We start from the raw sequence: 188512 nt of genomic DNA, 5'->3' as shown, positions 1-188512 counted from the left end.
AGCCACCTGATACGGTAATATCTGATGAAGTGAAAGTCGTACTGGCTTCGCTCAATACAATAGAAATCGTCGCCGTTTCACCCGCTTTAAGGTTGGTGTCTGAGGCACTAAAAGTGGTTACTGTCGGCTTGGTTTTATCAAGACTTGCTGTATCAGTTACAGCAGTCGCTGCGTTACCTGCCGCATCAGAGACAGTCACTGACAGCGTGAGTGTGCCATCATTTAACCCACTGATATCAGCAATGTTCACCGTTTGTGAGGCGCTGGTGATATTACCGTTGCCTGTCACTTCTGTACCACCATTGCTGCTATTTAATGTATAGGTATAACTCGCCCCTACTTCTGCACTGCTAAAGCTAAAGCTCGCGCTGCCCGTTTCTGTGCTGTTATAGCTGGTGTCACTGAGTGCCACACTGTGACCACTCGGTGCGCTAGTATCCAGTGTACTCGTCGCCGTCACCGCAGTGGCCGCGTTACCTGCGGTATCCGTCAGCGTCACAGACAGCGTGAGGGTGCCGTCGTTCAGTGCACTTAAATCAATGTTAGAAATGGTTTGGCTTGCAGAGGTAACCGTGCCATTGCCCGTTGCTGATGTGCCGCCATTGCTGCTGGAAATAGTATAGCTGTAGGTTGCGCCTACTTCGGCACTGCTAAAGCTGAACGAAGCCGCGGTTTTTTCGGTATTGGAATATAAAGTATCACCAAAGGCAACGCTTTGCCCACTGGGGGCTTGCGTGTCTAAGGTGAGCGATAAATTACTCGCTGAGTTCGCCGTATTACCTGCATTATCAACAGACTGCGCTGAAATAGTATGACTGCCCGCTTGTAACGTAGACGATGTGATGCTCCAAGCACCACCCGAGACAGTTGTACTACCGATATTACCATCTAAATTGGATGACAAGTTAATAGTGTCACCTGTAGTACCTGTGCCCGTGATCGTTGGCGTTGTATCGTTTGTAATATTATCTGTGTTGGACGTACCTGAATCACTACTGGCTGACAGGTCCGGCGTGCTCGGCGCGTTTGGTGCTGATGTATCTATAGTCACATTCAAAGCACTTGAAGCGCTACTTTCATTATTGCTAGCATCCGTAGCCTTAGCTGTAATGGCATGAGTCGCTGCTGATAATGCACTTGTGGTGATCTGCCAATTACCGCCTGTTGCGGTACCACTGCCAATCACTGTGTTTCCAGACTGGTCGCTGTACAATCTTACCGTACTGCCAGACTCAGCTGTACCACTGAATGTTGGCGTAGTATCTGATGTAACATTATCGGTATTTGAACCACCGGTGTCTGAACCTGCATCCAGATCTGGCGTGGAAGGGGCGTTTGGCGCGACATTATCTACAACAGTGATAGTAAATGACTCTTGGAATGTTGTCGTGCCATCATTTGTCTGAACACAGACAATATAATCCCCAGCACTTAGTGCCGACTGAGTTTGTAAATTCGAACCGCTAATTTGGAAACTGCTGTTTCCGGCATTACTTGTACAAGTACCGCTGGCACTGCTGCCACTATTAACTAAGCTATATGCATGCACATTGGCGCTATCGAGATCCGTGGTCGACAGCGTGCCCACATTCACACTTGTCCCCGTTGCCGATTGATTGATACTCGTTGCAGATAATGCAATATCTGTTGGTGCATCATTCTGCGCTGTAATATTCACAACCGCTTGATTTGTGCCTGTACTGTTCGCCGTACCATCGTTAAATGTGTAATCAAGCGTTACGCTTGAAGGCGGATCGTCAGATGTATTGCTATAGGAAATAGATTGGATCACGCCATCCACAATGGCCGATGTTGCGCTGGTATTAAATGTCAGAACAAGCGTACCGGCGGAGTTTGTCGTCACAGTACCAACACTGGTACCGTTATAAGTAAAGGTATTGCCCTGCGTTAACGTACCAAGCAAATTTAAGTTTGCAAACACATCTTGTGCATTAGCGCCACCGTTTCGGGTGATGGTCAAAGATGCATCATTGTAGTTGCCCGTGCCCCCATTTAAGGCATCCAATTCCGTATCTGCTACAGTCGCATCACTATCAATGGCAACCGCCGAACCATTTTCTGTAAACGTAGACAATCCGTTTAGTGAGCTAAACACAGGCACATCATTGGCTGCAATAAAGGTGATCACTGTGTTCGCGCCGCTATCGGCGACTGTAAAATCTAAACTTGCGCCAGGTGAATTCGAGAGCGTCAGGGCAATCTCAACTGCTGCAAAGTCTGTCGCATCGGTGTCTACTTGTAAGGTACTATTACCGTTAAATCTGACGTTGCTCGTAGTTAATCCAGTGACACCCGTCACCGTGATCATATCCCCCACAGCAAGGTCCGCGATTGTATCTCCATTTAAATCGCTGGCACTACCGACAAAGTTATCATTACCACCATTACCCGTTATTGAATCTGTACCCGCGCTAGGTCTTATCGTATCGGCGCTGTCACCACCTGTTAAAGTATCATTACCCGTTAAATCGGTTGCTGAAATCACCAAGCTATCACCTGCTAATGTTGATGCATTAATGGTGACACCAGCATTAATAGCTGAGCCTGATGAGTTACTGACGGTGACTGTCCCGCCATTTGAAGAAAAGTTATCGGTAATGGTCACCGAAGTGACGCTATTGGAGCCTAATGAGATGGTCTCAATACTTGAGACACTGGTCGAACTAAAGTCAAACGTACCACCACTGACCAAATTTAACGTTTCAGTACCCGCAGCGCCATTTATTGCTGTTGAAAAGTCACTGACATTTTGAGCGTCAATCGTTACCGTTGCACCACTTGCCAATGACAATGTACCCACATTACTAAAACTTGCACCTGTTGTATTGGCACCATCACTGGCAGACACGATGTCGGCAGCTGTCGCTTGACCTGTTAACGAACCTGAAAAGCTTTGCCCTGCAATATTAAAAGTAATTACATCCGTCACGGATGTTGCCGTAACACTTGTTGTTGCGCCTACATTTATCGTACGTGTATTACTAGAGTCATCCCCTACTGTGTAATTTTCTATGCCTGAGAGCGTTGTTAAATCGCCATCACCTGAGATAACGATGGTTTCTGTACCACCTGCAGTGATTGAGCCACTAAAGCTCTCATTTTGCGCTGCGGTCATGGTCACCGACGCGCCAGTTGCCAAGGCAAGATTAGTAATATTTGAAATGGTCGCGCCGCTAATATCTGCGCCATTGGATAAGCTCAACGTATCAGCGGACGTATTTTCTCCTGTAAGCGTACCTGTAAATGTTAATGTCCCAACATCAAAAGTTACTGCATCAGTGGCACTGGTCGCAGTCACTGAGTGACCAGCAGCAGCGACCGTTACCGTTCGGGTGTTTGTACTGTCATCGCCAATGGTATAGTTTTCGATGCCAGCAACCGTTGACAGATTCCCATCGCCTGTCACAGAGACAGTCTCTGTACCAGCAGCCGTGACTGTGCCTGAAAACTGAGAAAGTTGTGCAGCACTAAATGTCGCGGATGCGCCACTTGATAAAGTGAGGTTATCAAAACCCGAAACAGTTGCACCAGCAATACTGCCGCCATTTCCGACACTAAGTGTATCTGTACCACTGCCGCCTGCTAATGTACCTGTCGCGGTCAGAGTCCCCACATTGACAGTATCGTTGTTACCACTCCCTGTTAGGTTTTGCCCAGCGCTGCCCAGTGTAAATGTATTCCCAACGGATAGAACGTATGATTCTATTGCAGCATTGCCTGTTAACCCATCTGTGGCTGCTGAGATAGTAATTGTGTCAGTACCAGTTGCCGTCATGGAGCTAAAGCTATCATGCTGAGCTTCGGTCATGGTTACCGAAGCACCCGAGTTCAATTCCAGTATTTCTGTATTTGAGACAGTTGCACCCGCGATATTCGCGCCACTTGAAAGACGAAGTGTATCTCCTGTCCCGCCACTAGCATCAAGCGTGCCTGTTGGTGTAAGCGCTGCGACATTAATGACATCATTTGAGCTACTACCCGAGACATTTTGCGACGCACCGCCCAAAGTGAAGGTCATGGCAGCACCTAATACATAGGTTTCAATGTCCGCATCCCCCGTCACAGCCGCATCACCATTACCACTTGAGATAGTAAACTGATTCGTACCCACACCATTTATGGTGGTAAATGACTCATGCTGAGTCTCACTTAAGGTCAAGCTACCGTTATTTGCCGCCTCTAATGTCTCAAAGTTTGTCAGTGACGTCAGTCCACTGATATCCACACTATCAGAGACATTCAAGGTATCCGTGCCACCGCCACCATCCGCGGTTGACCCTGCCGCATGGGCCGTTTGTGCTATGGTTAAAGATTCATTTTCACTGGTGAATAAAATCGCGGGATTGAGGTTAGCACCAGTTGTAGTATTAAATGATGCACCCGACGAGGTGGTCGAAGTAACATTTGCAACACTCACCGTTGAGGTGCGTGACACACTGTCATCAGTACCATCATTGACGACAACCGTTACCGTTCTCGCCGTTGTATTAGGCGTAGACGACGTATTGTTATAGGTTATGGCATCTAAAAACGTCTGCACTTGGGCGAGTGTTGCCGTCGCCCCTGTAATCGAAATGGTATCTTGCAGGGTGATATCTGACTTGCCCGATACCCCATTTAAAGCATTTTGTGCCGCGCCTGTGACATTCAGTCCTTCCGAGGCCCCGTCTTGGTCATTCGTTAGAGACACCGTAATCGTTTTAATGGTATCTGACTCAGCATCTGTGACGCTGGCACTGTTAGTAATGCCAACCCCCCCGCTGCCCTCACTAAAAGAGGACGACCTGTTATTACCACCGGCAGCTGTATCTAAATCCACCACTGGTGCGGTGTTGGCCGCAGTGACTGTTGCACCAACATTAAAAGTATAGGTGCCTTCATTGGGATCATTACTGGTTATGGTCACCGTAGCAGTTGGTGAACCAACCGTAGTCGGGTCTAGCTGAACAACAAATGTCGTGCTGGTTACCCCATTTAAAGAACTAGCGCCAGGTTGGCTAGATATTGAAAAGTCACTGGAGGCAGAAATGCTCACCAATGGAGAGCCACTCAACGTTAGCGTAGAAGCTGCAATCACATTTTCTATGGTAAACGTACGAGTAAAATTGCTGCCGCCCGTTTGGTGAGAACCAAAATCAGTATGGTTGCTTGCACTTAATGCCGTCGTTCCAGATGTAATTGATTGACCATTACCTTTTAAGTTGATGTCCGGATCGGGCGCTGCTGCGGTACAATCATCAGTATCAGGGTACCAAACACCGGGTCCAGGGCCCGCTTCACAACTGGCTTGGCTACCATAGGCGGTAGTACAACCAAAGGAGACTTGGCATGACGCTGCAAGCTCTTTGGCAATACTCACTTCACCATTAACTTGTGTCGTTCCCACACCTTTACTGTCAAGTAAGCCTTGCGCTGCCAAAAAAGACAGCGTGACTGAGGTTGCATCATCTTGGTTATTTGGTTGCTCCTTCTTGTGCTCAGCAATACCAAATACCTCATCCCGTTTATTGCTTTGCTTATTACTAAAATGAAAACTGTCTGCAACTGGTATGGAGCTGAGCGACGGCACTTCGTGATTTGGCAAAAAATAACTATCCGCAATATTTGAAGAAGAATTTGCAGCAACCAGTGATGGGATCATCACCCCTAATATAGAGGTCGTCATATCAAGTTTTTTCATTTCAATTCCTCCTTCGTAAACTCATATAAATGCGCAGAAATAGCGTCATCACCGCTGATCATTTCAGGAAACGTAGAGTTGGGAATAATGCACAAATCGTAAAGTTGGCTGACATCGCCTTTAAACTGTAATTTTGATAGGATCTCACCGTTGTGTTTATTGATAATCCATATGCCACAGACGGTATCTCTTTGAGTATGTGCTCTGGTTAAAGGTATATCATTAACCACGGTAGACGAACGCACATGACTAGTCGCAACCAACATCAAATCACCATAAAATGTCAGTCCTCGTGTAAAGCCAGGCAATGTGCACAAAACTGATTTTTCGCAAGTTTTTGGGTCGTAACACAGTATTTCACCTTCGCCTGAGTTACATAAATAGACTTTCCCATCATGGCATCTTGGTGAATGTGGCATTGATAGCCCACTGATGAGTATTTCATTTTTTTCTACATCCATTAACGTCCCATTTAGCTCTGTTCGCCATGAATCTTGATAATCTTGAGTGTTAAACGTTGTGACATATTTAGGTTGCCCATCTAACATGGCCATACCATTTAAATGACAACGGTCTTGCGGTTTTAACTCGCTGATAAAGTGCGGCCTCCAACGGGGTGTAAAGCCGGATTCTGAAGAAAGGGTCGCTAGGCATGAAAAGCTAGAGTTAACAACCCATAATCCATCATCGCCCCAAGCAATATCGTGAGTATTGAGCGTCCCCGTTGTTAACGAAGAGCGCTCAGTAAATAAGACATCACATTGTTTTATTGCACTGATCTGCTCAGTTCTAAGCGCTTTAAATGCATCGGTATCGCGTTGCTCGTCTCTTAATTTACTTGCCAAAGAGTCAATATTGTCCACTTCCCCGCTGAGTACACTTTTTCGAGACATGCTGCTTGCTTTAAAGTTCACAATTCGATTCACGGTGCTGACTAAAAGTCTATCTTCGCTGACACAGACGCCCATTGGCCTGACAAACTTTTTTACACTGCAATTCAGTGCCGTTCCTCGGCTTCTAAGTAACATCACAGCATGTGATTGATAGCTAGACACAGCCAGTGAAATCCCTAAAGCTTGTAAGATCTTAGGAAAGTTCACACTATATTCACTCGCAAAGTCAATGTTGACGAGATCAGCCTCATCACCTGTACTTCCATAACCCTGTTCACGATACCCTTGCATGCCTTTACTCCTTAGTTAACAGCGCGCAGTCTCTGTTTAAAAAATCAAACGAGCTTAATAATTGTTATTGAGTTTAATTTCATTGTTTGTCAGGCCACACCCCAACAGATGTGACACTTCTCCGGTGATCCAAGCGGCAGCCGAAGACGTCCCATGTATAGTGAAATTTGAACCTTGTTCTTTTTTGGAAAATACGCCTGGCGCATACACATCTACACACCTGCCATAATTTGAAAACGGTGCAACTGTTCCATCAAAAGACAATGCACCAACTGTTGTTACGCCTTTTATCAACGACAGTTTATTGCTCACACAAGCATCCTGTGCATGGTTGCCTGCCGATACGATAATGTAAGAAATGCCCCCTTCAGTTAGCCCATCGCGGATCACATTAGCCAGCAACTCGGAAACAAAAGGCAATGTCCAACTGCTATTAATCACGTCTACCTGCATTTTTTGGGAAACACTGAATGCCAAAATCATGGCTGAATTCAAGGTGCTAGCTTGTTGAATAGTCACTAGCTCTGCTGCGGGGACACCCTGCTCAATTGTTTGAGACTTTAAGTTGCTCGCTATGACATTAGCAACCATGCTGCCATGACCATTTGTGACCTGTGTTTTTGATAAAAGTTGTTGGCGGTCTGCATCATATTCAAGCAGTACATTAAACGTTGAAAGCGCAGGCTCTGATAAACTCATACCCTCATCAATAATTGCAATTCTCCTAGGACTATACGACGAAACACATTTGTGCCTGTGAAGTTGCCTGACCTGTTGCGCTTTCAATATATTTTTTGGTGTTTTCTCGATCTGTGCTTGCCTGCGGACAATTGCAAAATCGGGCTGAACATTCACCACTCCACCTAATTGCTTTAGCTGTTCATAAGCAGACAAAAAATGGGTCTTTGTAGGTGACACTAGAACAGTTGAGCTATGTACATTTTCTGCCAGTATTTGGTTTGCAGCAATCGGCAAGACGTTATGTGCTTTACGTTTATCAATTTGAGCAATTAATTTGTAATTTAGATAAAAATCTAGCCCAATGTTACTGCTATAAATATCCGATTGAGTTGATGGGTATAACTTAATTTCTTCTAGGTTATTTTTAAAAGTAATAAAGGGTTTATTGGGGGTGTCTGCGACAACCCCAAATGCTAATAGAATTAAAAAACAGCCTAAAACTTTCACTGCTAACTGCTCACTTAACTCCTAGGAGGAAAGATCCCATCCATACAAATACAAAATTGTATTGCTAGATATGGTTGCCTGTTTTCATGAGCTTGATTCTGCCCGTTACTTAATACTGCTTGTGGGTTAAGGTAAATGTTTGACCCACCCAAATCATCAGATGAATAAACACGAGCAACACCACCCGTTGTAGCCCTAGCTGCGGAGAGTAAACCGGTGCCATTAGATCTATCAACCAAACCATCTTTAATCGTTTTACCTGCGTATAACTCGTGAGTATGCGAAGGTAACTGGCTCTCCATCAGAACAACATCAGGTAAACCAACACGGTCACCTAAATCTCCCGGAGACAAACCTGGTCCAGTACCAAACATGGTTGGACTTCTACCTTGCAGATCCGGCATTTGCATGTTGGTTTGACCATTGCCTCCATAGGTAGTACCTATAACTGCAAACAATGCCTGATTTTGTGAGATATCAACAAATTGCCCATCACAGAACGTATAACTCACTGGCGCGAAGGTGTAAGGCAACATATCAACCTGACCAATAAATGGATCCATTTTATTACTCCTTTAGTTACGAGACGGGTATATACCGTTCATGCAAATAATAAAACCGAGATACAACATCGGCATTCTATTTTCGTGCGGTTCATCACCACCCGTTGTGCCTATAGCTCGATTGCTGAATGGGTTGGTCTCTAACCCTGCGGTAGAATCAGGTAAGAAGTGCAATTCACTGCCAACATAAGACTGCCCTTCTACTGGTGCCTGTAACTCAGACGTCGCAGTGGTAACTTGGACCGTATGGCTGTGTACTGGCAATTGATCCGTTGACAATACAACTTGTTCGGCACCAAATCGCTGCCCTAAAACTCGATTTGTCAGGCCAGGCCCTTGACCGTCGCCGACTGGGATTCGCCCGCGCATGTCAGGCAACCCATAGGTACTTCGGCCATCTCCACCGTAATTAGTACCCAATAGACTAAACAAAGATTGATTATCAGTTATCGCTTGTAGCTGGCCTGCACAGTATGACCAGTGGTATGGTGAATACACGCCTGCAAACATGCGAATTTCACCCAAATATGCATCACTCATATTATGCTCCTTTGCTTAGTTTCTAGGCGGGTATGCACCATTAAGTGCAATAATAAAACCAATTACCGTTGTCGGCTGCATATTCGTGTGCGGCGCATTGGACCCTACAGTGCCCATGCTTTGAGACGATAAGGTATCTAATCCACCAGAATTATTTGCATAAAACTGCTTAACCCCAGTTGGAAACTGTGTATTGGCTGTCGATATCGTATATCGAGCAGTTGGATTTGAATTACTAAAAGGTAAAAAGCTATCACCTTCTAGCGAATCGACTTGAAAATCGTGATTGTGACCTGTTTGTGCATTAGTCAGAGTAACGTCTTCAAAGCCACTTTTCTGTCCTTGTTGGACAATGCCATACTTGCCTTGATATACAGGTGCGCGCCCGCGCATGTCTGGCAGTCCAAAATTGGTACGAGCATCGCCGCCGAATGTATCGCCGAGCAATGAGAACAGCGCTGGGTTGTCGTTTACAGCAATCAATGCGCCATTACACGCAGCCCAGTGTACTGGTGGAAAGTTAAAGGCAATCATCTGCATCATGCCTAAATACGGATTAACCATAAAAACCACTCCTTACTTTTGACTTGGGTTTCCCCACTTCTTAATTACGTCTGCGAGAAATAACAATCTGATATTTATCAATATCGTGAATACTCATAAACATTGGATATTCACCAAACGCATTGTGTTTAAATAAGTAATTATCTTGAGGTAGTTGGTTTTTAGGATCGCCTAGCAATGAAATACTAAAAGAAGAAAATTCTTCAGTGTCGATTCGACCTTGCTCAACTTTACTGATTGCTAACGTACCTACTTGTTGTTCATTTTGTAACGAAAATACATCGATCTCTTGACCAACCAACGAGTTCATCAGCTCTTGCGTGACTTTTTCCATTTATTGCTACTCTTTTATGCATTGATTAACAGAGGCATTGCCTTCAGGGCAAAACCAAATTAAACGCCAACGATGCTCTTCATTGCTGGGGGGTACCAAATCATTAGTTCATAGGGAGACTGAACCTCAGATATTTGAAACCCGAGCTCTAAATACAAACGTTTAACGCTCAAATTGTGACTCAAAACAGATAAGGTAAGTGGCACAGCTGATTGTGCAGCGCAGTGTTGAAAAGACTGAATAATTGCCCGTCCAAAACCATGACCTCGTGCAGAGATTAAAAAACCGATATCAATCAAGCGAATTTCGTTGTGACCAAAATCAAGCGTGGCCTTGCCAATTGGTTCGCCGTGTTTTTCAATAATGAAGTACATTGCATTGGGGTACTGAGCACCATAGCCTTGAGTTTGCGCTTTTAACTGCATCTCAACGATGGACTCAATAAAGTCTTGCTCACCATCAATACACTGCAAATCCTGTCTTACTTCTCTGTGCAGCTTTTCGATAAATGGCTTATCACTAGCTGTTGAGGGACGAATATGAAGCCCCTCCGGTATGGTAAATTGCACCATAATCCTTATCCTCTTATGTGCATTTATTGAGTATATGCAGCTTTAAAATTTTTGCTCGGAACATTCAATGATATTTTTAAGCCAAGCATTTACTTTGCAATCAATTACCAGATTAACCCTAGCCTTGAAGCCTCGATTCAAAACACTGTGTTCTAAATCCGCATTGACGTACCAAGCTTCCCCATTGCGCATAGGCACTTTTTGTCCGCCAACAACAAATTCAATTTCTTCAGAGCCAGTAATAGGAATATGGATCCGTGCTTCGCCGTACTCCAAAGACAAGCGATGGTCTTGATGCGGATAGATCTGACTACCTGCCCCTAAACGCATCAGTCTCACTGACTTAAAGGGACATTTGAATTGACTTAGAAAGCGTTCAATTTCATGCAGGCTACCCATGATAGGCAAAGGTGAAAACTGCCCGTTACACTCCTCGATAGAGAAACATTGTAAAATTGGATGAGCATCCAAATGAGCTTGATCAGCATAGAGCGCTAGTACATCCCACTCACCTGTAAAACAAGATGTGTTTACATGCCTACACCAGTGAGAGTTGCTGACAGAAATAACATCATCGAGCAGAGCATTAACACAGCAAGATAAATCGAGCTTTGCGCCCGCCAATACCTTCGTTGGTTGTGCACAACTGAGAGTCATAAAACTACCCTAAAGGCTGACCAGAAATATCAAATTTATAGACGGTATCTGCAAACTTGCCACCGAGAGCAGTGATAGAATGATAGCCATCTATGGTAGATAGGCGAGTTTTTGCATATAAGCTCCTTGGCCCATAGCTTTTTAAATATACGCCTTGACTGTCGTATAATTTGATATTATTTGAATTAGAATCTAAAACATGGACATATCCTAGCTCATCACAAGTAATCGATTTAATCCCACTTAACTGATGCTCTAGTTCAGTACCGAACTCTCCAAAAGAACCTAGAACCTCGCCTTTAAAGTTTAAAACATAGATAGAATAGCTCGTTTCCCCTATGACAAATAAACGCTGGCGCTTTTCATCGATAGCAAAATCTTTAACATGCATATTCAATGGAACAAAACCGACTTTTTGCCCCTTATCATCATATATTTTTATTTGGTTCGTGGACTCAAACAAAATATATACTTTGCTACCATAACGTCTTGCTACTCTCGCTTTGAGGTTTATTTCAACGATAGTTTGTTGTGGGTTTTCAATTAAAAGCGCAGGAGGGTTAATTTTCGTAGACAAAAGTTCAGAGTCATTTAATCTGCGTGCATATAAAGTTGTAAGCTTGCTTTGATTCGCCAAAACAGGCAATGAGAACCCTGCACCGCCCAATGCACTCATTATGAATGTTGATTTAATGAACCCACGACGCCTCATAAACTATTCCTTCTGTAAGCAATTGAATTCATTATTACAGGAAAGGAAACAATAAAATATTACACCTTATTACATCAACAAGTAAAAAAACACTAAAAGAAATATAGTAAGTAACCCTTAATGATTGGACTTAATTTTAAGTATCTTTGAATGTGAAATATTTTTCTCACTAAGAGACTTAAATTAAAGAATAACTATTCTTATCTGACTGTGTATAAAAAATCAGAATACCAATCTAAAAAGCAGGAAAACACAATAATCATATGGCGCAATTGTTGATAAACCTATATTAGAGACAAAATATGAAAAAATTAATCCTTAAATTTAAAACAATAAAAATAAAACAACCGTTTCTTACTAGGTAAAAAATCGTATGTATTATATATGTGAAATTAATTATAACTTGTAATCGTCAACCACTAAAAAACGATGTACTATCTACATTCAATTGCATCAAATGTTTCTTGGCAACAATAATTAACTCGTAGAATAAACATAATGTCATTAACTCATTTTTCTGACCCATATATAGAGAATAACTTCGATTCTTCCCAATATGAGCTTCTTCATAAGATTGGCGAAGGCGGTTTTGGTAAAGTCTATAAAGCACGCAATAAAAATACAGAACAAACTGTTGCTATAAAATTCCTAGCCCTCGAGCCACACTTAGAAGAATCAAAAAAGAAGCGATATGTTGAACGCTTTAAACGTGAAACCGCACTAAGTGGACAATTAGAGCACCCACATATTGTTCGATTATTAGATAAAGGGCAGGTCAATGAGCACCTGTTATATGGTGTTTTTGAGTATATTGAAGGCCAGTCACTACGTGAATACCTTATGCAAGAAGGGGCGCTGGATGCAGTTGAAGCCACCGATATTATGTTACAAGTGCTCGATGCACTGATACACGCCCATAAAAAAGGTATCATTCACCGAGATATCAAACCCGCCAACATAATGCTTACACAAGCGGGAGCGAAAACGCATGCAAAAATCCTTGATTTTGGTATCGGTACTCTCACGCAAGAAAGCCGTCATCAAGACTTCGCAACCATAACGTTAACGCAAGAAACAATCGGCACGCCTTCATATAGTGCCCCTGAGCAATTAAGAGGGGAGCCAGCCTCTGAGAAAACTGACTTATACGTATGGGGTCTAGTATTACTTGAATGCTTAACGGGTATGCCTGCGGTTACGGGGTCAAGTGTGGCTTCAATATATCATAAGCAGCTTAGTGACGTGCATATCCCGATCCCCAGCGCCCTGCTCGGGCACCCGCTTTCAGGACTGCTGCGTCGAGTCTTACAGAAAAACGCCGCTGAGCGAGTGATCTCCGGTAAAGAAGTATTTTCCGAGTTAAATACCATGAACGTGTCTAACTTGGTCGGTATTTTAGCTGATGTACAGGCACAACATGGTTTTGACGACAATACGGTTGTTCTGCGCAATGACGACCCAAATAGTCCTGTTGTACACGATTACACAACCCTTACTGAGCGCAAACAAATCACAGTATTAGCACTTCGATTAAGTGCTAAAAGGCTCACAGACAATGCCAAAGATTTTGATATCATAGATACGCTTTTTAAATCTCAACGCAATCACTGCATCGATATCGCGACCCGATTTGGCGCTTATCATGTCGGAAACCTAGCCGATACCATGTTGTTTTACTTTGGCTATCCCGTTGCCAGTGACAATGACACGCGTTTGAGCGCTCGCACGGCTTTAGATGTCATCAGTGAACTCTCTAAGCGCAATGCTTTAATGCAAGAAGCCCATAATATTCAACTCAATGCCCACATTGGGATCCATTCTGGTATTTTTGTCACGTATGCCAACTCAGTTCCAGAAGGTAACATCGCTAATACAGCAATGGAGCTTGCGAGACTTGCTGGTGAACGTCAAATTCTTTGCTCTGCCGAATCTCGCGCTATTTTAGAGCCATATAGTGACTTTGATTACTTTGACAATATTCAAATCGGGTTGTCATTTGAACAATTATCCATCTTTAACCTTAAAGGCGAAAAACGTGTAGAAGCATTTGGCTTCATGCGCGGTACTAAAAGTCACCATAAACTTATCGGTAGACAGACTGAGTTAGACAAAACCCTCTCCGTAATAAACGGTGAAAACAACACTCGTATTGCACATATTTATGGTGAAGCTGGGATCGGAAAATCTAGACTCTTACAAGAAGTCAGAGACAACGCTAGTCAATACCAACACTTAGTAGCCCAATGTCTGCCAGAGCATCAAAACAGCGCTTTATATCCAGTTTTGAATCTAGTTAAGTACCTCTTTAATACTGACAATCAATCAGTACAGAATATTACAAAAATTTTAGTAGATGCTTTAACTGAATATGGCCTAGCTCAATCAGACATTGATGCAACCGTACCCGTACTAATGGTTTGGCTGGCGATAGATTTGCCCGAGGACATGCAGCCGTCTTCACATTCCCCCGATGAACAAAAGGCAATACTTTTTGCAGGCTTAAGCGCATTATTATTGACACGCAAATCAAGTATCAGTGAATTTAAACTTTATATCGTTGAAGATATTCATTGGGCAGATGCAATCACTATCGATTTTTTACGTTACTTCGCAGCTCAGCTGCAAGATGGTAGCGTAATGATAAGTACGTCCAGACAACCTTGCCCTAGAAACTTACATGACCTGACTTTACTGGAGGTGGAACTTAATAAGCTCACTGCCAAAGCCACTACAGACTTTATCCAGCAGCTATTTGATAGTCAAAGCGTGTCTGATAATGTGTGTTCGGTGCTAGTTAAACGTACTGATGGCATTCCACTATTCATCGAAGAACTCGTGAGTATGCTCAAAGAAAAGCAACTGATACACGAAAGAGATGGCGCAATCACATTTATTAGTCCAGAGCGTTTAGAACAGGTACCTAGCAGCTTAAGGGAATCATTGCAGCAAAAACTGGATAACTTAGTCCATGCCAAAGAAACAGCTCAACTTGCAGCTACCATTGGGCGAGAATTTGAGTATGAGTTGCTCGTTCAAGCGTCATCTTTGAGTGAAGATCAAATACAAAATGACTTAAATGAACTACTTGAAAGAGAACTGATCGTTCAACAAAGACGTGTAAATAGTGACAGCTATGTATTTAAACACGCTTTAGTCAGAGATGCTGCGTATGACAGTGCTTCAGCTTCAACGAGAAAAGGCATGCACTTAAAGATTGCGAGCGGCATGCATAAGAATACTAAACATGCACTCGAGGATGTTGCATTTCACTACGAAAAGGCAGAAGAGTATCAGCAAGCTTACACACTTAATACGCAAGCCGGTAAAGCTAAAAACCAAGTTGGACTGAACTTATTATCCATCCCCTTATTTGAACGTGCCATCGAGCAGGTCCAACTCGTAACGCCTTGCGAGCAAACATCCCTAGATGAAATAGATTTACAATTTACACTCTCTATGTCGTTGGCTGCTACGGTTGGCTATGCCCATAACTCTGTCAGACCACATATTGAACGAGCACTTTCGCTATGTAACAACCTTAACGACCCACAGCCTACCCTTGATGTTTTATGGGGCATTGGTATCACACAAGTTGTTTGCGCAGATCATAGAGAAGGTATAAAAACTGCAGATACCCTTTATCAAGGTGCACTGAAAAGCAATAACGTTAAATACATGGTGTCTTCTTTATTTATAAAAGGCACTATACTCTGGGCAATGGGCCGCTTCAATCAATCTCTCGAAGTTTATGCAAAGTCCTTATCTTTGTATAACTATGAAAAGCATCATCAGCTTTTTACTGATTACCCATTTGAAGTCGGTATTTCTTCGCATATTTTACAAGCTTCAAACTGCTTATTGCTTGATGACTATGAAACAAGTGAGCAGCTGGTAGAACAAGCAAATGCCTTGGCGTTACGCCATAACGTGCCCGCTTGCACAGTACATGTCCTAGCGCGATCTGCCTATCACTATGTTGTAATTAAAGACTTAGAAAAGGTGCAATACTACGCTCAAAGATGTCTAGATATATCCAAGGAGTGCAAATTCACACTGTGGCATGCTTATGCAGAGATATTACTGAACTGGGTGCGCATGAAATCTGAGCAACCATTCTCCATCTCGGATATGCATGCTCACCTTCAAACATATATCAATACAGGCTCAATTGGTCACCTATCTTGGCTCAAGTCGCTATATGCAGAAGCCTTGTTAAACAGTGCCGAGCAAGAGGAAGCACTGACCAATATAAATGACGCGATCACGTTAGCCTTTAAACAAAAAGATTACTTTTATTTACCTGACAGCTTTGTGATCAAAGACAAGATACTCACTTCGCTTGGCAAACCGTCGAACTATGCCAAAAAAGCAACTAAGTTGAGACAGCAACAACAAATTTTTGGCAAAAAATAGTCAGTAAAAAATCAAGGGGCACCAACAAATGAAAATAATACCGTTTGTTACGGTTTCGCTGCTGGGGATGTGTAGTACACATCTCGTCGCGTTTAATACATCGAATAGCACAACAGAAGCATCATCAGATATGCTGCCAACAACGGCATGTGAAGAGAGGTCGCTCAGTGAGTACGCACTGAAACCTTGTTACCCAGCAACTATAGAAAATACGCCAACTGACACTTCTGCATCACGTTTTGCATATCAGCAGTTTTATGCTGTCAACTGGCCATCTCAGCAAGGTAAAATAGGTGTACCGGATCTAGATGCTGATTACACAACCAGCTCAGACCATTTACCTGTTTGGCAAACTTGGCCACGCTTGCAGGATCTACATATAAGCCAGTTAAAAAACATACCCTTAAATTGGAGCAGTTTAAATTACTTCGTACCACAACAATGCCAAAGCCTTGTTGAAAAAGATAAAAATGGTGACTCTGCACTGTCAAAGTTTATCAACAGCAATCCTAATATCCCTGTAAACTCAAAAGTAGAAGTGCTGTTCGATATAACCGACGCCCATGGTGATGTGTTATTTGATAAAAATAATAATCCGGTCTTCTATCAAATATATCTAAATGAGCAATCTTGGCAGTTTTTGTCACAACCTGAGCCTGCAAAGCCCTACGATTTTATAATGGGCAATTATGATAATACTCAAAGAGGCGCAATGTTCCTTAAAGCATCTTGGATGCTATTGGACAAATCTCAAATCAACGACTTCCACAGCAGTGTTGCGTTAGTGGTAAACCCAAATTCAAAAGCCTGCTCTTTAGAGGTTGTTGGTTTGGCGGGTCTGCATATAGTGAACAAATCAATCCCTAGCCAATACAAAGAATTAAATGGACAACGTATCAATAACTGGTCTTGGTCAACCTACGAGCACACCAAAAATGCGCCAACAAAGGCACAATTAGTACAGTCAGATACTCAAAACGAATGGAATTTATTCAATATTGATTTAACTGATAAAGGCACCTTTAGTGCGCTTGAAAAGTCTTGTAAAAGCAACAATGAATGGGATTTCTCGAAAGCAAGCTGTGAGATCAATAGTCCTTCAGCTGATAATACTACTTCTCAAATAGTCAATACCTTGGTGCTACCAAGAGAGATTGCCAGCCAGCAGCAAGTTTACAACAACCAAGCTCAAAAGCGCTTAAAGAAATATAATTCAAACTTTATCAACTACGAGCTGGTAGCTAGTCAGTGGCTCAAAGACAAAGTCATGTCACCGACCAATTTATCGAACACCACTATGGAATCATTTTTCCAAGAGGAGAACTGCTCAGCTTGCCACAGCGATGCAGCTGATCAAGATTTTATGTTTTTGAATGACAGTAAACTGAAATCACTGCCTGACTGGATCCAACTGTCAGGTGACGCCAAACTATTTAATTAGGATACAAAAATGACTCAAGAAGCTCTAACTGAAGAAAAAATGTCTGCGCTACTGGCTGTTAAAGACCGTTTTAGTTGTCTAGAAATGCAAAAAAATATGATCGTCAGAACTGACCTTCGTATCGCAACATCAAACTTATATCCACAACTAAGCGCAAAACCGGCGTTAAAATTATTGCTGGCAAATATTTATTATATTCCTAGCAGTAATGTGGCTTTAACTGACGATAACACAGTCACCAATTTCTTTGAATCTAATGGCGTACCTATCGACAGTGAAACCAGCGTTGTCATGAGTAAAGAGTTTGCGAATTACATTGTTGAGGGCAGCGCACAGCAAGATTCAAACGATGTGATCTCTCTTGTGCTTGCAAATGTAGGCTACCGCTGTGCATTCTCAGATCTATCTGATTTAGAGGCCAATGAAAACTTTGACGCGCTTGATGCTAATGCTCCAGTACTTGCAGACGTAGAAGAACAGGCGCGCATCGGTATTTTAGTTTGGCAGATTGCTATGAACAATGCACTGCGCACAGAAGTCATAAACTTAATTGCTGAAGGTAACGAAGCGGCGCTGACAGATAAACTAGTCTCTATCAAACTTGATAACGACTATGGCTTTGTTGCACAAAGTACAGCAGAGACAATTGCCAACGGGTTAGTTGTCAAAAAAGACATCAAATACGTTGCAAGCTACATTGGTAAAAACATGTACAAAGCGACTTGGTAGTCTGTATTTAACGATTGACGGTTAAATACATTAAAAGGTTAGCAATATTTGACTTTAAAATAGACGGTATTGCTACCTTTTCATCTCTTTTTTAGCATATGCTTTTGAGAAGGTGAATCATCTCCCCTGAATAATTGATAAAATACAAAACTAACATTAAAAATCTAAACTTTTAACTCTTGTATCTTTTATATAACAGCCCAAAATACTCATAAAAAACGAGCTATGACCGATAGATAATTTCTTACTGCTTGTCTTCCTTTTTTACAAATAACTATGCCAAAATAGCGCTAACTTCGCATAAAAGGATTATGTATGAAAACACTACTTGGCATCATTACGACTCTAGGCTTATTCAGTGCTAGCCACTATACTCACGCAGCTGACACTGGTTTTGCGATATCTGCATTTAGCGGTTACTCAACGAATCATGATTTACAAACAACCAAAGAATTTAAAGTTGATCTTGAGGACAGCAGCCATTTTGGCGTTTCCGCCGATAGAGTAGTCAATAATACGCGCTATGGCTTATTTTATAGCTTTAACGAAACAGAATTCGCAGACAATGAAATTGCAAAGGTCGATATGGAGTACTTGCTATTTCAAAGTGCAATCGAGATCCCAATCTACGATAATTTATCTAGCTATGTGGGTGCCCATATTGGCGTAAATCGTGTTACACCAAACTTTGCTGAGGCCGATGACTTTTTTGCATCAGGTCTATTTACCGGCCTAGATTATAATATTGGCGCAGGGTTTCATGCCTTTACTGAACTAAGATGGATGGCCACGATTGTGAAAAATACATCTCATGTTGTTTGCGATGATGATCCACAAACACAAGACAATTGTATTTGGCACTTCGATGGTGATGTCTTAAACCAATTTCAGTTAAGTGCGGGGCTAAATTACCGTTTTTAATTGAGTAAGACTCAATTTAAGCTCTTCGATAAATAGCTTAGTTTTGTATGGGGTAAAGCGTGTATTCGGGTAATAAGCCCAAAGCTGCTTTACCTCAGATTTCAAGTTAGGTAATACAGGGATTAAAACACCTTCTGTTAACTCCCGTGCCACATACTGCGGTGAGATAAAAATGAGCCCCATACCTTGAATAGCAGCTTTCATCAATGCATCCAAATGGTCAGAGACAAAATTATAATGGCTGAAGTCAAATAAACTGCCATCTTCTAAAATGATCCCGCCTTTCTTTTGATAATAATTACTTAGCAGCATTTTATGTGAGGCAAGATCTTCAATGGAGTTAATTTTCGCACATTGACAGAGGTAACTCGGTGCGCCAAATAACGTCATTTGATAATCGGCAAGACGAATGCCTTTGTGTGCCATAGAGTCAAACTCTTCGTAGTAGCTCGTGATAACGAGGTCATGCTCAAGATCAGGCGGTGAGCCAGGCGTCAGTATATTTAAGTGAATAGTTAAATCTTTATACTTTTGCAAAAATGTCTCAATAATTGGCATCAATAAACTACTGCCAATCGCCTGAGTTGCGGCTATTTTTAAAGTGCCTTGAGGCTCCAACTCACTACCTTGTGCTTGCTCAAGCATATCATCAAATTGACCAACCCAATTTCTCGCGTACGATAAAAATCGCAACCCATTTTCATTTAAGCTTACTTTGCGGGTTGTGCGTACAAACAAAGTCTGGCCTAACTGTTTTTCTAACCAATCAATACGCTTACTCATTGCAGAAGCCGACACCCCTATCACGTCCGCGGCTTTTGTAAAACTGCCCATATCTGACAACACCACAAAACTACGAACAGCGCTTAACCAATCCATATTAATTCCTAGCAAGAAAAAGTCTTTTAATTATTACCTTATTTTTAGGACATTAAAAGCACGATATAGTACGCATCATTGTAAAACCCTGAAGAGTGCATATCTTGAATCCGTATATTGCATTGGCTGCTTTTTTATTGTCTTGCTCTCAACTGGCTAGTCAAATATTTATGCCTGTCTTACCTGACATTACGCAAAATTTAGCGCTTACAGAAGGTGCAAGCCAAGCAATCATCATTAGCTTTTTTCTCTCTTTAGGCGCGTCTCAACTCATAGCCGGACCACTATGTGACAAATATGGTAGTCGACCAATTTTTATCGGTGGGCAGGTTATTTTGATTGTGGGCACTTTGTTGTGTGCTGTCGCTGACAGTCCCAATACATTTTTGATCGGGCGTATATTGCAAGGCATTGGTAGTGCAGCCCCTGTGCTTGTTAGCCGCGCAATTTTATATGCCACATTTAACGGCAGTAAACTTAATAGCGCTATGGGCAACTTAGCAATCTCAGCCAGTATTGTGGCAATTATCACCCCATTGTGTGCAGGTACCCTTGCTGAACACTTTTCTTGGCAGGGGATGTCATATGCGCTGATCGCTTATTATGGGTTCGTCATGATCTTTGGTTTAGCGGTATTTCCCACAGAGCAATCTAGCGCTATGTCACTTCGCCCTTCGGCACTTGTAAAGCAATATCAAGACATCTTTCTCAGCCGTTATTTTACTTCAATGGCTGTGCTTAAATGGGCGCCTACATTTTTATATTTGACCATCCAGCTTTATTTTCCGTTTTTATTGCGTAATCAATTTAGCTTTACCACTGAGCAAATTGGTCAAGCCATGACAGTCTGTATGGGCGGCTTACTTGTCGGTTCATCCCTTGCGAAAATAATGCAAAAGCAGATTGGTCATTTAAAAGTCGTCGTCTATTTATGGCCAGCCCTACCATTAAGCGCACTGACATTTTGGTTTTTTCATGACTCAGTTTACGCGATCACCCTTGCATATGGCGCGATTCTCTTCATTTTTGGCGGATTTTTTCCAATCTACATGTACTATGTTGGCCACTTTCATAAGTCCCGTTCTAGTACAGCCAATGCGCTGGTTGGGGCGACTGAGTTGTTAATTTTTTCTATTATTGCATGGTTAGCAAATCAGTATGTGATCACAGGCCCTAATTCTATCTCAATCATCATTGCTGCAACTTCTGTGATAGTTATTTTTGCAGCAAAAAACTTGGCCAAAGCCAAAAACCCGAACCACAGCATTCAAGGAACGTCCAATGCAATTCGAAACACAAAGACTCAGAATTAGAACATTAAATAGCTCAGACTTGCATGCGGTTTATCAATCCCGCAGAGACCTAGAGACATCAAAGTACATAGGAAAGCCTGCCACAATTGAAGATGTACAAAAACGCATCGAAGAAGCGAGCCAACCGTGGAAAAACATCGATGGTCAAAAGCTATTATTGGTCATTGAACATAAAGTTTCTGGAGACTTTATTGGCGAGATGCTATTTAAATTTACCCATGTAGCTCATCAAATCGGTGAAATAGGTTACCGTTTAAGCCCAACTCAACAAAGAAAAGGCTATGCTTATGAAGCTGCTAGTGCTTTAATTTCACAATTATTTGAACATTTTGCGCTCAATAAAATTACCGCAGTTTGTGCCACAGAAAATACCGCCTCTTGGCAACTTATGGAAAAGCTCGGGATGCAAAAAGAAGGACATCTTCGCGAGCATATGCCACTTGATTCAGGGTTTGCTGATAGCTACCTTTATGCAATTTTAAAAAAAGAGCATCTCGTTCAATAATTACAAAGGGGAAGTGAGTTTTAATATCTCATTTAAGGCAACAAAACTCTTCTAAAGTTTATATCTAACCTCACCTAACCAAGACGTCATTCTGCAACTATACTGTTTAAAAGCATTGATGTAGGAGTGAGTTATGAGAATGCGCCAAAAACTGATCAGTAGTTTTGTAATGACAGTAATAATACCAATATTAGCAATATCAATTATGAGTATTACGCGCACCAAAGAAGAATCTCTGACTCGATTTACCGCATCCTCTGACAGTGAAATACGTCAGGTCGAAAACACCTTTGTGCTGTTTTTTGACCAAATGAAAAACAACGCTCGATTTTTGGCACAAAGTCAGGCTGTCACCCTAGTAGGAGATGATACGACAACCTACTTCGGTGCTGAAAAAATGATGACACCTGAGACCTCCGGCAGTAATGAAGCTGAGATTTTTGAGCTATTTAAAAGCTTTGGCGTGACGCATCCAGAATTGCTATTTGTTTATTTAGGCACAACTCAAGGCGGTTTCATACAATACCCAGCAGAGCCACTTGGCGGCTACGACCCACGTAAACGCCCTTGGTATCAAGAAGTCACAAAATCAGCTAATGACGTGGTCATTACGGACCCTTATCAAGGCGTAACAGGTCAAGCCATGGTCTCCATTGCAACAGCCATTAAGCGAGATAACACCCTGGTTGGCGTTCAGTCTCTTGATGTCACGCTGGCCACTTTGACCGATATTGTCAGTAATATTCAACTCGGAGAAACCGGCTATTTAATGCTACTGGATGGGAGTGGCACTATCTTGGCTGATCCTAAGCAACCAGATAGTAACTTTAAAAATATCGCTGAATTAACCGCCCCCAAATATCAAGCTATCAAAAACGGCCCCAAAGATGCCTTGATTGAAATTGATAATGGTACTAACAAGTTGATGGCCAAACTCTACCATTCAAACACACTTAATTGGACTTTTATCGCGTTAATGGATGAAGATGAAATCTTATCCTCTGCCTATACCATGTCTTACAACATTAGCGTTATAGCCATCATTATGCTGGTATTATTTGTTGTCATCGCTATCGTACTTGCCAATAAAATTGTCTATCCCATAGAAATGGTCTCAGAAGGATTAAAAGAAATTGCGCAAGGGGAAGGCAATTTATCAAAAAGACTGCAAGTTATTGGCAATGATGAAATAAGTGAGCTAGCAGCTTGGTTTAATCAGTTTTTAAACTCAATCAATGCACTCGTCATAGACATAAAAAGTAATGCCAGCAATTTAAACAACCAAGCCCAACAGTCTCACGGTAGTATCGATGAAATAAGGGGTCAATGTCATCATCAAGCAAGCACATCTGAGCAAACCGCTGAACACACCCATTCAATGGAAAATATGGCGATGACCGTCAATGATAACTGCACGCAAGCGCTAAGCGAAATCTCTAATACAGATGCCCATGCCCAACATGGTAATACATTAATACAAAGCACAGTGCAACAAGTGGCCACTTTGAATGACTCACTTGGCAGCTCAGCAAAAGCAATGAGCGAACTAGAAGATCAAAGCAACAATATCACGAACATATTAGAAGTTATTAGAACCATTGCCGAGCAAACCAACTTACTGGCACTCAATGCCGCTATCGAAGCTGCTAGAGCTGGTGAGCAAGGACGTGGATTTGCGGTGGTTGCAGATGAAGTGCGTACTCTTGCTCAACGCTCCCATGACGCCACCAAGGATATTGAAAAGGTATTGACCAAGCTCACTGAGCAAACTCGCTCAGTATCACGCCATATGACCCTCAGCGTTGAGGAGTCTAAATCTGCTATTGAGCAATCGGAGCAAGCTCATCAAGCTTTTGAAGATATTGCAAACTCAATTTCACGTGTGAAACCAATCATTGCGAATATATCTGAGCAAGCTGAGCAGCAAGGTGCCTATGCCAGTGATAGTCGAACGCAAATAGAAGGGGTTAACCAATCAATTAAACAGGTAAGCCAGTCAGCTGACACCTTATATGATGGCGCTAAACAACTAGTGATATTTGCCAACAATCTCAATGAGCTTGTTGGCCGATTCAACACTGATTAAAGTCAGTAATGCGCTATTGAAGATTTTTCTGACTCGCCATGCCTTCTAAAAACTCTAAGCTTGCGCGCTCTTTGGTTGTTGGGCTGTAGGGATCTCTTGATAGCTCAGATAAATCGACGTCTATCAAGGGAATTTCGGTCACTTCACTTTCACCAAACCGAGTCCGCTCACCAGGCACTGAGGACATACGCTCTACCACAAACGTCATGAGCCTTAGGTCTGAACTTTTATCAGGTAGTACCGATTGGTGCGCTTTTAATTGCAGCTCTTGTCGACCAGACGACAGCTTAGACTTGGCAACAAGATGCGCTAAAGGCTCTGCGCCATCATATAAATTTGCTCGAACACGATAAATGCCCGCGTCTTCAACATCCATCGATAATGTCATTATCAAGTCGCTGCCATTTACTTCTGTATGCTTCAAGCCAATCAACTTTGCACTTGGCTGCTCATACTTTGCCTGCGCAACAATTGTAATGGGATCTCCAGCGACATCAGCCATTACCTTCAATTGCAAGTCGCCAGAAAAACCTTCCTTACCTGCGAGCTCAATCATTGCACCGGCTTCTGAAACAGCTAGCGACTTCTCAAGCAAGATCTTTTGCTCATCTACAATGCTCACAATAACTTTGGCGCGCGTTACCGCTTCACCTTTTAAAACCAGTTTTATGGGTTCAGGGTAAATAAAGCGATATTTGTTTAACGAGAGTGAAATCGTGCTGGACATATCTGAGGTTGGAACCGTCAAAGGGATAAAACGATTTGGTTCTAAACGATCAACATCATTCACCGTTAATGGCTGAGAATAAGGCGCATACCGTAAAGTTTCACGATAGTTGTTCGCTATCACTTTTGCAGCTTTTTGAGTGCTTGTTAGCTGAAAAGGCGACATATCTACGGCACTCGCAGCCACTTCAGTTTCAGGCTCTATCGTCTCATCAGGCGCTTTTTCAACAACCGCCTGCTTATTGGCTTTTTGTGTTTGCACTAAGGCTGGTTGCACAGTGTCATCAGGCATAAATACATACCAAATAATAAGTGCCGCAAGGGCACTTATTACAATTACGACCTTTTTATTCATCGCAATTACTCAGGCATAGCAGCAAATAGCAATGCTGACATGCTGTTATTATCTGACTGTCTTACATATCTATATTTCTTCTTCCAGATCCAAAAGCCCTTCTCTTCTTCATACGTTGAGAAAGCAACTTGCTTATTTGGTGCAAGCTGAATCGATGAATTGGCTGTTGTTACTTTGCCTTTTGACTGATTTACGATAACCGAAAAGTGATCATAGTTATCACTCATTAACATTGGATAGTGATATGGCCAGAAGTTTCTTACGCCATCTTGGCTTTCCAGCTTACCGTCCATCCCAACGCTAACGCTACAGCTGTCAAAAGCACCAGCTTGGTTTGCACCACAAGCAGAGTGAGCTGCAACAACGCTGTCGTCGATCCCTGGCAAAAATAGTTTCGTGGCATTAAAATAAAGATCGCCATCGGCTACAAATCTAAGTCTTGGTGTTCGATCACTTGGGAAAGTAGCCAGTTGACGTGCATTATTTACTTTTAAGTCATGTAATACACCTAGAGTTTGACCCACTGAACGACCTAACCAAGCCCTCACCGCAGCCTCTATAACCGGATTTGCCAGTCCATTTGCCGCACTTACTGCCAGATCTGCAAGTTCGCTACCGCCACCCGCCCCGGCAACATCAAAAGTCGCAACGATGTTAAGTGGTTCAAGACCTGCGTTTTCTAACCAGTTTGCTTGGTTATCAATGATATAACGTGTAACTAAGTCACCTGTTGAGTGCGTTAAAAAGACACATCCTGGCTGACATACACCTTGCTCAGACATGGTGCGTAGTTTAGGCCACAAATAGTCGCTTGCAATTTTACCTTCAATTCGCTCGTATGATGGCCAATCAATGCGCTCATCGGCAAGTGCTCCCCAATAGTCAGCCCAGTAAGCCTGACCATCACTTTCTACCTTTGTTGGATCAATGGCAGATAACTGCTGCGATTGAAACCCATGTACCAATACCGTTTTATAAGCTTTAGCACTTACATTGATGCTTGTTCCCATCAACGCGAGTACAAAACTACTCACTAACATTTGCTTGATTGACTTCACTGACGTACGCTCCATTTTTATTATATTAATAAAGTAAACACACCAACGACTTCGTGTTTAGCTACAAAATAATTGCAAGTAAAAACTCAAAAATCAAATTAATGACGCAATTTAGTTTCAAAAATTTAACTTTAAAGATCAAAAAAGGGACACTTCATCGACCTTTAAGCCATAAATATTAGTGTTTAAAATTGAAACAAACGTGATGTTTAAGTTAAAAATGGATTAAATTATCAAATTGTAAATATATGTAGACAGCAGCCCTTATCGAACAAGAACTACTGAATTGGAAGGTATGTGAACTAGCTAACCTGCTACTTCAACTCTGTTTCGTCCATGAGACTTTGCGAGGTACAATGCCTTATCAGCACATTCAACTAAGCTATGCCAAGTCATTTCTTTACCGTAAAGCGCAATGCCAAAGCTGGCACTGATATGTTTGAGCACTTCACCAGTTTCTTTATCTTTTATAGACAGCTTTGCAATATCTTCGCGAATACGATTAGAGAAACCAACAGCCTCACTGATGCTGGAGAAAGAAATTAAAATGCAAAACTCTTCCCCCCCATAACGATATGCTGCACCTTGCCCTTCACTGTGTGACTGAAGTTTTTGTGCAACTTTTCGCAGCACATCATCACCACGTTGATGACCGAATTCATCATTAAATTGCTTAAAGTGGTCAATATCAATAAAAATAAGGACTTTTTGAAACTGGCTAGGATCATCACAAAACTTAATAATGTCGTCATCAAATTTACCTCGATTTAGTAGTCCTGTAAGCTTATCGGTACTCGCTTTGGTTTGAGCAACGATCAGAGTTTCTTGAAGTTGTTTAATTTCACTATAGGCACCTTCCAGCTTTTTTTGAAAGCATAGAGCATTGTGCTGCATCACGATAGACTCTTGGGTGAGCTTAGATACGTAGCTAAGTACTCCATCATATATCTCAGGACCAGTCCCTACATTTTGCTTTTTTAGCTGATGTAACCCGACATGACACTCAGATAACACCGCAGAAAATTCTTCTGAGCAGTTAAGCGTATTACTGATTTCTTGTTCAACGGTATTGAGAGTGCCTTTTACCAGATCTGACATTTCGTGGAAAAGAGCAAGATCCTGCTCGCTTAAAAATTCATCAAAGAGCGCTTTTGCATTTTCAGGCGGACACGTTCCATGTTCCATTAAAATTTCATCGAGTTTTTGATTCAGTTCTGGCTCTTTACCCAACACATAGCAGTACCATATCGCGTAATTCATCGGCGATAACGGGATCTGATACTTAACCATAAAAGGGACAGCTTGCTTGAGACAAGTTGCTGATTGAGCGAAAGAGCTATTTTGTTCCATGTAAGACCCATCAATCCACGGTTCACGTGGTATTTTTATTAATTTTTGTTCTGCTTTGAGAGCCAAGAAATACAATACTAAATAATTAGAAAAAATTAATCAATCATGAATTTAACACTCTAATAACAACGACTAACTATGTAGCAAATGCATACGAATTAAGTCTAATTCAAGGATTAAGAATAATTTATCTAGGTTCCCTCCCCTAAAGTACCCTTACAAGGTAATTATTAATTGCATTTTTATCAACTTAATTACGACCATCAGTTTCATTTTTGGGTCCAATGGATTCCCTCAACATGTTTTTAAATTGTCCTAGCTGCCAAGGTCGCATCGCGAGTAAAAGGCCAACCCCTCTACGTTTACTCAACGGCAGTTTAATATCTTGTTCATTAAGCTGCGCAATTTCTTTGGTGAGCTGCTGCAATCGACGTTTTATGGTCGCGATTGTTGCATCGCTATAGCTACCCCTTAAGTAAAAACGGTAACTGTCTTCTTGGTTAAATTCACCCTGTAAAAATTTACCTAACACTTGTTGTTCAATGTACGACTCTAATGGCCCTCCAGGGATCCAGTTAAAGTCCTGTGCTATCAGCAATTTGTATCTGTTATTTGGTAACAACTGAATCATTTTTAAGCGATCCAAGTGTGCAAGCAACCTTACACACTCTAAAGCTTCAATTTGATACCTTGAAACAATATCTTCAAATTCCCAACCATCTCTAACGCAAACCGCCACTAAGAAAAGTTTAGGGTTATCCATAAGCTCTTGCTCTTGCTGGACGCTCAATTGGCTGATCTGTGATTGCTGGGACTGCGATAGAGAAAACAAATCACACAAGGTAAGTTCTAGCAACTCACAAATGTTCTCAAGTTTTTGTAACGAGAATAAGTCATTAGAGAACATTCGCTTTATTGTTGCCTCACTTTGACCTAGATGTTTAGCAACATCCTTATAAGTGAGTTTATGCTGCTTCAATAGCATTTTGATCGTATTTGAAACAAGTGGGATCTGGCTCATGGTATTAAAATATGATACTAAAAGTATCTAATATTAATACATGGTATTAATCAATGTACAACTCCGTCCAGTTTGCTAGTTTAAGAAGCAACACAACGAAATATGGAGTTTTCACATGATTATTCAACACCTCAAACTTGCTGCTGTACTTAGTGCAGCCCTATTTATCACACTGCCCAGTTTTGCATCTGACAACGCGTCAAATGCCAGCACACACAGCAGCCATGCAATCAAATATAGTGCTCTAGCAGCAACAGATAGCTTGGCAACAGGTGCCGCAATCTCTACTGCGGTTGTGGCTGTACCTGTCGTTATATCAGGTGCAGTATTGCTTAGCGGCGGCGTTGCTAGCATGGCGATTGTAGACAAAACACTTGAGTCACAAAAGGCACAACCGCTACCTATCAGTGATGATGTCATTATTGCAGGCCCACCTCCCTCTAACACACTATAAGGAGAAAGACATGGGAATATTAAGACGCGGTGCCTATCTGGTATTTGCCATGCAAAGCATGCATGTTACCGCAGGCAGTGAACAATCAATGGATCATCACTATTCGCCAAAAGAAATAGCGCAGTTTGCTAAAAAGGTTGAGCGTTATAGCGCAGCGCGTCATGCCCATGTGTTTATCATTGCAAGAGTCGGGCAACCAAGTAATACGCTACCTAAAGGCGTAGAGTTTACGCATGTAGCCTTAGCCGTATATTCACAAATAACCATGCAAAATGGCGAAACAAAACAAGGCTATGCAATACACAACCTATATCAAAAAACAGATGATCCAGCGACAAGCGAGCTGATTGTTGACTATCCAACTGACTTTTTTTGGTCGGTAAAAGACTTAAAAGCTGGGATAGCCATCCCCACATTGGACGTTCAAAAACAATTACTTGAAGCAATTAATAACGGCGTTGCCAAGCAAGTTCATAATCCAAAATACTCGCTGATTGCTAACCCATACAACAACAGAAAACAAAACTGTACAGAGCATACCCTCAATGTCATTAACGCTGCGATTTATAAAACCACGGATATGGCGCAGCTAAAAGCAAACACACAAGCGTATTTTCAGGCACAACCTCTATCAGTTAGTCGCTTTAAATTGTTCTTTGGCTCTGTATTTAAAGATGACATTTATAGAAAAGACCACAGCGGGGATGTACAAGTTGCAACTTTTACCAGCATTCGTAACTACCTCGAGCAATACGAGTTGCTGGCCCACTCGGCGATATTGACACCTGATACACCAGTGCAGAAACGAGGAGAGATTTAATAATGGACAACATAACCCCAACACAAGCACCGAGCAAAGCATTTAATCTTGCATCTATAACCGTATTGGCTACGGGTGTAATAACATATTGTATAGGCTTATTTAACGCCTCTATGCAACTGAATGAAAAAGGTTATTACTTGGTTATTCTCTTATATGGACTGTTTTCAGCGGTTTCATTACAAAAGAGCATTCGAGATAAACAAGAGCATTTAAAGACTTCGAATATTTACCATGCGCTAAGCTTAATATCGACAGGCAGTGCCATTCTCTTATTGCTGATTGGCTTGTATAACGCAGATTTGTTACTCAGTGAAAAAGGATTTTACGGACTCGCATATTTAATGAGCCTGTATTCAGCCGTCGCTGTCCAAAAGAATATCAGGGATCTAGCTGCTCACTCACACTCACAGCTTACTGAAGAACCGCTAGCGTGTGCGCAGCAAGAAACAGATTAAAAACCAAGTATGATCATGGTATTAATTTGCAGGTCATCATAGATTTCCCATCGCGAGTGTCAAAAACGGCAAAGCCATACTTTTGATATAAGGCTATGAGATGAGGCTCGCATTTCAAATTTAATGATGACAAACCACGTTCTGTAGCTTGTTGCTTGGCAAAATTAACCAATTCTTCTGCTAACCCTTTGCCACGAAAGCGACCATCCACGTAGACGCCATCTAGCCAACAACGTCCATTCATGAATTTAATCTCGGCAGCGCCTGCCAACTGCTCATTAAAATGCACAGTAAATCCAAATCGCTGATCTGTGTTTGAGAGTTTTGTAATGACGTCTGACACACTGCTATTCGCTCGCTTACTATCCCAATGTTCATAGTACCAAGTTGCTACCTGATGTAGCTCCTTAGAATCTGCGAACAATAACGTTATCCTTGTACACATTTTATTCTTCTTATTTTTTGTATAGTTGCTAAGCTCAATGTTTATACAGGACTTGCTATCAACAAAGCAACAATAACCTGACAGTGTATGATTTTGATAATGACTATATTTAGAAAAGACTAACGCGCACCGAGGTGCGCGTTATCATGACATGGTGAAGGGGCGACTCCAAGGATGTGTTACACATCAGAAACCCTTCACATGTATAAACGCAGCAGCTATTTATTTGGATCAAAAAAATTTAATAATATTTCTAAGCGCTCAAATAGCAAACAAACCAAAGCCAAATCATGTACTTTTTGAGCTTACCCATGTTTTGTAAGACTTTGGTGTACGACCAAACTTTAACTTAAAGTTTTTCGCAAAATGCCCTGCGTGCTTGTAACCAACCTCTTGAGCAACCTGCATAACGGATAATTCTGTGCGCGCCAATAAACTAGCGGCACGATTAAGGCGAAGCTCTGTCAAATACGCAAATGGCGCACAGCTAAACACCGTTTTAAATTGCTGCTTCAGCTTATAATCATTCACACCCACGATTTTAGCCAACTCAATAATGCTCGGAGGAGACTGCATATTAGTCTCCAAATATTTTGCAGCTTGATAAAGCGCTTTTAAGTCAGTTTCTTTAATGGTGGCCAGACTATTGTGATAGGTTTGGTTGTACTCCAGCAATTCAGTCATCAGCTCCATCATTTTGGCTTGCACTAATAGTTTCATACTTTTAGCGGGTAATTTGCAATCATATACTTGATTTAGCATATTTTTTATTGCCGAGTTAATCGGTAAGCAAATGAAGTGTTTTTCGATTAAAGATGGTACAGAGTTCGCTGATTGATATTGTGCTATCAACGATGACATCAGCCCGTGACTTATCGTGAAATTGACAATTTTATGTTCACCTGCACTGTAATCAAACGTACAAGCTGATTCCTCGATAAAAAATAAACACAGGTGATCTTTTGGGATAATTACGTTGCCTGTGACAGGAGTTGTAATGCTCACTCGCCCTTTTAAAACAAAAAATGCGCCACAAAGTTTAGTGCTATCAGCTGTGAATTTAGTCTTTTGGTTAAAGTTCAGTTCATTAACTTGCAATGCGCCATCGTCATTATAATTAAACCCAAAACTCGCCCCATTACCAAGCTTCTCAGGCAAAGAGATACAATAATCTGAATCGTATGCCCACCTACTCCCACTTTCTAATACTTGCTCTGATTGTAATGTCAATTCGCCAACATTAAACGCGACATCCTCCACGTGTTCAGTGTGCACTATTCAATACTCCATTGAGTGACAAAATAACTCCTTATCGCGCTCTGCTTGCTCTTCGATATAGGCAAAAATATGCGTTCAATACACCGCATATTCTCAGTCACAAGCCATAAATTATGAACAATTTTACTTCAGTTAATAATAACGACGATAAAAAGACACCAGAAATTAAAGGTACAGTTTTAAACCAATTTAAGCCCCTCAAGGATGCTTTTGTAGATAACTTTACACGACACCACGAAACTGGTGCGGCGATCTGTGTTTATCACAAAGGGCAATTAGTGGTTAACTTATATGGCAACAACGCACTCACTTCACCTTGGCAAGCAAATCACAGAGTCAGTGTAATGTCTTGCTCAAAAGCAATGCTGGCTATCTGTATCCACAAATTAGCTGCTAATCGGCAAATCGAGTTAGATGCCCCAATTTGTCGTTACTGGCCCGAGTTTGCAAAACACGACAAAGCACATATCACCATTGCTGCTGTGCTCAACCACAGCGCAGGACTACCTTGCCACTCAACGGGAAAACCCCATGATATCTTTGATTGGCAAGCATCGATTAGCAACCTTGAACCAGCCAAGCCTATTTTTCCCGCAGGACAAAAGCTCGTATATCATGCCCTTACTTACGGTCATATTTTAGGTGAAGTATTACGCCGTGTGGACGGTCGTATGCCAAGCACTTACTTTGAGCAGGAAATAGCACAGCCATTTGATATTGATTGCGCACTAACAAGACAGGCAAACCATCCGCATCGAGATATAAAACCAAGCCCAGCCTTTTCTCGTTTTGGACTAACATTGATGTCTCGCTGGCTGCCTTATATTCCTTATTGGAAATACCAGTATTTTAGACCGTGTAGTGAACACTATCACCCTAATTCATCGGCTTGGCACAACAGTGAAATTCCGGCGGTGACTGGTCACGCATCAGCCTTGGGGCTCGCAAAAATGTATGCGTTCTTAGCAAGTGGCGGGACTTTAATAGGTCAAACACTCCTGCCAAAGTCACAAGTTAAAGCAATGACACAACTGAGTTTTTCAGGGCAAGAGCTGACAACCCAAAAGCAATGGCGCATGGGCGCCGGTATGATGCTTAACTCCCCAGAATTTTGCCCAATGGGCCCCAACCTAGAGACGTTAGGTCATATGGGTATGGGCGGCTCTATTGGGTTTGCCGATCCCAGATCACAACTTGCCTTTGCATATGTGACTGAATCTTTTCATACCCCAAATAAATATGACAAAAGCCTCTGCGGTAAACGACAACAGAGCTTAGTCAAAGGATTATATAAATCATTGTTATAAGGACTTTTTGGTTAAGAGAGACAGCTAAAAAAGTAGATAAATATCATTACCTTTGCTTTTGAACCATGCTAATTTGATATCAAAATAATAATAATGGAACCACTATGAAAGCCATTTATTTCACACTTATCTCCCTTTTCGCCATGTCCGTGTATGCCAATTCACCACTGCCCGACAATAGACATGTAAGTATACAAGGCAGTGCAACAGTTGAGGCAAAGCCCGACCTTGCTGATATTTCTTTTGAAATTGAGGTCATGAAAAGTACTGCTTTGGCGGCAAAGCAAGAGCTAGATAAACGGGTCAATGCCTTATTAGAGGGATTGAGTACATTTGATATTAAAGATGATCATGTCTCGGCGTCTAGTTTATTAACTGAACCTAATATTATTTATGATGATGAGGACAACCCAGTAGAGTCGGGTTATATCGCCACTCGCTCAATCACGGTCACGCTAACCAACATAAATAAACTGAATGATTTTCTAAATTTCGCCCTGAGTGTAAAAATCGACACAATAGACGACATTAAATTCAGCTCTTCAAAATCATCTCAATACAGACAAGAAGCAACCATGAAAGCTGTTCGCAACGCAAAGGATAAAGCAAATATGTATGCCGAGGCTTTTGGTGCTAAACTTGGCCAAATCTACAGTATCGACCCCAACGCTCATGGCTCTAGATATCAATACGGTATTGAGCGCATAGAAGTGACTGGCTCGCAGATTGATAACACTTACTTATCCGCTGGACGCTATTTACATGCAACCATTACATTTTCTGCGTCAGTGAATGCCGTTTTTGATTTAAAAGTAAATTGAACCTTAAATAAAGCATCGCTTAACATAGGCCTCGTGCCCAACCTATTTCTGATAAGCACTTTGTTTTATCTTTTCGAGTGCATCAGCTAAAAATGATAAGAAAATTCGTACTTTGGCAGGTAAATTGAAGAAGACGAAAAAACTATTTTTTGGAGTAGTTACACGACAGGGGAAAAAAGAATGTGATAAAAGCCTATATGACTGGTACATCGCCACATAAGCTCAATTAAATTTTCAAATGACTAGCATTAGTGATTTTCTGGATTTGGATGCACTTGAACTAACTCATGGCAACCGCTTACGCAGTTCGAACAAACTCCACCAGCTACATTCGGCGTTAGTGCATTAGGTAGTTTACGTTTATCATTTGACAATGTTGCCAAATTTTTCTTCTTTATTTTTAATATTTTTTTCATAGTCGAACTCTATTATTTATCCTTATTTACAAATTACGTATTAGCAAAGCTAACGAATAGTCATATCGCAACTTATAATGCCAACCCCTTTTGTGTTCTCACTAGACAAAACCACCTTGCAGAAAATTATCCTATGAATATTTGTTAATGCATACTCAAGAACAAAAAACAAACATTAGCAACAAAGTTAAGCCTAAAATAATAATACATATAAATAATAATAAAACTCAACAAAAATATAAAAACATTAACACCCACATCTTCGAACAGGTTACTCAACACCCAAAAAACAAAGTCAAAAAATCCTTTTATAAAAATATTAATTAAAAAATCAAGATTAAACCAAATAAAAAACAGGAAAACTTTAATATAAGCACATTTTAAAATGAAAAATTAAATATATTTCTTAATAGAACTAACTCATTCTAATTATAAGTTATTTAACCAACTTAATCACATATCTCTTCGCAATGCAAAGGATAGGACGAGTATGTATACCAAGATTTTTGAGGCGATACAGTGAAAAAATCTATAGTATTGAGCGCATAAAGAGACTGGGTCACAGATGCTCTGCGCCAGTGAATACCATGATTGATTTAGACATAAAATAATCGGACAGAGATGCTCGTCATCGCACATAAGCGACTCGTTCAGCCCATGTCTGATAAGCACTTTCATTTTGCTTTTCGAGTGCATCCGCCAAATATGAGAGAAAGACCCGCACTTTAGCAGGTAAATAAGTACGTTTGGGATATATTGCAAATACTCCGTTCTCAATTTGAGGGGGCCTAAAATGTGGATAGACAGATACCAGCCTACCTGCTTCTAAGCCCGCTTTTGCCAAAAAGTGCGGTAACTGTGCAAACCCTAATCCATCCTCACACATTGCCACCATCATTTCCCCATCGTCCGTAATATGACTAGGCTCAAGGCCATAAAGAGCATAATCACCTTGCTCGTCTGGTAAATAAACAGGTTGTAGTTGCTGTGTTTCTTTAATGCGAAATCCTATCCACTGATGTGCTTTAAAATCCTCTCGTAGTGCAGGCGTACCATTTTTAGCTAAATAGTCTGGTGATGCACAGACAAAAAAATCCATTGGGCTGAGCCTTTTCGCAACTAACCGACTGTCTTTCACATAACCAGTTCGAATTGCAATATCTACACCACTCTCAATGACATCCGTATGCAAGTCATTAATTTGCAAGTCGAGTTTAATCTCGGGGTAACGCGCACAAAACGCAGCCAATACGGGACGTAAGTACAAATGCCCATAACATACCGCAGAGTTAACCTTCAACACGCCGCAGGGCGAGTCGTTGAGGTGTTTAATCTCCCCTTCGCACGCAGAGAGTTCCTGCAACAGCTTTCGAGCAGTAGATAAATATTGCTTACCTGCATCAGTGACACTCAACTGTCTGGTTGAACGCTGGATCAGCGTTACTTGAAGCTGTGCTTCCAAACGGCTAATTGCTTTACTCACCGCAGATGGATCTGTATTACAATATGCAGAGGCCGCGGCAAAGCTACCTTCTTCACAAGTCGCAATAAATAGCTCCAATGCTCTTAACTTATCCATTTGATAGCTTCCTTCTTATTTTTCACTCCAATATACCAGTTTGATCCGTGAATTATATTCATGGTTGAACTGTATTTTTTACTATTTTTCCATGAGTGGTGCCTTCATACACTGAGCTAACCATTTTAAAGTACTATTTTGGAGGCTAAGTTTTGCGACAATTCAACGAGGATACACCAGACAAACAACCGTTACGGCTATATTTTGCGGTTGCTTTCATTGCTATGTCAGGGCTCTCTTATATCAATTTTTTACCAGGTTTAATGAATGCCCTAGCAATTGGCTTAGGGTATGCAGAAAGCCAAGCCGGTCAAATTGTTGCACTCAATGGATACGGTGCTTTATTTGGCACTGCGCTGGCTATTTTAAGTGTGAAATATATACATTGGAAACCGACGATTATCAGTGCCATGTCTGTATTACTGCTCTTGGAATTAACCTCTCCCGCCATTATTAGCTTTGACACCCTGTTGGTATTGAGATTTGCCACAGGTTTTGCCGGTGGGCTGGCCGTTGGCGTGTCATTTTCTGTGCTTGCAAAAATGTACAATACAAATCGGGCTTTTGGCTTTTTATTATTTATTCAATTTATCATTGGTGCACTAGTGATGTACACACTGCCACAGCTTGAGCTTCACCTAGGTGCACATGCTGTATTTTATGTTATGGCGACAATTGCGGCCTTCAGTATATTAATGGCAATAAGTATTCCTGCTGGGCGCTTTGCAACTTACATTAAGTCACAAGAAAGTTATACAAGAGTAGGCTCTCTTGGCCTTTCAATAACAATTATGCTAGTCATTTTTATTTATTTAACCGCAGCCAGCGCGCTTTATGCTTATGTCGGTTTAATTGGCATCAAAGCAAATTTAAATGAAGCGCAAGTGAGTACTTATATTTCTTTTACAGGATTGTTGGGCCTGCTCGGTGCTGTCATTCCCATGATACAAGCGCCATTTATTAAAAGACGGCCACTGACCGTAATCAGCATTTCATTATGTCTCGTTGCGGTACTCGTATTACTTCAACCAACCATCTCCAGAACCGCCTATATTGTCGCACTAGCCCTGTTCTTCTTTGCGTGGCCTGCTGTGCAATCCTTTTTATTTGCCACGATAGCTGATATCAGCCCCAGTGGACGACTGTCTACTATAAGCTCACTCGTATCCTCTATCGCGATGGCGTCAGGGCCCATGCTAGCCGCATTTTTAATAAAACCAACTGACTATAGCCTGATGCTCACCATCTGTGCGTCGCTATTTGTGCTTTGTGCAGTCATTTTATATATGCCGCTCAAAATAGCGCCTCCTGCAAAGGGGCAATCTACTCCCACTCTTACCACTCAAGCTAAACAATAAAAGGAAGTATCATGATCAGATTTTTGCTTAATAAACAGATACAAGATATGAAATCGAGATACGATTATGATGTGCAATATATGGAAGATATTTTGCAGTCTAATTTAGCCGCTTTTTTCAAATATTGGGGTTTTACTAGCATGTCATCCCATAACGCGCAGGTGCCCATTGGTCCATTATTTGCCGCGCGCATACGCACACTCATCAATGAAGATTGCGGGCCCTGCATACAACTTGCAATCAATATGGCATTAGAAGCTGAATTAGACCCGGCGCTTATTGAAAATATTATAAAAAACCAGCAAGACATGGTGCCTAAAGAGGTGGCACTTACCATGCGTTTTACCGAACTGGTACTGGCCCATGACCCTGATGTAGATGAGCTCAAAGCACAAATTGTTTCTCTTTGGGGCCAATCAGGGCTAATTACGTTAAGCTTTAGTATCAGCACCTACCGCGTATTTCCAACGCTCAAATATGCGCTTGGCTATGGCAAAACCTGCCATAAAATTGAGATAAATAAAGCGGTGTATAAACCGAGTTAACTCTAAAAAAGACGTTTAACATTGCCCACTTTAGCCAATAAAAGTGGGCTCAAAAACTTCGTTTGAACCAGAATTAAAAAACCCCATTCGCATTGTTAATTTTACCGCCCATAAACAAGTTATAAAGTCGCATAGACATATCCAATGGCTGTATCGCATCCCAATGTTCGACTAACCTCCCCTCTCTCACAGTCCACGTATCGATAATGTTCATGCCTTTTGTATCATCGCCTCGATGCTTTGCTTTTAACGTCGCATGAGAGTGAATGATCACTTGTTCACCATCAACAAACATGCGTTTGACGTCATAGCTAAACTCAGGTGCTAATTTCACAAAGTCTTTAAGCGTTTTTATCACACCACCGATACCATCAGCCATGGTACGGTTGTGCTGCTTGTATTGATCTTCTCCAAAGCGCGCGATTACTGCGTCAAAGTTGTGATCGTTCATCAGTAACTGCACAAATCCGACTACAGCTTGGGCATTACCAAGTTCTTCTGCTTGCCAGTGAGATTGAGTTAGTGCTTGTAAATTGATCTGTGGTGTACTCATTGTTTGCCCTTAAAACTTGATTCAACCAAGGCTTTAATAGCCTCGCATTTAACTTTTAAAATGCAAGTTAAATTATTTGATTGCAAAATGCAAGTGAATTATCATATAAGGACATCGAACAAAGAGACCTATTATGACCAAACGTTCTGATTGCCCTATCTCTAATGTGCTTGATATTGTTGGGGATAAATGGAGTTTACTGATCATCAGAGATCTGATGTTTTTTGCTAAACATTCTTACTCTGAACTACAAAACTCAGAAGAAAAGATGGCTACCAACATTCTATCCAGTCGCTTAGAGAAGTTAGAAAAGCAAGGACTCATCAAGAAATTACCTGATAAGAAAGATAAGCGAAAAAAGGTATATCAACTCACAAAGTCAGGTATGGATTTAATGCCGACTCTGTTAGAAATGATACTTTGGAGCGCAAAGCACGCCCCAGATTTAAATATACCAACGCAATTAGTCGAACGTGCACAAAACGACCGTGCGGCATTATTAGAAGAGCTGATGGCAAATATTCAACAATAGTTACAATCCAAATTCTGTTTTTTTATTGTAACGACATGCGCTCAAATGTGGCGGAGGTACCCGTTGCCCCCGCTTGCGTTGCTCCACCAAGCAAATAGATGTGATTGTTTACAGTTAATGCACCAAGCCCATGGCGCGTCGAGGTCATTGTAGTCGGTTCAGTATGCCAAAGGTTGGAGTCTGGATCGTAGCGCCAAATACCATCAAAGGTACGCGTTTTCATTTCTCGCTCTCCCTGATTGTTCGTGATGTATGTATACTCTTCACCACCAAACACATAGATTTGGCCATTTAAAACAGCGCTAGCTAGTCCAGCACTGGCCTGCGGCATGTTTGCAAGGTTCTCCCAGCTATCCTGCTGGGCATCATATCGCCATAAATTATCGAGATTTTTAAAATCTAGTGCATTAACACGACCACCCATCACATACCATTGATCTTTGATCACCACTGACGTAGCTGAATTACTGGCTATAGGCAAAGGCGCAGCTTGCTGCCACCGACCTGCCTTCAATACCCAATGCGCATTTGTATCGCGCAATTTACCGTTTATCAAAGTGCGACCACCAGCAACATGCACATGGCCATTAACCACACCGTATACTGATTCTCCCATAGGTATTGGCAAGTCTGGGCCAGCTCCCCATGTATTGTGCCCTTTTTGTAATGTGTAAACAGTTCGTTTTACTTGCCATGCATCATGTGAAGTTGCATTAAACCCACCTATTGCATAAAGCATATTGTCATTGGCTATCAGTCCTAAATGGTGTCGAGATTCTGGCAATACAGGGCCACTCATCCACTTTTTATTTTGTGTATCATAAACATAAGTATGTTTAGATGCCGCCAAATGAGCGAGCACAGCATGCTCAGGAGACATTTTTTCAAAAGCCCCTGCGACATATACTTTTCTATCAAAGGCGGCTGGGTACACTTCTTGAAGTGGTGCAGGTAACCTTGTCTGTGATTGCCAGTGGATATTTTTTGGCTCAGGCACTGTGCCTAGCGTTGAATCAACAGAACAAGCTTGCAGTGCAATAGCGCAAAAAGAGGCGATTAAAATTGCGTAAAACTTTTTATTCATAGGTTGAAGTGGTTACATTCGTGGTCTGAGAAGTAAAGCATACTCAGCCCCTAATGCCTGTGACTTTTTCCTCAACTTAAAACTTATGTAACTAAATTAGCATATTAGACTTAAAGCGCTGCTTGTAGATAGGCAATGATTTGTCGTTTTTGCCGAGCGTTGAAAACATAGTAGCCAAAGCGAATTGTGTTTTGTGACTTATCTGTGATGCTAAGCTGCTTCCCCAGTAAGCCATATGCCACCTTAAATTCAATAATTTCAGAGCGAGATAGCAAGCTACTTTCTCCGAGTCGTATCAATTCAAAACTATCTTCGCTCAGTTTAACACCGTGTTCTACCATGCGACTTTTTCCTGTATTAAATATAGCTAACCAGATAGGTGGAACCGTGACAATGAAAGCAATGAATACGAGTGCAACATGTATTTGATCCTGATTTACACGCACATCAAACGCTAAAATACACAAGCTCGCAATCGCAAATTGTAGCAAAGAAAAACATGCAACTTTATAAGCTCTATCTATCACATTTTGTAATCGAGACTGGATAATTAACTTGACCATCACCTTCCTTGATAGCTGTCTATTAACGGCGGCACACACCGTTTTCGCAACGCGACTTGCCTGTCAGTAAATACGAGATACGATACCGATTTTTTGCAAACAACAAATAAACCTGATCCGCGATTGGTTTAATTAAAGGCCAGCGCAGTGGTGCGTACAGCCACCCCATGCCTACCAACTGCCAAGCTCGATGTGTGACGTCTAATCCGAGCAACAAGCCGCCTTGTTCATCAAGCGCATGCAGAATTAAATTGGCTTGATTTGGGTCTATGTTTGGGTAGTTAACAAACTCATCACTGTGTATATCCACTGTTTTAATATGTGCAGCCTTGTCACGTTTAATCAATGCCGTCATTTCCTTCACGCAAAGAGGGCACGTACCATCGTAAAATATCGTTAGTTTAGTCATATTTCTCACTCTTGTTTATAACCAGATACGTACATGCAAAAAAATACGATCAGCACTGCGTTTATAAATACACATTAACGCAGAACGCGCGGAGATTAAACTAGATTACGAGAAATTAGCTTATGAGAAGCATCACAAACGCATGAGGGTTTTAAAGTAAAAAGAGCCACAATTGGGTAGCTCTATTTCTCATTAGTATATTCAATCTTAGCTAACTACTTTGCTATGATTATCGACCACCAAAAACGCGCGGAGTGCCACCTTCATTGATACAACGAAAATACGCGCTATTGATAGAGCCATCACTATATGCCTCCTCATACCACAAGAATGAGCCGTTTTTATAACATACGACGTAAGTAGCTTCTTCAGCTGAAGAAACACTAGGCAGTGAAATAGTAATGATGGTTGCTAATGCAGCAAGTGTTGTTTTAATCATTATTTGTCTTTCCTTATTATAATAATTGATGTGATTTTATAACCACAAGAAAATGCTAACAAAACAACACAAAAAAGAAAACAAAATATAACAAGTATAATTTTCAGAAATTAAGATATATTTTCGTCTTTTTGCACACTCCCCCGTCTTATAGGTGTTAATTCTTTTGGAGGCATTTATGCAATATCTCGACACTCACACATTCAACTTACAAACCCCAGTAAAAACTGCATCTGAACACAAGCCAAAAGTGCTTATTTTATATGGCTCACTAAGAGTCAATTCCATAAGTAAAAAAGTAGCCATTGAAGCGGGCAATATACTGACTTACATGGGCGCAGAAGTCAGATATTTTAACCCACAAGGTCTACCCATATTTGACCATGGAGAGAGTGCCGAACACCCCAAAGTCTTAGAGCTTCGAGATTTAGTCACTTGGTCTGAAGCACAAGTATGGAGCTCACCAGAACTACATGGCAATATGTCTGCAGCGCTTAAAAACCAAATCGACTGGATCCCCTTATCCATTGGTGCAGTGAGACCCACACAAGGTAAAGTGCTTGCCGTCATGCAAGTCAGCGGTGGTTCACAAAGCTTCAATGCGGTGAATAATATGCGTATTTTAGGACGCTGGATGCGCATGCTAACAATACCTAATCAATCTTCGGTAGCGAAGGCCTATAATGAATTTAATGATGATGGCTCCATGAAGGCAAGCAACTATCGAGATAGAGTTGTTGATGTGATGGAAGAACTGATGCGTTTTACTTATTTAACCCGAGACAATAAAGATTTTTTAGTAGATAGATACAGTGAGCGAAAAGCCCAAGTTACTCCACAAAAAGAAATACCTCCAGCGATGGCAGATATTTTAGAGCAAAAAACACCATCAGTTGAAACTAAACAGATGTCGTGCTGCTAATATAAATGGGCAATAGTAAATATGCTATTGCTCTTTTGAGAGTTGATATGACCATAGAAGAAATCTGGCAAGAATATAGAAGCAGTTTAAATGCGTTTTTACACAGCAAAGTGTCCAACCCTGACGACGTTGAAGACTTATTGCAAGATGTGTTACTAAAAACGCATCTCGCCATGCACAGTTTAAATAAAAAAAGCAGCGTCAAAGCATGGCTTTTTCAAATAGCACACCATACTGTGATAGATCATTACCGCAAAAATGGACAGGAGAAACACATTCAATCACAGCAACTATGGTATGAATCGCAGCAAAGAAATATAAAAATGGAACTGGCACAATGCATCAAGCCTTTTATCCAGTCACTGCCCCAGAGAAGTGCCTATTTACTGGAAGAAGTTGAGCTCGAGGGTAAAACTCAAAAACAACTCGCACAAGAACTATCTATCAGCTACTCGACGGTAAAATCCCGAGTACAAAAAGCTCGAACAGAGCTGAATGACGTTTTTCATGCTTGCTGTGACTATGAATTGGATACACGTGGCAACCTCACTGAGTATCACCCAAAAGCGGATTTTGATGCACGCACATTGAAATCAACTCGTAAGCAGAGTAAATGCAAATAAATATAAAGATTTAATTCGCTAGGCGATTGCTGACTAAAGGAATAAGCACTCAACGCAGAATAACACTTACAAGTAAAATACTAACATGAATAAACTAAATTACTGCCCGATCACTGCGGGATCATCAACTTCTGTCCGACATGAATAGTGTTAGACTTCAACCCATTTTTTTGTTTCAGTGCTGACAAAGAAACGTTATAGCGCTGTGCAATAAGCGATAAAGATTCACCATTTACGACGCTATGCACAGGCGCATTTTTACTTGCCAATAAAGTGCCTTTGGGAGGGTAACGAGTAAAATAATTTTTAATTGCGCCAGTGATCGCAACCGCTAATTTTTTCTGGTGAGCAGGATTATTTAAGTTTTTTTCATCTTTTGGGTTTGATATAAAACCCGTTTCAATAAGGACCGATGGTATATCTTGCGCCGTCAATACCGCCAAACTTAACCCGACAGGTTTTGTCTTGTGTAACTTAGTCACCTTTTTTAACTCTTTTAAAGCTTCTGTAGCGAACACATAGCTGCTTTGAGTCGTAAACTCTTTGGTCATGTCAGCAAGGATCACCGCCAAATTATCGTCTTGCGTAGTTTTAATGATTTCTCCTGCGCCACCAAGTAATTGAGACTCTTTTTCTCGATTCGCTATTACTTTAGTAAATTCCGAGTTCGCTCTTCGAGCCGACTGTACCAAAACAGAAGCGCCATTAGGTTGAGAAGAAGTAAAAGCATCAGCGTGAATTGAGATCAATAAATCGGCTTTATTTTCTCGCGCCATACGAGGTTTTCTTTCATGCCGGACAAAATAATCTCCTGTACGAATCAAAACTGCTTTCAAACCATGCTGACGATTTAGTTGAGCAGCTAACTTTTTAGCTATTGCCAAAGTGACATGCTTTTCATAACTGCCGTTATATCCTATAGAACCCGGATCATCACCGCCATGTCCAGCCACAATCGCAATGACAACGTCTCTATTTTCATCAACCTTTTTATTTTTAACCACGGATTTAGGCTTAGCGGTATCATGCATCTCCACAACAAGCCTATGTCCATATTGCCCCGTGGGTGCTAAAGGAAAAACGACTAGTTTATATGTACCATCCAGCTCTAACACAACACGCTTTGATTTTTTATTCTTAGGTTTGCTGGTACGAATTTTTTTAACTCTATGATCGCTTCGAGCCAACTTTTTAAAGTCAATTTGAGCTCGGCTATTACTAAAGTCTATGACCAAGCGATTCGGTGAGCGTAAACTAAAAAACGAATAATCAGGCTTGTCTTTTAAATCGAAAACGACTCGCGTGCTCGACGGTGCTGACCAAAGGCGAACGGATTCGATGTTATTATTTGCATGTACTTTTATACTATTAATACACACAAAGAGTATAACGAGCACTAAAAATGAGCTTGTTAAAAGTTTTGAAGTTACTAAATTGGTTTTCAAAGCTAACCCTTTTAAGGCCTAAGGCAAAAAATACTGCGTTATTAAAGATTATACTAGCAAACAAGATAAAGTAAGTGAAATTGACATTGTCAGAATAACACACCTCAATGAGCAAGGTTTTATCATTAAGTCATTGTGAGACGATTTAAACTTCGATTTGTGTATTAGCCTAATAAAAGGTATTAGTGTAAGCTGTGACGGGCTCTCACTGAGAGCTTTAAGCTGTAATAATAGAGCAAAGCATAATAAACTTTGCTCACAGCCATATTCAGTTTATACCAAAATTACGCAGAAGTGCATTCAGGGACTGTTTGAATCGGTGTCATAGAAAAGTCTAACTGCAACGTAGTTCGGACAGGATGACTAAATTGATTGTCATCAGCTGGTTTCCATTTAAACTTTCTTAATGCCTTTTTAGCTGACAAATCAAAAACCTCACTTGGTACAGATTTGATGATTTGAAGTTCTGATACCCTACCTTTACTTGATATAACCAACTCAAATTCCACACAACCTCCTACACCGTTTTCAGCAGCCCTAATCGGGTAGATAGGATGAACAAACTCTGTATTTTTCCAATATTGCTCTGTTGGCGTATTTGATTTTGTTAAATCTATAATATTATTCTTTTCACCTTGCTCTAGATTACTTGATGAAGAACAGCCAAATAAAAATAGAACCACGATCCCTAATGAAAGGCTTTTCATATATATCCTTTATATATTTAAAATGTAAACCAAAAGAAATAAAACAGTAGCACCAAAAGTGCGAAATGTAAATTATACTTCAATATGTACTCCAACATCACACTATATAAATATCCATTCATTCAACTATCGCCTAAGCCTCTGATTTTATTAATTCATCACAGAAGAGAGTTCTTTAAAAAGTGCATAGATGTTCAGAGCTCGAATCCACTGGCATTCTCCAAACAAAAACCAAAAAAGGGGAGCTTTCAAACCGTATTAACAATAATACAAAAACGAGAAATACCACTGTAAATAGTAAAATTAAGATAGCTTTTTGGTAAATCAACTTCTTTTATTGACCGATTTATAAACTTGAAACAACTAGATGCAAAAGGGTCAGCACAACAAGATTGCTCTTGCTCTATAAGTTCAGCACCTTAACCTGACTTCGAATATGTGAACAACTAATGGTTGTCGTAATGATGGAAGTCAAGTCATTACAACTTATAGCTTGGTACATTCAATCTACAAGGTAAACATGGAGGTTTATATGTTCCATTCAATCCATCGAACACTTTTTAAACAACCCCTTTGGCAACAAGTTATACTAGCCTTAATCTTTGGCTTATTCGCGGGCTTAATACTCTCACCCAACGGGCTTGGCTGGCTAAGCGAGCAAGATGCACAACAGGTTGCTCTTTGGGTTGCTTTACCTGGTAAGTTGTTTTTAGCCTTAATCCAAATGGTCGTTATTCCTCTTGTCATGTCATCCATTATTTCAGGTATCGCTGGCAATCAAGATACTGAGTTTTTAAAAAGAATTGGCCTGCGGATCTTTCCTTACTTTGTGATAACAACCATCATCTCTGTCAGTATCGGTGTAGTCATTGCTTCAATTATCACACCAGGTAATTTTGTCGATGGTAGGCTGTTGCTGGACCTTGATATACAGACAGCAGCAATATCAACGACCGAGGTAATCTCTTCAAGTATACCTGAAAGAGTCGCAGCAATGATCCCAGCCAATTTCACTCAATCAGCACTCGACAAAGATATGTTTGCTGTCGTCTTATATTCCGGTTTTATTGGCATAGCCATGACTTCTCTCATTGCAAAGCAAAAAAATTTACTACTTGATATCACAGAGTCAGTACAAACGCTCTCTCTCAAAATCGTTAATTGGGCAATGAAGCTCGCGCCATTGGCGGTCTTTGGCTTACTTTGTGATATCACAATCAGAATTGGCGTTGACGCACTCATTGGTGTTTCAGCTTATGTCATAACGGTTATATTAGGTTTATTGATGCTATTGTGTGTGTATTTGATGATGATTTTTGTGATAGGGAAAGTGCCACCATGGCAATTCTTAACCACTATTAAAGACGCTCAACTTCTTGCATTTTCTACATCGAGTTCGGCCGCCGTGATGCCATTATCTATGAAAATCGCGGAACAAAACTTACAAGTAAAAAAACCGGTTGCGCAATTTATCATCCCCCTTGGCGCTACCATCAACATGGATGGAACAGCACTATACCAAGTCATTGCAGCCCTATTTTTAGCTCAAGTATTTGGTGTTGAATTATCACACAGCCAAATCATACTATTAATGCTAACTACTGTAGGAGCATCAATTGGCTCCCCAAGCACACCTGGGGTGGGTATTGTCATACTCGCGTCTGTTCTGACCAGTTTTGGCATTCCACCCTCTGGCATTGCCCTTATTTTAGGTGTAGATAGAATTTTAGATATGTGCAGAACTACTCTAAATGTAACAGGAGATCTCACTGCATGTGTGTTAATGAATCGATGGCTAAATAAAACAGTGTAGAGCGCGTCTATACTTATCGGATCTATTTACGTCTATGGGTGCACTGATGCGCCACCAAATTGCTCTGCAAGCGTATTAATGATCTCAATCGGGTCAGTAATGGTGCTCTTATCCGGTTGTATTAAAACTGGTAACCATTGTTTGCCTTCACCTAACAATTCCACCAGTATTTTACGTGGCTTTGGAAAGTCAATTCGATGAACTTCAATACTATCCTCCCAGTGGGTATTAATAGATAGAGCTCCTTCAATTAGCGCACAGTGTGAACAAATCCACATTTTTCCAGGTCCATCTTCAAATGGCATTTTTAACACTATCAATTGTGGTTTCATGCTACTCCAAAATATTAAACAACTGTAATCATCTAATATAATAGCAAGTTAGTACTTATATTTAACGTGAGCATAGTTCAATGTAATTTAACGTATTTTTATTGACTGAAATAGGTGGCTTTCCTTGCCACGTATCACTTAACTACAATATATTGAATTCACATCTTCTTTTTAAAAATCAATGGTATAATCGACATTCTGGACGCTCTAATACATACAAAATAAGCCCAAAATATTAAAATAGGTTGTAACGGTCCCCTGATAATTAAGTAGATTGGCCCCTATTGATAACCACCCAAACCTATGACATTTATCGCAGCATAAGCATGTGAAGGGAAGAAAACGATAAACATAGCAATCGCAACTTTTGAGCGAATAATTATATACGTAATGCGAAGAGGCGTGATCTACAAAAGTATTTTCTTTAGCCCTAAAAGTGTGTTTAGTATCAGCATAACCAAGCTTCCGCTCTTAGTGCTCTTTTGGAACCCAGCTGGTTCACTCACAAATTTGATTTAAGTGAGTGTCCATAAGTTGATAACCACTGTGTATCTTACTCAGCTCATATTTATACTGTTTCTTGCACACTGCCTAACTAATAGACTGCAAGTTAGCCACAGTTTTACCCTTTCATCAAAGTCATGTTCTATTTTGGGGAGAAGAACAGTTGTTATTCAAGTTCATTATGGGCCACACCAACGTTATCTTTGCCCCTTTGGTTTGATGATTTGCAACTTCCATATAACCATTATGGTTACAAACGATTTCATTACACAGCGATAAACCAATACCGGAACCTTCTTTTTTAGTCGTATAAAAAGGAGTAAGAACATTGTTTAAATTGCTAAAACCAGGACCATTATCACTAATAATTATGGTTTGTTTTTGTTGGTGGCAAAAAGCTTTTATAGAGACTTCACTGATTGTTTCTTCACAGGCTTCTTTTGCATTTTTAACTAGGTTTATGAGAACTTGGATCAACTGGCCTAAATCACCAAAACATTGCTCATTACCTTGAAAAGTAATTACCACTTTTGATTCATCTATAATTGTTCTTACTTCATCTATCAATGTATTTATATCGAACCAGTCACATTTAACTGGGGGTAATTGTGCTAGGCGACTGTACTCATCAACAAATGACAGCAAACGGTTACTTCTTTGGTTAATCCTAGTCAATACTAAGCGTGTTGCTGATTCGTCTAGCTGCTTACTTGCAAGTAATGTATCCGTCATGGATGACATAGGTGTTAGCGAGTTACGTAATTCATGCCCCAACACCCGGACTAAGTTTTGCTGAGTGATGCTTTTCTTTTGGCGTAAGACTTGCGAAATATCCACCGCTGAAAATAGCCAATGCTTATGGCCCTGATGTATGAACCTAATGGTTTGGCTTTGCCATTTATCATCAAATTTTGGGTGATAAAACTTCGCATTCCTTTTTATAAAGCCTAGCTCTTTTGCCATTTGCCCCACTAGCATCGGTTGGTGAATGAGTGCGTTCATTGTCGCATTGCGATAAGTTAGTTTTAAATCCTGATCAAATAAACACACTGGCACTGGCCATGAATCCAATATTTGGCTTATTACACAGTTGAGCGTTTGCCCTTGTTTTAACCTTGCTAGACTTGCCTCTGCAAGTAGATAAATTTCCTTTTGTAAATCATACAATAGACCATCACCAACACGTTGTCTCAAATGTATGTTTTGCTCCCCATCTTTGACTGATTGGGCATATAAAGCTAATTGTATGATAGATTGTCGCCAAAACAGATAGATCTGCCTAGCTCCCCACACGAGTGGGTAACTTAACGCAAATGCTAATGTGCCTATTGCCATTAAGCTCCATTCCAAGCTCCGTACTAACCCGATCACTAAAGATAATATCACTAGTATCGTGATAGCCAGTCCTATGATAAGGCGTTTTTCATGATTCATATTGAATACAAAACTTCTCTAAACGGCGATATAAAGCATTACGTGATATTTCGAGCAATTTGGCTGCTTCCAACACTTGTCCGGAGCTGACTTCCATCGCTTTTACAATCAGCTGCTTTTCTGCCATTTCCAAGGGTTGTAATATAACGTTGTTTGTGGGGGTTTCTGTTGACTCAAGCAGCAACTGGTCAGCATCAATTTTAGGCTCAGTCGTAAGTAATATCGCGCGCTCGATCACATGGCTAAGTTCTCGAATATTACCTGGCCATGTATGTTGGCGCAGTTTTTTAATAGCACCTTTCGTTAAAGATACACAGTGTTTGTTATATTTAAGGGAAAAACGCTGTATAAGACTAATCGCTAACGCTTCAATATCATCAAGCCTTTCCCTTAGCGGCGGCAAATTGATAACAAGTGTATTTAAACGGTACAGTAAATCCTGACGGAATTCGCCACTACTTACCAATTTAGATAAATCCGCATTGGTGGCACTTATTATCCTAACATCAGCCGTTTGTGTTTGACTTGCACCAAGCACCTCATAACTTCCAGTTTCTAACACCCTCAATAGCTTAGGTTGAAGAGGAAGTGGCAAGGTGCCAACTTCATCGAGAAACAGAGTGCCCTTTTCTGCAAGCTGAAAACGGCCTACCCGATTTTGCCTTGCATCTGTAAACGCTCCTTTTTGATGGCCAAATAGCTCACTTTCAAATAAGCTTTCCGGGATAGCTGCCATATTAACGGCAATAAAGGGCGATCGCTGACGGTGTGAAAGTTGGTGGATACGCTCAGCTAATAGCGATTTCCCCGTACCGTTCTCACCTAATATGAGTACGTTGGCATCTGTAGGTGCAATCTGCTTTATTAGTTGCTCAATCGCTAACATTGACGAAGATTGGCATACCCAATTATCACTCACATCATTCGTAAATAATTGATGATAACATTGATTTTCCTGTTTAATTTTAGAAAAGCATAACTGCTGCTTAATACTATTTAGTAATTTAAAATTGTTCCAAGGCTTTTCTATAAAGTCACAAGCTCCCTCTTGCAAAGCTTTCACAGCCAAATCAATTGTTCCCCACGCAGTCATCAAAATTACAGGTATCGCACTTTGCTTAAGCTGCTGGAGAGTATCTAAGCCTTCTTGCCCACAGGTTGTGTCCCTGCTGAAATTCATATCCAGTAAAATAATATCAGGCTTTTGCTGGCTTGCTTTAATAATGACATCTTTAGGTGTAGAGGCCTCAATGACCTTATAACTTTCACTACTGAGTAATAACGACAACGCCAGGCGAATATCATCATCGTCATCAGCGACCAAGACCGTTGCTTTAAAGTCTGTAACGTTAGGTGAAGATTGGTGAGGCGAAATCAGGGCTTTCTCCTTTTATACTAATGCGTTAAAAGTCGTGAAGCCGATTTTATACCCACAATTATTCAATTGATCAATTCTGAATAATTGCAGGTATACATATTCTTTGAAGTGTGTTACTACTCTTGCCTTAATGCTCCCATAGGATCAGAGCTAATAACCTTCCAAGCAGGTAACGCAACTGAGGTGATCACCACAGTGATAAGCCCGACATTAAGTAGCGCCATCGCCACTAAATTAAAATCAGGTAACAGCAATAGTTGGTTTTGCATGGCCTGATAGCCAATTGCAGAGACTACAAATCCCAGCCCGAGCCCAATCACCAACATTAATAACGCGTCTTTGAGAATAAACTGCACTAACTTAATCTGCATAGCACCAGTTGCCATACGAACTGCCAGCTCATATTTTCTGTGATTTGTGGTCATTTGGGTTAAACCTGCAATGCCGATTGCAGCAAGGACGAGTGTTAAGCCCGTTAACGACAATACAACCCAAAGGCTAATACGCTGATTAAGAGTTTGCTCATCCCATACCTGCTCTAGTGAATTAACTTCGAGGTTAGTCAGTCTTGGGAATTGCTTCGCGATTTCGTCACTAAGCATAGCAGCAGTGATCACTTCTCCGGCTGGCATTGAAACCGTAAACCTCAGGGTTCTATCAGGATCTATTCGATGTGAATAGACCGCGGGCATTATTAATGCGTTAGTTTGCCCTGCTTCTGAAGTTGTTGTAGGCACAATGCCATTGATTATCATTGGGGGCTTACTGTTATCACGACTTAGCTGAATTGTTTTCCCAATGACTTCCTGATTTGATAATTCTGGATAGACTGTTTTTGCCATTAGCTCATCAATAACGATCCTGTTTTCATCATTATCTATTTGAACTTGAGTTAGGTTGCTACCCGCGAGCATCGGAATTTTAAATGCATTAAAAAAACCACTGCTTAAGTGCTTAACTTGATAAACCACACGTTTACCGCCATTTTCGTGAGATCTAAACGCCCTTCCTATAAACGCGCTAGAAAGAGGAGCAAAAGATGGCAATACAACCTCACTATTAACTACCTTATTTTCAATTAGCTGAGCTAACTGCTCTCTAAGCTGCTTAAGTTCACTATGTTGGTAATCTTCATTCTTACCTAATTGCTCTGCCCACTGCTCATCTGCAACGTACATTGAAATGTTATAATGATTGCCAAGATCAAACCCCAAATCACGATACACGGTTTGATAACTTTGAATAGCGAGCATAACAGAAGCCGTTAACAAAAATGAGGCTACCGAAAGTTGAACAATCATTAGCAGCTTACTGATCCATTGATTGCTTTGTGCTTGTATTCCTTTACCACTACTACTTAAGTTATTAATCAGTGACGCTTTATCCACATCAACCAATGCCAAGGTACTAAATAGACCATTTAGCAACACCACAATGAGGCAAGAGGTCGCAACTGTGATGCCATCAATTTGCACAACATCAATCATAGGCAGGCTACCACCAGCAATTAGCGGTAAGCTCTTTAATGCCCAAGCAGTTGCCAAAAGTCCAGTGACAAGCGCCAGCAAGAATGTAGGTAAGTTTTCAAGAAACACGAGTAATCTAACTCGCAATAAGCTGGCACCCACACTTAGTTGAATTGCAAACTCTTTAGTGCGCCCCTGATAATGGGCAATAAACAAGTTAAGTAAATTAAGTGATGCCATTAGCAACAAGCCTATAACGGCAAAAAATAAAGCGGTAATCAGGCTTTTTGCGTCTCCCAATAAGTTACTACGATAATCAGATGCAATTACTTCTTTTTTAACGCCACTAATAAGGTCTAGGTACCCTTGCGCCTGCTTTTCATCGACACTACTCTTCACGTATTGAACGAGCCATTGATCCAGCTGACTCTGAGAAGGCAAACGAGTTTGAGGATTAGCACTTTGAAGTAAAACGCTTCCCATGCTATTTGAAACATTGCCCACTTCCTGAGATTGAATTAACGTCGTTGCTAAATTTTGAATGAACCAAATTTGCTGGGGTAATATAGGATCATCACTTTTAACCGCTAGAACATCTTCAATTATGCCTGCGACAATATACCTTTGATCGTTTACAGTTATATGCTTACCAAGTGCGGACTTAGCGCTAGAAAAAGCCTGATTCCACAAGGTTTCTGAGAGCCACACATATTTTTCAGGAGAGGCCATCGTAATGTCATCACCCAAAATAAGGCGGGCTCCCAATACCTCTAGAATTGTATGTGAGGCATCATATCGCGTGGTTGGATAAGACGTTCCTTCGATTATAATATCTTGATCACTGGGGCTAATCCCAGCCCAAGTTCCCAAATCTGTAAAGTATTCACTCAAATCAGCAAGCCGGCGCATATCCCAATATGAAACACTCATGTCCTTGGACATTTCAAAGCGGTAGCTTAATGTTTGAATGGACTTTTCATTGGGAGCCCCCTGTAAAGGTTTATATAGTAAGGTTGAGGATATAGCGACAACCGATAACACAGCTCCCAGCGTTAGCCCCAGTGTCAATATCAGTGGAATACTTAACCTTGGCAATTTAAATATTCTTGATAGCCCTTGGAGAATGGACTTTTGAAAAATACTCATGCAACCCCCTGAAGATCAACGTCGCTTTGTTGTTCAGATACAATCTTCCCATCAAGTAACTGAACCTCACGAGTTGCGCAGCGAGAGTAGCGACTGTCATGAGTTACCATAACGATTGTTGCACCATCTTTATTTAGCTGAGCGAGCAATGCCATAACTTGATCGCCATTTTTACTGTCAAGGTTACCGGTCGGTTCATCCACCAAAATAAGGTCAGGATTACCAACTAATGCGCGTGCAATAGCTATGCGCTGTTGCTGTCCACCTGACAGTTGGTTGGGTCGGTAGTCTTTGCGATGAAGCATATCAACTTGGCTAAGAACATCTTCAACACGTTGTTTTATTTCATTTTTTGATGTCCCACGATGCTCTAATGGTAAAGCAACATTTTCAAATACAGTTAAGCTATCAATTAGATTGAAAGACTGAAAAACAAAGCCAATATGTTGGTTTCTAATTTGAGTGCGTTGATCTACTTTTAGACCTTGTGTGTCTACACTCGCAATCTGATAACTTCCTTCGCTTGCGGTGTCCATTAACCCCATGATTGATAAAAGAGTTGACTTTCCGCAGCCTGAGGGCCCAGTAATAGATACAAACTCACCTTCTTTGATGTGCAATGAAATACCTTGCAAAGCATGGGTTTCAACTTGCTGACCATCATAGCGCTTATGAATATTTGTCATTTCTACTACAGTTTTCATGAAAATTTCCTTGTTGTAATAATTATAATAATCGGATTATGTGGCCACTCTCCCCGCATTTCAGGGAGATAATAAATGTGCGAAATAGCGCTGAATAACCACGAAAATATAGATTAATTTTTTAAGTTTAATTGTTGGTATTGTTCGTATTCAGTAGCGTCGAAGATAGCTAACTCATCCCCCACACTAAGCCCTTCTCGAATGATAAGTTTGTCGTCAGACAATTCGCCGAACAGCACCTCGCGCTGAACAAGTAAATCATCGTAACGCACAAATGCGGCTTGCTTACTACGAGGGCGAAGCCCTGAGGCTTGAGTAATATAAACCGCGTTTTCTTCATGTTTGATGAATACTTGTGATGACACCTGAAGTGCAGGTCTGGCATTGGACGTTAACTCACTGTCTAAGATCGCTTCTGCCTGAACCGTACCGTTGGTGACAATGCTTTCGACACGGGTTATGCGGGCATTAATTAAGCCTTTTTGTGTGTTTATGATAACTGGGGCATTTATATCAATTTGATCCGCTTGATGCTGTGGTAAACGAAGGCGTGCTATCAGTTCCTCATCGCTGCCCACCTTTGCAAGTGATTGACCTAACTGTACACTTTGGCCTAGCTCAATATCCAAACTTTGCAGTGAACCCGAAATGCCAGCTGTGACTTGCATATCGTCTAACTGCTTTTGTAATAACGCGACTTGAGAAGCCTGCTGATCCACAATGATGTCTCTTTGGGTTAACTGATAGCGCTGCATTCCCCTAAACTGTTGGTATTTTTGCTTTTCAAACTCTAACTTCTTACTCTCTTGCTTAAGGAATAGTTTTGCGCGCTTTAATTCTATCTCTGAGGCAACACCTCGTCTGGACAATTCTTCGTTCAGCGATAATTCGAGTTTTGCCTTCTCTACACTGGCCTCTATATTTGCGATATTTCCCTGATACCTGAGTAGCTCACTTTGCTGCTCATATTTAAATGCTTCACGTTGTGCTTTCAGTTCCGCCAGCTTGCCGGAAGCCTCATTTACCTCTTGCGCCAATTTCGGATTAGATAGCCGTAAAATAACGCTATCTGGACTCACTTTTGTTCCAGGACGAACTAGGATGTCCGCAACTTTACCTAGCGCCGGTGCGGTTAGAATACGCTCTTTAGCCGATGCTAGTTCACCATATGCCTTGGTGTACACGTCAAGCGGGCCACTTTGTACTACTTGAAAATTTAATGTTGTAGTATCTACCGTTTTGACTGACTTGCTGCTGACAGCATATGCCGCATATACGATTAGTATTAAAAATATTGAAATACTAACCCACCTTTTCCACGGTTTTTTTTCTTTTAATTCGATCTTCATCTTATGTATTCCTTAATGCTGCTTAATGTCTGTATAGAAAGATATGTGCCAAAACATGAAACAGTTTATAAACAACAACTTAGGCCCGCATTAAACTGATGGATAACTTATATTTGTTCGGATTTGTACAGATGTTCACTAAAACCGAACATCTGTACCTTTTGTCACACCACTTCGTGCTTTCTACTCGGCCTAAACATGCTCCATTTCTTCTATCAAAGAATGCCTTATTTCATTAGCAAAAAGTGCCTGATTTGTTGGGCTTGATAAGCACTCTACACTTGGCTTTAAATCAGGTGAGTTTAAAATCGCTCGTAATGCAGCATCGTAATAACTCAAGATTTGCTCACGTGCAGCTTGGTCAAATACACTATCCTCAAAGCTCAGCCTAAGACCTAGCTCCCCTAATTCCCGGCGGTGCATATAAACACATTCCCAGATATAGCTGGAGGTATTGTTTCCATTGGCAGCACCATCAGCGTCTTTGGTGTGGTTTACTTGAAAGTCTACATAATTAAACAAGCACCCTGATAAATCTAGCGATAGCGCCTGCTGTAGCTGTGCCACCGGATATTGCCTATGACTCCAACTGTCCTTTTGTAGTAGATCGACTATGTTTACGAACTCACGCCAGCTTTTTTGCTTTGTATTTACAGCCAAAGGAAGAGGATTCAGAAACAGGCCAATCGCTGTATCACCGCCATCAACCTCTAGTCGGCCATGGCGAACAATAGAGCTGGTAATCTTGTCAGTTCCGTTCACCTTTGCCAGTACCCACATATGAGCAGCCAGAACAATACTTCGCGGCGACACATTCATTGAGGCTGCAGCCTGTTCAAGTTGGTCATGCAAAGTAGACAGATCATTGCTGATCCTGTAAATGTCTTTTGCAGTGTTTCCTGTCCAAATAGGTAACTCAGCATTAGCAAGGTGACCTTGCCAAAATTTATAGGATTCATTGCTTTGTAAAGCTTGCATTTCAGCGGCGATGTACGTATTAAACTTCAATGTTTCAGGCTGAACCTGAACCTTATTTCCTTCCACATAGTCCTGATAGCGCTGAATAAACTCTGGCAGCAACATGGACGCACTCCACCCATCTAAGATGGCATGGTGATTGGCAAAGGTGAATGCAAATTCGTTATTACCATAGATATGTACAGTCATTCGCCATAATGGAATGCTAGTATCAAATTGACGGTGTGACTCAACTTTAAACCAAGCTGCAAACTCATCTTCTATCGACGCAAGTGTTCGACCTTGCCAGTTAACGACTTGGATCAACCCTTGATAGTCACGTAACACACACTGCACAGGCTCTTCACTTGAGAAGTCAACTACCGTTCGAAGTATTGCATATTGCTCAACCATATCCTGCCATGCAGCCCGGAATAATTGCTCATCCCATGGCGCATTAATTTTTTCTGACATAATATCGTGATAGCTGCCATGTAATTGGCTGTGCTCTATAAATCCCTTTTGTAGGTAGGAAAGCGGATAAGCATCTTCATAGACTTGTGTGTCTATTGCTTCTTTTATTTTGTCATTGAGCAATGCAAATGGAGCAACTTTCGTGGCGACGTTCTGACAATCAACACTATTACTGCTTATCGCCATCGCAAGATCCGCAATGGTCTGATTTGTAAGTAAGTCCTTAACGCTGAAAAGTACTCCCTTTTCCTTAGCAAGTGCAACAAGGCGAACCGCCAAAATTGAGTCACCGCCAACACTAAAGAAATTATCTGTAATACCAATAGTCGGCTCTTTCAATGCGATCTGCCACATCTGGCACAGTTGTTCCTCTAACTCATTAGTAGGTGGCACATAGTCTTGTTCAATACTGTATTGCGGCTCAGGTAAAGCTTGTCTGTCAACTTTACCCGTTACCGTTATTGGGAAGTGGCTTAATACAACAAATGCCGATGGCAGCATATACTGCGGTAACCTAGTTTTTAAATCGTTCCTTACTGCTTTGATAAACGCCGTATCAGCAAGTTGCGGATGGTTTGTTTTTTGTAAATAAGCCACCAGCCTTTTATCACCAAGCGCTACCTCCTTAACTAATATTAAAGCTTGCTTAACACTAGGGTGCTTATTTAATTCAGCTTCAATCTCGGGTAACTCTATTCGGAAACCGCGTATCTTCACTTGATGATCTACGCGGCCTAAAAACTCAAGGGTACCGTCACTTAACCATCGAGCCTGATCCCCTGTTTTGTAGAGCTTCCCAGTCCCAGTAAATGGATTGGCAATAAACTTTTCATCTGTCAGCTTTGGCTGATTCAAGTAACCACGGGCAAGGCCTTCCCCCCCTATGTGAAGTTCACCTGCAACTCCTGCCGGCTGCAGTTGGCTTTCACTATTAAGGATGTATAAGGATGTGTGGTCCAGCGCACTGCCTATAGGAATAACAGAGTCTTCGGCAATATCCTTTTCTGTTACATCAGCATAACTCACATCAATAATTGATTCTGTTTGGCCATAAATATTTATGCAGCGGGCATTGCTTGAAACCACCTTTTTTAAATCTCTAAGATCTTTTCCATACCAACTTTCAGAGCCAACCAGTATGTAACGTAAAGCACTCAAGGTTTCCTGATTACTCAGTAAATACTCTGTCATCATTCTAAGCACAGCTGGCACAAAGTCGCCGAAACTGACTTGCTCTTCTTGCATTAAAGCTACCAGCTTCTCCGGTGTCAGCAATGTTTCTTTGCTCGTGACAACCAATTTGCCACCTGTTAATAATGACTTCACCATATCACCAAGGCAGATATCTACAGTGATCCCAGCCATTTGTATAACGCAAGGAGGCTGTTGATACAGTGAGAAAGCTTGATCCCACCCGTTTAAACGCACCATCATTGAGCGGTGTTCAACCATAACCCCTTTGGGTTTACCTGTAGAACCAGATGTAAATACGATATAGGCAAGATTTTTAGGCGTTAGACCAATGTCCTTACACGCGATATTACTATAATCCCTTGTGTCCGCCTCAGCTGCTAACGCTGCAATATCTATTAGGTGGAGATCATGCCTAACTGAATTAATGGTATCGAAGAATACTTTTTCAGTAACCAGGTTTTCTATTTTAGTTTCATCTAATAAAGCATCAACGCGCTCGAGTGGGAAGCTGATATCAAGTGGTACATACGCCGCTCCTGACTTTAAGATGCCTAAAATGCCCACGACCATTAATTGAGAGCGATCTAGGTAAATACCCACCTGGGACTCCGGTCCAACCCCCTGTTCACGTAGATGGTGAGCAAGTGTATTGGCCTGTTGATTCAATTCACTGTATGTAAGCGAGTGCTTATCAAAAACTACTGCAATCTTGTTTGGGTGTTTAGCTGCTTGTAGCTCAAAAGCTTCATGAATACATAGTTCATCAGTAAATGGCGCTTTAAGTTGCTCATTTGATAGCCCCAGAACTTGCTTAATCGATTGATCGAGTTGTTCAAATGCAAGCAGTGGTAAGCGGTTTACTGGATATGACGGCGTCGTTATCGCGTTTCTAAGCAAGGTTTCAAAGCCATTCATCATTTTAGTGATGGTATCAGGCTGGAATAGGTCAGTTGAAAATTCCCACTCCATCACAAATCCATCTTCAACAGGAAGTGCTGTAAGGGTTAACTCAAACTGAGAAAAATCAGACTGGTGTTCCAAATGGCCTAACGTGACACCTGGGAAGTTAATCTCCATATCATCACGATTGCCTCTTCCCCAGTCCTGAAACGACAGCATTACTTGGCATAATGGTGCGTAACTCACACTACGCTCTATTTGTAACTCATCGATTACCTTATCAAATGGCAGTAGTTGGTGAGCATACGCATCTAAAATGGTTTGCTTGCTATCTTCTATTAAATCAGTAAAGCTCTGCTCTGCTGAAAATGTTGAGCGCAGCGGTAGCGTGTTAACAAAAAAGCCGACTAGCGGCGCTAACTGTGCTTTTTCCCTATTTGCGATTGGTGTACCAATTACAATGTCATTTTCACCACTGTAACGTGATAAAAAGTAACTAAATGCCGCATGTACAACCATAAATAAGGTGGCATTGTGGGAATTTGCTAATGCCTCTAACCCGTGCTTTATATCAGCATCTAAGTGCTGCCTAAGCGTAGCTCCTCGGCTTGATATTTGCTGTGGACGGGTATGGTCTAAAGGCAATGCATGAAGTTTAGGAGCAGCCTGAAGCTTGTTTTTCCAATAACCTAGGTGGTTTTCAAGCACCTCACCTTTTAAGTAATTGCGTTGCCATCGAGCATAGTCTGCATACTGCAGCCCTAGTGCTGGAAGTGGATCATCCTGTTTGTCCAGATAAGCGCAGTAATAAGTCTCTAACTCTTGCACAATCACATTCATCGACCAGCCGTCAGTATTAATGTGGTGCATACTGCCCAGCAAAACAAACCTTTCAGCGTCTTCCTTAACTATAAAAAGACGCAGCATAAGATCTTGACTTAAATTAAACGGTTTTTGCGCTTCCTCGGAAACTAACCTGTCCAGCTCGCCTTTTTTGTTGACGGCATCTTGAATATCAATCACGGGCAACTGAAACGGTTGCGGTTTGCGAACAACCTGATAAACCTGATCTGCATCTTTTATAAATACAGTTCGCAAACTTTCATGGCGTTGCACTATTTTATCAAAGGCATATTGCATTGCGGCCACATTAAGCGACCCATTAAAAACCATGGTCATCGGAATATGGTATTGCAAGCTTTCCCCTGCCATTTGGTCAAGCACCCATAACCGCTGCTGCGCAAATGAAGGGGGAGAAATATCCTTGTTATTGCTAATGTTCAGATTTTCGTAGAGAGCCTTGATATCAGCTTTGTTTTTCTGTAGCTGTTGCTTGATTTCATCGGTTAACGCACCTTTAGCCGCATTAACTGATAACTTGTCATCTTGTAGCGAGATAATAATATCTTGCTCTTGGGCTTCGATCAGAAATGAAAGTAAGCTCATAGTTCAAACTCCTCACGTTCACTTGCAGACACTTCTTGGGCATTCACGATAAGCTCAGGGTTGCTACCACCTTCCTTGCTGAGTGTGATTGCTTGGTCAACTTCAACAGCAAACTGGCGCAAGTTTTCGGTATTGAATAGCGTCGATACTGGCAGCTCAACATTAAGCTCCTGACTGATTTGAGCCAGTAATTTAGTTGCCAATAAAGAATGCCCACCCAGATGGAAAAAGTTACCAATTACACTTACTGGCGCATCTAACTGCAACACGCTTTGCCATAGCTGTGCTAACTTCTCTTCTATTGGCGTTTCCGGTGCGACGTACTCTACTGATTCACTTGTATAAGTCGGAACAGGTAAAGTGGAACGGTCAATTTTACCATTGTTGTTAAGGGTGAACTTTTCCACGATGACAAAGGCTGACGGCAGCATAAAATCAGGTAGTTTGCCCTTAACATGTGCTTTTAACCGTACCGCTAGTTGAGTATCTGCTTGTTGGTTCATTGCGCTGTTGGTCGTGACATAAGCGGCCAATCGCCTATCACCAGGCACATCTTCTCTGATCATGACAAGTGCTTCAGCAACTTCAGGGTATGCAGACAAGCATGCTTCTATTTCACCAAGCTCAATACGAAAACCTCTGAGCTTTACCTGATTGTCGGCTCGAGAAATAAATACAAAATTACCATCAGGTAACTTTCGAACTAGATCACCAGAACGATATAGGCGCACATTTGGCTCATCATCAAATGGATGTTGGATAAACTTTTGTCGGTCAATGTCAACAGCGTTGAGGTACCCCTTAGCAAGCCCAGCACCACCAATACATAGCTCACCAATTGCCCCATCTGGCATAATTTGTAACTCAGGGGATAAAACCCATAACTCACCACCATTTATAGGCTTTCCAATGGGTAACATATCAATTGGGTCGAATTCACTACTCACCGTGTGGCAAGTCGTAAATGTAGTATTTTCTGTTGGGCCATAACAATGAGTAACCTGTACGCCTGGCAAAGCGTTAACCACCTTCTGAATTGCATACGGAGAAGTCACTTCACCGCCCAAAAGTACCTGTAAATTCGCCCAGTCCTGTTGTGCAGAATCAGATGATATATCTAATGTACTCGCCCATTGCTCAAATAGTGCTGTAGTAATGAACAGCGTATTGACCTTACGCTGCAAGATAAGCTTATTAAGTATTTGGACATCGATATAATCTGACGGGTACAGGTTTATTTGCCCACCGTTTAAAAGCGCTCCCCATATCTCAAATGTTGTTGCATCAAAGCTGATGGAAGAAATTTGTAGCATCTTGGTATGTTTATTGAGTGCAACGTAACCAGCGTCAAGCACTAAACGCAATACCCCCAACTGGTTAACCATGACGCCCTTAGGTTGCCCAGTAGAACCAGAGGTATAGTTAATATAAGCCAAGCTCGGCTGGTAAATCTCGTTGATGTTTAGATCTGTCACAGGGTTAGCAAGTAACCCCATCAATACTTGAATATCATCAACAAAGATACATTGCTGTAAGCTGCTATCCAAGGGGAGCTTGTTTGCAAGTACTTGTTGCGATAGTACAACCTTTACACCGGAGTCCTTTAACATATAGCTTAAGCGTTCTTCAGGGTAGTTGGGATCAAAGGGTACATATGCACCACCTGCCTTTAAAATCGCCAATATCGAGACTATAAGGTCAGGACAACGGGTAAAACTAACGCCAACCAGCTCCCCTGGCTGAACTCCTTGTTGAACTAGATAGTGTGCCAACTGGTTGGCTTTAGCGTTTAAGTCGGCATAGCTTAAAGTGATCTGTTCAGAGATAACTGCAGGTGCGTCTGGAGACTGACGAGCAAATGATTCAAATGTTTCACTTATACTTGCGCTATGGTCAATTGCCGTTTGACGGTCTGCACGTGCTTTTAGCTGCATATTTTGCCGCTGTGCAACTGAAACAATTGGTAGTGACAAGACAGGGCTTTCTGGCGACACGGTAATATTGCTTAACAGCACCTCAAAAGCACTTGCCAAAGCATCTATAGTTGAGCTTGAGAACAACTGAGGGTTGTATTCCCAGTCACAGTTTAGCCGCCCACCTTTATCCTCAATATTCAAAGTGATATCAAATTTGGCTATGCGCATGTTTTCAGTCAACGGTGAAAATGTTAAACCATCAAAGTCAAAGTCGGGGATTTGGTTGTTTTGCAAAGAAAACATGACCTGAAATAGAGGAGTAAAACTCTCGCTTCGCGCAGGGTTCAGCATTTCAACAAGGGTATCAAAAGGCACGTCCTGATTGGCATAAGCATCTAGTGTATTATTCTTAACTTGCTGAATATATTCTATAAAGCTGGGGTTGCCAGTTAGCCTTGTACGTAATGCAAGGGTGTTGACAAAAAAACCAATGAGTGGAAAAAGCTCAGTTTGGGTGCGGTTGGCGATTGGCGTCCCCATCACAATGTCTTTTTCGTTACTCCAACGGTTTAGTAATAGTGCAAAGGTACCTTGCAATAACATAAACAAGGTACATTGCTGCGACTGACATAAGTCTTTGATCGCCGTTGTTAGCTTGCCATCCAGAGAAGACTGGTACAAAGCGCCATCTTGGGATGGCCGAGCAGGGCGAGGGTAGTCTAGCGGTAAGCTATGCACTTCAGGCGCATCGGCCAGGGTATTCTTCCAATATGCTTGCTGCTTATCCAATGCTTCATCTTGAATTGAGTTACGTTGCCAGTTGGCGAAGTCAACATATTGAAATGCAAGATCAGGCAGTGGATTTTCTTGATTATTGTTATATGCCCGGTAAAGCGCATTGAGCTCTTGCAACATGACACTGACAGACCATCCATCTGTAGCAATATGATGAATTGTGAACAATAATAAATGTTCATTTTCCGATTGTTTTATCAACAAGACGCGTAACATTAGGTCTTCAGTAAGATTAAATGGCTTAGTTGCCTCATCCCTAAGGGCCTCGTTAATCTCATCCTTAGATAATGACATCTCTTTAATGTTCAGCGCAAAGTCAAATGACCCTTTTACAACTTGTAAAGGCTCTCCGTCTCGCTCAATAAAAACGGTTCTTAGACTTTCATGGCGCTCAATAACTGTTTTAAAAGCCTGAGTTAATGCTTCAATATTTAGAGAGCCAACCAGCTTAAAGCCCCCCTGCACGTGATAACTCGAATTAGAGCCTTTTAATTTGTCAATGAACCACAATCTCTGTTGCGCAAATGACAGTGGAATACCGTTTGCTTTTTCTTCTTTGGTAACACGTATCATCTTACTTTGCATCGTGCTCGATTTAACGTGTTCTAATAATTGGGCTTTATGCTCTGTGATGGCACTTGCCACATCTCGGGTAATGACCCCCTTTTCTGCATGTACCTTTAACTGCTCGTCGGCTACTTCAAGTGCAACCTTTTTTTCATTTAAAAAATTAACTAATGCTTGAAAATTCATACTAAAAAATATCCGTTTCAAAAACTGTGATTAAATAAAGGTGATTAAGTGTGGTTATATTTCCAAACCTTCAGCGATCAATTGATAGTGTTTTAGTAAATCTTCAGCAGATTCGGTAACAGTTAGTAGCGTTAGCTCATCTAGGTCAAGCTCCTCAATCAGCTTGGTTAGCTTTTCACTCACTTGCGACTGATTGCCAACGATCAAGGTGTCATTCATTTGCGACTCAACTTCAGGATCATTTGATATCTCAATTAAACTTTCACTTTCTGCCATGGATGGGAATGGGATATTGTGGCCGCCTCTCTCGGCAAGCATACTCCATGCAACAGAGCTTAAGCTCATACGCTTCGCCTTCTCCTCTGTGTCGGCGCAATATGCAGCAACCGCCAAGTTAACTGCTGGTGCCTTTAAAAATGCAGAAGGCTTAAAGTTTTCTCGATAGGCCTGAATCGATTGCTTCGCCAGTTTAGGGTTTGCAAAAGACGCGTAAGCATAGCTAATCCCCCTTTCAGCCGCATATAGTGCTGAACCTGGCCCTGCACCAAGTACCCAACATTCAAGTTGGGGCGCCCCTTCAGGGGAAGCGTAAACAGTTTTCTCATCGTTAAGGTAGGCATAAACTTCATCCTGCTTTGCATTGATAATGGCAGGACCAAACTCATGATCACCCAGAGCAAGCAGTGCGCCATGTACCGCGCCAGGAGAGCGGCCAATTCCTAAGTCAAAACGGCCGTCACAAAGGGTTGATAGCATTCTAGCCGTTTCTGCAACCTTTAAAGGAGCGTAATGACCAACAAGGATGCCTGCTGTACCAACGCGTATAGTAGAAGTCTCAGCACCTATTTTAGCGGCCATCAGTTCAGGGCTGGCACTGGCAAATGCTTTCTGGTTATGGTGCTCTGCTACCCAATATCGGTGAAAGCCCATTTCCTCTACTTGTTTCGCCAAGGCAATTGAACGGTTGATCGATGTAACCGCAGTTTGACCAGTAAAAATAGGTGATTGGTCGAGTGCGTTTAGTTTTATTTTTTTCATTACGCTTCCCTTTGATTAAGTGGTTCAATTGTCTGTGAAGTGACAGGTGAGTTAGACAATGTTTCTTGTATATGGCCTTGATCAAATTTAATGATGCGATCCGCGGCATCGAAAAATAAGTCATCATGGCTAATGGCAATAATGGTCTTACCTCGTTGCTTTAATTCAGGTAGCAACTCTCGATAGAAGAACTCCCTAAAATAGCTATCCTGATCAGCCGCCCATTCATCAAATAGGAAAATATCAGGGTCTAGTATCAAGGCTTGGATTAACGCAAGGCGCTTTCGTTGCCCAGATGAGAGTTCAGTCGTTGAAATGCGCCCTTCTTTGTATGTCACTTTTGTATCCAGTGACAGGCGCTTTAGGTAGTTGTCAACAACATCTTTTTCGGCTGGTTTACCATGCTGGTCAACAAACCAGTCAAACAAAAAGAAGTCAGAAAAAATCGCGGCAATACGTAACTGTTGGTGAGCAGTTTCACTCCCATTGCCAGTTATAAGCTCTAATTTTCCGTGCTGCGGTTGATAGAGTTGGGTAACAAGCTTGGCAAAGGTCGACTTACCACTACCATTACCACCAATAACAAATAATACTTTTCCTCGTTCAACACTTAAATTTAAGGGGCCAACAACAAATTGGGAGTCGTCCAGCTTATCGGTTTCATAGTGAAAGGCACATTCTTTAACAGCTAGCTTAGACCAGTTTTGTTGTGTTTCTTTGCATGTTTCAGAAACCAATTTTGGGGCGTTATCTGACGATAAATCAATACCAAGAGACAAAATTTTCTTATAGGCCACCGCACCTCTAACACACTCTTCAACAGAGCTGATCATCATGCCTAATGGCCCGATAAGGTAGATGGTTACAAATACATAAGCTACCATGATGTCCAGCGGTAATTTATTAAAAACAGCTGATGAAAATACAACGGCTCCTAGCGCAATAAAGATAATTACGTTTGTCCAGTTATTGCTTATATTAAAGAGTGTCTGTCCTTTAATTTCGAGGGCGCGAATATCATTAATTGTTGGGTTAATTTCGTTATCAAGAAAATATTGCTTTCCTGAAGGGTTTAAATTGAGCTCTTTTGCCCCCTCGGTCAAACCGCGATAGCTTCTATACAAGCCATCTTCTTGATCTCGTATTTGATTGAAAAAAGCTGTCGCACGGGACATGATTAAGTTTGTGACTATTAACCCCAAGGCTATCACGCTGACAAGAATCAAAAATGACTGCCAAGATAAATAGGCCAGATACCCAAAGCATAAAATAACCAAGATGCTATTGAAGCATAATGCAGGAAAGATCAGCATAGCAGAGGACAGTCGATTGACGTCCGTAGACAATGTTGCCTGAAGCTTGTGGGGACCTAGTTTTTCCAACTCGCTGTATTGCATTGCGAGCAAGTGTGAAGAAAGTGTTTTTCGTAAACTTCTCACTGTAGTTGTGCTAAAGATGGTGACACTTTGTTGGGCAATGAACCCTCCTACCATGACTGCGATAGCACCTAAGGCATAGAAAGAAAGGCGTTGAAGATAATCAGCACCTTCACCTGCAAGCTTTACCTCATTCTGAATTGCTGAAATAAGCCACAATGAACACACGGCACTAGTTACGCTGCCAATTATAAATAATGGCAATAGTTTCCAATATCGCTTTAACCCTTTAATTATCATTTTACTATCCTTCAAATACTGGGGCTTCACCGCATTGAAATACCCAATATGCGGTGAGTGCGCCAATATATTTAATTTAAAATACGAGAGATTCCATTACTTCAGTAGTGTCACCGAAATTAACGTCTATATACTGAGCCAACTCTTTTATCGTTTGGTATTCAAAGACTTGGTTCAGAGCGAGGCTGATATTGAGCTCTTGGTTAATGACACTTACAAGCCGCGTGGCGCTAAGTGAGTCTCCTCCTAAGTCAAAAAAGTTACACTCCACGCCTATTGACGGGTTCTTAAGTTCATTAGCCCAAATAGGCAGTAACTTTTCTTCTGTTTCAGTAGAAGGTGTCACTAACACGGTTGCTGGTATCGCGCTCAAGGCTGAAGCAATTGAATATTCTTTCAGTGCATTACGGTCAACTTTGCCATTTACAGTAAGGGGAATATCTTCAATTCCTATAACCAAAGAAGGGACTAAGTAATGAGGTATGCGTGCTTTTAGAAACTTCTTCATAAGGCTGTTGGTTTCACCTATTTCTGCAGGCAAACCACCAGAAACAAAGGCAATTAACTTTTTGCCCTGCTCGTCGCAATGTAAGATGGCAGCAGCGTGGTTAACATCCGGATGACTTTCAAGTGCACGTTCTAACTCGCCTAGTTCAATCCTAAATCCTCGCAGCTTAATTTGATTATCAATCCGACCAAGCATGTTGAGTGTACCGAACTGACTCCAAAACACCTGATCACCAGTTTTATATAGCTTACGTTTTCCTTCCCCAGCCTGAAGTTCAAGCTCAATAAACTGCTCGTCTGTTTGAGCTTGGTTTTCATAATAGCCATTTGCCAGCCCATCACCCGCCAAATACAACTCACCAGGCGCACCAATAGGTAATAAGCGCTGTTCCGTATCTAATACGTAGGCATAAGTATTATCCAGCGGTGTTCCAAGTGAAATGGCGTATTGGCTATCAATAGTTTGAGGAACATGGAAAAAGGTGCTGAAGACCGTATTTTCAGTTGGCCCATAACCATTAAATAGCTTTACAGTAGGATCTTTTTGGTAAAGTCGACTTGCTGAAACCGGATTTAATACGTCCCCGCCAACCGTTAGGTAGCTTAGCCCTGTTTTACCGTAAGGCAATTGCTCAACCCACCTTTCAAACAATGCCGCAGTTAAAAATGCAGTGTTTATGTTATTTGCTTTTATTACCTGATTAAGCTTATTTAAGTCTATGTGCTGCTCAGGGTAGATGACGAGCTCTCCCCCACTTAACAGTGGAAGCCAAATCTCTTCAGTTGCGGCATCAAAGGCGAGTGCAGATAAATGCAGCATGACCATGTCATTCTTTAGTAGCTGACGGACAGACTGGTTCTTAAGTAGTCTAAGCAGCCCCTTCTGTGTAACCTCAACGCCTTTAGGCACACCTGTAGAGCCCGACGTAAAGATGATGTTCAATAAACTCGAAGTACTATCTTTACTTGTATATTCACCAGAAAGAAGGCCCGCTTTCACAATCGCATTATTTAACTCGCTACTGTTTGCGCTATCAGTTGGTAAGTCTTCAGCAAAGTCGGCCGTATAAAGTATATAGTTAGCGTCACAGGTTTGTAACATTTGCTTGATTCGAGGCACAGGGTACTTCACATCAATAGGGACATAACAGGCACCTGTTTTAAGAATGCCTAATATTGCGATAATCATGTCAACAGAGCGTGAAGTAACTAAAGCAACCCTATTACCAGGCAGCACGCCTTGCTGGGTTAAATAATTTGCAAGTTGATTACTTTGCTCTTCAAGCTGACTGTAGGTCAGCTGAGCTTCAGCGAAGCGAACTGCCACCTTGTCAGGTGCTTCTGCTACCTGCTGCTTAAACACCTCACAAACTGAATGACCTCCTAAGTCAAGTGATGGCTTACTGTTGAATGCCAAGAGCTTGGTTTCATCTTCTGCACTGAGAGCGTACAAAGTGCTTTCAGGCGCCAAAATCATTGCTCGTAGCGTGGTTTCATAATACTGCAACAACTGCTCTATTTGCCCACCCGAAAATGCATTTTGATCCCATGTCATGCCAATTTGTAGGCACTTATCTTCTGCTCGGTTGAAGTTGACAGACAGCTTAAATTCGTTTGCCGTATGTGCTTTAACATCTTGAATCTTGTTCAAGTGTTGGCTTGAATCACGGGCAACCGTTGTAAAGTCCAAAAAGTTAAAAGAATAATTAAATAACGCTGTTTGATTTGTCGCTTCCAAGATGCGGCTCAATGGGAAGTGCCTTTGCTGCCAAATTCTTTGCTCTCCTTGGCTCACCGCCATGATAAGCTGCTGCCAACTTTCCTGCGCCACCTTTAATCTAAAGGGCAAAACGCTAACAAATAAGCCTAAGCTTTGGCTGCTATTTTCAAGTTCCGGCCGACCATGAAGGCTCAGGCCAGTAATCAAATCATCTTCCCCTGTGAAGGTTTTGAGCACATGCATGTGCGCAGCAAGCGCCACTGACTTTAAAGACACTTTTAGTTGTTTTGCCAATCGCTCTAACGCGCTGGTCAATGCGCTATCAAATGAATGGGTAATGCTAGTACGTTTATTTTTGCTCGCCTGTTCTGGTGCTGGTAAAGATGCAAACTCAGCATCTTGTAAATAGTCGCGCCAAAACTGAGTATTAGTGGCGTCAGCAATTGCCTCTTGCTCCGCTGCTATAAAGTCAACGTACTGAGGCGTATTAACTAACTGAGCTTCACGCTGTTCCAGTTCGGCCTGATAAAGCTCAGATAGCTCCTTAAATAAGATCTCAACGCTCCAGCCATCCAGCAGTGCATGATGTTCAACCCATGTCATTTCAGCCTTGTGGCTAGACAAATTATGCACATGCACGCTAAACAAGGGGGCTAATTCAACATTAAGCCGTTTGGTAAGCGCTTCGGTATAAGCATGGTCTAAAAGCTCCTGTTGCTCTTTTGTATCAAACATACTCAAGTCGGTGTAGCTCAGCGGGAACTCAATTTGCTGGTGCACAAGTTGTAATGGAATACTAAAACCCTGCATATGAAAGCTAGTGCGCAAAATGTCATGTCGTGAGACTAAACGAGCCAGTGCAGTTTTAAATGCGGCAATATCAATTGAAGTGTCTAGGCTGATCCGCGAGACGTTATGGTACAAGCCCTTCGCTCCAGCGCTACCTGAACTATCTTGGCTGTCATAATGGAAAATCATCCCTTCCTGAAGTTTGGAAATCGGATAGGCATTAATCACGCCCTTAGGTAGCTTTGCTCTATCGCTGTCAGGGCAAAGTGAAAAAAGTGCCATTTTTTCAGAAGCAGCTTGCGGCGCTTGCTGTTGAATATGAGCGGCTAAAGTTTCCAGTACAGGATAAGCAAATAAATCTGCTACATTGATCCCAAATCCAGATTCACGCACCTTACTCACTACGGCTAACGACTTAATCGAATCACCACCTAAGTCAAAAAAGTGGTCGTGAATACCAATCTGATCAATATCAAGTGCGTTTTGCCAAGCATGTGCTATCACTTTTTCAGCTTGAGAAGATGGTGCCTCGTATGCCTTTTGAGCAACTTGAACCTGTTCAGGGTTTGGTAAAGCACTTCGTTCAATTTTACCATTTTGGTTTAAAGGTAGTGCTTCCAAATATTGAAATGTGACCGGGATCATGTACTGAGGCAATACTTTATTCAGGTGCTGCACAATCTCGTCAATGTTATGCTGCTTATCACTCACCTTGTCAGATGACACTAAATATGCTGCAAGATTTTTATCCCCATCAGCGTTTTCAAATGGATTCACCACTGCAGCTGAAATGCCATGTAATTGAGTAAGCGCAGACTCAATTTCCCCTAACTCAATTCGAAACCCTCTAATTTTAACCTGTTGATCTGCTCTTCCTACGTAATGGTACTCACTACCTGGCATGCGTTTTACCAAGTCACCTGTACGATATAGCCTTAAGTCCGGCTGAGTGGGATGCTGAATAAACCGCTCTGCTGTTAACTCATTTCTATGTAGGTAGCCTCGTGTCACCCCTGCGCCTGCAATATATAACTCACCAACAACTTGGTCAGGCACAGATTGTAAAGACTCATTAAACACAAAGCCTTTTAAGTCATTTAACAGTTTGCCTATCGGGCTTGAACGCTTACTACAGTCATCAGATGTAATACGATAATAACTGGCATGAACCGTTGTTTCTGTTATGCCATACATATTAATTATTTCAGGTGAATTCAGTGCTGGGTTATCCGCAAAGCAATCAAACATTGGCGTTAATTTGCTCGGCTCTAACGCTTCACCACCAAAAATAATATAACGTAGGCTGCTAACCGCTATGCTCTCGATAAAGTAAGGCATCAGGTTATAAAAGGCAGTGGGGGTTTGATTCAATACCGTCACCTTATTTTCTATCAGTAAGGATTGTATTTGCTCTGGTGAGCGACATGCCTCCTGAGTAGCAATGACGAGCGTTCCCCCATGTAATAGTGCACCAAAAATTTCCCACACAGAGAAATCAAAAGCGTATGAATGAAATAAAACCCATACATCTTGCTCGTTAAACTGGTAATGGGCATTACAGGCATCAAATAAACGCAATACATTTTTGTGCTCAACCATTACCCCTTTTGGCTGGCCGGTAGAACCCGATGTGTAAATAATGTAGGCAAGCGAAGCCCCAGTATTGCTATCAGCGCGGCGGGAGTCTGTTATGTTTTGCACTGGTTGCGAAGCTAACTGCTCTATGACTTGAGGCTGGTTCAAGACCACAAGCTCATACTCTTCATTATCAGCGTCCAAAATACCAGATACGCTGTCTTGCGTTAAAATCAGTTTAAGCTGGCTATCTCGAGCAATGTATGACAGGCGACCTTTGGGGTTATTAGGGTCGAGCGGAACATAGGCTGCGCCAGCTTTGAGGATTGCCAAAATGGCAACTATCAGCTCAATGGAACGGTCACACATCAAGCCAATTAAGCTCTCTGACGGCAAGTTTTTTTGTTTTATAAAATGTGCCAGCTGGTTAGCTCGTCTATTTAGCTCGTCATAACTAATTTGTTCATCACCTAAAACTAGCGCAGTTTTTTGTGGGTACGTCTGAGCAATTTGCTCAACTACTTCGGTAATCGATGATGCCTGTGAGAATAGTGCTTGCGCATCTAACTCATCTTGTTGATTTTCCTTGTGACGTTTAACCTTGCTCAATAACGCCTTGCGCTGCGCAGGCGACAATTGATTTAGCTTGTCTAGCATGTCTTTTTTGATATTTTCCATATTCATACTTCTTATAATTGTTCTTCTGCCATTAACAGCTCAGCAAGTTCCGCTTCGCTTAAGTCCTTTAGTTCATCTATCAGCGTACTCATTGACGATTTGTCATCAATTTCGTCTTGCTGCATGTCGAGTGAGCCAACTAGAGCAGCGGGGTCCGTTTGGCTTACAATACTGTTGATAATTGCTATAAAATGTTGAGATATCTGATTGATGAGTGTTGAGGAATATTCGCCACTCTTGTAGCTAAAGCGCACCCAAAACTCCTCATCAGGCACTACTGCAACCGATAAGCCAAAATCGATATGCTCCTTGGCGCTTGCCTGCTCAACTTTAGTATTGGTTAATGTCTGAGAAGCATTTAGTGCTTCACCAGTAGGGTAGTTCTCAGTTACAAGTAAGGTATCAAACAGACGCTCACCAGATTTTATGCCTGCATTTTTCGCTTGCATGCAAACGTCATTCAGAGGCAAATAATTATATTGGTTACATTCAAGCTGCTGTTTTTGTAGTGTTTGCAAATAACTTTCAATAGTTTCTGTTACGTCGAGATGAGCAACCAATGGCAAGGTGTTGATAAAAAGGCCTACCATTGATTGTATGCCGTCAACATCACAGTCTCGACCAGAAACAATCGTGCCAAACACCACATCATTGGATTGCGTGTATTGACTTAACAAGTATGACCAAGCCATTTGCATAACTGTATTGAGTGTCGTGCTGCGCGCTCTACAGTAGTGATTTAAGTTTTGGCTAAGGACTGCATCAAACGTAATGATTTGCTCACAATATTCCCTTAGACCATGCTCCTCTTCAGATGGCATCAATAAGCAAGCTTGAGTCACATTTTCCAACTTGCCTTGCCAAAACTGTAGCCCTTGTTGTTGGCTTTGCTTGAAATACCAGTCAATGTACTGTTTATAATCTGCAACAGGAGGAAGTTGGTAGCTGGTAAAGTCAGATTTTTTCTCTGCAACGCTAAACACTTCACCTAAGATAATGGGCAGACTCCAGCCATCAGACAGGCAGTGGTGCTGAGTGAATAGCAGCCGCCAACGAGTCGCTGAAAGTTGTACCAAATAGATGCGGGTAAGCGGCTCAGTGGTAAAGTCGCAACCCCTGTCATAGTTTTGCTCAATCACCTCTTCCCACTTTGTATCTTGTATTTCAGAAGTTAACCCAGACCAGTCAAACTGATGCCACTCAAATTGCCCGGTTGGTAAAACAACCTGATGTATATTAGCGCTTTCTATACCCACAAATCGCGTACGCATTATAGAGTGGCGTGCCATCACTTCTGACCACGCTTCCTGCATTGCGCTAAAGCTGGTATTTGCACTAAACACAATATCCTGATGCTGCATGTAGGCTTTTGGTTCTTTATACGTTTCAAAAATCATCCCTTGCTGCATTGGGGTAGCCGAATATAAGTCTTGCATCTGTGGAAATTGATGCTGCCATTCTGCCAACTCTGCTTGTTTAACATTGGCTAATGGAAAATCAGATGGTGTGAAGCAAGGTTGTGCTTGCTGACAGTGGGCAATAACGTCTCGTAGCCCCTGTTCCAGCTCCTTTACTAGGCTTTGCATATTACGCTTACTATATTCAAGGGTGCTGTAATCAAGCGTGAAGCTCAACTGCCCTTGCTTAACCCAGCCATTTAACCCCAATTTATGCCAACGAGGATGAAGCCCACTCTGGTGTTCACCTCGCTCTTCTTTAGCTTCGCTAAAGTTATTACTGCCAAGCGATGCCAATTGCTTATCCGCATCAAACACACCTAAGTAGTTAAATGCCACAGACTGATAATCATGGCTAAGTTGTGCATCGGCTTCATTATGATTGAGCTGCAGTAAGCCGTACCCTAAACCATTGTTTGGAATTGCCCGCACCGTTTCTTTGATCTTCAGAATGACCTTCTTAAGGTACGCTTGTATATCCTGCTCCTCGTTTTCCTGTTCAAAGTAAACGGGATAGAAGCTTGTGAACCAGCCCAGCGTTTGACTAATATCTAGGTCGCTAAATGGCACGTCCCGGCCATGACTTTCAAATATAAATTTAACGCTATCTAAGCCCCCCCAACGGCATAAGCCAAGGTACATTCCTGACAGCAGTAGCTCATTAATGTGTGTGCGATACGTGGAGTTAGACAGCTGTAGTAACAGTTCTGTTTCGGCTCTATCCAGCGTAAAGCTTTCATTTTCTGTGGTAGCAATCGTTGGTTTATCAGAAACGCTATATTCAGTAGGTAAATTAAATGTTTGATTTTGTGCACGCCAATATTCAAGCTCAGATACACTGTCTTCCTGACTTGAATAATCAACAAGCGCACTTGCAAAAGTCTGATAAGAAGCCGTTTTTCTTGGTAATACAACACTGGCATGCTCATCTTTACTTAGCTGCTCATACGCCAGATGTAAGTCATCCAAAACAATACGCCAAGAAACCCCATCTATTACTAAATGGTGGAACAATAAAAACAACCGTTTGTCGCTTTGAGGCTCCTCTCCTTCCTGTAACAAGATGGCTTTGAATAACGGCCCATTTTTAAGGTCGAAGCTTTGCTGCCACTGTCCACACTGCGCTTCAATCCAGGCTTCCCACGCATGACTTTCAGGCTTTATCTGGTAGGAAAGGCTATCATCTAAAAACTTTTTGGTAAGCGGAGTGTGCAGTGCTTGCCAGTGACCGCCTTCACCTTGATTGAATACTAGACGCAATGCATCATGACGTTGGTATATTGCATCAACAATTTTCGTCAAATATGCTTCTGAAAAATCAGCTGGCACATGAAGCAATAGCGAGTGATTGAAGTGCTCAGGTTGCTCAGTATTTTTATCAAAATAAAAGTGCTGAATAGGTAATAACGGCATATTACCAGTCACCATTTCTTGTTGCCCGGTATTGACCGACTCAAAGCGTACGACTTTTACAAGCTCGGCAATCGTTGGATTATGAAAAAGCGACTTCACACTTAACGAAATCCCTCTATTATTTGCCCTTGATACAAGTTGTATAGATAATATTGAGTCACCGCCAAGACTAAAGAAATTATCGGTTAAGCCTACTTTTTCAACTCCGAGAACTTGTTCCCATAGCTCACATAGTGCAATTTCAAGTGCACTGGTTGGCAATTGCTGATCAGCTCCTGATTGGTTAAGCTCCGGCTCTGGCAGTGCCTTTTCATCCAACTTACCGTTATTTGTTAGTGGCATTTTGTCCAAAAAGACGTAATGAGATGGCAGCATATGACTGGGTAAATGATTATCCAAATAGCCTGTGATACTGACCACCATATTTTCTCTTGATTGCTCTGTATTTAAAGCTTCGTCTTTGAGTGTTATATAAGCGACAAGCTGCTTGGCTTTTGCTTTACCTCTTGCTTTAACATGGGCTTCAGATATTTCTTTAATTGCTGATAAGTGATGTTCAATTTCTTGCACCTCGATGCGAAACCCTCGTATTTTCACTTGATGGTCTTTACGACCTGAAAATACTAGCTCTCCACTTTCAAGCCATCGCGCCTTATCACCTGAGCGATACAAGCGGCTACATGGAGCGCCTGGCAAAGAGCTATCTATAAACTTTTCTTTGGTAAGCTCGGGCTTATTGTGATAACCCCTAGCCAGTCCAACACCTGATATATACAGCTCCCCAGTAACCCCGATTGGGACTGGCTTTAACTGTTGATCAAGAACATACACCTGAGTATTCGCAATAGGGCTACCAATCACTGGGGTTTCATTTTGCTTTAGCTCTTTCATGGTAGTCATGATTGAGCATTCAGTTGGACCATAGAGGTTATATAACCGACACTGCTGGGTCCAAGTGTTAACCAAATCTAGTGTGCAGCTGTCCCCGCCCACCATAATGACTTTTAAAGATGGAATTTGGCGTACCACCTGTGCACCTAATAACGAAGGGGTCATCGCACAATAATTAATATCATTCGATAACATAAACTGGGTTAAATCAGTTTTAGCATCCGTAAAGTGAATCTGGGCACCTGCACATAGGCCGTGGAATAAGCTTTGTCCACCAGCATCAAACTGCATAGGCAGAACATGCATAATGCGTTCGCCATGGCTGATATCAAATGTTTTGATATCATGCTTGATCAGGTTAACTATCCCTCTATGCTCTAACAGTGCTCCCTTAGGCTGGCCAGTTGTCCCTGAAGTATAAATTACATAAGCCAGTTGGCTTGGCTCCCCACATCTGGGTAAGTTGCCTTGGCTATATGAGCCAAGCGAATTTGGTTCATCAACCGCCAATAGTTCCGGTTGGGATGAATTCCCTCCAGTGATCTCACTTAGCTGCTCAGTAAATTTTGATTGGCATAGTAAGATTGGCGCTAACGTATCTTGTAGTATATATTGCACCCGCTTTTGCGGGTCATTCGGTGAGATAGGCAAGTATGCCCCACCTGCTTTTAATACTGCAAGGATACTTACAATCAGCTCAACATTTCGCTCTAGATATAATGCAATAAATGTATCTGGCTTTAAGCCCTCACCATAACTCACTTCATACTGGTCACGAATTCTACGTGCTAATTGATTCGCTCTAGTATTTAATTCCTGATAAGTAAGTTCAGTGTCACCAAACACAAGGGCAATACCGTCAGGTGTTTTTTCAACTTGCTGTTCAAACAACTCATGGATCAATGTCTCTTGCGAATATGGGCAAGCTGTATTATTGAAAGCACTAATTAGTTGGTGCTGTTCAGTGTCCGGAATTACTGACAAAGTGTTAGCAGCTTGTTCAGGCGCTTGCAATAGTGCAGTCATAAGCCTAGAAGCGGCTGTTGTAACATAGCTCAATACACGCTTTGCATTGACGCTACTGTCTACATTTAATGTCAGGTGATACGCGTTATCTATATCATCTACAGATAGGCCAAGTGGATAATTTGTACGTTCGTGTGCTTCTAAAAAAGAAAACTCATTGCTAGCATCTCTTACTGGCTGGTTCTCAAAGCTAAAACGGCAATTAATGATTGAGCTAAATAGTGGGGCGTCACCCTCAATATCGCAGCAACTTTGGGCTTGCGTTAGCGGAGTGTACTCATAGGCAATTAAATCCTGAATAGATTTACTGATAGAGTTAACAAGCGACAACACGCTTTGGTTGTTCAATTGCGCTTTTATTGGCAGCGTGTTGATCAATAGGCCAACCATTTGCTCGGCCCATTGTGAGCCTTGCAGCCTGCCAGACATCACTGTTCCAAAAACCACCTGCTCTTTACTGCAACAAGCAGATATAACGAGCGCCCAAACCGCATGGAAAAATGCACTTGGACTACAATGATTTTCACTTGTCCATTGGCGAATTTGCGCTGATAAATCGCGTGGTAAATCAGCACTGAGCTCCGTTGCTTGTATTTTTTGGTTAACATTGAGCAGCTCAAAAGGCGCTGTAGGCTCTGAAACATCACTTAGCATTGACTCAAAAAAACTGATGGCATCAGTATGCTTCTGATGGTGCTGTATGTGCCCAACAGCTTCCCTGTATGAGATAGGAGAAGGTAACGATTCCGTATCTCCCGTAAACCAGGCTGACAACTCATCTACAATAATATTCAGGCTGGTATTGTCATCAACTAAATGATGCCAAGTTAACTTAATATAGTGCTCACCTTGTGCGGTATCTACAACGGCAAGGTGAAACAATGGTGCTTTAGCTAGATCCATACTGGTGATGATGTTTTCCTTCAACACATCTAATGCATCTTGACCATCCACAGCCTGTAGCCATTGTACTGGTATTGAGGCGCTACGTAATACAACCTGAGCCGGGGTATCTAACTCATCCCAGAAAAAAGCGGTCCTTAGTACGTCATGTCGTTGTATAACAAAGTTCAACCCTTCCACCAGTTTCTCAAATGAAGCTCGACTATCCACGCGCAGATAAGTCGTTATTACATAGGGATCTTCTTCCGGGTCTAGCATATGATGATACAGCATGCCTTCTTGAAGTGGCGTTAGCGGATAGATGTCTTTGATACATTTCATGCCATCAGGCACTTGGCTCGCAATATGATCAATTTCCCGCTGCGATAAATTGATAAGCGGCAACATTTCAGGAGTGATTATTTCACAACTTTCTGGGATTGCATTCGCTGGGGTTTGATAAACGTCTGATTGGTTTGCAAGTTTAAGTTCTTCAGCAAGCTCAGCTAAGTTTGCGGCACCAAATACAGACTGAACAGTCAGCTCCCATCCTAGCTTTTGAACAGCCGAAACCAGCTTTACGACCAGTAGTGAATGCCCGCCAAGCTCAAAAAAGTTTGCAAGTGTACTTATTTTATCTGAATCTAGATTAAGTACTTCAGACCAAGCATTAACTAAAATCTGCTCTTTATCTGTTTGCGGCGCTTTAAATTCATGCATCTTGGCTGTTTGCAGTATAGATTGCGCTGGCTCGGGAAGCGCTTTTTTATCCACCTTACCATTCGCCGTGAGTGGCCACTCATTCACAACCATAATTACTGATGGCAGCATATAGTTAGGCAGTACCAATGCAATCGCACTTTTTATTCGCTGGACAATAGCACTAGCCTCTTCTTCCCCATAACATGGAGCATTTAGCTTAGCGTAGCCAACAAGTGACTTTTCTCCAGCGTGGTTTTCCTTTACCAACACTAAACTAGAGTCTACTCCATCGAATTCTGCCAGTTGGTGTTCAATTTCCCCGAGCTCAATACGAAATCCCCGAATTTTTATCTGATCATCTGCACGGCCAATAAACTCAAGCTCACCATTATCAAGGTATCTGGCCAAATCACCTGACTTATAAAGCCTCGCACCGTCCTTTGCTGTAAATGGATCAGCTATAAACCTTTCTTCGGTGATCTCCGGTTTATTTAGATACCCTCTAGCGAGTCCTGCACCGCCTACATATATTTCACCAACGGTACCCCTGGGCACTAACTTTCCATAGTTATCTAATAAGTATATGGTCTGATCGCCCAGTTTATTTCCGACAGATGCTGGGTTTACGTCAGTCTTGCTTAATGGCTTGTAAGTAACATGAACTGTTGTTTCAGTAATACCATACATATTAATTAACGTAGGTTGCTGATCACCAAACCGTTCCCACCATGGCGTTAGACTTTCTACTTGTAACGCTTCACCACCAAACACAACGCACCTTAAATGGGGCAACTCAAGATTCTCTCTCAGTATCACTTCAGAAAGTGAGCTAAAAGCACTTGGTGTTTGGTTTAAGATTGTTACATTTTGGGCTTGGCACAAGTTAGCAAACTGTTTGGGGTCTCTAGTGCATGCGTAATTAGGGATGACAAGCTTTCCGCCATAGAGTAACCCCCCCCATAGTTCCCATACACTAAAATCAAACGCAATAGAGTGAAATAATGTCCAAGTGTCTGAAGCACTGAAATTAAAGTCATCTTCAGTTGTCAAAAATAACCGACATACGTTTTCATGGGTTTGCAGTACCCCTTTCGGCTTTCCTGTGGAGCCTGATGTATAAATAACGTAGGCCAGATGATGTGTTTGTAAATTTGTATCTGTTACTGAAAGATTATCTGTTGGACAACGCGATAGCTCATCTTGCAAGCGCGAGTCATCCAAACAAATTGCCTGTGACTTTTTTACTGGTGTTTTGTCAATCAAGCTGCTGAGTGTAATAACAGTATCTAGCTCAGCATCGTCTAACATATACTTCAGACGAGCTTCTGGGTAGTCTGGATCTAATGGTACATAAGCACCACCCGCCTTAAGAATAGCTAAAATGGCAATGACCATTTCAACAGAGCGTTCAAAGCACAATCCAATTAATGTATCAGGTGAAATATGCTTATGCTTATTCAAGTAGTGAGCAAGTTGATTGGCACGACTATTTAATACTTCATAAGTTAGCTGTTTTTCTTCGAAAACTAAGGCTACCGCTTGAGGATGCTTTTCAACCTGTAGCTCAAATACCTCATGTATACACTTGTCATTTATGTAGTCTGATTTAGTGTGATTAACATGCTGCGTAAGGTATTCATACTCATTTGGAGTAATAACGTCATAGCCGCCTAATGGCTTATCTGCACCTCGCGTAAGCTGGTTCAAATAGTGAAAAAACTGTTCTGACCATTGTGCTATTTGCTTATGTGAAAATAAATTCGTATTAAATTCCCATAAGAAATCAGCACTTGAATCTGTTTGTGTAACTTCTAAGCTCAACTCAAACTTAGCAGTTTCGGTGTTAAGCTGTTTTACTGACGTTTCTAACCCATTTAATGTCAATGTTTTAGGGTATGCTTCTTGAAAGCTAAATAACAATTGCGCTAGTGGAGAAAAGCTTAGGCTCCGCGTGAGGCCTAAGTGTTCAACAATCACGTCAAAAGGCACTTCATCATGCTGAAAGTCCTTCATCACAGCTTGTTTTACGTCTCTTAATACCTCTTTAAAAGACAACTCAAAGTCTGCACTCAAGCGAACAGGTAGCGTATTGACAAACATCCCTACCACTGAATCTAACTCTTGCCTATTACGTCCTGCAACGGGTGTTACAATGACGATGTCTTGCTGATTGCTTAATTTCTGTAAGAAACTTCCCCAGGCTGTTAGCAAGAAAATATAGGGGGTGACTTGAGATGATTTAGCCAAAGTGATCACTTTATGCCATAAATCAGCATCAATCGTGTAAACCTGCTTGTCACCTCTGGTACCAAGTTTTCTAGGCCTGTTATTCACCGTTGGCAGGGCATGCATAACAGGGCTATTTGCCAACCGTTGTGTCCAATAATCTAATGAGCTGTCAAATCCACCAGCCTGAAAGTAACCTTGCTGCCAAGCAGCATAGTCACCGTAATGCAGATCAAGTGACGGTTGCTCTTTGGCAACTGGCACTTTTCCGTTTACACGGGCCTTATAAAAAGCAGCAAGTTGATCAAATAGCAGTTCTACTGACCAACCATCAACAGCGATGTGATGAAAAGTGAACTGTAAGGTTGAAACCCCCGCAGCTTGAAGGTAAATCAGCGCCCTTAGCATAGGTGAACAGGTTAGATTAAAAGGTCGTTGTGCCTCTTCGGCTAACTTTTTGTTTATAAGTTCCTCGTCTAAGTTAGACGCTTGTATCGTTTGTAGTTTTACAGCTATGTCTTGACGAAAAACTTGTCTGGCTTGTCCATTCACTTCATGAAATTGAGCAGTAAGGGCCGGATTTGCTGTAAGTAAATCATTTAGGGCACCTTCTAGTGCCTGAACCTGAATCATCCCCTTAAGCTGATAGGCAATTGACATATTGTATGTGGAAGTTTGTCCTTCCAACTTATCTAAAAACCACAAGCGCTGCTGGCTAAAAGACAGTTCATATTCGTCTTTTTGGATACGAGGAATCGCCTGCTCAGAGGCCAAAAATTCAACCAGCTCATTTTTGTTCTCACGGATTTGAGTGGCAATATCCTTGGTGATCGCGCCAGGCGCCGCTTGGCTTTTTAACTTCCCATCGCTTAAAAGAAGCGTTATTCCCTTATCTTTTAAATGCTTTATTAATGCTGCAACCTTCACAATTACCACTCCAACTCTTCAATATTTTCTTGCTCTTCAGTAGCACTATCCATTAGCTTTTGCTCTATAAATGCGGACAGTGATGCGATTGTGTAGTGCAGCATTAAGTCTTTTAGCTGCAGTTCAAGGTGAGGATAAATAGTGTTGATTTGCATAACTATTTTAATCGCATTGAGTGACGCTCCCCCCACTTCATAAATGCTTTGCTGAACTCCAATACGCTCAATACCTATTTCTTGACACCAAATTTGGGCAAGCAAAACTTCAATCTCTGTACTTGGTTGCTGGAAGTTATCTTGGTCACTCTCTTTAGTTGGTAGAGCTTTCCTATCTACTTTTCCATTAGGCGTTAAGGGAATGCTGTCTAATAGGAAATAATTAACTGGAAGCATGTAGCTAGGCACCTTTTGTAATAGGTAACTGCGACATATAGGCTCAAGAATAGAGAGTTCGGCGTTACAACTTGCCGCAACAAGATACGCATTTAAAACTTTGGCACCATGCTGGTTTGTCATCACCTGACAAATTGCTTCTTTGACTTCTGGTAGGCTATTAAGGTGGCTTTCTATTTCACCTAATTCGATTCTGAAACCATTGATTTTCACTTGGTGATCAACGCGTCCAATAAACTCAATATTGCCATCAGTCATTAAACGTCCTAAGTCGCCAGTGCGGTATAGTCGTTGATTTAATTGAGGGTGAACAATATAGCTGTAGTTGGTTTTTTCGATATCGTTAAAATAGCACTGTGCAACTCCGACGCCCCCAATATACAATTCGCCTTCAGCACCAATTGGCTGAAGCTTTTGCTCATGGTTTAGCACATAAAACGACTGGTTGAGCAGAGGTTTACCATAAGGAATGCTTTTCCATTCAGAACAGTCTTCATATATTGGGTAAGTGATCGACCAAATAGACGCTTCCGTCGCTCCCCCAAAGCTATGGACTTGGGCCGGCTTCCCTGAACCTTGAAAGCATAACTGCAATCTATTTGGCAGTTTAGGAGGTAACCAATCCCCGCTTAGCATCATATGCCTAATTGGTGCATGCGCGTCTTTGTTATTTAATTCAAAAAAACTTACAAGGAGCTCTGCTGAAGCTGGAACCGTGTTCCATATTGATACGTTGTGTTGCTCTATTAACTGCGCCCAATGTGAAGGCTCACGTTCTTTCCCTGCTGTAGGGAAAATGATCGTTCCACCTGCCGCTAGCATGCCAAAAAAATCATACACATTCAGGTCGAAGCTTAAGTCAGAAACAGCAAGCACTTTATCTTTTTCAGTGACATTTAAGCGCTCATTTATGTCCCTTAGCGTATTCACAGCACCTTCATGAGCTATTGCAACTCCTTTTGGTTCACCGGTAGAGCCTGATGTAAATATGACATAAGCAAGTGCCTCAGCTGAATTGATTGCCTTAACTTGTTTTATCCAATCAGGCTCTGGCTTTTGTACTGGTGCATGCTTAGCAATTAGGCAACTTATGGTATCTGGTAAATTACTCGCTAAATCAACTGAGCTAATGACTGTTTCTATATTGGCTTTTTCTATGACCTTTCGCACTCGCTCTTTTGGCCAATGGGTTTCAAGCGGTATATAAAAATGCCCCGAACACATAATGGCCAATGCGGAAACTAACTGCATTCGACCTTTAGGTAGATAGATTGCTATTGGTTTTCGAGTGTCTGGCGTAGCCAAAGAAAGCTGAGAGCTCATGCCAGCAACATGATGCAATAATGCTTCGTAAGTTAACGCACCTTGTGAGTCAATCAAAGCGACCAGTTTTGGTGCTGCTATTGCTTTCGTTAAAAACAGATCATGAATGGTAGGGTTATCTGAATAAACCTTCAGCGTATTGTTGTAATCTTCAATATGCTTCCAATCTGCTTGACTTAAGATATTGATATCTTTTATCGATGTGTGCTGTTGTTCTGGCAACGACATAATCAAGTTTGACAAGCGTTCTATCAAAAGTTCGGCTTCATCATCGCTGTAATATGCCAGATTGTGCTCAACGGTTAATGTGAGATCCTGATGATCACCTAATTCAAATATAGAGATATTAAGTGGAAAAGGGTCATAACCTAAAATTACGGAGTTTGTCTTTGTTTGCGTACCTTCAGGGTGATGGTCACAGCTTATTTTGACGTAATTAAATACTACATCAGAATGCAGTGTTCTTCCTTGATTATAAATATCAATATCTTGGGCTAGCTGCTCCAAAGGTATAGCGTAATGCAAATTATCAACTTGATTTACTTCTTTAATCTTTTGCAATAACTCACATAATGTCAGCGCTGTACCAAAATTATATCTAGCAGGTAGTATTTTAGCGTACATACCCACCGTTTTTTTTGACCTCAGTTTCTTTCGGTTATGAAATACTTGCCCAATAATTAACTCATCTATATTGCAGCTGTTGAGCATGTATATATAAATGGCCGCTTGCATCAATTGGTTGATGCCTACTTTTAGTGATTTGCCTAACATTTCTATCTTTTGAAATGCAGCACGATTAATGGTCATTTTCTTCATGCGGCTCGGCACAAAGTCATTGTCAGCGTATTGATAGCTATAACGAGGAACAACGGCTTGGGCTGGTAGTTTTTTTAAACGCTCTACCCAATACTGCCTGTCTTCTGCAAACCTATCCGACACCAAGTAGTCAGCTTCATCATCTATTTCGTCTTTGAAACTAGGTAGGCTATTTTTGATTTTTTCTAGTTTCTCTGAAGCTGAATTTGATAAAAGGGCATCATAAATGCGGTAAAGGTTTTTAGTAAAAACAGAAACCCCCCATCCATCACAGATAACATGACTAAAAACAAGAAAAAGCTCATATTCCTGGGCCGACTTTTTAATTAATGCACCTTTATAAAGTTTGCTATCTTCCTTCGTTATAGGTTCTTCTATAAAAGCTTTAGACCACTCACTTACTTGTTGTTCAGTGATTAATTCCGACCTGCTTTGAGCAAACAGATCAATAAACTCTAGCTCATCAATTGGATGTTTTTCGAAGCAGAAGTTGTTTTCAGCGCTACTACCACCGTGTAATCGAATTGAAAATGTATCGTGATATTCGATTGCCAGCTCGTACGCTTTTTTGAAAATAGGCTCGTTTATAAAACCGCTAATATCAATGCGTACGACAAGGTTGGTGATTGGAAGTTCTGCATATTTTTTTTGATTAATGTATACGTCTCTCTGAACACTGGTCAGAGTGCAAGCAGCATTTGTACTCATGGATAAGCCCCAAGAATAAATTTATGGATTAGTTTTTTATAAGTATTAAATTGACTTAAAAGTTACTTAATGATGTGTGCACTTTCAGAGATATATTCTCGTGCTTTCCAAGTGCTCTCTAACAATAAACACCTCAGTAGCCAGCGGTCACTGCCGTCGTACTTTGGTTGATAATTACTTCTTGCATGAGCAACTCTTCGGTTATCAAAAATCAACAGGTCGCCCTTTTCCAGCACGACGGTCTTCTTATTGCGATTAATTGATTTTTGTAACTCTGTAAAAGCTTTTTGGGCGGACTCAGTTAGGCATGTTGTAAACGGTGGATCAAATACAATTTCTTTGTCCAAGTCTCCGTTTAGTACAGAGCACACTTGGCTTTCTTCAACATCTTCAGATGTAGGGGAAAACGTTGTATCTTTTTTTATTAAAAACTGTTTTTTCTGCAACTCTTCTTCTAAGGGCTTTTCTAAATCAATGTCCTTGACTTCAAATATATAAGTTTCTGCTTGAGGATCTTCCCTTAGACAAAATAATGCAACAAAGTCAGCCTTGGCTTCATGAAAACCATCTTCCACATGCCACTCTAAGAAACATTTATTTGAACCTAACTGTTGGTTTCTATCTTTAAAAAGAGGAAAAACATCATCAATATAATCAAAGTGCTTTTTACCTTCAAAATTATAGATATAGCCTAAGCTAGAAACTAATATACTTAATAGTTTTCGGGCAAATAGCGTACTTTCACCATGCTCCGTCCCCTTACAACTAGGAGTGGCGTGAATGTCACTAGGTAGTGGAAGGCCCTTTATTAAAATATGATGAGCTCTATTCCCCTTTTTTAGCTCAAAAAGTTTAACTAACAAGGTTTGCGGTAGGTTTGGAAATTGTTTCCAACAAGAAAAATAAAATTCATCAAAGCCTGCAATCGAATAGTCTAATATACATTGCTCGACAGTGGCTAAAATCTGTTTTCTTTCATCCTCATTAATCCGTAATACATTAATACTTTTACTTTCTAATGAGCATGCTTCTGATCCATGTGTGCTTATATTATCCTTATCAGGATAAGGAAGCTCTGAGGCGCTTATCATAGTTAAATTCATTTACATCTACTTATTGTTGTTATTTCATTAAGAGTAGGTGAATTTTGGATGCGTATTAGACATACAAAATGTATCAATAAAAACTTAAACACTTTACTGCCTCACAAATTATTAATTAATAGCAATAGAATCAAGCTGACAGTTATTACAGGTGCCCACCATAAAACCATAAACCACTGTTTTTATTGAATATATTTAAAGCACACCCAAGCTTAAATTAACATCATATTGACACATTATTGTAATATACTGTTTTAAGTAAATGCTCTAACCGAACTTTGATTTACAAATAGGCTCCAGAAAAAAAAAGATTCTTTCCCTCAAGACAACCTGTAATTTCAATTAAATTTATAGTCGATTTTTATGTATTAATAGAAGTGATTTAACCCCCCAAGGTAGAAACAAAGGATTTTATTTATCACTCTTCGTTAAGAAAGACTTATTTTTCTTAACTCGCACATAAAAAAACCTAAAAAAAATAGGCGCAAAAAAAATCAAATTAATTATCAACAAAATTTTCAATACGTTACATAATATTTATATTTTTCTATTTCCCAAAACCTAAGCTCGGCATGGCTTTTATAATATTTATAATAAAAATACCACTTAACGTTTCAGCACTCAGATTTAGCTTTTTTCAGAAACCACGTTCTAGTATATTAACACCGAAATAAATAAACTTATGAACCAAAGTCACAACCAACAAATTAGACATTATTTAACTAGTTTTAGGTAAAGGCAGGGGGGGGGAGCATAAGTAAAGAGAATAAAAACCTAATGATATGACTTATCATCATATTTTTTAAATATAACATGCATAATGAAATTCTATTTTTTTCAACAAAACTCACAAAAAACACCCACAAAGAGTGGTAACCGATAGGTATGTATAGTTCATATTTATAAAACATACATCACTTAAAAAAGTCTAAAATAAAAATCCATTACATGATTACCTTTCAACACATATTTATATATAACTTAGATTACAAAGCGCATAATTAAAATATTTAGACGATACATAATGAAGAGGATTATTCCCTAGACAACAATGTGTTCCTTAACTACAAGAGGAAAAAATATAAAGCTTTTTAAGTTCAATGCATAAAATGCTTTATAGAAAATTGCGTACATTATTCAACTTATTAGATTTAATTTCACTCAGCTTTATGGCCAATCAATGATGCCTTTGCATCATTTATCTTTATACAAGTACTTGTATAAAATCATACTCATGCTAATGTACAAGTACTTGTATAATTTTTAAGATGTATCATGAGTACATATTTAGAGAGCTTAGACCAAGCATTTCTTGCCCACTTTTGTCGACGTTTATCAGACTTGATTAGCGATCAAGGCGCCGCCGCAATACAAAGTTATGGCATTACCACACCCAGTACTGCTATATCCAGCATGTACTACTTAGAGAAAAACAACGGCGCCACTGTCGCTGAATTATCCGAAGCACTTTGTGTCACGCATCAGATGGCGACACAAAGAACTCATACCCTAGTCAAGCTTGGGCTGATTTGCCGAAAACCTAACCCGAAGGACAAGCGCGCAAAAACACTGCATTTAACCGAGCTTGGTAAACAAGAAGTGATGCAGCTAAAACCTCTAACATCGAAGATGACAGAAATCTTCACGGAACTCACTCAACAAATTGAATGTGATTTGCTGCAAAAAGTTCGAGAAGCTGAAAAAGCACTCATCGATAGACCACTTATGCAACGCCTCGAAGCGTTGGATAAACCCCAGCATTAAAACAAAAATAAAACTACATAAGGATGGCGATATGAGAGCTTATATTTCTTTATTTCTTATACTTTTAAGTGGTTGTTCAATTCATACAGAACAAACCTTAAAAACGCATTCAATGAACGAAGTATCATCACCAAACACCGTGCTCACAAAACTAAAATGGCACCATGGAGCTCAAAATTGCGAGACATCCCAATTGGCTGCCAATGATATCTATCAGCATGATGCAAGCACTTATATTATTAGACAAAGCAAATGCTTAACATATGAGGCCCCGTTTATATATATCTTGGTCGGCCAACAAACCATATTAATGTTAGACACTGGCGCAGTGGGTGAGGGTACTGCGTATAATTTGTATCAAACACTTGAGACTTTGTTAGGTAAAAAACAGCTTTCAGAAAAAGCATTACTCGTCATTCACTCGCACGGGCACAGCGATCACTACCAAGGTGATTGGGCTTTCAAAAACCGAGCGAATTCAACACTTATCCAACCATCAAAGGCCGCGCTACAAGCCTACTTTAAATTTGAAAGGTGGCCTGATGGGCAAGCCATAGTCGACCTTGGTGGAAGAGCCTTAACAATTATGCTTACACCAGGCCACCAAGAAGAAAGCCTAAGTATTTATGATCCGCAGAATCAGTGGCTATTGACTGGCGATACACTTTACCCCGGATATATCTATGTTAAGGACTGGAATGCATACAAATACAGCATCAATAAACTGAGTCAATTCGCAAAAAACAACCCTGTAAGCGCAATATTAGGCGCCCATCTAGAAATGACAAATGTACCAAAACAATATTACCCTATTGGCTCAACATACCAGCCCAATGAGGCACCGCTGGATTTAAGTGTAGAGAAACTTCACGCCCTCAATAACATATTAAAAGCAAATAAATCACCCACCGAGCTGATATTCGACAGCTTCATCATTAAGCCAATGAACTTTTTCCAAAGAACGCTCAGTAATATAGCTAGGTGGTTTCAGGCCTAGTAATATGACTAAGATAAAAAATAAAGCCATGGCTATTTATAGCGATGGTTTATATCTACCAATCAAACTGGCCAGTAAAAATAAGGGAGCAATACCACTATAAGATGAAAAAAGTCTTAAGTGTAACAGGCCACTCCTTCCCCCAAGCCTGATGGAAAATCCAACTACCCTACCACTTTTTCAGATTAAAATATCATAATCAAGAGATATAAAAATCCAGGCAGCAAGAGCCGATACTAAAAATAGCATTATAATAAAAATTAAAAGAAAATAATGAGTGGTACTAGGACTGGCCGTATTTACATGCTTGGTAGAGTCATTGCCACTCTCTTCATCTTGCACATCACCATGCTTTTCTACTGTTTCCTGCCTCTCTATAAATGCCTCAAGCTTAGAGTCTTCTTCAATTTCATTTATCACAGACCTTTTTAGCTGCTGCTCAGCTAATAAAGCTTTGTTGTATTCAAGAGCCTTATCGTAATCACTGAGTAATGTCAGCATCAACTCGCCCGAGTTGACAGTCTCATTGGGCAATTTAAATAGATTGCAAACAACACCATCATGTGGAGCCTTGATCTCAAAAAACGCAATATCAGTCTCTATATCCATCAATACTTGGTCTTTAAAAACAGATGTTCCCTCTTTTATAAACACAGAGACGACATTATCATTAGCTACAGGTATTTCTGGTGCAAATAGACATATATTTCCTTTGTCTTTTAATTCGTGATCAACTACATAAACCTCTTCTTTTTCATCAGATTGGTGCAAGTCATTTTCTGTGCTTTCAAAATCGACTTCTTCAAAATCTTCGGTCATAATTTCGATTAAAACAGCACTTTGCTCATGAAACTCGCCTTCTTTCACATATACATTTTCAATAACTCCATTGCATGGTGACCTAAGGTCAAAAATGACCTTATCTGTTTCTACACAACATACTTTTTGATCTCGTGTAACCTCTTGGCCTACTGTGACATAAACCTCTCCTATGTGGGCAGTTTCTATCCCTACAGGTAAACGAGGTACTTTCACTGTCAATATCATCATATCCCTATTTCCCTAATAAATTTAAAAACACCCTTCAATGTAGCTACTAACCAAAAACGAGCATGTGAAAGCTTTATCAGTACTATTTCCATGTATCGACTTTATCGCCGACTTTAAAACCATCTTCGTCAGTTACAATTGTCTATAACGGCACTTTTAGCCGTTAAAAACGAATATAAATCAGTGACAGAATAGATAAAAATATTATTCAAGCTGGTCAATACAAATAGGTGAATAATGCAAATAACCCCGTAGCAAAGAGCATCCCGCACAAAAAGGGCTTTACGCTCGATGAAGCCTGAGGAGTGTTCGTGGTAACTTCTGTATCAGTGCATGATTGCGTTGTACTCACCTCACTCAAAATATCAGGCAGTTCTGATCTTTCCTGTGATATTAAGTCTTTGGCAGTTTCTTCAAAGCTCGCCTGTTCAGGGTTATTTGATTGGGCATCAAGCTCAACCTGTAAATTAGCGTCTGCGCAAATTTCTTCAATCGACCGTGATTTAGGCTCTTGTGGAGAGTCAGTTATCCCCTGTGGCTTTTGCACTTGTTCCTTCGTTGTATCAACAGTTTTTTTGGGCTCTTGATACATGGTCACTAATAATTCACCTGAACAGATCGTATCGTTCGGCATTTTATTAAACTTGCAAATAACCCCACTATGATTGGCATAAATATCGAACACCTCATCGTCAGTTTCAATATCACAAAGCAAGTCGCCTTGCTCAACTGTACTCCCTTCTTTGACGTAAATATTCAGAAAATTACGACCTAACTCAGATAAATCTGGGGCTACAATATCGATATTGCCTTGTTCTTTTAATGCATGTGTAACAACACATTCCAGAGCAGAAGTAAATGGTATTGCCACATCACTACTTTGCAGCTCTTCTTTTTCGTCTGTCGATAGCTCAGTTAACGGAGTGATAGACATAAGCGCTGCATATTCTTTTTTATAGTCCCCTTCTTTGGTAAAGATTTTTTCAACAACTCCGTCAACATATGCTGCCAATTCAAAAATAACTTTATCAGTTTCAACACTGCACAACGAGTCGCCACATTTAACTTGTTGGCCAGCTTCTACGAAGACTTTACCAATGTGAGCTTTTTCATTATCTGATGATAAAATCGGCACTCTTACTTTAAGCGTCATGATATCCCTATCTCCTTCTAATAAAAACCAATACATTGTTCTATTTTTTACCCATTTCAAGGGTGAAAAACAGAGAAAAAAACAATACAAAAGAATTAATTTATAGACTATTATCCAATAGTTGTATGGATACTAAATATGCTTTAGACGCAATGAAAAAATAATTAGGTAAGATAAGCGATCACATAAAAAGCATCAAAGAACACTTTAGGGAAACAACCATTAATTACAAAGCGGAGACAATAAGAGGTAAAAAAGCCGATGACATACATAATCGGCTTTTCATTATGCATATGCTAGAGCATATAAGGATTTTCACTGCTTTGTGCAGCCCCTTGGGTCTGCGCTGGCAGCCTCTCAATACGTGCTAGGCGCTCTAAAATCACATCCACTTTGCGTCCAAGTTCAGGATCTAGGGTGTTTGACTGCTCAGCCTGTTGCATCAGTGATGGTAACGTAGTGTTGACCAGCTCACTCAACGCAAGTGCCACTTCATCACTGGGTGTCGCTTGCTGTGCACTCTCCACCTGCTCTCGCAGCTGGGCAACTAGTTGTTCTAACACTGAACTATGAACTAGCGTTTGTGTACTTAGGTCATCATGATTTTGTTGCATGCTCCCTGACACACTTAAAAGTTGCTCTGCCGTTTGCTGCTGACTCAACTCAAGCGCCTCTTTTAACGCCGCCCCTAATGTATTTTGGCTTTGTAAAAAGTCGCGGCTGAGCCCAGATAAAGCGTCTGCGATATCAGTCTTTTCAGCAATCACTTTTAACGCGTCGCTTTGCTGCAACAAAAGTTCAGTCTGACGTTGATGATCTGAGACAAGGCTTTGCGCTTCCAATACATTAGCCATATGTTCTAGTTTGCTAGAAACACACTCTACTAAAGCCTGCTGAAGCTCTTTAGATTGCTCTACCTGCGATTCTTTCAGCACGTTTTGAGCGCTGAATGCACTTCGTACTTTTGCAAGTTCACCGGCTAACTTTGCAAGTTCTGCGCTTTGGTTTGCCATTACTTCACTGTGTTTTGAAGCACTTTGCTCTGCACTGCTAATCTGACTATCTCGTTGACGCTCAATTGCACTGGTGACTTGTTGTAACTGTTCAGACAAGGCTTCTGTTAAAGCATGTTGTGAAGCGAGTTTATTGTCAGCTCTTTGCGCATCAAGCTGTGCTTGCTCTGAAGAGCGTTGTGACTGGGTATTTAATGCCCCAGTGAGTTGTACCAATGCATCATTAACCTTACTCACCAGTGTGCCAGTCGTATTCGCGCCTTGATGCGCTAACTGTTCACTGTGCACTTGATTTTGCTGATGTTGTTCAGTCAAAAGTTCAAGTAGCTGTTCAAACGATGCAGAAAGTGGCGACTGCTGTGCACTTTGCTCTATCACTTTTGCTACCGACTGTATACTGCCATTAGTATCTTGTGCACTGATCGCTTGATTAAGCGATTCAAACAAAGCGGAGTAATTATGGCTTAATTGCTCTTTATCCAACTTTGTTGCAATGCTGGTGAGTGACTCATTGAGCTCGCCTAGTTGCTCAACAGCAAGTAATACAGGGCTGCCTGCATCATTGGCTCTATTCAGCAGCGCGTAATCATCTAAGATCTGTTGCCAACGCGAACTAGCCAGCTCATCCAACGTACCGCGCAGCTCAGCAAGTTTAAGGAGGTTTTCCTCGCTGCCTTTACTGAGTGTTTGTGCCTCACCACGGTAATGGTCTTGAATGAGGTTTTCTAACTCCTCATCATTCATTGCCGCCACAACCTTTTCGGCCATCTTGTTCATGTTTCGATAACTGCCTTGGAGCTTAAACGGCGGCTCAATTCGATAATCATCGTCTTGCGCAGCGGAGGCAATATACTGCGCATTCACCTTTAAAACCGTATTTCTTATCTGGATCAGCTTTTCTAACACAGACACAATTTCATTTGCTTGTGCCTGAGAATAGTTATGCTCCAGTTCATTCAAAGAAATGTCTTCGCCTTGCGCAATACGCACCAATTTATACAAGTCCTGCATATTACGGTTGGCAAGTGGCGCAAGCACTGCATTTGAGGTGAGTGCATTTTCGATGAAGCTCATTGCAAATTCTTGCTCACAGCCTGATAAGGTATCACCCAAGTTATAAATATCGGCACGGTTAGCCAACATATCAGGAATTTTAAAGCTCTCGCCAGATTCTGTGTAAGGGTTACCCGCCATCACAACAGCAAACTTTTTACCACGTAAATCATAAGTTTTACTGCGGCCATTCCATACTCCATCAATACGCCTAGAACCATCACAGAGTGAAATGAATTTCTGTAAGAATTCAGGGTTGGTATGCTGGATATCATCCAAATAGAGCATGACATTATTGCCCATCTCAAAGCTCTGATTGATTTTTTCTATCTCTTTTGCAGCCGTTGCATTGATCGCTTGGCCAGGGTCGAGTGAAACCTGATCATGGCCAATTGAAGGACAATTCACTTTTACAAATGTTAAACCAAGTCGATTCGCAACATATTCAATCAGCGTCGTTTTACCATAACCCGGTGGCGAAATAAGTAACAACATCCCCATTAAATCGGTACGTTTATTATTGCCTGATGCACCAATTTGCTTCGCGAGATTATCACCAATGATTGGGAAGTAAACTTTATCAATCAGCTGGTTACGAACAAACGAACTCAACGGTCTGGGCTTAAATTCATCGAGCTGCAAGCGCTCCTTTTGCTCAACCAAAATATCAGATTTAAGTTCATGATAATGACTAAAGCCACGAGCATGTTCAGCCAAATATAGCTCTGTGCGCGCAAAAAACTCTGAGTAATCAAGCGTTAATGCTTGCTCCTCGATACGAATATGTTGCCCAAGAAGTCCATTCACTTGATTAGAGACAGCCACATCTTGCGCGGTGAACTTTACCATTTTTAGATGCTGTAATAGCACCATATTAGCCGCTTCAATCAGGTTATCGCTACTTACTTCTGTATCATGCTGTTGTCCATATGCATTGAGCCAGCTAGTTACCATAATGGCTTTGTCTTGCAAATGTTCTAGCGTCTGCAGCGTATCTTGTAGTGAACCTGCAAACCCTTTACTTCTGGCGACACTATTAAATTGCTCTGCTAACTTTTTGACCGTATGAGAGGTCGAAAACACAAGCTCTTTTTTACTTTGCGCCAGTTCTTTAATTAAATATTCAGCACTTAACTGCCCAGACAAAGTCGATGTGTAGCCCAGATAACGGTTTAACTCATTTTGTGCAAATTGAGTGATCACCTCGCCAAGTTCGGTGGCTAGCTGTACTTTAAATCGCGCATCCCCTAACAAGGTCTCCATCAACTCAGCTTGTATAGACTGCTCTCGCCACTTGATTAACTGCTTATCATCACATTGGCTTGCATACAACTGCGCAACAACTCGCGCGGATGTAGGGTATATCAATAAGCCTAACGCCTGCTTTTGGGCCAGCAAGTTTTGTAATATTAGAGTTGCATCATGGTCATGAATGCCCTTTTCATAACCTTCTTGGTATCTAGGCTCAGCAAATTTTTGCACTAATGTGAGCAGTGTGTCCTCACCTATCGCTGCATTTAACTCATCAAGCGTTAGTACGTGAGTCGGGTCCGTAGCCGCAGTCAGCACTTGGGCGGCTAAAAACTCTCCACGATATATGTCGTTATTTTCAGAGACCAAATTCTGCTGCCAATAAGGGCGATAAGCGAGCAAGGTCTCTCGAATGCTTTTATCCCCAATCGGCTCAAAATACTCAGTGCCAGTCAGGTGAAACATCAAGTCTTCATCACGAGGCAATAAAGTCAGATCAAGTTGCTGCTTGTTTACGCCAAAGTGGTGCTTGCCGATTTTGACGGAATTGCCACCATCACTATATATATCCTGCTTATCACGTAGAGAGCGGATCCCCTGATCTTTAGCTGCTTTTAGCTTGGCTTGAATATCATCTGCTTTGATCTCATCACCCAGCTCTTTAAGCTCCTGCGTTAAACTGCGTAACTTGCTGATCATAGGATCAGAAGCAAAGTAGCTGTTGATTTCATCAATATCTGTAAAGTTTTGTGAGCGCCTAGTTACTCCCTGTAAAATACGCTCAGCGGCATTGGCTAAATTCAGTGCTCTGCGCTGCCTTTCGTCTATCAGCTGCTGCTTATGTGCTTCAAAGCTTTCATAAACATCATCGCGTTTGGCCATGATCTCAGCAAGATATTCGTCATATTCACTGAATTGAGATTCCAGCTCTTCTAACTGAATTAACAAGCGAGAGAGCTGCTCATCACATTGCTCTGGGGTACGCGCATTGTTCAAACTGCTGGTAATACTTTGGCTAAACAGTTTAAAACGCGCTGCAAATTCCGCTTTTGCTTCTACGCTGCCAAGGCTTTTTCGACGAATCTCAATGCTGGCTTTTGCACGATTAACTAGACCATAAACACCACTGACATCTTCAAGGATCTGAGTTCTAACACGGCTGTCATCGATTTCTAAATCGAGCATGGTGTGATTGAGTAAATCAAGTTCATCACCCAATGCATCTAACTCATCTAAAAACCCATTAAGCTCGGTAACACTCTCACTTTTCTCACTCAAGCTGGTCAGTTCAGCCAACTTGTCATGATAAGGGGCTAAGGCCGCCTCTTTTTGTAAAAATTGCGCCGTCGATTTACTTAGCTCTAAAGTCAGCTCATCTAGGCGTGTTTGCAGTGCTTGCAAAGCGGTAACATCTATATATTTTACCTCTTCCAAGCTAATAATTTTGCCTTTAAGCAGTTTTAGGGCTTCAAGACCTGTGACAAACTCAGTGGCCAGCTTAAAGCTATCAGGGCGAATATCCTTAGTCGTCGCCTTATATTCTTGCTCAATATCTGCCAATGCTTTTTTAGCGGTTTCTTGTATTTGGCTGACCTTCTCAAACTCATCCAAAACCTGCTCAGAGGTTTCAAATATCTCATGCAATTGGGTATTGAGAGGCGCAAAATCAGGCTCTGTCAGCCAATGATATCTATCTAAGATACTGCGTGTTAACGAGATCAAACTTTCATAGTGAGAGACATTGGGGTTTTGCTCACTGATGGCCTTGCAGACACTGTATAGATCTGAAATACCGCGCACCAAGTCTGGATTACCAATTTTACCCAGCATGCTGCTTGGTGTAGGCGCATTGGCCGCAAATTCAACAGAGCAAAATGGACTGTCCCAAACCTGAATTGGATGAACGCGCTCAGCTTCTTCTTTTTCGGCTTTAAAGGTGATGGTTAAACCATCTTCATACACACCATAGCCATGACAATAGATTGGGTTTTGTAGATTTTTCTCGATCAGATTATAAGCAAATAGTGCGTAGCGCCCTTCGCTTGGCTCATAAAAGACATATAATACATCTTCGCCGTTGGGCGATTTTATCTGTTTATGAAATTCTAAGTTTTCAATGTGATCTTCAAACGAGCGAGTTTGTCCTGATTGTAAATAGTAACCACCAGGAAAAATAATACCGTGATCATCAGGAAGCTGTACGCACGCATCAGAAATCGCATCTTGGCGGATAACTTTTTCAGTTACACAGTTAAAAATATAATAGCGCCAGACTTTTTCTCGATAAGGCAATACCTTAAGTAAGATGATTTCGCCAAGTTTGGCATATTCAACCTCACAATCTGCCAGAGATTGATTTTTATCATCAACTGGCTCTGCATAAATTCCTTCGCCACTTTCAGTGTTGTTCTCAATTTTAATGGTGAGATCGCCACCGACTGTTTCAACAAAGACGGTATCCAGAATATTAATGTGCGGATGGCGGCCCTCTTCATGATCACTGCGGTCAGTTTTGACCCACTCAAAATCATAATCCTGATCTGTATTTAAATCTCGTTCGCCACGGTTATCTATGTAATCTAGTGTATTATCAGCTGCGATTTCCCAGCGAAATACGCGTACATCAGTGAGTTTGTCACCGATTTTAAATAGCGCAAAAAGCTTTCCGTTTTGCTGAAACAAATGCTGTAGGCAGGTTTCTTTGTAGTAAGTATATAATTCGTCAAAATCTCTTAAGAAGCGTTTATCTGTGAGAAATTTCGTCTCATTTGGATAAGCTTCTACCTCATAATGGTCATCTTGCTGAACCAATTTTTGAACGCTAAAGACATCGCCTACTTGAGTATTCTTTTTCATTCCCAAGAATACGTTATAGGCAAAAATAAGTTTGTCACCGATGAGTACGATATCGCGTGGTATGCAATTGTGCTCTGTTCTTACTCTAGCTCGCCCTTTTACTTTAATCTCGGTGCTACCAAATGTATCAATACGATTTTTATTGAGTGAGTCAATATCTGTGCGTAGCTGAGCACCAGAGTTGCTCAAACGGCGCTTGATCAAATCATAAGAGCCTTGCTCCAGCGCGGCATTATTTGCAGAGTCAGTCATAGTCTACTGTCCTGTTGTACACGGAAGGTAAATAGAAAGGTAAGAGCATGCGTATCTGCATGCTCTTTTTAAGTCATGTCACTCAGCGCTTAGCTTTGTTCGTTCGACTCAACTTGCTTCGCACTGCCATTCAACGTGCTACCAAGTAGCGCCAAAAGCTGCTGCTTTTCTGCATCGCTACTATTACCTAACTGACTAAAAAACTTGCTCATAGCCACGTTTTTCATTGTCTCTGACGAGGCATTTGCACCGCTTAATACGCCTTTTAGATCATCCATGATGTTTCTCTCACCATTTAAATGATCTTTAAACAGCGTTTGAACCGTGTCACTTTCACCGACTAAGCCATCAATCGACTTACCCAACGTGATTGCCTTCATGAACTGATCAAAGAACTGACCATCGCCACCCATGATGTTAATATCTGCACTGCCTAGCGTTTTTGAAAGTACTTCTGAGTGATGTGCGGCAATGTCTTTTTCTGCATCCAACTTAGCAAGTGTCAGCTCTTTTTGCTGATTTAGCTGTAAAGTAAAGCCTTCATAATCTCTTGCCGACTGATCCATCGCATTGAGCGCTTGCAACTTCTCTTCAAGACCTTTCGCTTCGGCTGACATACGACGCTCAAGTGTCAGTGCCTCTGCTTCACCTTGTTTCTCAATTGCTTCAGCCATGGCTGATTGAACTTCCGCATCGGCAAAACCAATATCGCGTTTACCTTGTGCTTCCGCCGTTAATTTTTGCTGCAATACTTGTGCTTCCGCTTCGCCTTGCTGTGCATTGGCTTGCGCTTTCGCTTTGATCACTTCAGCTTCGGCTAAGCCTGCCGCCGCTTTTTCTACTCGCTCAGCTTCAGCCAGTACTTTTTTCGACTCAGCAGTCTGGTTTGCAATACGTAGCTCAGCTTCAGCCATCTTTTCAAGCTCTCTCGCTTTAAATTCTGATGCCTGCTCTTGCGCTTTAGCCGCTTCAATGTCTTTAACAAGCGCTTCTTCTGCCTCTGCTTTGGCTTTGATCACAATGGCTTCTTTTTCACGCTCCGCAGCAGCCAATGTCTGAACATCTTTGATGCGTTCTTGCTCTTCTGCTACCGTTTTATCAACTGCGACTCTGTCACGAACCACTTCCGCGATTTCTTTGCGTTCAACTTCAAGTGCTTTTTCTTTGTTAATACGCATGATTTCCGTTTCTTTCTCACGCTCAATCACTTCAATCTCACGAGAGCGCGCCACTTTTTCTTCTTCAATAGCCAGTACACGCAGACGGTTTTGCTCTGCAATATCTATTTCACGCTGCTTATTTTGCTCTGCAATTTCAATCGCTTCATCAGCTTTTAAGCGTGCATCTTCAGACTTCATGCGCTCTTCTTGCATCACGCGCTCAGCTTCAGCTTGCTCTCTGGCGCGTACCGTTGCAATTTCACGTTGCTGCTTGGCTTTAGCATCTTCTTTTTGTCGCTCAATTTCCAATGACTTTTCAAGCGCTGCTTGGTTTTGGATGTCTATTTGTGCTCGCTCGTCACACTTTAGTTGGTTAGTTTGAACATTTTGCTCAGCGGTTTTTTCAGTGATGCGACGGATCCCCTCTGCATCCAAGATATTGTTTTCATCTAATTTATGAATAGACGTTTGTTCGAGGTAATCAATCGCAACATCTTCCAGCGTGTAACCAGATAAGTCCTGGCCAATCACCTCTTTGATTGCATCTCTAAACTGATTGCGATGGGTAAACAACTCTTCAAAGTTCATTTGCTTACCCACTGTTTTCAGTGCTTCTGAGAACTTAGCTTCAAATAGCTCTTGCAGGGTTTCAGGCTGCGAAGCGCGGGCACAGCCAACTTGCTTGGCAACACGCAAAATGTCCTGCTTGTTTTCATTTACACGAATATAAAAGGTGATGGCAATATCTGCACGAATGTTATCTTTACAGATCAAGCCGCTGTTTTCTCGACGCTCTAACACCATGCGTTTAGTTGAGATATCCATCACTTCCATTTTATGGATAACTGGGTAAACAATTCCCCCTGTTGTTGTGACATCCGGCTCATTCTTCATTTTGTTAATAATAAGCGCATGTCCTTGATCCACTTTTCGATAAAACTTCCCGACGATTAAAATAATCGCAAAAATAACGGCGATCACCACGCCTACGATCGTTAAAATTGGCCCTAGATTATCTAAAAATTCCATGTGTATTCCTAAATGTTTTAATTATTCCAATCCATGACTATGTTTGTTTTCACATAAAGCTGTCATGGTATATTTTCCCCAATCACTGCAATTGAAATTTGAGAAGTCGATTAAATATTAACGATGGCTTTTATGAAAGTTATTACCAAGGCTTTTCAACAACTAAGTAGCTGTTTTTATTTGGGTAATGCTCAATTAATAGAGCAACATCTCCCAGTGCGAATAACCCCTCTTCATCGGCTCTAACTTCTATCAGTTGCTCGGTGCCCTGAAATTGGACTTTTGCTTGACCAAATTGGCTATTGACTTTACTCGTTGCAATCACACATTCAAGACCAATAAAATCGTTTTTAGAAGCTGTTTCTTTACTATCAAAAAATCGTCTTAAAGGTTTAATTAACAATGCGGTTAAAGGAATCGAGGCCACAAAGCAACCAAGCATCATTGCACTACCGAGTAGGTAAAACATCACCCCATCACCTAAAGCATAAGCAAATAACTTATGCGCATAAAAGCTTGTAACCCAGCTAATGAGCACCACTAAGCTAATTGAGATGGTCAGTGGAACACCGCCAAATCCCATCTGAAAAAAGGAGCCTCCTCCATCAGCTTCTAGCTCTACATCTCCTTCTAACATATCAATATCAGCAAAGCCGAGTAGTGCAATTAGCCAAAAAACAATGACGATAAGCAATAAAGTGGTAAACACCACTGTGGGAAAAGTAAAAATAGTATTGAGAAAGTCCATAATCTAATGTGTTCCTATAAGTTAAGGGCGATTCAAACCACATGCACTCTTTTATTTGCCCTACTTACTGCCTTTTACATGTTGGATCAGTAAGTCTGCGACTTTTTGCTTTACCATGCGCTTATCTCCATCGGAGATCCCAAAACGTTGCGCCAACAGAGCAATTTCATCATCACTTAAATTAAAACTGAGTCTTTGACGCGTCTTTTTGGATTTTATTTCTAACCCCAAAATACGCCGTATCATGTCAGAGGGGGTAAGTTCCTCATCTATCGCGTTTTTCTTAATAAACTTTTGCACTTCAGAGCTTAGATCAAAAGCAAGTTGTGTTGCTCTGACAGCTTTTTCTTGCTTTTGCCAAGTTTTCTTATTTTCACTCATCCGTGTTACTTATTTTGTTTTGCTCTGATCCGCGCGAGTACATCAGCGCCTTTTGTAGCTTCTTCACCAATGCCAGCTGCGCGCATTTTATCATTAAGTGAGTTGTCATTACTTTCATCAGCTAATTGCTGTGCTGCATCTAGTTGATCTTGCCTGTCCAATTGTCGCTGCTTAATGCGCTCAAGTGACTGTTTTGCAGATGTCATCGCAGAGTTACCCGATGTCATAGTATCGTTCACTGCCATGGTTGCTTTTTGTACACTTTCAGTGGTTTTCACCATACTCAACTGGCGCTGGTTTTCAACTATGGTTTTTTCTGCTTGTTTGATTTGCTCCTTAAGCTTGCTCACACTGCTACTAAATGTATTAAGCACTTGTTGCTGCTCAAGTTTTTCTTGTTCAAATTGCGCTATCTTTTCTGCAATCTCAAGAGCTAACGCCTCTTCGTCTTTATCTAAGGCTTGCGCAGCGTAGCTTTCATGTTTGGTGATATCTTCATCCAAAGCTTTAATAGCTCGCGTCGTTTGGATCTCTTTTGCCATCACTTCAGTGAGACTGCCCTTGGCATCGCTCAATGCACCTTGTGCATCTCTGATCTCTTGTTCAAATATACGGATCGCGTTGGCGTCAACTATCCCTTCACCAACTTCATTGACCCCACCTTTAACCGCAGTAAATAATTTTTTTAAAATACTCATGATTAATACTCCTTATTATTCGGTTAGGTAGTCACTAATTGCTTCCAAAGCATCAATAGCATTCGCCGATAGAGTGACTATTTCGTGACCCAATTGTTCAAGTGTTGAGTTTGTAGAAAGCGCACCAAAAATCGCATATTTGTCATCAATTTTAGCGAATGCACTCAACGGCATTGGTACATTTAATCGTAGTAACGAAGCATTTAAGTCTGCTTGTTTTTCCACACTGATTTCATGCTCTGTGAACAAGTAACAAATACAGAGAATTTGCTCTTCTGTGCGGGTAACAAAAATGGGAAGTTCATCATTACCATCAACAATCACTTGCAGAACTTCTTGCCCTACATTATTGATAAAAAATGACTCAAAACTGGCACCCTCAGTTTCATACTGAGACAATTTAATTGAAAGCTCATTTAATTCCATGTAACAGATTCCTTATATCAAATTGGCGTTTATTATTGATAATAAAGCCGGACTGTTTATATGAGTTACAACATTAGACTTGCATGATGTGACATATTATGTCAACTGTATATTTGAAAAAATGCAAAAATATTGAATTGCTTTTAAATTTAAAAACGTAAAATACAATACTTTCTCACTAAAACAACTTGGCTATTTATAACAGTAATTCCGAGCGAGGTAAAATTAAAAAATTAATAAACATAACAATAACTTGAACATTTAAGGTGGGTAAGTTAAGTGTAATATAATTAAGTGCACAAAGATCCTTTATGCACGCTGAGCATCACCTGTCGGCGAGGGTAAGATAACTCTATTGCTGATATCAAACAACTTAGTATTTCTCTAGTTTTGCTCTTAGATTATTTTTCACAGCGGGCCATTCATGAGACAGTATAGAGTAAATAGCTGTATCTCTTAGCGAGCCATCAGGCATAATTTGGTGGCTACGTAAAATACCATCTAATTTAGCGCCAAGACGTTCAATCGCAGTGCGAGAAGCTTGATTAAAAACATGCGTTTTAAACTCAAGTGACAATGCACCTGCAGTTTCGAATAGATAGGAAATAAGTAAATACTTACATTCAGTATTAACTCCCGTTCTTTTTACCGAATCTGAATACCATGTATAGCCTATTGACGCCCGTCGATGCTGCTCTTTCACATCATAAAAGCGCGTTGTACCAACTACCTTACCATCGCGCTTGGTTTTAACTACAAATGCCACCTCTCCATTCTCTAGCCCTTTTATGGCATTTTCAATATAACCTTGCATATCTTGAGGGGCTGGCACTGATGCATACCAAAGCCGCCAACCTGCACCATCACTGACAGCATCTCTTAATTCTTCACAATGGGACAATGACAAAGGCTCAAGCACAACTAAATCCCCTTCAAGTGAATTACTTGATAGCCACATACAGCATCTCCTTACTAAAATAATTTGAAGGAATTGTAAGTTATGCCAGCATTAAAAATTTTATTTTTACAAAGATATTTATAGCCTCAATCAATGCGAATGATCTTTCTCTCAATGCGCTTATGCTTGAGTGGGAGCCAAGATTGATAGACAAATTCATAATAGGTAAGTTGATCGGCTTTATCCAATTCATGACTCACATACTGTAAACCTGAGCTATGATATGCTCTGTCACTGTGGGGAGCATCCCAAGCGGCTGCTACCATAACATCGAACTCATTATTCGTGTCATCTTCAACTCCAAGTATCCTTTTCATATCAAGCGTCGAATATTTACTTCCTGTAGAAACTTGTTCATGTTTAAATAGCTTTACTCTGTTGGTATTGTGCTCTAACACTTTTGATTTATCAGCATCTAAGTGCGTACTATCCAATTCCCCCAAGCGAATAGTCTCAAAGTCTCGTATAATTTGAGCCTGAAGTAACTGAAATATATCTGTTATGGCGGCCTCATTACCTCTCGTAACGTCTCTCAAAACGCTTAGTAACCTCTCATCAGGTAAGCTATTTTGAGATATATGAATACCATAATCAGGGTCGTTAAAAACAATAAACTCGAAGCTGTCACAACTTTTAATGGCTGAAAAATTAATATCAAAAGTAGGGTAGATACTCGCGGCTAAAAACTCTTCAAAGCCTTTCATAAATGTAAGTTGGAAATCGCCAGACTCTAATGTATTAACAGCGACTATGTAATTAGACTGCACAAAAAAGTTTTTTTCACTCAAATTATTAGCTGACTGACTCTTGTAGTAAATACTGTATTGACCGTTATACATTATAGCAACTTACCTTCTGTGCTCAGCTTTTGTAACCACCCATAAACACGAATTTACCAATGCAATACTGCGATATAAGAGAGGTATCTTACCTGTATTTATACTAAGGATTGAATACTAAAAGCAGATAGATGAATATTTGTAATTTTTGTTTAGTTATTAATCTAAATCCTAATACCTATAATGTAAACATAAAATTTACAAGATAGGCACAGTACTTAGATCAGAAGAGAAAATAGGTAAGAAGTACTTTAGACTCAGAGTGTGAGTTTAAAGGTATGCTTTTTAATTTAACATTGCAAAACGCATGTTATACACACCATCCGTAACCTCTTCTATTTCAATAGAAGCTGAATGGCGATATAAATTAAGCTGGGTTAATAACCTTGTGCGGTCTTCTTCGGAAGCAACATTCTCATCAAGAAGTAAAGTCGCATTAATGAAGTGCTTTTTCGATCCATCTGAATCGCGAGTCACTGTCTCTCGATCATCGTGTTTTATTTGGTCTATCAGTTTATATTCCATAGCACATCTTTGTTGTAAGTTATCAAACGATGATAACTATATAAAAGTCCCTCTATTCCAACTATTACAAAGTATTACACGAGAGTTCAGATTAGTCTACCGTTCAAAGACTCTGCGTAGACTAATCTTATAAACCTCAAAAACAACCTTGTTCTAGTTAGGATTCTGATTGTTAAGGTAAAGCGCTTGCAGCGGACCCGTTTTAAACCATGCTTCCATAACTTGAGATTGGCTTATAGAAAACATTTTCTGATCTTTATCATCCGTTTCAGCATTCATAAAGTTCATAATCAAATCACTATTTTTACACTGTGTCGTCGGTTGACCATCACAGGTCAAATGACGATGGGTGTTTTCATCTGTAGGTACTCCATGTGTATGACCAATCAAACCAAACAAATGACCTAGTTCATGTGTTAACGTTTTCCCTTCGTCAAACCTAGGTTCACGAGGTGGAATGACACCGAACACCGAATCCGCTACGACAACACCTATTAGTCGATCTTCTACAAACCCTGGAATATTCGCCCTGCCAAGTAAGCCTAACGTTCCTTGAAAATCTCTCGCATATCCAACCCATACATTAATATATTGCTCATTAGGCCAAGCATCAATGCCTCCTTTTTCCGCTTTCGCATACGCGTTATCAAGCGTAATGATGCTTAGCGCTGCTGTTTTTCGATTAATCCCTGAGTGAGGGTTGCCGTCTGGGTCATGGTTGGCTAAATAGAGTTGTATACCAGTATCGGCAATATACGGCACAAATTGATCTTCAATTGACTCAAGATCCTCGGTATTTAAGGCTCTAAAGTGTCGGTTTGTCGCCTCAATTTGAGAATGTATTTGCTCATCACTAATCTGTACATACTCATTTTCTATCACATGAACAACAACGGGTAAGCGTATAAGCTCAATACCTTCTGCAGGCGCAGGAAAATGGCTACTGAACTTTACATCTATATTACAATCAGCATTTATAGAATCTGTCGTGTATTGTTGTTCGCTTAGAGTACCACCACAACCAGTCACCGACTCTATGAAATGGTCGCTATCGGGGTTAATATTAATCTCTGCACTTTCACCATATGACAATTGATAACTGGGGCTATCTACCCAACCACCAAGTGATGTCGTTACATTGACTGTATATTGATAGGCCTTAAACTTAACTTCAATCGTACAATTTTTTTCAGGGTTGCTAACTGTAAATTTATCACCCTCCATATTACCATCACAGCCAGAAACGCTCTCCAATTCATGACCTTGATCTACACCAATTAAAAAAGTTTTTTCTGAATTTTCAGCCAACTCGAACGAATCAGGTGTTATTGTGCCTCCTTCGCTCAAAGAAGTCGAAATCATAAAACTTTTTTGCTCTGGCAGAGTTGTGTTTGGGGCTTCAGGGGATTCTGAGTCACTAGACCCTCCACACCCCCATAATAAAACAGTCGTTATTCCTATCAGATAAGTTCTTATATGAGGCATCAAGATTTTCCTTAAATTAAAATGCTACTGACTACATTAACTAAAGTTAATGATGTGCTCCAGCTTAAACTTGTTATTTATTGTTACAAAAAAACACAATAATGTTAACATTAAAAACACTTTACATATCACTTTTTAAGGGGCTATTTCTATTTGATGATTGTCAGTTTCTTAAAAACTGCACCCATTCACTCTATTAACAATTTAGAGTTATCATTCAAAAAGACACTCTCTTTTTTCATGAAAAATAAGCATAAGCTCAAACTCTCCTATATTGGTCTAGCTATTATAGAGCCATCTCCCAAAATCATACGGGAATAAAAAAACTTGAAAACATATTAAATGAGAATAAAATACCCAACCAATAGAGCTTAAACTCTATTAATAAAATAAGTAATTAAGGATGAATGATGAAAAAATTAATTTCCACCCTAGTAGCGCTATGTGCTCTCAATGTGTCAGCAAATACTGATGAATTAAACGTTAAGTTAATGTCTAATAAAATAAAAATTGTCGCGTTTGGTAAAAGCGGATGGGATGCTCGATGGAGAGAACCAACATGTAGCATCACTAAATCAGATAAAGACGAATATGGACGAGCATACCTAACCAGTCATTATGATATGTGCACATGTCAAAACAGCATACAAGCTAGGTACTTAGTGGAAGATACACAGGCAAACCCAAAGGATGAACTGGTAATTTGCTATATCAATAACTAGTAATTATCGCTTAGACCAAGACCCAACCTTGGTCTATTTAAAATCCCCACCTGTTACTTCTGAGAAACCTAGCCTAAATTATCAACACCTAGTGAACGCTAGCTATGTTACAAAAAGGGAAAGTATAGAAATACTTAATTCGGCATTTATAATTTTGTATTCCAGTTAACCAATAAAAATGACATAAAAATTACAAGAATAAATGCATCAATGTTATAGTGTCACAAAATATCCCCCTAAAATCATATTTTTTATTCATAGGTAGTTCAATGTCACTATTTCAGCTAGAAACATACATCAAACACAGTAAATTTGTCGCCTTAGCCGCTATTTTAATCAGTATTATCGCCTGGTCAGTCGAGCTGACTGGCATTGTGTATGTTTGTCCATATTGTCGAGCACAACGCACAGTTATTGGTATTTTAGGCTTACTTTTAATACTTCCTACAGCTTCGCATTGGATTTCTAAATACATTGCACTTGTTATTGGTTTTTTTGGTGCTGTTGTCGCTGCAAATCAGCACTTCATGGGGTGGAAATCAATCTCAGCAGGAAAATTTAACTTTCATGAACACATAGCAATGGACCCATTTTTATTATCTGGTTTCGCAATGACCGGCATTATCGGTCTAATATTTTTGAACTTAAAGCAGACCAAAACGCAGCAGAAACCTGCTTAACCAGTACCTAAGTATCCAGTGCGTGGTAGCAAATCTATTCCTTATGCTACCACGTTGCAACTTACAAGCCATATACACTGGGGCTTCTACCATCTTCACGGATTCTGGCTTCAAGCTCTTGTTTATAAGCAAGATCATCAGCATTATTGCGCCAATAACTCGCTCCAAATTTTTCGACTGCAAACTTCATCATTAAAGCAGTAAAAGTACGGACACCTGACTCGCACAACATTGAATAAAACAAATTATCGGCATCCGCTCTGTCAACTTCATGAGTATGATAAAGCCAATCATGTACTAATGCAGCCTGCATATATCTAGGGTTAAAAGGCGTACCTACCAAATAATAAGCAGCCTTAGGAATGCTTGCCCCATCGTATTGAAAAAACCGAGGTACCCAACGAATACTTCCATTTATCTCGTAAGAGAAATCCTCAACCAACTCATAGGCATTTTTTAATTTGTTTGAATGTGAATTTAAGACAGGTTTGATATTTAGTGTACCCATATAGACTGTTCCTATTTTCTATCATAGGAATACTATAGAAGTACGAGATGTCAGCATTGTGGCTAGAAAGAAAAATTGCACTGAATTAGGTTTGATTGAAAAGAAAAACTATGGCAACCCCTAAAAGGAGTTGCCATAGTGGCTAAGTGACGCTATCCCTTGTTATTTTTATTAGATGGGACACAAGCTACTTTGTTACAAGAAAGCTCGCTCAATAGGGGTTATATTTTTTATTGTTGTTCCCCTAAAGTCGTTTTAACTTAAGCCTCAACGGGGACCTATATTAGGTATTAAGGGTGTGTCATGTCAATGTTAAATCCGCTTTAAATTCAGTTAAACAGGATATTATTAATTTATTTATTGCCTCCTAAATTTTTCGTAAATAATTTCTACTATCGTACCAACTTGTTTAGCTTTGGAAGACACAGAGGCCAAAATAAAAGGTTGTAAATGAGTAAGATTGATGGCTAAAAAACAAACTTCAACAAACCACATATACCAGTGTGTATATCTGAATATAGATACAACAGTACAGAGCCATTTTGGTGCACAGCCTCTTCATTTTCACAGTATCAACACTTTTTGATTCAGGTGATAGAATCAGACAACTCGAATTAGACCCTTGTAGCTATTCAAATGCTCGTTTACACAATTTGCAAATAGCGCCTTCAGGTAACTTCGCAGATGGGAGCGATACACCACTTCCATATTCATTGAGGCTAGAATGAGTGATGCAAAACTCTGTCAGGGGGTTTGTAGATATTATCCTTCCACATACTTCATCTGTCATGCCATTAAAATTGGCCAGTGGCACAGATTCAACTCAACCAAGAGTTTTCGTTGATGTTAATGTGACCAACAAACAAAAAGCTTTAATCAACTATACAATTGAAGCCGGCCACTCGCTGAAAGACCTCTCGACAGGACTCTTTCATAACACCGATGGACCGAATACGTTTGAACTAGATACAATGAATCATCCATGAGAAGTACCTTGCCTCAAAGTAAAAGAGCTTAGTGTGCTTGAAACGGTCGGTTTAAAACTAAATAAATTTTACCAAATCGTTATTTTTACAAAAAATAAACATTTTATATGTGTGAAGTGTGATTTTTAGCCAGTTGGTAAATCACGTAAATCATCAAAAAGGATCCACATGTATAAGATAAAATTAGCACTATTCGGTTTAGCTGCTCTGAGTAACTCGCACTATTCACTTGCAGAGACTAATAAATCAGAGTTCAACCGCTACGTTAACTTTAATTGGGGCGACTGCCCCTCAACGTTTAAAACACCAGACAATCGTAACCTCTGTTCTTTCGCAAAAGTGCCTGTTAACTGGGACAAGCCAGACAGTGAGCAGATAGATATCATGGTCTCAAAGTACCCAGCCAAAAGTACAGATCCAAAAGGCCAAATTTGGTTTTTACAAGGAGGACCAGGTTATTCTGCCAGCTTTTACGCCACGCACTACAACACAACGCTTGCACAGTACACACAAGATTATGATTTATATATTTTAGAACATCGCGGCGTTGGCTGGTCAACACATTTATCTTGCCCTAACCAATTTCAAGGAGATTATTTACAGTATCAAAGAGCATGTTATAACGAACTCTATAACCAGTGGGGAGACAATTTATTTAATTTTAACACCACTGGAGCCGCTCACGATTTAGCTTACGCCATAGATAAAAGCAGAGCGACAAACTGGCTACCAACATATGTTTATGGCGCGTCATACGGCACACTTTGGGCGCAACGTTTTACCCAAGTAGCCCCTCAGGGAGCACAGGCAATAGTGTTGGACTCAATTGTCCCTTCAAAAGGATTTAGCTTAGATTTATGGGATGAAAATGCGAACTATATCTTCAGTGGACTTGCTCAATATTGTGATAATGATCCACTTTGTCGCAGTAAGCTCGGCACCGACTCCGAAAATGCGATAAAACAATTATTAAACAAGGTGTATTCACACTCTCATTGTAGTGCAGCAAAGTTTAACCGAGACTCATTGCAAGCGCTCTCAACGTTACTCATGATGCGCTCGGTGGAAGGCGCATTAATGCCAACATATTATAGATTGGCACGCTGTAATCAAGATGATGTCATCGCACTAAATAACTTACATCAATACATTTTTGAAGGAGTTGGGCGCAAGCTAATGGCCATTGAGCCTGACCATCCGCTTAATTTTTCTCAAGTACTTTCCAGCCTCATAGTGCACAATGAAATTAGCGATGAGCCAAGAACCCTTTCAGAGAGACTTGAATATTGCCAAGACGCGGTTGCATGTATACCCAAGAACCTGCTCTTTAGCCGCTATATCCAAAAAGATGTATGGGGCAATAAATACAGCAATCAATTTGTGTATGCTGATGTTCAACATTATATACCCACATTAGTCTTAAATGGCGATTTGGACTTGCAGACACCTCATAGCTATGCACATGAGTTTAAACGCACTTTTACTAACATAAACCAACGATATATTGAATTTCCCGAGACGCCACACGCAGTGATCTTTGAGTCTCCAGCAAATACGGCTAGTGGTAATAACTGTGGCGTCGACGTGATGCAAAGCTTTTTAAATAATATTTGGCAGCAGCCAAATACAGATTGTATTGCTAAACTCGAGGGGCTGAACTTCAATCTCTCAACGATCGAGAGCCAAGTTTTATTTGGCACTGATAATGCTTACGACGGCAGCGCAACGCCTATGTCCTTAGAATCTCTAGAAAGCTTAAAAGCTCAAAACCCAGTGCAATTTGACAAGCATAGAGATACTTTTATGCGCCTCGCTTATTTTTAAGTAAACAACAAAAAAGACGCCAAAATGGCGTCTTCATATATGTTAGCAGCGTCGTGAGCCGCAAGCCCGACATGTCTCTGTCGCGACACACCCTTTATTTGTTCTATCACAATCGATGTCTGTATAGTAATAGCGACCACCCACAATTTTTGGTGTATTTTGCTGCATCAATGTATTTAACTGGCTCAGCTGTTTAAAGTTTCTTTTTAGTAATTTGAGTTTCATTATTAACTTTCCTTTTAGTTTGTTTTTTAGCCAAAACAACCGTATCAAAATATTCATAATGTAACAACATAGGCGTAGCTCTGTTATTTAACGTTACAAAATCGTCACTCACTCATCGAATAAAGCGTTCTATATTTTTGCTAACCATTTATACTCATTAGCTGTAAGTAAAATACGTGCGTATAACAATGAAAACGATAAACTATTTAGCAAGTATCCTTGTCGTAGCGAACACGACAACTGCAGCTGTATCAGCAAATGAAAAAGTCGAAGATGTCTATAAGAGCAATTGCGCATCGTGCCATGGAGCGCAATTGCAAGGGGCCATGGCAAGCTCATTATTGGATGCCAATTGGATAACCGATGGCTCTGATGATGCATTGACTAACGCCATAAAAAGCGGCCTAGTAGATCGCGGTATGCCCGCATTTGGACACGCTCTATCAGAAGAAACCATTCGTACACTCGTCGTTTATATCAGAGAAACGAGTTACAATGCTGATACGGCAAAAATCCAAACTCCTACGTTAAGCAAACAATTCAAAACTGCGCTTCATGATGTCAATACCCGAGAAGTTCTGTCTGCTAGCGGCATTATTTGGGCAATGGATTTTCTACCAGATGGCAGTTTATTGTATACCCTAAGAGAGGGTGAACTATGGCATCTAAACCCCAAAGGCAAGCGTACGAAGATCAAGGAAACGCCTGAAGTATGGCACCGAGGACAAGGTGGTTTATTAGATGTTTTACCAGATCCAGATTACCTAAAAAATGGTTGGATTTATTTGTCATATAGCAAAAAGACAGGGAAAAATGAGGCAAATAGGGACATTGGCATCACAGCCATTGTGCGTGGAAAAATTAAGAATGGCCAATGGACAGAGCAACAAACCTTGTTTGAAGCACCCAAGCAAACACATAAAAACCGTGGCTGGCACTTTGGCTCGCGTTTTGCCATTGATGGAAACTATTTATACTTTACCAATGGTGATGAGGGACACCAGGATGATGCACAAAACCTAAAAACACAAAATGGTAAAATCCACCGAATATATAAAGATGGACGCATCCCCAAAGATAACCCTTTTTATAATCAAAAAGACAGCTTAAAAACCATTTGGACGTACGGTAATCGTAACCCTCAAGGCCTAGTCATTCATCCTACGACAAACCAGGTTTGGTCTACAGAACACGGACCAAGGGGGGGGGATGAGCTGAATCTTATCAATAAGGGCGTCAACTACGGATGGCCAAAAGTCACTTTTGGCATGAATTACGATGGTTCACCAATCACGCCTCACACCGATTTACCTGGTATGCAACTACCAGTGCACCAATGGACACCTTCCATCGCTGTCGCCGGTATGAATTTTTATACTGGTAAGCAATTCAAAAACTGGGAAGGCGATCTCTTTGTAGGCAGCCTTGCCAAAAAACAACTTCACCGTCTGAGAATAAAAAACAACCGTGTTGTGGATGATGAAATCATATTAAAAGGACTTGGTCGCATAAGAGACGTGGTAACAGCCCCCACAGGAGAGCTGTACATCACGATCAACGACCGAAAAAGTAACCAAAGTAAAATCGTCGCTCTCAGTGCCGTAAAATAACATTATTGGGTAGTGAATAAACAACTTCACTACCCAATAATTTGATTTAGAAGTCACAAACTCAACTTACAATGCTTCACTTTAACCCGCGTAAAGGCATTGGTTGGTGAGATAATTTAAAAAATGAAGCTGATGTTCGTAGTCTTTCTGATAAAGCGACAATGCCCTTAACTGAACTGGACAAATCATTACTCGCTTGCGTTGAACGTTTAGATGCCGTATCAACCGCCTCGACAGTTTGATTAATTTGACTTAACCCTACTTCTTGCTGCTTTGATATTTCCATTATATTTTGCACCAAGTGCGATGTTTTATTTGCCGCAGGAATAATGGTTTCAAGTTGCGCCCCGGCATTTTCAGCTAAACTCACGCTCTCACCCGCTCTTTTACCAATTCTTTCCGATGCACTTTGGCAGCGCTCTGAGAGCTTGCGCACCTCACTAGCTACCACAGCAAACCCTTTACCATGAATACCTGCTCGAGACGCTTCAATGGTTGCATTTAACGCCAACAAATTTGTTTGATAGGCAATCTCGTCAATAATTTTTACCTGCTCAGCAATGCTTTTCATGGCTTCAATGGTTGTCTTGACCTTTTTTCCACCTTCATTTGCCTCTTGCGCAGTGTTAATTGCGACTTGCTCAGTTGCCAATGCATAGTCACTATTTGATTTAATCGAGTCGCTTATCGAACCAACTGCAAGCTTGGTGTCTGTCACACTGCGCTCCTGTGAAGCTGCAGTTTTCTCCATCTCTTTTGCCGTGTTAATAACTAAAGATGAAAATCGCTCTAATGCACTTGCACTTTGCTTAACCTCATAAATAACAAGAGTAAATTGCTGTGCCATGCCCTTTAAAGCGCGCATAAGATTGGCAATTTCACTTTGCCCCGTGACTTTTCTTTTAAAAAATAAATTGCCCTTGGCCAATCTATTGGCAATTTCTACCGCCTCATTTATGGGCTTTGTGATAGAACGAGAGATAATGAATGCCAATAAAATAGCAATAAGCAAACTGAAAACACTGACCGAGATCACAAACTGCTGTGACACTCTATTGTCTTTTTGCAGCACAGGTCCCATCGCATCTTGTTGATCCTTAATACTCAACTTTAGCGATTCAATCTTGTATGCAGCTTGCTGGCCAATCACATCTAATTTTTCACGTTTGAGCTGGTTACGTGTAAATATCACGTCGACTAACTCACTAAATTGATTCATATATCTAGGGGCAAGACGCCTAACATTTGCAAAGTGTCGACGTCGTGTTTCATTTTGGAGCTGCTCATCTAACTTTTCCAAGTTAACAATAAATGCCTTGTACTCCTTGTTGACTTCATCAACATCTTCACTGTCATTAGTATCTAAAAACTTGATGACATGAAGCCTCACTAAAAGTAGATTTCTCAATGCTAAAGATGCATAAAACGCCGCTTCCATATCACTGTCTTCGCGAGCACTGATTAAAATTTTTGATAAGTCCTGTTCCATCAAAGGCCCCATTTTATTAAGGCTTTCATGAACAATCTCATTGCGTTGTGCAATTTTATCTTCCACTTTCTGAAAGGTATTGGCGTATTGGTTCGCCAAATTTTCAACATCAATAAAGGTTTGGATTTGCTCTTTACTGATGGCATCTTTGTGTGCACTCACTAGCAATTCATTGAGTGTAGACATTCTGGAGCGCTCTTCTTGGAGCGCAATATGACTGCCGGTATTGATATAATGCAGTGCGGCAATTCGTAATGTCAGTAAGTTGGCTTGCACTCTTCCCGCATTATTGGTGTTTCTTGCTAAGGAGCGATACTCTCTAAACCCGTCAGCTGCAGTATTCAGAGCCTGAACAGACACTAAAACTGCACAGCTAAACAAAAGCAACAACACACTAAACCCAAACCCTAAACGACTTGATATTTTTAGCTGCGCAAACATAGCTACCTTCCGGTATATCCATACCTTTGATATACGATTCTAAAAATATAATACAACAGCCACACATTGCTGGATTTTATTGCTTAAAGCGCATTAATATACTTACTTTTCTTTTAAGACATGCGATCTAAATTGAATTAGCACGCAGTGTTCAGTGCAGCCTGTCTGGTAGATTTAACTTCAGTACAAATCTCCTCCCTAGGAGCACGGACCGTTGCAATGCCAAACACAACTTCTTCCTTTTTTTGGTTGCTGCACTGGCAATCGATGATCAATGACCCATATTGCAAATCTTTGTCAATCACTGTCACTTTTGTAGTAATTACATCTCCAACCACAACAGGTAGAGCAAACTTTAACTCTTGTGAGAGATAAACAGCATCAGGGCCAATAAGCTGAGAGCTAATTACTGCAGTGATCTGCGCAGTTGTCCAAGTTCCCTGTAAAATAGCCCCTCGCAAAGCCATATTATTAGTGTACTCTTTTGCCAAATTATCTAGACTTTCTCTTTCAGAGAAAGTACTTAAACTTTGAATATCACTCAAATTCACCTGACGAATACCTGTTGCACTTCGACCTATTTCAATGTCTTCAAAAACAACGTTCTCTAGTTTCATTTTTCACCTTATCACCTTGACGTAATTATCAATATAAGCCTCTGATGCAGCGACCCTTCCAGCCTTAATAATTTCAGAGCTTTAAAGATTCCCCCTTAGCGTTGAAGCGCAGAATATAATCATGCTCACAAGATTATTTTCCGATACTGACTAATTTGTTGCTCACCCAGTGAACATATCACTATGACGCCACTATTCAGTACATTTGGGAGTTCTAGTACCAGCCAACCGCTTCCACACCAAAATTGATCGTCTAACTCCTATTTAGCTAATAGCTCCGTGCTTTATTTGGTTGTTCATGAGTATAAAAGCGAGACTTTTCACAAATAAGTCAATTTTAAAATGCTAAGTAACTGGCAAATAAATGTGCAGTTTTGTGAATGTAAAATTAACGGTAGGCCATTGAATAATAAAAATAATAATAAACCTTCCAGCTTTACCGTTATCACTTTACATAGAAGCGAGAAACAGTATGATGCGTTCCGATTAAAACAATATTATAAGGATGGAAATGAAATTACTTGCCTTAGTAGTATCAAGTGCTCTAATTTCAACAGCAACATTTGCTAGCGATACGTTTAATTTTGATTACGTTGGTGCAGGCTATGCCAAATTCAAGCTTGAAGATGCCGATAGCAGTTTAAATGGATTTACAGTAGAAGCGAGCAAGCAGCTTAACGAAAATTGGGCTGTTTCTACTCAATATATGGATACATCCCATAATGAGAGACGCTCGAGTGTAGATGAGTATTATGATGCCACTGTAAGATCAGATTCAGAAGAGAAATTTGACATTGCTCAATGGCAACTGAGCGCGGCTTATCTCATTCCTCTAGAACAAAATACACTGTTAGAATTTGTGGGCACTATTGGCCGAATGACTTTTGACTATGACCATTTTTATGAACAAACAATTGTTCAAAATAAAACGTCTAACAGTCAGTCTTCTCTATATGGAGAGCCTTGGCATTACGAAGACAGAGACCACACTAGCACACTAGGCTTCGAAGCATATTACCACGTTGCGCTTTTAGATAATTTTAAAGCCAGCGCAGGTCTTGGTTATCAACACATTAAAGATGCCGACGAAAAAAATGAGCTTGTCTACCAATTTGAATTGGCTTATGACATTACTAATGACTTTACTATCAGCGCAACTTACCGAAACGTAGATGTATACGAGAATCACTTTGTGACTGTTAGATACAACTTTTAAACACAAAGCTTAGTGGGAGCAGCGCGTTCCCACTACATCAAATGTTCACTCTAGACACTTTTATCAATAATATGGACATCTCTTTGTGGGAAAGGAATAGATACGTTCGCACCATCCAACGCCGGTTTGATAGCTCGATTCGTAGCAAAATAAACATCCCAATAAACATCTGTTTTACACCACACCCAAACAGCTAAATCGATAGAGTTATCACCGTAACCAACGACACCAACAAACGGTGCCGGGTCTTGCAATATACGGTCATCATTTTGAGCCATTTCTAATAAAGCGCGTTCAGCTTCGTCAACGCTGTTGTTGTAGCTAATCCCCACTGAGAGATCTACACGGCGAATAGGCTCATGAGTAACATTATTAATTTGCTCACCGGCCAAAGGGCCATTTGGTAATATAATTCGGCGGTTGTCTAACGTTGTTAAGAAAGTACAGAACACATCAATTGCTTCAACCACGCCTTCTTCACCTTGCGCGACAATGTAATCGCCGACTTTAAACGGTTTGAAAATCAAGATCAGCACGCCGCCGGCAAAGTTTGACAGACTACCTTGCAATGCAAGACCCACAGCAAGTCCAGCAGCACCTAATATGGCAATGAAAGAGGTTGTTTTCACGCCTAACATTGAAATGACGGATATGAATAAGCAAGCTTTGAGTAAAACAGTCGCTACACTACTGAGCCACTTTCTCAGTGAAATGTTAAAATCCCGCTTCTCAAGCAAATAATCAATGGCGCTGCCAACGAGAGAGATTAACCATAAGCCTACAATTAGCGTAACAATGGCCAGTGCGAGTTTGGGCGCAAAGCTCACGACATGCTCAATCACCAAATCCATGACCTTTTGCAGATCAATCGAAGATGTGTCCATAAAAACCTCATTAATTAAACCTAAAGAACTAAGCTTAGTTAAAAAAATGAAATTAATTATGAATTTTTATTGCTAAAATACCTTTACCAGACCTGCTTACAAACAAATGTATAATATAATCAATGTACTGCTGTATTTATTTCAATAAATTACGTGAATAACAACATAACCTATAAGTAAAAAACTCTTTTTTCGTACCACACAAGTTTGTAGAGTACACATTGGCATGAATCAATAAGACTTATAGTGCTTTGATTTAACGCTACAAATAAAATACCAAACCTTCCTCTTTAAAATCACAACAGTCTCATTTTTACGTCTCGCTTGTAATCACCTGTAATTTCCCATGTTACAGAGCTGTGCAAAAATATTAACAATACTTAACTACCGTCAGAGAAAAATATGTCCAATCAATACCCAATTGTACTTGGCTGGCTGCTAAGGAGATGGCCTTGGGTCCTATCTACGCTCATTATCCTTGCCATTGCTGTAATCGCTTTTCGCACCCTGTCTGCGTTAAATGAACTAAAATATGCCCTTACTCCCCCTAAATTACCACAATACAAGCACCTCGATACTCAATTTATCAATCAAACGGGTTGGCCAAGCACCGATACCTATAACCATCAGTGGCCATATCATGCATCACAAGGGACAGCGACACTACCAATTCCCTATGAGTGGCTAGTCGCGCTAGAAGCGCCGAAAAACACACCTTGGTTTATTTTATTTAGCGAAGAGAAAGCTTTTCTTACTGAATACATATACCGGTTGGGTTTTATAAACTTAAACGATACAACACAAACAGACCCTACTAAATTACAACTTCCTTTAGGCTTGGCTAAAACCTCAAGCATTCCTATGCCTGGTCTAAACCGTAAGGCAACAGCTGTCGGCTTTACATGCACAGCTTGCCACACCGGACAGTTTACTTATAAAAACACTCGATATGTGGTTGATGGCGGCCCTGCTATGACGGATTTGGGGTTACTTACTAAATCTTTAGGTGCAGCCATAGGTCAAACTGTGTTATCAAGCAAGCTTGCGCCCTTTGATGGTCGTTTCGAGCGCTTCGCTGAAAAAGTACTGGGAAGTAATTACAATGTTGTCAGTAAAGCCAAACTCAAAGAAGCGCTCACAGAGACCGTTGCCAAGCTTGCTAAAGGGCAAGATACCATTAACGTCACAGAGGGCTTTACTCGCCTAGATGCGCTCAACCGCATAGGCAACAAGGTCTTTGCTGACAACATGGACCGACCTGAAAACTATAATCCAATAGAAGCACCGGTAAATTATCCGCACATATGGACCACATCTTGGTTTGACTGGGTTCAGTATGATGGCTCAATTATGCAACCACTGATTCGAAATGCAGGCGAAGCACTTGGGGTTGCGGCCTATGTAGACATGCAAATTCCTACTAACCAATTACAGCAGCCAGCCACGTTTGCAAGCTCTATCCCAATCGAGTCTCTTTATAATATTGAGCAGTGGTTGGCAGGTGAATATCCATTAAAGGATTACACACCCGGAGAGCTTGGTAAAATCAGTGGGCTAAAAGCCCCTAAATGGCCGGACAGCCTGCCTAGAATTGACAAAACATTAGCAGCCAAAGGTAAGCAACTATACACACAAAACTGCCAAAGTTGTCACTTGCCTCCGATGGATAGCCCTGATTTTTGGCAAGATCATTGGAAGGAAATCAGATATGAACAAGATGGTGAAGTGAAGCAAACTGAACTGAAATACCTAGAGCTAAAGCTCGTCAATTTGGCATACATTGGCACAGATCCAGCGCAAGCTGAAGTACTCCCTAATCGCACAGTCAATACCAAGCAACTTGGCCTTGATACTGGTCTATGTGTATACGTAGATGATCAGCAAAAAACCACAAACATGACTGAAGACTTGCAGTTTGTCACGGTACAAGACAGTGTAACAAATAACTTTGCCCTTGCACTTGGCGCGGTGGTTGAAGAAACCAATCAACAGTGGTTTAGACAAAATTACACAAGTGACGAATGGCTGCAGAAACTTAAGGGTGGCCGACCAAATTGCCTCAGACATAGCTTTGCTTACAAAGCACGACCGCTTAATGGAATATGGGCAACAGCGCCCTACCTTCACAATGGCTCCATTCCCAATCTTTATAGCTTGTTATCTGAACCGCGTGAAAGACCCACTTTTGTTGAGCTCGGCAGGCTCGAATTTGACCCAATCAATGTGGGCATTTCTCAGGGGAAAATTGTGAATGCGCTCAACCAGCAATCAGATCTACAGCCTGCAAATCAAACTGATGACTATCAAAATGGATATTTCATATTGGATACGCGCCAAGCGGGTAATCACAATAGCGGTCACGCCTTTACTGACGATAAAACGGTGGTAGGGAAAATAGGTAAAAAACTCAACCATGAAGAAAAAATGGCACTGATTGAATACTTAAAAACACTGTAATTAAAAAATGTGCATATCTATTGATATGCACAACTTCAAAGGCTAGCGCCGTACAATGCGTTTTCGCCATGCAAATTGCTTGCGAAACGCATTTGGCGTCATGCCTTCATGCTTTTTGTAACACTGGTTAAAGTAAGCACTACTGTTAAATCCACATCGATACGCAATCACACCGATAGGTAAAGCGGTTGTCGCTAGTAAATGCTTTGCGCGTTTCAACTTAAGTGTCAGACAATACTGTGAGTAACTAGTGCCCAAACTGCTTTTAAACAGTCTCTTGAGCGTAGCAACACTCAAGTTAACCTCCCCAGCTAACTCAGGTAGGCTAGGTAAACACGCAATACGGCTCTTCAACAAATCGAGTATCGGTGTCATTCTGGCGACATTTCTAGCAGATGCATTTACAGCTGCGCTCTTCATTACGTTTGCCTGCATCAATATGAACAACACTTCGCTTAGTAATGTCAGTCTCTTAAGCGCATTCGCCGTGTTCATATCAAGCATGTACTCTTTGACTTTGAGCGCGGTGTCCTTTGAGAACACACAACCTTGATCTAGTCCGCTAAGCCAAGCTTGTATGGCTTCAAATTCGCTGATATCAACCGAAAATAATGACTTTGGCCACAATACAACCACCACATCACCAACGGGTGCTTGCTGCTCTGCGTTATCCCAAGTATGCGGCTCTGTTGGTAAAATTAATGCCAAGTCAATAGACTCAAATGCATGCACATCATCCGCTAAAAATCGCTTTCCATTTGCCCCTAAAGTTAAAATTAGCTCATAGCAATCATGTTGATGCCATTCAAACAACAACGGGGTATTCTGAATATGCTTAACACTCACAGACTCGTTGACGGCAAAACGAACAGGTGCTGGTTTAATTTGATTAATAAGCTAAAACCTTAAATAAATGAGCTAATAACTAAATTAGTAGTGTGCGTTTTTGGCAAAGTAAACGCAACTTAAATAATAGGATGTAAAGTAATGAATGTCGTATTCGACCTGGATGGTACGTTAATTTTTCATGGTCAACCAATGCAAAGTGCAGTATCTGACGCACTGCAAAAAATTGAACAGCAAGGCGCGACTATATTTTTCGCAACTGCACGTCCCTTGAGGGATACGCTGCCAGTCATTGCAAAGCCATTTTGGGATCATCAGATAATAGGCTGTAATGGCGCCATGATAAGCAAAAATAGACAGGTCGTAGATGCTTTACACTTTGATAAAGATGAAATTGTTGAGGTCTTGGACTGGTTAGATAGAGAAAACATTGCATACCTTTACGATGGCCTTGAAGAGTATGCGATTTCCACCACGCCACATCACTTTCATCAGGACGTTAAAAAACTAGGTAGAGATCCTGTGTGTAATCAATCTGCTAGACAGCAGCCAATTGTGAAACTTTTAGTGCTTGAAGAACACCGACATGAAGAAGTCAAAGCGTTTCTCAGGACCGTTTTGAGTGATTATGACGTATATCACCACAATGGCTACCATAGCTTTGATGTGGTACCTAAAAACAGTAACAAGCTTAATGCGCTTTTACGAATTGGCCTAGATATGAATCACACGATTTGCATGGGTAATGACCAAAATGACATTGCCATGTTAGAGGCAGCCAAAAAAGCATATGTGGTTGGAGATTTAATCAGACTAGATCGTGACTTTGCACAGTTGAATAAAGATACACTGATCACACACCTCGATGAGATTGCTAAACTCGTTAGCTTATCTGCGTGATCCACAATGAATTGAGCGTGTGCCCACGCTCTCCTATCTGAGTGTAAATTTTGATGTTACTAACCATGCTAAACATCTAAGTGCAATGTAAGAAACGCTTTATTAAAATTCTACAAACATTCCAACTAGCTGCTCAAAACCAAACCCTTTACTGTGCATCGAAGGTGACTTTTTGAACAAAAGTAAACCTATCTAGTGGTACATACGTATTATCAAGAAATCTAGATAGGAGGTTGTATGAGCCACTATGTTATTAAAGGTCATGACTATGAAGCCTTTCGTGATACCCAAGACGAACTAGAATCACTACATGTTGATAACGAAGATGTCAGTGCAATTTGCGACGATAAACCCCACCCTTTACATGATTGTTTAACGAATCACGTAGTTCACCTTATGAAGTCAGAGCTGATGGTTCTGCTCACTATCATCACCGCAGCATATTGTGCTGTCGCATGGGTGCTGGTACCAACGACAGCCGCAATAATTGGAACGGTGATCCTTGGGATGTTTAGTCTTTGGGTGAGCGGTATGATTGGAACAGATTTAATCAGATATTACATGATGTGTAAGGACCTAACACGAGGCGAACACCACCCATTAGTATTGCATGTTGAAATTGATGATAGTCAACAAGAAGCGTTAAACAAAGTCATGCAAAATCACCCGCAAATGAACCTACAAAAACTTCTGTAACTATACTTATTTAATTATGTTGGCCTGCAAAGGCAGGCCAACATGTGCCGCTTGCTAAATCGCTCGTAACTCTTTTTCACTAAAAAGTATATCTTTGCATAGGCTTGGTAAATCGGATGGTCTTAACCCACCTGGAAGGTGTTTTAACTTATCAAGGCTTTTACCCAATTTAATTGAGTTCTCAGGATCGGTCATTACTCCATTTATCCATGGCATAAAATAAGAAACACGAGAATAGACCTCCAAACTGTTATACTTTTCTGAAGGCCCACCGCCATAGCGCGAGCTTAAGCCCATAACGTAATAATCATTTCCCTGCCTGAAATATGCAGGCCCACCACTGTCACCACCGCCAGAGATCCCCTCAAAAGGCAATGCTGTTTCTCCGTTATCAAATTTAAATGTTAAGATTGGCCCCTTTGCTTGCTCCACTCGGTTTTGTGCTTTTCTAAGCACACCTTTATTGTCATAATTATCTACCGTTATCCCTGCTATTCCATTACCTGTTCCACCGATCCCAATAAACCAAATATCTCGCCCAGCCTCATTTGTTTCTTGGTATAACTTCGCTGGCCTCACCTCATTAATTGACTCAGAAAGCTCAACTAAGGCAATATCATGACTCACACCTGGAGTGTGTTTAGGGTGTACATGTAGACGTTTAACTATCGCGCTGCCGTTTGTCGTTTTTATCTTGGTACCAGGTTCCAAACAAAATGTCGTATGCGCTGCGGTAACAACCCAATTTGGTTTAATTAGAGAGCCATGTGCACCGTCAATATAAAAAGTTATAAGTGCAGGGAAATCAGATGGTTTAGCTAAATATTCCTTGTCTTCGATATCATGACGAATAAGAATAGCGCTTGCATTATAACTAACAAAAGATAATAACAAAAATATATACTTCACAATCATCCTCATCAGACATATTAATTAAAGATTAGCGAAAAATCAGAAAGCCCCCAAGAATAAATAGCTCAAAAGCAATCCGAATAAAACATAATAACTCAGAAAAAAACTAAAGGTTTATAAATTTAACTTTCACAATAAGCTGTTCCTAAAAAAGAGCAGCTTATAATAAAATAACTTAAACAATCAATTACTTACTGTAAATAAAACTGCCCTTGAAAAGCCTGTTCTTGATCCGTTACAAAATAACCTTGCCAATCGGCAGCCTTTATTTCGTATACATCATCTTCAGCGCTCTTTATGGACAATACATCATTAGAGTGGACTCCACTTAAATATTTAACACCATAAAAAGACCAATCAGAAAATCCTTTACTCAATAATTTTGAATGAATAAACTTAGTACTACTAAAGTTTGCACGTTCCGATAATAATAAAGATTTAAAACCTTCATCATTCCATAAATATAAAACTTGACTACACCCAGTTAATAACGCAATCTCCCCCGCCTGGTTGTAAAATCTAGGTAACGAATTTCGGTATTTATCCACAAAATCTTGTGCCGCACTTTGTTCATCGTAACACGCTAGAGAAAACGCAAATTCCTGTTTATTAGGCACCCTACCTAACGCTAACCCAGATAACCTTAATTCCACTTCGTCTTCTGATATACGGAATGTGTCATAGTCAAGTAAGCTATACTTTTGTTCCAAAGAGGTGAGATATGAGCCAGACATAGCATGATTTTTCATGTTTATTTCATTACCATTTACTTCTAACATAGGTTTAGTTGCAGCTAATTCTATAAGGTTGCTCCATACAGTCGGTAGTAATTGCCTATGATATTGGCCTCCCACCAATCTATCTTGTTCAAAAAATAAAGCGGTATTCCGGCCTACTGTAACTAATCGCCATTTATCGTTAACTCGCCAATCGAAGCTAAATCTGCCCACCTGTTTTAACGCATCTTGATAAGAGACTCCCAATTTAAGGCCATAAATACTATTGCCGCTTATTTTTAAAGATGGTATTTTTTGCACTTGTATCGAAGTATCTAACTGAACTTCTTCTACTTTTATTTTTGAATAGTTAAAGTAGAAGCTAAGCTTATTACTTTCATTTTTTGCAATTGCCTGCCCTTCCTCACAACCAGTTACAGCAGATAAATGAAGGAAACCCGTAATTTCAGCACTGCGAGTTACCTTGCCTGCATTTATTTTTTCTTCATCTTGTTTAAATATAACTGATTCAACAATATAGCTGCTTCCTTCTGAAGCTTTTCTATATGCCTTATCCAGCAAAACTTTTTTTATTTCAGCAACAGCTTCTTCTTTTGAGTACTTTTTATCAAAATGAGCACTCTCTCTAAAGTGAACGTCTCTAATTCCAGGATCTTTTATACATTCACTGCCTCGAAAGTACACTTGATTGGCATTGGAAGTACAACTAATTGTCAGTAAAAAAAATAATATAGTGAATCGCATCCTTACCTCTTTATTTTTATAATTAAACCCACTATATGGAATAACACAAAAAATAAAGATATAAAAGAAAACAAAAAAAACAAAGTGTGAATATTAATAATTTAATTTAAAAAACAACAACAAAAAAAGAAAATAATATAATATAATATAATTTATATATCAAACAATACATCGCCAAATAAACCAAGGTTAACAACTAAAAAATAGATTGAGAGTTATTCACAATCAGTATCACAATACCTATTTAAAAAATTAGATAATCAATTAATTTTTATCCAGATTTTTTCATTTTTTCTGCTCATCTTCTGTGTCATCTGATTTACTATAGACAGTTACTTATACCTGACTTCAGATAATAGGAGATAAGCCAAATAAACAAGCTGTGCCACTTCTAGTGATATCAAGACTCTTGAATCAAACTCTCTGAGTCTTTTAATTCAATACCTTGTGGCTGACTTTACAACGTTAAATAGACGTAAGCTCAAATTCGGGCCACCTCTCAAAAGGCACTTAAAGGAACATTTCAATGTCACTGATGGTGTTGCGTACCTTACCCTCTAAAGCTGGCTTTATTTCGATCAAAGCAGTAAGGCTTTGAACTACGGTTTTTTTGTCTAGCTGCCCTGAAATACGAGCAAGGTGACCTAACCCTGTTATTGCGGCAGTTGCAACCCAGTGGTCATCATCATATATATACTTCAAATAGATGTTTTGAACCCATTTCCAATCTTCTAGCTCACATAAACCAAGAAGTAAAAGACATAGCTCTTCTCCTTTTGCCAAATTTAATTGAGTTTCAGTATATTCTTTAGAAGTAATTGTCACTCTTTGATGTTTACTCATTTTATCTTGCTTTTTTGTTTCTAAATCTGACTTTACGCGGTGTAGCTTGCATACTCTTGATCATGTTGACTGCCTGACGAGCATATTTCTACTTCGCCACAGCGTTGAGTTGAAACTCTCATTATAATTTAAGCAACGTAGCATCACGCTTTGCACTCCAGTCCCTCATAAACATGCATTTCTATGGTACTTTGCTTATGCTGCATGATGGCTTCATCCGGTGCGTTAATACTATGAATTCCATGCACCAATTTACCTTTACCGTTAACGTCTTTACCGGTCAGTGCCTGTATCTAGGGGTGCAAATCATAATATGACAGCCAAGAGAAATGATATTCTAGAGAAAACTGATAGCTAAATATTAAAAAAGCGGGGTCAAATTAGGGCTACGGGACATAGCACACTTCATATAGGGATAAAAATTTCATCACGATACAACGCCTCAAGGTATTTTTTAGTGTCTTATCAACATCAAAAAAACATACACGGAATATGTACTTGAAACGCTTGAAAAAAACAAAAGAGGCCCCGCTATTTGCCAAGGGCCCCACTAGTGCTAGACATTAATGTGATATTAACTCTCACATTTAGCATAAAAGGCCACGTCGTCCGGTGGAACAATTATGCGTCTTGCATTTTATCGCCATTTACAAAAATAAGGATGGCTTTGACAGTTGTCTGTATCAGGTTCCATCCAACCACCTACAACTTGGGCAGTGCGTTTTGCATCAAGTGCTTTATTGTCTTTAGATAGATTTTTTAGTTTATTTTTTTGTATCTGTAATTTCATGGTTAGTCCTTTGTTTTTTATAAATAATTGATACCAAGTTCCCCTAACTGGGAAATATTAACCTACAGCAAGTAAACCATGTTGTCAACTTGTGTCATTAAGTTGCAAAAAGTAAAGTGGTTGCGTTCAAGTTTTCACATTTACAGCTCATTCTTAATGAGTGAATTTGGTGTCTTCTGTGATGTTTTGCCGTACCTTATTTATGATTCCTGAATGCTATTTTGGTTTATTTTACCGCCTTGCTGAACCGTACAGATTCTTGAGTTGACTTGAACAGGTACCAACTTAGAGTCCGATATTGGGTTTTGTGGCTCGAAGCCAGACTCAACAACCTATGGGATTCGTTGTTAAAGGTGATCTCATATACCTTTTATATTAATGGTTTATGGTCAAAGGAAAAGCATCGGGGGCTTGTTTTCACCTTTAAAAAAACAGGTTATATTTCAGCATCACGTAACGTATCAATGCATCTTATGATATTCCAGCTTTTCCAACCTTCAATAGTCTAGGTGAGTATCAAATGCTTCTTATACTTTTATTAAAAATCCGCAAATGTCTTTTCTCGCGCAAACCAAACGGCCTTGACTATCAAACCCAAAGGCATATTCCAAAGCTACAATATCATCCGCATTAAAAAGAGGGTTTCCAAACTCTACAAATGAAAACTCAATACCACTTTCACACTTAGGTATCTCTTTATAGCTATATGTATTTTCTGAAAATAAGTCCCTTTCCCCAATTAATAAAGGTCCACCTGCATTTACACGCACGATAAGCCCTATATTACACCTATTCCATACTTCATACTGGACAGAGAGAGAATGGCCAAACTTATCTTTCAAGTGACCAACAACAAGTGTGTTAAAGGCGCGCTCAGTTAGTTCTTCCCATTCATCACTATCTTTATACAAACCAATATCAAATAAACTATTGGATATAGAGATTAAAAGTTTTTGAAAATTTAAAATTACATTTGAAACATCAATCATAGCTTTTCTAAAACCTCATCACTAAGCTTAATACCTGCTTCTATCAAATCACCGTTTGACCTGTCTTTTAACTCATAAGCATAGGTATTTCCAACTCTTTTCAGGCTGGTTTTTTCTAAGCCTCTTTGTTCTGACAATTCAAAATCTAGCACTTCAAATGTTACGTGCCCAATAGTTAATTCATAGGGGCAAACTCCTGCAAAACAGGTTAGCTCGAAGCCATTAACTTCAAGCGTTATTTCTTCTTCAATATCTGGATTTAATCCAAGATCTTTTGCGTTATATGTGATCATTATTCAACGGGTATTGTAACTTTGTCTTTCACATTACAATTTTGAGTTTTCCAGAAGTCTTTACCTCTTTTAGTATGTAGTATTGTTATTTTTCCTTGTCCATTCTTACCTACGAAAGCAATTTTAGCCCGATCTTTTCTATTGGTAACCATTAATTAAACAAACCTCGTGCTAGTTTCGCCTTTTATAGGCGTACTGCACTTTAGCTCCATCTTGCATAACGTTTCTAGCAATAGATAAATACTCGTCCATATTCCTAGTACCAAATTCAGATATTATAGTGGTAGTGAATTTACAAACGATGCTGATAGGACCTGCTTATTTATCTACTTTAGGGCCCGTAGCTACCATTGCCCATAACAAAATCAGCAATGACAAAGATGGCCCCTCAGAAATCAAACGTATTGGGATCAATTTGGTAAGTTTGAATCAGCTAGCTTTTCGGCTTTATGTTCTTCTTCAGTGCAATCTAATTTCCAGTAGCTACTGACATACATCCGCTCCTTTTCGAGCCCTTTTTCCTTTTTAAACCAACGGCGAAGCACCTTCATGGTGTCAAACTCACATGCACACCATACAAATACATCACCTTGCTGCCAGTCAATCTCTTTAACAGCGTCGAGTAAAGGGCTATTTTTACCCGGTGTGGAATTCACTCGCCAGATAACCTCAATACCGCTGGGCTTATTTAAATCTTGAATGTCTTCTGGGCTGGTCACTTCAATTACTGCACGCCCATGAGCACACGTAGGCAAGCTTTCTAAATAACAACTGATGGCTGGCAGCGCAGTCATATCTCCTACTAATAAAAACCAATCAGCACGGTGATCAACACCAATTGTTTTACCCGGCCCGCCTACAATGATTTCATCACCAAGCTGAGCAGTTTTAGCCCAGTCAGAAGCGGGGGCCATTGCGCCTTCTTTTTCATGCAGTGCAAAGTCAATCGTCAATTGCTGAGCCTGCTTATCAAATGCGCGTACTGTATAGGTTCGCATCATAATATTGTTGTTTGCCAACTGCGCGAAAGCGTCATCTTCGCGTAATACTCTGCCTTGTTTAGTAAAAAGTAATTTCACATATCCAGCTTCAAACCCTTCTGGAAAACTGGCTAAATCCTTACCAGTTAAAACAATACGTTTCATATTTGGTGTTAAAAATTCGCTTTTTAATACCTGTGCTTTTCGATAATTACCTACAGCCATAACTAAACTCTTTTATTCTTTGTTATTAATACGATTGGCGGTTTGAAATATTTAATTAAAGCACGCATAAAGTCACCCAAAGCAACAGACATCACCGGCAATAACCTTGGGATTATATTGTAAAGAGAAAAGGAGGATAAAAAACCGTTGAGACTAAAAAGCATACTTAACCAAGTTACTAGCTCAAAAGTATGCTTTGTAAAAGCCTTATTTGACTAGGCTATTTAATAATCGCTGAGAAAAGCGATTTTACACAGCGCTTAAAGCATCAATTAACGCTTTATTTCTGTATCAATTGTCGTAGTACACATCAGTCGCATTGGCGGCTTAGCACCACCAGCAACCATATCGGCTTGCTTAGGGTTTAAGTGAAGATCTTCACTTAGCTGTTTAAGGTTTTTTTTCTTCAAGTTCATTTTGCATATCTCCTTTATTTCATAAAAACCACCCTCAAACTAAACGTTCTCGAAAAGATCATCAAGTGCGCAGCTTAAAATTATGATTTTTTATTCTCAGTAAAACAGTTAGATAAAAATCTTTATAAAAACCTAGATTGACAAAGAAGATTACAAGCATAGAATAACCACATTCGAACGTCATTCGAATAAAAATCAAAACTGCTAATTTAGAGGTATTTGTATGGCTCCTGCGCCAAAATATGACCAACAAACTCAGCAAAAGATGATCTTGTCCGCCGCCGAGCAATGTATCAATGAATCATCAATTACTGACTTCACCATGGCAAAAATCGCGCGTATTGCCGGACTTTCTATGGGGTCTGTCTATAAATTCGTACAAAGTAAAGAAGACATCGTATTGGCCCTTGCCAATGAGTCTTTTATTCACCTCTCAAATATATTTAACCAAGTACTGGCACTCAAACTCACTGCCCCTGAAAAAATCATCGCCATTAGCTTAATATCACCTCAAAAGCTTCAGTTATTCGAGTTTGATTACGCACTTCAAACGTACGCCACCAATGAAGCTGTCATCAAAAAAGGTTCTAATTACTGGACCGGTAAAATTATTGAAGCCCAGTCTCGCTGTGAGTCTTCTTTTAAAGTGGCACTCGCCGAAGGTATTAATGCAGGAGAGCTTGAAGCTGTGCCAAACTTGTCTGAAGTCATAGAAGAAATCATCATCAGTGGCTGGGCGCTGACCGTCGGCTACGAGCAAGTACAGCGTGTACAACAAACAAAACAAATTATAGAAGGAACTGATTCTTTGCTTGCCTCATTACCACTTAATCACCCAATAATCAGAAGCTCTGTGCGTCTACTTAATAGCTACCCGTGGAAGCAGCCACTTACTGACGCTTCGCTTAATCACATTGAACAACAGTTGATAACGCTTAATCTGCGTTAATCACAAATAGGAGTAATTATGAACATTAAACGTTGGCTCACCGCTATTTTTATTGTCCTTGTTGTGATTGCCAGTCTTGGCTTCATTAAATTTAGCCAAATACAAGCGATGATTGCGTTCGGTGAGTCCTTCCCTGAACCGTCGGCCTCTGTGAAAAGCACCTATGCGCAAGCGGTTGAGCATACCACTCATATTAAAGTCGTTGGTCAACTTCAAGCGCGTCAAAACATGACCATCAGCAATGAGTACCCAGGACAGATCACCTTTGTTGGATTTAACCCTGGTGACACTGTTAATGCAGGGGATGTCTTAATCAAACTTGACACCAGCATCGATGAAGCCAATCTAAAAGCGGCAAAAGCACGCGTTAAACTGGCTAAATCAACCTATGCTCGTGTGGTCAAATTACTTGAGCAAAAACGAATTAGCCCTGATGAGGTTGATCAAGCAGAAGCGAATGTCAGCATTGGCGAAGCCGAAGTACAAAACCTAGAAGCTTTAATCGCTAAAAAAACCATCACTGCACCTTTTGCAGGTCACACTGGGTTTGATCAATACCAAGTGGGCCAGTTTCTCGACGTAAATAGTCAAATTACCACTATGGTAGGTAAAGATGACGCTATTTGGGTCGATTTCCATGTGCCACAAACCTTGTCTCAGCCAAGCATTGGCAGTGAAGTCAGCATCTCATTTTCAAATAACAACCAAAATGTTCAAAGCGACTATCAAGCACAGATCATCGCAAAGAAACCAAGTATCGATTTAAACTCACGTCAGCAAAGCTATCGTGCTTTACTCTCCAATGCAGACAAGTTGTTTAATCACAATCAAATGGCCATGGTGAAAATCCCCTCAACAACCGTGAACGCGGTGATGGTCCCCACCAATGCTATTACACGTAGCCACTTTGGTGAATTTGTATATAAGTTAGAAAAAGACGATGAGCAAAACTGGCGTGCAACCCCCATTAAAGTAACGTTAGGTGACAAAGTTCAAGACAATCAAATTGTATTGTCAGGGCTCACTGGCGGTGAATTTATTGCCAGTGAAGGGGCATTTAAACTCAGAGAAAACTTGTTGGTTTTTACTGAGCAAACGGCGTCAACGCAAAGTGAAAACGGAGTGCAGTAATGAGCTCATTACACGAAAACAAACCGTCAATAATGGATATTTTTGTCAACCGTCCGGTGTTGGCAATTGTATTGTCCTTATTGATTATTTTAGCGGGCGTTAATGCCGCGCGGCAGATCTCCGTTCAGCAATATCCAAAAATTGAAAGTGCCTCGCTCGTCATCAATACCGTTTACACAGGTGCAGCAGCAGATGTTGTTAAAGGCTATGTCACCGAGCCCATAGAGCGTGTGGCTTCGACTGTGCCCGGCGTAGACTACGTTGACTCTGTCACCACATCAGGGCTCAGCAAAGTAACTGCTTGGCTTGATTTGAATCACAGCACAACCGATGCCCTTGCAGAGCTAACAACACGCCTTAACCAAATTAAGTTTGAGCTACCAACTGGCGCGGAAGACCCAGCCATTCAAATTGTGCGAGCGGATAGCCCCTACGCGGTATTTTATTTAGATGTAGAATCGCAAGGCTTGCCGAGAAATGAAGTCAGTGATTACCTGGTCAGAAATGTCGTGCCGTCTATGTCTGATATTCCAGGGGTACAAAAAGTCACCCTCGAGGGCGGTAGAAACCCAGCGATGCGCGTTTGGTTAGACACAGATAAACTGGCCATTTATAACCTCAGCGCCAGTGATGTATTTGCAGCACTGCAAGCCAACAATACCATTGCGACTATTGGTTACACCGAAAACAACCGTCAACGCATCGACTTAATGGCCAACACAAGTTTAAAAAACGTTGCTGATTTTGAGCAGCTGGTTGTAAAAGAAACAGACACTGCACAGTTAAAACTGGGCGATATTGCCGATATAGAAATTGGCGAAGCCCCCGGTATGGTGACGGCACGTTTAGATTATCACGATACGGTATTCTTAGCGGTTTGGGCGCTACCTGGTGCCAATGAGATAAATATCGGTGATGCGCTCTATGCAAAGCTGGCCGAAATAAACCAGATTTTACCTGATGGCATGAAAATCTCGATTGGCTACGACGGCACACTCTACATGCGTGATTCAATCAAGGAGATCTTTACCACCCTTGCTGAGACTGTACTTCTGGTCGGTATCGTTGTCGTTGCCATGATGGGCTCATTCAGAACCGCCATGGTGCCGCTTATCACCATTCCAATCTCTATTTTGGGTGCCATTGCAGTGATCTCAGTCATGGGGTTCTCGTTAAATCTACTCACCATTTTGGCCATCGTGCTATCGGTTGGCTTGGTCGTCGATGACGCCATTGTGGTCGTTGAAAATGTTGCCCGCCATATGCGAGAAGGCAAGCCCAGATTGCAAGCGGCACTGATCAGCTCAAGACAACTACTTGTGCCCGTCATTGCGATGACCTTAACCCTTGCAGCCGTTTATGCGCCGATTGGCTTTTTAACGGGCTTAACGGGCTTCTTGTTCCGCGAATTTGCCTTTACTTTGGCCATTGCAGTCTTAATTTCAGGGTTGGTCGCCGTAACCCTCTCGCCCATCATGAGTGCCTATGTTAGCCCAGAAGGCGGCAAAGAAGGCAAGTTGACTCAAGCAGTGAATGGCTACTTTGATAGACTGCAAGCATTCTATTTCAAGAGCTTAGACACCTTGTTCCAGTGGCGTACACAAATATTTTTTGTCGCTATTGTGTTCTCACTCCTGTCAGTGCCGTTTTATTTGTTATCGCAAAAAGAACTGGCGCCAATTGAAGATCAGAGCAGTGTCCAAGTAGTGATAGAAGCGCCACCTGAGTCTTCACAAGTCTACACCGCTGAGAAAATGAATGAGACAGCACGTGTGATGAACGCGACCGAAGGCGGTCAATTTACTTGGCAAATTGTCACAGCAGCTGCGGGTTTTGGTGGCGTAGAACTTGCCCCATATGAAGAGCGCGAAAACTCAGTGCATGACTTATTGTTTGATTTATACGGTCGTCTCGGTAGCGTCACAGGTTTAAGCTTATTCCCTATCCTACCGGCCTCTTTACCAACCGCAGGCCAGTTTGATGTCGAAGTGGTGCTGAGATCCAGTGATGATGCGCAAACAATGAAGCAATACGCAGACCAAATCATTGCTAAGGCCAACGCCAGCGGCCAATTTATGTTTGTGAATACCGACCTTAAAATTGACTTACCACAGGCGGAACTAGAAATAGACCGCTTACTGGTCGCTGATCTGGGTCTGGATCTCGCGGATGTAAATAACCAGCTGAGTGTGTTGATGTCCAACAACTTTGTGAACTACTTCAACAAAGATGGGAAAGCTTACCGCGTGATCCCAATTGTGGGTGATGATGAGCGTTACAATCCTGAAAATATTCTGGATATGCAAGTTAGAAATGATCAAGGCACGCTCATTCCAGTCTCTGCGTTTGCCACATTGCGCACCTTCACCAGTCCTCGTGTTTTGGGTTCATTTAACCAACAAGACTCGTTCAGGATCTTAGCGGGCGTGCTGCCACACATCACCAAAGAGCAGGGCCTAAGCAGTATTGAAGACATTGCCAAAGAAATCTTGCCTGCACATTACTCAATTGATTATGCGGGCGAATCAAGGCAGCTTCGTAAAGAGGGTAATACCATGGTTGGCGTACTCTTGGTCGCTATGATTGTGGTGTATTTCTTATTAGCGATTCAATTTAATAGCTTTAGAGATCCCCTTGTGGTGCTACTTGGGTGCGCACCTTTGGCCTTATCTGGCGCACTGATGTTGCCGTTTTTATCGCTTACCACGGTGAATATTTACAGCCAAATCGGCCTGATTACCTTAATTGGCCTTATCGCTAAAAATGGGATTTTAATTGTGGAATTTGCCAACCATTTACAGCTTGAAGGTAAAAATAAATTTGAGGCTGTCAAAGGCGCTGCGGCAACCCGCCTTCGTCCTATCTTAATGACAACGGGCGCAACCGTACTTGGCCACTTCCCGCTAGTCCTTGTTACAGGTGCTGGTGCAGAAGCAAGAAACAGCATTGGTATTATTCTGGTTGCAGGTATGCTGATCGGGACGTTCTTCACGCTGATTGTATTGCCACTGCTTTATGAAAAGCTGGCTACCGACCACCGAGGAGAAGTTGAGTCTGAAAAAGCGCTAAACGAAACACAGTTTGCCACTGAAATTTAAAGCAAACAGGTGCTCAGTCCATCACTGAGCAGCTAAGCCTATCCACTCTGCTTAGCTGCTCTCCCAAACTTCCTCGGTAACAATAAATAACAACTATCGTTCCTATTTTAGTTCATACTTTATAGCGTAAAATTGATATTAAAGGATTTACTATGCGCTATTTACGCTTAGCCGGATTATTTGTTTTAGTGACAACCTTATTTGGCTGCGGCTCAGACTCAAGTGGGCCGACAATTCCTCAACCACCAAGCGAGTCCCAAACCGAAAAAATCGTTACAGGTGTAGAACTGCATTTATTTAATCGCGAACTAAACTCCACACTTTCACAAGAAGACATTAAACGCGACGAGTCTTATCAAGAAAATACACCGATTCAATACAATCATTTAATTTTTGGATTAGACACAGTCACAGAAATAGTGACTCTCAAGGCATCTTTATTTAATTTAATGCCGCCCTCACTGATCAGTAAGGCCTATGCGCTGTCACCAGTACCTGAGACAACCAAAGAAAACATCCAGTCCATCGTGATCACTTCACCTTATGATTTTAATGAATCCGCCCCTGCTGGCAGCAACTTAAACCAATTCTTTTCCGTATCTTTTGCCAGCTTCCCAAATCAATACTATGTCTATAAAAACGATAAACGCATCTACACAGCATTAAATGAGTACATTGAAACAGCCGATGCCGAGCCTTTAAAATCACTTGGCTTTAGTACAGATTTAATTTTAAACACGGCGCCAGATGCAGACTATCCGATGAGTTTTTACATTGAAATGGCACTCGACGATGGCCGAGTATTTTCGCTTGAAAGTCCTGAGATTCAGTTTTTAAAAAGCGGTGAAGAATAAACCCACTGTCAGCTTTGGGCGCAAGCGCAAGATGCTATAGGTTAATGTCCTCAGTCAGACACACTCATTAAAACGTACTCATTATTTAAACAATGAAAAAAGGGGCCTAAGCCCCTTTGACTACAGTGACAAAAAAATTAGAAATAGCCTCTAAAACCAAAGGCAAAACTTCTGCCTGGCATAGGTGCTTTATCCTTTAAGAAAGAGGTGTGCACGCGTGCTTCTGTATCCGTTAGGTTGTGTCCTTTTAGATACATTACCCAGTCTTGACCTAGTGCAGCAAAATCATAATTAATGCTGGCATCAACTAGGGTATAACCCGGTGTTACCGTTTCATGGGCTGCGATGTGAGACTGCTTCTGATAGCGCACAACATCAAGGTTTACGGTGAATTCATCGAGGTTGTAGGTCAGTTTAGTACCAAAGCGCACAGGTGACACCATTGGCAAATTACCGCCTTGATCTAAGCGTGCTCGGACTAAATCTGCAAATAAAGTTGCGTGCAATGCATCTGTTGCTTGCCATGCAAACTCAGCCTCAAAACCGTGTGTGATCACATCATCTGTTTTGAAGACATAGACAGGTAAACCATGATCTTCATGTTCGCCATGCTCCTCATGTTCACCATGGTCGTGCTCATCACCATGTGCTCCATGATCATGGTGGTGATCATGGCCATCATCGGCCATCAAGCCTGTGTTGACTTGATAATAGTAATTATCGATTTGGTTGTAGAACGCGTTCAGTACAAAACCGAAATCCCCTTCCAGCTTTCGCCAAGTTAAGTCGATATTGTGCGCGCGCTCTAAATCAATATCCTCTGGGTTTAATTCAAATGACAAGCTATCTGCTTTTTGTCTAAACAAAGCACCCACTTCATAAGTACCAGTGCCGATGTGTGGACCAAACGAAAATAACTCTGATGCAGCAGGTGCTCGCTCTGATCGCGATACTGAAATGCCGACGTTATAGCCCGGTTGGTAATCCCACACCGCACCTGCTGATAGGCTCACAGGGGTAAATTCATGATCGACCGCAAAGACACGATCGGCGACTAAATTACCATGGTCATTTTCATGGTCATGGTCATGGTCGTGGTCGTGGTCGTGGTCGTGGTCGTGGTCATGGTCATCATCACCCTGCAAGTCACCGCTTGATAACACAACATTTGGCGCATCAATGGTGACGCGTTCAATACGTGCGCCCAACTGTACTAATACATCAGAAAAATGGCGCTCTTCCATCAAGGCTATGGCAAAGGTTTCACTTACCGACGGCGGTGTAAATGCCTCTGCACCTTGCGCTGAAAAATCACTGCGCTTGTAATGCACACTAACGCCACCGCGCCAACCAGAGATGGGTTGATGCATCACATCTAATCGCGCTTCATGGCTCTCATTAGCAAAAATAGTACCCACTTCTCCGTGCTCTATTTCTGCGTGCTCATAATCTGTGTAAGCTGCTCTAAAGTTTGCTTCGTTTAGCCATGCATGATCAAAGCTATATTTACCGATAAGCTGCCATCTGTCTTGATCTAAATCTGCATAAACTGTTGGCGCTTCATCGCCATGACTGTGCCCCGGAATGCCATATTCACGGGTCATTTTACCGTATGAGACCCCCACATAACCTTGATCAAATAAATAGGAAGTACCTACAGTGCCGCCTGATGACTCCTCAGCACTGTTCTCAACGGTATAATCACCAGATTGATTTTTTTCTGAGCCGACTTCAGCAGGCACTGGGATCTCATAGTCCTCTGAGTCTCTCACATAGCCATCCACATGAAACGCGAACTGCTCAACACCCGTGTTTAAGTTAAAGCTTGCTAGTTTTTGCTCGTCGCCCGTGGCATGCTCAACTAATACTTCACCAAATGTGTCACTGCGTGTGGGTACGCGCTCATCTACCACATTGACCACACCACCAATTGCACCACTGCCATAAAATAGCGTTGCTGGTCCGCGAAGAACTTCGACTTGCTGGGCTGTTGAGGTTTCTGATGCAACAGAGTGATCAGGGCCAACACGCGAGGCATCGCTCACATCGAGGCTGTTTTGCGTGATTAATACACGTGGGCCACTTAAGCCTCGAATAACCGGAGTACTGGCCACCTTGGCATGAAAGCTGGTGTGCACGCCTACTTGCTTTGAAAGCGTGTCACCAAGTGTTGCAGCTTGTTGCTCACGAAGCTTGTCGCCAGACAACACACTCACTGGCATAGAAGACTCCATCATCGACGCATGAAATGGAGACGCTTTGACATCGAGCACTTCAATCGCTGACGCATTTAAAGTCACTAACACATTACTTGTGCCTGTGCTTGATGCCACGACTACTTTATTTTGATGAGCAAAACCTGATGCCGTGATATGTAGTTCAACATCACCACTTGAGTTTGTCTGCAAAACAAACTTACCGTTACTGTCTGACTGGGCTGTTCGCTGTGAACCCATGACGGATACGGTCGCATTGGCAACTGCATTACCGTCTTGGTCTTGAACCTGACCTTGGATGTTTTGCGCATAAGCGTGGACTGATAACGGCGCGATTAAGCCAAGCATCAGTGGTGAAAGTTTAAACATAATCATCTCATCTTAATAATTGTTATAATATAACATCGCACAACTTGGTGATTTGCAAGTTTTTTTATCCTGTTTTTTGTAGACATCATCGAAGATTCATATTCATTTTACCCATAGCAATAACGCGTACTTGCACAGCCATAACCGATATAAATCAATAAAATCATAATCTTAATAATTTGTTGCAATAATTGAGAGAAATATAATTGCATTTATTTTGTTACAATATAACATATCATGCAATTCAATAGTTCAGGTACATTGCGCAAAGAGCGCACATAACATCATGCTTAAAGCGACTCCCAACCAACTTTTTGCATGAATGTTTTTTTAAAAAAAGCCTCAACAATTGCATTAAATATTCAGTACACACTTATCTCGGAAGTACACTATGATAAAGAAAACAATCGCATTGGCCGTCAGCTCAGTGATCTTACTCGGCGCATGCAATAGCCAAAACGCAGCTCAGCCAATGACAAACACACAAGCAACTGCGCAAAAGACAGCACAAAACCCGCTGATGAGCCCAAGCACATTGCAGTATCAAGCACCAGATTTTACGATCATTAAAGATGAGCACATCGCTCCAGCATTTGAGCTTGGCTTTGAACAGCAGCTTCAAGAAGTCGATGAGATCATTGCGCAAAATACAGTGACATTTGAAAATACCATTGTTGCCCTTGAAAAAAGCGGTGCACAGCTAAGTCGTGCAAGTGCGTACTTTTCAAACGTCAGTGGCACTGACTCAAACCCAACCCGCCGTGCATTAGCGCAGCAATTCTCGCCACTCATGGCCCAGCATTTCGATAATATTTACCTAAACGAGAAGCTATTTTCGCGTGTGCAAGAGATCTATGATAAACGCACCACTTTAAACCTAGACGCCGAGTCAGTAAGACTGATTGAGGTGTACTACAAGCGCTTTGTAAGAGCAGGCGCTAAGCTAAACGAGTCACAAAAAACGCAGATCAGAGCACTAAACAAAGAGCACTCACAACTGACGACGCAATTTAGCCAAAACCTACTGCAAGAAACACAAAATATTGCTGTTGTTGTAGAAGACAAAACGCAGCTTAAAGGCTTAACAGATGCGCAAATTGACGTCATGGCAACCGCTGCTGAAAAAGCGGGCCACAAGGGTAAATACCTTATTAGCATTACCAATACCACGCGCCAGCCAATCCTTGCACAGCTAGCAAACCGCGATTTAAGAGAGCGCGTATGGCTTGCTTCTGCCAACCGTGCACAAACGGGCAAAACCAATAACACTGAGATAGTCAGCCGCCTTGCACAAATTCGTGCAACACGGGCTCAAATCCTCGGCTTTGATAGCTGGGCCGATTATGGTTTGTCCGATCAAATGGCGCAGAATCCACAAACTGTATTTGACATGTTCTCTGGCATGACTGAGCAGTTAATGAAAAACGCGGCACAAGAGACTCAAGCAATTCAAGACAAAATAGCGCAAAACGGTGAAAGCTTTAAAGTGCAACCTTGGGATTGGGCATTTTATGCTGAGCAAGTACGCCAAGATAAGTTTGCGCTGAATGAAAGCAGTGTTAGACCTTATTTTGAGTTTAACCGTGTGCTGGAAGACGGTGTATTCTTCACCATGAAAGAGCTATACGGCATCGAGTTTAAACTGCGCCCAGATTTACCTGTCTATCACCCAGAGGTTAAAGCGTATGAAGTCTTTGACCACGATGGCAAGAGCCTAGCAATTTTCTATGCAGACTACTTCGCCCGTCAGGGTAAAAGTGGCGGTGCTTGGATGAATTCATTTGTTGATCAGTCGCACTTACTTGAGCAAAAACCTGTGGTCGTAAATGTGATGAATATCGCCAAAGCACCTGAAGGACAGCCTACCTTGCTAAGCTATGGCGAAGTCACGACCATCTTCCATGAACTTGGGCATGGCATTCACGGTATGCTGTCGGATGTGAACTATCCTTCTTTGTCAGGCACGTCGGTTTCAAGAGACTTTGTTGAATTCCCATCTACCTTTGAAGAAGACTGGGCCATTCACCCAAAAGTCATTGCTAATTACGCCAAGCACTACAAAACCAATGAAGCAATTCCACCAGCACTGCTTGATAAGTTAGTGCGCTCACGTAGCTTTAACCAAGGCTTTGATACCCTAGAATACGTTGCTGCTGCGCTAGTGGACATGGAATGGCATTCAATCAAACCAGAAGAAAAAGTAACCGACTTAGAAGCGTTTGAGCAAAATGTATTGAAAAAGCACGGCTTATACGTACCGCATATTCAACCACGCTATAAATCTGCCTATTTCTCCCACTCAATGGGCGGCGGTTACTCAGCGGGTTACTACGCCTATATGTGGAGTGAAATCCTAGCGGCAGATGCATTCGCTTACGTGCAATCACAAGGTGGCTTAAACAGAAAAATCGGCGACCACTACCGCAAAAATATTCTAGAAGTGGGTAACTCACGCCCATTAATGGAGTCTTACAAAGCATTTAGAGGTCAAGCACCGACGACCAATGCACTATTAAAGCGTCGCGGTTTAGGTAGCAATTAAGCTCATTGCACGCTCAACATATCAGTATACAAGTGGCCTCGTATGAGGCCATTTTTTTTGTAGCTGGTTTGTGTTTCTTCTATAGTCAAGCAAACGACTCATTCGGTTGTTTTTGTCCTTTCCATAATTTCTACAACGCTTAAATGTATATCTTTAGCAACAAGTTAGTTCTTGTGATAGAACTGGTATAATGATAACAATGATCCGAGGCTCGGTAGAAAACGGCTTGTTGGGTCGATATTAAATTGTTAGGTGTTTTTCGAGTATGGGTGGTGCATTAGTCTTAATTTTAGTAGTTCAATTCTTGCTTTTAGCTTATTCAATGTTTATCGCAGGCGGTAAAGGATTGTTCTATAAAGCTCAATCAGGTTTTATTTTAACTGTATCTTTAATTTTAACTATTTCAATTATTATTACATACCCTAACTTCTATGTTTTCTATTTAATTCAATTAGTTGCCTTTACAATCACAGCATTAATTCTTTATAAATACTATGATGTAAAAACCACCTAACAAGCGCATTATTAGCGGAACCAAAAAGCTTGGCTTGGTTCTTTCCAAGCCAATTATAGCCAAGCATTTTGTTCCACATATGCGGGCGTTAGCAGCCGTGAGGGATTATGCGTAAAATTTTTATACTGGCATTATTTTTTAGTTCTTCTTGTTTTGCTAATGATATAACTAAAACTTGGATGAAACTTGAAGGTGATTATGTAATTGCTATTCAGCAGCAAGATTATAAGAAAGCATTAAGATATGCTCTAGAGTTAAGCAAAATCGACCCTAAAGATACACAGGTTCTGTTGTATATAGTTTTTGCCTCAGTTAAATCTCAAACTGAATTACCAAATTGGGTAATGGAAAAACCGTGGAGTTCCGCTTCAACGCAAGATATTTTTAATAAAGAGTTAGCAATTCAGCTGTTAAACGGGAGAACCAAATAGGGAACCAAATAGGACAGACACAAACTTTCTCACTAAGGCTGTCATGCCAATTGCTGCGCTAGTCGCCCGCCAGCTATTGGCTTAATTATTAGCAGGGCGTTTGCAATGCAAGGGAAGTATGGCTTTTAATTGTCCACACTGTAATCATAAAAGCGTAAGTCATTTTTCAAAATTTCTATCTTTTGAAGGTAGCCCTGCGACATGCTCAAACTGCGGCAAACACTCTATTGATGCTAAAGGCGTTAATGACTCTTATCGGCAAATAGTTTCTCTTGCCTTAATTGTTTTTGGTGCGTTATCGCTATTTACTCAGACTATTTTATATTTGGTTATTTGGTTTGCTTTCACCACAATATTTCCAATTCAAACCAAATGGGACAGGCACAAATTCTTTGCATAAATTGCGTTACTTGACTACTGTCTAAATATCCAGCCTTATTTGAATTTAATAGATATGACAAGAGCAAGGAAAGCACTGATAGATCTGTCGTCGACGTCTTATTATCACTTGATAGCACGGTGTGTACGCCGTGCCTTTTTGTGTGGAGAAGATGAATACACAGGTAAAAACTTTGATCATCGACGGACATGGTTAACAGAGAGAGTAAAACTGCTAAGCAGTGTGTTTGCGATTGAAATAGCGGCTTATGCCATTATGAGTAATCACTATCATTTGGTTGTTAAAGTGAATAGACAGCAAGCACTTAGTTGGTCAGATAACGAAGTAATATCTAGATGGTATAAGTTGTACAAGGGGAGCCCTATCGTAGATAAGCAGCGAAACGCTGATACTCTTAGTGAGGCTAAGCAACTGCTTGTATCTGAGTTAGTTGGTTAGTTGAAAAGTGGCGAGCCAGACTGTTTGACATTAGTTGGTTCATGAAAAACCTTAATGAGTACATTGCAAAAGAAGCAAACAAGGCAGATAACTGCACGGGTAAATACTGGGAAGGGCGATATAAGTCTCAAGCCTTACTCGACGATAAGCAAATGGGACAGGCACAAATTCTTTGCATAAATTACGTTGCTTGACTACTGTTTAAATATCCAGTTTTAATTTGAGTTGAATAGGAATGACAAGAGCACGGAAAGCACTGATAGATTTGTCGTCGACGTCTTATTATCACTTGATTGCACGGTGTGTACGCCGTGCTTTTTTGTGCGGGGAAGATAAATACACAGGTAAAAACTTTGACCATAGACGAACATGGTTAGTCGAAAGAGTAAAACTGCTAAGTCGTGTATTTGCCATTGATATAGCAGCATATGCCATCATGAGTAATCACTATCATTTGGTAGTCAAAGTGAATAGACAGCAAGCACTTAGTTGGTCAGATAACGAGGTAATATCTAGATGGTATAAGTTGTACAAGGGGAGCCCTATCATAGATAAGCAGCGAAGCGGTGATGCTCTTAGTGAGGCAGACCAACTTCTTGTATCTGAGTTAGTTGAAAAGTGGCGATCTAGGCTGTTTGACATTAGTTGGTTTATGAAAAACCTTAATGAGTACATTGCAAAAGAAGCAAACAAGGAAGATAACTGCACGGGTAAATACTGGGAAGGGCGATATAAGTCTCAAGCCTTACTCGACGAAACAGCACTGCTCAGTTGTATGGCCTATGTAGACTTAAATCCAATTAGAGCCAACACGGCAAATAATCTAGAGGATAGTGATTTCACATCGATTCAAGAGCGTATAAGGCACTTTAAAAACTCCAAAGAAAATGCAAAGAAATCAAATTTAAATGAAGCAAAGAGCCAAGCTAAACAACCTAAATTACTAAAACCGTTTGGTGCGAGGGAGCATGTAAACACAATACCTTTCTCATTAATTGACTACCTTGAACTAGTTGACTGGACGGGCCGGTATATTCACCCCAAAAAAAGGGGGTACATACCAAAAAGCATGCCCAATATTCTAGTTTCACTAAAAATTGAAGAGGCGACTTGGCTAGATAGAATACAGAGCTTTAGAAGTCATTACGGTAACTTTGCAGGTTCGCAAACTGCATTAAGAGCACATGCCGCTAAAAATGATGTGAATTGGTATAAGGGAGTTGGTTAGTAAAAAGTAGTTTTAGCCTTGCTTATCAATCTAGACTCTTCTTATTTAATAAAATGAATATATTCCTAAGTTATATTTATTTCTACCATAAGGCGGATTTTAATAACGCTACTATAAGAAATACCTTAGGCTTGGAAACACACTTCTACAATTCAATTCTAACTTTAAAAAAAGAAAGAAAAGTGCCTGTCCTATAACTTAACTCTATAACTTAACTCCTATCCGTCTAACTTATAACTTAACTCCTTTAGTATTTCCTCATAACTGTTATTTATGCCAGTTGAGGCTGCGCCTCTCGGTTGATTAAATAAACCTACCAGACAAAGGGCTACACAGCAGAGCAACATGGATAATCTACATAACTTCTCTCATTCGATCGAGAGACAACAACGATACTCAAACGTGATGACATATCAAAATGACAATGTTATTGACAAATTTACTGAATCGTTCGATGTGTCCAGAGATGAGTCCGCTGCCATTTTCGAAGAGATGAAAAAGTTACTGTGGTTAATGCACCAAGCTTCAAATGAGTCAGGCCCAGAAATCTATGTGCATAAGGAAATTTTAATCATCGATGAAATGTGGCACACCTTTATTCTGTTTACTCGAGATTATGAGGCTTTTTGTCTTCAATTTTTTGGTGAGTTTTTACATCATAGCCCGACAACATTACGCGAAAAAGAGCAAATGAAAAGTGACTATGATAACGCCCAAAGTGTATTTATAAGCGAGCGTAAGGCCGAGTTAGAGGCTCAATACTCGTACGTATATGATGCTTTGGGCGAAAACACTTTGCTCAAGTGGTATCAGGAATATCCAGAGATCTACTCTGAGCAAAACATTAAAAACCTTAGAAAATACTAATCAACCATTTTTTGGAGAGATCATGAATAAATCACAAATCATCAATTCACTTGTAAACAAAAACCTAGAGCGTAACAAGGGCGCAAGATTCTGTGGATGTGTTATTTGTCTCATTGATAGAAAGCCTAATGTTGGCCAAAACAACAAATAAATTGAATAAGGCTGTACCACATTAGTACAGTCTATTGCTGGTTGCAATGATAAATGTAAGAGGTAGTAGAATTTGTCTGAATTTCTTTTTGATTACGAGCGCGCTTTTAATCCCTTAATTACAGACCATTTAGAGAGTGCTTCTTTTGACCTAATGTTAAACCAGCAACAAGCGAAGCAAATTCAAAGCTTTCTAGCATTAGAAAAGGGTATGAAAATACTCGATATTCCCTGTGGTACTGGACGTCATGCAAAGTTATTGGCTGAGCAAGGGTTTGAGATTGATGCATTAGATTACAATGCTTCGTTTATTGAACGAGCCCAACAGTTTGCAAAAAACGCCGGCCTTTCCGTCAATTTTATGCAAGGGGATATGCGAGATCTCAAGTTTAAGGAAAAGTACGACAGAATATTTAACGTTTTTAGCTCGTTTGGCTACTTTGACGATAAGACTAACTTGCAGGTGATGCAAGAAATGTCATCCGCACTTAAACCCGGCGGGCGTCTGTTGTTAAATGTCCTCAACGGTGAGTCAGCGGCAGTTAAGGAAAGTAAAAATGGTATTGCGCGTCAATTCAAAGGCTTGGATAAACAATACGATCCACACAGTAAAATATTAACAACCAAACGTGCGCTAAAAATAAAAGGCGAAGAATATAGCTATGAGTTTAAGGTGCGTCTCTATAATGCCTCTGAACTAACTCACATGCTCGAAATGTGTGGCTTAGTACCTTTGGAATGGCACGGCGACTGGGCAGGCTCAGCTTTAACCAATAATTCGGCACAAATTTTTGTTGTAGCTGAAAAAAGCTTTATTGCTTAGTGCTCCAAAAAACTGGATATAAGTAACGGGGTTAGCTGTGAATCTAGTTGAACAAAATCAAAATAGTTTTGAGCAACCAGTGCATGTTGCATTGACCGACGTAAGCCAAATGAATGGCCTAAATTTGGTTGATTATATTAAATCGTGCATGGCTCAGTTTGGAAACATATTCACACTGTCTATTTTTGGTGGGCCAAAAATCACATTAGTTCAGGAGTCAGATCTGTTCAGTGACGTCGTAGCAAAAAATAAGATGAATATTAACCCTGAGCTTGTAGAGGTAAGGAGTCAATTTGAAATTGACAATGTATTTTGCGATGAGCAACAAATTGCACAAATGAATCGAGACTTTGTACTCGCACTAAAAGGGCAAAAGTTAGCAATCACAAAAGCACGTTATGATGAAAGACTCAATTTTGAATGTCAGAAATTTGCTGAGCGCTATTTAAATACACAGAATTATTGTGAAGTTGAGTTGGCCGAACTGCAACTTAATACCATGATAAAGGCAAGCCTATATTCACTTTTTGGTAAACCTTTAGCGAGCGACCAAGCTATTGCTGATTATTTTAGCTTTAGTGAAAGCTTGTCACCGACCGGTGCTGATTGTAAGCAAGCTGCAAATGACGCAAGCTGCGCTAAAGAAAAGCTGCTTTTACGGTTTGAACAAGTCCTTGCTGAGGCGCAAACTCCACTTATACAATCGTTAAAGATAGGGTTGTTTAGCAGTCCAATGATCAATCAAGAGGACAAGGCAAAGGTATTGCTATATTTTTTATGGGGTTCACTGTCGAATATATTGCCTTCGATGCAATCGTTTTATCGAACACTTGTCCAGCATCCTTCCTATGCTAATGAAATTAGAACTACCCCCAGTTTTGATATATTGCCCCTTATCAAAGAAGTGCTTAGATTGCGCGGAAATAAACCCATTTATAGGTTGGTAGAATCTGATATCAAGATTCAAGGAACTGATGGAAAAAAGTTTGTCGTGCCTAAGGGACATTGGTTGGGTTTTATTTCGCAAATACACCACCAAGACGAGAAGAATTTTAGTGAGCCAAACAAATTTGACCCATCACGTTTTTGCAAGGCCTTTGGTCATACAAAAAGTAACAAGCGCCCTTCGCTATTTGTATATGGTGTAGGAAACTCAAAGTGTCCTGGCAGTGCCTTCGCAAATCATATGATGGCGAGCACGGCAGTGTATTGGCTAAAACATTTTGATGCTAAATTGTGTGGCTCGCATCAAGCTGAAGCCATGCGTATGTTCGATTCAGTATTGGGGGACAAACAGTCACTTTTATTGAAAAAAAGAGCTTAGCCAACAGAATAAAGAAAAGTGTCTGTCCTATTTATTTCCCAATATCATATGATGGCGAGCACGGCAGTGTATTGGCTAAAACATTTTGATGCTAAATTGTGTGGCTTGCATCAAGCTGAAGCCATGCGTATGTTCGATTCAGTATTGGGAGACAAACAGTCACTTTTATTGAAAAAAAGAGCTTAGCCAACAGAATAAAGAAAAGTGTTTGTCCTATTTATTTTGCGCCTAGTAATTAAAGATCCAAATAGTTATTGATATTTGGCCTCTGGACTACTAACAACATCATCGAGAAAGAGCGCAAAAAGCTTGGTTTGCGCTCCTTAGTCGATAATTATAAAACCAAATGGGACAGGCACAAATTCTCTTAGCACTCAAAATATTTCTAGTTGGCAATGCATTAGGTTATTTGTTAAAAGAAGACTTTTTAAATACATGTGCGTGACATAGGAAGATAAATACGCAACACTCGCACTATAAGATTGTTATGTTTTAAAAGGATGTTTAGTGAAGTCATTCGTTTTAGTACTAATTAACTTCTATCAAAATTATTTATCTCCTTATAAGGGTTTTTGTTGTGCCCATGCAGCTTTGAACAAGGGAGACTCGTGCTCTGAAGCAGTTAAAAAGATAATAATTAAATGCGGATTATGGACTAGTTACCCTTTGATAAAAGCTCGATTTAATGAGTGTAAAGCAGCATACAAACAACTATCAGATAATGACAAGAAGAAACCTAAAGATAAGAATAAAAAAGATACATGGTATGACTGTTGTGATCCTTCAGCAGCGTGTGAAGTGGGAAACTGTATACCAAAGAAAGGCTGCGACTTACCAGATTTACCATGTGATTGTTCGTTGTTTTAAAACATAAGAAGGCAATTAAAGTCGGGTGCGTAAGAACCAAATAACCAAATGTGAAATAGGACAGGCACACACTCTATTAGCACCAAAAAATTTATAGTTGGCAATACATTATGTTATTTGTTAAAAGTACATTTATTAAATACATGAGTGTGTCACCGGCAGAAAGATGCACGACGTGCGCACTATAAAATTGTTAGCTACTAAAGAGAAGTCAATATGATCGATTTTATCTGGGACATGTTTCAGCAACGACAGATCGGTGAAGTACAAGATGGACTTCGAAGTAATCTTGAAAAAGATAAATATCAAGATGGAAAAATATCTACAAACGACGCGCGGTTAAAGGAATTAGAACGCCGTCATGAACAATTAAAGCTCGTCACTATGGCTATGTGGACATTGCTTAAAGATCATTCGGGCTTAACCGAAAACGATTTGAAAAAATATATAGAAAAAGTGGATCTAATGGATGGAAAAGCAGACGGGCGAGTCAACACTAAAGAAAAGAGCGATTGTAAAGGGTGCGGTAGAACGATTCTTACAACTTCATTAGCCTGCCCATATTGTGGTGGGGATTTGCAACGAAAAAGTGCTTTTTCTAAAGTGTAACGTAGCTAACATTATGATTAATAGCTAAGGTCTACTTTTGACATGATGCGCCACTTTAGATTGGCATAAAGCACACATTCGCCCTAACTCGAAATTGTCCAAATGTGAGTTAGGGCCACCATCTCTTCCTCTCTCATAACAAACACTCAAATGATTTAATAAATCCACTCCGCAAAGCCATAAATCTAATAGGAGAACGACACTCTGTATCAACATTCACTTCCTGTGCAATCCAACGCCTGTTGCAATACTGCTTGATAGGTGCCGTCTGCTTTCATTTGCGACAAGGTGTCATCAAAGCGCTTTTTCAGCTTTTCTCCGCGCCTGGTTTTTGGAAATGCGAAATAACTTGGGATAGCGTATGCGTATTCTGTATGCCGTTTAATTTCATTTTGAATATCAAGTCGACGTAATATATCCGCCCCACCCAACTGATTACTTATTACGATATCAACACGGCCAGCCAATAGTAGTTTAAAGCTTTGCATCCCTGAGTTTGCTTCAACGATTTTATGGATCTGTCCTTGTTTAATTGCTTGGTCAATTTCAAAGCCGTAACTGACATTTCTGACCAAGCCTACACTTAACTCACTTAACTCATCTATTGTGCCAGTCAGGTTTAACTTGCTATCTCGTTTACTAAAAATAGACACCGATTGATTGATCAATACTTGCTCAGAGAACAGCATGGTTTTTTTTCGCGCTTTAGAGCTGTAAATTGTGAAGATGCCATCTGCATGGCCCGTTTGGATCTCTCTAATTGCCCTACCCCATGGCATAAATCGAACTGCAATGGGCTTATCCATGCGCTCGAATATCTCATTAACCATAGCAATGCCGACGCCTTTAGGCTGATTACCTTCTAAATATTGGTAGGGAGGATATTCTAACGTCACAAACTGTAATACGCGTGCTGCGAGTGCTTGATGACTTAACAGCAGTAATAAACACACAGCGAGATAGGCTGACAAGTTGCCACATTGACATGTTACCTTGAAAAAGTGCCCAGCCATTGCACGCCAACTCATCATCACAACTTAAAACTCAACTTTTAATTTAATATACGCTCTGCGCCCTCTTGGATCGCCTGTTCTGGGGTCATAGCTGCCCGCAATATCCACAAAAGGCGGGGCTTTATCCGTTACATTTACAACGCCCACGGTAATATTTGTATTTACACCTACTTTTATTGCCTCACCTAAATCAATTTCATATTGAAGATCTAGGGTATTAAACGAGCTTATTTTCTCTAAAGTAACATCATTTTCGTAACTGGCGACATGGCGAAAAAACACGTTGGCACTGTGTGCCTCAAACTGCCAGTTTATGCCAAAGCTGCCTTTAAGTTTGGGCGTCGGGTTACCCACTGTATTGCGATTAAGTCTACCAAGACCATCGTTAACCACACCGGTGTTATCCGTTAAGTCATATTCCAAAATATATGACCCCGAAAACTGTGGCGTGAGTCGACCAAAACGCGTATCCCACTGATATATTATATTAAAATCTATACCCGATGTATCAATGGCTTCAGCATTAATGAAGCGAGTATTGACGATTGAAATTGTCCCAGCTGATGTGCGAATTACCCGTTCAGGATCATCTGCAAATGCGTTTACAACGGCTTGATGGCTTTCCCGCGTCAGGACCTCTTCAAACGAAAAGCGCCAATAGTCTATATCCATGTCAAACTGGTTTGCGCTAAAAGTACCTCCGATATTCAGCGCTGTAGAGGTTTCTGGAACTAAATCAGGGTCACCTACGGTTCTATTGCCACCAAATGTCGTTGAACCGTCTCTAGGATCTGTAATATTAGCAAAATTCGTTTGTACTCCTTTTAACTGATGCACAGAGGGAGCGCGAAACGATGTACTATAAGATCCTCTCACAGATAGGTTAGAAGAGGCATGCCAAAGCAGCGACACTTTGGGATCGGTGGTATCTCCGCCTAAATCGCCATAATCTTCATAGCGCAGTGCAAGGCCAAGCTCGAGCTGTTCAAAAATAGGTAATCTTAATTCTGTAAATACCGCTTTTACATCTCGATCGCCTTCAACATTTTGATTACCGATTAAAAATGCGAATCTGTCTTGCTGGGTCAAGGCATCATACACAGAGCGAATGGACTCTTTTCGATATTGCATACCAAACGCCATTGCCGCAAAACCTGCCTCCATTTCAATCAGTTCATCAAATGCAATAACGCCCTCAACAACTTGCGTCTCGGACTCTACATTGCCAATATAATCGCCAATGATATAGCTACGGAGTTGCTCATTGGCACTTGCTTGCGGATCGAATGGGTTAAAATACAAGCACTCTCCTGCGCCAGCTACAACACCAAGGTCTTGCCGACAGTTAATGCCGCCAAACCCAAACAATGCAAACTGGAAGTTATCTGCTATCACGTCTTTAGGATTTAAAAACGCCTCATTTTTGGCATTCACGTAGGATACTTGCCAAAATTTATCCGTGCCTATGGCCCCATCAATCCCAAATGCAACACGGGTAGTTTGATGCGAATAAAAGTTGATCTCCGTTGGTTTGCCCACACCGAATGGACGACCTCGGAAGAAGATGTCTTCGTCGTAGATATTATTAGGATGGCTTGATAACACGCTGGGGGCATTCAATACCGGAAAACTAGGAGATACTTCTCTTGATACGTCGTTATCTGCAAACCCAGCTTCAAACCACAGCTCTGTATCATCATTCCATCCCCATTTTGTGCGCATGTATAGCTGTAGCCTGTCTTCATTGGGCACCGCTGTAATTTGAGGGGCAAAATCAAACAAACAAAACGAATTACCATTGCTGCCCTCGGACACACTCCCACCATTTTGCACACAATTGGGATCTGCAACGGTGAGGCCGTCAGGGTTGTCATCATTTGCCAGCGACGGGACCACAAAGCTCCCAGGATTACCGAAACTACTAAATGCAGGTTGCACCCAGTCAACCTCTGAGAGTACCAAACTGCTTCTCTCTAAATAACTTGCTGCGACCAAAACATGCCCTGAACTTCCTGTATCACTGCCAAATACAAAATCCACTTTTGTCTCATCTTGACTGCCATCACTCATCCGTTTGCGATATTCATACTGCACTTCACTGCCGTTTAAATCATCTCGACTAATAAAGTTCACAACCCCCGCAACCGCATCTGAGCCATAAATTGCCGATGCCCCATCTTTGAGGATCTCAACCCGTTGAATTGCCAAGGTTGGAATAAGTGACGCAGTATCTACAAAGCTAGCCCCTTGATCGGTTACAACCGCAGACACCACTTGCCGCCTGCCATTCAATAACACCAAGGTAGAAGAGACGCCTAGTCCTCTTAAATTGATATTTGAAGTCCCGACGGTAAAGTTTTGCGTTAAGTTATCTGAATTATTCTGCGCGCCTGCATTAAATGGTAAGGTTTCGATAAGATCTCTGACATCATTCGCACCAATTGTCGAAAGTACTTTTGCGTCAATACTTGCAATGGGAATAGGGCTATCAGACTGAATTGAACGCTTTAACCTCGTGCCTGTGACCGATATTTTTTCAATCTCTTGCGCGCCGACACACTGTGTGGGCAAATACAATAGTGATCCTGTAAACAACCAGCCCATAAGCCTTGTAGGCTTATAATGAGACATCTCACCTCCACTTCACACCACGTAAGTGTTATCGCAACTAAATGAATACTCTAAATAAGCATAGAAGGTTTTTGGTTATATTCTGGAAAAAGTTATGCACATACTCAATGGACAAACGCGATAACCCTTATTTTGCAATACCGTTCGTACTGACACAAAAAAGCCCAGCGATTGCTGGGCTTATATCTAATTAATTAGATTTGCTTACCACATTTTTGAAATCTTGATATCCGCTGTTGCGCCATCTGCTGATTGCCCAACCACTTCAAACATCAAGCCAAGCTTAGGTAATTTAGTACCTGTCGCTGGACGGATGTAGTTTGTATAGTCATCCCAGTCTGCAAAACGCGGGTTTGCATTTGTAAACTGATCTCTCCATACAGTTTCTAGGTAACCACCATTAGCTAAATCTGTACGAGTCGTTCTGCCTTCATCACCTAACTGCGGTAACGTATTAAATGGTGCATCTTTGATCTGTCTACGACTGTTTAAAGGTGTAACACTGCGATCTGTTACCCACTGACCTGTCGCGCTATATTCTGTTACATACTCTAAAATTGGGTTTCTATCAGCATCTACAATGCCTAAGAAACCGTGACCTGGGTGTGCAGCTGCTAGGTTATCTGCGCTCGGTACATCGAAGAATTCAATGATGTAAGATGGATCAACAAACCATACAAGTAAACCTTCTTCCATGCCCGCGTCTTTTAAGCTTGCATCGAAGCCAACATGTTGACGCCACTCAAGTAAATAATATGGAGTATACTGGATAGTACCGTCAGATAATGCAGCACTGTATGCAAAATTCACTTTTTCAGGGTTGTTTGAAGTAATTTCATTAATAACAACACCATTATCAGCTACAGAGATATTATCTACAGCAACGTAAGTTGCATCGCCGCCAATTGCATAGTTTTCAATTGTGAAAGTCACATCATCAAACTGTGCTAAATAAGAAATGTCGTAATTTACTTTAGTCCATTGTGCACTCGTACCACGTACTTTTCTGCCATCAGATGCCATTTCTAGTTCAGCAGCATTTGAAGGTGCCAAAGAACCATAAATTCCTGCACTTGGAACAGTTACCATGACTCGTAGGCCATATGCACCATTTAGAGATGTCGTTGAATTTAAGTCAAAACTTAAGGTAGCGGCTTTAGTATCATTTAATGGCTGTGCAAATGAAATAGAGCTGTAGCTAGTCAAGTCAAATGCATTTGCATTCAGTGGCTCATAAATTCTTTTCGTTTGCTCAGGTAAGTTGATTTTAACCAAGTCGTTATTCAAGCCTTTAACACCAGCTTGAGAAAACTTAACCGTCACACCTTGACCAGTTAATTCTGCTGCATTAATTTCTTGAGACTGGATCCAATTACCACCGAACTTGTTTTGTAAGAATAGTTTAGCGTATGGACTATAGCCTGTTGGCTTAGTACCGCTAATCACACCACCCCAACTACCAGATGCCATTGATGAATAAGAAGAAACTTTTGCACCAACACCGCCATGTTTATCTTCTGAGTAAGCAATATCATACTCATCAGGTAAACCTAAATCATGACCTAATTCATGCGCTAATAGACCTATTGTTGCATCAATCGGCTGAATAACATAACTACCAATACGTGCAGTTTTACCTACAGTTTCATTCACTACATCAGCATTTACAACATGTCTGTGTGACCAAATATAATTGTTAAATGGGCTGTTTGGATCTTGGCGAAGTGCACGAGGCTCTGACTCTTCACCTAATGTTGAGTGAACAATACTTAGGTGATCGATTTGGCCATCATTATCCAAATCATAATCACTTAAATTAAAGTTTTCATCCGCAAGTACGTTATATACTGCTTCTTTAATTAAAGCATGTGTATCATCTTTATAATAAGGATGTGCAAACTCAGTTTTATACCAACCAAATACGCCGCCCTCTACGTCAAAAGAGCCGCCACTTTGATCAATAAAGTATTCACGCATACTTGGAAGCGTATCGCCACGAGGACCTTTATAACCATTTTTAGAGAAAATCATCTCTTCATAATGTTCAGGTGTATAATCTTCATAATAATGTCTGTTTGGTGCATCTTCTGGTTTAATCGAGTTATGCGGAACGTCTGAGAACTCCATCAAAATTGTTAGCACTTTACGAGTAGTTACTTCACCATGCCATTCACGAGTTTGCGATGTTACATCGCCATTTTGGACAACTAAAGGCGCACTAAAGTCAGCTGTTAAATTCTTATGTAAATCAGCATCTTTCTTTAGCTTTGCAACTTGAACAGGGTCGATGGATACGTTTTCAGTAGGCGTATTTACGTGGTGAGCATGCGCATGGGCATAACCACTTAATGCACAAATCACAGCAGCTGTGAGTGAATTCAGCATATATTTTTTCATTATTATTTTCCAAATTATTGAGTTATTAGTGAGCCAGAGCAATAACTATCAATGCGGATTACTTGCTCAAAATAATAAAACTCTATTTTTTTAAAAAAATAACAATAAAATCAAAAAAATTAAATAATTTCTCCACACAAAACAAAATCAACGAACTTTTGATACATTATAACAATAATTACAGGTGGAAAATAACAATGGGTATCAATCTCTGTTCCAACACAAATAAATAACAAGTTAAAATTTACACATAAATCACATTTTAATTACTTTAACTTACAAGCTCATTCCCAAAGATAAAATTACCAGCGAATTAATTTAAATAATATACTAATGACCTCGAAGGGCCTTACCTTAATCGCCTTACTTTTTAGTATAAGACTATGGTTTAAAATCATTGAGAAGAGAAAGGAAAAAAGAAATGTATTATGAGGTAGAAATAAAAATATTTAGCGGAAAAAATAACAGGGGCTCTAAAAGTGCCCATGCAGGGCACTTTTGTTCTAATTAAAGACCTAATTCTTTAATTTGCTGAGATACTCGCACGCCGCTGCGTACCGCACCTTCCATGTAACCTAAATATAGGGTATCTGTATGCTCCCCTGCAAAATAAACTCGCCCAACAGGTTGTTGAAATAATTTCCAGTATTTACTGATTTGACCTGGGCCATATGCAATAAATCCTCCTTTAGTCCACTCTTCAGCCACCCAGTTTTGTACTTTGGTAGCAACAAGGTACTGTTTAGAACCTGGATACATGACTTCGATTTCATCTAACCTTGCATCAACGATCTGTTGATCAGTCCATTCTTTTTGTATTTGGCTGTAATCACCTGATGTATAAGTGATAAGAATACCACCAGTACCGCCTTGACGCTCAGTCGTCTCCCAAGTCCACCCGGTAGGTAAGCCACCAGCGACTACAGTATCACCGCCCAAGTTTTGGTCTAGCCAAAAACGCTTATTATATTGCAGGAGTACTTTTGAATGTGAGCCATAGTTAATGCTGTTTGCTGCATCGCTCAATGCTTGTGGTAAGTGCGGAGTAAACGTAATTTTATTCAATACTGGAAGAGGTACTGTTACAACAACCACATCCGCTTCGTAGCTATCACCGGTTGCTGTTTCAACCGTTACACGATCATTTTGTTCGCTAATACTTACAACTGGCTGGTCTAAGTGGATATCACCTTCGATATTATCTGCAAAGGCTTGCGCCATTGCTCTTCCGCCTTTTAAGAAACGGAAACCTTCAACATCATCATCTGATACTTGCTCATATACTTTCGCGTACTGAGCCAAATGTAACAGAGATAAATCGCTCGGCTCATCAAACTCACCTCTGACAAATTGCTCAGCAAGCAACTCTGCTTCTGGGTGAAGTTGAAGCCCATCAATCCAACTTTGTACCGTAGTTAGGTCGTACTCTTTCGCTTTATCTAATAGCGCAGGCTCATCTGGATCGGGTACAGCATCAGCAAGTAGACTCAGCTCATCATAAAAGCGATTATAATCAGAAACAATTTGAGGGTCGAAATCATTTTCAAAATCTGTATAACTTACTAATTTACCATCAACATAATAAGCACCACTTTCTATTTCTCCCCAATAACCCGTATCTGCAAGCTCGACATTAAAAAGGCTAGCATATCGGTGAATTTCCTGATGCACCGTAGGCCCATCAATAAACTCTCCGCCTATCTCACCGTGCTGCTCACCCATATCATGCGTGCCGATACGACCACCAATCCTGTCTTTAGCTTCAAGAATCGTAACCGAGTATCCGATACTTTCAAGTTCATAAGCTGCGGTTAAGCCAGATAACCCAGCACCTACAATAACAGCCTTATTAACAACTGGTGCTGGCTTTGCCTTGGGCTGAGCGACGACCACCTCATTGGTATCATTACTACCACATGCAGATAGCATGGTAGACAGTACAACTGTACCTACTACGATACGCAAAGATTCCTTTCTCTCTGATAAATTCATAAACACCTCTTTGAATCTTATAGATTACTAAATTACGACTAACATTTTTATTCAGATATATTTCAATCGATTAGCCCTGAAAATAGCCATTTAAAAGCCGGGGGCAAGCTATCATGTCCCTACAATTTTAACAAGGACAAAATCATGTTAACTTATTGACAAGCTAAAAGTTTACTCGTGAAAAAAGAAGTTATAAATTACTCAATACCTTATTAATAAAATGCATCATGGTAATTTTAGGCTGGGATAGTGTATTTGAGGTTATAAATAGGGCACAAAGTTTGTGCTTTTTAAAACATAAGACCAAAGGCAAGTAGATTTTAATTAAATAAACTTACTATTGATATGTCAGTGGGTATAACAAGAAGTAATTAATAGCTGACATACGCATTAAATTAACGACGTAGCATTGATAATCCCTATGCAACATGCCATTTTATCAGTTACCAAGAAGCGTCCTGCAAAGCTTAATTTGCCTGTTCATCTATTAGGAAAACACCGAAAAACTAAGATCTCCTGTTCAGCATCAACAGGTTGAAATGTAAGATCAGTAGCCATTTTTACAGCGATACGCTTTTTTTCGATTAATTTAAATACCCCTTTTGGTAAAGAGCTATGACGTTCATACAACTTTTCAGGTTCGCACTGTAAAGCCAGTATGCGTGAAAAACTTGAGCCAGAAGCGAGGTTTCTCTCTGTGCCTTGATACAGAGCAAGATCGTCCACAATGCATAATAAAGTATACAACCCCTCATCTTTCTCTGGTGCTATCATGTACTGAGTTAACTCACTAACTTTGACGTCATCACGTAGCGCTTGATAAACCTCTTGAAAACTGTCGATATAAGATACAAATTCATAGCTTTGTGCAAGAGATTGCAGCCTTTGATGCTTTTGTAGATCAGTCTCTTCGGGGTGGGTCGATTTTTCTGTGTTTCGCCACGAAGCTAATGACTGCTTCAATTCAATAAGCGCTTGCGCTTGGTCTTGCGCTTCATCTTCTTGTTGGCGTTTTCTTTGCTCAGCGAGCTGCTGTTGACGCTGCAACTGGACCTCTTTTGCGTGTATCTCAGCACGTTTTATATTGCCGCTTTCAAACGCATTGATTTTAATATTCATCACCTCCTGTACTTGCGCAAAAGAGAGCTGCTGACCATATCGATTAACAATAAAAGCACTGGCGTTGATATAGTCAGGGTTTAAAGACTCTAATTCTTGGCGAAGGCTTTGATATCTGTCATACAACACCTGCTCTTGTGCCAAAGTTGCCTCACTGCCACACTGAGGGTCACCAAGCCAATGTGCCTCGCGCATGTTACCTACAGTTACATACATAGCATCCATCAAATCAGTTTGCTTATCTTGAGCATCACTCATATGTCCCTCTACTTTATAAATGACTAAAGGTAACGTATTTTATCTTTCACAATATATAAATTACTAGTCATTATCACCATTAAAGCATTTGATTATCATGATATTACGATCCTCGTATTACATATTTCTAGAATTACTAAGCTGATCGAATTAGGTTGATATCTAGCCTAACGTGGCTTAACTATCCACTTGACCACTCTTGCGATCCCCCCATATTCACCCAACCCCATTATTGCAATTATTGGCTTTTTAACCACTTCCCTTTCAAAAACACTGATCTAACTGCTCAAAAAGAACCCAAAACGTAAACAATTGTAAAAATTAGAACGTTCTTTATTGTATACAAAAAGCATTAAATAATTAAAAAATGTTAACAATATGATTTAGTGGCGAACAATTTATCACCGCAGCCATCAAAAGAATAAAAGTAACAAAATATCCACATACAGCATAACCCCCTATTAATCATAACTTTATGCAAGGACAAATGTCCCCATTAAAATACTTAAACTCATGACTGTGTTAATAACTAGAGCTGGGCATTTGTTGCAATTAGATGTCCTATATTTAAGGTATTTTTAATAAAAAGTTCATAATAGAGTATTATATTCGCCTCCCATTTTTTAATGGGAATATTTGCACCCTTAAAAATATTCTAACTCGCAAATGATAAAACAGAGTGATAAACACACGGGAAAAATATGAACTCTAACAATAAGCATCGCGGAAAACTGCGATACTTGGGCCGCTGCATCGCTATGGGGCTGTGTTCAAGTGTCGTCATTGGCCACGCAAATGCAAACGTTATCTTTACAGAGTATGTAGAAGGTAGCAGTAATAACAAAGCGCTTGAACTTACTAATTTTGGCAACAATAGCATCGACCTTAGCACCGTCAGCATTGCGTTAACTGCAAATGGCAAAAAGCTGGAAGAAGTCACACCACTTACCCTATCAGGCACTCTCGCTGCGGGCAGCAGTTATGTCCTGTACAACAGTGGCGCCAATGACGAATTAAAAGCACTTGGTGATATCGCCAGCACCGCCACCTATTTCAATGGTGACGATGCATTAACCCTGATGGTTAATGGTGTTATCGTGGACAGTATTGGTCAAGTCGGTACAGATCCAGGCAGTAGTTGGGGCGCTGGTGACACCAGCACAAAAGATAAAACGCTACGTCGTAAAATAGGCATCGAAAACGGCGACATCATCATAGATGATGCGTTTGACCCAGCAAACGAGTGGATTGGATTTGCAAAAAACACCTTTGATGGCCTTGGTTGCTCAGGTGTCGCAGCTTGTGGCGGCAGCGGTAATATCCCGTCAGAAATAAGTGGCTCGCCAGAAGGCATAGTGAATGCGTCTAATACCTATGTATTTACCCCGACTGTCACCAACCTTGATGATGATACACTGGTTTTTGCCATCGAAAACAAGCCGAGTTGGGCAAGCTTTGATACAACAACAGGTACGCTATCAGGCACACCGGCAGCGGCTGATATTGGAATCTATGAAAATATTGTTATCACCGTCAATGATGGTACGGTGACTAATGCACTAAACGGCTTTTCAATTTTAGTTAGAGCTACCGGCACCAATGATGCACCTGTCATTTCTGGTACGCCAAACACATCAGTGCAAGCAACTAGGCAGTATGCCTTCACGCCTACAGTCATCGACCTCGAAAATGATGAGTTAGTCTTCACTATCACCAATAAACCAAGTTGGACAACATTTGATACCGCTTCAGGTCAACTTAGTGGTACTCCAACGGAGTCTAATGTCGGTAGTAATAACAACATTATTATCTCTGTGTCAGACGGTGTTAATGCTCCCGTGAGTTTACCGGCATTTTCAATTACGGTTACTGACAAACCGAGCAGTAACTATAATTACAACACTTATTATGCCTCGGCAATTGGTAAAGTCGGCGCGCAGTTAGAAAGTGCGCTTACTTTAATCGCCAGACAAGGTCAGCAGAGATTAACTTACTCGCAAGTATGGGATGCCTTAAAGCACACTGACGAGGACCCAAATAATCCAAACAATGTACTGTTGTTTTACACTGGGAAAAGCCAGTCCAAAGATACCAATGGTGGCGGCACAACAGATTGGAACAGAGAGCACAGCTGGCCAAAGTCGCATGGTTTCCCAAGTGAGAGTCAGTATGGTTATACCGATATTCACCATTTAAGACCTACCAATGTACAGGTGAACTCCACACGTAGCAGCAAAGATTATGATGATGGCGGAAATCCGGTTGATTACGCACCGGGTAACTTTACTGATAGCGATTCATTTGAACCAAGAGACGCAGTAAAAGGCGATGCCGCTCGTATGATGTTCTACATGGCTGTGCGCTATGATGGCACAGACGGCAATATGCCTGATCTTGAGCTTGTAAATAATATCAGCGCAAGTAGCTCGCCAACTTTAGGCGTACTATGTAACCTCATGGATTGGCACCGTGAGGATACGGTAGATCAGTTAGAATTAGATAGACACCAACGCATCGTAGAGCAACAGGGTAACCGAAATCCATTTATTGATAACCCTGAATTTGCAGAAATCCTTTTTGGTGATACCTGCCCTAAATTAGGTGATGTAGCCCCCGTCATTAGCGGTCAACCTGAGCTTATCGTTGGCGCAGGTCGTGAGTATAGCTTTACGCCAACTGCATCAGATCAAAACAACGATGACTTGACCTTTTCCATCGTAAACAAACCATCATGGGCGACATTCGATACGCAAACAGGTCGTTTATCTGGCACGCCAGCAGTGGCAGATATTGCAATTTATGAGCAAATTCAAATCTCTGTGACTGACGGCACATCAACGGTGTCTTTACCTAGCTTCACCATTGAAGTCGTTGATTCAAGTTCGATTAAAACCCCACCGACCATCACAGGTACACCGAGTAAAAGTGCTATCGTCGGCATTGCTTATGGATTCAAGCCAGAAGCAAACGATGAAGACAATGACACGCTGACTTTCTCTATCGCCAACAAACCGTCTTGGGCAACATTCAACACACAAAATGGTGAACTGACTGGTACGCCGTCATCTCAAGATGTTGGTGTGACTAGCAATATCGTCATCGGTGTCACTGATGGCAATAAAGATGTTGTGACCTTGCCTGCGTTTTCGATTCAGGTCATTGAACAGGTCGAAGCCAGTAAAGTGATCTTCACCGAGTACATTGAAGGTAGCAGCAGCAACAAAGCCGTTGAAATTACAAACTTTACTGGTGTAACTATAGATCTTAGCCGCGTTACAATTACCTTGGCAGATAACGGTAAACCGCTCACGACAGAAGGGTTAAGAACACAAACCCTGTCTGGTGAATTAAAGCATGGTGAAACTCACGTTATTGCTAACAGCAGTGCAAATGACGAGATTAAGAGTCGTCAAGACAGCACCAGTACCATCACTTACTTTAACGGAGATGATGCACTTGTACTGACAGTTGACGGCCAAGTTGCCGATGTATTTGGTCAAGTTGGTACTGATCCAGGTAGTGCATGGGGCAGCGGTAATACCTCAACCAAAGATAAAACCCTACGTCGTAAAGAAGGGATCACATCAGGTGATACAACCTTAGATGATGCCTTTGACCCAAACATTGAATGGGAAGGGTTCGAGAAAAATACCGCAGACGGTCTTGGCTGCAGTGGCGTGGCGGCTTGTGGCTCTGATGGTGGATCAACCCCGCCGCAAGTTGAACTTGGCGTATGTTATGACCCTGCAACACTCATTAGTGCGGTTCAGGGCAATCAGGCTACAAGCCCTCTGGTGGATCAATCTGTTGTGATTGAAGGTGTTGTTGTGGCCACATTCCAAGACAGCGGTCAACATGGCGGATTCTTCATTCAAGAAGAAGACCAGCATGCAGACAATGACAGCACCACATCAGAAGGCATTTTTGTCGCGGATGCAAATACCAAGGTCACAGTTGGTGAACAAGTTCGTGTGCTGGGCACCGTTGTTGAGAAGTATGACTTAACACAAATTAGTACAGTAACAGAGACCCTTTCTTGTGCCACAGATGTGTTAACGCAGGTCACACCAACAGAGGTGAATTTACCGTTTGCAAAAGGCTTTGACCAAGAGTCACTTGAAGGTATGTGGGTATCAATGCCACAAACGTTACATGTCACCCTGAGCCATAATTTCACTAAATATGGTGAGATTTACTTGTCTCAAGGCATGCGAATGCAACCTACCAACAAGTATCCTAAAGACGACCCGCGTCGCCTAGAGCTTGCTGATCTGAACACAAGAAATGTACTACTTGTTGATGACAACTCAACGCAAAGTAACCCTGAAACAATCAGTTATTACCCAAATTTCAGTTCTGATATGCCACTTCGCTCTGGCGACCAAGTGTCGAACATGTCAGGGGTGATTCACTACACCTATGGTAATTACAAGCTTATTCCAACCAGCTTACCAAACTTCGAGCAGTCTAACCCTCGTCGTACTCAGCCTGTAGAACGTCAATCAGAGCAACATATTCGTGTTGCGAGCTTTAACGTACTAAACTACTTCGTCAACTTTAACAGTCGCGGCGCGAACAATGAGCAAGAGTTCAATCGCCAGCGCAGTAAAGTGATCCGCGCAATATTGGCCTCAGATGCTGATGTTGTAGGTCTAATGGAAATCGAAAACAATGGCTACGGTGACAACAGTGCTATTAAAAACCTCATTGATGGACTAAATGAGCGAGACGGCACAAATAATTGGGCATACATCAACCCTCAGCTAGAACAAGTTGGTACAGATGCGGTTACTGTCGGCATTATTTACCGTGATAACCGTGTGACACCTCAAGGCAGTGCGCAAGTGATCACAGATCCGCCATTCGATGAAGCAACACGTGCACATAGACCCCCCATGTTGCAGTCATTCAAACCAATTAACGGTGGCAAAGAAATCCGTGTCGTTGTGAATCACTTCCGCTCTAAAGGCGGGTCATGTGGTGAAGATATGGATGACGCAGTCGAAGGCGCGTGTAATGGCCAGCGCTTATTAGCAGCTCAGACAGTCATTGCAGCACTTGGCCAAACTGGCAGTGAAATAAACTCAAATTCAGAAGTTTCTAGCACTAATGAGCCTATTTACGCTATTTTAGGTGACTTTAATGCCTATGCGTATGAAGCGCCTATGCAAGCATTTTACGATGCTGGTTTTGCCAATATCAGTCTTGAAAAAGACACCGGCGATAATTATTCATACTTCTATAGCGGTGTAGCTGGCAGCCTAGATCACATGTTAACTGCCAACGCTTCGATGGAACGTGTTGTGCAAACCATGCACTGGCATATTAATGCCGATGAAGCCGCAGGCCTAGACTACAACACTGAAGGTAAATCAGAAGGTCAGCTAACAAGGTGGTTCTCAGACTCGCCATACCGTTCATCGGACCATGACCCTGTTATCACCGATTTCGATTTGGAAGTCGTTGTCATACCGGATAACCAAGCGCCGATTGCAAACAACGATGTTGCAGACGCAGTACAAGGCGAAACCGTTACTATCGATGTGCTGGAAAATGACACGGATGCAGACTCTGATCCACTTATCATCAACGCCGCTACAATCGTTTCAGGTGAAGGTGAGCTTAGTTATTCTGATACGCAAGTAAGCTTTACGCCAAGCGCAAGCTTTGTTGGTGAAGCATTAATCAGCTATACCATCACTGATGGCAATGGCGGTACTGCCACAGCAACACTCTCTGTCAATGTTATCGCTAGAAACCAAGCGCCTGTCGCCACCAATGACACCGCAAATACGATTGAAGATCAAAGTGTGACGGTTTCGGTATTAAATAACGATATCGACGAAAACATGGCAAGCGTAAAAATCACAAATGCGGCGCTTAGTTTAGGCTTAGGACAAGTTAGCTATTCTGACTCTACAGTTACCTACTCACCAGCTGACAACTTCAATGGTACAGCACAAATCACTTATGAAATCAGTGATGATGCTGGGCTAAGCGCAACTGCACACGTTGCAATCACGATTGCACCGCAAAACGACGCACCGACAGCCGTTAACGACTCAGCAGTAGCCTCTGCAAAGTCACTTGCCAACATCAATGTACTTGCAAATGACACTGACATCGATGGCGACACGCTTCGTATCACTGCGGCAACAGCCGATACGGGTAGCGTTGAAGTAAGCGGCGATGTGCTTCAATACCAAGCACCGGCATTGAATACAGGCCATGCAACTATCAACTACACAATCAGTGATGGCACCGAGACTGCTCAGGCAACTGTGAATGTTCAAATTAGCACGAACAACCTAGCACCAGTTGCACAAGATGACTTTATACAACTTGCTGAAGGTCAATCATCTATAACGATAGCTGTATTAGACAACGACAGCGATCCTGATGGTGATACCTTGTCGCTGGTGGCTGTTGATTCAGATACAGGTCTTGCTGTGATTGAAGAAAACAGAATTGTGTTTAGTACTAACGATACATTCAATGGTATCGCTCAGGTTCGTTATGCAATTTCGGATGGATTTGGTGGCCGCGCAGAAGCCGTGTTAGAGCTACGCCAAAATCAACCTTCAGCACCTGTGATCACCGTACCAGCTGATCTGACTGTAAATGCTACGGGCCAGTTTACTAAGGTAGAATTAGGCGTAGCCACTGCGGTGGATAGTAGCGGCGAACCAATTGCTGTTGAACTCATTGGTAATAATTTCTTAGCGTCTGGTGCCAATAAGGTGTACTGGCAAGCATGTAATTCTGCCGATGTCTGTGCAAGCGCAGCACAGTTAGTGAATGTACGTCCGATGGTGAGTATACCTTCTCCAAGCCAGCTTGTTCTTGAAGGCCAATCGACAACGATCCCTGTGACGTTAAGTGGTGAGCACTTCGCTTACCCAGTAAACATTGATTTTGCAGTTTCTGGTACTGCTGGTGAAGAAGACTACACAATGGCATCAGGCCAAGTCACTATCGAGTCTGGGACACAGGGCTTCATTTCTATCGAGGCCGCACTTGATAATGTGAGCGATGCAAATGAAACTATTGTGATCACATTAAATACAGATGACTTGAATGCAATTACTGAGCAACAACATCAAATTACCATCGTAGAGTCAAACGTTGCACCAACGCTTACTCTCAGTGCTGTGCAACAAAATGAAGCACGTTCAATCATGGTTGCAGAGCATGGCCCAATCACACTTTCGGCAAATGTGCAGGGTCAAAATAGCACAGATACACACATCATTGAGTGGCAGACACAAGCTGATTTGAATAATGAGAGCACCGATCCAACTCAATTTATTATCAATGCTTCTACACTTTCTGCCGGTGTATACCAAGTAAGTGCGACTGCTACAGATAGTGCTGGACTATTTGATACACAAACTGTGATATTTAAAGTGGTTTCAGAGCAACCGGCACTGAACGATAATACAGACTCAGATGGTGACCTCATTAGTGATGCGCAAGAAGGTTTTGGTGACGAAGATGCCGATGGTATTCCAAATTACTTAGACCCAATTGGTGCGCAATGTAATGTACTACCTTCTTCAGGTAATAACTGGGAGTCTGGCCTGATTGAAGTAGAAGCCGGTGTGTGTATGTCTCTCGGTAGTTTAAGTCTGGGTAGCAACAAAAATGCAGCCTCGCTCAATGCCGATGAAGCAGTGCAAACGGGCTTAATCTCAGCCGACGAAGGGATGGAAAATCGCGGTGGTATTTTTGACTTTGTTGTTGACATGCCAAGTGGTGTAGAAAGCGTCAAAATCGTCTTGCCTCAGCAAACCGTAGTGCCATCAAATGCGCAATATCGTAAGTACCTGCCAAATCAAGGTTGGGTCACATTTGCAACGCAAAATGGTAACGCTATCCACTCAGCCATGGGCCAACAAGGTTACTGCCCAAGCATGAATGATAGCAGCTGGCAGGAAGGCTTAATCGAAGGTACATGGTGTGTCAGGCTAACACTGGTAGATGGTGGCGAATACGATGCGGATGGCATTAAAAACGGTAAAATTGTCGACCCAGGTGGTGTTGGTATTGTTGTAACAGACAACAAAGCGCCTACTGCTGTAGACGATAACCAAGAGATAACGAGCAACCAATCAGTCGCACTAAATGTACTTGAAAACGATACTGATGCTGATAACGACACTCTATATGTAATCAATGCCTCTGCTGTACATGGCTCCGTGCAAATCAATGGCGATTCGAGTTTGCAGTATCAAAGTGCGCTTGATTTCATTGGTGTAGATACAATTGAATATACAATCAGTGATGGTCAAGGCGGGACAAGTACGGCAACAATGCGAGTCAATGTGATTTCACAAGTTCAGTTGCAGAATCAGCCACCCGTTACCGTGAATGATGTGGCTGAAATGCTTAACAATGACACCATCACAGTCGATGTCACCGCTAATGACTCAGACCCAGAAGGTGGTAAGTTAATACTTATAAACGCAACCGCAGACTCAGGTGAAGTCACCTTTACGGATAGCGCCATCACGTTTAAGCCTGAAGCGAACAGCGAAGGTCAAGTGACTGTCAATTATATTGTGGCCGATGAGCAAGGTGCAAACGCATCTGGCACACTTGTAATAACAGTAAAGGCACCCACAGTAAATGTAATTGAACGTGTAGAAACGAGAACAATTCGTTCTTCTAGCGGTTCAATGCCTGTACTCCTACTACTACTTGTTATCCCTGCGCTACTGCGCCGCAGACGATAACATAAAGCTAAAACGATAAGCCCCTGTCGCCTTTGGCTTCAGGGGCTTTTTTATGGTGACCTTCAATTAATCCCTTCCCCCCTGAAAAAATTAACCCCGTTACCCTGAACTCGCTTCAGGGCCCAATCCCCTCCCAAGCATGGATTGCGGAACAAGCCCGCAACGACGAGGGTAAGAAAGTGCAACTTGTTTAAACAACAACGCTAAACTAAACCCCGTCACCCTGAACTCGCTTCAGGGCCAAATACCCTCTTAAACATGGAGTGCGGAACAAGCCCGCAACGACGAGGGTAAGAAAGTGCAACTTGTTTAAACCAACAACACTAAACTAAGCCCCGTCACCCTGACCTCGCTTCAGGGCCCAATCCCCTCCCAAACATGGATTGCGGAACAAGCCCGCAACGACGAGGGTAAGAAAGTGCAACTTGTTTAAACCAACAATACTAAACTAAACACCGTCACCCTGAACTCGTTTGAGCTCCCAAAGTGGTTCAAAAAAACAAATAAAATACAATCAAGCTGCCAAAGGTAGTGAGATATAAATTTTTAAATTTAAACGCCAAAAAAATGGCTGCTAAAGCCCCCAGTAAATAGGGGTTATTCAACTCGGTAACCAGTTCCCCATTTGGCATAAACACAATCGGCACCCAAATCGCAGTCAGCACACATGGTGCGCTAAAGCTCAGCAAACGCTGAAATCTTGGACCAATGGTAAACGGTAAGTTTTTTGCTAAAAATAGATATCGAGTGGCAAAGGTGACACATGCAAGCGCAACAATGGTAACTATCATGATTTGTCCTCTTTTGCCTGCAAAACATATCCTGTGCTCATGCCAAGCAATGCAGAAGCCACCAAACCAAATTCAAACTGGATGGTTTTGAAATACAGTATGCTGATCCCTGACACCAAACAGGCACACAAAACAGGGAGGTTTGACACCCCAGGTACCACCAGCGCTATAAAAATGGCTGCGATGGCAAAGTCCAAACCTAAATTAGTCAGATCAGGTAAAAACTGCCCTGCCACAATGCCAAAAAATGTCCACACATTCCAAGCGAGATAGAAGCTACCGCCTGCAACCAATGCATATACAAGACGCAATTTACCTTGATATGCTCGGTGATGATGAGAAAAAGCGAATAGTTCATCAGTGAGAAAAAATGCGATTGGCCCGCGCCAACGAAGCGGTTTATCGACCATTTTATTACGTATGGCTAATCCGTATAATAAATGGCGTGCACTGATGATGAATGTCGTTACCATCAAGGTTAGCAGTGAGGCTTCTTTGGCCATTAGCTCTACCGCCACCAATTGCGCAGAACCTGCAAATACCAGCACAGACATAAGCTGTGCCTCCAATGCTGTAAAGCCATTTTGAATCGCTAAAGAGCCACATAACAAGCCCCAAGGCAACACCGCCAAGTTGAGTGGCAGCATATCAAGCAAGCCTTTTTTTATTGCAACTTTCATAGAATTAACACGCCTGCCTATACTGATTTGGGGTTATCCCCATGTTTTTCTTAAAGTGACGACTAAAGTGGCTATGATCATAAAACCCAACATGACTCGCCACATCAGAGATACTTTGACCATGTCGAAGCAACGACTTAGCGTGATTCAATCTATGTTGAATTTGAAAGGCATGCGGTGTCAGCCCTGTCTGCGCTTTGAAAGAGCGGACAAAATGAAAGTGGCTCATATGAATAAGCTGCGCTAAATCAGCCAATGACACGTCATCAAACACATGATCGAGCAGATAAGATTTTGCTAACTCTATTCTGCATTTCAGCGACTTTTGCTCATCAGCTAACGTTACTCTGCCTGCTGACTGACACAAATTATCCAAAAAATGCACCAGCTGAGTTTGCTTTTCCAGCAAGCCCGCTGCTGAGTCCAATGTGGTAAACAAGTCATTAAGCTGCAAGGCAAGTGCCGGATTATGCATCACGGCCTCACTGAAATAAGGCGCACGGTTTTTGTTGCTGTCCATTAAGCAGTTAAACAACTCAGGTGTCGGATACATAGATCGATAAGATGAGACCCCTTCACACGCCTTTTTACAATCATGTACTTGTTCAGCATTAATCAAAATTAGACTATGTTTACCAGCAAGGTGCTGCGCGCCTGAGCGAAAAAAACGCTGCGCGCCGCAATCAACCAAAGCCACTGTGTACCCACTGTGATTGTGTCGGCCAAAATCAGTTTTTTTATCTATATTATGAAGTACTTCCAAGCCACCTAGTTCGTGATGAAAGCTAAATTTTGATTGCTGCATAAACTTCCCCCTTACTCAATCTCAGCTTAACGTAAGAGTTCTAAAAGTGCTTGTACAAAATTGCGCAGTTTGCAATCCAGTGCTTGAAGCTAGACTAACCTTAATCCGTGAAAAAGCGCAGAGTATTATTTGATAACTCAATAACCAAAGATTTATACAGCCCCAATAATAAATGTCGTGCCAAACAACTATTTAATTTACCACGAACTGGTATACGAATTGCTTACTAAATACTACTCACTCGTTAATACCTAACTACTAGGCAGTGAGTTGATTGCCACGAACGGCACTATTTAAAACACCAAAATAACTCTTTAAGGAAAAAAGAAAATGAAAAAACTTATGTGTGCAACCTCTTTATTTTTAGCGTCGGTATCAAGTTATGCAAGCGTTGCCAATACAGAACTTGTCGATGTAGATCAGATGCTCGCGCAAACATTTGAATTGATCGCAAACAATGAAAACCGCGCAGCATTAGATAACCTAAACTGGTTGGCTAAGCATGGCGTATCCCACGATCCAAGGTTTCACAACACCTTGGTTAACACAATGCAAGACCTCTGGTTTAACTTCGTACACAGCTATGCTCCCGCTTGGAAGTCATACCATGCTGTATACAGTACAGCCCAGAAATCATTGGCTGCAGCGCCTCAAAATTGTGCCGCATTTGATATCGCACTGAGTTATAGTCAACAGCCTCATCATGCGACAAATCATATCTCTTATTTAGAACAAACAGAGCAGCAATTCCCAGCCACATGGCAACGATGCTGGACCTTACCTGCGTCCTTCAAGGCCATTGAATTCATCTCAGAACCGCTTATCACACAGTACGTTGGAGACTTATCAGATCACTTCAAATTACATATTGTCGATGACCTAAACGCCACTTATCGCGACTGTGACAACTTGCCTGACGAGAGTTTAGCGCTTGAATGTAAAGACGAGCATAAGCAAAAGCTCATTGATGCATCAGTGATGTATAGAGATGCAGCGATGGCAATACATGATGACATCTCAGAAGCAGGTAGAATTGGCGGATACACAATTGGCTTGTTCTTAGAATGGCAAGCCTACGACAACCGTAACTAGTCTGGACTTTTAGGACTCAAAATTCACACTGAGATCAATCAAGAGCGGTAATACTTTGCCGCTTTTTTTAATTTCCAACTCAAAATATTGCACAAATAACCTCTTGCTAACCATTCACAGTCAAAAAACGACTATTGAGTCTGGTTTTTACTGCACTCTCTCTATTTACCAGTAATATAGCTTTGCACTATCTTCTTTTTAATCTTGTCATGACTGAAATACATTCAAACAATACAGAAGGACTTCTTACATTGACCATCATGGCACTGGTGAGTTTAGCTATCAGCTTTACTGGCTGGATGCAACGAGGTATAACCTACTCAAGTTTGACTTTAAATTAAATAAAAATAAAATTTTAAAAACCTACCAAAAGAATAATTAATATAGTAGTTTTAAAAAGATATAATTTCGAAGGCTAGAAATAAAATTCAGTAAAATACAATGAGGGAATAATGACTAGATTACTATTTATTTTAATTAGCTATATTTTGACATTCACTATCTTTACCGCAAGTGCTAAAGAATTTAATACACCACAAGAAGCCGTCGGCACCTATATTACAGGCGTCACTCTAGGCATCGGCAAAAATATTGAAATGGCTTTCCAAAAAACAGCTACTATTCAGTACTTTGACGAGCGTGGTCAGTATCAAATCTTTGGCCGCGATCAATTTATGCAACGGATCGATACAGGTAATAAGTGGGCTGCGAATGTTGAAATCACTAACTTGTTAATCACTGAAAATATTGCCAATGCCACTGTAGAGTTTACATGGGGAAAAGAAAAACAGCATGGTTATGTAGATTACATCAATCTCATTTTTGATGGTGAGCAGTGGCAAATTACAAGTAAGGTTGCACAATATATTTCAAGACAGCCTAACCAATAAAAAATCAAAACTCCGTAAGATATAGGCGCATTTTGCGCCTATTAGGACAGTTTTAGTTACCTTGGATGATACTCAAGCTTATCGGTTAGTACAGAGAAGTTATCTTCACTTACTTTTAGTAAAAACTCTCTGCCACCCTGACCATAATAGCAGCCATGTCCCCGCACAAATTTCCCCACAACGGTGTGATGGCCATGCTTGCCTTTACAAATAAATACATCAAACCCTTCATTGCCACCAATTACCGCATTACTTCTTATATCATTTGGTTTTGCGCCCGGTACATATGGACCATGAAGTCGACTGTTCCACTGTAGGTCGCCGAACTTGGTTAGTAACACCTTGTAATAATGGGCACCGATTTCTCGGCCACGATAACTGACATAACACATATCATTCACCTCTTTACCGGGTAAATTTGAATGTCTACATACATTAACAGCAGAGTTTGAATCATGTTGTCCCGCATATACACGTCGTCCATCATTTGACGTCGCTGCATGATCGTATTTCCAACCTGTATCATATATCCATTTACTTGGATCTGAATATGCCATTGTACAAGTGCTGAAAAATGAAGCTGCCAATAGACTTAATTTGTAAAGAGTACTTTTTTTCATTTTTATTCTCGATAGTAATTGTTATAGAATTCAAATAACTGCATTCAGGACAACAAATATAAATCATCACTAAGCAGTAATGACATAATTAAAAACACCAAGATTCTCACAAGAAAAAAAGAGTAAAGATAAAGTAAACATGCGTCAAAATTAGTAAAAGAAAAACAAAACTAATAAATAACCAATATAAACAGAAGCTTACACGCCTCCAATTTAAAATAAAAACACAAAAAAACTGGCACAAAAAAGTATTCATACAATCGACTAAAAAACACTAAACCTTCCGCTTATTTGATGTAAATAGCGACGTCGAAGCAAAGGGCTTTTAAGCAGATTCAGACTAGATAAATTCAGTAGCAGTTTTTATTCAAAAAATATCGAACCGGCCATTGCAAAAATGAAATAGCGAGGTGTATTTAGTGCAAGAAACCACTAAATACGCCTCATTTATACTCAGTAAGCAGTCATCAATAGAAGCAACATCTACAATCCATCAAACCTAGCCAATAAAATACAAATTACTACTCAATTTAATTAGTAAGTTTATTATTAAAATAACCAGTTTCGGCCAAAAAACAAAAACCGTTTGTTCAATTGTTCTGGCTTGATATTATTACGTAGAATTGGAAGACCCCACACACATGGAGTAATAATGAAAAAATACCTTCTCGCACTGGTTACAGGTACTGCTATTGCATCAGGCGGCTACTACATTGCACAAACAAATAGCAATTCCACCCCCTTACCTCAATTAGACTATGTACCTGCAGACACTCTATTTTTATGGTCACAATTAAATAGCTTCCCCTATCTGCAGTATTTTGAACTATTGCCAAAAAGCTATAAAAATGTGCATCAAATAGAAGACGTGATTGCGACAATGAAAAGTGATGATATGAGTGTTAATCAACATTTTATTCTCAACATCCTTGAGCAATACTCTAAAAGTGCGGAATCATCTGAACGTATTCAACGTACTTGGGGTGTTAACAATGACTTAAAAGCCCTCGCCTATACAGTTGGGCTGCTGCCTGTGTTACGCGCAGAACTTGGTGAGCCAGAGGTATTTAGTAGCACCATAAAGCAGGCTGCTGAGGACGCAAATCTAAGGTATGAAGATACGCAGATAGATGGCACGCCAGTGACTAGGTACTTTTTTGAAGAGGGTGGTCAACGTATATTTGACTTATTAGTTACCATTAACGAAAACTGGGTAACTGTCACCATAGATACGCCATTTAATGATACTGATGATTTAAAAACAGCTTTGGGTCTCACTAAGCCTGAAAATACCTTAAGCAGCAGTGGAAAAGTTGAAAAATACATCCAAGACCATCAACTGGATGGAAATAACCTCGCCTTTTTAGATACAGGCTTATTCGTTGATATGCTTACTGCCAAAAACCCAGACAGCCCTGCAACCCAGATGCTAGACAAGCTTATTAGCTTATCAAATAGTGATGGCGCACTTGAGAGTATCAGAACACCAGAGTGTCAGCAGGACTTTTCTGACATCACTCAAAAATGGCCGGCGATTATTTCCGGCACACAAAAAATGGACATAACCAGTCAGTTTGCCGACCTGAAAGTGTCGACGGTTATTGCGTCCTCGGATACAAAAATACTTAATGCCTTGCAAAATATGCGTGGCTTTTTACCTCAGCATACACAAAGCAATAACGATGCTTTAATCACTTTGGGGTTAGGGCTCAATGCTAATCAGCTCTCCCCTTCTGTCAATACGTTATGGGCCGCATTTGCCAGTGCCCAATTCGATTGTGCGCCGCTTAACACTTTGCAAGTACAAACAAAAGGTGCAAATCCAGCACCTCTTGCCATGGCTACGGGCATGCTCGGTTCATTTAAAGGTGTAAGCGCGACAATCTTTGATATAGATGTAACCACTCTTTACCAACCTAATGAATTTGATACAACCGCTTTAGATGCCTTGATTACAGTCTCTGCAGATGATGTAAAAGCGCTGTTTAATATGGCAAAAAGCTTGGTGCCCGAGCTTACATCGTTAACCTTACCTAGCGATGGCAGCGCCATCGAAATAAATGATTACCTGCCACCGAGTGTTTCAATATCTGGCCCGGTTTATTTAGCATTAAAAGGCCAACATCTGGCTTTATATAAAGGTGATATGGCAGAAAAGGCGGCAAATGATTTGAACAGCCAATCAGTGACAATCAATGGATTAGCTAACTTTGGATTGAACAGTGCTAAGATATTTCCAAAGGTATTTGAAGCAGCAAAGCAGTCTGGTGAGCCAATTCCAGATGAATTAAAAGAGTTGTTTAATCAAACCGGTAAAATGCATGTTCAATACGATATTAACGATAAAGGCATTGTCTTTGATGTCGATATGAAGATAACAAAATAATTGTAAAAAGGGCTAATACTGGTCTGTATTAGCCCGCACTTCTATCCATTGCTTTTTTAAAAAAAGCTTTTACTTTAGTCCTTTCACTAGCGGCATACCATTAGTGCCAACGGGTATATATACTGTTGTATGATTTGGTGATTCAGCCATTTTCAACTGCGCATTAATCGCCTCGTGCTGCAGGTAATTTTCTGTAAGCGTTGAGTTGATGATCTTTTGCGCTTCAGCAATTCCTTTAGCTTCCTCAATACGTATTTCTGCATCTTTTTTCGCTATTTGCTTCTGCGTTTCTTTTTCAGAAAGCAGCTGCTGAGCTGCAAGTTTTTTCTCAACTGCTTTAGCAACGATGTCTGGGTAATTTATATTGCCGACAACTATATTTTTGACCTCAAAAGGGGTTGCCTTTAAATACGTTTGTAGTTTGGTGGTCACTTCATTTGCAATATCATCTCGGCGTGCTTTTAACTCACCACTATCAAACATTTGCACTGCGTTTCGTACATATGTTCTGAATGTTTCTCTAACAAATCTCTCATACCATTTTTCACCACCATAATTTTCTACCACGGCTTTAACAGTACCAGCTCTAATAGCAACGACAGCATGAAAATCAAAAACTATGTTTAAATCATCATTAGCTAAAATTCTAAACTTTTCAGTATACGTATTCGGGCGCATGTCTATGTTGATCACTTCATTACGCAATACAGACATACCATAGTTACTGGGCCCTTGGAGGGTTCCCTGGTAACCGCCAGAGCCGAACATTCTTGGTTTTTCATAAACGTACCCTTCATGTCCAGCCGGCGTACTTGGGTTGCTGCAAGAGCCTAACCCAAAAAGGAAAAATACAATAACGGCGACAATACTAAAAATGCTACCAATCGGAGCTGACTTTTTTTCAAACATAATGTGCTTTATTCAAATATAAAGCCATATAATACGTTGAATACTAAAAAAGACAAAATCAATTAATCAAATCATATTCCCTCAAATATAAAGTAAATATATACCAAAAATTTATTTCTGTAGAAATAATAATCTTTATACTATATATTTATTCGAATTCTATACTAAAATAGTAAGTAGTTAGGAACTTTCATGATAAATGAGCAACACCATATTCACTTTAGAGCAGCAACCTTAGAAGACAAAGCCGCATTATTAAACCTTGAACAAGCTGTTGTCGACGCAGAGCGGCCATATAACAGTCAAATAAAAGCTGATGCTCACTATTATGATTTAGATAACCTGCTTCAAAGTGAACAAGCAAGCGTACAAATGGCAGAATGCAACAATCAAATCATCGCCACAGGCTATGTACAAATCAGACAATCAAAACAATCTCTTGAGCATGATCTGCATGGGTACTTAGGATTTATGTTTGTCAGCCCAGAGTTTCGAGGTCAAGGGTTAAACCAAAAAATCACTCAACGCTTAATTGATTGGGCAGAGTCAAAAGGCATCTTCGACTTTTACTTAGACGTATATAACGACAATCAAGCTGCAATAAATGCGTATCAAAAGCTTGGATTTAAGCCGTCACTATTAGAGATGAAAGTAAATACAAAAAAATAGCTCACAATCTCGGGGCTCTTCTATTGTCGACGCGCCGGATAAACATTAATGCGTACCTATTTTTCAGTTTAACTGATTAATTCTCATTACATGTTTCCCCTCAAAATAATTTTTTCGTCTACACTGAAATTATTCTGCAGCTCGTAAGGTCTTTTGTAGCAAGTCGTCCGGAGCGCATAAATTTTGCTTTTTTTGTATCGCGCGAATTTGCAAAAAAAGTCAATAAATCGAGCACTGGAGTGGTGCTTTTCCTATTTAAAATACAGCCCACTCTAGCTTGCTCTATATATTTGGCAATACCAAAACACGAGGAAACGACAATGAAAGCATTAACAGGTGCCGCAATGGCAATGATGGTAGCTGGTCTTGTAGGTTGTAATGCAACTGATTCAAGCCAGTCAAGTAATGCTAGTGCAGCAGCAAGCTCAAAAGGCGCAACCACAGATCTAGTACATTGCTATGATGTGAATATTTGCGGTGGACACAACGATTGTAAAACTGCCAATAATGCCTGTGCAGGTCATGCATCTTGCAAAGGGAGTGGTTTTGTAGGTATGCCAGCAAAAGCATGTGCCGATGTTGGTGGCAAACAAAAAGACAGCTGGGTTGGCAGTGTCGCAAAAGCTGATTTAGTGCATTGTCATGATGTCAATATTTGCGGTGGTCACAATGACTGTAAAACTGCTAACAATGCCTGTGCGGCGCAGGCATCTTGCAAAGGAACTGGTTTTGTAAATATGCCAGCAAAAGCATGTAAAGATATTGGCGGTAAAGTCGGTAGTTAATAACATAATTCAGAGCCTGTTCCATACAGGCTCTGAACAACTAATCTTGTGAGAATAGCTTGAATAGCACTCCTTCCCCTTATATTGGTTTCGGACTTGGTTTACGCACTTGTTATTTTGAAGAAATAATAGCGACTAACCCAAAGGTAGACTGGTTTGAAATCATCTCCGAGAATTACTTTGTTGCAGGTGGTAAACCTTGGCACTATTTATCGCAAATAAAGGAACGATACCCCATTGTGATGCACGGTGTATCCATGTCTATTGGCAGTACATCTGATGTCAACTTTGACTATTTAGATAAGCTTAAAAAGACAATTAATCGTGTTCAGCCGCTTTGGATATCCGACCATTTATGTTTTTCTTCTCTAGGAGACTTTAATAGCCATGATCTGCTTCCCATGCCCTATACAGAAGAATCTCTAACGCATTTGAGTCAACGCTTATCCATTGTGCAAGACTATTTAGAGCGTCCACTTATTTTAGAAAATGTATCCAGTTACCTCACCTATCAAGCATCAGAAATGAACGAATGGACATTTTTAGCTGAACTGCACAACAGAACAGGTTGCCAGTTCCTATTAGACATCAATAATATTTATGTCAGTGCGCGTAATCACCAATTTGATCCTAATGAATTTTTAGATGCTATCCCCCAATCTGCTATTGCGCAAATACATCTAGCTGGCCATAGCGATTTTGGCAGCCACATCATTGATACACACGATCAACCTATATGCGATGCCGTATGGGAATTATTCTCAAAATTTGCAAACAGCCATACACCTGTCAATACCATGATAGAAAGAGATGACAATTTCCCTGATTTCAAAGAAATCATGGCTGAGCTAACGCATGCAAGATCTTTGGCCCCAAGCAACTGGAAAAATTATGAGTACGCTTGAACAATTACAAAGTGACTTTATAGCGATGCTGCAGGGACACAATACAAGCTTTACAGATCATATCGCACAACAAACAGGCTTGTCGCCCGAGCAACGCAGTGAAATCTATCAAAATGCATATCAAATTAGGCTTAAGAAAGTGCTAGAACAAGACCATGAAATGCTTGGCTTGTATTTAGGTGATGAATTATTCGATCAAATGGCTGAGGCATATTTAGCTTTATTTCCTTCTCAATCGCCATCTCTTCGAGAGTATGGTGACCGCCTTCCAAACTTTCTCAGTACTCATTCACCTTTTCAAGAGTACGGCATACTATCCGAAATTGCTCAATTTGAACGACTATTACTTCAAGCTTTCGACGCAGCTGACAGCAAATTATTGGAGCTTGTCCATTTACAATCAATTGAGCAAACTGATTGGCCTAATATTATTTTGAGCGTGCACGATAGTGTACACCTACTTACATGTAGGTACGCAGCCGTTGAAAGTTGGCAAGCGCTGAAAAATGGCACTCCTCCACCATCACCAGAATTGAACAATGTCCAACATTGGATCATCGCCAGAGCCCGCGACAAAAGAACTGGCTTTTACCCTTTATCTGAATGCCACTTTCAATGTTTGATGAGTATAAAACAAGGCTTACCGTTTGGCTTTATTTGTGAAGCCGCAGCAAATGTCACTGGCGATCAACAACAAGGCACAGTTGAAGTCATGCAGTTACTGCAGCAAGGAATAGAGCTAGGTTGGTTTTTACAGACCTCTGTAACACAATAGCAGGCACTGATATGAAAATGAGACAAAGGCTTCAACTCTATCAAATCAGTGTCATCTTTAGCATGCTATTTGCTTTAATCGGTTTCAGTTATAACACTTGGCGGTTAGAAGTCTCTGAGCATAATAGTAATGTTCGCCTTGCTTGTTTTGAGATACTTAAAGAACTTGCTGCATTAGAACAACTCATTTATATCTCGCATTATGATAAAGATATGAGCACGGCGAGCCCGCGAAAAGGTTGGATAAGAGTAGGCCTTATCACAGACTTTAGCTATTTAGCCAACCAAGACGTACAGTTAAGTTCCAGTGCGCTACACCAAACTTGGTCTGAGCATTGGGAGTCAGTGCCTGACGATAACCAGTCCGTTTTACTTATTGTTGACGATATTGACCAAGTGAGAGTCAGCATCAAAAAACTGTTAACCTCACTCAATTAAAGACAGACTAAATAAGTAGCTCGAGTTTAGTCTGTCTATTCTTATTCCTCTCGCTGGGCATTAGCGTTTTTCCTACACCTAGCATATATTTTTAAATTGTAGCTCTTAGCAAATTCATACTGCTTTAGACGTTGCTGTTTAGCCTGCTCAGATTTAATTACATCACCAGAGCTGGGTAAATATTTAAGGCCACACAATGATTTAAGCTCTTCAAAATCAAGCTGCTCAAGTCCAGGGAAAACTGGCCGACGACCAGTTGTTGCGTATAATCTGAAATCGTTCTTTTCAACTGCATGCTCTATAGCATCTGACACGTCTTTTTGAACCTTCATCTCTGTACTTAGCTCTTCTCGATGTTTGCCGTAGCCATCTGCACAGCCAACAGCCAAGCAACCCAGTAACATCAAACTAAAATATACTTTCAAACCAGCCTCCTTAGCCTAGCTCTCAATAAAAATAGCACCGACATCATATAACAAAGGTAATACATAAACCCTGACGACCCACCTCCATCGCTCGGTGGCGCAGAAACAGTTATCGTGACCTGTGCCGTAGCCTCAACTCCTGCGGCATCTCTAACAACATAAGATAACTGTTCAGAGCCCAGAAAATCTGCAGCTGGCGTATAAGAGAGTTGGTTATTGGACACAAGCACACTACCTGTGCCTTGATAATTTACTGTGCCTATTACTAAATTATCCCCATCAATATCAATATCATTTGCCAATACATTTAAAAGGTTATTTTGCGTATTGAGCGTTACGGAAAAGGTGTCATCTTGACCTGAGGGAGCGTCATTTACAGCAGTCACGTTAATATTGGCGTTAAAAACATCACTTATGAGTTCTCCACGCGCTGCGGTAATAGGCACGGTGAGTGTCCCATTGAAATTTTCCGCAGGGGTAACCGTTAAACCGTTCACATTATAATTACTACCACTCCCCACCGTAAGCGACTCTGCATTAAATCCGCCTTCATACCTGAAATTGCTAATTTCTAAAGTAATACTAGTATCTTCTGCAACTTCTAAACTTTCCTGCTCAGTAATATTTGGAGCTATCGGTTCCGAACTACCTTGTATTTGCAGATTGCCACTGTTAACTGCAAAAAAGATATTGTTGTTACACTTAATTTTTAGCTTGCCATCGGCAGAACTCACAAGCCCAGATAAAGTCACTTCTTGCTGACCATCATTAGCGACATTGTCTGCAATTACCGTCGGGAATGTTTCACCTCCATCTAGGGATAATAAAATATCTACAGACGAACAAGATATGGGCGCATTCTCAGTATCTGCAGTTTCCCACCGTACCATTTGTGTACCAAGAGTCCAAAGCGTGCCGCTTGTGGGGTCTTGTATGGAAAACCCTTGTTCATTACCAACGACCGTGACTGTCATTGAGTCATCTGCAATATTACCTGCTCCGTCTCTCACTAATAATTTAAAGTTCAAACTGCGACTAGTTGTCGGTAATGCTTCTCCATAACTAACCTGTCCAGACAGTACGTCTGCCATTTTAGGAAATGTTCTGGACCCATCTGTGACGGGGCTGAATACACGGAACAAGGGCCCCGTTCCCATATCAACTCCATCTTCTTGAGGGCTATTAGTAGCTCCTCCTAAATCACTTTGCTCCCAGCTATACATTAATATATCACCATCAGCATCCGTCGCGCTGCCACTTAATGTGAAAGGTGTTCTCGCAGGAACTGTGTAATTTTCCCCAGCCTCAACAATAGGTGCTTGATTTGATTTTGCAGTTCTTACACCGCACGAACTGCCATCAGCCTGTCGAGTGAAGGTAGCCATCTGTTCTAAGGAATAAACATGAAAATACGGATCCGAATTTGCTTGAAGATTTTGAGTTTCACAAATACCTGTATACCCCATAATGGTTGAACCGCTACCAGGTTCAAATGCGGCATCTTCTACACGGTTTCCGTCACACGCACCAACAAGACCATTAAATGTATGGTCTGCCCCCAATTGATGTCCAAGTTCATGAGCTACATAATCAATAGCAAATGCGTCGTTTATGGGCTGCGGGTTGCCTGTGACTCCTTCAGCTTTTGCGCTTGTACATGCAACACCAAAACCTGCAAGTCCGCCTGCTCCGGTTCCTACTAAATGCCCTATATCATAACTATCAGCATTAGTTATATTGGCAATCGCATCTGCAATTTTATCAATATCAGTATCATCGTTCACAAAAGGATCTGCTGTTGGGTCTAAAAAAATCAAATCATCATTGTTAGCTATCAGCTCAAATGATGTTGATAAGTCTCGCATATAAATTTGGTTCACACGATTCACAAGTGTCACCAACGCAGCCATAACTGACAGTTTAGTTCCCCCATGGAATTGCGCATATTCGCCCGTAGTTACAATTGCCAGCCTATATTTTAGGTCTTCATTCAAACCAAATCTGTATTGTAATTTATTGCTTAGGCGTGATTGTGTTTGAGCTGCGATTTTAACATTGCGCTTAATCGGTTCATGCAGTACATACTCGGATTTTACACTTTGACTGATTATTGCATGTTTGTTATACACCCTATACAGTGCTCTATTTTGTTGACTTTTCCTATTAATAGGCTCTATAAATACGCGCTTCCCTGACAGTTCATACACGCCAAAAAAACCATTAGGAGAAAAGTCAAAAGTCCCTCGCACTGCAGGGTTAGTAACCATAACACCAGTGTACGTTTTAATTTCAGGATACTTACTCGCTAATACTTTTGGCATTACTGAGTACGGCGTCAATTGGAATTCGTACAGTTCACCATCAGGTGATGGTAATTGTATTGATATATCACCATCAACAGCTAAAAGCTGGGTTATCTTGGTAGTATCTAAATAAACCTGATTTAACCCATTAAAATTTTGCTTGCCTTTAAGCTCTGACCACAAATTTGTTTCACTTTTCACATTAAAAGTGACCAATAGCGCCATAAAAGCAAAAATAAAATATTTCACCATAAGTTTTTCCAACTCGTCGCTCTTTATATTACAGCATAGTAAGAGATAAACTGATTGCTTGGTTAAAAACTTATTTTTTTATTCCAAACATTAATTTAAGTTAAGGGTTTTAATTTGTGAGACATCGCCTATATGAACTGTAGGCTAATCATGTCAATAAATGTAATTATGTATAAAAGCTCATCTGACCTCTTGAAAGGGTTGAGTAATAACTTTAAAGTGGCGTTATGAAATTTGCACAAGGACAGGCATGATTTTTTTAATTCGCTTTATATCGTGTATAGCAATGACAACGCTATCATTCATCTATTTATTAGAAATGGAATTTTTAAGAACGAGTTTGCTCGCAATATTAGCAATTATTGCGAATCCAAATACCAAACATACATCACTCGAATATGATAATGGAAAACGATTATTTAATAAATACCTTGTTGATAAGCCCAAAAAAAGTCGAAATACATTAAAGCCTTGGTAAGATGTGAGATAAAAATACTCACCCGTAAAGTTAAGGGCCAATATAACGGCTATTATGCTCAGCTAATGCCCTTCTCACTTTATCAATTAACTGTTTATCAGTATTTAAATTAAACGCCATGCATGCTCGCCTATCAGAGTTATTCCGCACTTCGATAACAGGTACAACCGCATCATAGTTAACGCCAATAGATTTCAATGTCTCATGCATTGTGTACTCTGTTGTCAGTAAGAAATCAATTCGTCCAGCTAATAACTTTCTCTGTGACGCACTTGGATCTGCGGTGATATCAAGGTTTGTGCCCGACTCAAACCCTTGTTTGGTTAAAAACTCATGCACGACACTGCCACGTACAATCGATATGACATATTTTTTCGCATCTTCAAGAGAGGCCACCTGAATATCCGTCCTGCTTTTTAAGCGAAACAAATATTGTCGCACAGGCCTCAGTAGAGGGCATGCCCACTCAAACAAGTTTTCACGATCACTACTTCGATAAATCGAGTAAATCATTGTATTAGGTTGTGTTTTTGTCAACTTCATTGAGCGCGCCCAAGGATAAAGCTTGATCTCATATTCAATACCCGCAAGATCTAACACTTCTCGTACCTTTTGAGTCGCGCGACCAACAATTTCCCCCTGTTGGTTTGCATAATTATATGGTACCCACTCTTCGGTAACCACTTGCAGCTTTGGAATATCCGCAAAAGCATGGTTTTGGATACAAATAAACAAAAGCACCAGCAACAGTGCTAACCTGTCAATCACGACTCCTCCAAATAGTTACCGATAAAACAATGACAATTATTGCGCAATCTTTTCGTTACGCTTTACTCAAAGGATAGTCGTTATGGTGTGATGAGAAAAATAAAATCAATAAATACGTGCAAAGCAACAATAGTTTGTCGCTTTGCCATACAAAAATAACCCTATGCAGAGGGATTATCGAAAGAATACGACCTTTTGAATTTTGCCATCTTCAATTTGATAACTTGTCACAAACTCAGAGCGTTTATCAATCACACCATCCTCTTTTGTACAGATCTCAGAGGTTTCGTGGTCAATGACGATATTGCCGTTCGTGATCCTTTTAATAGACGTTGACTTCATACAATGCATCTTCTCAAACATCAAACCATAACGTTTGATAAGCGGTTTTTTGCCTGTGAACATCAAGGTTTGAGGATACATATAAAACTCCACATCTTCTGCATACAAGGCCAAAAACTGACGAATATTTTGATTGTTATATGCATGGATCAGTTTATCTATGACAGCCTCTGCAGCTTTCTCCTGCTCTGTTTTTTGTAGATTATATTCGCTGGCTTTATCATCAAATGCTGGGTTAGCAAAAGCTAACGAACACATACACAAAGCGAATAGAAAAAAATACCTCATACTTCCCCCTTTTTGGTACGGGCAAGTAAGTATAACAATTTTATAATATGTAATACAGTGAAGGTTCAGCTTACCAATATTGCTCAACTGTAATATGTCCAGGCTCTACCCTACGATGCTTTTTAAACCCAAGCTGCTGTAAGAGTAATGTCGTGTCTTTTACCATCTCAGGGTTGCCACATAACATAAAATGGCTGTCTTTAGGTATTGCAGACAAGTTGCAGAACTTCAAAAGCTGTCCGTTTTTTATATTGTCTGTCACTCTGCCACTGAGACCTATATCTGGCTTTTCACGACTAACCAAAGGGACATAAATAAATTGTTTGAACAGCTTTTCCGTTGCACGAATTTGATCTTGATAGCAAAGATCAGTATTTAATCTTACACCATGAACAAGTACAACTCGATTAAACTGCTTCCATAGCTTTCCGTCACTCACGATCGATAAAAATGGTCCAATTGCCGTCCCCGTAGATAACATCCATAAAGTATCAGCTTGGGGAACTTCATTCACAGTAAAATAGCCCGAAGGCTTGCTGTAAACCCAGACGTCATCACCTTCATTGAGTTGCGCTAATCTAGAGGACAACGCACCATCTTCGACTTCTATCAAAAAGAACTCATGTAAGGGATCTGAGGGTGAATTTACAAAAGAGTATGCACGTGCTACTCGCTTACCATCTATATCAAGAGCCAATTTCGTGAATTGGCCTGCTGTGAAGTTTTGTATATCGGCTGCTACTTTCAGGCTGAATAAGCTCGGCGTCCACCAGTTTACTTCTACAACTTTTCCTATTACCCAATTTGTCATATCTGCACCACTATAAATGCATATACTAAAACAATGGCATAGATTAAAAGCTTGTCAAAGTTCCTGACACCAAGGTTTAGCTAAATCAGTACTAAGCGACGTCAAAATTAAGTGCTGTCGCGACTCTGTTGGCATCAAAAACTCCGCATTTAACGACTTGAGTAGCTTGTGTACAGGCCCTTCATAGCCTTCTTTTATTAATCGAGAAAGGTGTTTTTTTGTGTACTGCAAGGTATGATCAGCAAGTCGATTGGATTTCACACTTTCATGCATAAGATCTAACCACTTAAGATACAACTGATCGCTCTGTGGTAAGTATGCCTCAAAAATCGGTGTTAGCTTTTTACGATATTTTTCATATAGTTCTGAACGCCTTGCGATTAAGGCAGCGCCTAACAAATTAACCGTTACTCTCGCAGCATTTCGCTGATGCTTGTCTTTTAAATAATGTTGCCTCGCGGCAATGAAATAGCTAATAGCCACTTTTGGTTTATCTAAAACGACTGCTGTATTGCCTTTAACGACTAGCAATCCTGCTTTTCGTCGGCCACTGAGAATAGCTTCATCAACACTTTGAAGAATTTGAAAACTAATCGCAGGCTGATTGTCCATCCGATACGCAATAGACAGATTCACCTTCGCGGTCATCTTCTCCGTGCTGTTGTGAGCATGCTTAAGCGCACATTTATACGTTGTAATTGCGTCATCAAACTGGCGATTCAATCGATATGCAACGCCAATGACATTAATTATGGTAAATCGAGAACCAGAACTATGTGGACTCAGCCTTTCGTCAGACAGTAGCGAAACAAGCTCTTCAACTAACTTAATATTACCCGTATTACTGGCAGCAGCCAATAAGCTACTATAGATGGATACCGTCTGAGCAGAACTTTGTACAAGCAGTTTTTGAGCATTTTGCTCGTAATAACTCACAGCCTCCGCTGGGTAGTTGAGCGCTAGGTATTTGACCCGCTCAGACTCCGTTGCAAAGTCTAGGTCCTGTTTTTCACTGGCAGAAACACTGCTTTGACAAGATAAAAACAGCAAAAGCAGGGGAAAAAAATACTTCATTTAGGTTGTCAAATCGATTTGTTGAGTTAACCATAGTACATCAATGTATTTTTAGAAACAGTATCAACAAGGCAAAAAGTTGTTATGACCGTCGATTACGGTACACCGCACCAATGCTCTATTAACCTTGGACGTAGTCTGCTTTTTTTACTTTCAGTTTGCACTTCCAACGAAACAAGATGCATTGCCCCAAGGGGTTCCAAAATCATTTTTACTGGTGCTAGATAACCACCGGCTAACAATTTAGGTGCCAAATTTAATGTGACACTCTGTGCCTCTGATGATATTTTTTTATTTTTCAAACTTCCATATAATTTATCTAACCATAGTAAATAGGCGGACTCATTATCAGTCAAATGACTTTGGAGTGTTAAATTCAATGTTTTTCGAACCTTGTCAAATAATGTCCATTGTCCATCTGCCAAAGCAGCCCCTAGCAAGTTTACAGTCACCCTGGCAGCATTTCGATGATGCTTTGCCTTGATATAGTAGTGTCTAGCCATCGTGTAATGATCAATTGCAGCACCCACTTCACGCAACACCATCGCTGTATTTCCCTTAACAACCAATACGCCTGCAATTCTTCGACCACTCAAGATTGATTCATCAATACTCTGCAATATTTGATAGCTTAGCGCAGGTTGATCCGCCATACGATACGCTATCGCCAAATTTACTTTAGCTATCATCTTTTCAAGTTTATTGTCTGTTAGCGTCAAAGCACATTTATATGCAGCAATCGCCTCAACATATTGTAAATTTGTGCCGTAAGATACACCGAGCACATTAATGATTGCAAAAAGGTAAGGCTCCCGAAATGGATCAAGTCTACGATGAGCAAGCAAACCGACGAGTTCCTCAATTAAAACGGTGTCATGCACGCTGCTGGCGGCAACCAGTACATCATTATAAAAAGACACAGTCTTTTCGCTGTGTGATGTCAATAGTTTGGCTGAATTGCGTTTGTAAAGCTCAATGGCCTTATCAGGATAATTTAATGAAAGATACTCAATACTCTCAGGCTCTGTCGCAAAAGCGCTGATATGTTCTTCTATCGCAGAGGTACTACCATAGCTCAGTAGCAGTAGGCCAAATAGATATATAAAATACTTCATCAATACCATCCACTCACTTTTCCTCGTCGATATTAGTAAATCAATGCTTTTTTAAAAACAGACCATAACAATTACGCATTTTGTCAACATTAGTTACGCCCCATCACACCAGCCATGTGCAAGCTTGTCATCTATTTTGGTTACTATATTCGTTGTAGACGGGTCATGCGAGACAATATGCTGCGCTTTAAATTTTTTTAGCAAGCTTTCAACTGGCGCTTGAAACCCTGCTTCAATAAACACAGCAAAGTTATTTGACGTATAAGTAGCTGCTAATTCAGATATTTGATTGTCTTGGATACTCTGATAAATCAGATCTAACCATTTTAAGTAGGTAAGTTCATTTTCTGTTAAATAGGTACTAGACTGTGGATCAAGTTTTTTTCGGCTTACATCGAATAATTTGTACCGTTCATCTAAAAGTGCAGCCCCCAATAGATGCACAACAACTCTCATTGCATTCCTATGATGGCCTCCGTTTAAGTACTGTACCCGAGCAGCTTTGTATGCTCGAACTGCCGAATCAAACTCGCCTAACACCATAGCGGTGTTCCCTTTCTCAACAAGCACGCCCGCAGCTCTCCTGCCGTTAAGGATCGCCTCATCTATGGTTTGTAAGATTTGGTAGCTTAGTGCTGGTTGGTTATGCATACGGTAAGTAATCGCAAGATTTACTTTGGATATCATTTTTTCCAAGTGGCTATTAGTATGATTTAATGCACATTTATGAGTTTTTATCGCGTGTGTATACTGCATGTTCATAGCGTAAGAAACACCAATCACATTAATAATAGTAAAAAGATAGGGCTTTCTAAAAGAGTCAAGCCTATCATCAGCTATCAAGCCTATAACCTCTTCCATTAGATCAATATTATGACTATTACTAGCTGCAATGAGCACACTCGCATAGACCGACATTGTTTCTTCATTACTATGCAGTAGATGCTTAGACGCATTCTGCTTATAAAACTCAATTGCCTTTTCTGGATAATTTAAGGAGAGGTATTTAATTTTCTCAGAGTCAGACTCCTGTTCAATATTTACAGAGTCAATTGCCACGACTTTATGTATTGCCAAATACAAAATAAAAGCGGCTAATACGCCAATATATTTCATTTAAATTTATCAGTGTTATGCTGCTAAATAAAATATAGTACATCACTCGCGTTTAAGCATGAATTAGGTTGATCATCGGTGTTTGTCGAAGCGTATATAAGCCGTTGAGCCATCGCTCATCCCTTTTATAAAACTCGTTATCGGGAACGAAGTTTGCAAAGTATCAATACTATTTACGACTAGTCGCAAATAAAAAAAAGCCGCACTAGGTGCGGCTTTTTGGGTGTGATTCGCTTTGTTTTAGGCGTGTCTCCAAAACTCTGCGATTACGTTACCAAGGAACTGTTCAAGCAGCGCAAAGCGTGCGCTACTTTAAATTAAATTGACTCTAGAGCAATCTTAACCATTTCGTTGAACGTGCTTTGACGCTCTTCTGGTGGCGTTGCTTCGCCGGTAATGACGTGGTCACTTACAGTGAATAAAGCCATTGCTTTTGCACCGTATTCAGCAGCAACACCGTAAAGGCCAGCTGTTTCCATATCAACAGCCAAAACGCCTAATTTGTCTAGCTCAGGGTAAAAGCTGCTGTCAGCCTGATAAAAAGTATCTGTGGTATAAACGTTACCTACTTTTGCTTCAATGCCTAGGCGACGCGCTGCATTAACACCATTTTCAAGAAGACCGAAATCGGCGATAGCAGCAAAATCAAAGCCACGCACACGAGCGCGGTTTACATTAGAGTCTGTGCTTGCACCCTGTGCAAAAATCACATCACGGATTTTTGTATCCTGATTAATACCGCCACAAGTACCGATACGAATTAAGTTTTTAACACCGAAGCTAACAATAAGCTCACGTGCGTAGATCGACATCGATGGGATACCCATACCAGAACCCATGATGCTCACTGGCTTACCATTATATGTACCAGTAAATCCAAACATGTTGCGAACGTCTGTCACTTGGCGAGCATCTTCTAAGAAATTCTCAGCAATATACTTAGCACGAAGTGGATCACCTGGCATTAATACCGTTTCAGCAAAATCACCTGGGTTTGCATTAATATGCGGAGTACTCATAACATGTTTCCTTTAACTTAAGCTGTAACCAACTTGTCGGCAAAGCCGTCACCATATTCTAATTCTTCTAGGTTAAACCACTGGGCAAGTGTTTGACCTATATCTGCGAAGCTGTTTCTTTCACCTAATGGAGTATTGTTCATTCCATTTCGGTATGCCAATACAGGCACGTATTCTCTTGTGTGATCAGTACCCGGCGCTGTAGGGTCGCAACCGTGATCCGCCGTGATGAATAGCACATCGTCATCTTTTAGCTTACCTAAAATTGTCGGTAAGTAGGCGTCAAACTCAGCCAACGCTTCGGCATATCCTACTGGGTTGCGACGATGACCAAACTTTTCATCAAAATCTACTAAATTTGTGAAAATCAGGCTGTTATCAGGCGCTGAGTCAATCACTTCACTGGTCTTGTTCAATAAATTCATCAAACCAGGTGCTTTGTGTTTTTGTGTGATCCCTTGGTGTGCATAAATGTCTGCAATTTTACCAATACTGATCACTTCCCCCCCGCTATTAGCCAACTTGTCTAAAACAGTTGGTGCCGGTGGTAGAACAGAATAATCTCTACGATTACCTGTACGAATAAAGTCGGCACTCGAAGTGCCTATAAACGGCCGCGCAATCACTCGTCCTATGTTCATTTCATCAAGCAGTGCCCGTGCGATTTCACATACTTGATAAAGCTTTTCAAGGCCAAATGACTGCTCATGAGCGGCTATTTGAAATACGCTGTCAACTGAGGTGTAACAAATAGGCATGCCAGTTTTGACGTGCTCTTCACCCAATTGCTCTAGAATCACTGTGCCCGAACCGTAACAATTCCCTAAGATGCCTGGGATATCCGCTCTTTTACACAGCTCATCAATAAACTCTTGCGGGAAACAAGGTTGTGTATTTGGAAAGTAGCCCCAGTCAAATAAAACTGGTACACCTGCCATTTCCCAGTGTCCAGACGGCGTGTCTTTACCACTAGAAAGCTCTTTGGCATAACCCCATGCTGCTACCGGCTCAATACGCTCAGCAACTTCACATGATTTTCCGCCTGCAGCTTCACATGCATCTACTAAGCCTAATTTTGTTAAATTAGGGATAGATAGTGCAGAACCTTTTTCCTCTTTATATGCTTGCAAAAGATGAGCGAACGTGTTGGCACCTACATCACCAAATTTTT

At 40.9% G+C, this 188512-nt stretch carries 139 protein-coding genes and 3 pseudogenes (1 of these 142 running past the window's edge); 54 read left to right on the top strand and 88 right to left on the bottom strand.

What is annotated here, in order from left to right; genetic code table 11:
• The 10 genes from QNM16_RS14825 to QNM16_RS14780 all read right to left on the bottom strand — a co-directional run.
• Window positions 1-5701: beta strand repeat-containing protein (locus QNM16_RS14825; RefSeq protein ID WP_284021216.1), on the bottom strand; the 5701-nt coding region annotated here is incomplete at its 3' end.
• Window positions 5698-6885 carry a TIGR03032 family protein gene (locus tag QNM16_RS14820; protein ID WP_284021215.1) on the bottom strand — a complete coding sequence of 396 codons (1188 nt, stop codon included), beginning with the start codon at window positions 6883-6885 and terminating at the stop codon, window positions 5698-5700. The genes QNM16_RS14825 and QNM16_RS14820, both read right to left, overlap by 4 nt.
• Before the next feature lie 54 nt (window positions 6886-6939).
• Window positions 6940-8073, bottom strand: a complete 1134-nt coding sequence (locus tag QNM16_RS14815; RefSeq protein ID WP_284021214.1) for a S8 family peptidase — start codon at window positions 8071-8073, stop codon at window positions 6940-6942.
• A 14-nt stretch (window positions 8074-8087) separates the two neighbouring features.
• A complete protein-coding gene (locus QNM16_RS14810; protein WP_284021213.1) occupies window positions 8088-8636 on the bottom strand; it encodes a phage tail protein in 549 nt (182 codons plus the stop codon).
• Window positions 8637-8648: 12 nt separating this feature from the next.
• Complete coding sequence (locus tag QNM16_RS14805) at window positions 8649-9176, bottom strand: phage tail protein (protein WP_284021212.1); 528 nt, start codon at window positions 9174-9176, stop codon at window positions 8649-8651.
• Window positions 9177-9191: 15 nt separating this feature from the next.
• Entirely contained in the window at window positions 9192-9740 is a 549-nt protein-coding gene (locus QNM16_RS14800) for a phage tail protein (protein ID WP_046357142.1), read from the bottom strand.
• Window positions 9741-9780: 40 nt separating this feature from the next.
• Window positions 9781-10074, bottom strand: a complete 294-nt coding sequence (locus QNM16_RS14795) for a DUF6916 family protein (protein ID WP_284021211.1) — start codon at window positions 10072-10074, stop codon at window positions 9781-9783.
• 59 nt (window positions 10075-10133) lie between these two features.
• Window positions 10134-10646, bottom strand: coding sequence for a GNAT family N-acetyltransferase (locus QNM16_RS14790; RefSeq protein WP_284021210.1), 513 nt, complete (start codon window positions 10644-10646; stop codon window positions 10134-10136).
• Window positions 10647-10688: 42 nt separating this feature from the next.
• The gene (locus QNM16_RS14785; RefSeq protein WP_284021209.1) at window positions 10689-11303 is read right to left on the bottom strand and encodes an aspartyl/asparaginyl beta-hydroxylase domain-containing protein; all 615 of its coding nucleotides are present in this window, start codon (window positions 11301-11303) and stop codon (window positions 10689-10691) included.
• A gap of 4 nt (window positions 11304-11307) precedes the next feature.
• A complete protein-coding gene (locus QNM16_RS14780) occupies window positions 11308-12015 on the bottom strand; it encodes an NHL repeat-containing protein (protein WP_284021208.1) in 708 nt (235 codons plus the stop codon).
• A gap of 498 nt (window positions 12016-12513) precedes the next feature.
• Here QNM16_RS14780 and QNM16_RS14775 point away from each other — a divergent pair, with 498 nt between their 5' ends.
• The 4 genes from QNM16_RS14775 to QNM16_RS14760 all read left to right on the top strand — a co-directional run bounded on the left by QNM16_RS14775 (window position 12514) and on the right by QNM16_RS14760 (window position 19519).
• Window positions 12514-16428, top strand: coding sequence for a TOMM system kinase/cyclase fusion protein (locus QNM16_RS14775; RefSeq protein ID WP_284021207.1), 3915 nt, complete (start codon window positions 12514-12516; stop codon window positions 16426-16428).
• Between the two features lie 28 nt (window positions 16429-16456).
• Window positions 16457-17869: a hypothetical protein gene (locus tag QNM16_RS14770; RefSeq protein WP_284021206.1), complete on the top strand. Its 1413-nt coding sequence runs from the start codon at window positions 16457-16459 to the stop codon at window positions 17867-17869.
• A 9-nt stretch (window positions 17870-17878) separates the two neighbouring features.
• Window positions 17879-18598 carry a hypothetical protein gene (locus QNM16_RS14765; protein WP_284021205.1) on the top strand — a complete coding sequence of 240 codons (720 nt, stop codon included), beginning with the start codon at window positions 17879-17881 and terminating at the stop codon, window positions 18596-18598.
• Between the two features lie 315 nt (window positions 18599-18913).
• Window positions 18914-19519, top strand: coding sequence for a hypothetical protein (locus tag QNM16_RS14760; RefSeq protein WP_284021204.1), 606 nt, complete (start codon window positions 18914-18916; stop codon window positions 19517-19519).
• Here QNM16_RS14760 and QNM16_RS14755 read toward each other — a convergent pair.
• Window positions 19502-20398, bottom strand: coding sequence for a LysR family transcriptional regulator (locus QNM16_RS14755; protein ID WP_284021203.1), 897 nt, complete (start codon window positions 20396-20398; stop codon window positions 19502-19504). The genes QNM16_RS14760 and QNM16_RS14755 overlap by 18 nt on opposite strands.
• A 104-nt stretch (window positions 20399-20502) precedes the next feature.
• On the opposite strand from QNM16_RS14755, the gene QNM16_RS14750 reads away from it, so the two are divergent.
• The 3 genes from QNM16_RS14750 (at window position 20503) to QNM16_RS14740 (ending at window position 24302) form a co-directional block, all read left to right on the top strand.
• The gene (locus QNM16_RS14750) at window positions 20503-21711 is read left to right on the top strand and encodes an MFS transporter (RefSeq protein ID WP_284021202.1); all 1209 of its coding nucleotides are present in this window, start codon (window positions 20503-20505) and stop codon (window positions 21709-21711) included.
• A complete protein-coding gene (locus QNM16_RS14745) occupies window positions 21680-22216 on the top strand; it encodes a GNAT family N-acetyltransferase (protein ID WP_284021201.1) in 537 nt (178 codons plus the stop codon). The genes QNM16_RS14750 and QNM16_RS14745 overlap by 32 nt, the downstream gene beginning before the upstream one ends.
• Before the next feature lie 133 nt (window positions 22217-22349).
• Entirely contained in the window at window positions 22350-24302 is a 1953-nt protein-coding gene (locus tag QNM16_RS14740) for a methyl-accepting chemotaxis protein (protein WP_284021200.1), read from the top strand.
• A 13-nt stretch (window positions 24303-24315) separates the two neighbouring features.
• On the opposite strand, the gene QNM16_RS14735 is transcribed toward QNM16_RS14740, so the two are convergent.
• From QNM16_RS14735 to QNM16_RS14720, 4 genes are all read right to left on the bottom strand, one after another.
• The gene (locus QNM16_RS14735; protein ID WP_284021199.1) at window positions 24316-25383 is read right to left on the bottom strand and encodes a hypothetical protein; all 1068 of its coding nucleotides are present in this window, start codon (window positions 25381-25383) and stop codon (window positions 24316-24318) included.
• Window positions 25384-25388: 5 nt separating this feature from the next.
• A complete protein-coding gene (locus tag QNM16_RS14730) occupies window positions 25389-26456 on the bottom strand; it encodes a hypothetical protein (RefSeq protein WP_284021198.1) in 1068 nt (355 codons plus the stop codon).
• A gap of 291 nt (window positions 26457-26747) precedes the next feature.
• The gene (locus QNM16_RS14725) at window positions 26748-27791 is read right to left on the bottom strand and encodes a GGDEF domain-containing protein (protein ID WP_284021197.1); all 1044 of its coding nucleotides are present in this window, start codon (window positions 27789-27791) and stop codon (window positions 26748-26750) included.
• A 250-nt stretch (window positions 27792-28041) separates the two neighbouring features.
• Window positions 28042-28812, bottom strand: coding sequence for a helix-turn-helix domain-containing protein (locus QNM16_RS14720; protein WP_284021196.1), 771 nt, complete (start codon window positions 28810-28812; stop codon window positions 28042-28044).
• A gap of 115 nt (window positions 28813-28927) precedes the next feature.
• Here QNM16_RS14720 and QNM16_RS14715 point away from each other — a divergent pair, with 115 nt between their 5' ends.
• Genes QNM16_RS14715 through yiaA form a run of 3 tightly spaced genes read left to right on the top strand, consistent with a single transcriptional unit; the run spans window position 28928 to window position 30544 of the window.
• Window positions 28928-29266: a hypothetical protein gene (locus QNM16_RS14715; RefSeq protein ID WP_284021195.1), complete on the top strand. Its 339-nt coding sequence runs from the start codon at window positions 28928-28930 to the stop codon at window positions 29264-29266.
• Window positions 29267-29276: 10 nt separating this feature from the next.
• Entirely contained in the window at window positions 29277-30086 is an 810-nt protein-coding gene (locus tag QNM16_RS14710; RefSeq protein WP_284021194.1) for a DUF2145 domain-containing protein, read from the top strand.
• 2 nt (window positions 30087-30088) lie between these two features.
• Window positions 30089-30544: an inner membrane protein YiaA gene (yiaA, locus tag QNM16_RS14705; RefSeq protein ID WP_284021193.1), complete on the top strand. Its 456-nt coding sequence runs from the start codon at window positions 30089-30091 to the stop codon at window positions 30542-30544.
• 13 nt (window positions 30545-30557) lie between these two features.
• Here yiaA and QNM16_RS14700 read toward each other — a convergent pair whose 3' ends face one another.
• Window positions 30558-30989, bottom strand: a complete 432-nt coding sequence (locus QNM16_RS14700) for a GNAT family N-acetyltransferase (protein WP_284021192.1) — start codon at window positions 30987-30989, stop codon at window positions 30558-30560.
• 288 nt (window positions 30990-31277) lie between these two features.
• On the bottom strand, window positions 31278-32264 hold the full coding sequence (locus QNM16_RS14695) for an AraC family transcriptional regulator (protein ID WP_284021191.1): 987 nt from the start codon (window positions 32262-32264) through the stop codon (window positions 31278-31280).
• A gap of 116 nt (window positions 32265-32380) precedes the next feature.
• Between QNM16_RS14695 and QNM16_RS14690 the strand changes: the two genes are divergently transcribed.
• Together QNM16_RS14690 and QNM16_RS14685 are read left to right on the top strand one after the other, a co-directional pair.
• On the top strand, window positions 32381-33574 hold the full coding sequence (locus QNM16_RS14690; RefSeq protein ID WP_284021190.1) for a serine hydrolase domain-containing protein: 1194 nt from the start codon (window positions 32381-32383) through the stop codon (window positions 33572-33574).
• Window positions 33575-33678: 104 nt separating this feature from the next.
• Window positions 33679-34395, top strand: coding sequence for an SIMPL domain-containing protein (locus tag QNM16_RS14685; RefSeq protein ID WP_284021189.1), 717 nt, complete (start codon window positions 33679-33681; stop codon window positions 34393-34395).
• Window positions 34396-34643: 248 nt separating this feature from the next.
• Here QNM16_RS14685 and QNM16_RS14680 read toward each other — a convergent pair whose 3' ends face one another.
• Both QNM16_RS14680 and QNM16_RS14675 read right to left on the bottom strand, forming a co-directional pair.
• Complete coding sequence (locus tag QNM16_RS14680; RefSeq protein WP_284021188.1) at window positions 34644-34811, bottom strand: hypothetical protein; 168 nt, start codon at window positions 34809-34811, stop codon at window positions 34644-34646.
• Window positions 34812-35439: 628 nt separating this feature from the next.
• Window positions 35440-36390: a LysR family transcriptional regulator gene (locus QNM16_RS14675; protein WP_284021187.1), complete on the bottom strand. Its 951-nt coding sequence runs from the start codon at window positions 36388-36390 to the stop codon at window positions 35440-35442.
• 152 nt (window positions 36391-36542) lie between these two features.
• On the opposite strand from QNM16_RS14675, the gene QNM16_RS14670 reads away from it, so the two are divergent.
• Both QNM16_RS14670 and QNM16_RS14665 read left to right on the top strand, forming a co-directional pair.
• A complete protein-coding gene (locus QNM16_RS14670) occupies window positions 36543-37748 on the top strand; it encodes an MFS transporter (protein WP_284021186.1) in 1206 nt (401 codons plus the stop codon).
• Window positions 37749-37759: 11 nt separating this feature from the next.
• Complete coding sequence (locus tag QNM16_RS14665; RefSeq protein ID WP_284021185.1) at window positions 37760-38293, top strand: hypothetical protein; 534 nt, start codon at window positions 37760-37762, stop codon at window positions 38291-38293.
• 73 nt (window positions 38294-38366) lie between these two features.
• Here QNM16_RS14665 and QNM16_RS14660 read toward each other — a convergent pair whose 3' ends face one another.
• A complete protein-coding gene (locus tag QNM16_RS14660) occupies window positions 38367-38846 on the bottom strand; it encodes a nuclear transport factor 2 family protein (protein WP_284021184.1) in 480 nt (159 codons plus the stop codon).
• 133 nt (window positions 38847-38979) lie between these two features.
• On the opposite strand from QNM16_RS14660, the gene QNM16_RS14655 reads away from it, so the two are divergent.
• A complete protein-coding gene (locus QNM16_RS14655; RefSeq protein WP_284021183.1) occupies window positions 38980-39378 on the top strand; it encodes a winged helix-turn-helix transcriptional regulator in 399 nt (132 codons plus the stop codon).
• 22 nt (window positions 39379-39400) lie between these two features.
• Here QNM16_RS14655 and QNM16_RS14650 read toward each other — a convergent pair whose 3' ends face one another.
• The 4 genes from QNM16_RS14650 to QNM16_RS14635 form a co-directional block, all read right to left on the bottom strand.
• Window positions 39401-40462, bottom strand: a complete 1062-nt coding sequence (locus QNM16_RS14650; protein WP_284021182.1) for a Kelch repeat-containing protein — start codon at window positions 40460-40462, stop codon at window positions 39401-39403.
• 110 nt (window positions 40463-40572) lie between these two features.
• The gene (locus tag QNM16_RS14645) at window positions 40573-41025 is read right to left on the bottom strand and encodes a hypothetical protein (protein WP_284021181.1); all 453 of its coding nucleotides are present in this window, start codon (window positions 41023-41025) and stop codon (window positions 40573-40575) included.
• Between the two features lie 22 nt (window positions 41026-41047).
• Entirely contained in the window at window positions 41048-41434 is a 387-nt protein-coding gene (locus QNM16_RS14640) for a thiol-disulfide oxidoreductase DCC family protein (RefSeq protein ID WP_284021180.1), read from the bottom strand.
• A gap of 229 nt (window positions 41435-41663) precedes the next feature.
• Window positions 41664-41873, bottom strand: coding sequence for a hypothetical protein (locus tag QNM16_RS14635; protein ID WP_284021179.1), 210 nt, complete (start codon window positions 41871-41873; stop codon window positions 41664-41666).
• A gap of 178 nt (window positions 41874-42051) precedes the next feature.
• Here QNM16_RS14635 and arsH point away from each other — a divergent pair, with 178 nt between their 5' ends.
• Complete coding sequence (gene arsH, locus QNM16_RS14630) at window positions 42052-42795, top strand: arsenical resistance protein ArsH (protein WP_284021178.1); 744 nt, start codon at window positions 42052-42054, stop codon at window positions 42793-42795.
• Between the two features lie 47 nt (window positions 42796-42842).
• Window positions 42843-43418, top strand: coding sequence for an RNA polymerase sigma factor SigZ (gene sigZ, locus QNM16_RS14625; protein ID WP_284021177.1), 576 nt, complete (start codon window positions 42843-42845; stop codon window positions 43416-43418).
• A 110-nt stretch (window positions 43419-43528) separates the two neighbouring features.
• On the opposite strand, the gene QNM16_RS14620 is transcribed toward sigZ, so the two are convergent.
• Together QNM16_RS14620 and QNM16_RS14615 are read right to left on the bottom strand one after the other, a co-directional pair.
• Window positions 43529-44863: an N-acetylmuramoyl-L-alanine amidase gene (locus QNM16_RS14620; RefSeq protein WP_284021176.1), complete on the bottom strand. Its 1335-nt coding sequence runs from the start codon at window positions 44861-44863 to the stop codon at window positions 43529-43531.
• Between the two features lie 284 nt (window positions 44864-45147).
• Window positions 45148-45570 carry an energy transducer TonB gene (locus QNM16_RS14615; protein WP_284021175.1) on the bottom strand — a complete coding sequence of 141 codons (423 nt, stop codon included), beginning with the start codon at window positions 45568-45570 and terminating at the stop codon, window positions 45148-45150.
• A gap of 532 nt (window positions 45571-46102) precedes the next feature.
• On the opposite strand from QNM16_RS14615, the gene QNM16_RS14610 reads away from it, so the two are divergent.
• The gene (locus tag QNM16_RS14610; RefSeq protein WP_284021174.1) at window positions 46103-47383 is read left to right on the top strand and encodes a dicarboxylate/amino acid:cation symporter; all 1281 of its coding nucleotides are present in this window, start codon (window positions 46103-46105) and stop codon (window positions 47381-47383) included.
• A 32-nt stretch (window positions 47384-47415) separates the two neighbouring features.
• On the opposite strand, the gene QNM16_RS14605 is transcribed toward QNM16_RS14610, so the two are convergent.
• The 15 genes and pseudogenes from QNM16_RS14605 to QNM16_RS14540 form a co-directional block, all read right to left on the bottom strand.
• Window positions 47416-47715 carry a DUF3088 family protein gene (locus QNM16_RS14605; RefSeq protein WP_284021173.1) on the bottom strand — a complete coding sequence of 100 codons (300 nt, stop codon included), beginning with the start codon at window positions 47713-47715 and terminating at the stop codon, window positions 47416-47418.
• Between the two features lie 639 nt (window positions 47716-48354).
• Window positions 48355-49554, bottom strand: a complete 1200-nt coding sequence (locus QNM16_RS14600; protein WP_284021172.1) for a sensor histidine kinase — start codon at window positions 49552-49554, stop codon at window positions 48355-48357.
• A gap of 88 nt (window positions 49555-49642) precedes the next feature.
• A complete protein-coding gene (locus tag QNM16_RS14595) occupies window positions 49643-50977 on the bottom strand; it encodes a sigma-54-dependent transcriptional regulator (RefSeq protein ID WP_284021171.1) in 1335 nt (444 codons plus the stop codon).
• Window positions 50978-51147: 170 nt separating this feature from the next.
• The gene (locus tag QNM16_RS14590) at window positions 51148-53643 is read right to left on the bottom strand and encodes an ABC transporter permease (RefSeq protein WP_284021170.1); all 2496 of its coding nucleotides are present in this window, start codon (window positions 53641-53643) and stop codon (window positions 51148-51150) included.
• On the bottom strand, window positions 53640-54347 hold the full coding sequence (locus QNM16_RS14585; RefSeq protein WP_284021169.1) for an ABC transporter ATP-binding protein: 708 nt from the start codon (window positions 54345-54347) through the stop codon (window positions 53640-53642). The genes QNM16_RS14590 and QNM16_RS14585 overlap by 4 nt, the downstream gene beginning before the upstream one ends.
• Window positions 54348-54460: 113 nt before the next feature.
• Entirely contained in the window at window positions 54461-55696 is a 1236-nt protein-coding gene (locus tag QNM16_RS14580; RefSeq protein WP_284021168.1) for an efflux RND transporter periplasmic adaptor subunit, read from the bottom strand.
• A gap of 192 nt (window positions 55697-55888) precedes the next feature.
• On the bottom strand, window positions 55889-60667 hold the full coding sequence (locus QNM16_RS14575) for a non-ribosomal peptide synthetase (protein WP_284021167.1): 4779 nt from the start codon (window positions 60665-60667) through the stop codon (window positions 55889-55891).
• Window positions 60664-60951: pseudogene (locus tag QNM16_RS26480) on the bottom strand (phosphopantetheine-binding protein); the annotation flags it as partial. The gene QNM16_RS14575 and the pseudogene QNM16_RS26480, both read right to left, overlap by 4 nt.
• A gap of 102 nt (window positions 60952-61053) precedes the next feature.
• Window positions 61054-64131: pseudogene (locus tag QNM16_RS14570) on the bottom strand (non-ribosomal peptide synthetase); the annotation flags it as partial.
• A gap of 54 nt (window positions 64132-64185) precedes the next feature.
• On the bottom strand, window positions 64186-65169 hold the full coding sequence (locus QNM16_RS14565; RefSeq protein WP_284021165.1) for an MsnO8 family LLM class oxidoreductase: 984 nt from the start codon (window positions 65167-65169) through the stop codon (window positions 64186-64188).
• A complete protein-coding gene (locus QNM16_RS14560) occupies window positions 65169-66845 on the bottom strand; it encodes a cyclic peptide export ABC transporter (RefSeq protein ID WP_284021164.1) in 1677 nt (558 codons plus the stop codon). Before QNM16_RS14560 ends, QNM16_RS14565 begins: the two co-directional genes overlap by 1 nt.
• Window positions 66846-66921: 76 nt before the next feature.
• Entirely contained in the window at window positions 66922-72114 is a 5193-nt protein-coding gene (locus QNM16_RS14555; protein ID WP_284021163.1) for a non-ribosomal peptide synthetase, read from the bottom strand.
• Window positions 72115-72125: 11 nt separating this feature from the next.
• Window positions 72126-81638 (bottom strand): non-ribosomal peptide synthetase, encoded by a 9513-nt coding sequence (locus tag QNM16_RS14550; RefSeq protein WP_284021162.1) that lies wholly within the window; start codon window positions 81636-81638, stop codon window positions 72126-72128.
• Between the two features lie 2 nt (window positions 81639-81640).
• Window positions 81641-84880, bottom strand: coding sequence for a non-ribosomal peptide synthetase (locus QNM16_RS14545; protein ID WP_284021161.1), 3240 nt, complete (start codon window positions 84878-84880; stop codon window positions 81641-81643).
• A gap of 62 nt (window positions 84881-84942) precedes the next feature.
• Window positions 84943-85983 carry a TauD/TfdA family dioxygenase gene (locus tag QNM16_RS14540; RefSeq protein WP_284021160.1) on the bottom strand — a complete coding sequence of 347 codons (1041 nt, stop codon included), beginning with the start codon at window positions 85981-85983 and terminating at the stop codon, window positions 84943-84945.
• A 1275-nt stretch (window positions 85984-87258) separates the two neighbouring features.
• On the opposite strand from QNM16_RS14540, the gene QNM16_RS14535 reads away from it, so the two are divergent.
• Both QNM16_RS14535 and QNM16_RS14530 read left to right on the top strand, forming a co-directional pair.
• Window positions 87259-87747: a MarR family winged helix-turn-helix transcriptional regulator gene (locus tag QNM16_RS14535; protein WP_284021159.1), complete on the top strand. Its 489-nt coding sequence runs from the start codon at window positions 87259-87261 to the stop codon at window positions 87745-87747.
• Between the two features lie 31 nt (window positions 87748-87778).
• Window positions 87779-88744 (top strand): MBL fold metallo-hydrolase, encoded by a 966-nt coding sequence (locus QNM16_RS14530; protein ID WP_284021158.1) that lies wholly within the window; start codon window positions 87779-87781, stop codon window positions 88742-88744.
• Between the two features lie 180 nt (window positions 88745-88924).
• Here QNM16_RS14530 and QNM16_RS14525 read toward each other — a convergent pair whose 3' ends face one another.
• The 12 genes from QNM16_RS14525 to QNM16_RS14470 all read right to left on the bottom strand — a co-directional run bounded on the left by QNM16_RS14525 (window position 88925) and on the right by QNM16_RS14470 (window position 105621).
• Window positions 88925-89794, bottom strand: coding sequence for a biotin/lipoyl-containing protein (locus QNM16_RS14525; RefSeq protein WP_284021157.1), 870 nt, complete (start codon window positions 89792-89794; stop codon window positions 88925-88927).
• A 217-nt stretch (window positions 89795-90011) separates the two neighbouring features.
• On the bottom strand, window positions 90012-90947 hold the full coding sequence (locus tag QNM16_RS14520; RefSeq protein ID WP_284021156.1) for a biotin/lipoyl-containing protein: 936 nt from the start codon (window positions 90945-90947) through the stop codon (window positions 90012-90014).
• 296 nt (window positions 90948-91243) lie between these two features.
• Window positions 91244-97372, bottom strand: coding sequence for a DNA repair ATPase (locus tag QNM16_RS14515; RefSeq protein ID WP_284021155.1), 6129 nt, complete (start codon window positions 97370-97372; stop codon window positions 91244-91246).
• An 89-nt stretch (window positions 97373-97461) separates the two neighbouring features.
• Complete coding sequence (locus QNM16_RS14510) at window positions 97462-99561, bottom strand: SPFH domain-containing protein (protein ID WP_284021154.1); 2100 nt, start codon at window positions 99559-99561, stop codon at window positions 97462-97464.
• Window positions 99562-99703: 142 nt separating this feature from the next.
• Window positions 99704-100309, bottom strand: a complete 606-nt coding sequence (locus QNM16_RS14505; protein WP_284021153.1) for a DUF1449 domain-containing protein — start codon at window positions 100307-100309, stop codon at window positions 99704-99706.
• Between the two features lie 60 nt (window positions 100310-100369).
• Complete coding sequence (locus QNM16_RS14500) at window positions 100370-100690, bottom strand: hypothetical protein (protein WP_284021152.1); 321 nt, start codon at window positions 100688-100690, stop codon at window positions 100370-100372.
• Window positions 100691-100695: 5 nt separating this feature from the next.
• Window positions 100696-101388: a PspA/IM30 family protein gene (locus tag QNM16_RS14495; RefSeq protein ID WP_284021151.1), complete on the bottom strand. Its 693-nt coding sequence runs from the start codon at window positions 101386-101388 to the stop codon at window positions 100696-100698.
• Window positions 101389-101403: 15 nt separating this feature from the next.
• A complete protein-coding gene (locus tag QNM16_RS14490) occupies window positions 101404-101814 on the bottom strand; it encodes a YjfI family protein (protein ID WP_284021150.1) in 411 nt (136 codons plus the stop codon).
• A 373-nt stretch (window positions 101815-102187) separates the two neighbouring features.
• The gene (locus QNM16_RS14485) at window positions 102188-102772 is read right to left on the bottom strand and encodes a GNAT family N-acetyltransferase (RefSeq protein WP_284021149.1); all 585 of its coding nucleotides are present in this window, start codon (window positions 102770-102772) and stop codon (window positions 102188-102190) included.
• Between the two features lie 86 nt (window positions 102773-102858).
• Window positions 102859-103611 carry a hypothetical protein gene (locus QNM16_RS14480; protein WP_284021148.1) on the bottom strand — a complete coding sequence of 251 codons (753 nt, stop codon included), beginning with the start codon at window positions 103609-103611 and terminating at the stop codon, window positions 102859-102861.
• A 285-nt stretch (window positions 103612-103896) separates the two neighbouring features.
• Entirely contained in the window at window positions 103897-104136 is a 240-nt protein-coding gene (locus QNM16_RS14475) for a hypothetical protein (RefSeq protein ID WP_284021147.1), read from the bottom strand.
• A gap of 153 nt (window positions 104137-104289) precedes the next feature.
• Window positions 104290-105621, bottom strand: coding sequence for a M43 family zinc metalloprotease (locus QNM16_RS14470; protein ID WP_284021146.1), 1332 nt, complete (start codon window positions 105619-105621; stop codon window positions 104290-104292).
• Between the two features lie 407 nt (window positions 105622-106028).
• Here QNM16_RS14470 and QNM16_RS14465 point away from each other — a divergent pair, with 407 nt between their 5' ends.
• Together QNM16_RS14465 and QNM16_RS14460 are read left to right on the top strand one after the other, a co-directional pair.
• On the top strand, window positions 106029-106343 hold the full coding sequence (locus QNM16_RS14465; RefSeq protein ID WP_284021145.1) for a hypothetical protein: 315 nt from the start codon (window positions 106029-106031) through the stop codon (window positions 106341-106343).
• 269 nt (window positions 106344-106612) lie between these two features.
• Window positions 106613-107023, top strand: a complete 411-nt coding sequence (locus tag QNM16_RS14460) for a hypothetical protein (protein WP_284021144.1) — start codon at window positions 106613-106615, stop codon at window positions 107021-107023.
• Window positions 107024-107084: 61 nt separating this feature from the next.
• Here QNM16_RS14460 and QNM16_RS14455 read toward each other — a convergent pair whose 3' ends face one another.
• The gene (locus QNM16_RS14455; protein ID WP_284021143.1) at window positions 107085-107531 is read right to left on the bottom strand and encodes a DUF1353 domain-containing protein; all 447 of its coding nucleotides are present in this window, start codon (window positions 107529-107531) and stop codon (window positions 107085-107087) included.
• 728 nt (window positions 107532-108259) lie between these two features.
• Here QNM16_RS14455 and QNM16_RS14450 point away from each other — a divergent pair.
• Together QNM16_RS14450 and QNM16_RS14445 are read left to right on the top strand one after the other, a co-directional pair.
• A complete protein-coding gene (locus QNM16_RS14450; protein ID WP_284021142.1) occupies window positions 108260-108517 on the top strand; it encodes a hypothetical protein in 258 nt (85 codons plus the stop codon).
• A gap of 168 nt (window positions 108518-108685) precedes the next feature.
• Complete coding sequence (locus QNM16_RS14445) at window positions 108686-110341, top strand: alpha/beta hydrolase (protein ID WP_284021141.1); 1656 nt, start codon at window positions 108686-108688, stop codon at window positions 110339-110341.
• Between the two features lie 42 nt (window positions 110342-110383).
• On the opposite strand, the gene QNM16_RS14440 is transcribed toward QNM16_RS14445, so the two are convergent.
• Entirely contained in the window at window positions 110384-110566 is a 183-nt protein-coding gene (locus QNM16_RS14440) for a hypothetical protein (RefSeq protein ID WP_284021140.1), read from the bottom strand.
• A 188-nt stretch (window positions 110567-110754) separates the two neighbouring features.
• Here QNM16_RS14440 and QNM16_RS14435 point away from each other — a divergent pair, with 188 nt between their 5' ends.
• On the top strand, window positions 110755-112176 hold the full coding sequence (locus tag QNM16_RS14435) for a PQQ-dependent sugar dehydrogenase (RefSeq protein WP_284021139.1): 1422 nt from the start codon (window positions 110755-110757) through the stop codon (window positions 112174-112176).
• Window positions 112177-112252: 76 nt separating this feature from the next.
• On the opposite strand, the gene QNM16_RS14430 is transcribed toward QNM16_RS14435, so the two are convergent.
• Together QNM16_RS14430 and QNM16_RS14425 are read right to left on the bottom strand one after the other, a co-directional pair.
• Complete coding sequence (locus QNM16_RS14430) at window positions 112253-114106, bottom strand: methyl-accepting chemotaxis protein (RefSeq protein WP_284021138.1); 1854 nt, start codon at window positions 114104-114106, stop codon at window positions 112253-112255.
• A 137-nt stretch (window positions 114107-114243) separates the two neighbouring features.
• Entirely contained in the window at window positions 114244-114723 is a 480-nt protein-coding gene (locus QNM16_RS14425; protein WP_284021137.1) for a MaoC/PaaZ C-terminal domain-containing protein, read from the bottom strand.
• A gap of 511 nt (window positions 114724-115234) precedes the next feature.
• Here QNM16_RS14425 and QNM16_RS14420 point away from each other — a divergent pair.
• Window positions 115235-115939 (top strand): hypothetical protein, encoded by a 705-nt coding sequence (locus QNM16_RS14420; protein WP_284021136.1) that lies wholly within the window; start codon window positions 115235-115237, stop codon window positions 115937-115939.
• 50 nt (window positions 115940-115989) lie between these two features.
• On the opposite strand, the gene QNM16_RS14415 is transcribed toward QNM16_RS14420, so the two are convergent.
• Window positions 115990-116823: a mechanosensitive ion channel family protein gene (locus QNM16_RS14415; RefSeq protein WP_284021135.1), complete on the bottom strand. Its 834-nt coding sequence runs from the start codon at window positions 116821-116823 to the stop codon at window positions 115990-115992.
• A gap of 402 nt (window positions 116824-117225) precedes the next feature.
• Here QNM16_RS14415 and QNM16_RS14410 point away from each other — a divergent pair, with 402 nt between their 5' ends.
• Window positions 117226-119280 carry a cytochrome c gene (locus tag QNM16_RS14410; protein ID WP_284021134.1) on the top strand — a complete coding sequence of 685 codons (2055 nt, stop codon included), beginning with the start codon at window positions 117226-117228 and terminating at the stop codon, window positions 119278-119280.
• Window positions 119281-119322: 42 nt separating this feature from the next.
• Here the strand turns inward: QNM16_RS14410 and QNM16_RS14405 are convergent, their stop codons facing one another.
• Window positions 119323-120126: an AraC family transcriptional regulator gene (locus QNM16_RS14405; RefSeq protein WP_284021133.1), complete on the bottom strand. Its 804-nt coding sequence runs from the start codon at window positions 120124-120126 to the stop codon at window positions 119323-119325.
• Window positions 120127-120267: 141 nt separating this feature from the next.
• Between QNM16_RS14405 and QNM16_RS14400 the strand changes: the two genes are divergently transcribed.
• Together QNM16_RS14400 and QNM16_RS14395 are read left to right on the top strand one after the other, a co-directional pair.
• Window positions 120268-121026, top strand: coding sequence for an HAD family hydrolase (locus QNM16_RS14400; RefSeq protein ID WP_284021132.1), 759 nt, complete (start codon window positions 120268-120270; stop codon window positions 121024-121026).
• A 237-nt stretch (window positions 121027-121263) separates the two neighbouring features.
• Window positions 121264-121722: a hypothetical protein gene (locus QNM16_RS14395; RefSeq protein WP_284021131.1), complete on the top strand. Its 459-nt coding sequence runs from the start codon at window positions 121264-121266 to the stop codon at window positions 121720-121722.
• Between the two features lie 54 nt (window positions 121723-121776).
• Here the strand turns inward: QNM16_RS14395 and QNM16_RS14390 are convergent, their stop codons facing one another.
• The 8 genes from QNM16_RS14390 to QNM16_RS14355 all read right to left on the bottom strand — a co-directional run bounded on the left by QNM16_RS14390 (window position 121777) and on the right by QNM16_RS14355 (window position 128651).
• A complete protein-coding gene (locus QNM16_RS14390) occupies window positions 121777-122637 on the bottom strand; it encodes a trypsin-like serine protease (RefSeq protein WP_417709943.1) in 861 nt (286 codons plus the stop codon).
• Window positions 122638-122825: 188 nt separating this feature from the next.
• The gene (locus QNM16_RS14385) at window positions 122826-124115 is read right to left on the bottom strand and encodes a hypothetical protein (RefSeq protein WP_284021129.1); all 1290 of its coding nucleotides are present in this window, start codon (window positions 124113-124115) and stop codon (window positions 122826-122828) included.
• A gap of 510 nt (window positions 124116-124625) precedes the next feature.
• Window positions 124626-124958: a hypothetical protein gene (locus QNM16_RS14380; RefSeq protein WP_284021128.1), complete on the bottom strand. Its 333-nt coding sequence runs from the start codon at window positions 124956-124958 to the stop codon at window positions 124626-124628.
• Between the two features lie 637 nt (window positions 124959-125595).
• Entirely contained in the window at window positions 125596-125748 is a 153-nt protein-coding gene (locus QNM16_RS14375; protein ID WP_284021127.1) for a hypothetical protein, read from the bottom strand.
• A gap of 527 nt (window positions 125749-126275) precedes the next feature.
• On the bottom strand, window positions 126276-126737 hold the full coding sequence (locus QNM16_RS14370) for a hypothetical protein (protein ID WP_284021126.1): 462 nt from the start codon (window positions 126735-126737) through the stop codon (window positions 126276-126278).
• Window positions 126734-127030: a hypothetical protein gene (locus tag QNM16_RS14365; protein WP_284021125.1), complete on the bottom strand. Its 297-nt coding sequence runs from the start codon at window positions 127028-127030 to the stop codon at window positions 126734-126736. Before QNM16_RS14365 ends, QNM16_RS14370 begins: the two co-directional genes overlap by 4 nt.
• A gap of 410 nt (window positions 127031-127440) precedes the next feature.
• Entirely contained in the window at window positions 127441-128235 is a 795-nt protein-coding gene (locus tag QNM16_RS14360; RefSeq protein WP_284021124.1) for a siderophore-interacting protein, read from the bottom strand.
• Between the two features lie 272 nt (window positions 128236-128507).
• Window positions 128508-128651: a hypothetical protein gene (locus QNM16_RS14355; protein WP_284021123.1), complete on the bottom strand. Its 144-nt coding sequence runs from the start codon at window positions 128649-128651 to the stop codon at window positions 128508-128510.
• Window positions 128652-128874: 223 nt separating this feature from the next.
• Between QNM16_RS14355 and QNM16_RS14350 the strand changes: the two genes are divergently transcribed.
• From QNM16_RS14350 to QNM16_RS14335, 4 genes are all read left to right on the top strand, one after another.
• Window positions 128875-129600 carry a TetR/AcrR family transcriptional regulator gene (locus tag QNM16_RS14350; RefSeq protein ID WP_284021122.1) on the top strand — a complete coding sequence of 242 codons (726 nt, stop codon included), beginning with the start codon at window positions 128875-128877 and terminating at the stop codon, window positions 129598-129600.
• 18 nt (window positions 129601-129618) lie between these two features.
• Complete coding sequence (locus QNM16_RS14345; RefSeq protein WP_284021121.1) at window positions 129619-130731, top strand: efflux RND transporter periplasmic adaptor subunit; 1113 nt, start codon at window positions 129619-129621, stop codon at window positions 130729-130731.
• On the top strand, window positions 130731-133829 hold the full coding sequence (locus QNM16_RS14340) for an efflux RND transporter permease subunit (protein WP_284021120.1): 3099 nt from the start codon (window positions 130731-130733) through the stop codon (window positions 133827-133829). The genes QNM16_RS14345 and QNM16_RS14340 overlap by 1 nt, the downstream gene beginning before the upstream one ends.
• A gap of 152 nt (window positions 133830-133981) precedes the next feature.
• Window positions 133982-134683 (top strand): hypothetical protein, encoded by a 702-nt coding sequence (locus QNM16_RS14335; protein ID WP_284021119.1) that lies wholly within the window; start codon window positions 133982-133984, stop codon window positions 134681-134683.
• 137 nt (window positions 134684-134820) lie between these two features.
• Here the strand turns inward: QNM16_RS14335 and QNM16_RS14330 are convergent, their stop codons facing one another.
• Window positions 134821-137268, bottom strand: coding sequence for a TonB-dependent receptor (locus QNM16_RS14330; protein WP_284021118.1), 2448 nt, complete (start codon window positions 137266-137268; stop codon window positions 134821-134823).
• A 391-nt stretch (window positions 137269-137659) separates the two neighbouring features.
• Between QNM16_RS14330 and QNM16_RS14325 the strand changes: the two genes are divergently transcribed.
• From QNM16_RS14325 to QNM16_RS14280, 11 genes and pseudogenes are all read left to right on the top strand, one after another.
• Entirely contained in the window at window positions 137660-139810 is a 2151-nt protein-coding gene (locus QNM16_RS14325; RefSeq protein WP_284021117.1) for a M3 family metallopeptidase, read from the top strand.
• 265 nt (window positions 139811-140075) lie between these two features.
• Window positions 140076-140324: a hypothetical protein gene (locus tag QNM16_RS14320; RefSeq protein WP_284021116.1), complete on the top strand. Its 249-nt coding sequence runs from the start codon at window positions 140076-140078 to the stop codon at window positions 140322-140324.
• A 107-nt stretch (window positions 140325-140431) separates the two neighbouring features.
• Entirely contained in the window at window positions 140432-140755 is a 324-nt protein-coding gene (locus tag QNM16_RS14315) for a hypothetical protein (RefSeq protein ID WP_284021115.1), read from the top strand.
• A gap of 454 nt (window positions 140756-141209) precedes the next feature.
• A pseudogene (locus tag QNM16_RS14310) lies at window positions 141210-141781 on the top strand (transposase); the annotation flags it as partial.
• A gap of 47 nt (window positions 141782-141828) precedes the next feature.
• The gene (locus QNM16_RS14305; protein WP_284021114.1) at window positions 141829-142821 is read left to right on the top strand and encodes a transposase; all 993 of its coding nucleotides are present in this window, start codon (window positions 141829-141831) and stop codon (window positions 142819-142821) included.
• A 345-nt stretch (window positions 142822-143166) separates the two neighbouring features.
• Window positions 143167-143688, top strand: a complete 522-nt coding sequence (locus QNM16_RS14300) for a glycine-rich domain-containing protein (protein ID WP_284021113.1) — start codon at window positions 143167-143169, stop codon at window positions 143686-143688.
• A 22-nt stretch (window positions 143689-143710) separates the two neighbouring features.
• Window positions 143711-143839: a hypothetical protein gene (locus QNM16_RS14295; RefSeq protein WP_284021112.1), complete on the top strand. Its 129-nt coding sequence runs from the start codon at window positions 143711-143713 to the stop codon at window positions 143837-143839.
• Between the two features lie 72 nt (window positions 143840-143911).
• Window positions 143912-144661 carry an SAM-dependent methyltransferase gene (locus QNM16_RS14290; RefSeq protein ID WP_284021111.1) on the top strand — a complete coding sequence of 250 codons (750 nt, stop codon included), beginning with the start codon at window positions 143912-143914 and terminating at the stop codon, window positions 144659-144661.
• A gap of 37 nt (window positions 144662-144698) precedes the next feature.
• Window positions 144699-145985: a cytochrome P450 gene (locus QNM16_RS14285; protein WP_284021110.1), complete on the top strand. Its 1287-nt coding sequence runs from the start codon at window positions 144699-144701 to the stop codon at window positions 145983-145985.
• 507 nt (window positions 145986-146492) lie between these two features.
• Window positions 146493-146852: a membrane protein insertion efficiency factor YidD gene (gene yidD, locus QNM16_RS26465; protein ID WP_063363479.1), complete on the top strand. Its 360-nt coding sequence runs from the start codon at window positions 146493-146495 to the stop codon at window positions 146850-146852.
• Window positions 146853-147068: 216 nt separating this feature from the next.
• Window positions 147069-147461 (top strand): hypothetical protein, encoded by a 393-nt coding sequence (locus tag QNM16_RS14280; protein WP_284021109.1) that lies wholly within the window; start codon window positions 147069-147071, stop codon window positions 147459-147461.
• A 209-nt stretch (window positions 147462-147670) separates the two neighbouring features.
• Here QNM16_RS14280 and QNM16_RS14275 read toward each other — a convergent pair whose 3' ends face one another.
• The 5 genes from QNM16_RS14275 to QNM16_RS14255 form a co-directional block, all read right to left on the bottom strand.
• Complete coding sequence (locus QNM16_RS14275; RefSeq protein ID WP_284021235.1) at window positions 147671-148492, bottom strand: substrate-binding periplasmic protein; 822 nt, start codon at window positions 148490-148492, stop codon at window positions 147671-147673.
• 6 nt (window positions 148493-148498) lie between these two features.
• Window positions 148499-151105: a TonB-dependent receptor plug domain-containing protein gene (locus tag QNM16_RS14270; RefSeq protein ID WP_284021108.1), complete on the bottom strand. Its 2607-nt coding sequence runs from the start codon at window positions 151103-151105 to the stop codon at window positions 148499-148501.
• A gap of 204 nt (window positions 151106-151309) precedes the next feature.
• Window positions 151310-153502, bottom strand: coding sequence for an immune inhibitor A domain-containing protein (locus tag QNM16_RS14265; RefSeq protein WP_284021107.1), 2193 nt, complete (start codon window positions 153500-153502; stop codon window positions 151310-151312).
• Window positions 153503-154009: 507 nt separating this feature from the next.
• Window positions 154010-155494 (bottom strand): flavin monoamine oxidase family protein, encoded by a 1485-nt coding sequence (locus QNM16_RS14260; RefSeq protein WP_284021106.1) that lies wholly within the window; start codon window positions 155492-155494, stop codon window positions 154010-154012.
• Between the two features lie 480 nt (window positions 155495-155974).
• Complete coding sequence (locus QNM16_RS14255) at window positions 155975-156871, bottom strand: hypothetical protein (RefSeq protein WP_284021105.1); 897 nt, start codon at window positions 156869-156871, stop codon at window positions 155975-155977.
• A 701-nt stretch (window positions 156872-157572) separates the two neighbouring features.
• Here QNM16_RS14255 and QNM16_RS14250 point away from each other — a divergent pair.
• Entirely contained in the window at window positions 157573-165606 is an 8034-nt protein-coding gene (locus tag QNM16_RS14250; RefSeq protein ID WP_284021104.1) for an ExeM/NucH family extracellular endonuclease, read from the top strand.
• Between the two features lie 491 nt (window positions 165607-166097).
• Here QNM16_RS14250 and QNM16_RS14245 read toward each other — a convergent pair whose 3' ends face one another.
• Genes QNM16_RS14245 through QNM16_RS14235 form a run of 3 tightly spaced genes read right to left on the bottom strand, consistent with a single transcriptional unit; the run spans window position 166098 to window position 167882 of the window.
• On the bottom strand, window positions 166098-166397 hold the full coding sequence (locus QNM16_RS14245; protein WP_284021103.1) for an AzlD domain-containing protein: 300 nt from the start codon (window positions 166395-166397) through the stop codon (window positions 166098-166100).
• Window positions 166394-167077, bottom strand: coding sequence for an AzlC family ABC transporter permease (locus QNM16_RS14240; RefSeq protein WP_284021102.1), 684 nt, complete (start codon window positions 167075-167077; stop codon window positions 166394-166396). The genes QNM16_RS14245 and QNM16_RS14240 overlap by 4 nt, the downstream gene beginning before the upstream one ends.
• A 4-nt stretch (window positions 167078-167081) precedes the next feature.
• Window positions 167082-167882, bottom strand: coding sequence for an AraC family transcriptional regulator (locus QNM16_RS14235; protein ID WP_284021101.1), 801 nt, complete (start codon window positions 167880-167882; stop codon window positions 167082-167084).
• Window positions 167883-168212: 330 nt separating this feature from the next.
• On the opposite strand from QNM16_RS14235, the gene QNM16_RS14230 reads away from it, so the two are divergent.
• Both QNM16_RS14230 and QNM16_RS14225 read left to right on the top strand, forming a co-directional pair.
• On the top strand, window positions 168213-168974 hold the full coding sequence (locus QNM16_RS14230) for a hypothetical protein (protein WP_284021100.1): 762 nt from the start codon (window positions 168213-168215) through the stop codon (window positions 168972-168974).
• Between the two features lie 452 nt (window positions 168975-169426).
• Window positions 169427-169864, top strand: a complete 438-nt coding sequence (locus QNM16_RS14225; RefSeq protein ID WP_284021099.1) for a nuclear transport factor 2 family protein — start codon at window positions 169427-169429, stop codon at window positions 169862-169864.
• 56 nt (window positions 169865-169920) lie between these two features.
• On the opposite strand, the gene QNM16_RS14220 is transcribed toward QNM16_RS14225, so the two are convergent.
• Window positions 169921-170484, bottom strand: coding sequence for a DM9 repeat-containing protein (locus QNM16_RS14220; protein WP_284021098.1), 564 nt, complete (start codon window positions 170482-170484; stop codon window positions 169921-169923).
• A 652-nt stretch (window positions 170485-171136) separates the two neighbouring features.
• Here QNM16_RS14220 and QNM16_RS14215 point away from each other — a divergent pair.
• Window positions 171137-172870 (top strand): hypothetical protein, encoded by a 1734-nt coding sequence (locus tag QNM16_RS14215; RefSeq protein ID WP_284021097.1) that lies wholly within the window; start codon window positions 171137-171139, stop codon window positions 172868-172870.
• Window positions 172871-172939: 69 nt separating this feature from the next.
• On the opposite strand, the gene QNM16_RS14210 is transcribed toward QNM16_RS14215, so the two are convergent.
• Entirely contained in the window at window positions 172940-173779 is an 840-nt protein-coding gene (locus QNM16_RS14210) for an SPFH domain-containing protein (protein ID WP_284021096.1), read from the bottom strand.
• A 192-nt stretch (window positions 173780-173971) separates the two neighbouring features.
• Here QNM16_RS14210 and QNM16_RS14205 point away from each other — a divergent pair, with 192 nt between their 5' ends.
• The 5 genes from QNM16_RS14205 to QNM16_RS14185 all read left to right on the top strand — a co-directional run bounded on the left by QNM16_RS14205 (window position 173972) and on the right by QNM16_RS14185 (window position 177350).
• Window positions 173972-174448: a GNAT family N-acetyltransferase gene (locus QNM16_RS14205; RefSeq protein ID WP_284021095.1), complete on the top strand. Its 477-nt coding sequence runs from the start codon at window positions 173972-173974 to the stop codon at window positions 174446-174448.
• Between the two features lie 320 nt (window positions 174449-174768).
• Window positions 174769-175233 carry a BufA2 family periplasmic bufferin-type metallophore gene (gene bufA2 / locus QNM16_RS14200; protein ID WP_284021094.1) on the top strand — a complete coding sequence of 155 codons (465 nt, stop codon included), beginning with the start codon at window positions 174769-174771 and terminating at the stop codon, window positions 175231-175233.
• A 59-nt stretch (window positions 175234-175292) separates the two neighbouring features.
• Window positions 175293-176138: an MNIO family bufferin maturase gene (gene bufB / locus QNM16_RS14195; protein ID WP_284021093.1), complete on the top strand. Its 846-nt coding sequence runs from the start codon at window positions 175293-175295 to the stop codon at window positions 176136-176138.
• Window positions 176125-176913, top strand: coding sequence for a DNA-binding domain-containing protein (locus QNM16_RS14190; RefSeq protein ID WP_284021092.1), 789 nt, complete (start codon window positions 176125-176127; stop codon window positions 176911-176913). Before bufB ends, QNM16_RS14190 begins: the two co-directional genes overlap by 14 nt.
• An 11-nt stretch (window positions 176914-176924) precedes the next feature.
• Window positions 176925-177350, top strand: coding sequence for a hypothetical protein (locus QNM16_RS14185; RefSeq protein WP_284021091.1), 426 nt, complete (start codon window positions 176925-176927; stop codon window positions 177348-177350).
• Between the two features lie 41 nt (window positions 177351-177391).
• Here the strand turns inward: QNM16_RS14185 and QNM16_RS14180 are convergent, their stop codons facing one another.
• Window positions 177392-177775 (bottom strand): hypothetical protein, encoded by a 384-nt coding sequence (locus QNM16_RS14180; RefSeq protein ID WP_284021090.1) that lies wholly within the window; start codon window positions 177773-177775, stop codon window positions 177392-177394.
• Window positions 177772-180330: a reprolysin-like metallopeptidase gene (locus tag QNM16_RS14175; protein ID WP_284021089.1), complete on the bottom strand. Its 2559-nt coding sequence runs from the start codon at window positions 180328-180330 to the stop codon at window positions 177772-177774. The genes QNM16_RS14180 and QNM16_RS14175 overlap by 4 nt, the downstream gene beginning before the upstream one ends.
• A gap of 286 nt (window positions 180331-180616) precedes the next feature.
• On the opposite strand from QNM16_RS14175, the gene QNM16_RS14170 reads away from it, so the two are divergent.
• The gene (locus QNM16_RS14170; protein WP_284021088.1) at window positions 180617-180808 is read left to right on the top strand and encodes a hypothetical protein; all 192 of its coding nucleotides are present in this window, start codon (window positions 180617-180619) and stop codon (window positions 180806-180808) included.
• 30 nt (window positions 180809-180838) lie between these two features.
• Here the strand turns inward: QNM16_RS14170 and QNM16_RS14165 are convergent, their stop codons facing one another.
• The 8 genes from QNM16_RS14165 to QNM16_RS14130 all read right to left on the bottom strand — a co-directional run.
• On the bottom strand, window positions 180839-181576 hold the full coding sequence (locus QNM16_RS14165; protein WP_284021087.1) for a substrate-binding periplasmic protein: 738 nt from the start codon (window positions 181574-181576) through the stop codon (window positions 180839-180841).
• Between the two features lie 174 nt (window positions 181577-181750).
• Entirely contained in the window at window positions 181751-182206 is a 456-nt protein-coding gene (locus QNM16_RS14160; RefSeq protein ID WP_284021086.1) for a nuclear transport factor 2 family protein, read from the bottom strand.
• A gap of 70 nt (window positions 182207-182276) precedes the next feature.
• Window positions 182277-183017: a ferredoxin--NADP reductase gene (locus QNM16_RS14155; protein ID WP_284021085.1), complete on the bottom strand. Its 741-nt coding sequence runs from the start codon at window positions 183015-183017 to the stop codon at window positions 182277-182279.
• Between the two features lie 54 nt (window positions 183018-183071).
• Window positions 183072-184091, bottom strand: coding sequence for a hypothetical protein (locus QNM16_RS14150; protein WP_284021084.1), 1020 nt, complete (start codon window positions 184089-184091; stop codon window positions 183072-183074).
• Between the two features lie 95 nt (window positions 184092-184186).
• Window positions 184187-185206, bottom strand: coding sequence for a hypothetical protein (locus tag QNM16_RS14145; RefSeq protein ID WP_284021083.1), 1020 nt, complete (start codon window positions 185204-185206; stop codon window positions 184187-184189).
• A 93-nt stretch (window positions 185207-185299) separates the two neighbouring features.
• Window positions 185300-186322: a hypothetical protein gene (locus QNM16_RS14140; RefSeq protein ID WP_284021082.1), complete on the bottom strand. Its 1023-nt coding sequence runs from the start codon at window positions 186320-186322 to the stop codon at window positions 185300-185302.
• A 317-nt stretch (window positions 186323-186639) separates the two neighbouring features.
• Complete coding sequence (gene deoD, locus QNM16_RS14135) at window positions 186640-187341, bottom strand: purine-nucleoside phosphorylase (protein ID WP_039610704.1); 702 nt, start codon at window positions 187339-187341, stop codon at window positions 186640-186642.
• Between the two features lie 17 nt (window positions 187342-187358).
• On the bottom strand, window positions 187359-188512 hold the 3' portion of the coding sequence (locus tag QNM16_RS14130; RefSeq protein ID WP_284021081.1) for a phosphopentomutase. It continues 61 nt past the right edge of the window; 1154 of the gene's 1215 nt are visible here — the last part of the coding sequence; the start codon falls outside the window, past its right edge; it ends in the stop codon at window positions 187359-187361.

The organism is Pseudoalteromonas umbrosa, from assembly GCF_030125375.1.
In the GTDB taxonomy this organism is placed as follows: domain Bacteria; phylum Pseudomonadota; class Gammaproteobacteria; order Enterobacterales; family Alteromonadaceae; genus Pseudoalteromonas; species Pseudoalteromonas umbrosa.
This window is presented reverse-complemented; position numbering and strand designations above follow the sequence as displayed.

Bases quoted from the DNA above. Each gene is read 5' to 3' on its own strand.
- yiaA (WP_284021193.1), top strand. From the start codon at position 30,089: ATGGACAACATAACCCCAACACAAGCACCGAGCAAAGCATTTAATCTT.
- QNM16_RS14480 (WP_284021148.1), bottom strand. From the start codon at position 103,611: ATGTATAACGGTCAATACAGTATTTACTACAAGAGTCAGTCAGCTAAT.
- QNM16_RS14555 (WP_284021163.1), bottom strand. From the start codon at position 72,114: ATGGAAAATATCAAAAAAGACATGCTAGACAAGCTAAATCAATTGTCG.
- QNM16_RS14605 (WP_284021173.1), bottom strand. From the start codon at position 47,715: ATGAAACCACAATTGATAGTGTTAAAAATGCCATTTGAAGATGGACCT.
- QNM16_RS14590 (WP_284021170.1), bottom strand. From the start codon at position 53,643: ATGAGTATTTTTCAAAAGTCCATTCTCCAAGGGCTATCAAGAATATTT.
- QNM16_RS14280 (WP_284021109.1), top strand. From the start codon at position 147,069: ATGATCGATTTTATCTGGGACATGTTTCAGCAACGACAGATCGGTGAA.
- QNM16_RS14810 (WP_284021213.1), bottom strand. From the start codon at position 8,636: ATGGATCCATTTATTGGTCAGGTTGATATGTTGCCTTACACCTTCGCG.
- QNM16_RS14760 (WP_284021204.1), top strand. From the start codon at position 18,914: ATGAAAACACTACTTGGCATCATTACGACTCTAGGCTTATTCAGTGCT.
- QNM16_RS14225 (WP_284021099.1), top strand. From the start codon at position 169,427: ATGACTAGATTACTATTTATTTTAATTAGCTATATTTTGACATTCACT.
- QNM16_RS14140 (WP_284021082.1), bottom strand. From the start codon at position 186,322: ATGAAATATATTGGCGTATTAGCCGCTTTTATTTTGTATTTGGCAATA.
- QNM16_RS14720 (WP_284021196.1), bottom strand. From the start codon at position 28,812: ATGAGCCAGATCCCACTTGTTTCAAATACGATCAAAATGCTATTGAAG.
- QNM16_RS14265 (WP_284021107.1), bottom strand. From the start codon at position 153,502: ATGAAAAAATATATGCTGAATTCACTCACAGCTGCTGTGATTTGTGCA.
- QNM16_RS14380 (WP_284021128.1), bottom strand. From the start codon at position 124,958: ATGAGTAAACATCAAAGAGTGACAATTACTTCTAAAGAATATACTGAA.
- QNM16_RS14700 (WP_284021192.1), bottom strand. From the start codon at position 30,989: ATGTGTACAAGGATAACGTTATTGTTCGCAGATTCTAAGGAGCTACAT.
- QNM16_RS14650 (WP_284021182.1), bottom strand. From the start codon at position 40,462: ATGAATAAAAAGTTTTACGCAATTTTAATCGCCTCTTTTTGCGCTATT.
- QNM16_RS14210 (WP_284021096.1), bottom strand. From the start codon at position 173,779: ATGTTTGAAAAAAAGTCAGCTCCGATTGGTAGCATTTTTAGTATTGTC.
- QNM16_RS14540 (WP_284021160.1), bottom strand. From the start codon at position 85,983: ATGAATTTAACTATGATAAGCGCCTCAGAGCTTCCTTATCCTGATAAG.
- QNM16_RS14745 (WP_284021201.1), top strand. From the start codon at position 21,680: ATGCAATTCGAAACACAAAGACTCAGAATTAGAACATTAAATAGCTCA.
- QNM16_RS14325 (WP_284021117.1), top strand. From the start codon at position 137,660: ATGATAAAGAAAACAATCGCATTGGCCGTCAGCTCAGTGATCTTACTC.
- QNM16_RS14410 (WP_284021134.1), top strand. From the start codon at position 117,226: ATGTCCAATCAATACCCAATTGTACTTGGCTGGCTGCTAAGGAGATGG.
- QNM16_RS14600 (WP_284021172.1), bottom strand. From the start codon at position 49,554: ATGGCAATAGGCACATTAGCATTTGCGTTAAGTTACCCACTCGTGTGG.
- QNM16_RS14715 (WP_284021195.1), top strand. From the start codon at position 28,928: ATGATTATTCAACACCTCAAACTTGCTGCTGTACTTAGTGCAGCCCTA.
- QNM16_RS14675 (WP_284021187.1), bottom strand. From the start codon at position 36,390: ATGGATAAGTTAAGAGCATTGGAGCTATTTATTGCGACTTGTGAAGAA.
- QNM16_RS14170 (WP_284021088.1), top strand. From the start codon at position 180,617: ATGACAACGCTATCATTCATCTATTTATTAGAAATGGAATTTTTAAGA.
- QNM16_RS14185 (WP_284021091.1), top strand. From the start codon at position 176,925: ATGAAAATGAGACAAAGGCTTCAACTCTATCAAATCAGTGTCATCTTT.
- QNM16_RS14460 (WP_284021144.1), top strand. From the start codon at position 106,613: ATGTCACTATTTCAGCTAGAAACATACATCAAACACAGTAAATTTGTC.
- QNM16_RS14740 (WP_284021200.1), top strand. From the start codon at position 22,350: ATGAGAATGCGCCAAAAACTGATCAGTAGTTTTGTAATGACAGTAATA.
- QNM16_RS14805 (WP_284021212.1), bottom strand. From the start codon at position 9,176: ATGAGTGATGCATATTTGGGTGAAATTCGCATGTTTGCAGGCGTGTAT.
- QNM16_RS14765 (WP_284021205.1), top strand. From the start codon at position 17,879: ATGACTCAAGAAGCTCTAACTGAAGAAAAAATGTCTGCGCTACTGGCT.
- QNM16_RS14490 (WP_284021150.1), bottom strand. From the start codon at position 101,814: ATGGAATTAAATGAGCTTTCAATTAAATTGTCTCAGTATGAAACTGAG.
- sigZ (WP_284021177.1), top strand. From the start codon at position 42,843: ATGACCATAGAAGAAATCTGGCAAGAATATAGAAGCAGTTTAAATGCG.
- QNM16_RS14665 (WP_284021185.1), top strand. From the start codon at position 37,760: ATGATCAGATTTTTGCTTAATAAACAGATACAAGATATGAAATCGAGA.
- QNM16_RS14205 (WP_284021095.1), top strand. From the start codon at position 173,972: ATGATAAATGAGCAACACCATATTCACTTTAGAGCAGCAACCTTAGAA.
- arsH (WP_284021178.1), top strand. From the start codon at position 42,052: ATGCAATATCTCGACACTCACACATTCAACTTACAAACCCCAGTAAAA.
- QNM16_RS14220 (WP_284021098.1), bottom strand. From the start codon at position 170,484: ATGAAAAAAAGTACTCTTTACAAATTAAGTCTATTGGCAGCTTCATTT.
- QNM16_RS14300 (WP_284021113.1), top strand. From the start codon at position 143,167: ATGGATAATCTACATAACTTCTCTCATTCGATCGAGAGACAACAACGA.
- QNM16_RS14270 (WP_284021108.1), bottom strand. From the start codon at position 151,105: ATGTCTCATTATAAGCCTACAAGGCTTATGGGCTGGTTGTTTACAGGA.
- QNM16_RS14295 (WP_284021112.1), top strand. From the start codon at position 143,711: ATGAATAAATCACAAATCATCAATTCACTTGTAAACAAAAACCTAGAG.
- QNM16_RS14455 (WP_284021143.1), bottom strand. From the start codon at position 107,531: ATGGGTACACTAAATATCAAACCTGTCTTAAATTCACATTCAAACAAA.
- QNM16_RS14320 (WP_284021116.1), top strand. From the start codon at position 140,076: ATGGGTGGTGCATTAGTCTTAATTTTAGTAGTTCAATTCTTGCTTTTA.
- QNM16_RS14655 (WP_284021183.1), top strand. From the start codon at position 38,980: ATGACCAAACGTTCTGATTGCCCTATCTCTAATGTGCTTGATATTGTT.
- QNM16_RS14565 (WP_284021165.1), bottom strand. From the start codon at position 65,169: ATGAAAAAAATAAAACTAAACGCACTCGACCAATCACCTATTTTTACT.
- QNM16_RS14610 (WP_284021174.1), top strand. From the start codon at position 46,103: ATGTTCCATTCAATCCATCGAACACTTTTTAAACAACCCCTTTGGCAA.
- QNM16_RS14780 (WP_284021208.1), bottom strand. From the start codon at position 12,015: ATGAGGCGTCGTGGGTTCATTAAATCAACATTCATAATGAGTGCATTG.
- QNM16_RS14725 (WP_284021197.1), bottom strand. From the start codon at position 27,791: ATGGAACAAAATAGCTCTTTCGCTCAATCAGCAACTTGTCTCAAGCAA.
- QNM16_RS14510 (WP_284021154.1), bottom strand. From the start codon at position 99,561: ATGGAATTTTTAGATAATCTAGGGCCAATTTTAACGATCGTAGGCGTG.
- QNM16_RS14250 (WP_284021104.1), top strand. From the start codon at position 157,573: ATGAACTCTAACAATAAGCATCGCGGAAAACTGCGATACTTGGGCCGC.
- QNM16_RS14175 (WP_284021089.1), bottom strand. From the start codon at position 180,330: ATGGTGAAATATTTTATTTTTGCTTTTATGGCGCTATTGGTCACTTTT.
- QNM16_RS14435 (WP_284021139.1), top strand. From the start codon at position 110,755: ATGAAAACGATAAACTATTTAGCAAGTATCCTTGTCGTAGCGAACACG.
- QNM16_RS14155 (WP_284021085.1), bottom strand. From the start codon at position 183,017: ATGACAAATTGGGTAATAGGAAAAGTTGTAGAAGTAAACTGGTGGACG.
- QNM16_RS14660 (WP_284021184.1), bottom strand. From the start codon at position 38,846: ATGAGTACACCACAGATCAATTTACAAGCACTAACTCAATCTCACTGG.
- QNM16_RS14530 (WP_284021158.1), top strand. From the start codon at position 87,779: ATGAGAGCTTATATTTCTTTATTTCTTATACTTTTAAGTGGTTGTTCA.
- QNM16_RS14560 (WP_284021164.1), bottom strand. From the start codon at position 66,845: ATGATAATTAAAGGGTTAAAGCGATATTGGAAACTATTGCCATTATTT.
- QNM16_RS14495 (WP_284021151.1), bottom strand. From the start codon at position 101,388: ATGAGTATTTTAAAAAAATTATTTACTGCGGTTAAAGGTGGGGTCAAT.
- QNM16_RS14255 (WP_284021105.1), bottom strand. From the start codon at position 156,871: ATGAGTGATGCTCAAGATAAGCAAACTGATTTGATGGATGCTATGTAT.
- QNM16_RS14335 (WP_284021119.1), top strand. From the start codon at position 133,982: ATGCGCTATTTACGCTTAGCCGGATTATTTGTTTTAGTGACAACCTTA.
- QNM16_RS14685 (WP_284021189.1), top strand. From the start codon at position 33,679: ATGAAAGCCATTTATTTCACACTTATCTCCCTTTTCGCCATGTCCGTG.
- QNM16_RS14640 (WP_284021180.1), bottom strand. From the start codon at position 41,434: ATGACTAAACTAACGATATTTTACGATGGTACGTGCCCTCTTTGCGTG.
- QNM16_RS14425 (WP_284021137.1), bottom strand. From the start codon at position 114,723: ATGAAACTAGAGAACGTTGTTTTTGAAGACATTGAAATAGGTCGAAGT.
- QNM16_RS14260 (WP_284021106.1), bottom strand. From the start codon at position 155,494: ATGAATTTATCAGAGAGAAAGGAATCTTTGCGTATCGTAGTAGGTACA.
- QNM16_RS14680 (WP_284021188.1), bottom strand. From the start codon at position 34,811: ATGAAAAAAATATTAAAAATAAAGAAGAAAAATTTGGCAACATTGTCA.
- QNM16_RS14520 (WP_284021156.1), bottom strand. From the start codon at position 90,947: ATGACGCTTAAAGTAAGAGTGCCGATTTTATCATCAGATAATGAAAAA.
- QNM16_RS14525 (WP_284021157.1), bottom strand. From the start codon at position 89,794: ATGATGATATTGACAGTGAAAGTACCTCGTTTACCTGTAGGGATAGAA.
- QNM16_RS14755 (WP_284021203.1), bottom strand. From the start codon at position 20,398: ATGGATTGGTTAAGCGCTGTTCGTAGTTTTGTGGTGTTGTCAGATATG.
- QNM16_RS14790 (WP_284021210.1), bottom strand. From the start codon at position 10,646: ATGGTGCAATTTACCATACCGGAGGGGCTTCATATTCGTCCCTCAACA.
- QNM16_RS14235 (WP_284021101.1), bottom strand. From the start codon at position 167,882: ATGCAGCAATCAAAATTTAGCTTTCATCACGAACTAGGTGGCTTGGAA.
- QNM16_RS14445 (WP_284021141.1), top strand. From the start codon at position 108,686: ATGTATAAGATAAAATTAGCACTATTCGGTTTAGCTGCTCTGAGTAAC.
- QNM16_RS14735 (WP_284021199.1), bottom strand. From the start codon at position 25,383: ATGAATAAAAAGGTCGTAATTGTAATAAGTGCCCTTGCGGCACTTATT.
- QNM16_RS14430 (WP_284021138.1), bottom strand. From the start codon at position 114,106: ATGTTTGCGCAGCTAAAAATATCAAGTCGTTTAGGGTTTGGGTTTAGT.
- QNM16_RS14350 (WP_284021122.1), top strand. From the start codon at position 128,875: ATGGCTCCTGCGCCAAAATATGACCAACAAACTCAGCAAAAGATGATC.
- QNM16_RS14355 (WP_284021123.1), bottom strand. From the start codon at position 128,651: ATGAACTTGAAGAAAAAAAACCTTAAACAGCTAAGTGAAGATCTTCAC.
- QNM16_RS14375 (WP_284021127.1), bottom strand. From the start codon at position 125,748: ATGAAATTACAGATACAAAAAAATAAACTAAAAAATCTATCTAAAGAC.
- QNM16_RS14315 (WP_284021115.1), top strand. From the start codon at position 140,432: ATGCGTAAAATTTTTATACTGGCATTATTTTTTAGTTCTTCTTGTTTT.
- QNM16_RS14470 (WP_284021146.1), bottom strand. From the start codon at position 105,621: ATGCCTCATATAAGAACTTATCTGATAGGAATAACGACTGTTTTATTA.
- bufA2 (WP_284021094.1), top strand. From the start codon at position 174,769: ATGAAAGCATTAACAGGTGCCGCAATGGCAATGATGGTAGCTGGTCTT.
- QNM16_RS14475 (WP_284021147.1), bottom strand. From the start codon at position 104,136: ATGGAATATAAACTGATAGACCAAATAAAACACGATGATCGAGAGACA.
- QNM16_RS14390 (WP_417709943.1), bottom strand. From the start codon at position 122,637: ATGATTGTGAAGTATATATTTTTGTTATTATCTTTTGTTAGTTATAAT.
- QNM16_RS14575 (WP_284021167.1), bottom strand. From the start codon at position 60,667: ATGAGCTTACTTTCATTTCTGATCGAAGCCCAAGAGCAAGATATTATT.
- QNM16_RS14245 (WP_284021103.1), bottom strand. From the start codon at position 166,397: ATGATAGTTACCATTGTTGCGCTTGCATGTGTCACCTTTGCCACTCGA.
- QNM16_RS14615 (WP_284021175.1), bottom strand. From the start codon at position 45,570: ATGAAAAGCCTTTCATTAGGGATCGTGGTTCTATTTTTATTTGGCTGT.
- QNM16_RS14585 (WP_284021169.1), bottom strand. From the start codon at position 54,347: ATGAAAACTGTAGTAGAAATGACAAATATTCATAAGCGCTATGATGGT.
- QNM16_RS14690 (WP_284021190.1), top strand. From the start codon at position 32,381: ATGAACAATTTTACTTCAGTTAATAATAACGACGATAAAAAGACACCA.
- QNM16_RS14515 (WP_284021155.1), bottom strand. From the start codon at position 97,372: ATGACTGACTCTGCAAATAATGCCGCGCTGGAGCAAGGCTCTTATGAT.
- QNM16_RS14505 (WP_284021153.1), bottom strand. From the start codon at position 100,309: ATGGACTTTCTCAATACTATTTTTACTTTTCCCACAGTGGTGTTTACC.
- QNM16_RS14190 (WP_284021092.1), top strand. From the start codon at position 176,125: ATGAGTACGCTTGAACAATTACAAAGTGACTTTATAGCGATGCTGCAG.
- QNM16_RS14420 (WP_284021136.1), top strand. From the start codon at position 115,235: ATGAAATTACTTGCCTTAGTAGTATCAAGTGCTCTAATTTCAACAGCA.
- QNM16_RS14215 (WP_284021097.1), top strand. From the start codon at position 171,137: ATGAAAAAATACCTTCTCGCACTGGTTACAGGTACTGCTATTGCATCA.
- QNM16_RS14365 (WP_284021125.1), bottom strand. From the start codon at position 127,030: ATGATCACATATAACGCAAAAGATCTTGGATTAAATCCAGATATTGAA.
- QNM16_RS14730 (WP_284021198.1), bottom strand. From the start codon at position 26,456: ATGGAGCGTACGTCAGTGAAGTCAATCAAGCAAATGTTAGTGAGTAGT.
- QNM16_RS14645 (WP_284021181.1), bottom strand. From the start codon at position 41,025: ATGGTCAAGTTAATTATCCAGTCTCGATTACAAAATGTGATAGATAGA.
- QNM16_RS14400 (WP_284021132.1), top strand. From the start codon at position 120,268: ATGAATGTCGTATTCGACCTGGATGGTACGTTAATTTTTCATGGTCAA.
- QNM16_RS14330 (WP_284021118.1), bottom strand. From the start codon at position 137,268: ATGTTTAAACTTTCACCACTGATGCTTGGCTTAATCGCGCCGTTATCA.
- QNM16_RS14635 (WP_284021179.1), bottom strand. From the start codon at position 41,873: ATGATTAAAACAACACTTGCTGCATTAGCAACCATCATTACTATTTCA.
- QNM16_RS14485 (WP_284021149.1), bottom strand. From the start codon at position 102,772: ATGTGGCTATCAAGTAATTCACTTGAAGGGGATTTAGTTGTGCTTGAG.
- QNM16_RS14150 (WP_284021084.1), bottom strand. From the start codon at position 184,091: ATGAAGTATTTTTTTCCCCTGCTTTTGCTGTTTTTATCTTGTCAAAGC.
- QNM16_RS14465 (WP_284021145.1), top strand. From the start codon at position 106,029: ATGATGAAAAAATTAATTTCCACCCTAGTAGCGCTATGTGCTCTCAAT.
- QNM16_RS14785 (WP_284021209.1), bottom strand. From the start codon at position 11,303: ATGACTCTCAGTTGTGCACAACCAACGAAGGTATTGGCGGGCGCAAAG.
- QNM16_RS14160 (WP_284021086.1), bottom strand. From the start codon at position 182,206: ATGAGGTATTTTTTTCTATTCGCTTTGTGTATGTGTTCGTTAGCTTTT.
- QNM16_RS14710 (WP_284021194.1), top strand. From the start codon at position 29,277: ATGGGAATATTAAGACGCGGTGCCTATCTGGTATTTGCCATGCAAAGC.
- QNM16_RS14145 (WP_284021083.1), bottom strand. From the start codon at position 185,206: ATGAAGTATTTTATATATCTATTTGGCCTACTGCTACTGAGCTATGGT.
- QNM16_RS14345 (WP_284021121.1), top strand. From the start codon at position 129,619: ATGAACATTAAACGTTGGCTCACCGCTATTTTTATTGTCCTTGTTGTG.
- QNM16_RS14440 (WP_284021140.1), bottom strand. From the start codon at position 110,566: ATGAAACTCAAATTACTAAAAAGAAACTTTAAACAGCTGAGCCAGTTA.
- QNM16_RS14820 (WP_284021215.1), bottom strand. From the start codon at position 6,885: ATGCAAGGGTATCGTGAACAGGGTTATGGAAGTACAGGTGATGAGGCT.
- QNM16_RS14370 (WP_284021126.1), bottom strand. From the start codon at position 126,737: ATGATTGATGTTTCAAATGTAATTTTAAATTTTCAAAAACTTTTAATC.
- QNM16_RS14775 (WP_284021207.1), top strand. From the start codon at position 12,514: ATGTCATTAACTCATTTTTCTGACCCATATATAGAGAATAACTTCGAT.
- QNM16_RS14395 (WP_284021131.1), top strand. From the start codon at position 121,264: ATGAGCCACTATGTTATTAAAGGTCATGACTATGAAGCCTTTCGTGAT.
- QNM16_RS14770 (WP_284021206.1), top strand. From the start codon at position 16,457: ATGAAAATAATACCGTTTGTTACGGTTTCGCTGCTGGGGATGTGTAGT.
- QNM16_RS14340 (WP_284021120.1), top strand. From the start codon at position 130,731: ATGAGCTCATTACACGAAAACAAACCGTCAATAATGGATATTTTTGTC.
- deoD (WP_039610704.1), bottom strand. From the start codon at position 187,341: ATGAGTACTCCGCATATTAATGCAAACCCAGGTGATTTTGCTGAAACG.
- QNM16_RS14535 (WP_284021159.1), top strand. From the start codon at position 87,259: ATGAGTACATATTTAGAGAGCTTAGACCAAGCATTTCTTGCCCACTTT.
- QNM16_RS14275 (WP_284021235.1), bottom strand. From the start codon at position 148,492: ATGATGAGTTGGCGTGCAATGGCTGGGCACTTTTTCAAGGTAACATGT.
- QNM16_RS14360 (WP_284021124.1), bottom strand. From the start codon at position 128,235: ATGGCTGTAGGTAATTATCGAAAAGCACAGGTATTAAAAAGCGAATTT.
- QNM16_RS14230 (WP_284021100.1), top strand. From the start codon at position 168,213: ATGAAAAAACTTATGTGTGCAACCTCTTTATTTTTAGCGTCGGTATCA.
- QNM16_RS14500 (WP_284021152.1), bottom strand. From the start codon at position 100,690: ATGAGTGAAAATAAGAAAACTTGGCAAAAGCAAGAAAAAGCTGTCAGA.
- QNM16_RS14580 (WP_284021168.1), bottom strand. From the start codon at position 55,696: ATGAAGATCGAATTAAAAGAAAAAAAACCGTGGAAAAGGTGGGTTAGT.
- QNM16_RS14545 (WP_284021161.1), bottom strand. From the start codon at position 84,880: ATGAGTACAAATGCTGCTTGCACTCTGACCAGTGTTCAGAGAGACGTA.
- QNM16_RS14795 (WP_284021211.1), bottom strand. From the start codon at position 10,074: ATGGAAAAAGTCACGCAAGAGCTGATGAACTCGTTGGTTGGTCAAGAG.
- QNM16_RS14305 (WP_284021114.1), top strand. From the start codon at position 141,829: ATGACAAGAGCACGGAAAGCACTGATAGATTTGTCGTCGACGTCTTAT.
- QNM16_RS14240 (WP_284021102.1), bottom strand. From the start codon at position 167,077: ATGAAAGTTGCAATAAAAAAAGGCTTGCTTGATATGCTGCCACTCAAC.
- QNM16_RS14415 (WP_284021135.1), bottom strand. From the start codon at position 116,823: ATGGACACATCTTCGATTGATCTGCAAAAGGTCATGGATTTGGTGATT.
- QNM16_RS14385 (WP_284021129.1), bottom strand. From the start codon at position 124,115: ATGCGATTCACTATATTATTTTTTTTACTGACAATTAGTTGTACTTCC.
- QNM16_RS14800 (WP_046357142.1), bottom strand. From the start codon at position 9,740: ATGGTTAATCCGTATTTAGGCATGATGCAGATGATTGCCTTTAACTTT.